A 230,686-nucleotide genomic window follows, 5' to 3' on the forward strand; every position below is an offset into this window, starting at 1 on the left:
TTTATGTCAATCCAAATCCGTATTATTGACAACCCCTGTAAACCTCCAGCAGGATAAAATCATCGACTGTAAAGTCCTGCCAGGACAAAATACCCCACTGTAAAGTTTTTTCAGGACAAGACAACAGCTTCAGTACTACTCTATTACTACTATTACACTACTGTTAGACTACACTACTACTACACTACCACTACTATTAGACTACTCTTAGCGCCCAATTGTCATGCTCATGACAAAGGATTGTACGAAAAAAATGCGACGTAGGTTCAAGGCCGGTTAGACGTAGGTTAGAGGCCGGTTAGACCGGGTTTTTACCTAGGTTAGACGTAGGTTAGAGGCCGGTTAAGCCGGCAAAAAGTGGAGGAGTAAGGCCGTAATGATCAGGACAAGAGAGGCCGTAAAAAAGTAAAAGTCCAGGTAAAGACCATGATATTGTCAGGGTAAAGGAAGATGAATGCCGGTAAAAGACTAAAATAAGACCCGTAAAGGGGCTGACGGATAGCCGGACAGGAAAGGGTGTCGGCTGGATGAAATAAAGTCTTTTTAGGGGCTGAAAATCTAAAAAAAGAAGGAGTAGTAGCCTGGGAAATAGGTGCCATGAAACATTACCGGCCTTTCGGGTTACGCGTCACCAAAGTGATGAACCGTTGCAGGATCTTTTTCCGCTGCTCTTCATCCGCTGCCAGGTAAAAATGATTTCCCTGCGGAGCCGGATCAAAAAAGGTAAATCCTTCTTTGTCAGCATAGATCTTCCCCGGCCGGCTGATGGAAAAATAATCCTTCAGGCCTTCCACGGCGTACAGTACAGAGGTAAGGTCCCAGGTGGGGCGGTCGTAAGGCATCTTCAGATAACTTTCATAAGCCACCACCACGGGGTGATGTTCCGTCCAGGTGAAATCCTGCCGGATGCTGCGGGCAGGGTAGAGGATCGTATTGCCCAGCTCAAAGGGGCTTGTGACTATCCTGCCGGGCCAGCTGCCGAATACTTTTTTCGCGGCAGCCACGTCTATTTTCACATTGTATTCCGCCATTCTTTTTTCTTCAAAATCACCCGCCATTACGGATAACAGGTTCACTTTTGCCGCCACCAGGTCCCTGCCGCCGAGGGGAGAAAACGAATCCGGTCCGGAATCCAGCAGGCGCGCCAGGTTCGTGGAAAATCCCACGGATATGATCACCACGGAACTGTCCGGCTGCCTGGACAATACCTCCCGGTACAGGGCCACCGATTCTTTGTATGCGGCCGTGGTATCGGGCGCTTTGAATACTTTTTGTCCACCTTTTGCGGTATAGCGGTATGCCGCACGCGCATAATTATTGGGGTTTTCCTCGCTGTCCGCGCCGTCTTTCACCCGGCCCACGGGAATATGCGGATAGCCGTACCAGTTATTCATCAGGCTGATGAAAAGGGAAGAATAAATATTGTTTTTGTTGCTGCTCACAGCCAGCAGATTGATCTTTCCTTCTTTCATGTATTTGTACAACATGTCCAGCGCCAGCGCGTCATCCACATCGTTGCCCATATCTGTTTCGAAGATCACTTTGAGTGGGGCGCCGCGCTGCGCGGCCGGTTTTTTCTGAGAAGAAAACAGCAGGCATACACCCGCGAGGAAAATGAACAGGCCGCCTTTGCCCGTGAAAGATCGTGTGAACATAAGGATAAGATACGGCGAACTGCCCCGCGGTCCAACTTACCGGGTAAAATTATTTGCCCCGCCGACAGTTAACATTAAGGTAACATGGACGGATAGGGGTTTTTGAAGGATTGTGGAATATATCAGCAACAAGCCACTCAACCGGCGAAGACCAACAAGGATATATGAAATACAGTAACATATTTTTCATGCTATTGCTGATATTAGCAGCGGGATGCCACAAGACAGGGGAATTTTACAACCAACTGGACCTGTTGCCGCAGATAGACAAACTGGACAACACGGCCTATGCCGTAGGAGATACGCTCACGCTCACCGGCAAGCTGGGAACGGGAAAAGCCGACGTGCAAATTACCATCGGTAACGTGGATGCGCCTGTAATCACTATACTCACAACAGACAGTACCTACATTGAAAACGAGGTATTGTACAACTATACAAAGGACAGGATAAAGGTACTGATCACCGAGGGCATGATAGGGCCGCAGCAGCTGGTGGTGGCAAAGGTGAACGGCGTGAGCAGCGTGCTGGCTTCCATTTTTGTAAGCAGGGGCCGGCCTCTGCCCGCTCTTTCGGACACATTGAACTACCTGGATACCAAACAGGCGGAAATTGTACTGAGCATGCCTGAAGGGACGAGGGTGATCCCAAATTATACACCGGGCGGGGCCATTGTCTTTATGAATGGCAACGACCTGGTTACCTGGCAGGAGGGAGAGATCCGCCGGGGTAAGGTAACCTGGAAGGACAGCTACGGTGATTTTACGATCCTGGACCCGGTGAACCCCGAATATGGTTTTGCTTCAGACCCTGCGGGTGACAACCTGTATATCTCCTGCCTGACCAGCGATGCCGGGTTGCCCGGCGCTGAATATTCCGCCATACGCCTGATGAAGATATCTCTGCGGGATTATAGTATTACCACGCTGAACCGTACAGTATTGCCCACGGCTACTGGGCTTATTGACGACACCTATTTGAATCTTGATACCGCAAAAAGAGAAGGGAACATTGGCGGGGTGTTTTTGCCGGTGATGAAAAAGATCTATGTGAACAGCCAGGGGGAGTTGTATTTCAGCGGCCCTTCGTTCAACTGGTATGCGATGGATGGGTTGGTGTACAGCAATGTGCCCACCAACCTTACGGTGGCTCATTTAAATGCGGCTGGAAACTTCCGGTACCTCGCCAAGGGGGCGGTGTACGAGAATAAAATATTCCAGGTGTTTGTGATAAAAAACGGGGAGTTCAATATGGATTACGACTTTATCCCGAATGTTACTTCCTTGTTTAGTTATAGCAGGCTGGCGTTCATAGACGCTGAGAATAGCCTGCTGTATGGTTATGCCGGAATGGAAGCCGGTATACTATATTATATCAGCACTTTTTATTGTTATAACCTGGCTCAGCAGCGGCAGGTGGGGGAGTTTACCTATAAATTGTCCAATTCCTCCCCAACCGTTACGGACGGGCCGTTCAACATAGTGGAAGGAAACTATAGTGAGGAGACTGCAGGCACACGTATTTTCCAATGGCCGGCGCCCGGCCAGCCTACCGTAATGTTTGCACGGCAGCAGCAATTGGAGCAACCAGATGAGGACCGTGGTGGCGGGTTTAAATCGGTGAAAGCGATCGATTTCACCAACCACTCCGTGAGCACCTACGCGCTTTACAGGGAAAGACCTGATCCCGCCGGCATATACAGGCTGGGCATGGGCGGCGATGTGGTGGGTTATACCGCTTCCAAAAAGCCGCTGATGGTACGTACCAACGAAGTGGATGCAAACATTCATGAAGTGTTGTTGCTGGCGCCGGTGAAATAAGTAATTACAAATACAATAGAAGAAAAAGCCTCCAGGTTCAATGTCTGGAGGCTTCTCTTTTTCCATGCGTTTCAAAATTGTATATTTGATGAACCCGATCTGAATATGAAAACAGACGCTCCCGGTGAGGGTGTTTGCGGTTTTTGTTTTAGCGTCATCTTTCAGCATCACAGCTCTATTAAATCTTCATAAAAACACTAGTCATATGATCTTACAAGCCATGCGCGCGGAATTTGAACATGAAGTGAACAGCACCAGGAAATTGCTGGAGGCCGTTCCGGAGAAAGATATCAACTACAGGCCTTCGCCGATTTCCTGGACGATGGGCGAGCTTGCGCAGCATATTGCCACTATTTATTACTGGTATGTGGGCACGCTTACACTGGAGGTGTATGACCTGGCGGAAGACCGCCTGGAGCGCGGCGATCCGGCGGACATACAAGCCACCCTGGAGTTGTTTGAGAAAAATGTTGAGCTTGCCAGAAAATCCTTGCTGGGAATTACAGAAGAAGACCTGCAAAAAGAATGGACGATGAAATCAGGAGAGCGTATCATAATGGGCCCTATGCCCCGGGGTATCGTGGCGCGCGGTTTCCTGTTCAATCATCTTTATCATCACCGCGGGGAGATGATCGTTTATTTACGTGCGACCGGGAATAAAGTGCCTGGTTTGTACGGACCGACTTATGAAACGAACCCGACGAGAAAAAGGGAATAGGAGGATAAAAAAAAGGAGGCATCCCGGTGGATGCCTCCTTTGTATTTTTCGTGAACCGGATTGGATTCGAACCAATGACCTGCTGCTTAGAAGGCAGCTGCTCTATCCAGCTGAGCTACCGGTCCGGATAACGTATCACAATAAATTTATTTTTATTGGGAGTGCAAATTTATATAATTTTCCACCAATTAATCAAATAAATCGCTGACTCAAAGGTAATATAATGGAAGTAAAGATTGAAAGCAGCTGGAAAGAAGCGTTGAAAGACGAGTTCCAAAAATCCTATTTCGAGCAGATCGTCATGTTCCTCAAACATGAAAAAGCGCTGGGCAAAACCATCTATCCCCAGGGAAACCAGATCTTTAATGCATTTGATAAAACGCCTTTTGACAACGTCAGAGTGGTCATTCTCGGCCAGGACCCCTACCACGGCCCCGGGCAGGCCCACGGCCTTTGTTTCTCCGTGCAGAAGGGTATAAAACCCCCGCCTTCGCTGGTGAACATCTACAAAGAAATGAATGCGGACCTGGGCATCCCCATCGCGCAAACCGGCGATCTCACCCCATGGGCGGAGAACGGTGTGCTGCTGCTCAACGCCATCCTCACGGTACGCGACGGAGAGCCGGCCTCGCATAGTAAAATAGGCTGGGAAACATTCACCGACGCGGTGATCCGCACCGTTTCGAACAAAAAGGAAGGTGTTGTGTTCATGCTGTGGGGGAAGTTTGCGCAGGATAAGCAGGTGCTGATAGACGGCACCCAGCATCATATCCTCAAAGCGGCGCATCCTTCGCCCTTTAGTGCGGACAAAGGTTTTTTCGGCTGCAAACACTTCTCAAAGGCAAACGAACTGCTTATCAGGCAGGGAAAAGAGCCGGTGAACTGGCAGTTGTGATTTTTTCTTAATATTACCTTTCATTCCCTTTGCGCATGAAATGGCTTAAAAACATAGCTGGTCGGGTTTTTGCAGTTTACGGGCTCCTGCTCTTTGTTGCAACGCTGCTGATTGTGCTGATCCCTATCTGGATTATCTCCTTTTTCCCTGATCCCCGCAAAACGCGTTATTTCCTTAATATCGGCCGGGTGTGGATGGGCATTTACATGCCCCTCATCGGCTGCCCCGTATTCCGTAAGGGTTTACATCATTTCAAAAAAGGGCAGCAGTATGTGGTCGTGTGTAACCATAATTCGTTCATAGACGTGCCTGTGACCACGCCGGGCGTACCAGGTGTGAACAAGACCCTCGCCAAAGCGGAAGTGGGTAAGATACCGCTCTTTGGCATGATGTACCGCATCGGCGGCATCATGGTGGACCGGAAGGATGACAACAGCCGCCGCCAGAGTTTTGAACATATGCACAATGCGCTGAACATGGGCATGCATATGGTCCTGTTCCCGGAAGGCACGCGGAACCGCACGGGCATGCCGCTTAAAAAATTCTACGACGGCGCGTTTATCCTCGCCATCGAAGCACAGACGCCCATTATACCTTCGCTGCTGTTCAATACGAAAAAGATACAGGTGCCGGGCAAATTCCTGTTCGCGCTGCCGCACCGGATCGATTTTCACTTCCTGCCGCCGGTGGACACTACGGGCCTCACCCGGGCAGACCTCCCGGTGCTGAAAGAGAAAGTATTTAATATTATGTGGGATTATTACACCGGGCATACCCAAACAGCGGCACTGAGCCCTGAAACCGCTTAAGGCTTATAACTGCGTGAGCCACCACACGTTCCCGAAAGGATCTTTTATGCCGGCGGACCGGCCGTAATCCTTGTCTTCCGGCGCCTGCTCGGAAGTGGCGCCCGCTGCCAGCGCTTTATTATATACTTCATCTGTACCGGTCACATAAATAAATACACCGCAGGTAAGCGGCGGATACAGGTCCGTGCTGTTGCTGAACATGATCACGCTGTCGTCTATCCGCACTTCCGCGTGCATGATGCGGCCGTCATCGTCCCGGTACACACCGGATTCCTGGGCTTCAAAAATATCTTTGAGGAAGGAGAGGAATTTGTCCGCGTCGGCCACCAGGAAATAAGGGCAAAGCGTGGTCATGCCGGCGGGTTTGTTAGGAGTTGCCATGTGCTTTTTTTATTGCAATATTAGGAAAGGAGGGAAGGGGGAAATTGGAGAAATACGACATTTTAAGGTTTCAGAAAACCTTTCCAAAAGGGGACTGATTATCAACGGAAAAGCAGAAAGTTATTGGGATGAATGAGTTTTAACGGTGGGGGCCGAAGAATTAAATGTTTCCTTTGTGGTTGTCCAAAATCGGGTTAGGGATGCATTGTCAGACATCATTTGTTTCAGTCTTTCCATAGGAGATTTGGAAAGCCATATCTTTAATTGTAATTTTTTTATATGTGATGGTGTGTCTGTCATACATCCAGGAGATTAAAAGTATTCAAATTTAACTTTTTAATCCAAGAACTTATATATTCCTTATCCAGATCTTCTTTTTCGGCAATATTCCTGATATCCTCCATCTGAATCGCAGATTGAAGGTCCTGGATCCATATAAGTTTGGATATCAGCAGATCTTCCGGGGATACTACATAGATTGGTTTTCCATAAAAATCCATCTGTATTCGCCTGCTGAACTCCATTTGTCGGAAAGGGGCATTCTTTAACACTACAAAATCCGCTTTAAAACCGGATTCATGGTCAATAATATTAAACATGCCCTGCCGCTCCACTGCTTCTTTTACTGCATCTGCATCACAATAGTATCCCTCGCTAAAATTTTCGACAAAACGGTCGATGTCGCCCGGCTGCAAATGTATAATGAAATCAAAATCACGGGTTGCCCTGGGAAGTATATACAAACTCATTGCCACGCTGCCGGAAAGCATATAGGGTATTTCGTGCTTATTTAATACATCAGTTATTTTGTTGAAAAAAGGTATCATAGCAAGGCAAGTTACTTTAACTCTATATCCATGACAAGAATTTTTAAGTAAAAGATTGATAGGGTTTTTTCAATTGGAGGTGAATTCTTTAATCCTCCCTATACTCAATCCCCTCCGGCTTCCCGGAAAAGTATTGCCTGGGGTGGTATCCTGAAAACTCTTTAAAATCATGTATAAAATGGCTCTGGTCGTAATACCCGCACTCGTAGGCCAGCCCCGTCAGGTTTTCTTCTATTCTGCCGTAACGGCTCACCGCCCGCTGGAAGCGGATGATGCGTGAATAGGTTTTGGCGGAAAAACCGGCGTAAGCCTTAAAGTTGCGCTCGAACTGGCGGCTGCTCAGGCAAAGGTCCGAGGCCAGTTCCGTGATGTTTACCATTCCCTGCGCCTTGATGATGGTTTTGATGGCGTGATGCGCGGCGGTTTCGGCGGGTTTGCGTTTGTCCAGCTGTGATTGCAGGAAAGCGGAAAGTATCTCCACACGCTGGTGGTGATACCTGGCGGTCATGATCCTTTCTTCCAGCAGGCTGCCTTCCGTGCCGCAAACGGCGGATAGCTCCGGCATCTGGTTGCTGAACGCTTCGGATGACAGGCCGAACAGCTGGGGTAAAGCGGAAGGGTAGAGGTAAGCCCCGAATATCCCGAAGCTGCCGTGTGTGAGAAAGCGGCGGTACCGGCTGGTTTGCGCGTGTACCACGGCCGTTTGGTCGCAGCTGCCGTCCAGCTGGGCGAAGCGGCCTTTGTAATGGAATACCATTTCCGCGCATCCGTCCGCCAGGGAGCGGTATATGTACGGCTCGCCGTCCGGTACATTGTACTCGAACACCCAGAACATGCGGACGTACCGGGCCAGTGATGCGGGCGGCTGAAATGTGACGTACATAATAGATGATATTCCATTTAAAGTTAAGGATATAGTCCGGAATCATGTTTTTCAACCCGAAATGAAACAAAACGGCCAATTGCTGTTCCTGCCCGCTGATTTGGGTATTTTATGCCTACTTTATTAAAAAAATTCAAAAAGTATTTTTTATTCAGTAAAAAATCGAAAAACTTTACTCTTTGGAGAAAATAGTCCGCATATTTGGAATGCATATAATCATTATGTGAAGATTTTCACGGGGGAAGTTAAAGAAAGGCAAAATAAACAGGCGTTTACTTCAATATACCATCAGCATTCACAAAATCAAGTTAGTATTTTGTAACCGCGAAAATTCACGTTTACACTTAAAGAAAACCATGGCAAAGAAAGTACATCAGTCTTCCAGGAGAGCGTTCATGCGGAACTCGCTGGGGGCGCTCGCAGCCTTTACCATCGTGCCCCGTCATGTACTGGGCCGTGGCTATCTGGCCCCCTCCGATACGCTGACGAAAGCCGTTGTAGGTACCGGCGGCATGGGCCGCGGACACTTCGGATACGCAGGCACCCGCGTGGTCGCTATCTGCGACGTAGACAAAAGCCACATTCAGAAAGGTCTTGATGCGCTGCCCAATGGCGGCAAAGGCGTTAAAACCTTTACCGATTACCGCGAGCTGATCCAGCTGCCGGAAGTGGATATCGTACACGTAGCCACGCCTCCCCACTGGCATGGCATTATTGCGGCGGATGCCGCGCGTGCCGGGAAAGACATCTGGTGCGAAAAACCGATGACCGCCACCATCGGCGAAGGCAAACGCCTCGTGGAAGCCGTTCAGCAACATGGCAGGATCTTCAGGCTGAACACCTGGTTCCGCTTCTCCGACCGTTTTTATGGTATGGGCACCACCGTGGAGCCTATCAAAAAACTGGTGGACAGCGGCCTCCTGGGATGGCCTCTTAAAGTGACTGTGAGCAAGCATACCGGTTTTGACTGGAAATTTTACTGGGTGGGCAAAACCAACCTCGAACCGCAGGCCGTTCCCAAAGAACTGGACTACGAGATGTGGCTAGGCCCCGCTCCCTATAAACCTTACAACGCACACCGCGTGCACAGTACCTTCCGAGGTTACTGGGATTACGATGGCGGCGGCCTTGGAGACATGGGCCAGCACTACCTGGACCCCGTGCAGTATTTCCTGGGCAAAGACAATACCAGCCCCGTAAAAGTGGAAGTGGACGCTCCCCAGCAGCACAGCGATGCCGTAGGCACCTGGCGCAAGATCACTTATACCTATGCGGACGGTTGCCAGATCATCCTGGACGGTGCCGGCACCGAAACCAAAGCCGCTTATATTGAAGGGCCGAAAGGCAAGCTGTACCCCGGTTTCAAATCAGATATCCCGGACCTGGAAAAGAAACTCGCCGCATTCCCCGACCCCGCGCCGCAGGTGACGGACTTCGTGGAAGCCGTGAAAAACCGCCGGAAGTTTGCGCTCAACGAAGAGAACGGCCACCGTTCCGCCACGATCGTAAATATGGGTAAGATCGCCCTGCAACTGGGCAGAAACCTTGAATTCGACCCGGTAAAACAGGAGTTTGTCAACGACGAAGGCGCAAACAGGCTGATCTTCCAGCCCATGCGCGGCCCCTGGACCATATAGCTTGCATCACCCTTGACAATTAAAGAATAATGAAAAAAATATTGATTGCTGCTGCTTGTTGTTTCCTTCAGCTGGGCGTTATGGCCCAACCGAAGCAGGACAACCGTGCCGCACATACGAAAATAGCAGACCTGCTGCAACAGCAGCCTGCAAAAGATCAGGCTGCCCTGAAGGCCAATATGGCCGCCCTCGCCGAAATGGGGGAGGAAGGCATCACCGGCCTGGCCGCCATGCTGACAGCACCCGGCAAAGGTGATAATACCGCCGTGCAGTACGCGCTCTCCGGCTATGCCTTTTACGTAACGCAACCCGGTAAGGAAAGCCTCCGCGCCGCCGCCGTAACCGCTTACACCAAAGCGCTGGGCCAGGTGCAGGACAAAGAGAATAAAGCTTTCCTGCTGGTACAACTGCAACACATCGGTACAGACCAGGCTGTGGCCGCCATTACGCCTTATCTTACCGATGAGCGCCTGGCAGACCCCGCCGCCCGCACCCTGTCCAAGATCAATACACCGGCCGCGCAACAGGCGCTGCTGGCTGCATTGCCCAAACTCAGCGGCCGCAACAAACAAAGCCTCGTGGAAGCCATCGGCGATGCCGGTGTGCCCTCCGCTACCGCCGCGCTCATCCCGCTGACGAACGACGCGGACAAGATGTTGGCCAAAACCGCCCTCTACGCCATCGCGCAGATCGCGGACCCCTCTCCCGAAGCCGCCAGGGCACTGGAGATCGCCGCCCGCCACGCTAAATACAAATATGACCTTACAAACGCCACCGGCTCTTATCTCGCTTATGGTCAGAACCTCCTGGCAAAAGGCAAAAAGAAAGAAGCATCGCTGGTAGCGCAGAACTTACAGCGGGAAGCCGTAGCCCCGGAACAGGTGCACGTGCGCACTTCAGCTCTTTACCTGCTGAACCAGGCCGAAGGGGAAAGAGCACTGCCCCTGCTGCTGGCCGCTGTGAACGATAAGCAGCCCCAGTACCGCGACGCGGCCATGAAGTTCGCTTCCGGTTCCCTGGGTACCGCCGCCACCGGCGCATGGATCAAATCGCTTACCAAAGCCACGCCGGAAGGCAAAGCCGCGGTGATCACCATGCTGGGCAACAACAAAGTGGAAGCCGCTTATCCCACGATCCTGCCTTACCTGAAAAGTAAAGATGAAGCGGTGAAACTGGCGGCCATTACCGCAGCCGGGCAGATCGGCGGTGAAAAAGCCGTGCCTTCCCTGCTGGCAGTGATGAAAACCGGCAATACCGCTGAAATAGCCGCCGTAAAAAGCTCGCTGCAAACCATCAAAGGCAATGAAGTGACCGCTCAATCCGGTTCTGTACTGGCCAATATGCCCGCCGCCGCACAGGTAGCGCTCATAGATGTGCTGGCTTCCCGCAAGGCGGACAGCCGCATACAGGACGTACTGCCGCTGACATCTTCCCCAGACGCCAATGTGCGCAAGGCCTCCATGAGTGCGCTGAAAGATATGGTGACCGCCGCAAACCTGCCCACGTTGTACAAACTGCTGTCTTCCGCGCAAAGCGCCGAAGATGTAAAAGCCCTGCAAGCCGCGGTGATCGCCGCAGCGCCGGGTGAGCAGAAAGCCGTGATCGCGCAGATGCAGCAGGAAACACCGGCCAACCAGGAACGTTATTACGCCATCCTCGCCGGTTTAGGCGGTGCCGATGCGCTCAAGGTGGTGAACGGCGCTTTTGAAAAAGGCAACGCTTCACAGAAAACCGCCGCCGTGGCAGCCCTCAACTCCTGGACGGACGCAGGCGCCACCAATTCCCTGTTACAGATCGCCCGCAAAGACGCCGCCTACCGTACCACTGCTTTGCAGGGTTATGTACGCCTGGCCCGCGCCGTGAAGCTGCCCGAGCAACGCCTGCTGATGCTGAGCAATGCCATGGAGCTGAATCCTGACGCGTCTTTGAAGAAAAACATCCTGCAACAGGTAGAACAATGCAAAACATTCCCCGCCCTCATTTACGCCGGCGGTTTCCTGGACGATGCATCCGTGCAGCAGGAAGCAGCCCAGGCGGTAATGAATGTGGCGCTGGCTGATAAAACTTACAACGGCGCCACCGTGCGCAGCCTGCTGGAAAAAACGTCTTCCGTGCTGAAAGGCGGCGATGCGGACTATCAGCGCGAGGCCATCCGCAAGTATCTTGCTGAAATGCCCGCAGGTGACGGCTTCGTAAGCATGTTCAACGGCAAAGACCTCTCCGGCTGGAAAGGCCTCGTGGCCAACCCGGTGAAACGCGCAAAGATGGACGCCGCCACGCTCGCCAAAGAGCAGGAAAAAGCGGACGCCAAAATGCGCGAAGGCTGGAGCGTAACCAATGGCGTATTGCAGTTCAACGGTCATGGCGACAACCTTTGCACCACTAAAAAATATGGTGACATTGAAATGTTCGTGGACTGGAAAATAGAGCCGAACGGCGATGCGGGTATCTATCTCCGCGGCACTCCCCAGGTGCAGATCTGGGACACTGCCCGCAGGGACGTAGGTGCGGACGTTGGTTCCGGCGGCCTGTACAACAACCAGGCTAACCCGAGCAAACCGACTGTACTGGCGGATAACCAGCCGGGTGAGTGGAATACTTTCCGCATCATCATGAAAGGCGACCGTGTATCCGTTTACCTCAACGGCGAGCAGGTAGTGAACAATGTAACACTGGAAAACTACTGGGACCGCAAACTGCCCATCTTCCCGGAAGAGCAGCTGGAGCTGCAGGCCCACGGAACCAAAGTATATTACCGCAACCTCTACGTTCGCGAGTTTGAACGCCCGAAACCTTTCACCCTCAGCGAAGCTGAGAAAAAAGAAGGTTACCGCATCCTCTTTGACGGCACCAACATGCACGAATGGACCGGCAACACCGCAGGTTATATCATCGAAAACGGCGATATGGTTTGTGTGCCGAAAAGCGGCAGCGGCGGCAATATTTACACTAAAGACGAATTCGCCGACTTTATCTACCGCTTTGAATTCCAGCTTACGCCCGGCGCGAACAACGGCCTCGGCATCCGCGCTCCTGTCAGCGGCGATGTGGCTTACAGCGGCATGGAATTGCAGATACTGGACAATGAAGCGGATATCTACAAAAACCTCCAGGTATACCAGTACCATGGTTCTGTATACGGTGTAATACCCGCCAAACGCGGCTTCCTGAAGCCGGTGGGAGAGTGGAATTACGAGCAGGTGACTGTAAAAGACACCCACATCACCGTGGAGCTGAACGGCACCGTGATCCTCGACGGTGACATTGCCAATGCGCGTGACAACGGTACCCTGGACCACAAGGAACACCCCGGCCTGAAAAATACCACCGGGCACATCGGTTACCTGGGCCATGGCTCTGTAGTACGGTTCAAAAATATCAGGATCAAAGACCTGACGAAAAAATAACGACAAACGACAGATGACAAAAAGGGCCGTCTCAGCTGAGGCGGCCCTTTTTTACTTCATACAGTGAGCAATGAATCAGTGCTCTGCTTTTCTTTTTTATGCAAGCGCCGACTATTGTTTTTCCAGCGTTTCAATCCTTTTCAGCAAGGCGTCTATCTGTTCCCCGTATTGTTTTTTGATACCGGCATTTTCTTTCTTCAACTCGATCAGGTAAAGCGTCAGTTCTTCCACTTTTTGCAAAAGTTTTTTGTTCATATCCCCGAGGTCGATCCCTGTTTCCATCACTTCTTTTTCGGAAGGTATTTCCGGCAGGTGGCCGTTTGTTTTGATAAAACTTTCTACTTCCGCCAGTGATGGCAGATCGTAGTCCGGATGAAACACAAAATCGGCCCAGGCTGTGGTGGTCACTTTTACCTTACGAGCACCGATGGTACCTTCTACCGCGAGTTTGTAGGTACCGGTGATGTTCGTGCCTATGCCTACATTGCCCGAGCCCGTAATGGTTAATCTTGGCGCGGGAGTAGTGCCTGTTACGAAAATAATGTCCCTGGTGGCGTATCCTCCCTGTATGACCAGGTTGTCATAGTTGTTGAAGGGATATAATCCACCGGTTACCGGGATAGTGCGGTAGATGGTTGGCTGGTTCCCGTCAGTACCCAGTGTATATGTGCCGGGAGTTCCCAGCAATTTGATTTTCCCGCCTACGTTCAGGGCTTGTTCCGCAACACCGCCCACGGGCGCCATTCCTATCCAGATGGATTTTGTGGTGCTGTTCCCGCTGTCTGTAACTGATTGTAGGGTCTGGGAGAATGCATGACTGGTGAGGGTCAAAAAAATCGAGAGTATTACATATTTCATGGTGATGGGTTTATATTAAGCGTTGATTTACCGGGAATCGGGTTAAAACTGCGGCGAATTTCGGGTAATCCGCCGAATGATCAAAGCGTTGCACGAAAATAGGGGTAGTAGCCGCCGGGTGCGTCTTATTGAAAAGAATGTGGATTTCTGTATGCAGGGTGAACGAACAACCAGGCAAATTTATCCACAACCCGGCGTGTGGAAATATTCTTTTGAAGCCACCTGTAAACCTTTTACAGGTTGGCACGTTATAGGATGTAACCGAAATAGTAACCTGGAATCATTTAACCCGAATTAAACACCCTCTATGAAGACGGTAACCATCATTGGCGGTATCACCGGTATTATTATGGCAGTGATCGCCTACTTTGCGGAACTTAACAGCTGGATGAGCATTGAAGCCATCGTGACCATCGGATTTGCCGGATATGTGCTCATTATCACCGCAATAGCGTATTTCCTGCTGGCTTGGCTGTACAAAGGCAGTAAAAAGCTGGATGTGCTGTAAAACGGCCCGGACGGCCGCAAAAACAAATCGTTAGACTTACCGGGCAACCGGGATAAAAAAAGACGCCCCATAAAGGCGTCTTTTTTACTTGTAAAACAATCTTTTCCTACTTCTTGAGCTTTTCCGCAAAAGCCTTTTTGAACTTCTCCAGCTTCGGCTTCACCACGTAATAACAGTATGGCTGCGAGCCGTTCTGGTTATAGTAGTTCTGATGGTAGTTCTCCGCCTTGTAAAAAGCCTTGTAGGGAGCGATCTCCGTCACGATCGGGTCTGAATAGGAGCCGGATTCCTGCAGTTTCTTTTTGTAAAACTCCGCTTCTTTGTGCTGCTCCTCGTTGTGGTAGAAGATAACGCCCCGGTACTGGGTGCCTACGTCGTTCCCCTGGCGGTTCAGCTGGGTAGGGTCGTGGCTGAGCCAGAAGGCTTCCAGCAGGGTGGCAAAGGAGATTTTAGAAGGATCGTAAGTGATCTGCACCACCTCGGCATGGCCGGTATTGCCGGAGCATACCTCCTCGTAGGTGGGGTTTGGCCGGTCGCCGCCGGAATACCCGGATTCCACGGTTAAAACGCCTTCCAGCTGCTGGAACTGTGCTTCCGTGCACCAGAAGCAGCCGGTACCAAAGGTGGCCTGTTCGGTTTTTGTGTCTTTTGAGATGGTCATATCCCCCGGTTCTTTGCTTGTGTCGGACTTGGACTGCGCGCAGCTTACGAGGCCGGAGCCTGCGAAAATAGTGGCGAGCAGGTATTTTTTCAGGTACATCATATGTCTGTTCTATATATCAAATTACGATATCCCTGGTGCTTTGGATCAACAAGTTAAGTAACTTTAACATTCTTTTGAGAAAAGACGGATGATGAACCGCATTTGTCATTCATACCCGTTTATTGATCAATCGGTTTTGAGCATTTCCGGGAGATAGGCCAACTTTGCGGAACGAAAAAAGGAAAAAAGGTTGCACCGGGCCGGCAGCCACTAAATTAAAATTGACAAAAAGGTGAAATATTTTCCAGAGTCGGCGCTGGTACAGTTGGAGTTTGACAAAGTAAGAACATTATTGCAGGAGCATTGCAAAACGGAGCTGGGCAAGCAAATGGCCGAAGAGCTGCGACTGCATACACACATCGACTACGTTAGAACCGCGCTGCAGCAGGCGCACGAATATAAGCAGCTGGTGCTGATCCAGGTGCACTTCCCCAATGACTATGTGCTGAACCTGAAGCAGGAACTACGCCTGCTGGATATACAGGGCGCTGTGCTGACGGGAGAACAGTTCATGCTCATCCGCAAACTCGCGGAAAGCATGCACAGTATCGTACGTTTTTTTGATGCCGACAGACGAATGACCTATGCAGCTTTGTATGGGGTCATTTCACATACACACTACGAAAAAAAGATCGTTTCGCTGATAGATGAAGTGCTGGATGAAGCCGGGCAGGTGAGGGACAATGCCACCCCCGAGCTGGCGAGGATACGTATGCAGCTGTTCAGGAAACGGAACGAATTGAGAAAGGTGTTTGACCGCATCCTCTCCAAATTGCAGAAGCAGGGCTACCTGGCGGACATTGAGGAAAGTTTTCTCAACGGGCGCCGGGTAGTGGCCATATTTGCCGAGCAGAAACGGCTGGTGAAGGGGATCCTTCACGGTGAATCGGACACGCGGCGTACCGCCTTCCTGGAGCCGGAGGAAACCATTCAGCTGAACAACGACGTACATTCCCTGGAAAGGGATGAGCAGCGCGAGGTATACAAGATACTCCGCGAGCTTACGGCGAACCTGGCCAGCCATCACACTTTGCTGAACGGTTACCATGAGATCCTCGGCATCTTTGATTTTATCAGGGCAAAGGCACGCCTGGCGCTGGATATCAACGGGAATTTCCCCATGCTGATGCCCCATGCGCAGGTACACCTGGTGGAGGCTTATCACCCGCTGCTGCTGCTGTATAACCGCAAGCAGAACAAGCCTACCATCCCTGTTAATATGACGCTGGACAAGGATCATCACATCCTGGTGATCAGCGGGCCGAATGCCGGGGGTAAAACCGTAACCCTCAAAACCGTAGGGCTCATCCAGCTGATGCTGCAGGCGGGCCTGCTGGTGCCGGTGCACCCCACCAGCCAGCTGGGCATTTTCAGGCAGGTGATGATCCACATCGGGGATACGCAGAGCCTGGAATTTGAGCTGAGCACCTACAGTTCGCACCTGAAGAACATGAAACACTTCATGGAAAACGCGAACGGCAGAACGCTCTTTTTTATAGACGAGCTGGGCAGCGGCTCCGATCCCAACCTGGGCGGCGCTTTTGCCGAGGTGATCATGGAAGAGCTGGCGCGGAAACATGCCTTTGGCATCGTCACCACCCACTACCTGAACCTCAAGATCATGGCCGGTAAAGTGAAAGGCATCGTAAATGCGGCCATGGGCTTTGACGAACAGAACCTTCAGCCTATGTACAAACTGCTGATCGGCAAGCCGGGAAGCTCGTACACCTTCAGCATCGCGCAGCGCATCGGGCTGGACCAGGGGCTGATCAACCGCGCCAGGAAACTGGTGGATGAAGGGCATTTCAGGCTGGACAAACTGCTCAACAAAGCCGAGCAGGACCTCCAGAAAGTGGAAAGCCGCGAAAAGGAGCTGCAAAAGCTGCTCAAAGAAAACGAACGCCTGAAAAAGGAATACGAGATACTCTCGGACAAAGAACGTGTACAGCAGCAATACACGCTGCAGAAGCTGCAGAACAAGATCAAGGAGGAAGACCTGAGCTACCTCAAGGACATGGAACGCAAGCTGAAGCAGATCGTGATAGAGTGGAAACGGGCGGAGAACGAGGATAAACAGAAAGTGATCAGACAGGCGGAAGCCTTGCTGTTCAACCGCAAGAGCCAGGCAATTAACGAAAAGATAAAGAAGAAGGTGCAGGATAAGTTTGTGGAATTGAAAGGAGAGGTGAAAGTGGGCGACCAGGTAAAGATCAGGACGAATAACCAGGTAGGAAAAATAAAAGAGCTGCGTGGCAAAGTGGCGGTGGTACAGATCGGCAACATACCCATCCAGGTGAAGATCGCGGACCTGGTGCTGGTGGAGGAACGGCAAAAAGCAGAATAAACGTATCTTTACAGCCCTCTTTATTGAGAAAAACCCGGGCACAGGGATCATTTTAACCGATAAAACACACATCCCATGCAACTGACGAAATTCAATCATATACCGCTCGTAACCGTGCAGGATTCCGCCTATGCGGAAGAGGGCTCCCAGTTTTTGATACACCTGGCCAATCTCCGCGAGATAGACTGGGAAGGCTTTGATATTCCGCACCGCCACGACGGTTATACCATAGATATCCTGCTGAAAGGCAGCGTTACCCAGTACATCGATTTTGAAAAACATACCATCAACGCCCCGGCCATCATTATGCTGGAACCGGAGCAGATCCACCAGCACGACCGCAGTTCAGACGCGGAAGTATTGGCCATGTATTTCACGCGTGACTTCCTTGTGACGGAAACGCTCGGGGTGCTCAGCTGCTGGCAGTGCGTATTTAAAGATAACATCCTTCACCTGGAAGAAAACCAGTTGCAGGAAGTGCTCAGCTTCGCGCGTATCCTGCTGCATGAGTTCCGTAGCGACAAACCCAGGAAAGAAGCAGTACTGCGCCATATCCTGAGCGCCTTTATCATCGCCTGCGGGCGCATAGCCAGGCCTGAAACGGGCAGCACGGAGATATACCGCTCCGAAGCGCCTTTCAACGGGCTGGGCATCCAGTTCAAAATACTGGTGGACGAGCATTTCAGGGAAAAAGTGCAGGTGGCGGAATATGCCGAGATGTTGCACGTAACCCCCGGCCATCTGAACGATACGGTAAAAAACACCATCGGGCGGAGCGCCAAACAAATCATAGATGCCAAGCGGATCATGGAGGCCAAACGCCTGCTGTTCTGGCAAAAGCACTCTGTGAAGCAGATTGCGGGGGAACTGAACTTTGATGACGATGCATACTTCTCCAGGTTCTTTAAAAAACACACCGGATTGACCCCGGCATTGTTTCAGCGAACCATCCGCGAAAAGTACAATTAATACCGCAATTCGGAACGTAAAAGATATCAGGATACTTTTTACATTTGCATTGTCAATTGCAACGCATCAATACTACGAACGATGAAACTTATGTAACCTAACCGTAACAGCTCCGTTTGAAATATCTCAGCAATATTAATAACGGGAACCATTAAGTTACAGTAATGCATACTGCAAGCCCAGGCAGTATTAACAGTCTTCCTTTTTTCACACCATGTTTTGAATACACAGGGATCGTTATGCCCTGACTGATAGCTCATTGCCTTTCGTTTACGGAATGCAACATGGGGTGGACTTTCTAAACTTTTTTCTATAAACAACCGAAGTATGAAACCAGTATTAAAATTAGACAAACTAAAAATGATCACACATAAGCCACTTGGTTACTCGCTTGGCATCATGATGTTGGCTGTATTATTATATGGCTGTTCATCTCCCCAGGCAAGCACACCTCCGCAAGGCCCCCCGCAGCTGCCGGTGATGGTAGTTGCTTCGGCCCCGGCTACTACTTACCTGGAATTTCCCGCTTCGCTGGAAGGAAAGGTGAATGTAGACGTGCGCCCGCAGGTAGCCGGCTATCTGGAAAAGATCTATGTGGATGAAGGCGCTTATGTAAAAGCAGGGCAGCCTTTATTTAAAATTGATCCGAAAGTATTTGCCGAACAACTGAACGGCGCCAGTTCTAACCAGCTTGCCGCAGAGGCTAACGTTGAAAAGGCGCAGGTTGAAGTGGACCGCCTGAGCCCGCTTGTTGCCAGCAACGTAGTTTCTGACGTACAGTTGAAAACCGCAAAAGCAAACTATGAGGTAGCGAAGGCTGCTCTGGCGCAGGCTAAGGCTGCTGTAGGCAGCGCGCGGATCAATGTAGGTTATACCCTGGTCACTGCACCGGTGAGCGGCTACATAGGAAGGATTCCTTATAAAGTAGGCGCCCTCGTAAGCAACATCGATGCCCAGCCACTTACCGTGCTTTCCGAAGTACATGAAATGTACGCTTACTTTTCAATGAGCGAAGCGGATTTCATCACATTCAAGAACGACTTTCCGGGCAAGACGCTTGAAGAGAAACTGAAGAATGCACCTGCTGTAGAACTGATACTGGCCGATAACAGTACGTTCACCCAAAAAGGGAAAATTGGAATAGTAGATGGACAATTCAATAAAACGACCGGCGCGATCACCTTCCGAGCCAGCTTCCCTAATGCCGACGGCGTACTGCGCACGGGCAACACAGGGAAAGTAAGATTCGCACGGGAAGTTGATGCCGCCATTACGATACCGCAGGAAGCTACATTCGAGATACAGGACAAAGTGTTGGTATATACCGTAGCTGATAGCAATAAAGTAGCCAGCAGGCCTATCCGCATCTCCGGAAAAACAGCTAACCTTTATTTTGTAAGCGACGGACTGAAAGCGGGCGAAAAGATCGTTTTGTCCGGTACGGGCAGCCTGAAGGACGGCGCTGTAATCACACCACAGCCGGTATCGGCGGATAGTGTGCTCAAGTCAAAATCATTGTAAGTAAAGTAACAGGCGATGCTTTATTTGTAAAGTATGGCATGCAAAAATCAGTTTTGCTTACGATCTAAAAAGTGAATTCATCATGTTAAGAACATTTATATTAAGGCCGGTCCTTTCTACGGTAGTGTCCATAATTCTATTATTATTGGGCATCATATCATATTTTGCCCTGCCTGTTACGTTGTTTCCGGACATCGCGCCGCCCAGTGTGACGGTGACGGCCGTCTACCCCGGTGCTAACGCCGAAGTGGTAGCCCGTTCCGTGGCTAACCCGATAGAGGAATCGGTGAATGGGGTGGAGAACATGACCTACATGACCTCCAACTCCAACAACGATGGCAGTATGGTTTTGACGGTCTATTTCAAACAGGGGACCGATCCTGATATCGCTGCCGTGAACGTGCAGAACAGGGTATCCAAAGCCACCAGCCAGTTACCCGCAGAGGTGGTATCGGCAGGTATCAGCACGCAGAAAGTGCAGAACGGTTTCATCATGTTCATGGGATTGTATAGCGAAAACCCTAAAGAATACGACGAAAAGTTCCTCCAAAACTATATCAAGATCAACCTGATCCCCCAGATCCAGCGTGTACCCGGCGTAGCCCAGGCACAGATCTTCGGCGCCAAGGACTATTCCATGCGTGTCTGGTTAAAGCCCGACCGCCTCGCGGCCAATAACCTTTCCCCGCAGGAGGTATTGAATGCGATCAGGGATCAGAACATAGAATCGGCCCCGGGCCGTTTGGGCGAAAACAGCGCGGAAACCTTTGAATTTGTATTGAAATACAAAGGTAAGCTGAGCCTGAATGAAGACTATGAAAATATTGTTATAAAGGCCAACAGCGATGGGTCCATGCTTCGCTTAAAAGACGTGGCCCGTATAGAATTCGGGTCACTCAACTACGGAGCGAACAACCTGCTGGATGGCAAGCCGGCCGCTGGTTTTGCTATTATTCAAACGGCCGGATCCAACGCCAATGAGATACTGGATAACATTGAGCATCTGCTGGTGGATTTCAGGTCTACTCTTCCTACCGGCGTGAAGACGGAGGTGATGTACAACGCCAAGGACTTCCTGGACGCCTCTATACACCAGGTTCGTGAAACGCTCATCATCGCGTTTTTGCTGGTGTTCCTTGTAGTATACATATTCCTGCAGGATCTCCGTTCTACGCTGATCCCTGCAATTGCGGTACCGGTGGCCATTTTAGGTACATTCTTCTTCCTGCAGCTATTTGGTTTCAGTATTAACCTGCTAACCCTGTTCGCCCTGGTACTGGCAATCGGTATCGTGGTGGATGATGCGATAGTGGTGGTGGAAGCGGTGCACGCCAAAATGGAACAAACACGATGGCCGGCAAGAAAAGCTACCCTGAAGTCAATGGATGAAATATCAGGAGCTGTTATTTCCATTACCCTGGTGATGATGGCGGTATTTATACCCGTTGGTTTTATGCAGGGCCCCGCAGGTGTGTTCTACAGGCAGTTTGCATTTACGCTGGCCATTGCTATCATGATCTCGGCGATCAATGCATTGACGCTGAGCCCTGCGCTGTGCGCCTTGTTCTTAAAACCTGAACATGGTGAGCATGGCAAGAAGACCGGATTTGGAAGCCGCTTCTTTAATGCCTTCAACGCCGGTTTCCGCTCTATGACGAACCGGTACATCGGGAGCCTTAATTTCCTGATCAAACGGAAAGCGATTGCCATCGGTCTGCTGGCCATTGTATCCATCATAGCTTTTATACTGGTAAGAAAAACACCCACCGGGTTTATTCCCACGGAAGACCAGGGCTTCGTATTATATGCGCTGAACACGCCCCCGGGCAGCTCATTGGACAGAACGCATAAGTCTACGTCAAAAATAGACCAGAGCCTTCGCCAATTCCCGTCGGTGAAACATACCTGGACGGTGGACGGTTTTAACTTCATCAGCAATGCCGCCGCATCTCCTTATGCCGCAGGGTTTATACGCCTGAAAGAAAAAGGCGAAAGAGGTGACGTAGATAATATTGACGATATCACCGGCATGATGTACGGGCCGGCGAGCGAGCTGAAAGATGCCGGCGCCTTCTTCTTTAACTTCCCTACGGTGCAGGGCTTTGGTAACGTGAGCGGTTTTGAGTTCATGCTGCAGGATAAGCAGGGGCGCCCGCTGGACCAGCTGGGTAATAATGCCTGGGCTTTTATCGGCGCCCTGATGCAAAGACCAGAGATTGGCGCGGCCTTCACCACCTTCTCCGCGGGTAACCCCCAGTATAAGGTAGAAGTGGATAATTTTAAGGCCAAACAATTAGGTGTATCTGTCAGCGATCTGATGCAGACCATGCAGATATATTATGGCAGCAGTTATGTTTCGGACTTTAACCGTTTTGGAAAGTACTATCGGGTGGTAGCGCAGGCTGATGTACCTTATCGTACTGACGTTCACTCGCTGGATGGTATTTACGTGAAGAACAGCCAGAGTGAGATGGTGCCGGTAAAATCGATGGTGACGCTCAAGCGTGTATACGGTCCTGAAACGGTGACCCGTAATAACATGTTCAATGCCGTAACCATCAATGGTACGCCCAAGCCGGGTTATAGCACGGGCGATGCGATCAAAGCCATTGAGGAGACCGCAAAAACGGCATTGCCGCAAGGATATGGGTACGAATGGACCGGAGCGACCCGCGAAGAGATCAGCGCCGGCGACCAGCAGATCTACATCTTCCTGCTCAGTATCTTATTCGTATACTTCCTGCTGGCAGCGCAATACGAAAGTTATGTATTGCCGCTCGCAGTTATCCTGACCATCCCGACAGGTATCCTGGGTGTGTTTGCCTTCATCGGTTTTGCCGGTCTGGACAATAACATCTATGTACAGATTGGTATGATCATGCTGATAGGCTTGCTTGCGAAGAACGCCATCCTGATAGTGGAATTTGCCGTGCAGCGGCGACGCAACGGCATGGGGCTTCTTGAATCGGCGCTGGCCGGGGCAAGAGCCAGGCTGCGCCCCATCTTAATGACTTCATTCGCCTTTATCGTAGGCCTGATACCCCTGGTATTTGTGTCGAAAGGGTCCGCGGTGGGTAACCATTCAATTGGTTATAGCGCCATCGGCGGCATGTTGACCGGTGTAATATTAGGTGTATTTATTATTCCTGTGCTGTATGTTATATTCCAGTTCTTACAGGAAAAAATAACCGGCCGTCCTGGTTTAAGGGTCTATGAAGAAGAGATGGAAGAAGAGTTGGAAGAAGCAACTGTATAAAGACAAATCAAGCACAATGACAAGAGTATTTCAATATATCACAGTAATACTGGCCGCGGCTTCACTGGCCGCGTGCAAAGTGGGTAAAGATTTCCAGCGGCCGGAAGTGGCGCTGCCGGCTCAGTTCGGCAGCACCACCGCCACCGCGGACAGCTCCATCGCCAATGCACAGTGGAGGCAGTTTTTCCCGGACCAGGCTTTGCAAAACCTGATCACGGAAGCGCTGAAAAGCACCTTTGACTTGCAGGTAGCCCTGAAGCGGATAGATGCCGCCTCTTCTTACCTGAAACAGGCCAAAGCCCAACTGCTGCCTTCCCTGACGGCCAACGCCACGGGTAATACCACTATCCCCTCCAAAAACAGCCTCAACGGCGTGAGCCTGAATGAATTCCTGAAGACCAGCCACATCGAGGACTTTAGCCTCAACGTAGGCCTCACCTGGGAAATAGACATATGGGGTAAGATCCGCCGGCAGAAAGAATCTGCGCTGGCCACTTACCTCCAGAGCTTTGAGGCTGCCAAGGCCGTGCAGACCGGCATTATCGCCAATGTGGCGAACAGCTACTTCAACCTGCTGATGCTGGACGCACAGCTCCAGATAGCCCGGAAAAACGTGTTCCTGAGCGATACCATCGTTCAGATGATCAAAATGCAGAAAACAGCCGGCGAGGTTACAGAGCTGGCCGTTCAGCAGGCCGTGGCGCAGAAGCAGAACGCAGAGCTGCTGATACCACAGCTGGAACAGGCCGCCGCCATCCAGGAGAATGCCATCCGCATCCTCATGGGGCAGATGCCCGGCAGCGTTACCCGCGGCGGCACACTGGACGCTTATCCTATCTGGGACAGCCTGCAAACGGGCATCCCGGCACAGGTGATCGCCAACCGCCCGGACGTAAAAGCTTCCGAGCTTGGCCTGAAAGCCGCCAATGCTAATGTAGGCGCAGCACAGGGAGCTATGTATCCCGCCCTGAGCCTCACCGCAAACGGTGGCCTGAACGCCTACGAGATCGGCAAATGGTTCTCCATGCCCAACTCCCTGTTTGGCACCGTAGCGGGCAGTATCGCCCAGCCTATCTTCCAGCAGCGGCGTTTAAAAACCAACGTGGAAGTAGCCAAAGTGGAGCGCGACCAGGCGGTGATCCGCTTCCGCCAGAGCGTAACGGTAGCCGTACAGGAAGTATCCAATGCACTCATACAGCTGGACAAGCTGCAGGGCCAGCAGGATATCGCCGGTGCGCGTTTACAGACCACGCAGCAGGCCGTGAGCAACGCCCGCCTGCTGTTCCGCAGCGGCCTGGCAAACTACCTGGAAGTGATCAGCGCCCAGGGCAGCAGCCTGCAGGCAGAACTTACACAGGTGGACATCAGGCGCCAGCGCCTTACCGCAATGGTAGACCTCTACCGCTCACTGGGCGGTGGATTTCAATAAGAGAGGAGGGAAACCGATGACAGGTGATAGTTGTTAATTTTCGGATCAACAGACAGGTTTAACGGAAGAATGCAAGGGCAACTGTCATCTGTCACTGGTTATCTTTCTTCATGAACATCAGGTTGTACCGGCAGACTTAGCGATAAAAGCGGTTTGCCGGTTTTTTTATGCGGGGGATTGAAGCGGTTTCGCAGCAGGGAAGGCTGTACGATATTCCCTGATTTTTAAACTGCGGGGATGCCGTGGAATAAGAGCGTGAGCTGTTTTGTAGTGCTTAAAGAAGTGGGCGGGTGTTTTTTTGTCCTCTGTAACCCTTTGTAGTATTGAGTTTCCGATTTTTTATAAGGCACTGTCGAAAAATAATTTTTTTAAATTCAACCGGATTTATACTTTTGCGCCGGAGGAATGGCAGAGCGGTCGATTGCGGCAGTCTTGAAAACTGTTGACTGTAACAGGTCCGGGGGTTCGAATCCCTCTTCCTCCGCTGAAATAGGGTACTTCAAAGTATTCAAAAGTCAAAAACCCTGTAAATACTAGTATTTACAGGGTTTTTTGTTTTTACAAGGGTGACAAAATTTGCAATAACTGACAATATTGGCGTGCGTATTTCGTGGCACCTGTGCTTCACAAAAAAGACGCACGAATTAAGTTGTAACTAATTGTAAATCAACATGTTTAATGCATGGACATCTTGATCTTGCATAGCAGCAATCCGATTTTTATACAATTAAAATTGGAGTGTTATGTTAGAAACAAGTTTCAGTCTGCTGTACTTTTTAAAGCAGCCCAAAAACCCAGCGATCAAAAAAAGGTATGTCTATTGCCGAATTACTGTCAAAGGTGTACAAGTTGAATTTACCACAAAGCGGACGTGTGAGCTCGGGTGCTGGGATCAAAAGAATGAGTGCATGACGGGCAAAAGCCAGGACGCACGAAGTTTAAACGGTTTTTTAGAATCAATTACCAGTTCAATTTATCGCATAAGAAAGGAGCTTCTTGATAATGATATTGCGATAACCGCAACTGTTTTAAAGAATCGGCTATTAGGGGTTGATGAAAAGAAATACCTGATAATGGAAATTTATGATCAGTACAACGCCACGGCAAGAAAACTGGTTGGGATAGACTACGCCAAGGATACAGTTGATCGATTCGAAAGGACCGCTAGATATGTGAGGGAGTACATAAAAGAAAAATATCAGGTTGAGGATATGGAGCTTAAGCAACTTGATTATGATTTTGTAAAAGGATTGTCCGAATGGCTTAAAATTCAGAAAAACTGCCAAAACAATACGACTGTTAAATTTATAACCACTTTCAAAACTGTCGTTCTGGATTGTGTAAAAAGGAATTGGCTGAAATCTGACCCGTTCGCGCTGTTCAGCATGAAGAAGGTTGAGGTTGAAGTGGAGCCCCTGACCTCCGCGGAGCTTGCAAAAATGCGATCCAAAAACCTGCATTGTGAAAGACTGATGCATGTGAGGGATATTTTTATCTTTAGCTGTTATACAGGGTTGGCATATGCCGATGTTAAGCGACTGTCCTGGACTAACATTCAGAAAAGTATGGAAGGTGAATGGTGGCTGAGAATCAGGAGAAAAAAGACAGGTACGCCTTGTTCCGTATTGTTACTGCCGGAAGCCAGGGAAATCTTGTACCGCTACGGAATAAAACAAAGCGTTCGAAGAAAGGGTGTTGCGCTTCCCGTTCCGAGCAATCAAAAAATGAATGCATATTTGACGGAAATAGGGGAGTTGTGCGGGTTTACGCGACAACCCACAACACACACTGCCCGACATACATTTGCGACTACGGTTGCATTAGCAAATGGCATTTCAATGGAAACAGTTTCGCGTATGCTTGGGCATAAATCGATAAGACAAACGCAGCATTATGGTAAAGTTGTGGATATGAAAATTGCAAATGAAATGAAGATGCTAAGGAATACACTGCGTAATGTGCAATAATCATAATTCGATCGGACAGATATGCTAATCTGGCAAGAATATAGTCTTACACTTATTGTAGAAGGGGATGATTTTGCCCGCAGACTTCCTAAATTGCTCATAGACTTCCTTTTTTGACGGTAATGAAATGGGTATTTTTGTGTGTCAATAACATATTCAAAAAGTTAGCATGAATTACATAGAAAAAATTATTCAATATATGGAGCGGAACAGCGAAAGGATTTCCATTAAGGAAGTCGACGAGGTAAGGAATCCCTTCAAAGTTTCAGCATATAAATTCAACCGGGATTTCAAACGTGCAGTCGGATCTACACCACGAGACTGGTTGACCGGAAGGAAGATGGAGTTGGCCCATAAATACAAATCCGATGACCCTGCACTGACGATAAAGGAAGTGGTAAGAAAAATTGGTTGGGATCTCACTGAACGCCAGTTTGCGGAGATTTATAAAGTACGCTACCGTATAACCTATGGCGGAAAGACAATTAACAATGGCGTTGCATTTCCTAATGGATTGAGAAGCGAAATGGGAATGGACTGTGATTTCCAGGATTTCCTATTCTCACCGGACAAAAAAGAACTGGAAGAGATCATTTTTCGAATGGTGCTTATGAGTGGGGAGTATACCATCAGGGAGCGGGGAGAATTGAGCAGGACCATCATAACTAACATAGAGAACACTTGTTTCCGTTTCCCGTTCCTTACTTTTGAAAAAGAATTTATTTTCTTCGTTTTTTTCGATCCCGATCACGCCGACAGCTTGGAGCTTTCAACGGTATTCACTCGGATTGGAGATGCAGATTTATGCTATGCCCCCAATGATAAAGGTATTTATCTGGACTTAATTTATAATGTGGCGATCAACCAGGAAGAAAATACAAAAAAGGCTATCCTGGAAAGTATATTAAATTGGGAAGAGTTACGCAAGGTACAGGAAAATGTCAGTATCGGCACTTATCAGCAATGGATTTACAACAAGCACACACATCCCAAGATCAATAAGGATGCCGCCATCTTCCAAACCAGTCAGGCAAGATATGATGGTATTATTCAGGAATTTAGGAAGGAATATGAAGGGCTGCTGAATGGCATTCATCTTAGTGCAGCAGGACTGGAAGAATATAAGACTGGTTTAATGGAAGACGATGAACATGCCATACGATCTGCACTTGGAAAACTTATAGGAAGTGGAACCGCCGCCCTGCCGCTTGAAAAACTTGACCTGCTCCTGCAACTGGCAGAATGCCCAAACTTGGGCCACATAGAATTTGCTGATTATACATTCAATACCGATAAGGACTTGGTTACTAAAATTATTGAAATATCCCCCCGGCCCCTCATACCTGATCTGATATTTGATTATTTCCGGGCTTATAAAGAAGTTGAAGATGACGGTGAGTACTACGGAAACACAATCCTTTCCAATATATTGAAAAGACGTTCAGGCATAGATTACAATTAATATATAAAGTTTAGTAAGCGCCATGGGTTTTATTCTTAAGGCTGGGGGATAGTTTTAAATTGCAAAGGAAATTTTTTGCCACCCATTATAGCCGGACTTATTATAGAAATTGCTACTTTTGACCCGAGAGCGTTATAAACGGGGAAGAGCCGCTTGGCTTGACCCCGTTTTTTAAATTTAGACTGTTTTTCAGGTGCTGGAAAGGAGACCCTGTTTGTAACCTAATTAGAAGCGTCTGCCTTTTCCATACCCTAACCGTTCACTAAATCTCTTTATTTCTGATTCTTGCAGCTGCCATGCCGATCGTATTATTTCTTCCTGGTTATCCCAATCTTCCTTGCCTTTTAGTAACTCCTTCATAATGCCGGTAACCCTGACTGACCAATCACCGTTTATGGCCGTTTTTATAAAAGCGCTGCGAGGTATTCGTGCGAGTGTTGCCCTTCTTCCCACCTTTATAGGAAATAAGCAATAAAGCTGGTTTCTACTATCTAAAGGATTATTTAATTGTCCACCACCTAGAAAATCAAAAAGAACAGGGACCGAGCTACTGAGCCATGCTGAAGGAAAACATTTCGCTGGATCGTAAACATGGAAAATTCCCGACTTGCCAGTAGGTTGAATCTGGTTCTGCCCTTTAAGAAAGCGCGGAAAGTCATTGACAAGGCGTGTGCCATCAACTATCCAAACTAAGTCCCTATAAAAGTTCTCTCGGGCAATACGCTCTTGTGGTTTAAGGTGCGAGTGCTGAAACTCTATGACCAGGCCATGATCTGTTCGTACATCAGCCATATGTTTCTCACCTGTTAGTACATCCCGCATAAAACATTCCTGCCATAAGTGCGGAAAGTTATTCTTCCATGAGCGATGCCATTCTGTTTCCGGTTCTCCCCAACTGTCACACAGTTCAGTTCTTTGGTGCGCCCAATGGTGAACCCTTATCGTTCCACATTTTGTTAGGACAGGCTGTCCGCATCCGGGACATATTCCCTTTAATCCAGGATTAGCCTCAACGCGTAAATTATCAATTAAAGCAAAGCGCATACTGATCTGGAATAAAGGGTAACAAAATTAATATATCATTGACTTTCAATTACGGTGTGTGGCAGGCGTCTGTTAAATACCTTTTTTAAAAATAATATTTATTTGAATAATTAACAAGCCAGGTATTATAACAAAAAAATGTTACAAAAGCAGGTGTGGAACAAAAGGGTGAAAGAGGAGCTGAAAAATATTCTGGTAACTACTCATTAACAAAACTATTTCGAAAATATCCTTTTTTTCGTTCCGGTCTTGCTGATTGGAAATCAGTAAGATTTAATGTGTAGAAATATGATAGTACTCAATTGAGACTAGGATTCTTCCGGCATGGTCGTGTGCCGGAATTTCTTTTTGGATAGGACCACAAAAACGAAGTAAGACTTATGAAAGGTATCTTGATCAATCCGGCTTTAAGGACAGCGAGAATCGTTACTTTAAATTCAAAACCAGGACGAATGGTTAGAAAGGAAATTTCAAATTTGTTGAAGTGGAAGCGGATAAAGTGTGGCTGCATTTTTGAAAGGGATCTATTGATGGTAGACATTTCTCATAAAAAAAATGGGCAACATGCTTTCATCCTGGACGGATGTAACGACGAATTGCCGGTTTTTGGAAGCGCAATGCTGGTAAGCCGCGATATGGAAAATGATGTGGCCTCTGATTTGGATGAGGTTAAGACCAAACTACTTTTTTTTGATAAGCGCTATAGTCACACGATCAAGTGGCGTCTGGAAAAAAGGAAAAGCCCTATTCCCGTTGAGGAAAGGGTTATGGGCTGGCCAGTGAAGTCTGTGGATTTGTCACGTAGTTTTAATGAACCCTTTACTTCTCGCGAGCATCGAAAGTTTATTGCTGAGCTGAAAAGGAAATCAGGACGGTAAACCTATATTTGGTAATATTGATTTCTGTTACGAAATTAGTATGCTCATTTATATGATCATTTATCGTTATGAAAGGTTTGGTTATTGTTGCCCTAGTGTTATTCCCTTTTTCGGGGATAGGGCAGAAGGCATATAAAGCGGTATTTTTCAACGGCAAGTTCAATAATGTGCAAATAAGATTTACACTAGCTGACGGATACCCGGCGGCTAGTGAGCTTCGCACTAAGAATTTGAAAACAGGGGTGTCAGAACTTTTTATTGCTGAAAAAGGAGTTTTGGGTGAGAATCAGGAACTTGCTTTTTATCCGGCAAATGAGAATGGCAATCGCAAAGATTTTTTTGTTGTTAAAGAACTTCAGGCCGCTTTCGGCATTGATCTTCCTCCAAAGATCCGTGTGGTCCATCATCTTAATGGAGTGCAGACGGTTTTTATCCTCAAACGGGTGAAGCGATGATCTTATTTAACTGGCGTATTCGATGTGGGCCATTTCTTTGATCTCGTTAAATCCTGCATTACAATATTTACAATTGTTTCCGGAGGCACACCTATAAGTTGTGCGATCATGCTGAGCTCCTTCAGGGAAAACTTTGTCTGGTCAGCCATTTTTGAATCCAGGCCATCCTTGTTTTTATGCATGTCATTTGCTAAAACTGAGCGCGGAATGGTGTCAAAAATGTCAGCCAGCCTTTTAATGTGGCCGCCTTCGATCAGTTTGAAAACAGTTTGATAACGCTTGTCTTTCATTTACTAAAGCAAAATAGATATAGATTGCCCCTTCCTCATAAAAATTAGTCATTTTGACCATTAAAATGTGTCAAAATGATGCATTAGTGTAGTCATATTGTAATAATTATTTGTCATTTTGACTAAATTCAAGTATCTTAAAGACACATTTTTCTCATCGTTTCGTTACATTTTTGTAGTTTATGTTCTGATCAGACCCATAAAAGACAGCTCTGAGCTATTTTTTAATGAAACCTTTGAGGTGTATGCTCCAGGTTTAGGCGAATGTACATGGATACGGACCCATGATCAGATGCCTCATCATAAAACAAAGATTGTAAGCACCATTAAGTGTTGATTCTCAATTTTTTTTCCATGGAGGTAAAAGCAAAAATTCTGCTTGCGGAGGATGATTACAATTTTGGCCTTGTTTTGAAACAGCGTCTTACGGAAGCCGGATATGAAGTGACGCACTGCTCAGATGGCGATATAGCTTGGAAATCATTCCAGAAGTCAGTTCCTGACATTTGCCTCTTTGATATCACGATGCCGAAGTGTGACGGATTAGACCTGGCAAAACAGGTCCGGCAGCGAAATGACTTGATCCCCATTCTTTTTTTGACTGCAAAAGGCCGGGATGAAGATAAGATCAGTGGTTATAACCATGGTTGTGATGGTTATATTACAAAACCCTGTAGTATTCAGGAACTCATATTGCGTATTGAGGTCTTTTTAAAAAGAACCCGACCACTGAATGCTGATAAAAAAAAGGTATTTCAAATAGGCCATATTTTTTTCGATTATAATGACCTGAAAATTCAAAACAGCAGGGGAACAGCGTTATTTACACTCACACAAAAGGAAGGTGATCTGCTAAGGTTTTTTTGTGAAAATGTAAATAAAAAGCTGAGCAGGCAGGAGATTTTATATAATGTATGGGGGAAGGATGATTATTTTATGGGACGCAGTATGGATGTGCTTCTGGTGAAGCTCAGGAAGGTTTTAGGCGTGGATACTCAAATAAAAATCATCACCTTTCATGGGGCTGGATTTAAACTGGAAGTGCCGGAGGGCTAACTGAAAGCCCGTACTTCATAAGTAGCTTTCGCGCCCGAGGACACACCTGCGTATAAAAAATTGTAGTAGCGAGTAGTGTCATTTATACTCCAGTCAATATTTCCTTTCATGATTTGGAGCAGCGCCTCCAGGTATTTTGAAATTTCAAAATTTAACGGAAATGTGGCTTTTAATTCTTTTGAGCGCATGATCATTTCTAAGACATCGAGATTATGAATTTTCACAGCCTCATCGATGGCTTCCTCAAAATTCAGTTCTGACGAATTTTTGAGTAACAATACAAGGTTATGAGCACCCCCATGTTCCAATTCTTTTGCCAGGCTGAAAAGGTCATTCGCCCAGCAAACGGTATTTCTGCACAGTTCGGTTGCCCTGATAAATTGAATGTTTGTTTTTATTTCCTGTGACAAATTCAAATAAGGATAGGCAAATTCAATGGCATCAGTCGCAATATTCGCAGCACCAAGGTACTGCCGCTCAGTCATATATTCATGAAGGCTGATCCGCTTGCCACTTGCCAAATTATCATTTTCCCAAAAAGCGGCTTTATACATTTGCCATAAGCTCGTTTGAAATTGAGCCTGCCAGGACGAAGTAGAAAGTTCACGCATTTCCGCCCATAAATCGGTCAGCGCCGCTAACGGAGGGTTGCCGTCCTGAAAGGTATATTTTTTTTGCCCGGCAACGACGGCCATAAATTCGCCTGCGAATTCACGCCAAAATTCGGCGTTCCTGAAATTTTCTACATGATCCAACTGATCGTCTGAAATAAAAAGAAGGGTATAAAATTTACTTAGTATCTCAAGTCTTGCCCTGGAAATTGCCGGGTAAAACCTGCTGGTCATGTGTACAAAACCTTGCTGTTGGTAATGAATGATTTCGGATTCAGGTAATAAATTATAGTTTCGGAGCCACGACGAAATTTTGGGAATGGTCTGGTTGACGAAAGGGGAAATGAGCGGCACGGTAGGGCAATATAATGCGGGGATCTGGATAGGCTCCATCAAGTAAAGTTATCGGGTTACGAAATTGGAGATGACTGTCTGTATGTGTCTTTGAACCCAAACATAAACAAAAGCACCGCGGCGATGCCGCAGGGTTCCAGATTAACAAATACAGTTGGTGTTTGGTTATGATACAGATTTGTGGAGTTCTTTGGGCGAGAGTAACCGCTGAATTTCCCGGCTGATCTGGCGGTAACCGGCGAAGGGCTTTAATATAAAACCGGTAATATGTTGATCGTAGGGCTTAAGGTCTTCGGGATGGATTTTATTCCCGGAGGTCAATATGAAAGGGATTTCCCTGTACTCCTGGTCATGTCGCAGTGAAGCCAGGAGCTCAAAGCCACTGAATTTTGGGAGCTCAATATCAGAGATGATCAGGTCCGGTCTATTCTCCCTGATCGCCCGAATGGCCTCATAGACGCTGGCAAAATCCCTAACCAGGATGCCTTTGCTCCGCAGTATTTTGGTGAGTAGCATCCGCTGCATGGTATTGTCCTCAATGAGTAGGATATCACTACCGGAAAGATCAATTTCCTGGTTGTTTGGAATCTCGAAAGCGCTTGCAATTTCGATCGGAATCGATACACGGAACGTTGTACCACCCAGGCCAGGATCGCTTTCCAGTGACATATCTCCCCTGAGCGCCTGCTTCATGTGCATCGCAATAGCGAGGCCAAGCCCGGTGGATTTGAACGCCTGGTTGGGGGTGGAAATAAAAGGTTTGAAAATGTCAGTGGCCTGTGCTTCCGGGATTCCAGGACCGTCATCTGTTATCCTTACGATCAGTTTTCCCTCCTGGTCGAGTTCCGCGACGATAAACACAGTTTCTTTAGCGAACTTTACCCCATTCATGATCAGGTTTTGAAGCAGGGTAGTTAATTTTATGCGGTCGGTGACGATCCATTCGGGGGCGGAAGAATAATCAGGATATACGGTCACCTGACCTTTTCTCAGTTTCTCAAATGCCTTGGTGCCATGGAGCCAATCGTGCAAATTTATTACAGACAAGGTGATTTCGTTGCCTTTTCCAGCCTGAATGAGCGACCAATCCTGAATTTCATTTATGGTTTGCATCGCAGAAATTGCTGCGTGATTGGCAAATTCATACTCTTTGTTTGTCAGGACAAGGCTTCCGTTTGGGGTGAGATTTGCAGATTCCAAAACCAGGCCCATGATTTGAATTGATCCGCGTAATTCATGGGTCGTTCCTTTTATAAAGGAATCCTTTTCCTCCATTGCCTCGCAGATCAGCTGCTCGTTGTGACGCCTTTCCTGGGTGTAGGTATAAAGGAGGGAAGCGGTAAGGAATATGATAGCGAGATTGGATAAGATGTTCATCGTCCGTATATTCTGCATGGTCAAAGTTATGGGCTCGACGATTTTGGAATCCTGTATGATGAGAACAGCTATAACCATAAACACGTTCAGTGATACTGCGGCTGGTAGAAGGTAGACGTTGCTGAAAAGCATAAATGCGGCCACCAGGAGGAAAACCACGTAGGAAGTAAGGTTAGTTTCGGGGCCGAGCACCACGCAAAAGTAACCTATGGCCAAAGTATGCAGCAGGTAAAGGAATGCGAGTGCAAACCTATGTTTTTTGTGAAAATTTAAAAATGGGACAGACAAAAAGAGTAGCCCTTCTAAGATAGACGGTATCGTAATTACGCGATGAGAAGTTTCGCTTCCGAGCAGTGGTCCGAAAATAAGTGCAATGAAGCCTGTAGTAATTGCAAGCAGATTTACTGCGGAAATAATTCTTTTCTTCTGCTGCCTAGCGCCGGGATCTTCGGCAGTAAGGGGGGTATCTCTTAACAAATCTTCAAAAGCCATAACACTTCGTAATGAGTAATAGAAGCCAGTATCGAATCCAAAGTAGGCAGAATACTGCTCTGATAATGTTAATCAAATGTGAATGGAACGGTTATTTCGACAAAGATGTTTGTATAGAAATTTGTGGTAACACATTACCTGTTAAGGATTCTCGGCATACAGGTACACAAGCGTAGGAACTAGGGTGCTGAATTTTTTTATAACGAGATGTTAACAGCAAGCCGGTGTATTATATTTTGGTTTAGTTAAGCCAGCAGAAGATGCTGGCCTATTTTATTTTCGAATCACAAGGTGTTCCCGGCGAGGATCGGCCAGCATTTGACTGATCTCCATTTCTGCCATTTCTTTAATGTCTTGAATGACCTGCTGATAGTTTGCCTGGATCATTTGCGGATCAACCTGCCGGATAATCGGGATCTGCTGGTAGCCAGCTTCCTCCTGGTTGATGGCATCATAATCCGTCATCAGCTCACAGTCGAACGCCTTCAATTCAACTTTTTGTGCCGGGAGATCGGACAGCACACCGACAAATTGCCCGGAAGATAGCTGTGAAATTTTCGATGGCGGAACGGCATAATCGAGTTGTTTGCTGCGGCTGACGGACGTACCGGAATCGCTGATGGAGAGGCTTTCCCTTTCCTGCATGATCTTGCCAATTTGTTCTGATAGTTGCTTTGCGGTATCGCCGGTTTCCTGCCCGGCAATCAAATTTCCGGCGATGGACATGATTACGTCAGCCATTTCCTTACCATATTCCCTGCGCAGCTGATGTACAGACTGCAACCCTAAAACGACCGCATTGAGATTTGCCCGACCGGTGGTACAAGTTGGCAGGATATCCACTTCCAGGGTAGGGAATTCATCCAGATGCACCATGCAGGGTAGCTTATTCTTCTTATTGATGACCTTCAAAACGCGGTTGGTGAAGAGGGAAAGAACAGCGCCGTATATCTGCGTTTTTTGTGGATTATTGCCCAGACATAGAATGCGCGGGTGCTGAGGGTCATTGATTTGAAGGTTGAAATCACTGCCCGTAAGGACATAATATAATTGTGGGGAAGCCAGCCGTGCAAGCGCAATCTTTGCACTTGCGATCTGTCCTTCCAGTTGTTCCATGACATCAGCGAGGTAGGCATTCAGAAATGGATTTACGAAAGGCATTACCTCATTCGCTATTCCACTTTGTAATAAACTAAACAGGTCATCGTACTCCAGCTGGATAAATTCTATAACATGCGGAAGGGTACAATATATTCCATCCCGGTATTTTCGGAGAAACCAAATGGCTGCCGTCACAAAGTTTACAGCTGATTCCACGAAAAAATCGCCCTGTTTAGTCCGCCACTGTTTGTTTAATCCTAGTAGTATCGTCCTTGCAGATTCAATGGCATCGGTAATGTCCAGCATGTTTCCCGGCTCCAGAGGATTACCCCGATGCGACCTGGAGGGATCATCGATGTTGATGAAAATGCAATCAGGCTTTCCGGGAAAGCGATGTTTGTTTTTGAGGAAATGATTGTAGGCAACCAGGGAAAGATCAGGAAATTTGAAGTCATAGACCAGCATGGTGAAGGGTGTTGGCTTTGCCAGCCCCTGTGATATAAAAAAGCGCAATACCCCGCTTGTCTTTGCTGATCCTGCCGAACCTGAGACTAAAGAGGTTCGGAAAGGCGCGATAATATTCAGCCAGCCTGTCCGCCATTTGTTTTTCAAGCGGTATTTCATGGGCAGGTTGATGGAGTATTCGTTGTCCAGACGCTCTTCCTGCTGGGGGAAGGTTTCGCTTTCGTGGTTAAAGATGTTTTTGTTGCTGAACCGGCTTTTAATGATGCGTGAGAGCAAAGTGCCTCCGCTCATACAGAGCAAAAAACCAAGCGATGAGCAGGTGATGTAGAGTAGTGCCAGCTGGTCGGCTGCTGCTGAAACATAGAGTGCAAAGTAGCTGGCGAAGTACAGGATCAGGCCACTGATGAGGTATGCAAGTGCAGTTTGATAGTTCAGTTTTTCCGATTTGCGACCGCGAGCACCCAGGAGGGATATCCCTAAGAATGCCAGTGAAACGAGCTTAGAAAAGTGAAAGGATCTGAAGAGGCTGGTATTACTTACATGTTGCAATAACCGGTCACCGAAAGCCGAGGTGAGCCCCCATAATTCAAAAACTGTATATAAATGATAATAGAAATGAAGGATAAGAATTACGATACTGATGAACCTGGTCATGTCCAGTATTTTGCGAAGCGCCTGCTCGTTTTCGCCGGTTTGGTGTGCCATAATGGTTAATAATTAGGTAAATGATGGTTTCGTTTTTTCTTCTTTCTCTTTTTGCCGCGGAGTTCCACAGGCGTGTAGGAGGATACGTATTCACTGGAAGAGAGGATTTCCCAGAGGTCGCGCTCGGCAGGTTCCTGCTGCGTATTGATCTGCGGCGGAGCGGGATAGAGAGCGGGATGACCGATAGTTTTCCCCTGGGCGATGAGCGGAAATCTCTCTGCGATGGCGTTGGCGCTATATTCTTTTCCCAGGTCGCTGCCATTGAACACGCACCTGGTTTTATGATCTACATAGGTAATTCCATATAGCCTACCGCTTTCATTTATGCGTGCTGTCAGATCGACACCGGATCTTTTCAGTAACTTTTTAAAGTCGCGGAAATAGGCGCCCGGAGTTTTTTTAATGGATAGGGCGATTAGGTATTTCAGCCGTTCGGCATGGGGTATACGTTCCTCCCGGTTTGGGTTGAACCGCTTGCGGATGTTTTTGAGCGTCGGTTTGAAATGGAAGAGGCTGGCCTTGATCGGTATACCAACCGGCTGCCCGGCAGCGTCCAGGATGCGGTACTGAAGGCCCTGATGAGCGAGTATTCTTGAATCTGCGCTGCCGGTATCCGCCTGAACATTATAAAGATTGAGAACAGCATTGAGCTCTGCAATTGATGTGTATTTGTAGCGGTATAATATCGACTGAAGCACGTTATAGATCGCCCTTCTGGTTTCCGTTTTTCCGTAGATTACCTTCGCTGCATCCACGGGTTTTAGCTGAAAAACACTTCGTTTGTGGTCCTCTGCCCGCACCAATCCGTACCGTGCCTCGATGGCTTTTCGTGCGGTTTCAGAAAGGGTTTTTCCTATGTTTTGCGTGTCGATCCTGCGTCCGTTTGCACCCACTTTCACGGTAACAATATGCAGGTGCGGGTGAGTGGCATCGTGGTGCCGGTAGAGCAGGTATGGCTGCTGACCAAAGCCAATGGCTTCCATATATTCAGCTGCAATTGCCCGGATTTTTTCATCTGCCACGGCCTGTTCTTCCGGGCTGGAATGCTGCCTGAAAAGGTGCTCATCGGGAGCAAAGTTCAGTGAAATATGTACGCTGTTTCTTTCGACTTCCGGGTTCCGTTCGGCCATACGCAGCAACACTTTCAGTCGGTGGCCCTGCCCCATGGCTTTAAGTTCCATCGGGTAGTTGGCAGCATCAAGGAGCGTGGCAGCCGGTATTTTCTCCCCTTTTTCGCCTATGATAAAGGCATCCAGCTTGTTCTCGTTATACAGGAACGTACTTCGAATGGAGTAGCCGGTATTGATCACTGCAACCATACTGAAACGGATTGATTCATAAAATCCTTCATCGTTTCGATGTCACTCAGGAGTTTCCGGCGGTCCTGTTCGTAACAGGATAACCAGGATTTATACTGCGCGTCCTGATGAAGCAGGTGTAGCTTATGGACGGCCTGGTTGTAGTTATTGGCAATGCCATTGAGGGTTTTCAGCAGCTGTACGAAGTGCTGCATCATGTCCTCGGCGCTTTTGTTCCGCACACCTTTGATCATCGGCTTCGCCAGCAAAATGTTACGGGCGTAGCTGCTCAGTCTGCGTTCTGTAGTCTTTTTGAAACTCTCCTGTAAGGTTAAAAGTTCAGCGTCCGTAAGCCTTACGTGTACCCATTTTGTCCTGTTCTCTCTCTTCATTTCTTCAATTTCACGGTGGACGGAATGTTAATAAATGCCCCCGACTTCGGAGGTAGGGGCATCAATCGAAATAGGTTGTGATACAACCTGACATCTTGCGGGATTCCGCGAAGTCAGGATATCCCCCTTTTTTTAGAATTTCTCGGTATATATTCCGGTAATGCTGGAATTCGTTTATTGATACGGGAAGAATTACAGAGAAAATCATTGAGGTCATCGAATTTCCGGTAGAAGTAGCTTTGATCTGCGTAACAGGGATTTTCCTTTATGAACTGTTCGGTAATCCTTCGTGCGGGAGTGTTGCTATCCAGGTATAGTTCGACGTGCTTGTATGTCTCCATGAATGGCCGGGACTGTTCAAAAAAAGACAGGCTGTTCAGGATCAGGAAGTCCTGGGGTGGAAGTTTTGAAAGCTGCATCAGGTGCTGGTAGCTCAGGAAGTCAAAGAATCCTTCGAACACTTTCAGGGTATCTCCGTTCTCCGCGTTCAACACCGTCACGGCCTTCGGTGCGCTGGAGCCTTTGAAGTATTTATTTCTCAGTTCAAAGCCCCCAGCAGAGTTTGCGAAACCGACGGCAAAGTTGTGGCGGCCCAGCAGCTCAAAATGAACTTCCTGACAGTACCGTTTGGCAAGTTCAATTGATACCTGTCTGCTGGAAATGTACTGGAGCAAGGCAGGGTGTTGCAGCGGAAGTGTTTCGAACACCTTTATGGCCGATTGTTCAGCAGGTAAGCCTGATGTCACAGGTATATGCTGCTGCGGGTGAAAAGAAAAGTCATTTCCCCAGTTGGAGAGCAGCTCAGATACTGAGCAATTGAAAAAGCGCGTTGCGAAATCGATCAATGTTCCCCCGGCGCCGATACTATGGTCATACCAGGTGTTCAATGCAGAATTAACTTTGAAAGAGGGGGAGTTGTCTGGGGGATTCAAAGGAGAATGATACCAGTGGTTTGTTCCCCTGCTTTTTTGAGGATCGGGGTAGAAGCCCAGGCTTGCCAGGAAATCTACCATGTCAATTTTTTTAAGCTCCGCACAGGTAGGCTTGTTGTTTCTGAATTCCATATCACATTTTCATTTTCACGTCAGTGATACGAAGCTAGGCAAGCTGCTGTACAATACCTTGACCCCCTCAAAAACTAAGGAGGTAAAACAGGGGGCTTTGTGATACCTTTACTTCCGTGAGTTTGAATAATAAAAAGCGGAGGTGAAAAATGACAAGTAGTGAATTGTCCAAGGTATACGATACCTTAATGTGCGGGCCGGGAATGAACGACCCGGTGAAGTTAAATTATCAGCCCACCAGAAGGTTCGTGCTGTTGCTGAGCCAGGTGATTGAGCAGGCAGTCAGGCGCGACAAGCAGGACGGTGAAACGCTGCTCGCGTATATTCCAGGTGAAGCCGAGCAGTTGCTGGAGTTTTCTAATGACTGGCTGGAAAAAGCAGGAATGAAGGCGCTTGCCGAAAAACTCAAAGTTTTGCATAAGTAAAAAGACGAAAGCCGCACGCTCGCGGCTTTCGTCTTAAATTAGCGGACAGGGATAAATAAGACAGTAAACTCATTCGTGTATTTCTAAAACTTTGATTTGATCTAGTCGATCTGCACAGTATTGATTCTGGTAATCCCTCTGGAATGAAATGAGGAAGCTGCGGGAATCCCGGGCAAGGGAATCCGGTATTCCACCGGCGTAAACCTGGAGGGTGAGATAAGGATAGCTGCCATTAGAAACGCCGAAATCGCGATAGAGACGATCCAGGAATTCGTAATCATAATATCCGTTGCGGGGTTCCTCAAAGTTGCTTCGTATACCCTGGATGACAAGCAGGGATTGCTGCTTTATCCCGCACCGTTCGACTTGCTGGACATGAGCCCAGCCCTGATAAGTGGTAGGCGGGGGGCAACAATTAGCGCTTGGCTCAGGAATAGGTGAATCTCCGAAGAGTAATGGATGGGTACACCCCGTGAGGAGGATCACCACCAACAATGTCAATGCTTTCATGGAGGGTTATTTTAACGAACGGATAACAGTTTGCCTAGCAGGAATCAGGCAGGCTGTAAATCATACCAATATCTGCCTCAATATTCTGTTAAAAGTTTGAGACGACCAACACCCTGACTATGTATAGTCTATGGATAGTTTTCGGTTGCGCTCGTAGTTCTTAATAGCTGTGGCTTTGAGCAGTTACACAAACAGGTTTGTATTTTTTTCGGTTAACTAAATATTAACAAACCGGGTCTTATTTCACAGTATTTTAGGGCATGGAATATTTTAAAATTAGATGATATAAAACGTCCTATTCAAATTTCGGCCCCGTTATTTTTGACGGGGTTTTTCATATCTGTTCTCTACCTCAATTGAAGCAAACACTTATGTCATTTCCACCTTTAACAGCAAATAACAAATCGAAAATTTGGAGATAGTAGATTTGCCGCGGAAATGCTGTAAAAGAAACGGCAGGAACACCGGAATGATTTGAATAGCACAGTCCTTTTAATCTTGAAGGGATTCTCTTCCTGCTGTTTTAAGGAACGGCATTTCCATGATTGTTAAATTTGGAAGTTAATTTATAAACGGTCCTACTTATTCATGAGAGGAGATTGTAAATTCATAGCAAAAAAAAATTCAAAGGGAGCGGCGAACGCCGTCCCTGAAGCATGAAGGGGCGGTGTTCGCCGCTTTTTTTGGCAAACACCGCATTTTGTAAAATGATGCTATCTTTTATTATACCATTCCAGAAGGAAAAGAAAGACGCCGCCGATCATGAGGCAATTTGCTACCCATAGAAATAGCCAGCTGAATATGCTCACTAAGAGATTGACCGTATATTTTTGCGGTTTGCTCCATGAACGTAAACGGCGGTAATAATTGTACCGTCCTACAAGGTAACGCAATACCAGACCAAAGGCCAGCAGGATAATACCGTACCATTGCACTGAGCTTATTTCCATGATCGTTTCCATGGCTTCAAATTTTAATGTTCAAAAAGAAAAATTACTGCCTCGGTAAATTTGCGATCGGGGTGCTGAATTACAGTCACGTATTGAAGCAGGCAATATATCATTACTGCGTCAATGTTCCGGCCGAACAGGTACTTTGCAAAAAAAGTGGCTTTTGCCGCAAGCTGATCGGCTTCCGCGAGCCTTTCATTTGCCAGATTCAGCGCCTCCAAAAAATCGTCGTACGAGAAGGAGGGCGGAAATTCGGTGTGTGTTGATTCCGGCCGTTCGCGAATGGTAACAACCATGTCCGTCAAAAACCGGACAAGGGCGGGCATGTGTTGCGGAAACCAGCGGTGAAGGAAATAGCCTTTCTCGCGGTTTGGGAGATTATTATAACTTTTCATTGTGATGCGTTTAAAAAGGTGAATAGCAGGGGGATTGCCCCCCGCTGTTTAATTTAACATCAGGGCTTTGTGTCCGCCTGCGGCATACTTTTCGCAGAGGTTGAAAGCGTTTCTCATGTGTCGCTGTCCACTTCCGCCGTACAACATGGATTTTAGTTTAGATTCATCGTTTCGGTAGTTGTGTACGTTTTGAAAGTACCCAGTGACCGCATTGTAAGCCCCGAAAACAGTCCCTAATGTGGTGTCCATTAGTTGGGATTGGCTTGTCTTGGCATAAGTATAGACCTGATCGCAGGTGTTCAGAAAACGGGCTGAAATTTCATCCCTTTCATCGGTTTTCAGGCTTTCAAGTGTTTCCTTGTTGGGAGCCATGGCCAGCTGAATGAGTTGTTTCAGTTCGGGGTCTGAAATTCGAATTTTTGCCCAATGGTTATACCGTTCCTCTGTCTCCTGGGTAAGGGTGCGGGTAATATTGAGTATGCGCTTTGCCTGCTCTAATCGTTGTGGCAGGTTGGCGGTATGCATGAGGTGTATTGCATTGGTAGGGTTCAGCATATTGGTGCAAAATGGCCGCACTGGGGTATATGCCAGGGAGATACATTTTGAACCATCGTGTGAAGTGCTGGCAAAAAGGAACTGGTCGATTTTATCATCGCGTCCGATGCGGATTTCTTTGGGTAATTTTGCTGTAAGGTAGACGTGTCGGCCTCCGTCCACAAAACCGGCATAATCAAAACTTGCGTTTGCCCCAATGATGTTGTCAAAAAAACTAAATATATCGCTGTTTTGCCAGCACTTGTATTTGTCTGTCACTACTCCTAGTGGCTGGTCGCTGTCTGTTCTCACTACAGCGTGAAATTTCGGAATTTCGATTTCCGGTATCATGATGCCATCGGTTGGATATTGGCCGAAATTTTCATTATTGTATGTGAAAATAGGGCGCTTTTCAACGGTGAAGTCCAGACCGGCGTATTCTAATGCTTCCGCGCTGTTTTGGCAGGCGCTTACGTCCTTCCCTATACGTTGCCATGGTATAACGCTGCCGTTCCTTTGGCGGGATTGTCTGCTAATGTTCATGGTGTTTAATTTTTAAGAAGTGGAAAAAATGCTCCCCTGCATCCTACAGGGGAGCGGAGGAATCTAGGCGGCGGGCAGTTTTATTTCTGCTTCGATCTCTACCAGTTTCCCGCGGCAAAGGCTTTCGACGTATTTTGTTACCGCTTCAATGACAAAGGTGTTTCTGGTTGTCCAGCTGTGGCGATTGTCATCTTTAATGGTGATTTCGCAGCCCATGTATTCGCTTTCTCCGGTTCCGTCTTCACTCTGTTTGATTTTGAAACTTTCCAGCTGATCGATTACCGCAATGAGGTTAGTTCGTTGCTGTACTTTTTGGTGAAGGCGATGCACCACTTTGAGCGTGTTCTGTAATGGATTCGCCGGTGCAACTTCCTTTTTTTCCTTCCCGGTGGTTTCCATTGCCCCGCCTTTAGTTGCTCTCATGGTGGGTTTGGCTGTTGCGCCGTTTGCTGTTCCGTTTGCTTTGGCAGCTGTTGCTGCGCTGTTTTTCGCTGTGTTCATTTTTTTTCGTTTTTGTTGTTAAAATTTTTTTTTCTTTTCCCCAGCTTTTTTGAGATGTTACTATCCCCGTTTCAGGCCGGTTATCAGAAAGCAAGTGCAGAACTGGCCCCGAATTGTGCTGGTAAGTCCCGAAGGGTGGCTGGCGGGAACTTGACGGCGTAGCCCCGCCAGGCCATTAAGGAAGCACTTTCGGGAACTGTTCGTAACTTAGCTGCACTGTAACCCGGTCCTGTTACGGGGATACAGCCTCAAAAAGCGGGGAAAGGAAAAACAGATGGCGGCAGCCCGGCCGCAGGATGGCAATATTCCAAACATTGGTAGATCTGGAGAAGGTGTATTCAGAATGTATAGGCACCAGGGATTTTGCAAATCTGAATGCTAATATGCCATAGGGAGCCGCTGCTTGTTTTCAATGCGAGGACAGCCAGGTGAAAATCACTTTCCCTGGGACGCCGAAAAAAATCATTTTCTGTAAACTAAATGTTCATTAATTTGTTAAAGAAACCAGAATCAAAAAACCAACAGTGCATGGCTTCAATCCGAGACAATAGAAAAGATGCAGATTATTTTCTGGAAGGGATTAATATGGTGTCTTCCAACCTTGTTCAAACCAGGAAGAACCTTAAAGAAGAACACCCGATGTCTTATTATTCTCTTTCCGATGGGCTTGACTGTCTTATCAGGTGGAGCTACTGCCTCGACAAACCGGTAAAGGAGCTTCTGGAGCCATGTAAAGAGATGATCGACGCTTACACACGGTCTATCCTTCCAACGGATGACAACCGTTTCGGAGGTGGTCTGATTTATGGCGAGGTGCTGAATATCTGTAGCCTCGGTGTATTGTTGGACTGTGGGGAAGAGTTAAAGAAGTTCGCTGACCGGTTGCAGGTGACGGGATTTAAGGATGATCTGACCAGTTTCCTGCTGAGTACCATGGTTCCGAACAATGGCTTATCAGGCAAATTGAGGTGGAAAGGAGATAAAGCCTGTCAGAAGTTGATCCAAATCAGCCAGGCAAACAAGGAAGATGCGCAAACAGGCCTTCTGGAATACCTTGATAATATTTATTATACCAGGGCCAACATGGAAAGTGATTATAACGCGCATAAAAAGGAAGGATATCATTACATGGGATACTTTAGTTTTGAGAGCGCAGCAATCGTAAAGATCATGGGATTAAACGATGAGCGCATTCAGCATAGTCCCTACTATCCTGCGGACCTGATTCACGGTGACCGGCCCGGTTTGGGTGAATTATGGAAAATACCACCAACCATCACGCCGGTGCAACAGTTTCCAATTATTAAAGAAGAGATGAAGAATAAAAGCTGGTGGCATTTTTGGGAATGAAAAGGAGTAGGCTCAAACGAATATGTTAACACCGACTTAACTTCAAACTTCATTTTTTTAGAATAATTATGTGGTATGAAGTTGGATATTAAACTCGAAAACCACGATTCGTTACAAATTCAAATGGCTGGAGGTCATATATTGACAATAAGAACTCATGATGATCATGAGTTCAGCATCACCAGTTCCTCGGAGGCATTATGTGCCATTTCCTCCGGTTCCTGCAATGTGCTCAATTTCAGAACAGACACGAACCGATTCGGCCCCATTCCAGAAGTAAAGAAACCTAAAACTGTGGCGGGGAAGGGAAGCTCAGGTGTCAATAGAGGTCCATACAAAAAGAAAAAGCAACAACAACCAGCTGGCGGAACAGGAGGAAATAACCAAGGTGGTGTAGAAGTGGCAAACGCTGACGGCGCTGAAATCCCTAATCCTCAGCAGAACGGGGAGAGTGCCTCACGTAAACTTACTGAGGTTACTGCTTAACTAATTCCCATTTCTCTTTTTTTACGAAGTTCGCATGACGGATTTCGGGTTTGGTTAAATCTTTAGTGACCAACACACTGAAGGGGGTAATGTTTTCGTAGGCAATGGCGTACTCGACCCGGGCTTTTTTTTCGCCGTCATCCGAAATGTCGTTTATCCCGCTGATTGCCATGTCAGCTACTTTCACCATCCGGACCTTACCGCTCTGGTCTTCTTCCGGCATTCCAAGCAGGTAGCGTTGTCCCTTTTCGGTAATGGCTATTACCGGACTGCCGAGGTCCGTCATGCTTTTTATTTCAGAAGTCGTTACCAGGCCGGAATCAACCAAACCGGCATCTTTTACCCGATCTCTCATGTTCTCATCAGCAAGGTTAACCCTAATCTCAAACGGCTTTGGATAGCCGAGCTCAGCCTTCAATACCGCGGCGGCCTCCGCCTCAGTTAGTTTTGTAGAATTTTTACATGAGAAGACCAGCGCGACGAGAAACAGAAACACAATGTTTTTCATACTTGTACAATTTGGTTAACGGAAGATCCGGCTATTAAGCGGTGACTGAATGCATATAATATTAATACGCATTTAATCCCCTCAGTATTATATAAATATACTCATTTTGAGAATTTTTTTTGCCGAGCGAACGACATTTGCCGAAACCGATGTATCTTGAGGCCGTTCCCCGGATGAGTGAAACATAACCAAATGAGAATTTTCGGGCTGAACTGCAATAGCGCAGATAACATCATACATGCTTATCCCTGTATACCCTTCATCGCTGATTTGTTGAGCCCCTTTTTCTCCAGTGTTGGCTCGTGGCAATTACCTATTTAATTTTATTATGTGTAATTTAGTGACTACTAATTGGTCATTGCGCGGCTAATGGACATGAGGAAACTGCAACATCAAACTGATCATGAACTATTCCTCCAGATTAAGGAGGGAGATACCGCTGCGTACAAAGAGGTGTATGAACGGTACTGGCAATTGTTGTATGTTTATGCCTACCGTTTCCTGAAGGATAAAAGTGATGCCGAGGATATTGTGCAGGAAGTGTTTATCACACTTTTTACTAAAAAAGAAATACTGGAAGTAAAATCATTGTCAGCACTCCTTTATACCTCAGTCAGAAACCGTGTATTAAAAAAATTCGATCATTTAAAAGTTCGCGCGGATTACCTGGCTTCAGTGAAGAACCTGCAAGAGCCTGGTGAGAATTTGACTGAAGCACAGCAAAATTTTAATGACCTTAGCAGGATCATCGAATCTGAACTTCAAAAGCTACCAGAAAGCACACGGGAAGTTTTCGTGTTGAGCCGTATTGAAGAAAAGTCTCATAAGGAAATATCAGAAAGTTTAAACCTGACCAAGGATGTTGTCAAAAAACGCGTAGCGGCCGCTGTAAAGCACTTTAAGCACCTCAAAGTTAAGCTCCAAATTTTTACAGGAATTCTTCCCTAAAAAAATAATAAAAAAATAATCCGAAAATCGGCACCAAACATTTTCTGAGCGGTTATGTGTAGTAGAGGGTAATCAGCACCTACTAACCATGGATCAGCAAAAGTTCGAGAACATACTACAAAAGTATAAAGAAGGAACCTGTACGGAAGAGGAGCAAGAGCTCGTCTACCGCTGGGCGAATGAGTATGCAGAAATGACCGGTAGGCCCGATATCCAGCAAGACGAGCTGAACAGATCCCGTTCACGAATGTGGTTGAAGATTTACCGGAAAGTGCGTCCGCAGTCGAGTTCCAATCTTTGGTACAGGATCAGTGCCGCGGCGGCAGTGTTTGCGGCCGGTGTACTGCTTTTTCATTTTTACCAACGACCGGAAAGAATCCAAAGCGTTGTGCCTACGGTGTGGGCTTCTGAAATACGGCCAGGTGGAAACCACGCTTTCCTGACCCTGGCGAACGGAAAGCGCGTGTCGCTCGACAACATGAGGCCCGGGGACAGAATAGCCGGGACGCAGGCGCTAAAGTCAACTGAAGGAACGGTCCGGTTTGACCAGCCCGACGGTACAGCCAACCCTGACGAACTAACCACGATCACTACCCCCAAAGGAGGACAATTTCATATCGTTTTATCCGATGGAACAAAAGTGTGGCTCAATGCCGCCAGTTTCATCATCATACCAGTATCATTTACGAGCACCGGCAGGCGGTTCGTCCGCCTTACCGGTGAAGCCTATTTTCAAGTTGCGAAAGATCGAAACCGGCCTTTCATCGTAGAAACTGCGACACAGCAGGTAAAAGTTTTGGGAACCCATTTTAATGTAAACGCCTACACCGATGAACAGGATTGCAGTACTACGCTCCTGGAAGGATCAGTGCAATTAATCTCCACATCAGCAAATTCAAAATTAACCCTTATTCCCGGGCAACAGGCCCATTTCCAAAACAATCAATTTAAGGTCCGACCGGCAAATGACGATGTTATTGCCTGGAAAGACGGCAGGATCAAGTTTAACGGGACACCGCTTCCCGAAATTATGAGGCAGTTGTCCAGATGGTACAATGTCGAGGTGGTCTATGAGGGCGCTTCGCGTGACCGTGCATTTACCGGCGTCATAAACCGGACTTATAATTTGAAAACGGTTTTAGAAATTCTTAACGGCATGGGGATTGAATCGCGGCTTGAAAACAGGCTGGGTAAACCGTTCCTTGTGGTGAAGAATTAAAGATGAGAATTAACCGAAGTATGAACCATAACCTAGATGTATGAGGAAAGCCTAAGAAAGTAAATCAGATTAGTTAATAATTCAGCAGGCATCATAAAGCCGGAGCTGTGTGCAACCACACTCCGGCGTGGCCTGGCTGAAAATGCATCCCTAAGCGAGAGAAAACATATACTAACCAAACAAGACAAAAGTATGAAAATTTTTACATGCTGCGGCATCCTATTGAGGGTGCTGAACCCGAAGACCGGTCCCCGCCAGGCCGGGTCTTCAATGCTACTAACACGAACGATCATGAGAATGCAGCTTGCAATACTGATCATCCTGATGACCTTTATGAACGTCTTCTCCCGCGCGGTTGCGCAGACGGTCAGCCTGCAATTTAATCAGGAGAAGCTGGAAACCGTTTTGCAAGCCATATCCAAACAGAGTGGCTATGACTTTAATTACGAGGTAGGATTGCTGAAAACCGCTAAACCGGTGACCATCAATATTAAAGATAAAACGCTAAAAGAGACACTTGAAATATGCTTTAAAGACCAGCCCATCAGCTTCCAGGTTGTAGCAAAAACTGTGACCCTGAAAGCTGCGGAAAAGAAAAGTAGTGGTTCATCGGCATCAGGAGACATTACGATCCGCGGTCAGATAATGGATAGTCAGGGAAAGCCACTCAGTGGCGTTACAGTGAAAATAAAGGGAGGAGACATAGGAACGATCACGGACAGCGATGGCAAGTTTGTTATCGATGTCCCAAATGATAAAGCCATTTTGGTGATCAGCAGCATTGGCTATCTCCAAATTCAACAACCTGTAAAAGATGAACGGTTTATAACCATCCGCTTGATCGAGGCTACCGCACAGCTTAAGGAAATCACCGTGTCCCCCATACAAACCGGATATGAACAAATTAAGCCAGAGCGTTTCGTAGGCTCTGCGACGGTGATCGACAGCACCATCCTTCAGCGTGGGGTAAGCAGTGACCTGATTAGCCGCCTCGACGGCGTAACAAACGGCCTGCTTTTCAACAAGGCAGGAGGTGCGCTGAAGCTCCAGCTTCGTGGGATTAGCACGATCAATGCATCATATGACTTTAACGATGTAGACATCAGTTCTAATCCCCTCATCATTTTGGATGATTTTCCTTATCAGGGCGACCTCGACAATATCAATCCCAATGATATAGAATCCGTTTCGGTATTGAAAGACGCTGCCGCAACTTCCATCTGGGGTGCTCGAGCTGGTAATGGGGTGGTCGTTATTACCAGTAAGAAAGGCTCCACACGAAGCCGTTTTTCAGTGACACTGAACTCGAATATACAAATCCAGACAAAACCGGATTTGGACTATCATCATCGGATGAACAGTGTTGATTTCATTGATGTTGAGCAACTCTTGTTTGACAAAGGGTTTTACAATTCTTCGCTGGTTTCACCATATACTTTTGCTATTTCTCCGGTTGTCGAACTGCTGAATAAGGAACGACAGGGAATAATTACAGCAGCGGAAGCAGAGCATGAAATAACGAGGCTAAAGGGAGTAAGTACAATTGACCAATACGATAAGTACGTTTTACGTAATCCAGTAAGGTTCCAGAATTACTTAAATGTTTCAGGAGGAAACTCGGTTAGCGGATATAACATTTCCTTGGGTGCGGACAATAATAACACGGCCATCAAAGGGCCAGGAAAATACGCCCGGTACAGTGTTAATTCAAACGTTATCGTTAAACCAACAAGGGCGTTAGAGCTATCCGCGTTGGTTAATTACGTTACAGAGAACTCAACTGATAACAGCCTGTCTACAAATATTTCACCAGGGGGGAGAAGGAGTGCCTTATATCCGTATGCCGAGTTTGCAAACAAACAGGGGAGCCATCTTGCAATTCCTTACGGTTACAGGCTTTCCTACGTGGATACAGTAGGCCAGGGCAAGTTGCTGGACTGGCATTATCGGCCGCTTGATGAAATGGGATTTGGAGGGAATGATTTCAAGCGGAATTTTTTACGCTTGAATTTTTCGGCTAACCTTAAAATTACTGAATGGGCTAACCTTGATTTTAGATATCAGTACTCCGTTCAAAATGAACACAACGAATATCTGCGCGACGAGCGTACCTATTTTACGCGGAACCTGATTAATAATTTTACAAATCCGGGAACATTTGAGCGAAATGTTCCAATCGGTGGAATACTCGATCAGAATTACGCTGAAATCGCCGGACATAATGTGAGGTTACAGGCAAATTTCAGAAAAAACTGGAATGATGTCCATTCATTTTCGGCCATCGCTGCCGCTGAAATCGGACAGTCGCGCTTTGACGGAAACTCAAACCGCATGTACGGTTATAATAAAGATGTGCTGACAGTGGCCTCCAATATTAACTTCAGCCAGTTATACCCTAACCTTCCGATAGGTGCTTCGTCTATTCCGAATAACATGAATGTCGTCGGCAGGAGTGATAAATTTGTATCTGTATTGGCAAATGCCAATTACACATATGATGACCGCTACAGTATTTTTGCGAGTGCCCGGCGCGACGGCTCTAATTTATTGGGCGTAAATACCAACAATCGGTGGAAACCCCTCTGGTCAATTGGAGGCAGGTGGAACATCAATAACGAAGATTTTTATCATGTAGATTGGTTATCTAATCTTGCACTGAGAGCAACCTATGGATATTCAGGAAATGTGAATAATTCTATTTCCGCTCTTAGTATTCTATATTATTCATCGAGCCTGAATCTTTTCAATAGAAATTATGCACAGGTGGGTTCACCACCAAACCCAGACCTTAAATGGGAAGAAGTGAGAACGTTAAATTTGGGCTTGGATTTCGGGCTGTTCAAAGGCCGGATCAGTGGAACATTTGAATATTATATAAAGAAAGCAGTAGATATTTTTACAACAGTTCCTGTTGATCCAACCTTGGGTATTTCCGGGAATGCCCTTGACAGAAACTCTGGAAATCTGGAGACAAAAGGATTTGATCTTGCTGTAAATACCAGAAACCTAACGCGCGCGTTCAGGTGGAACACGACGTTCAATTTGAGTTATGCGCGTCCAAAAGTAACACGTTATTATTTCAACTCGATAAATACTCCGGTGACACCCGCTGCTCGGGAAGGTTCTCTTATTGGTGGCCTTTATGGATATAAGTGGGCGGGTCTTGATGGGAATGGAGATCCCCAAGGGTACCTTGGCAAATCGATCAGCAAGGATTATTTTAGAATATTTTCGGATTCGGTGGAAAACCAAACTTACAAAGGTTCCTCTTACCCACTTGTCTACGGGAACCTATTCAACACCTTTGAGTTTAAAGGTGTGGAGCTTACGTTTAACATAAGCTTTAAAGCCAACTACTACTTCAGGAAACCAACAATCGTTTACTACTCCCTTTATAATTCCTGGGCTTCACATTCAGATTTTGAAAAAAGATGGAAGGCCCCCGGTGATGAAAAGGTCACTAATGTTCCTTCAATGCCATATCCGGCAAATCTATTCCGTGATCAGTTTTTCCAGAATTCGGAAGTAAACTTGGAAAGAGGTGATCATATCCGGCTCCAGGACATCCGACTTTCTTATAATCTGAAGAACGCATGGAAACGTATTCCGTTTACGTCATTTCAGATTTATGGCTATGCCAGTAACTTGAATTTCCTGATCTGGAAGTCTACTGATTCAGATTATGATCCGGATTTTCCAACGAATACTTTGTTACCATTGAGAAATTACTCCTTCGGAGTTAGAATCGGACTTTAAAAAACAGTGTCATGAAAAAATTAATCCAATTATCCATTGCCATCAACATACTTATTTTCTCAGTGCTTCTTGTACTTTCGTCATGTAAAAAATATCTCGACGAACCTCCTAACAAGGGAACAGTTATCATTAGCAAGCTCAGCGATTTACAGGCCATTCTGGACAACCCGTTGATGACATCTTCCTATTTCTCCCTGGCAACCGGATCAGCGGACGAATACTATTTTACGGAATCTACCTGGGATGCAAAGGCATCTGATCAAAAGGACGCATATATCTGGAAAAGCACTACAAATATTGACGGATGGTCACTGCCTTATCAAATTGTCTTCCAGGCTAACATAGTGCTTTCTGAACTTGAGGAACTTGAAGGAAGCCAATCGGAGAAGGCAAAAGTTAAGGGGCAGGCGCTGTTTCTGCGAGCCTTTGCTTTTTATCATATTGCCCAAATATACAGTTTGCCATACTCTACGGAGTACCTCAGCACAGCCGGTGTGGCGTTGCGTACCAGCCCACTGATCAGCGTAAGGTCGGTAAGATCAACCGTTGCGGAAACCTATGAGAAAATCATTAATGACTTGAAGGAATCTGCGAGTCTCTTGGATTCCCAGAAAGAGCCTTTAAACCGGCCAAATAAAATTGGCGCTTACGGGGCGCTGGCGCGTGTGTACCTCTCCATGAGGGATTATGCCAATGCATCTAAGTATGCCCAACTTTCACTTGACCTATCTACCGAGCTGATCGATTTTAACCAGCTGGATGTTAATGCTAACCCAGGAATCAGTCAGTACAATGAAGAAACATCATTTTATGCCTACATGGAAGGCTTTCCGTACGATGAAGGTATTACCGACACAACGCTTTATAACTCGTATGATGAAAGCGATTTGAGAAAGCAGGTCTACTTTTACGACCCCGGTGACGGCAGCAGGGTTTTTAAAGGGAGCTATGCCGGATTTTACGGCAATCTTACTTTTTGCGGCATCGCGAACGACGAGATATACCTGATCCGTGCAGAGTGTGCCGCCCGTGCGAATGATGCAGCAAAGGCTATGGAGCTGGTAAACCTACTGCTAAGGAAAAGGTGGATGGCAGGCACATTTGCTGAACTGGCTACGGGTACACCCGAAGAAGCCCTGGAAATTGTATTAAAGGAGCGAAGGAAAGAACTGGTCTACCGTGGCACCAGGTGGACGGATATCCGCAGGTTTAATTTGGAAGGCAGGAATATAACATTAAAGCGTGTGCTAAATGGGATCACCTACGAACTTCCGGCAAATGATAATAGAATTGCCTGGTTGATACCGAACGAAGTCATTAGCCTGACAGGAATGGAACAGAATAAACGCTAAATATTACGAAAATGAAAAGATATTATATAATAGTGCTGTTACTCAGTTTAGCTTTAAACAGCTATTCGCAAGCAAAATTGTCACCGCTAAAGATTGGTGATCAAATGCCCGATATCCCACTTGGCACGGTGATGGATTCGAAAGGAAATGTCTCTGACGCATACCAAGGGAAAACGAAGTTCTCAGATTTTAGGGGAAAGCTGCTGATTTTTGACACCTGGCAAACCTGGTGTAGCTCGTGTATCGCAGGATTCCCAAAGATGTCGAAACTTCAGGAGAAATACAGGGACAGGATTCAGATTTTCCTTGTTAATTCTTCCTCCTACGAGGATCAAAAAATGTTAAAGAACTGGCTTGCTCTTCGCAAGGGAAGAATTCCTGCCGAAAAGTCGGTATTTCCCGAGAATCTTCCAATCCTGATTGGAGCGAAAGAGATCGAAAGCTTATTTCCAATTCGCAGAGGAATTGGCTACCATGTCTGGGTTGATCAGCATGGAAAGGTTGCATTACGTGGAATCAGTGAGAATAGCAATGAAACGAAGATTGAGGAATTCCTTTCAGGTAAGAACATATCCTTTGTCCAGGATAATGCGGGTAAGTATAATTCAGCAAAGCCCTTTTTTAAGGTATCGGATAGTATGGTGAATGCATTGCAGAATTTTTCTGTATCCTTTGGTGATTTTACAGATGAATTTGCAGACCCCTATGGTACAGGAGTAGACGCTCATATTGACACCCTAGCCAGAAGTAAGAGAATGACCTACCTGAATCAGACGATACATTACTTGTATGAATTGGCTACCAGGGAAAAGCTGCAAACTGATAGCAATATTGTTTTCGGAAAGCGAATAGTATTCGAGGTGGACGATCTAAGCAAATACACGGTTGATAAAAAGTTAATTAAAGCAGCTCTGACCGACATTTCTTACCGCAAGACCGGCCATTGTTTTGAAATGACGGTTCCGCTTGAAACTCCCGATTCACTGCAAAAGTCGATTATGCTTCAAAGTCTGAATAGCTACTTCAATTTAAGAAACGGAATATCAGGGAAGGTTGAGCAGCGAAACGTTAAATGCTATAAGTTAATCAGCAAAAGGAATTCACAGAATTTGAAAACGAAATTTACGGAAATGCTGTTTACATCAAGGGTGAAAGAGAAAGGTCAAAGAATTTTTGTTTACAAAGCCGGAACGGTAAACGAAATTTTTAAGCACTACTTTATGTTTGCTGGAATAAGTAAATTTGTGTTCCCTGGGATTATTATAAATGCAACAGGCATTTCCGGAGCTATTGATCTTGATTTAAAACCATACAGTGAAATGCAATCATACGAAGAAGTAAAGCTTGAATTGAACCGTCATGATCTCGATATTGTTGAAGGAAATGAATATATAGACATGTTGGTAATCACTGAGAATAATTGGGATAAAAAGAATCTGACAGGAAGGTAAATGGGGAAAAATAGTTACTAAAGGGCAGCCGAAGTGCTGCCCTTTAGTTATTAAGGAAGTATCTCATAAATAACTCTTTGACGAGAAGCAAAAACGGTTGGGTCACTTGCATTCCCCAATGCCGTGGTAATATCATCGGAAAGTTCTCCCGCAGCTCCGGTGGCAATATCCACTTTTGGTTTACCTGCGTTGGGCCCTGTTGTATAGATATCGGATAATGGAACGTCAATCACACATACTGCTGTGGAATTTAGACATTCGGTTATTGGATCTTTTGTTGCAATTGAGTAAGCTGCTGGATTATATGGATCACTAGGATCGTTGAGCTCAAATAACGTGCCGACCACATTTATGGGCTTTGCTTTGAATGCGAAGGCGGCGATGATAGCAACACATAAAATTGTCATTGTTAAATATTTAGTTTTCATGACTTTTAGTTATAAATGAAATTATGAAAAAATATATTTATGAAACAACTTTGGTTATGGTTGTTTTTCATATATAATCCTCTGCCGTGCGGGAAAGCTTGTTGGATCTGAAGCATTGCCGAGGGCAACGACAATATCATCAGACAGCTCATTAGGTACTGCGGTAGCGATGTCCACCTTCGGTTTGCCAGCGTTGGGGCCGGAAGGATATACGTCACTCAGTGGGACATCAATGACACATATGGCACTCGAATTTGGACAGTCTGTTATAGGGTCGATAGTCGCCACCTGGTAAACTGCGGGGTTGAATGGTTGGGAAATATCAGTGAGTTGGAAGAGCGTTCCCACAGGAATTATTTGTTTGGTTCTAAAGGCGGATGCAGTTATTATTGCTGAGCATAACACCAGTATGGAAATTGATACTCTTTTCATATTATTACTTGTAAGTTTAGGGAAATTAAGAGGGAGCAACATTCGATGTTGCTCCCATAAATTTTACAGCATCAGTTAGGGCTGTTTTTCATAAATTACCCTTGAGCGAGAAGGGAATGAAGTGGGGTCTGATGCATTTCCCAGGGCTGTGATGATGTCATCGGACAGTTCACCGGCAGCTCCAGTTGCGATGTCCACTTTTGGCTTGCCGTTGTTCGGGCCTGAAGTGTAGATATCACCGAGGGGAACATCAAGAACGCAAACAGCAGATGAATTAGGGCAAGCTGTCAGCGGGTCGATGGTGGCCACAGAGTAAGACTGCGGCAAGAAGGGCTGAGAAGCGTCATCTAACTGAAACAGAGTACCAACAACGGCAATGGGCTGAGCTTTGAATGCAAAGGCGAAAACAGCCATGGTGCACAGAACGGTAAAACCGAGAATTTTTCTTTTCATTTTTTTGTGTTTTTAATGTTTACAATTGAGTGTATTTACCGGTAAAGAATTTATGTCGAGGGTTATGGAATTCGTTCATAAACTATGGTGCCGCGTGATGGGAATGTTGTAGGATCACTTGCATTTGCCAGTGCCGCGGCGATCTGGTCTGAAAGCTCGTCGAGTAATGCCGTTGCAATATTAACTTAGGGTTTGCCTGCAAACGGGCCGGACGTAATATATATCTGCTGTTGAAACAGCTATGCAACAAAGTCTCCCTGATCCGGGACATTCTACGCTCGGATTAAAATCTGTAACTGCATACCAGGAATTAGGATTCATAGGATTTGTACCATCTGCCAGGCAGAAAACGGTAAACGCGGTATTTCGATTTTTCTTGTGGAAAGCGAAAGCCGTTAGTGAAACTAAGATAAGCGTGACGATATTCAGAGTTTTTCGGATGTTCATATCAAATCAAAATTCATTTGTTTCATAAATTGTTCTATTCCCGAAAGTCGAAGGCGTTCCAATCGTATTCATGACCGTTGTAAGTTGATCTGACAGTTCATTTAGAGTCGGCGTCTGAATATCTACTTTGGGCTTACCAACATACGTGCCTGATGCATAGATATCGGTCAGTGGTATTACAATTTTGCAAATAAAACCTTCACCTGGACAGGCTACGATTGGATTTTCAAAAATCTGCTGATAAGAATTCGGGTCAAACGGTTGACTGATATCGATAAGCTCAAAGGCTGTACCTGACAGCTTTAACGGAACAGTTCTGAAACTATAGCATAGCATACCCACTGCTGCAATAAGTATGCAGCTCAAAACTTGAAATCTCATAATGTTCATTTTTATGTGATTGAAATTTAGTCAGGCAATCCCTGTCTTGCCTGTAAAATTCTTCTGAGGATCTTTCTTTTCGAATATGAGCCCAAACACTGCCATAACGATGAAGCTGATGTTTAGAAATACGTGCTGTGTCCAGGTCAGGGTTGATAGTAATCCCCCGCAGCTGCACGGAATATCCTTGCTGAAACTTAATATCCCGATTAGATATACTGTGAATATTGTGAGTAGCAATGCTGATGCCTGTAAACCTCTTTTTTTCGTCTTATCAAAGAGGAGCATCGCTACGATTACAAGTTCGATAAATGGGATCATGATCGCCATAATTCCATTGACCGGGGCAAGCAACGGGGATTTTCCAAGCTGGTATTTAAAAATTTCATATTCGAAGATTTTGCTGAAAGCCGCGTACGCCCACAGCGCCAAAAATAATATATAAATGATTTGAAGGGTTATTCTTTTCGCTCTCATCGTTGTGTCTTTATGGTTTGTGTTTTTTTTCAGGCGGTTTCTTTGAGATGGCGCCTCAGCTGGGATCAGCCGCGGTATTTTCCAATATTTAACCATTATTAGTTAACATCAGAAATGAAAAAGTTGCTCTTAGGTTTTATTGCGCGTAAATGACTTTGTTTTGAGATATTGATTACTTCGTTTTTTTGTCTTAATCTCTTCAAGCAAATTAATTCGTAATGATCAATCCTCCAAAGGTTATCTGTTACCAATTTGGGCAATTTATACTGCGGGAATTTTGCGCTTGTTTGAACTGGCGGTTTTGTTCATCAGCCTGCGAAATGTTCTGGAAAAGTTGCTAACTGATTTATAACCTAATATTATCGATACCTCTTTAACAGACCAGTGATCTGAAAGTAATGCATCCGCGAATTCCATCGATACGGTGTTGTAATATTCGAGAATAGTATATTGATATAAGAAAGAAAATTTATCACTGATGGCTCTCGGACTATAGTTCAATTGCGTCGTAAAAGCGGATATATTGACACGCGAGAATATACCACAATGTATCATATGGCGGAGGGCTTCAAACTTTGTAATTTCATCTTTCGTAAGCTGCATGTATCGGGTTTTTCTTCAGGGTGTACATGTTTATAGTACAACCAGTTAAATTTCCGATCATTTACTGCGAACACAATTCAGTGGGAGTATAGTGTTATTAAAAAATGGATTTCGCTTGGTTCGAATTGTTTTTATGCTTGTTTCTTTTGGTTTGACCCGGCAACCGGTAATTTTTTCCTTCGGTTAACTTCAGCCAGTGAATGCCCTTTCTTTTTTTGCTGCGGCATTGGTAGGTGTAATTTTTCGAGCAATAATTTGAAATCCTTGAAACGCTTCAATTTGGGGTCTTTTTCTACATGATCGAGGACATCGAGTAATTTTATTAAAGTCGTTTTAGCTATTTGTGTAATAATGAATCGTTCAGCAGGGCTGAGCTGCCGATTTATTTTTAATCTCCGGTAAAATGTAGCTTTCGACCAGCCCAGCGCCCAACAGACATGCTCCCGGAATCTCAACGGCATCCCGTCAAAGACCGAGCAAACAGAGTATAGGTATTTGTCCATTCAGTTCCTTTTGGTTTCTTATAAGATGCACATAAATATAAAATGGGTGAAACCACCGCTAAATTTATGATCGGGTATTGATATGTGCGTGAAATATTGCATATAAAAAATATGGATGCGTGGGGTACTGATTACGATGTTAATATTTTAATTATTTTGTGAAATAGCTTGAACCGTTTACTCCCTTATTCCTGGAGATTCTCTCTTCCAGGCGGTCATTATTTTTAACCCAAATCATCATTTATGTACGATTTTATTCCCCGGTCTGGAAACGCTGATGTTTCAAAAGGAGCAATTGAAAACAGTTATAAGAAAGCGTTGGAAACCATCCAGGGTATTTACCCGAAAGTAGCACCAGAGACAATCGACTTTATCCGCGAACGCAGCAAAATGGTATATTTTAAAGAGAACAGTATCATTCTTGACTATGAACAGGTCAACAGTTACTGCCTATTTATATGCAGCGGGCTAATGCGATCGTGCATAAAATACAGGGGACGGCAGTACACCTCCTGGTATATGGCAGCTGGTGATATGGTGATCGCTGCAAATAGTTGGTATGATCAGACGCCGAGCACGGAACGTCTTATGGCAATGAAAGATACCTTTTGCATTGCACTTCATTACAATGATCTGGAATATATCTACCAACGATGGGAAGGATTCAACCTGGTCGGCAGGAAATTTACCGAAAAATATTACATCCAGGCCCGGCAAATGACCCACTGGCGTTTTTTTGCACCACTTTATGTATATAAGATCATCATTAAGCAATATTGGAATATTGCCAGGCAGGTTCCGCTTGCGGAGATTTCAAATTTCCTGGGCGTTGCGCGGGAAACGCTGAGCAGAATACGAAATAAACGCTGGAAAGACGAAAATGAGGACTTATCCTCCGCCAGATTCGCGGACAAACCATAAATGTACTGACAGAGGCCCTCACGGACAGTTATTTAGTTAGAAATTGATCATAACAGTTTGTACCTGTGATGAAAGTCACAACAGTGACAATCATCACAGGGGCGCTATTGTATGCGTACAACATTTTTATGTTCTTTGCTAAAATGATTGAGCTGATATGTAACAAACATGTTATAATTGAAATATTGTAATGATGCTCACGTTATAAAAATTTGGCTTACAGCGAATTGTGACTTTTCTGTCCGAAACTCATCCCTATTTCATGCCTCCGCCGTCCGTATTCGCTGCCATATCTTGAATTTTAACCCATTGAGTATGAAGAAGGCGTATGCACTGGAATGGCTAGACCATGTTATCACCAAAGAGCTGGACCCGAATATAGCGGGGCAGAAACCGATCACCGAAGAGAAGGTGAAAGAAATCAGAGACAGAATTGAGCAGGAGGAGGATTTACTTCTTGCCAGGCTGAAGCAGCGGGTATTTCGCTTGCATGATGAGACGGAAAGTCGGGCATTGGTGAAAAAGTATCACGATTCCCTGCTGCTGATGATTACGAGGAATCATGATTATCAGCAGCATCCTATGACCAGGAAGCTGCAACATAAGGATCTACACATTTTTTTGGGAATTCGCCTTCAGCGTATCCTGGGACTGTTCGAATTGGAGTTCTCGGCGTTTCTAGGGTTAGAAAACCGTGTTGCCCTTACCCGCCTGGTCGAACAAAAGAATTTCATTGAGGCAAACAGAGAAACCATGAGGCTAAAGCTATCCACCGGAGAGCATGGCATGGCACCCGTTGATATCGTCCTGGGCGTTTTAGATGAATTCCTGAGTAAAATCGATGACAGGTTGCCGGTCACGCTAAGGGAATTTGAATATATCCGGCTGCTGACCGAAGATGTTTTGAAAATAGACGGAAACCTGACATCAATCACCGGATGTCCTGCGCTGAACGAACTTTTAATTTACTGGAACCTAAATAGCATCGTTTGCATCCGGTATTTTACCATGGGAACGGAACAATTAATGAACTCTTATCTGACCGCACTGGAGAAACTCGAATTTTTGAAATTGGAACTGAAGAAGCTCCAGATCATACCTGAAAAACAGGATTTTATCCTGAACCCTGATTTCCCGAGCGTAAAGGAATACTGTGGTAAATGGTTGCAAAATGAAATAGAATACAGGGAGAATAAACTCCAGGGCTTTGCGCCACTTGCTCAGGAAGTGGCCGCGAAAAGCATTAAAGTGAATAAGTTCAAAGTTGTTGTTCAGCTCTCCGCGGATCAGATCGGACTGATCCTTCGGGCAGCTGACGATACCAGGCTACTTCAAGCGCGCAGCATGAGTGCAGTTTTCAAGGCAATCGTTCCAAGCCTGTCCTCACCGTATAATGAAGACCTTAGCTGGGATAACATTCGCACGAAAGCCTATGTGGCAGAGCATTCGGACAAAGCCGCCGCGGCGGAAGTCCTGAAAAAAATGGTGGATCGAATTCACAGCTATTAAGGTTACAGACACCCCCTTTGCGAAAGCGCAGTTCTTAGAACTGCGCTTTTTTTTTGCCCCGCTTTTGCTGATAATCAGTACAGTACAATAAAGTACAACTTTTTTGTTCCCTAAGTTGGTCTTTTCCGCCGATCTGCCAATGCCCACCTTTGATTCGTAATTCAGCACGGAAGTAAGCGTACCGTGAATTGTTGAATCTTAATTTTTTAGTGATGTTAGAAAATGTAACCTGGACACAGTTTTTTATCGGGGTTGGGGTGATGCTCCTGGTGTATTACCTCTTTGTGTTCTTTAAATATTTTAATCAGCATCGTCTGCTGGTTTCGGGAACGGTCACGAATGATGCCAGTAAAAGGGAAGATAGCAACGATGCTTTGGCCGAGGAAACTATTGCAGCTGCTGAGGAGCTCTCTGACCGTATTGCGGAAAGTATCGCTTATGCTGCGGATACAAAAATGCGCAAGGATGAGCTCCTGCAACGGCTGCGGGCCGAGATATCGGATTTCCCTACGCTGGATACACCAGCGTTCCGTGAGGGAATCAAAAATGTGATTTTAAGTGAAACTGATCGCAATGGCTCGGTAACGCTGAGTGAGAGAGAGGTCAACGAGTTGTGGGGGTAGCGCCCGGGCCTGGCTGGGTTGGGGGAATGATCCCCTGAGCCAGCCGCCGCGATCAGTATGTTATTGTCTGCCCGGCTCAGTGCGATAGAGCTTTTGGGGTGGTTGAGAGTGCAGGTGCAGACGTTTCCGGTCCCTCCGTCAGCTGGCGGAGGGGGAACCGGAACAAGGTGGGGAATTTAAACGAAGTGAGATATGATAATGTGGAAGAGGGAGTTTAAAGGAACTTCAGTGAAATGCGGCTTACGCCGATTATGGTTAGCTACCAGTGTGTTGTTTTATAGCGTGCTGGTGAAGGCGCAGGACGGGATTGCCGGTATCAACGAGGCGAACAAACAGGTCAGGGGGTATTTTGATTCAGGTACAAAATTGATGTACGCCGTGGGCGCCATCCTCGGGCTGATCGGCGCGGTGAAAGTATATCAAAAATGGAACTCGGGCGACCAGGATACCTCAAAGGTTGCTGCGGCATGGTTCGGAAGCTGCATATTCCTGGTGGTTGTGGCGACAATTATTAAGTCATTTTTTGGAATTCAGTAAAGTACGGTCATGGAACAGGAACTTTTTACAGCACTCGCGGATCATTTATCGGAAAATTATCCTGAAGTGGCTCTGATGTTGCCCATGGATGTTTCGGTAACTCAATATCTGTGGGATAAGGTACATAATGTTTTGCCGCTGGCGGATCAGCTGAGCGCAGAGGGAATGGATAAGAAATCCGTCATCAGCTCATGCCTGGATGCAATGACCGTGGGCCTGCAACCATCGAGATACCAGTATATAAATGGCGTCATGAAAGATGAATTCCCGCAGGAGTATGAGGAACTTGAGAAAGAGGGGGTTTTGAAATTCGAAATCCTCACTTTGATTGAGGTTTGCGCAGGAACGTTTGAATCCTTTTCATTTTCTCACCAAACTTTAAACAGCAATTTGCTTCGGCACGCCATTATCGCAGTCATTCACCATCACATTTTATAATTATGAACAGTGTTTACACGGTCAATAAGGGTATTAATAAAAGCATTGAGTTTCGAGGGTTGAGGGCGCAATACATTTGGTACTTCGCCGGGGGAGTAATGGCCTTGTTGATCTTGTTTTCACTGATGTATATCATCGGTATCAATACCTACGTTAGCATGATTGTGATTTTGGCATCTGGTACATACCTGGTGATAAAAGTATATCAGTTGAGTGACAAGTATGGTGAACACGGAATGATGAAGGCGGCCGCGCGGCTTCGTGTGCCGAAATCGGTTAAATGCCGGAGTAGGAAGGTGTTTATGTTAATAGAAAGGAGTTGAGAAAATGGAAAGGATATTACCAACAGTAACTATAAAAAATGAGCAATATCTGGTTGATCTGAAAAGCAACCAGCTGGTTTCCGCCAATCAAGCGGATGGTGTTGATAATCTAAGTTTGGACGATTTTGAAATAATGGTGCATGAGAATTATCAGTTCTACGGTTATTATCATTTGTTGGATAAACAAATGGTATTCTTTGATCCGAAAATCTGCGAGTTGCCTGAAGATGTTATAGCGGTGGTACTGCCCAGAGCAAGTGAGATTGATCCAATTGCCTGGGCTGAGATGCATGGAAGAACATATGACAAGGAGAATGATGGGCCTGTACCGGATAAAATTGAAGCAATCATTATTCCGATCGAAGAAAGTGACCTGGCTGTACTCGTCGAGGAAAATAGATGTATAAAGCATAATCGCGGTCTTTCAGATATAGAAAATGTCAATGATGTGCAGAAGCAAGACAATGCAGATCGAAAGACTGAGCTAACTGCTGAGGAAAAAGAAAAGATTATAGGAAAAGTAGAAAAAAAATTGACCAGAGGTAAGTCAAAAGGTCAAGGCATGTAAAGACAGAAAAAGTGTGAGAATGGAAAAGTGTTTGAGTGATATTCTGCCAATTATGGCGGTCGAAAATGATTGCATCCTTTCAAAGATGGGCGACATAACGGTGGCATTCAGCGTGGAACTTCCTGAAATATTTTCGCTCGGAGAAGACGATTACGAGAATTTGCACCAGGCTTGGGTAAAGGCGATCAAAGTTTTACCGAAACACAGTGTGCTGCATAAGCAAGATTGGTTTACGGAAAATAAATATTCACCTGATAAAAGTGCAAAACGAAGTTTTCTGACCGAAAGAAGTGATTCATACTTTGCTGGCCGTCCATTCTTAGATCACGCCTGTTTTATCATGCTGACGAAAAAGCCGGCTCAGCGTAAACCGGTAAACAGTATGTTCTCTTCTTTGATCAGGCATTCGATTGTGCCTGCCGAAACGCTTGACGCCGAGCAGTTGAGAAATTTCCTGGATGTATGCGGTCAATTTAAACGAATACTGGAGGATAGCGGGATGATCAAACTGACCAGGCTTCGTGATCATGAGCTGACCAGCTCTCGACGAGAATTCGGGCTGATAGAAAGATACTGCTCCCTTTCAGAGAAAAAAGATTCAAGGTTATTCAAGGACATCAGTTTTTCGGATGATATCAAAATCGGGGATCAGCACCTTCAGGTTTACTCGTTAGGTGACGTGGAGGATCTTCCTGCATTATGCGGGTCGAGGATCACTTATGAAAAATATAGTACAGACAGAACAAAATTCAGTATCGGTTTTGCAGGTTCACTGGGGATGCTGCTGCCGTGCAATCACATCTACAATCAATACGTCTTTGTCGATGACAGCGCAAAGACAATAAAGAAACTGGAAAGTAAGCGGTTACGGCTGCAATCCCTGTCCGCTTACAGCCGTGAAAACAGCATCAGCCGTGATGCAACGAACGATTTTCTGAATGAGGCCATTGGCGAGCAAAGAATGCCGGTTCGGGCGCATTTTAACGTGATGGTGTGGGGCCGTGAAAAGGTGGAGTTGAAGGACATTAAGAACATGGTCACTTCCGGGCTTGCCCAAATGGATGCCGTCGCAAAACTTGAATCAGCGGGAGCGCCACAAATCTTTTGGGCAGGCATTCCCGGCAATGCCGGTGACTTCCCGCTGAACGATTCCTTTGACACGTTTGCTACTCAGGCGAGTTGCTTTTTTAACCAGGAATCAAATTACCGGAGTGTGGCTCCAGACGAGGGTTTTCGTTTCACCGACAGGCTGACGGGGCGTCCAGTATTTTTAGACCCCTACAATGCGCCACGTGCTCAGGGAGTCAGTTCGAATATGGGAACTCTGGTGTGCGGAGCGTCGGGTGCCGGTAAGAGCATGGTAATAAATCATATCCTTCGTACGCTTTACGATCAGGGTGCTCATTGCGTTACAATCGACATTGGAGGCAGCTACCGCGGGCTTTGTGATCTGGTGGACGGTTACTACTTCACTTATACCGAGACAAACCCCATCCGTTTCAATCCGTTCTACCTGCCTGATGGGCAGATTTTGGATACGGAAAAAAAAGAAAGCCTGAAATCTTTGCTTGTTGCTTTATGGAAACAGGAGAACGATGCGTATAACAGAAGTGAATACGTAGCACTCAGCAACGCACTTCAGGGGTATTTTGACCATTTGAAGGAATCACAGGAAATTTTTCCATCTTTCAACTCTTTCTACGAATATCTCCAGTCCGTTTACATTGAGGTGCTGCGGTCACATAATGTGAAGGATAAGGATTTTGATGTGAACAACTTCCTGTATGTTTTACGTCCTTATTATCGCGGTGGGGAATTCGACTATTTGCTCAACGCAACAGAAAACCTTGACCTGCTCAACACACGCTTCGTTGTTGTAGAGGTAGATGCGATCAAAGACCATCCGGTTTTGTTTCCGGTTGTTTGTCTCCTTTGTATGGAGATGTTCCTCAGCAAAATGCGTAAACTCCCCGGTGTTAGAAAGGTACTTACCGTTGATGAAGCCTGGAAGGCCATTGCAAAAAGCGGAATGGCAGAATTTCTAAAATACGCCTTTAAGACAATAAGGAAATTCAATGGGGTGCCAATTGTGATCACGCAGGAACTTGATGATCTCATTTCTTCACCGATTATCAAGGATGCCATTATTAATAATGCAGATGTAAAAATATTGATGGACATGCGGAAGTTTCTGCACAAGTTCGATAAGCTCCAGGACGCATTGGGCCTTTCGGAGAAGGAGAAGACCATTCTCCTATCTGTTAAAAAAGAAGATCGTGAAATATTTGTTGGGATTGGCGGGCAGATTATGAAAGTCCTGAGAAACGAATTGTGCCCGGAAGAGTATTACGCATATACGACTGAAGGACGGGAAAGGGTGATGGTGATAGAGTATGCGGAGAAATTCGGCAGCATGGAAAAAGGTATAGTGGAACTGGTTAAAGATAAGCAGCAGCGAGCATAATATAAATGGAATAGTGATGAATGGGAACGTGAAAATTTTGGTAATGCTGTTTTTAGTGATGGCATTTACACTGCCGGCAGTTCCGGCGAAAGCAATCTGGTGGGTTGCGGTGAAGGCCGCAATAAAAAAGGCACTTCGTGCCGCGGACTTGGCCATTCAGCGCCAACAGAACAAGGTGATCTGGCTGCAAAATGCGCAGAAAGTCCTGGAGAATACGATGTCAAAGCTCAAACTGAATGAAATCAGCGACTGGACAGAGCGGCAGCGAACTTTGTATAAGGATTATTTCGAAGAGTTAAACAAAGTGAAAAGCCTGATCATGTATTACCAGCGTATCAGGGAAATTGTGAATCAACAACTGAATTTGGTTCAAGAATACAAACGTGCCTGGTCTATCGTAAAAAACGATAGGCATTTCACGGTTGATGAAATTCTTTACATGGGGCAAGTTTACGAGGGCATTTTGAATGAGACTGTGCGGAACGTAGATCAGCTTGGAATAATTATCAATTCCTTTAAGACGCAAATGTCGGATGCAAAGCGCCTGGAATACATCAACGAAATTTCCGAAAAGGTAAAAGGAAATTACAGGGATTTGAAATTATTCAATTCTCAGAATGCGCAGCTTTCTCTCAGCCGCGCAAAAACGGAAGGGGATCTTCTTTTGGTCAAAAGAATGTATGGATTGGAATAGGGAGTGCAAAAGCTAACTCAGAATGCTAAGGTAAAAAAGAAGGGAGGGATGAAGTTATGAATAAATGTGTTGTGATGGTGTGGGCGTTGATAATCCTTTCACTAGGCGAGGGCAAAGCGCAAGTTCTCGGCGGTTTGTTCAGCCAGAAGCAGACCCAACTCAAAAGGCTGGGAGAACAGATCGCGGCCCTAAGAGTTTACGGCAGATATTTAAGGACAGGCTATGATATTGCAAATCGAGGACTGACGACAATCCGGGATATAAAAAATGGGGATTTTTCCCTGCACCGCACTTTCTTTTCAGGTTTGAAGGCGGTGAATCCGAATATCCTGAAATATGGGAATGCAACCCAAATCTATGTGCTTCAATTTGATATCCTGAACCTTGTTACCCGGTGTAAGTCCGGTTGCAGGAAATCGGGAATGTATGGGGAGGAGGATATTCTTTATATAAAGAAGGTATTGAATAAAGTTCTTTTGGAATGCGGTAAAACCCTGGATGATTTTTCGAATTGGGCAACATCAGGAGCATTCGATTTAAAAGACGATGAGCGTATTCAACGTATCGATGCGGCTTATTTGGAAATGCTGGAGCATTTTAAGTTTACGCGAGTTTTTTGTGAATCAGTTGCTGTGGGAAGCGTGCAAAAGGAAAAAGCGATTGCAGATGTCCAGGCAGTAGGAACACTGTACGGTGTAGAAGATTGAAAGGGAGGTAGGTATGAAAATGATGATGTTTGGAGTGGTGCTCCTGTTATTTGGACTGCCGATGGCAGTTCGGGGCCAGGCAAATGAACTTGCTCAGCTGGCTTTGAATATCGAAAAGCTGGCGCAATTTAAAAATATCCTTTCGGACTTAAAAAAAGGGTATGAGATTGTGAGCCGGGGTTATGGTGCTGTAAAAGACCTTACCAAGGGAAACTTTAGCATCCATAAAACCTTTCTGGATGCATTGATGGAAGCGAGCCCGGCCGTAAAGAAATACCGAAAAGTTGGGCAGATCATCGAATATCAGATCGATTTGGTGAGGTATACCCGGCAGGCGCTGAAGAGATTCCGCGCTGGGAATTTATTCAACCCCGGCGAGCTAAACTACCTGGAAGCTGTTTGCACCTCGCTTTTAAAAGGAAGCCTTCGGAGCCTTGATGAACTGGCAACAATTATCACATCAGGAAAAGTCAGGATGAGTGATGACGAACGACTGAGGGCCATCGATGACATCTGTTCCGACATGGAGCAGCGCGTGAATTTTTTCAAATGGTTCAGCGACAATGCCTCGGTACTGCAATTTCAGCGGCAGCGTGAGCAATCGGAAATTAAGGGTATGAGGTCTTTACAGGGAATGAAATATTAATCAAAAGATTATGAAGAAGTGGAAGGGAGCTGCCGTGATAACGGTAGCAGTGATATGTGTGCCTCAATTGTTGTTCGCTCAGGCCGCTGAGAACATCAAAGGGCTGCATGGGGTTCTTGAAAATTTATACAATGATATGATGCCGTTATGCAGCCAGTTGATCGGTGTTGGAAGGGGTATAGCCGGATTTGGTGCGCTTTGGTATATAGCTTCGCGCGTGTGGAAGCACCTGGCAAATGCAGAGCCTATAGATTTTTACCCTTTATTCAGACCGTTCGTGCTTGGATTTTGCATCAGCTTTTTTCCGCTGCTGTTGGGGACGATCAATTTTTTGATGAAGCCGATGGTTACTGGTACAGCGGCAATGGTCAATAATAGCAATGCGGCCATCGCCGAATTGCTTAAAAAGAAGGAGGAAGCCATAAAGGGAACCGATGCCTGGAAGATGTATGTGGGAATAAACAAGGAAGGAGATCGTGAAATGTGGTATAAGTACACCCATCCAGACATGGAGCCTTCGCAGGAAGGAATGTTTGACAAGATTGGAAATAATGTTCAGTTCGCGATCGCGAAAGCCAGCTACAACTTTCGAAACTCTATTAAAGTGTGGATGAGCGATGTATTACAGGTGCTTTTTCAAGCGGCGTCGCTGTGTATCAATACCTTGCGGACCTTTCAGCTCGTTGTTTTATCGATTTTGGGTCCGCTGGTATTTGGTATCGCTGTTTTCGACGGCTTCGGACACACGCTTACAGCCTGGCTCGCAAAATACATCAATATTTTTTTGTGGTTACCTGTTGCGAATATTTTCGGAGCAATTATCGGAAAGATTCAGGAAAACATGCTGAAGGAGGATCTGACGCAGATCGGGATCACGGGTAATACGTTTTTTAGTATTACTGATACGGGGTATCTCATATTTATGCTGATAGGGATTGTCGGGTATTTCACGGTTCCCTCCGTGGCTTCATTCGTAGTAAATGCTGGCGGTGGTGGGGCGATGATGCAAAAGATGACGAGTATGCTGAGTAGTTCTCCTGCAATGCTGATGAGCACAACTGGAAGGATGGGTGCAGGTGCGGCAAACATGGTCAATATGGGTAGGGATTTTTCCGGGAAATCGGGAGATGGAAGTGCAAACGGCATGGCTGGTGAAAGCGGAGCGTTTACCGCAGGCCGGATGATTGGGGGTGCCGGTGCTTATATGGCTGATAAGCTGTCCGGTCGCTCGGAGAAGAAATAAAAGGATTGAAGTGTAGAAGGAAATAGTGCAGTTATGTTTAAATCAATGAAGAATATCGACACCGCATTCCGATATATCAGGCTGGTGAGCCTGGCGGTGATTTTGGGGCTTTCAGTTGTAACCTGTGTCGCGATCTATAAAGGTTATGAATATTCCGGTGCTGCCCAGGACAGGTTGTACGTTCTGATCAATGGCAAGGCACTTGAAGCCTATGCTTCGGACAGGAAAGAAAATATTCCGGTTGAAGTCCGGGATCATGTGCAGATGTTTCATCAGTATTTCTTCACGCTGTCTCCCGATGAAAGCAATATAAAGGAAAATATCACAAAAGCCCTGTATCTGGCGGATGGTTCTGCAAAGCGGATGTACGACGATCTGACTGAAAAGAATTACTATGGTAACCTGATTTCAGGAAATGTTAGCCAAACTATCCGCGTCGATTCAATTCAATTGAAACTGGATGATTACCCATATAGTTTTCGCTGTTTTGCCAAGCAGGAGATAACCCGGCCCACAAGTACAGTCATTCGCAACTTAATTACTGAGGGCTTTGTCAGAAACGTAGCGCGTAGCAGTAATAATCCCCATGGTTTTCTTATTGAACGCTGGACTACACTGGAGAACCGCGATATAAACGTAAAAAGTCGATAAGATGAAAAAGAAACATGAACTGGAATCCCGCTGGTATCAGGAGATCATAAGTACGGCAATCGTAAAAGCAGTTTTATTCAGTAGAGAACGCTGGTGCAGGTGGATGAGCAAAATGACCGGAAAGCTGAGAATTGAAGCCCAAAAGGTTGTTTTCTGCGGTATCGGAGCGGTGCTGTCCATATATTATTCCTGGACGATCCTGGCTCCGTTTTCCCGTGACACTCAGGTGATTCCTGAAGTAGGGAAGGTTGTGGAAGTTGAGGCTGATATTGATCCGGCAGGCGGGATTCACTCTAGGAATTGGGAGGAGGTAGACAGTGCTGTAGTAGAATTTCACAGGTATCGTGATAGTGTTAAAGCTGTTGGCGGTAATTCCTGGATTCAGTTTAAAGAGCAATACAAAATAAGATAGGTGACAATTTAAAAATTTGTGAAGATGAAAAGTGAAGTTGAAAATGTGGTGAGGCGTCAACGCAGATTTATGCTGGTATTGCCGGCAATTGTAGTGCCCTTCCTGGGGGTGATATTTTTTATACTCGGTGGTGGCGGCGCGGCTGCCGTAGCCAATAACCAGCCCAAAGGGGGCGGATTAAAGATGCAGTTGCCTGATGTCAGCCTGAAAGGAACACCGGAGGATAAGCTCAGTTATTATCAGCGCGCGGCGGATGATTCCATGAAACGCAGTGAGTTGTTGCGAATGGACCCATACCAGGCGCAAAATCCCGATGGAAGGTCCGAAAACTTTGATTTGAGCCCTGGGCGTGAGTTTTCGGGGCTTAATGGTCTTTCCGCTTCTGGTTCTGACCAGATGGGGGGCGGGTTGGCAGCTGAAAAAGCAATATATGAGCGGATTGCAACCTTGCAAACCAGCATCAATTCCTCACCGGCAGATACCCGAATCAAAGAATATTCAGAGCAGGCGCCAGGTGCCGCAGCTGAGATGGACCGACTTCAGGCCCTGGTAGAAGGAATGAAGAAAAGTGAAACAAAACCGGACCCCGAGATGACAGAAATCAATGGTATGCTTGACCGCATACTCGATATTCAGCATCCTGACCGTATCCAGGAGCGCTATAAGGAGGAATCCAGGAAGAATAAAGGGCAGGTGTTCAGTGTAAAGACAAATGTAGATGCTGAAAACATAACTGTGTTGTCAAACAAGGTATACCCGGGTTCTGGCTCAGGATTCTATGGCCTTCAGGAAGAATCAGCCCCGGATGAACTGCGGACGGCAACAATTCCCGCAGTGATCCATGAGACGCAAACACTAGTTAATGGGGCCGTCGTAAAGATGCGCCTTGTAAATGACATTTATGTGAACGGTGTTAAAATTCCAAAGGACTGTTTTATTCATGGTTTGGCAACCCTCACTGGTGAGCGGCTGGAAATTAAGATTGAAAATATACAGTACGCGAATTCCCTTTTTCCGGTCAACCTGGCGGTTTATGACCTGGACGGCATAGCCGGTGTACATATCCCTGACGCCATCAGCCGGAATGTTGCCAAACAATCGGGTATAGAATCATTACAGGGGTTGGGTACGACTACACTTGACCCTTCTCTTGCTGCTCAGGCAGCCACAGCGGGAATTGAGCTCACCAAAAACTTTATTGGAAAAAAAGTGAAGCTGGTCAGGGTCACGGTGAAGGCCGGATATAAAATACTCTTGCAGGACGAGAATCAAAAAGAAAATTAAAAACGGAAAATTAAATAAAACAGAAGTATGAAAAGGATCAGTGTGTTATCGGTTATGTGTGTATTCATGCTCACCTCCTGGCTCTCGGGGTATTGCCAGCAGGACGCTACATTTATTAAATCTACGATCAGCCCGCTCAGGCTGACAGTCAGTAAGTTCAAAACTACAAATCTCATTTTTCCATTCAGCATCATTAGTGTTGACAGGGGAAGCGGGCAACTCCTTGTTCAGAAAGCCACTGGCGTACAGAATATCCTACAGGTTAAGGCGGCTTCCGATTCTCTGATGGAAACAAACCTTACGGTAGTGACAAGTGACGGAAGGCTCTACTCGTTTGTCACTTCATACGGCAACGAACCCTCGGTGTTGAATGTAAACCTGGGAACCTCGATGCCTGAAGGGGAACCATTTGCGGGAATGTTGAGCAAAAGTATCCAGGACGAGGCAATGATACAGAATTCCGCCATGCGCGTTTCGGCGCTGAAACCGCTTTTTCGTCATGTTTCCGACCGGAAACATGACATCAGTTTTGGTATGACCGGCATTTACATTCATGAGGATATCTGTTTCTGGCAGCTTCAGCTGACAAATAGCTCTCGCATTAAATATGATGTTCAGCAGCTAAGGTTCTTTATAAAGGATCTGCGTCGTTCCAAACGAACTGCCAGCCAGGAGGTCGAAATTTTACCCACTTATGCCATCGGCAACAAGTCATCTGTTTATCCCAATTCCTCACAAACCGCAGTTATTGCGTTGCCGAAGTTTGTGATTCCTGAGAACAAGGTACTGGTGATCCAACTGATCGAGAAATCCGGTGGCAGGAACCTTACGCTTGAGGTTAAGAACAAATACATCCTTCAGGCGCGGCCCATATAAGACCCTAAACAACAATTGCAAACTATATTATATCAATTATGAAAACTAATCATGAGTATTTAGCTAACCAGACGAAGTATACTGGTTTCGGGACAATGATCGAGATTCCCATTGCCGATGCCATTGCAAAAAATGGTGACAAGTTTACTGTCCCTTACCGCGGTAGTTTTAATGGTAAGGAGTTCGAGGCTGAACTTAGCTTCAAGAAATCTGAAAAAACGGGGAATTACTTTTTTCAGAGCTATACCCTTTTATTGGAGAGAGAAGGGTTTCCATTGCAACATACTTTCTACATCAATAATAAGCCGTTTGATCCCAACAAACCCGATGGTTTACCCAGGAACTTTACTTTGAAAGAGGCTTTTAATCTGCTTGAAGGCCGACCGGTACTTAAGACGATGGAATTTGAAGGGGAAGTCACTACCCGCTGGAGAACGCTGCAAATTTTTGAGGACGATGGTGCAGGAGGCTTGAAACTTGCGAAAGGTGAAGATCAAAAAAACTTCAAAATGAGGAGTTATCCGGCGGAATCGGTGAAACTTGATGAGGCGGTTGGGAATTTAAAACCTAAAGAGCTGGAACGTCCTTCAGCTTACCAGGAACGCATTAGGTCGCTGGAACGCGGCAACATTACCAGATTTACTATTGTATCTGGAGATAATGAATATCCAAGAGATATTGAGGTTTCTATGAAGTACCGCACGCTGATCATGAACATCCCGCCCAAAGGGAAGGTAAATGAAGTGGGTCAGGAACATGCAAAAAGCGGCGAAACAGTCAGTGAGCAAAAGCAAATGGCCAATTCCAGTAGGAAATCCCAGGAGACAGCAGCGCACATTAAGGAAGAATCCGTACCTAAATCCTCAAATACAAAGGCAGGCCGTGTTTCGAAAACTGCAAAAGGTACTGCACATGGTTCCGAAGCCAAGGAGGAAAATGCAGGGAAATCAAACAAGAAAGTAGTTAGGACAGCGACTAAAGCCAGAGGGACAAGAAAAGTCGCGTAATAGATAAAAGCGATGAAGAAGGAAAAAATAAGTAGCGCGGAAGAGGAGTTTGCACTATGGAAGGCCCAACACGAACGCCTTCAGAAAATGTTCACGGCTCAGGCGCTTTCCAGTAGAAATTACCTGCGGCGCAGAATTGATTTATTAAGAGATATTGAACGGAGATATGGAAATGTATCTGAGAATGGCAGCAGGCTGGCGGTGACGGCAATTTCGGCAGAAAGAAGGCTTTTGGAGAACGGGCTGTACAAAAGCAAAATTCTACGTGCCGTTTTGAATGTCTTTTCTGTATTGAAATTGTTTTTTACAGAAAGGCGCCAACTCAAGGGAACAGATTCTGTTTTCTCTACCGGGGCGGCGGATAGCAGAAGTTCCCCTGATGCACCCCGTGTTTCAGCCGTTTCGGCATTGTCTGCATCCAGGTCTAAGTCTGCATCTGCATTGGATGACCATAAAATCTCTGAAGGTGAAACTGCCAAGGTTAACATGACGTTTGATAAAGATCAGTCAGGTTATTCCTATAAGAGCTACAAGGTCCGGCACCTGACCACTGACGGTGGGGTAAAGGAGCATTCGTTTAGGATTCCAGATGGAATGATCGTTTCTTCACAGCAAGCCTACAATTTGGTATGTGGCCGGTCCTGTCAGACCAGAGATGGGAGCTGGCTAAGCCTGGATATCAATGATAAGGACAAAAACGGAAATTATCCTTTAAAGGTGTATGGGAAAGACCATGGTTTTGATCTATCAGAGGCATTAAAAGGGGAACCCATTAAGGAAACGAAGGATGAGGTTGATCGCAGGCGATTGATTTCCGATCTGCAAAAGGGCGAACCAGTTAGCGCGACTTACCTGCAAAATGGCAAGGAAAAAACCATTTCCCTTGAGGCAAGCCCAAAAATGAAAACAGTACGGAAACTCGGGGTTAACGAGCGAATGGCCAAGAATAAAAAAACGGCAAAGGTGGTAAAAATGCACAGGGGAAAATCGTCAAATATGAGGGGGTAGAATAAGACATGGACAGCAGGGACATACTATTCTCATTTTTCAGAGCGTCGATGAATGATAGCCGTTTGACTAAGGCCCATGTCGCGGTGTTTACAGCTCTATTGTATGTTTCATTTGAGAACGGTAACGCGAACCCTGTGAAGGTTTACAGCAGAGACGTGATGCCGTTTGCCCGGATTTCAAGTTCAGCAACTTATCATCGTGCCTTGCTGGAACTGGCTGAATATGGTTACCTGGGGTATGAGGCTTCTTATTACCAGGGATGCCCCAGCAAGGTGTGGTGGAGGGTGGGCTGAGATTTTTAATTTATTATTTGTGTGGATGAAATTGAAATGTGAGGGATGGAAGACAAAGTAATAACCATAAAGGATCTGGAGGCATTTGGCCGCCAGCTATTCGCCGATATAAAGAATTTGATCGGTGAAAGGGAGCCTCAGAACACGACTTTGAGAAAGAGTACCTTACGGAGTGGTGAGGTTAAGTTGTTGCTGGGGATTTCAGCCGGAACCCTAAAAAACTACCGGATAAACGGAGTAATAAGATGCAGAAAAGTAGGCGGGTCGTATCAATATGACAAAAGCCAGGTAGAAAAGCTAATCTCAAACATAACGTGAATACGATTTATGATAATGCGATGAGTGCCCAGCGGACGTGGGTGAGAGATAAGCGATTGAATATCTATCACTTAATTCTATTGCTGACAATCTTCAACAGATGGAAGGCAGAAAATGAACGTGGTAATATCACAATTTCACGGCGGCAAATGATGAAAGCAACCCTGATTGCCAGCATCACGACTTACCATAAGTATATGAACGACCTGGTACAGTTCGGATATATCATTTATCAGCCGTCGTACCATCCGAGGAATGCGACCGTCGTTCGGCTGGTTGTGATTTAATGGTCAAATATTTCACCTTTTTCTTGAAAAAAATAATAATTACAACTTATTTATAATCAACAATTTAATGTTATATTTGTATAGTTAACGGGATTGTTGTAAAGTAAGTTCAAGAGAAGTCCGGTATAAACAGGGGACTGAATGAATATTTGGCGTTTTGAAGCGTTAAGCTACGTAAAAAAGCATCGTGCGTATTTCGTGGCGAATCGGTTCTGAACCAGAAAAAGATACTCTGGTGGCGGTTTTAGAAGTGAGGTTCGAATCCCTCTTCCTCCGCCCACTTTTTGAATGCTCACAGATAATCTGTGAGCGTTTTTGTTTTGGGGAATTTGATGCAGTCTTTGCAAAAATGATTTTGACTGTAAGAGGTCCGGGGGGGCGAATCCTTGTTCCTTCACTGAAAAAGCCTGGCGAAATAGCCGGGCGTTTTTTATTAGACCCAGGCGTTAGTTAAAACTATGCACCTTAGTGCAAGGGCCTTAGTAATGCGGGAAAATCTAACGCAGAACTGGCGTTGTTTGGTGCGTCGTTGTGAAAGGTCGTCATTGCGAGGAGCAGCGAGGGATTTGTGCAGTAGCCGCGACGAAGCAATCTCCCGATTTTGGCGTACATCCATTCAATGCAGGAGATTGCTTCGTCGCCCCACCCACTTTGGCGCTGCTGCTCCTCGCAATGACGTGCTTTGCGCCAGCTTGGGGCGCTCATGTTGAGGATCAGCACCGAAGCAAGACTTTAGTCTGGATTCCAAACCTCGGCACTTTCAGTACAGAGTACTTTTAGTTTATGGGATAGCCGAAGTCTATGCATCACTGATTTTGACTGTAACAGGTCCTGGGGTTCGAATCCCTCTTCCTCCGCATTTGGCATACAATAACCTGCTAAAGCATTGATTTTTAGCAGGCTATTTCTTTCCCATCATTATACCGCGAAAAAATATTTGCGCAACTCAAAAGTTGCACATATATTTGCAACCTGTGGGTTGCTTAAATAAACCCTTCAAAATGAAACAAGATATATTCCAGGCGATATCAGACCCAACACGCAGGGCTATTTTAACATTAATCGCTATCCAGGCATTAACACCAAATGCAATGGCGGAGAAATTTGATATGACCCGGCAGGCAGTATCAAAACATATTAAAGTATTACACGAATGCGGATTGATTAAACCTGAGCAAAGCGGCAGGGAGATTTATTACCATTTCAATCCAAAAAAAATGCAGGAGTTTGACAACTGGTTAGCTCAATTCAGGAAAAGCTGGGAAACTCAATTTAACCAGCTTGACGTACTATTATCAACAATTAAAGAACAAAAAAAATGAACAACGATTTGCTATTTGATTTTAACGTTGACAAAGCTGCGAAAACAGTTTATATCACCAGGGAGTTTAATGCCGGGCAGTCCCTGGTATGGGATGCCTTTACCAAAGCCGAACTATTGGACCAATGGGGAGCACCCGCACCTATGCGCGCCAAAACCAAATATATGGATTTCAAAGTAGGCGGGCGGCGATTTTACGCGATGATAAGCCCAGACGGGCAGGAGCGTTGGGCGGTGCAGGAATTTACATCCATCACACCGAAAACCAATTTTAAGATGTACAACGCGTTTGCAGATAAAGACGAAAATCGTGAACTGCCGGGCTCTGAATGGGATTACAATTTCAGCGAACAAAATGGCGTAACCAAAGTACACATTACCATTTTTAATGAGTCGTTTGAGCGAATGGAAAAATTATTGGAGGGCTTCAAGATAGGGTTTATCATGACGTTAAAAAAACTGGAAGATCTCTTGGCCACCTTATCTTAAAAATTATAAAAAGAAGATTTACAATCACATCTAAAAATAGAAATCATGAGAACAATTAATCCCTGGATCAACTTCAATGGAAATGCTGAAGAAGCATTCACTTTTTACAAATCAGTTTTTGGCGGAGAGTTCACAAAACTCATTCGTTTCAAGGACCTGGCAAGTGCTGAATTTCCGGTACCGGAAAAGGAAGCGAATAAAGTAATGCACATTGCTTTACCTATTGGCAAGCAGAATGTATTAATCGCCAATGATGTTCCCGAATTTATGGGACGGGTCAGCGAAAACGAGAACAGGTCTAAAATAGCCGTGGCTGCCGAAAGCCGTGAAGAAGCGGACAAAATATTTAACGGGCTATCAGCGGATGGCGAGGTAGAAGGGCCGATTGACGACAGTCCCTGGGGTACCTATGCGGGCATGTTCAGAGACAAATATGGTATTGAATGGATTGTGGAATTTGATCCAAATTTTTGAATTGTGATGCCGCCGTTATCCGTTTGCCCGTTCATAATAAAGGGTTACCACTCCACAGTCAAAGGTTTTCGTTTTTAAGAGCGTAAGATCAACTTTGTCCCTGATGTTTTTAAACAACGGTAAGCCGCTGCCTAAGATAATTGGGTGAACGCTAAGCTGGTATTCATCAATTAAGTCAAGTTGCATTAACGCTACTATTAAACCGGGGCTGCCCACTAAAATGTCTTTATCCGCTTCTTGCCTGAGCGATAAAATTTCTTCTTTACTGATTTCCCTTTTTAATGCTGTGTTTTCCCAATCAACATTTTTTAACGTACGGGAAAAAACAACTTTTGAAATATTGTTTATTATTACCGCAAACTCATCCGTTGCTTTGTTACCAGTAGGTTTTTTTACTACAGCAGGCCAATAGTCTTCCATAAGCTGGTATGTTATCCTTCCGAATAAAATGGTTCCTGCGTTACGTAAAAGCGCAGTGTAATGTTGATGTGTTTCATCATTTGCAATCCCTGCCGTATGGTCGCAAAACCCGTCAAGGGTCATATTGATGGCTGCAATTATTTTCCTCATAAACCTTTTTTGTAAAGGTAGCGGATGTGGTTTGCCCAAATGGGGGTGGAAGTGACATTCCATAGGGGTAAATGCGCCGCGCACGGCACCGGGAATGCAATACCGGGATGGCGGTCATCGTCCTTGCCGGGATAAACAATGGATTTTTTAGCCCCGCATCCCTTTTTTTAAAAGAAAAAACCGGTCCTCGACCGGCATCAGATACCTGGCGTATAAAGCCAGTAAACCCCTCTATTTTGTAAGAAAACGCCGTCGCTTTCATCATTATTGTGCCCAAAAAAATATAGTGGGAAAACGGCGTTTTGATGGCCCATACCCTATATTTTTGGCTTTTTCTCACCTCAAAAAAGCCATCCTCCATGAAACCGGAAAACAAGTTCGACACATATGTACTGCCCTTCCACCAGATCGACAGATCCATGTCTGTGGCTGTTGGAGGCAAGGGAGCCAACCTGGGCGAACTCTCCGGGATCAGCGGGATACAGGTGCCGGAAGGCTTTTGTATTACCACCGGAGCGTATCAAAAAATAACCGGGAACAACCGGGAGCTAAACGGCCTGCTGGATGAATTAATGCTCCTGAAAGCCACAGAGAGGGGCGAAATCAGCGAGCTTAGCGCCAGGATCCGTGAGGTTATCGAAAGGATACCCATTGCTGAAGATATAGCGGATGAAATTGAGCATTATCTCAGGAAGTACGGCGAAAAGGATGCGTATGCCGTGCGGTCCAGCGCTACGGCGGAAGACCTGCCTACGGCCTCCTTTGCAGGCCAGCAGGATACTTACCTGAACATTACCGGGAAGGAAACGATCTTACGGCATGTCAGCAGGTGCTGGGCATCGCTGTTTACCGACAGGGCGGTGACCTACCGTATCCAAAATGCCTTCGATCACCGTAAAGTCCTCCTGTCCGTGGTGGTTCAGAAGATGGTCTTCCCACAAGCGGCGGGAATTATGTTCACCGCCGACCCCGTTTCTTCCAACCGCAAAATATTGTCCATTGATGCGGGTTTCGGGCTGGGGGAAGCCATGGTCTCCGGCCTGGTGAGTGCTGATAACTATAAAGTCTCTGATGGTACGATTACCGCCAGGAAAATATCCGCTAAAAAACTGGCTATTTATGCCTTAAAAGACGGCGGTACAAAAGAACAGGCGCTTGAACCTGATATGCAGTCCCGGCAGGCGCTGACGGATGAGCAGATACTACAGCTGGGACGCCTGGGCAGGCAGATCGAAGCGCATTTCGGCCAGCCGCAGGACATCGAATGGTGCCTGGCCGATGATACGTTTTACATTGTCCAGAGCCGGCCCATCACTACGTTATTCCCGATCCCCCGGGCGGATGACGAGGAAAACCACGTCTATGTATCCGTCGGTCATTACCAGATGATGACCGATGCCATGAAGCCCCTGGGACTGTCTTTCTGGCTGTTAACGACCCGTGCGCACATGCGTACAGCCGGCGGGAGGTTGTTTATTGATATATCAAAGATGCTGGCTTCACCTGCAGGCAGAAAACAATTAATGGATACCCTCGGAAAAGCCGACCCGTTCATCAAAGACGCGTTGACGACCGTAATGGAACGCGAAGATTTTATAAAACCAGTGGACGATGCACCCGGTAATAAAGCTATGCCGCCCGCGGGCTCACAAGCGCCCATCGAAAACGATCCGGCAATTGCCGCCGGGCTAACCCGGCGTTATGAAACATCGTTGGAAGCATTAAAACTGAACATCCGGGCTAAATCAGGGACAGATCTGTTTGATTTTATCCTGGAAAACCTTGAGGAGTTTAAAAAGATCCAATCTGACCCGCAGAACTATCTTGCGATCATGGCTGGTATAGACGCTTCAGCATGGATCAATGAAAAAATGAACGAGTGGTTAGGTGAAAAGAACGCGGCAGACACGCTTGCCCAATCCGTCCCCGGTAATATTACCTCTGAAATGGGCCTGGCGCTGCTGGATGTAGCGGATGTAATCCGTCCTTACCCGGAAGTGACCAGGTATTTACAACAGGTAAAAGATGAGCACTTCCTGGATGAACTGCCGAAGTTCAAAGGTGGAAAGGAAGCCAGGGATGCCATCTTTACTTATCTCAACAAATACGGCATGCGGTGCGTCGGCGAGATTGATATTACGAAAACGCGGTGGAGTGAAAAACCAACTGTCCTCATCCCCATGATCCTCAGTAATATCAAGAACTTTGAGCCTGGCGCCGGTAAACGGAGATTTGAGCAGGGGGAGCGGGAAGCCATGGAAAAAGAACAGGACTTGCTGGGCCGGTTGAAACGTTTGCTGGAGGGGGAAGAAAAGGCCAGGGAAACAAAACAAAAGATCGGCCTGATCCGGAATTTTATGGGTTATCGGGAATACCCCAAATATGGAATGATAAACCGGTACTTTGTCTATAAGCAGGCTTTACTGAAAGAGGCGGAATGGCTCGTACAAGCTGGCGTCGTTCAGGAAAAGGAAGATATCTTTTATCTCACTTTTGAAGAATTCCGCGAAGCCGTCCGTTCGGGTAAACCGGACGAACAGCTCATCAGTAAACGAAAGGAAGAGTTTATCTTATTTGAGAAACTGCATGCGCCGCGCGTTATCACCTCCGATGGAGAGGTCATTGCGGGCAGATACAAACCGGAACATCTCCCGGCCGGGGCGATTGCCGGCCAGGCGGTTTCTACCGGCGTGATAGAGGGCAGGGCGCGCGTCATCCTGAACATGGAAGAGGCGGACCTGGAAGACGGGGACATACTGGTCACCGCATTTACCGACCCCAGCTGGACGCCATTGTTCGTATCCATCAAAGGCCTGGTCACTGAAGTGGGCGGGCTGATGACGCATGGAGCGGTGATTGCGCGGGAGTATGGCCTGCCGGCGGTAGTGGGAGTGGAGAACGCTACCAGGCTCATCAAAGACGGGCAGCGGATACGGGTGAACGGAACGGACGGATATGTGGAGATATTATAAAACAAAAGAAGCCTGGCAACCGCCGGGCTTTTTTGTTGTAAGGATATCGCAGGCGCAAGGTTACGAACCTTCTTCGTTTTGGTATTCCAAAATATCGGCAGGCTGGCAATCCAGCACTTTACAAATGGCTTCAAGTGTACTGAACCGTATCGCTTTGGCTTTGCCGGTTTTGAGGATGGAAAGATTGGATAATGTCAAACCTACTTTCTCTGAAAGTTCATTTAACGACATTTTCCGTTTAGCCATCATGACATCAAGATTTACAATGATCGGCATAGCCTATACAGTTAATTCGTTTTCTGACTGGATTTCAATTCCTCTCTTAAATATCTGCGCAATAATAAATAATGTAACGGCCATAAAAAGCCATACATCAGCCCCACCTATGTGCATGGCTTGCAGATCGGGCATTTTAACGCCCTGTTTAACAAACCATTCCGCATACCCGGCGCCCCATGCTGAAAAGAAACCTATTCCCAGTGCCAGGTAAGATACGTTGGAAATAAAACGCCTTACTTCCACGCTGAAAGGCTGCGCCATGTTTAGTTTTTTATCGTGCAGGATCTTCAGGATCAGGTAAAACATAATTGCCTTCATGACCGCTACAATGCTCATCAGCAATGTTTCCACAAAAAAATACCCGCGGTCGTAATTGTATAGCCCTGACAGATCGACCCCATCCCAGAACGAATGCGCGTTAGCCGGGTTGATCACCAGGGCAACAAAGGAATTACATATAATACCGCCTGCATCAACACAGACGCCAAGGAATATGACCCAGGACAGTATATACAATACCTTCAGGATCTGCCTGGTAGTGATTTTTATTTCCATAACTGTTGGTTTTAGACAACAATGCAAATGTAATAAATATTTATTGAAAAACAATAAAAATTAATTGATCATAGGCTAATTTTTCTATGCATGCTAATAGTCGCGGGCACTACGATGGGGCTTACCAGCATTTATTTACTGTAAAATTGCCGCAATCCTATGATGACGAATATGCCAATTGCAAAATAAAGGTTGATCCGGCAACAGGGCTTAAAAGCAAAACCCGCTCACGGAGCGGGTTTTGTATACATGCCAAATGGTGTGTCGTTAATCTTTCAGGCCCAGGTAAGCCTTTACTTCCGCATAATTTTTCCAGTTCACAGCCTGCCTTCCTGCAGTATTACCCGGCACGATCATATAGCGGTATTGCTGGAATTTGTCGCCGTTGCCGTTCATAAATGTCCTCGCGTCTATATTGGAATAAAATGCCAGTGTGCCTTCATGGGCCAGGAAACGGATAATAATGCCGCTCTCGTCGGCATAAGGCAAAGGTGTGATCACGGGGTCAGCCGCGGTGTTGAGGTTGATGTATACTTTAACATCCGCGGTTGCCAGCATGGTTTTCGTCAGCTTAGGCACCTCCATATCGGCAAAAAAGCCGAGGGTATCGATTTGGCCGTTTGCGAGATGAATGGTATCCGGCTCATAGTTCATATCCATCCAGTCCGAATAGATGATGGTGGCGCCGCCATCGCCAGGATCGCCTTTGTCTCCTTTATCGCCTTTTGCGCCGGCCGGGCCGTCGGCACCCGCGGGGCCGGTGTCACCGTCTTTACCACAGGCGGCGATGAACAGAACAGAAGTTACCAGTAAAATGAAGGAAAGGGAACGGGATAATTGCTTCATGAGAGGGTATTTTGTTGATTTAATGGTTTCCGGATTGGGAAAAACAAACAAAATAGGAAAACCAATCGGTTATTTTTAACATCCCATGAAATAAACAAGCCAGCTGTCAAAATCAAAAAGCCTCCCGGCCGGAACCGGGAGGCTTTTTGTACTATAGATAAAACATCTCAATCGATCTTCCAGTCGAACAATGCGAGTTCCGAAGGAGTTTTGGATTGTTGTGCCAATGCGTACAGTTCCTTTACCCTGGCCGGGTTCTGTTTGGCGATATTATTGGTTTCGCCGGTATCCTTGTCGAGGTCGTACAGTTCCACGGTTTCCGGCTGGCCTTTGGACTTCAGGCGTACCAGTTTCCATTTGCCCTGTACTACCGCTTCTTTATATTGTTTTTCGTTGAACTGCCAGTAGAGGTAAGGATGTTGCTGGTCCTGTTTTTTTCCCTGCAGGGCATTGGTAAAACTGATGCCGTCGATATTGGCGGAAAAGGGGCTGCCGCTGAGGCCGCAAAGGGTGGGGAGCATATCCCAGAACGCCCAGATGTCGTTGCACACGGCGCCGGCCGGTACTTTGCCCGGTGCTCTCACCAGCAGCGGCACACGAATACCGCCTTCATACAGGTCACGTTTGATGCCGCGCAGCGGGCCGTTGCTGTCAAAATACTCCGGGTCCGCACCGCCTTCTTTATGCGGGCCATTGTCGCTGGTGAAAAAGATGTAAGTATTGTCATCCAGCCCCAACTCTTTGACCAGGCTCAGCACCCGTGCCACATCCTCGTCCAGTTTGGTGATCATGGCCGCAAAGGCTGCATGGGGCTGTTTTTGCGGGTGGTATGACTTTACTTCGGCTGTTTCAAACGGTGTTTCGGGCTGTAGTTTGCTGCTGCCGTCCGCATTCAGCCAGGGTTGCAGGTATTTTTGAGGCGCATGTAGTTCTGCATGGGGGATGGTAAGCGGCATATACAGGAAAAAGGGTTTGTCTTTATTTTCTTTGATAAAGCCGAGGGCCTTTTGTACGATAAGCTCATCGGAGTATTCAGTGGAATCCAGCGCTACTCTCACCGTTTTGCCTTGTTGTATTTCAAACAGGCGGTTGGTGTAGTAGTGATGCGCATGTGTTTGATTCAGGTAGCCGTAAAACGCATCGAAGCCGTGGTTTTCAGGGGCGCCGGTGGTATTCTCTTCCCCAAGGCCCCATTTGCCGAACATGCCGGTAGCATAACCATTGTTGTGCAGGCGGGTGGCCAGGGTGGTATCTGTCAGGCGAAGAGGCTCGCGGCTGTTGCCCCTGATGTAGGCATGGCCCATGTGTTTGCCCGTCATCAGCGCACAGCGGCTGGGCGCGCATACGGTGCTGCCGGAATAAAAGCGGGTGAACCTGGTGCCTTCTTTTGCCAGCCGGTCTATGTTCGGTGTAGGCACCTTATGCTGCGGGTTGTAAGCGGTCAGGTTGCCGTAGCCCAGGTCATCTGCAATAATGAAGATGATATTGGGCTGCTTTTGCTGTGCCAGTGCTGCCTGTGCAAACAGGAAGGTGCATAAGGCCAGGCTTTTGATCTTTTTTGTTATCATACTTGAAGCGTTAATGTTATTTACCATATTGCGGATTCTGTTCCAGTTGCGGATTTTCCTGTATGGCCACAGACGGTACCGGCCAGATGTAATCCCTCGATGGATTAAAACGGCGGGTATCTATCCGTTGCCCTTTGTAATTATTGATCTCTTTATTCAGTTCCGTTTCCGCTGTTTTCCAGCGGCGCACATCGAAGTAATACGCACCTTCTCCTGCCAGCTCTATTCTTCTTTCGTGCCTGATCTCTTTACGCAGCCCGTCCTGCGAAAGACCATCCGGAATATCCGGCATGCCCGCCCTGGCCCGTATGAGGTGCAGCGCATCTTTGATGAGTGTGCCGGGGCCTGTGGCTTCATTCTGTGCTTCGGCATACATCAGCAGTACGTCCGCGTAACGGAGGATGATGTAATTCAGTTCAGACTGCCCGCTGGGCTGTATAACGGCGGGTTTTATGTCGTCTTTATAGATCGTATATTTTTTCTGCCCATAGCCGGTGCGCGGATATTGCCCTTCTTTTACCACCGCGCCTTTGTACATACTACCAATAACGGTGTAGGTGGCATTCAGGCGGGGATCACGGTTTGCGTACGGTGTGGCGGGGTCGTACAGCGGTGATTCGCTGATGGGTTTTCCGTCTTTGGCATAATAGGCATCCACTACATCGGGCAGGGGAGCCACCGTATTAAATTCATCCAGCGCCATATCCAGGCCGTGGGTGAATTCGGGGAATTTGAACTGTGCGTCAAAGATCACTTCCTGGTTCCCTTCGTTCTCAAGATAAAACAAAGCACGGTAATCCGGGTAGAGGCTGTATGTTTTGGCATCTATCACCGCTTTGGCGGCATCAGCAGCTTCCTGCCATCTGCCGCTGTACAGCAGTACCCGGGCCTTGAAGGCCAGTGCGGCGCCTTTGGTGCGCGGCCCTTGTCTGTGCCGGTATAGGAGAGGGGAAGGTCCGCAGCGGCTTCGCTGAGGTCTTGTAATATCTGCGTTTGGAGGCTGGCGGCGCTATTGCGCGGCAGCGTGGCATGTTTGGCAAAATCAGGCTCCTGGAGGATGAGGGGGGCGCCGTTGTAGAGGTTCCACAAGGGAAAATAAAACACTGCCCGCAGGAATTTGGCTTCTGCTTTAAAACGTTTTTTCAGTGTTTCGTCCATCGTGACTCCGTCTATCCTTGCCAGCAGGGTATTGGCGCGGCCTATGCCAAGGTAGGCGTTCCTCCAGGTGTTGTTGACGGCGGCGGTATTTGCCGCATCGTGTACGCCCTGCGCCAGGTTGTTGAACCCGCCGGAATTATTGTAGTTGTAGGCATTGGGAGAGGCCGTTTCGTACATCACCGGCGTATTGCTGCCATATAGCCCGTCTTCGAGCAGGGCGGCGTAAGTGGCGGTAAGCGCAGCCTCGGCGTGCTCGCGGGTTTTCCAGTAAGTATCGTTGGTGAACCTGTCCGTAGGGTCCACATCCAGGAACTTATCCCCGCAGGAGCTAGCCAATAGGCCCGCGGCTATGTATATAAAGAGTTGTTTTTTCATGTTTGTCCGTTTGATCAGAGTGTAAGATTGATTCCCGCAGTGGCGGTCCTGGCGATCGGGTAGTCGATGATGTTGCCTTTGGTAAGGTTCCGCTCGGGGTCACCCAGTTTAAAGTCTGAGAATGTCACCCAGTTCTGCGCATTTACAAACACCTTCAATTGCTGGATACCCGCCGCTTTCAGCCATTGCTGCGGCAGGTTGTAGCTCAGCTGTATGTTCTTCAGGCGCAGGTAAGAGGCATCCTGTACCCAGAAGCTGGACGTCTGTACGTTCTGCGGATAGCCGTTCGCGGTAGTCAGCCTCGGCAGGCGCGCACCCGGGTTTTCGGGCGTCCAGGAATCCGTGAGCCATTCGGGCGTTACCCCCGCACCGTTTTTATAAGGCTGGGCCAGGTTGCCGGTGAGGTAAGTGGACACGTTTTGAACACCCTGAAAAAATGCTGTCAGCTCCAGCCCTTTATAGGTAGCGCCCAGTGTAAAGCTGTAGGTAAGCTCGGGGATGCTGTTGCCGATGATCACCCGGTCGTTGTTGTCTATGACGTTGTTTTTATCCGTGTCCCGGTATTTGATATCGCCGGGTTTGGTCACGGTGTTCTGTTTGGGCGATTTCAGTATTTCGTCTTCCGACTGGAAAATGCCGATCGCTTCCAGCCCGTAGAAAGCATCGATGGGCGTGCCTTCGCGGGTAATGGTATTGCCGTCGTAATAAATGGCGCCGTTCAGGTCCGTCACTTTATTTTTCAGGTATGCCAGGTTTGCCCCGATAGTGTAGCCCAATTCCCCGGCCCTGTCCGTATAAGCCGCGGTGATCTCAAATCCCTTATTGCTGACGGACCCGATGTTCCGGTAGGGCCCGGCCAGCCTGCCCACCTGTGCGGGAACGCTCACCTGGCGCAGGATATCGTCTGTTACTTTATTGAACACATCCAGTTCCAGCGTCAGTTTGTTGCGGAGCAAACCGATGTCCAGCCCGGCATTAGTGATTGTGGTGGTTTCCCAGGTCACGGCCGGGTCGCTTACCTGCGATACAGCCGCGCCGCTCAGGATGGTGCCGCCAAAGCTGTAGTTGCGGCCAATGCTCACCGCATCCACGTAACTGAACAGCGGGATGTTCTGGTTGCCCAACTGGCCCCAGGAGGCCCGGAGTTTCAGGTTAGACAGTACATTGTTGCCTTTCAGGAAGTTTTCCTCGCTGATCCTCCATCCTGCGGAAAGGGAAGGGAAAAACCCCCAGCGGTGCCCTGAGGCAAAACGGCTGGAGCCATCATAGCGGAAGCTGGCTTCCGCCAGGTATTTGCCGTTGTAGTCATAATTCACCCTGCCGAAATAACTGGCGAGTTTGGATAGCGACGATTTACCGCTCACCTGCGGTGTGGTGCTGCCGCCGTTCAACTCGGTTATTTCATTACCAAGATATCCCTGGTTGGATGCCGTGAAATCGCCATCGTTGAACCGCTCCACGCTGAAGCCTGCCAGGCCTCCCAGGTGGTGCCTGCCCAGCTGCTTCTCATAGGTGAGTGTGTGGAAATTGGTGATGTTCACGCCATCGCGGCTTGTTTGTGAAATGCCTCTTGCCGGGATGTTGCCCATAGGGGCAATGACGCCGGTTTTGGGATTGGTGAGATTGATCTGCGGATATGCAAATTTCTCACGGCCGTAAAAAAGATTAGCGGCGAGCGTGGTCTTGTATTTTATGCCGAATGGCAGCTGATACTCCAGGAAGAGGCTGGAGAGCGCCCTGAAAGTGATGTTTTGATGGAAACCTTCTTTTGCGAGTGCAAGGGGATTCCGGAAGAAGTTGTGCCCCGGCACGCGCACCCATTGATCCGCATAGGTACCGTCCTGCGCGTAAGGCACCTGCATGGGCAGGCCCCGGTAAATGAGGCCCATCAGCCCGCCTTCGCCGTTGCTTTCATCGGAGGTGTAGGCGCTTTCTTCGCTGTCCCAGTAAGTGCCGATCAGATTGGCGCCGATGCGGAGCTTGCGGCTGATCTCGGAATTAATATTGGAATTGATCGCATACTTTTTTGCCTGCGAATTGATGAGAATGCCATCCTGGTCCAGGTAGCCGAGGGATACGGAAAAGGTGGTCTTTTCGTTGCCGCCTGAAAAACGGAGATTGTGTTCCTGTATATTGGCGTTGCGGAACATGATGCCGAACCAGTCCGTATCGGGATAGATATACGGGTCTGCGCCTACCCTGTATTCATCGATCAGTGCCTGGCTGTATTCCGCAGGTTTGCCTTCGTTGGCAAGCGCGCGGTTTTTTCCTTCCATATAGGTGACGGCATCGGTAACAAGATCGGGTAGTTGCGCCGCCTGCTGTACGCCGGTGTAGCCATTGTAATCCAGCCTGAACTTCCCGGCTTTGCCTGATTTTGTTTTTACCAGTACGACGCCGTTGGCTGCGCGGTTCCCGTAAATAGCGGCGGAAGCAGCATCTTTCAGCACGGTAATGCTTTCTATATCGGAGGGATTCACATCATTCAGCGGAAATTCAACGCCATCCACCAATACAAGGGGATTACTGTTGTTGAGCGTGCCTACCCCGCGGATCCGGATGTTTGCGCCATCTGCGCCCGGGCGGCCCTTTGTCTGGTTCACGTGCACACCCGGCAAACCCTGGAGCGCCTGGGAGGCATTGGTGATCGGCCTGTTGGCAAGCGCTTTCTGATCAAGCGATGCCACGGAGCCGGTTAAACTTGTTTTTTTCTGCTGACCGTAACCTACTACCACCACCTCGCCCAGTTCTCCGGCGGATAACTGCAGCACAATGTTCAGCGGCGCATTGCCGGTCACAGTTATTTCCTGTGACTGATAGCCGGTGTAGGAGAACAGGAGGGTGGTTTTGCCTTCCGGTAACTGAAGGCTGAAGCTGCCGTCCGCCGCTGTAAGCGTGCCGCCGGACGTGCCTTTCACCCTCACACTGACGCCGGGGAGCTTTTCCCCGTCAGCTCCGGCAACGGTGCCGCCGATCTTTTTGTCCTGAAAAAAATGATTTACCGGTGGAGAGTAGCTGTAGACGATGGATGCTGCCCCGGCATATTGCGTCACGGCAAGGCATGCCGCCGCCAGGCAACATTTTTTTAATGTTGGTAACATGATGACATAAATAGTTTAATTCGCAGCACACGCCTGATCAGGGCGAAACTGCGATTGCGTGAAGAATCTGTCCGTGCTATTTTACAATAGTCTAGTTAATCGGTAGGGTAAATCTACAATGTTTATTCTGTAAATTCCAACAGCTCGTAAAAAAATTTATAAAGACAGGGCAGGTGAGGAACATATCCACGAACGCCTGCTGCACCGGTAAATACTTCAGCAACGACCTGGACGGGGAAGAGAGCCCCTGGTAAACAAATGAAAAAAGCGCGGGTACTATCTTTCCTGGAAAGACAGTACCCGCGCTTTATAGGTTTGTTTTTATTGTTTTACGACCTCGGTGCCGGTGTGCACGAACACATTGTCCGCAAGGGAATTGTTAAACGGCGCCACATCCTGCATCACGCGGGAAGGGTACCGGATGGTATCAAATTTCCCGGTCCAGTCCACGTTTTTGCTGTCACCGATGAAGATGCCGTTGGTGGTGTTTTCGATGTGGTTGAATTTGATCACGCAATCGCTGGCGGCGATATAAAAACCGGTTTCGGTTTTGCTTTTCGCCATGCCGTACATCAGGCGGATGCCCGTTTTTACGTTGCTGATGCGGTTGTGCGTGATGGTATGACCGGTACCGTTCACCCGGATGCCGCTGTTGCCGCCTTTGATGATATTGCTGTCCACCCGGCAATCATGGCCGCCGCGCATCACGATCTCGCCTTCGCAGTCTTCCAGGTAGTTTTTGATATACGAGTTGTCGCTGCTTTTGTTGCTGATCACTTCAGGTTCACCGTTGCAGCGGATGAACCGGTTGTCCCACACGATGGACGAACCTGAAATGTTGCCCAGCAGGATAGGGTCCTGGCCGATCTGCACGCATTCGCCGCCGTTGCCGTTTTTCCAGCTTACGGGTTTTTTGTCGCTGAACAGGTTGTGGGCTATCATGGTGTAGGAGGGTGTACTTTCTTTGGTCACTTTCACGGTCACGTCCATATTGTCCACGTTGTTGGAAAAGGTGCAGTGAACCACGCTGTTAAATTCCCCCATGCCGGAAATGATCACGGCGGGCATGAACTGCGTTTTGGCGGTCACTTTGCTGAAAGTGCATCCTGTGAGGCGGCAGCGTGTGGACCCGCTCAGTTCCACGAGTACGCCGCTGCGTTTTTCAACTTTCACCAGGTTACAATCCTTAAATGTGATGCCGCGCAGGATGATATTGCTGCCCGTGAGCCTAAATACGGTCTGCGACACATCGCCGCTGAATATCACTTTCCCCGGTGTTTCCGCTTCGATGGTAAGCGGCTGTTCCTCGGTAGCCGCGGTGCTAATGGTGACGGACCAGGGCGTATACGTACCGTTGGCGATTTTTACCCGGTCGCCTGCTTTCAGTTTAGGCAGTACGGCGGTAAATTCCTGTTCGTTGTGAATAAGATACGATTCGCAATAAGCGTTGGCAACGCCCAGGGAGAGGAGGGCGGTAAAGATCAAGTGTTTCATAATGTGGAATATCTGCCGTCCAAGGTAAGAAAAGGAAATGAATTCCGCGCAATGCTAGCCCCTGAAAGCCCTGGGCGTGGTCTGCTCATTTTTCCGGAAAAACTTTACAAAGTGGGAAGGGTCTTCAAATCCCAGGCTCCACCCGATATCCGCAATGCTCCAGTCCGTATGTTTCAGCAGGGCCCTCGCTTCCAGGGCAAGGCGCTCGGAGATGAGGCGGGAGGTGGTTTTGCCGGTGGTTTCTTTTAATACTTTATTCAGGTGGTTATAATGTACGCTCAGCTGGGCGGCAAATTCCCCGGGCGTACGCAGCTTGATGGATTGCATGGGCGATTCGATGGGGAACTGTCTTTCCAGCAGCTCGAGGAACAGGCCGGTGATCCTTTCCGCGGCGTTCGCGCCGGTGGTTTCGGCGGGCTTCATGAGAGCGGGGCGCAGCTTCAGCGCCGTATGCACCAGCTCCATCACGAGGTTGCGCAGTACGTCGTATTTGAACACGTAATCGGATGCTATTTCGGCAAACATTTTCTGGTAAATGACCTTCACCTGTTCAAACTCTTCGTCCGTAATGGAAAGGATAGGCGTGCCACCGGGCTGGAACATGGGGTACGACCTGATATTGCCGTACCCCTTGAAAAATTCTTCCGTGAACACGCAGTAAAAACCGGATTTCCTGTCATCCGGCCCCAGCTCCCAGTTGTAAGGCACCTGGGGGTTGGCGAACAGCAGCATGTTATGCTCCGCTTCAAACGTTTTATCCGCATAATGCACGCGGTTGTTGCCGCCGGAAATGAGGCTTATCTTGAAATAATCCTTGCGGCTATATGGCATTTTTGCTTTGCCGGCGGCTACATCTTCCAGCTCAAAGACGTTGAACTGCCCGATCCTCGCGATGATCTCGCTGGGAAGGTCGCCGAATTTGCGCCGGTAGAAGTCTGACAATGAGGTGGTCTTTCCGATCATATCTTATCGAACACTGAAGGTAATGAGTTTTACAGGTTCTGCCCTCCGGATACTTCTATGCGCTGTGCGGTGATCCAGCGGGCATCGTCCGTACAGAGGAAGGCGACTACGCCGCCCACATCATCCGGCAGGCCTACGCGGCCAAGGGCAATGGTGCCGGCCAGGTAATCGTTGATCTCCTGGTTGTCCCTCACCATGCCGCCGCTGAAATCCGTGGCGATCACGCCGGGAGCCACGATATTGGAGCGGATGCCCCGCGCGCCCAGCTCTTTGGCCTGGTAACGGGTCACTACTTCCATGGCTCCTTTCATCGCTGCGTAAGCGGAATATCCGGGGATGGAAAACCTTGCCAGGCCCGTAGAGATGTTCACGATGCCGCCGCCGTCTTCCAGGAGGTTCAGCGCCTGTTGTGTAAAGAAATATACGCCTTTAAAATGGATGTTGAACAGGGTATCGAAATCTTCAGTGCTGGTGCTGTCAAAGGAGGTGTGGATGCCTATGCCCGCGTTGTTCACGAGGTAATCGATCTTTTGCACACCAAAGGTTTTGGGGAGTTCTTTGGCAAGCGTGCTGAAGAAGGTATCGAAACTTTTTACGTCCGCGGTATTCAGCTGAAGGGCGAGCGCCTTCTGACCCAGTTTTTCCACTTCCGCTACGGTCTGTAAAGCCTCTGCCTGGTTACTGTTATAGGTAAGCACCACATCCAGTCCTTTTTTGGCGATAGCGATAGCCATATTTTTTCCGAGGCCGCGGCTGCCGCCGGTTACCAGGGCGATTTTTGATGATTGTGACATAATTCTCTTTTTTTTGACAAAGGTAAACCCATGCCAGTGGCCGGAATTAGTCCAATAGCGTGTATTTCTGGTATAATTCAAATAATGGGCAAAACCACGCTTTCTGAAAAGGCTTATTATCTTTACGCCCTCTTTTGACCAATCACCCTTTTTATATATGCCTACAACAGGCGCGCCGAAAGGCAAACTAATACTGGCGGGGATCACCTTCGCGTTTTTATGGGCTTCCGCCTCCGCTGCCACCAAGGTGGGCCTGAGCGCTGTACAACCCCTTACGCTCTTCGTGCCGCGATTTTTTATCGCTTCGGCTATTATGTTGCTCATTTCCCACGCGGGCATGAAAAAACGCCTCCCAAGGGGCAAGGAATGGATCCAGGTAGCCGTGTACGGGCTTTTTAATATTTCCCTTTATCTCGGTATTTATGTCGTAGGCATGCAGGAAACCTCCGCCGGCCTCGGCGCTTTGGCCACTGCCACCAATCCCGTATTTATCAGCCTGCTCAGCGCCATCTGGCTGCGTAAACCCCTGCGGCCGCTGACCATATTAAGCCTCACGCTCTGCCTCGGTGGGATCGCAGTGGCGGCATGGCCGCTGATAGCCGGGAGCTACGCCACGCCTCTGGGCCTTGGCCTCGTACTGCTAAGCATGGTAGCTTATTCCATCGGTTCCATTTATTTCTCCGCGAGCAATTTCAGCGACCTGCACATCTTTACGATCAACGGCTGGCAGACTTTTTTCGGCGGCCTGTTCCTGCTGCCGGTGATGATAGGCTGGTACGACCCCTCGCTGAATGATTTTAATCTCACCTGGCTGCTCGCTACGTTGTGGCTCATCGGGCCGGTGTCTATGCTGGCGGTGTTGTTATGGCTGTTCCTCCTGAAAGATAATCCCGTTAAAGCCTCCTTCTGGCTCTTCCTGTGCCCCGTATTCGGCTTCGCGATCTCCGCGGTGCTTATGCATGAACCGCTCAGTCTCTTTACCCTGGCGGGTGTTGCACTGGTGGTTCTCGGGCTGTTCCTCGTACAGCGTTGGGGAAAATAACAGGTGTGGTTGTTGATTATAATAACCATTGTGTAGCGCGGCGCGACAGTTGTATAGTACAGCCATTCTTTTTAACAACAATTGAAATACTCTCCCACAAAGGGTTGTATGGTTTGGTACGCATATTGCATATACTTCTTCAAGACCATTTCTTAAACAATTAAAAACCCAATGTGTATGAGATCTATGCTTAAAATAGTAGGCGTATTGTTGTTGTCAGCCTTCTTAATCAGTTCCTGCAGTAAGGATACAGACCCTGCAGATGTAGACGTGTTCGCCGGTACTTTCAGAGGAAAGATAGGATACACCGATGCTGAAAAAAATATCAGCCAGGACAACGGCAGCGTCTTTGTAACCAAAGTAGGTTCCCGTTATGACTTCAGATTTTCTGACGGCATTCCCGATATTACCAATGTGGAGTTCTCCAAAAAAGACGCCAACACCATGGTGAGCGTAGGTGGCTCCGGTACTGGTCTTATTACGATCAACAAAGACAAACTGGTGATCGGATTTTCGAGAGATGGCCGTAACTGGTCGGCTGATTGCGGCAGATAGCAGACAATCAGGAGCACATACTTTATTCGGCTTATAATCAAAAGGCCCGGTACCGCCGGGCCTTTTTGTTTGCTGTCGCATTTTTACAATTTTAAACTACGGCTGTTCCTTAGATTTGTCATATGAAAATATACCTGCCCGCCATCCTGTGCTGCTGCCTGTTCAATGGCGCGGAAAAACAGATCGGTAAAGCCGCCTGGCTGATCGGTACATGGGAGAACAAAACGTCCCGTGGCGTTACCTATGAAACCTGGAACAAATTAAACGAGGATGAATTCCAGGGAAAAAGTTATGCCCTGAAAGGAAAGGATACGGTTGTGTTTGAAACCGTTCAGCTCCTGCAGAAAAATGACAGGCTGTATTACATCCCGGTAGTGACCGGCCAGAATGCGGGCCTTCCGGTGACTTTCACGCTGAAGCAGGGCATGGGCGCGCAGCTGGTGTTCGAAAACCCCGCGCATGATTTCCCGCAAACGGTTTCTTATCAGCAGATCAATGCGGATTCGCTGGTGGCAGAAATATCGGGGAATAAAAACGGGCAGTTCAGGAAGATCAGTTTCCCGATGAGAAGGGTGAAATAACACTGGAAAGCGCACGCGCAGATAGAAAGTGGCAGAACAGTGGGAAAGATTGTCATTACACTATAAAACAAATCGGTTGGTAATAGCCGGCAATCCTATACTGGGGGAGGGCTGGCGTACGGAAAGGTTCCATCCATAAAAAAGATTGAGGCCGCTTCTTCATGGAAGCGGTCTCTTTTTTTCCGAAATTGTGTACAAATACTTCAGCCATGACCATCGAAAAAACAATTGAGATCAATACCGCACCTGCCAAAGTATGGCGTGTGTTCACAGATCCCGCTGTCACGAAAGAGATGGGCGGTGAGTATGTCTCCGGCTGGGAGCCCGGCAGCTCCTTCGGCTGGAAAGGACCGGACGGGAATATGTATTCCAACGGCGTGATCCTGGAGCTGATCCCTGAGCAGCTGCTGAAACACAGCCTGCTGGAGGTGCAGGATCCGGAGATACTGTTGTCCGTCATCACCTACCAGCTGATCCCGCACCAGGACGCCACGCTGCTGGCCGCAAAGGAAGAGTTGAACTACGAAGTCACGGAAGAGCAGCTGCGCGACGCCATTGAAGGCTGGGAGATCGCCTTGCGGGCGGTGAAAGACCTTGCGGAGAAGATATGACTTCATGATCAGGCAACGAACATTCGTGAAACCAACATAACAAAAAGGGTGCTCTCAGCAGCACCCTTTTTGTTTTTTACACACCTGAAATTATAAGTGATACTACATAAAGAATATGTTGAACTTATGCCCGTCAGGATCGGCAAACACGAAACCGTAATAACCCTCTCCAAACTCTTCGGGTTTGGAAACGATGGTTCCCCCGGCTTCCCGCACCTCTTTTTCCCAGTTATTCACCTCTTCCTTACTGTCAGCGGAAAGGGTAAATATGATTTCATTCCCGGCTTTTGAATCAATGATGGACCCCTTCATGGCGGGTTCCAGTATATCCTTCAAAAAGAAATGGATAATAAAATCTTTCTCGCCAAAGAAGAAACTGGTCAGTTGCTCCGACGCTCCGTTTTGTTTAAATCCGATTCCTTTATAGAATTTGGTGGTTCGTTCTAAATCCTGAACGCCGAAATTGGCCCAGATCTTTTTTGATTTCATACACTAAAAGTTTTTATGGTTAATAGCTTTTCTTTTTGATACGATGATGTTTCAAAGATAGACCATAGACTTATCAATCAGGGAGGCTGTTTGTGAAATCTTCCGGGGTGATTTTCGCCATTATGTTACTATACAGCCATAAAAAATAAAGAACAACCCGCCTGTTACATATCCTGCAGATTCTCCACGCCCTGGTTCTTCATATTCTTCCGTTTGAACAGCGTCATATCCATTTTGCCAAAACGGTAAGCGAAATTCAGTTTCAGTACCTGCGGGTTGTTCAGCCGGTAATAGTCCTGTGTAAAGCCCGGGCCTTCCGAATACATGTCCGTTTTACGGCTGCGGAATATATCGTTCACGCCCAGTGTCAGCGAAGCGGCATTGTCTTTCCCGAAAGTTTTTTTCACCGCCAGGTCCACCCCGTAAAAAGGCCGGATGTAACCCTGTGAGGCGCTTTGTGCCTGGTTTGGCGGGCCAAATCCCTGGTTGGTGTTCACGGGCAGGTTCGTTTTGCCCTGGAAATCGGCGGAGAGCTGTACGGTAAAATTCCGCGGCAGCCTGAAGTTGTTGTTCACCTTCGCAAATACGCTCCACAGCGGGTCCGCCGCGCCTTCCGCGGTGATTGCCGACCGGTACACGTTCACATTGGTAGTAAGGTCCCACCAGCGTGCGGGCGCGTTCACGGAGGTGAATTCCATGCCGTAGATATCCGCATGGTTCGCGTTGATGAAGGTATTGATGTAGGCTTCTTCCCCGGTAAAGGGGTTGGTGCCTTTGGTGAGGAAACGGGTAATGAGATGACTGGTGCGTTTGTAGTAGGCGGAGGCCAGGAAGGTATTGCTGCCTTTGAAGGTTTTGCTGTAAGCGAATTCCGCGGACTGGGTGAACTCCGGGACCAGGTCCGGGTTACCGCGCGTAATGTTCAGGTTGTCCGTAAAATCTGTGTAAGGGGAGAGCTGGAAAAAGCTCGGCCGGTTGACCCGGCGGGTAAGGCTCAGCTGTAATTCCTGGTCTTTTTTGAGTTTACGGCTCAGCGCCAGGGAAGGAAAAAGGCTAAGGGGGTAATCGTTATCGAATTTTTCGCCCGTATTGGTCAGTTTACCGGTGTATCCGGAACTTTCGGCCCTGAGGCCCGCCTTGTAGGTAAAAGCCTGTTTTACGGCCCCGGAGAGGGTAATATAACCGGCGTACACATAGTTCGTGGTGGCATAATTTACGGAAGCGGCATTTACCGGGTCAAATTCACCGCCGGGGTAGCGGATGAAATTGGCATTGTCGTTCGTCACATCCGCGTACTGGGCGCGCAGGCCGGTCTCCAGTTTCAGGGCGGGAGACAGGGGGGATATATAGTCCGTTTGCACGATCAGCAGCGTATTGTCCGCGCCGAGGATGTTTTTCTGCTGCATGGCCCCTGAATGACCATCGGTTTCGCTGGTGATAAGCCCTTCGCCGGATACTTTGCGGGTGCTCCAGGTGAAGTCTGCCGTCCATTCGCGGCCGGGTTTGGGGAAGTTGTGTTTCATGCCCAGCTGCAGGGTAGTGCCGTTGATCTCCCGTTCGGAGGTATAAAGCCTGCTGCCCAGGGCGCTTACGCTGCCGGAGGGCAACAGGCTGTCTGTCTGTATATGGATCGTTTCACCGGGCTTGAAGTTACCATGCATCTGTATGGCGGAAAGAGAGATCGTCGTTCTGTTGGATGCAAAGTAATCCAGGCCCAGCTTGCCGAACAGAAAGCCGCCGGTTGTTTTGTTTTCGTTTTGCTGGAAGATGTTCACCCTGGGTTCGTCTGTAAGGTAGCGGCTGGTATGGCCGGTGGTGCGGTTCTTTACTTGGTTGGTCATGAGGGTGGCGGAGAGGTTGAATTTTCCCTGCCGCAGGTTAAAGATGCCGCCGCCGTTGTACCCGCCGCGGCTGTCCGCGCCGGCCATGATATTGCCGTTGTAGCCGGTCTGCCGGTTCTTTTTCAGCACGATGTTCAGGATGCCCGCGTCGGCGGAGGCGTCATATTTCGCGGAAGGATTGGTGATCACTTCCACGCTGCTTATTTCGGCGGCGGGTATCTGGTCCAGGGAGAGGGTGGTGGGGCGCCCGTCTATATAGAGCTGGGGGGCGGCATTGCGGAGTTTTACATTGCCGTCTATGTCCACCTGCACGGAAGGCACGTTGCGCATTACGTCCACGGCGGTGCCGCCGGCGGATACGAGGTTCTTTTCGACGTTGAATGTTTTTTTGTCGATGTCCATCTGCATCAGCGGGCGGGCGGCGGTGACGGTCACGGTTTGCAGCTGTTTTTCCACGGGGCTGAGTTTGATATTGCCCAGGTCTTTGTCGAATGCGCTCATATCCGGCATACGGCCGGGAGCGCCGCCCATGGCGGGGCGGGCGGGGGTATTGGCGTAGGCGCCCGCCGGGGGATTGCCTGGAGTGTTATTCCCTGCCGCTGCGGGTTTCCCCCGCGCATTATGATCAGCATTGTTTGCCCCGGGAGGCCCCGCCGGCCCTGGTTTTCCCTGCGTGCTTCCGTAGGCATTGCCGGCCCCCGGCGCGCCCACAGCGCCCGGCCTGGCGCCAGCCGGCATATTGATAAAAACAATCTCCTGTTCATATGCGCTATAACCCACCGCGGAGATCTTCAGTTTAAATTTCCCCATCAGCGGCAGTTCCGCCAGGCTGAATTCTCCATTGCTCCCGGTGGTAGCGCCTTTCACGAGCACTTCGCGGAGTTTGCGGGCAGCGGTATCAAATTTCTGCTGTAGCAGGTACACGGATGCATCGCCCAGCGGTTTGCCCTGTGCGTCGGTTATTTTACCGTAAACGTGGCCGATATTGGCGGGTCTTCCGGGCGTTTGCGCGGCGGCTTGCAGTATCGTGACCAGGGTGAGGATCATGTATAAGATGAGCTGTTTCATACATTAGGTTTTCAGCGAAGCTATCCCAATGACGAAAGCGGGAGGGAGAGGTGTAGACCATGCCAGCATTCTGCGCGACCAAACGGATGTATCCCGCCACTTTACCCTGAGCGCGGGAAACAACATCTGGCTGTTATGGTTACCGGGGCCACGGGCGTACGTCGCGGCATTTGCCGGTGTAGTCGTGTCATTTACCCGTCCTGTATACAGCCACGGCGGGAAGGGATCGTTATAAGCCCGGCGGGCCGTATCTTTAATACCATGAAATCATTTTTCAGGCCCGGATATATCAATATTGCCCTCCACGTGCTCATCTGGAGCGCTATGATACTGATGCCCTACGTCGTGTCCACCAGGGAAAGCGGCTACAGCATCGGCTCCATCCCCGGCCTGTTTTTTTCCCTGTCGGGTTTCATCCATATGGCCATCTTTTATACGAACGCTTATTTCCTTATCCCCAAACTGTTCAACAAACGTTTCTGGTGGCTGTACCTGGTATCCGCCCTGTTGCTCACGGGCCTTACCATCCCGCTGAAATGGCAGATACTGGCGCACTGGTTCCCCAACACGCTGAAAGATTTTACGCTGTACCGTTTTATATTCGCGCCCTCCTTCGTCACCATGATCATCAGTTTCCTGTACCGCGTACTGTCGGACAGGATCAGGCATGAAAAAGAACAGAAGGAACGGCGCGCAGAGCAGATGGCGACTGAACTGAAATTCCTCCGCTCACAGGTAAGCCCGCATTTCCTGTTCAACGTACTCACCAACCTCGTATCGCTGGCCCGCAAGAAGTCCGACCAGATGGAGCCCGCGCTCATCCGCCTTTCCGGCCTCATGCGGTACATGCTGTACGATACGCAGCAGCAGAAAGTGGAACTGCAAAAAGAGATCGAATACCTCAACAGTTATGTGGAACTGCAAAAACTGCGTTTCGGCAATGACGTGGACATTGAATATGAAGTACAGGTACAGGACGATCATTACAACATAGAGCCGATGCTGCTCATCGCTTTTGTGGAAAACGCCTTCAAACACGGCACCGGCACCGGCGAAAACCCCTGGATCAGCATACGGCTGAAGGTGGACCAGGGCGTCATGGTGTTTGAAGTACAGAACCGTTTTGAACAGCATACCAGCAAAGACGACAGCTCCGGCATCGGGCTGCACAATGTAAAGGCACGGCTGAACCTGCTGTACAAGGGCCGGCACCAGCTGGACATAAACGAAGACAACAAGGTATTTAAGGTAACTTTAACCCTGCAACTCACATGATACGCTGCATTATCATAGACGATGAACAACTGGTCCGCGAACTGCTGGAAGACAACGTGCGGCAGATACCTTTCCTGCAACTGGTAAAGACCTGCCGCAGCGCCATGGAGGCCGTGGATGTGCTCCAATCCGGCGGGGTGGACCTCATGTTCCTGGACATACAGATGCCCGGGCTCAGCGGCCTGCAATTCCTGCAATCCCTGCAAAATCCGCCGCTCACCATCCTGGTCACCGCTTACGAAAAATATGCGCTGGAAGGTTACAACCTCCAGGTGGCGGATTATCTCCTGAAACCATTCAGCTTCGAACGTTTCCTGAAAGCCTGCAACCGCGCCGCCGAACTGCTGAAACTACAGCAGAAGCCGGCAATCCCCGCCCTGCAGGATTTTTTCGTGAACGTGGAATACACGCAGGTGAAAATAACCGTATCGGATATTGAATATATCGAAGGGCTGAAAGATTATATCAAGATACACCTGGCTTCTTCACCCAGGCCCGTGCTCACGCGCATGACCATGAAAGCCATGGAGGAAAAACTCCCGGCCGGCGCTTTTATCCGTACCCATAAATCGTACCTGGTAGCGGCTTCGCGGATCACGATGATAAAAAGGGACCTGGTATATATCGGTAAAACGGAGATACCCGTGAGTGAGTCCTACAAAGAAAATGTGACCCGCCTCAGCAATAGTTAACCTTTTCGTCTACACATTTCCCTCTTGCGTCTACATGCCCCGGAATGCCCGGCAGTGTTGGTGTAGTTTTGTATTGGCATCAAAATTATTCACCACAAAAACTGACGATCATGGGATTCGCATTCATCATTTTCTTACGCATACTGTTTGCCGCCTGTATGGTATTTATTATCGGGTATATTTTCGGGGGATTCTCGAAACGCCCGGCCCTGGCTAAGATTACAAGGGTAGCGGCTATTCTTTCCATCGTGTTATTTATCGGCATCAATGTATTGCTGATGCGTTTTGCATTCGGCCATCACAATGGCGGCCCCGGCGGCTGGCGCTGCAACGACCGGGAGTGGAGGGATCACCGCATGGATGAGCACAGGCCGTATGGCCCGGCAGTAGCGCCTCCGGCCACGCAGCCCGCACCGGCTGATACGCCTCCGGCCACACCGCCGCCTGCTCAATAGTTGAAGTTTACAGTCTGCACCTGCTTTCAGCCCAATCTGGCGCGTCATTGCGAGGAGCAGCGGGGGGTGTGCAGGAGCCGCGACGAAGCAATCTCCTGATCCTGGAGTACTTCCATTCGATGGAGGAGATTGCTTCGTCGCCCCACCCACTTTAGCGCTGCTGCTCCTCGCAATGACGGGCTTTGCGCCAGCTTAAAATTTTATTTTCGTGTAGCCCGTTACGTAAGCACGGAATTATTTAGAGATCTTTTCATGCACCCACTTCGCCTCGGTTTCGGGGGAAGCGTCGTTCTCCGCGGTAAGCCTGCTGAAGGTGCATTGCGGCCAGTCGTAGGGCTGGCTGTCGTCGAAGTAGGGGCCTACCACGCCCAGCATCCAGCCTTTGTCTGATGCCCAGTGCGGCTCAAATACGCGGAAACGGAATACTTCGTAATGCACGAAATGCTGTTGCCCGTCGTAATCGATGGTCACTCTCCTGATATGGAATATTTCGTCGGGGATGGCGGCCAGTTCCGTGGGGAACTCCAGCCAGTTGGCCAGGTTGGCTTCGGAAGATTTTTCGAGGCTGTAAAATTCCGGCGGGAAAATATGTGAGAGGTTAAAGTCTTTCAGCATGGAATAAGCGGTTTCCCGTGTGCGCACATCCCGCGCGTAGGGCATTACATCGTCCAGGCCTAAAGGGATACCGGTTTCCAGCTTGTCCAGCAGGGGTTGTATCCTTTCCAGCTTCACCTGCTGCGCGCGCCGGCTTGCTTTCCGCACCGCTATCAGGCGGTAAATGACAAATCCGGCAACGACTGCCGCTATTGCCAACAAAATGTATAAACTGAGCATAGGTAAGGTTTGATGGCTGTTAAAGAATCAAATCACCGGAGGGATCACACTTCTTCCAGCTCGCCTTCTTCAGGCTCATCGTTCTCCGGCACAGCCGCGGGACTTCTCCTTTCCCCGATCTGCTGCCGCCACATTGCGTAATATAACCCTTTATTCTCCACCAGCTCTTCATGCGTGCCTGTTTCCGCGATCTTTCCCTTTTCCAGCACGATGATCCTGTCCGAATGCATGATGGTGGAAAGGCGGTGCGCGATCAGGATGGTGATCTGTTCCCGCAGTGCGGAAATATTCCGTACAGTGTCTGTGATGGCCTCTTCCGTGAGGGAGTCGAGCGCGGAAGTAGCTTCGTCGAAGATGAGCAGGCGGGGGCGGCGTACCAGCGCGCGGGCGATGGAAATACGTTGTTTTTCACCACCGGACAATTTCAGCCCGCCTTCGCCCAGTTTGGTATAAATGCCTTTGCCCGTACGGTTCAGCAGTGCCGTGGCCGATGCTTTTTCCAGCGCTTCGGTGATCTCCGCGTCTGTAGCATCCGGCTTTACGAAAAGAAGATTGTCTTTGACGGTGCCCGCGAACAGCTGCGTATCCTGTGTTACAAACCCTATCTGCCTGCGGAGGGCGTTGTACCGGATATCCAGGGAAGACACGTCGTTGAAAAAGATATCTCCTTCCACGGGTTTGTACAGGCCTACGAGGAGTTTCACCAGGGTAGACTTACCCGAGCCGGAGGGGCCTACAAAGGCAATGGTATCGCCCGTTTTCACGGAAAAGGAAATATTATCGATGGCATTGACGGTAGCGGTTTTGTGACGGAACACGACCTGGTCGAAACGCATTTCTTCCAGCTCGCCGATCTCTACCGGTTCTTCCGGCCGCTCTTCCACGGGGCGCTGCATCAGGCGGTGAAACAGCTGTAAAGAGGCCTCCGCTTCCCGGTACTGGATGATGATATTGCCAAGGTCCTGCAGGGGTACGAATATGGCGGTGGTGATGAACTGCATGGTGATCAGCTCGCCGGTGCTGAGGATATTCCGGAAAATGAGCCAGAGCAGGATGAACAGGATGGATTGTTTCAGCAGGTTCAGCGTGGTGCCTTGCAGAAAGGAGAGCGTGCGTACCTGCCGGGTCTTTTCCATTTCAAGGTCGAATATCTGCTGGGTGAACATTTTCAGCCGCCTGATCTCGGGAAAGGTAAGCCCCAGGCTTTTCACCAGTTCTATATTCCGCAGGGACTCGGTGATGGCGCCGGAGAGCTGCAACGTTTCCCGGTTGATGGCCCGCTGCACGGATTTCATCTTCTTGCTAAGCATGCCGGTAAGCCCGCCCAGCACCAGTATACCGATCACAAACACGGGGATGAGCGCCCAGTGTTTGGTAATGGCGTACCATACCAGGAACCCCATGCCTACGAGCGAAGTAAAGAGGATATTGATGAATGCGTTGATGAACCTTTCGGTGTCGGTCCTTACTTTTTGGAGGATGGCCAGCGTTTCCCCGCTCCTTTGTTCTTCATATTCTTCGAAAGAGAGCCGGAGGGTTTGTTTCAGCCCGTCGTTGAACACCTGCATGCCGAACTTTTGTACCACGAGCCGCATCATATATTCCTGGATGGATTTGGCGGCGCGGGCCAGCAGCGCGATGGCGATGGCGATGCCCAGCCAGTACAGTACGCCTTTGATCAGTTCGGGTTCGGGCTGGGAGGGGGGCTGGGCGGTATAATCGTCGATGATCTTCCCGAAAATGAGCGGGTCTATCATGATCAGCACCTGGCTGGCCCCGGCCAGCAGCAGCGCCCAGAATACGAGCCAGCGGTGGGGTTTGAGGTAATTCCACAGGATTTGCATCCTTAAATTTACGTAGTTCGGTTGTCTTTGTCATGACAATCGGGGCGGCGGAAGGGTAAAATCAGCTGCTCGTCGGTCTTCTGTCAGCTGTTAGCTGGTCGCTCCCTCTCTTCACACAGGCGACATGCTGGCCTTATTCGGCCTTTTGGGCCAGCACCCTTAAAGTTTTCAGTTGAAACACTATCAGCGGCACCAAAAGCATATCAAAAGCATAGCAAGAGCATATCAAAAGCGTATCAAAAGCATACTTACCCCCACCCACTGCCATTTTGATCGTCCCTTTTTGGCAAAATGGCAGTCTTACTCAGCGGCATAAGGGCATTTATCAGCCTTTGACCTTTTCAGGCAGGCAGCTTGCTGGCTGCCGTCTACACCGGGTCTACACCGGGTCTACATCGGGTCTATATCGGGTTTATACCGGGTCTACACCGGGTTTGCACCGCAAATCATTGTAAACCTATTTTAGGACGGGACCGTTCCTAAGCAGTACAGAAGTAGCAGACAAGTAGTAAAAGAGTAGCAAACGCACAAAAAAAGCCCGGCCGTCTTCAGACAACCGGGCCGGAATAATCGTTTTTTTAACCCCTTAGCTGATACCCAGCAGCTCCACTTCAAAAATAAGGGCGCTATTAGGCCCGATCTGGGCGCTTACCTGCTGTTCCCCATATCCAAGGTCCGCCGGGATAAAAAAGCGCCATTTACTGCCCTCAGGCATCAATTGCAGCCCTTCCGTCCAGCCCTTGATCACCCTGTTCAAAGGAAAAGTGGCGGGCTGGCCGCGTTTTACGGAGCTGTCGAACACAGTGCCGTCTATCAGCGTGCCGTGGTAATGGCAGGTTACTTTACTGGTGGCGGAAGGTTTGGGACCGGTGCCTTCCGTGATCACCTCGTATTGCAGCCCGCTCGGCAATGCCGTTACACCGGGTTTCTCTTTATTTGCTTCCAGGAAATCCTGGCCGGCTTTCAGGTTAGCCGCTGCTTTTTCGTTCTTCATCTGGAAGAGTTTGTCCGCTATGCCCATAATATTCTTTTTGCAAAAGTAGCAAATCCCCCCGCGTAAAGATCACCCGGAATTAATCCCGCCCCCCGGCCCGCATTCCGGAATTATTGTTATTTTGGCCGGTCAGCTACTCAAACCCAGACAATTGTATATGGATTCAAGAAGAGAATTTCTCCGGAAAGCGGCGCTGCTCACAGGCACCGGCGGCCTGGCCACCATGCTGCCCGACACCATCCGCCGCGCCATGGCTATCAACCCCGCGCCCGGCAGCACCTTCCTCGATGCGGAGCACGTCGTGTTCCTCATGCAGGAAAACCGCTCCTTCGATCATTGCTTCGGCACTCTCAAAGGCGTAAGAGGGTTCAACGATCCCAGGGCGCTAAAAACACCCGAAGCGCCCAACGTCTTTTTCCAGAAAAACGACAAAGGCGAATATTTCACGCCCTTCCGCATGGATATCAAAGACACCAAAGCCACCTGGATGAGCGCCCTGCCGCACTCCTGGAGCGACCAGGTGGACGCGCGGAACCACGGCCATTACGACCGCTGGCTGGATGTAAAACGCTCCGGCAACCGCGAATACAGCAAAATGCCCCTTACCATGGGGTATTACAACCGCGAGGATATACCGTTCTATTACGCGCTGGCGGATGCATTCACCGTATGCGACCAGCATTTCTGTTCCTCCCTCACCGGCACCACGCCCAACCGTTTATATTTCTGGACGGGCACCATCCGCGAAGAAGCGCACCCGAACGTAAAAGCCAACGTCTGGAACTCGGACGTGGACTACGGCAAATGGGCCAAATGGAAAACCTTCCCCGAAGTGCTGGAAGAAAACAACGTAAGCTGGAAGATCTACCAGAACGAGATCAGCGTAGGCGTAGGGTTTGAAGGGGAAGAGGATTCCTGGCTGGCGAACTTTACGGACAACCCGATCGAATGGTTCAGCCAGTACCATGTGCAATATCATGAGCCGCACCTCGCTTACCTCCGCAAAATGAAAGAAGAGATGCCCGCACATCTTGCCCAGCTCGAAAAAGAACTGGAAGGCATGGAAAAAGGCTCCAAAACATATATCGACCAGGAGAAAAAGATCGCCGGCAGGAAAAACGCGCTGCAGCAGGCGCTGGACACCCTGAAGCTGGCGGAGGAAAAGCCTTTCAGCTCATTGCCCGCCATGGAGCAGCAGCTGCACCGCAAAGCCTTCACGACGAACCGCAACGACCCGGATTATCATTCGCTCTCCCGCCTGCAATACAAAGACGGGGAAACGGAGCGGGAAGTACAGTTGCCCAAGGGCGACATCCTGCACCAGCTTCGCCAGGACGTAAAGAACAACGAACTGCCCGCCGTATCGTGGATCGTGGCGCCGGAGAATTTCTCGGACCATCCCGGCGCGCCCTGGTATGGCGCCTGGTATCTCAGTGAAGTGATGGACATCCTCACGCAGAACCCCGAGGTATGGAAAAAGACCATCTTTGTGCTCACCTATGATGAGAACGACGGGTACTTCGACCATGTGCCGCCCTTCACCGCCCCGGCACCGGGCGCGGGCAAAGTATCCCCGGGCATAGACGCATCACTGGAATGGGTAACCAAAGATGCCCAGGCGCAGGGCAGGGGCGTCAGGGAAAGCTCCATCGGGCTGGGATACCGTGTGCCCATGGTAGTGGCTTCGCCCTGGAGCCGCGGCGGGTTTGTGAACTCCCAGGTGTTTGACCACACTTCCAACCTGCAATTCCTCGAAACCTTCCTCAGCAACAAACTGAAAAAGAAAATAAAGACGGAAAATATCTCCGGCTGGCGCCGCGCTGTATGCGGTGACCTCACGTCCATCTTCCGCCCTTACAACGGCGAAAAGATCAGCACGCCCGCTTCGCTGGAAAAGGAAAGTTTTATCGAAACCATCCACAACGCGAAGTTCAAGGCCGCTCCGGCAAACTTCAGGCCCATTACCGGGAAGATCACCGATGCGGCGAAGTACATGCCCGAACAGGAAAGAGGCATCCGCCCGGCCTGCGCTATTCCATACGAACTGATCGCGGACATCCTTCCGGGGAAAGACGGTAAAACGCTTGCCCTGGAACTGGAAGCGCGGAATAAACTGTTCAAAGGCAAAAGCGCCGGCGCAGCCTTCAATGTATACGGCGCGAAGATGGAGAACCGGTCCTACGCCGTGTCCGCGGGGGACAAGATCAGCGATGAATGGACGGGAGAGGAGCTGAGCGTGTATGGGCCGAACGGGTTCTTCAGGTCTTTTAAAGGGAAGACCGGCAAGTTTCCGCCGGTGGTAGTGAGAGGGGGGGATACCGTAAAGGGGGATTTTGTGCTCACTTTCCTGAACCCTGAAAAAAAACCGGTAAATGTATATATATCCCATGCCCATACGTCCGGAAAGGCAAGTCTGAAAGTGGAAGGAAGATACACCGCCACGTATCAGCTGGGGCTTACGCACGGCTGGTACGACATTACTTTAAAACTGCCGGATTATGGCGCGGAATACCGCTTTGCCGGGCATGTTGAAACGGGTAAGGCCAGTTTCAGCGATCCTGTGATGGGCCGGGATCTTGAATATAAAAAGTAAAATTCTCTGCTAAAGTCCTGCTTCGGTGCTGATCCTCCACATGAGTGCCGCAAGCTGGCGCTAAGCCCGTCATTGCGAGGAGCAGCAGCGCTAACGTGGGTGGGGCGACGAAGCAATCTCCTGCATCGAATGGAGGTACGCCAATATCTGGAGATTGCTTCGTCGCGGCTCCTGCACAATCCCCTGCTGCTCCTCGCAATGACGACCTTTTCACATTTATGGATGCCTACCTGTACTTCCAGTTCCGGTCCTTTGCCTCCGCGATCTGCTCCACTGCCTTTGCTACGCGTTTCTCCCGGGTGGCGTCGGTTTTGGCTTCGGCGATCCATTCCGAGTATTCTTTTTTATGCGAATAACTCCAGGCATCCCAGACCTTCAGCGCGGTTTTGTTTTTTTTCAGGGCGGCCAGCAGTTCTTCGGGCACTACCAGTTCCTTTTTGGGAGCGGCGGCTTTGGCTACTTTAATGCCCTGTTTGTTGAGCTTGTCCGCCTCTTTCAGGTAAGCGATCAGTATCTTATCCGAAGGCAGGTCTTCCAGCGAGGTGATGCGCCCCAGGCTGCCCATGGCGTTTTTTTCGCCGGTTTCCAGGATGCCTTCTTTGTCTTCCAGCAGGCTGCCTTTCCAGAAGCCGAAAGCGCAGTGTTGTTTGAAGGCGGCCATGTTGCAAAGGTTGTCCCCATGCGTGATAAAAAACGGCATGCCCCATTTCATGGCTTCGGTGGCATGCGGGCAGGCCTTGTATACAAGGTTGCGGAGGTGCTCCAAAATGGGCCGCGCAAAAGGGGCGGCTTTGGCGATAAAAGCGTCTAATGGATCCATGCCCTAATTTAAGGAAAATCCCTATCTTGTATCAAGGCCATATCTACGCCCCACGTGCATAACAAGATTTCCATCCGTATTAATACGCGATTATTTCGGGAAGTTATACTTACCCGCGAATGTTCCGGTAACTGTAAATTGCAATCACTCACATAAAACCTCAAACTGTTATGAAAAGATCAACACTCGTGCCCTGGCTCATCGTCCTGCTGCTGCTGGCCATCCTGATCTACCGGGAGTTCAACCGCAAGATACCTGTGGATATCGGGAAGGTGAAAGAGCACGCGATCAGCATGAAAGAAGCGGAAGGATATACCAAAGCCTTTACCGAAGCCAAGGCCGCACTCGCACGCCAACTGCCCAACCCCGGCTACCTCGACAGTAACTTCAACCTGCCCCAGTGCGAACTGTTCAACAAAGACGCCATCGGCGCCATCCTGAACAAACCCGGTACGGAAGGCCTCCGCGTTTATCTCGGCCTCAACGGGAAAAAAGAGGTTTGTTTTGTACTGGTGCCTGTTACCGGCAAGGGAAAAGACATTACCGAACGCCTGACCGTACAGTACAACTCCTGGATGCCCGGTGTGTCTTCCGCCAGGGCCGGTTACCCGGACGATGCCGAAGCCATCGAAAGAGGCCAGCGCTGCCCGCATATGTGCGATGTGGAAAGTCCCTTATCCAATCCATAAGACTGTTCATGGAATAACCCAGCCTACTGAAATGAATCATACAATAGCAGCAATACTATCTTTTTCAATCGTTATTCCTGTCATCATGGGGCTGATACGCCTGAGCAAGATACGCGTCAGCTATCAGCCCTTTATGCTCTTCCTCCTGCTGGCCTTTACCGCGGAAATGGTGGGGTTCATCACCGTGAAGATCATCCGGAATAATTACATCTCCACCAACGTCTATACCCTGGTGGAAGCCATCGTGATCGCCTGTATCTTTTACGCATGGGGTTTCTTCAGGGAACACAAGCTGCTCTTCCGCATCGTGCTGGTGCTGTACGCCGGGGTGTGGGTTACGGAAAACCTCATCTTCGGGGACCTGGAAAACCAGATATGCTCCTATTTTATCTTCCTGTATTCGCTGATCACCGTGCTGCTGTCCATCAACGAGATCAACTATCTCATCGCCGAACGGGGCAACCTGTTCAAAAACGCCAGGTTCCTGATCTGCATAGGGTTTATCATCATCTGCGTTTACAGCCTTATCACCGAAGGCACCCAGCTGATAGACCCGGACAATGCCCCGCTTTCCAACAAGATTTTCACATTCTATGTTTATATCAATGCATTCGTTAATATTGTTTATGCAGTGGCGGTGTATTTCATGCCCGAAAGGGATGATATCTACTTCTCCAAACGGTTCAATGCATAGATAACCCCATGGAAGACAGGATACTTTATATCACCATATTCCTCTCCTCACTGCTGGCAGTGATCATCATCTTTTTTATCGCTTCCATCATCCGGTATCACCGCCGCTTTATCCGCCTGCAAAGAAGCCGCATCACCGCGGAGATCAACCAGCTGGAGAACGAACGCAAAAGGATTGCCACGGACCTGCACGACAGCCTGGGCCCCCTGCTGTCCAGCGTGAAGCTGAACATCAGCAGCGTGGAAGTAACGGACCCGCAGGACCGGCAGGTGATCAGCAAGTCCACGAAATACATAGACGAGATCATCACCAGCATGCGGCAGATCTCGTACAACCTGCTGCCCACCACGCTGGAAAGAAAAGGCCTCCTGGACGCCATCCGCGAATTCAACCGCCACCTTGGGCAGGAAGATCTCCTGGAAGTGCATGTGTACGCCATGAATGCCATTGCCCCCAATGCGGAGCAGGACATTCACATTTTCCGCATCGTACAGGAGATCATTCACAATACGCTCAAACATGCCGGCGCCACCCGGCTGGATATCGGTTTTAACCAGGATGCGCGTGAACTGCTGGTACTGATCAAAGACAACGGCAAAGGTTTTAACGTGGAAAAGGCTACGACAGCCTCCAGCGGGCTGGGCCTGAAGAGCCTCGAGATCAGGACGGACATCATGCACGGCACCATCAGAATACAATCCGCGCCGGGAGAAGGTACGAGTTATTACATCCGCATCCCCCGCGGATAAACGACTGTTTTTCAGCGCAGCGTCATTGCTTTCATGACATCCCCAGCCCCGCGCAAATAATTTGTATATTGCGATGACAACCATATTTTACCGACCCTAAGCAACACTTTTCATGAAATACGATATCAGGCTGGTAGTGGCGGATGACCACGAAATCTTCCTGGACGGGCTGGCGCTGATGCTTTCCCGGCAGGAGCACATCACCCTGGTAGGGCAGGCCTCCGACGGGCGGGAGCTGGTAGAGCTGGTGAATGCTGAGAACCCCGATGTGGTGATGACCGATATCAAAATGCCCCGCATGGACGGCATAGCCGCCACCCGCCTGCTGGTACAGCAAAACCCCGAAGTTCGCGTGATCGCCCTTTCCATGTTCGACGAAGAAGACCAGATCGTGGAAATGCTGGAAGCGGGCGCCAAAGGATACCTTCTCAAAAATGCCGACAAACAGGAAATCCTCGACGCCATTGCCAGCGTATACGAAGACCGTGTGTACTACTGTAAAAGCACCTCCGCAAAGCTGGCCGGCATGATCGCCAAAAGCAAATTCAATCCCTATAAACAAAAAGAAGTTATTACTTTCACGGACCGCGAGCAGGAAATTATCAAGCTCATATGCCAACAGTTCACCGCGCAGCAGATAGGTGAACGCATATTCCTGAGCAAACGCACGGTGGAAGGATACAGGACCCGTATACTGGAGAAAATGAACGTCCGCAACACCGCCGGGGTCGTGATGTACGCCCTGAAAAACAACCTGATCAGAGAAGAAGACATCCTTTAAATAAAAAAGACACAACTAAAATCTGCTATGAGAAAATCACTCACTTTACTGGCCCTGCTGGCCTCAGGCGTAGCCTATGCGCAGGATGCCGTTACCTACCAGCGCCCGCCGGCTGTGATCGAGGAGCTGCTGCTGGCCAAACCCACACCATCCGTAAGTATCGACAAATCCGGCGAATGGCTGCTGCTCGCCGAGCGTATTTCGTACCCCGGCATAGAAGAGCTGGCCGAGCAGGAACTGCGTATTGCGGGCCTGCGCCTGAACCCGCGCAACTTCAGCACCACCCGCGGCACTTATAGCGGGAACCTCCAGTTGAAAAATATCAAAACAAAAGAAACCTTTCCCATCACCGGCCTGCCGGAAGGTCTGCGCGCAAACAGCCCGCAGTGGAGCCCGGACGGTAAAAAGGTGGCCCTGATGCAGTACGGCCCGGAGCGTGTAGACCTCTACGTGATCACGCTGGCTACGAAGTCCGCCGCCAAAATAAACACCGCTGCTCTCAACGCCACATCGGGCATGACCTTTACCTGGGTGGACAATAATACCCTCCTGTACAAAACGGTGCCCGCCAATGCCGGTGCACTCCCCGTAGCGCCGCCCGCCCCGAAAGGCCCCGTGGTACAGGAAAGCAAAGGCCGCAGCGCCGCTTCCCGCACGTACCAGGACCTGATCAAAACGCCGCATGACGAAACCCTGTTTGCCTACATGACCACCTCGCAGTTTGTGCTGAACAACGGCCAGGGGGAAAAGAACCTCGGCGCCACCGGTATCGCTACTGCCTTTTCCGTATCGCCGGATAAACAATACCTGATGGTAAGAAAAGTGGAGAAACCATTTTCCTACCTCGTACCGATGTACGGCTTCCCGCATAGCTGGCTGGTGCTGGACATGCAGGGCCGTGAAGTAAAAAACCTCGCCAAAAATCCTTCCTCGGAAGGCGCCCCTATCGGTTTTGACGATGTGATGGACGTGCGCCGCGATTTCTCCTGGAAGGCGGACGATCCGCATACCATCACCTTCACCAAAGCGCTGGACGGCGGCCTTGGCAAACAAAAAGCCGAATACCGCGACGCCGTATACGCCATTGACATGGCGGGAGGTGCTGAGCCCAAAGAACTATTCCGCACCAAACGCCGCTTCGACCGGGTAATATGGGGCAATAAAGAAGTGGCGCTCGTAGAAGAATCCATGTTCGCGGACCGGAAGGAACGCCTCAGCGTTTACAATCAAACCACCGGCAAGCTGGATTCCCTTTTTGAAAAAAGCAGCAACGACGCCTACAGCGATATCGGTTCACCGTTTACCATCCGCAACCAGTATGACGAACGCGTGCTGTTCATACAAAAGAACGGCGAGCTGCTGATGCGCTCCCAGGGCTCTTCCCCGGAAGGCGATATGCCCTTTGTGCAGAGTTATAATCTTAAGACCGGCAAAGGCACCATCCTCTGGCGCTGCCCGGCGAACACTTACGAATATGTAGTGGAAGCCCTGGACCCGGAAAAACTCATCATGCTTACCTCCCGCGAAACCCAGACCGATGTGCCCAACTATTACATCCGCGACCTCCGCAAACGTTCGCTCCTGGGCACGCCCGTAACGGATTTTACCAATCCTTACAAAGCGATGGAAGGCGTGAGCAAACAAAAAATATCCTATAAAAGAGAAGACGGCATAGACCTCACCGGCGACCTGTACCTGCCCAAAGGGTACGATGCCAAAAAAGACGGTCCGCTGCCGGTATTCATCTGGGCGTATCCCCGCGAATACAGGTCCGCCGCGGACGCCGCACAGGTAAGGGGTTCCCGCTATACCTTCACCCGCGTGGGTTACGGCGGCCCTATCTTCTGGGTGACGCAGGGCTACGCGGTGCTGGACAATGCGGAGATGCCCATCGTAGGCGAAGGCGGCAGCCAGCCGAACGATAAGTTCATCCCCCAGCTGTATCTCAATGCCCACGCCGCCATCCAGGCACTGGCCAAAATGGGGGTAGGGGACAGTAACCGCGTGGCGGTAGGCGGCCACAGCTACGGCGCGTTTATGACGGCTAACCTGCTGGCACATACGAAACTGTTCAAAGCCGGCATCGCACGCAGCGGCGCGTATAACAGGACGCTCACGCCATTTGGTTTCCAGGCGGAAGAACGTACGTACTGGGAAGCGCCCGACGTATATTATAACATGAGCCCTTTCAGTTTTGCAGACAAGATCAAAACGCCTTTGCTGATGATCCACGGGGAGCTGGACAACAACCCCGGCACTTTCCCGATCCAGAGCGAACGGCTCTACAATGCCGTAAAAGGCCATGGCGGCACGGTGCGGTACGTACAGCTGCCCTTTGAAAGCCATGGGTATTCCGCCCGGGAAAACCTGTTGCATATGCTCTGGGAGCAAAGCCAGTGGCTGGACAAATATGTAAAGGGAGCGAAATAAATACTATTTAAACTTTTCCTGATAGACAGTTGCCTGATACCCCGGCAGCTGTCTTTTTTTTACCCCTTTCAAAGGTTTTAACACGGATTGGCGTCAAATCTAGCAGAAATACTATCACGCAGAATAACTATCACAATTATGCGGCATGCATTGATCTTTACATTGCTTTTACTGACCTGCGCTCAGTTGTCATTTGCGCAGAATCTGGTGCTGAAAGGTGTGTTGAAAGATAAAGGGGACAGTACTGCACTCAGGAACGCCACCATCCGGCTCAGCTCCCCGGAAGATGCCGCATTTAAGAAACAGGCCCTTACGGACAAAGACGGTGCCTTCGAGATCACCGGGCTTTCCGCCAAGCCTTACATCGTTACCATTTCATATGTAGGCTACGGCGAGCTGACGCGCGCCATCGTACTCCAGGCGGAAACGCAGAACCTGGGCACCGTTATGATGCCCAAAAGCAGCCGCGACCTGAAAGAAGTGGTGATCAAGGGCCAGGTGCCGCCCAGCCAGCAAAAGGGCGATACGCTCCAGTACAATGCGGATGCCTATAAAGTGAACCCCGACGCCAGCGGCGAAGACCTTATCAAAAAGATGCCCGGCATTACCGTGGAAAACGGTACCGTAAAGGCCGGCGGCGAAGAAGTAAAAAAAGTGACCGTGGACGGGAAGGACTTTTTTGGCGACGATGCCGCCATGGCGTTAAAGAACCTCCCGGCGGACGCGATCTCCAAAATAGAAGTGTTCGACCGCCAGAGCGACCAGTCCCGCTTCACGGGCTTCGACGACGGCAATTCCGTAAAAGCCATCAATATCGTGACCCGCGCCGAAATGCGCAACGCCCACTTCGGTAAGGTGTACGCAGGTTATGGTACGGACGACCGGTATTCCGCGGGCGGCAGCGTGAACTTCTTTAAGGACAACAAACGTATCACTATCCTGGGCATTGCCAATAACGTGAACCAGCAGAACTTCTCCTCGCAGGACCTCCTGGGTGTGCAGAGCGCGGCTTCCGGCCGTGGAGGCGGTGGCGGCGGCGGCAGAGGTGGCGGAGGCCGCGGCGGAGGTGGCGGCAACTCCGGAGGCGGGGGAGGGAACTTCCTCACCGGCGGCCAGAGCGGGCTGAACACAACCAACTCTATCGGGATCAACTTCAACGATACCTGGGGCAAAAAAGTGACCTTCAGCGGCAGCTACTTCTTTAACAACTCGAATAGCACCAACGATGTGATCACCCGCACCCAAACGCAGTTCGAGAGAGGCATACAGCTGGAAAACGATACGGCTCTGAGCGGCAGCCACAACTACAACCACCGCTTCAACGTACGCCTGGAATACAAAATAGACTCCAGCAACGAGATCATATTCGAGCCGAATATCAGTTTCCAGAAAAACGACCGGTTCTCCAACTCCATCGGTAATACCTTTATGGCGGACACCCTGCTGAGCAGGAACCTGAGCGGTTCCACCAGCGAAAACTCCGGTTATAACCTGAACGGTAACCTGACCTACCGGCACGCATTCGCCAAAAGAGGCCGTACCATCACCCTGGGCCTGAGCGCCAGGACAAACGACCGCAGTGGCGAAACCTTTACGAACAGCGACCTCGTATACCCGGGAAGCCCGCAGGACAATGATTCCCTGCGCCAAAGGGTAAGGCCCCTCAGCGACGGGGTGAACCTGGGCGTGAACGTAGCCTACACCGAGCCCATCGGCAAATCCGGCCAGCTGCAGGTGAACTATAACCCGAACTGGTCCACGAACAATTCAGACCGCAGGGCTTACCAGTACGACTTTGCCGGCAAGGATTACAACATCCTCGACCCCACGCAGTCCAACATGTTCAGCAACAAATACAACACACAGTCCGCGGGCCTCAGCTATCGCCTGGGCAACCGGGACCGTATGCTGATGGTAGGCGTGAACTACCAGTACGCTGAAATGGAAACCAAAAGGGAATACCCCACCAAAAACTACGCAACACAGAGCTACCAGAATATCCTGCCCAATGCCATGCTGATGTACAAGCTGGGTGAATACAGCCGTGTACGGGTATTCTACCGCGCCAGTACAAACCAGCCGGGCATCGACCAGCTGCAGGACGTATATATCTATTCCGGTCTTACCAACGTATCCATCGGTAACCCGAACCTGAACCCGCAGTTCGGCCACAGCGTAATGGGCCGTTATAACTATACGAACACGCAGAGCGGGCAGAACCTGTTCGTGAACATGAACGTGCAGACAAACAGTAATTACATCGCGAACGCGATCTATACGCCCACGAACGGCAAAGACTCCCTGCTGACCCCTACGGACACACTGAAGGTAGGCGGCAGGCTTTCCAAACCTATCAATATGGATGGCTACTTCAGCGGAAGGACCGGTGTTACCTGGGCTATGCCGGTGAAGTTCATCAAATCGAACCTGAGCGTGAACGCGGGCGTGGGATACAGCAAGATACCCGGTGTGACGAACTCGCTGGCGGGCTTTACCCACAACTACAATTACAACCTGGGAGCGGGCCTGAGCAGCAATATCAGCGAGTATATCGACTTCAACCTGTCTTACAACGCGGTGTTCAACATCGTGAACAATACGATCCAGCCGGAGAATAACAGTAATTATTCCACCCACAACGCCAGCGCCAGCGTCAACCTGCTGTCCAAAAACGGTTTTGTGCTGCAGAACGAAATCAACTACACCTTTACCAAAGGGCTGGGCGAAGGATTCGATCAGCGGTTCGTGCTCTGGAATGCGAGCGTGGGTAAAAAGTTCCTGAAAGAGAAACGCGGGGAGCTGCGCCTGTCTGTATTCGACCTGCTGAAACAGAACCGCAGCATCAACCGTTCGGTGAACGGGCTGGACATTGTGGATCAGCAGAACTCCGTTCTCACCCAATATTTTATGCTTACATTTACTTACCGGCTGAAGAACTTCGGGAAACTGAAGGCCCCTGAAGGCGGTGGGCAGCAGCAGCGCCGCTGGAACCGCGATGGCGGGGACGGCCCTCCGGGCGGCATGCCTGGCGGAATGCGCAACAGGGACTTCTAGCACCGTTTTAACACCTATATGCAAGTAGCTTGACGGATATCATAGCACATCTGAAACAAGGGAGCGAAACCGCCTTTAAAGAACTGGTGGCTCAGTGGAAGGGGATGGTGTACAACACCGCCCTCGGCATCCTGCAAAATGAAGCGGATGCGGAGGATGTGTCTCAGGAAGTGTTTATGCAGGTGTTTGAATCCATCGGGACCTTTAAAGGAGAATCACAGATATCCACCTGGCTGTACCGCATCACGGTGACCAAATGCCTTGATTTTCTGCGGAAAAAGACCCGGAAAAAGCGGTGGGGGAAAGTATACAGCCTTTTCGGACAGAATAATGAACTGGTAATAGATCCCCCTGAATTTCACCATCCCGGCGTGGAACTGGCCAACAAAGAACGGGCGCAGCTCCTTTTTAAAGCGATCGCCCGGCTGCCGGACAGCCAGAAGGCCGCATTTGTGCTCAACAAGCTGGAAGGCTTGAGTTCCAAGGAGATAGCCGGGATTATGGACGCATCGGTATCGGCCGTGGAAGGCCTGCTGCACCGCGCCAAACAGAATTTAAGGGACCAATTGGAAGATTATTACAGAAATGAGGAGTAAATACAAGTATTCAGCATAATTATCGTCTAAATTAAATACAGCGATTATGAAAGCGAGACGAGACATAGAACAGGAAATAAACAGGACGCTCAGCAGCCTCGATGGAGCGCAGCGGGCGGAGCCGGGGGATTTCTTTTTTACCCGTCTCCAGGCCCGCCTGGGGCGCGCAGAACCCGCCGACGCATGGGAACGCTTTATTGGCGTGATCGCCCGGCCCTCTGTAGCATTTACCGCCCTGGCGCTGATCCTGGCCGTAAACGGCGTCATGTTCGCCATGAACCTGCCCACCGCGGAAAGGAAGGAACAGGCCGCCCTTCAGCAGGCATTCCAGGATGATGAATACCAGCTGAGCCTCACCAATTTTTATGAGTTAGAAAAACCGGAACAATAATGAGGGAAACATTCGCGAGGAATAAAGTACTGAGTGTATTGGTGATCATCCTGTTGCTGACAAACCTTCTCCTGCTGTTTTTCTTTGTATGGAGAACGCCGGAAGAAGCGCCCAAAAGCAATAACAAGGGAAGGGGAGAAGTGCTGCAGCTGCTGGAAAAACAGGTTGGCTTCAGCAAAGAACAACTGGAACAGTACAAACAATTAAAAGACCAGCACTGGGAACGCCTGAAACCCTCATTCGGGGAGCTGCGCGCCGCCAGGGACAGTTTTTACATATTACTGAAACAAGATTCGGTACCCGATTCCGTACTGACGGCCGCAGCGGACTCCATCGGCGCCAAGCAGGTGACGATAGACCTCCAGACTTACCGGCACTTCCGTGAAGTACGCAGCCTGTGCACGCCGGAGCAACTTCCGCAGTACGACTCCGTGGTGCAGCATGTGATGAAAAAAATGAACAACTTCAGGAAAAGCCCCCCAAAGGAAGACAGCCTGAAAAAATGACCATGAGCATTTAAATATAATACCTCCAAAACCCTTAAACAATCACAACATGAAGAAACAGATCCTGTTTGTGCTGGCATTTCTGCTGGCAGTGAACGTGGCCGCCTTTGCTCAGCAAGGTGGTGGAAACGGCCAGGGCCGTTCCGTGGAAGAACGCGTAAAACAAACACTTGAGCGCCTCACGACTGAACTGCAGCTGAACAAGGAACAGGTTACCAAACTGGACACCGTGTTCACCCATTCTTACAAAGAAATGCAGAAGAAACGTGAAGAAGCCCAGGCAGGCGGAGGCCGCATGGACCGCGAAGCGTTTCAGAAGCTGAACGAAGAAAGGGACGTGAAAGTAAAAGCTATTCTCACCGACGACCAGTTCAAAAAGTACAAGGAACAGATGGAAGCAATGCGTCAGCGCCGTGCTAACGGTGGCGGCGGAAGCAACTAAGTTCCGGTCCAAAGACTGTGGCCGTATTATACTGCAAACAACCTAGAAGAATGCACGCAGTATAGTACGGCTTTTTTGTGCCCCGAATTGTCGTAATTTGCCGGCGATATGTTGCAATTCCTACAAGACCACTGGCAGTCCATCGGCCTTATCATTCTGTACGGTATCACCTTCCTGGTAGCCATCAAAGCGCTGCTCGAAACACGGTCCAACGGTAAAACGCTGGCATATCTCCTCCTTCTTTTTTTCCTGCCCGGTATAGGCGTGCTCGTATACCTCCTCATCGGCGTGAATCGCCGCATCAACCGTATTTACAGCCGCAAATGGATGAGCAACGTACGCCTCAGCGAACGCCTACAGGATTACCTGCGGCAGGAAAACCGGCAGACGCTGCTGGAGCACCCGGACCTGATGACGAACAAAACAGGCATCGCCCGCCTGCTGTTCAGGGATTCCCTCTCGCCCATCACCCCGGACAATGAAGCGATCCTCCTCATCAACGGGGAAGAAAAATTTCCGCAACTGCTGGATGCGCTCCGCTCCGCCAAACATCATATCCACCTCGAATATTACATCTTCGAAGAAGACACCATCGGCATGGAGATCATGGACGTACTGCGGCAAAAGGCCCGGGAAGGCGTGGAAGTACGGTTTATTTACGATGACTTCGGCAGCTCGGACATCAACCGGCGTTTCCTGCGCCAGATGCGCGGCTCCGGGGTGGAAGTATATCCCTTTTACCGCGTGCGCCTGCTGGCCAACCGGCTCAATTACCGCAATCACCGCAAGATCGTGGTGGTGGACGGGCATACTGGTTTTATCGGCGGCATCAACGTTGCGGACCGGTATGTGAACGACCCGAAATACCGTGGCAAACACCCCGAATGGCCCTTCTGGCGCGATACCCATCTTTGTATCAAAGGGCAGGGGGTGCATACGCTCCAATTCCTGTTTATGGGCGACTGGAACTTCTGCGCGGAAGCGGACCTGCCCATCACGCAGGACTTTTTCCCGGACATCCCCGTTACCGGCAAAGACCTGGTGCAAATCGCGGCCAGCGGCCCGGATTCCGAGCGGTCCTCCATCATGCTGAGTTATCTTGCGGCCATCAACCAGGCCCAGCGGTCCGTATATATCACCACGCCTTATTTTATCCCGAACGAGCCGATATTAAACGCCTTGCAGCAGGCAGCCCTCTCCGGCGTGGACGTACGCCTGCTGGTGCCCGGGGACCTGAGCGACAGCCGGGTGGTGAACAAGGCCGCCGAATCCTTTTACGAGGACCTGCTGAGCACAGGGGTACGCATATTCCGCTACACGAAAGGGTTTGTACACGCCAAAACCATGGTGGTGGACGATAACCTCACGGTGGTAGGCACCGCGAACATGGACATCCGGAGCTTTGACTTCAACTTCGAGGTGAATGCGTTTGTATATAGCCGGGAGGCGAACTGGAAGCTGACGGAGGCTTTCCTGCAGGATTGCCTGTACAGTTCCGAGCTGCTGCTGGAGGAGTGGCGGGCGAGAGGCCGCTGGAAGCGGCTGGGGGAGGCGGTGGTGAGGCTTTTCAGCCCGTTGTTGTAAAGACCCGGCATGGTCACCCGGCCGCATTAAAGGGGAGCGGAGAGCTTTTTTGAGCCATTCGGCCGCCTGGTGAAGGGTTCCGGCAGCGTTGCACCCTTTTTTTACCCCGATCCAAAAAAATAGATTGATATATTTCGATATTTCGAAAAAGTACCTATATTTGCATCATGATCATAGACGAAGCGATGATAGTGAAGGCGGCGAACGCAATCTCAGATAAACACCGGATGGCTATCCTTATGCAGATAGCCAGGCAGGAGTGTAGTATCTGTTGCGGGGCGATCCAGGATCTTACCTGCCTTTCACAACCCACCGTGTCGCATCATATCAAGATACTGGTAGACAGTGGCGTGCTGATCAGTTCCAAAGAAGGGCGCAACGTCAACCTGACTATCAATCGCGAGATGATGAAACAGCTGTCTATGTTCTTCCTTCAGCTCAGCTGAGTTTTTTTGCCTAAAAATATCGAAGTTTTTAAATAAATCGATACAATAACACACAATTAAACACACACTAAAAATGAGCACCTTAAAAGATAAAGTAGCGATAGTAACGGGTGGGAACAGCGGTATTGGCCTGGCCACCGCGGAGGAGTTCATTGCCAGGGGAGCAAAAGTGGTGATCACCGGGCGCAACCGCGATGCTGTAGACGCGGCTGCCTCCGGGCTGGGAAGCGGTACACTGGGCGTGACCGCGGACCAGGCGAGCATCACAGACGCCGAAGCGCTGGTGAACACCGTGAAGGAACGATATGGTAAAGTTGACGTGCTGTTCGTCAACGCCGGCATCGGCGCCTTCGCACCTGTAAATGACGTAACAGAAGAGCAATTTGACCAGATGATGAATGTAAACTTCAAGGGCGCATTCTTCACCATCCAGAAGTTCCTGCCGCTGCTGAACGACGGGGCTTCCATCATCCTTTTATCATCTATAAATGCTTTCACCGGTATGCCCGGCGCAAGCGTTTATTCCGCCAGCAAAGCCGCGCTCAATTCACTGGGCCGTACGTTGAGCCGCGAGCTGGCAACCCGGCGCATCCGTGTGAACACGGTGAACCCCGGGCCGATCAAAACGCCCATCCTGGCGAAAGCCGGGCTGGACGAAGCAAGTGTAGCCTCCTTCCATCAAAAATTCGCGGAGCGGATACCGCTTAATCGCGCCGGTGAGTCCGCAGAGGTCGCAAAGCTCGTAGCATTCCTTGCTTCCAGCGATGCGTCCTTTATCACCGGCGCGGAATATAACATTGATGGAGGCTTCACCGTACACGAATTATTGGGTTAAAAAAGTAAGACTGCATATTTTCATTATCCGTTGTAACCCGATGCGTTAAAAACAAATTGACATAAGCATCGCCGGGCGGTTTCGCACCGTCCCGGCTCTTTTTAATCATCTTTCAAATGCCTAACTTTAAGCCATAAAACCATGCTATATGACTGTAAAAGAACCGTCGTCGCTATACACCGTCCGGTTTAACGACTGCGACCCGTTCGGGCATCTGAACAATGCGTCTTATATCAACTATTTTATGAACGCCAGGGAAGATCACCTGGCCGAGCATTATAACCTTCACCTGAAGGACTTTGCCGCGAAAGGTTTTGGATGGGTGGTGAACCAGCACCAGATCGCTTATCTCAAGCCCGCATTCGTGGCAGAGAAAGTGTACATCCATTCACGTGTGCTGGAATATTCCGGCAACCACATCGTCGTGGAAATGTGGATGACGGACGAACAGAAAAAGAAAGTAAAGGCCTTCCTCTGGTCCAGGTTCGTACATGTGGACCTGAAGACCGGCAAAAGAGCCGAACACGACGAGGCGCTGCTCAAACTCCTGGAAGAGATCCGGGTGGAGCACAACGGCGTGGATACGTTTGATCAAAGGGTGGGAGCGGTGCTTCAATCCTTCTGAGCCCCTTAAGATAATTTAGTAAACAGTTGTAGGTAACAGCCGCCGGGGCATTCTTGTCCCGGCTTATTTTTTTCCTGAGGTGGCGCAAAGACCCCATCAATTACCAGCGCTTAGGTTTGTTTTCTTTTATCGTTTATCGTGACATAACAGGAAGCACTACCTGTTTACCAGTAGTTTTATACTAGTTGTTTTAAAGTAGAAGAACCGGGGAATGGCTAGCAGCAACGGTTTTCATATGTCAGTGCATTAAGACACCACCTGTCCGCAGTTAACAATAATTTAAAGCACGGGCCCGCCATGATAGCAGCGTTCGTATAACTTTGCGGTGCATTCCCAGGCACACCATGAAACCAATTCCTGATATTGAACTTCTTCAACGGCTGAAATCAGATGAACCTGACGCCTTCAGGCTCCTGTTTGATACCTATTGGGAAAGACTGTACCAGGTAGCTTACCAGAAACTGAGATCCGAAGAGGACGCCAAAGATATTGTCCAGAACAGCCTGATACGGATCTGGCAGCGGAAAAACACGCTGGACATCAAAGTGTCCCTGGAAGCATACCTGACCAGCGTAGTGCGTTATGAAATACTCTCCTTCATTGCCGCTTCCATCAAAACAAAAGAAAAACAGGAGCAGATTGCCCGCCACGTATTACCCGACTTCGTGCAGCTGGTGGACAGCCTGCAGGTCAAGGAACTGCACCAGCATCTCGACAAACTGGTACAGCAGCTGCCCGAAAAAATGCGGCGGGTATACCTGCTGAGCCGCAACGATGACCTCTCCATCAGCGAAATTTCCCACTCCCTCCAATTATCCGAACAAACTGTCAGGAACCAGCTGAATACCGCGCTGGCCCGCATCAAAGCCGGGCTGGTGGAGTTTATGCTGCTCCTGCTGGTAAGCCAGTACCTGCAGTGCCCTGTGCCCTTATTTTGCTTGTTAATGATTTCGTAACATTCGGGCATGGTTAAGTGAGCCGGTTTTATACGCTTACTGTATGAAGACGATCACTATGCAATTAAAAGAGTTAGGGGAGATTCTCGACCGCTATTTATCAGGAACCGCCACCAAAGCCGAAAGACGGCTGATAGAAAACTATTGGGCACAATCAGGAAATGAAGAACAGCTGAAGCTGAGCGGCGAAGAAAAATCGCGGCTGGCGGAGAGCATATGGGAAGGCCTGCTTTTAAAATCAGCGCGGCCGCAGCCGCGTGTAGCCAGGCTTATCAACAGGCGCCTGTTATTACAGGCTGCCTCCGTTGCCATCCTGTTGAGTGTAGCCGGAATGTTCAGCTGGCAATATATATTTAAAGGCCGCGGGCGCCACAATATTACCTATACCACCATCATTGCCCGCGCCGGCAAAGTGCTGGATTATACACTCCCGGACAGCTCCCTGCTGCATATCTTCCCGGGTTCCGAAATACAGGTGCCGGATAACTTTAACCAGGCGGACAGGCGCATCAGCGTGAACGGAAAAGTATTTTTTGAAGTAAGGCCGGATGAGGCCAGACCATTCTACGCAATGGCCGGAGCGCTGCAAACACAGGTACTGGGCACTTCTTTCGAGGTAAATACCTTTCATCACAACAGGCCCGCTGTAACTGTGCGCAGCGGGCGCGTAGGTGTTTCCTACCAGGGTAAACAATTGTCGCAGCTGGGCGTGAACGATCAGCTGCGCTTTAACCTTCCAACGGGTGATATGCAACTGCTGCGTGTGAATGCCGCGGAGCAATGCGACTGGTGGAACGGGCAGCTTTCCTTTGAACATACGCCGCTGCCGGAAGTGCTGGAACATATAGAAAAATGGTTCGGCGTTGACATTGTCCTGCAGGGGGAAAGGCTGCGGGAAGAAACAGTGACCACCAGCTTCGGAACGGATGCATCGCTGCCTGAAGTGCTGTCGCTGCTTACAAGAACACTGGATGGCCATTACGAGATAAAAGACCGTGAAATTTTGATCTACTAGTACATATCATTCTCCATTTATTATCGACACATTACTCCAGCTATGCGATATCGAATTATCCTCAGGCTTGTGCTGCTGTTCCTTGTGCTGGGCTGTGCCACACAATTTCCGCGCGCACAAACGCCAGACAGGAAGATCACATTCCCACAACCGAAAACCACTGTGGGAGAGGCTATCAAGGCCATTGAAAAGCAGACAACGCTGCAGTTTTCCTATGGAAGCAACGTATTACAACGGACGGGCCGCGGTATCGTACTCGGAAACAGTACGGTTACGCTGGAAAAAGTATTGCAGGCCATGCAGGCGCAGGCCGGCATCCGTTATGAACTGGATAAGGACAACCGGATCATTTTGAAAACAGAAGATGCCGGCCAGCCGAAATCCACCGCGCAGTCTTCCCCCGATCCGGGTAAAACCATCACCGGTAAGGTGCTGGATGCGGAAAAAAAGACCCCGGTGCCGGGTGTTTCGGTGGGCATCAAACATACCGGGAGGGGCACCACTACCAACGTGGAAGGGGAGTTCCGGCTTACCGTTCCTGCTACGGGCGCCATACTGGTTTTTAGTTTCATCGGTTATGCGCCGCAGGAAGTGCATGTGAGGGATGCCGCCAATATCACCATCCGCCTGGCCTCCAGCCAGAAAATGCTGGGAGGAGTGACGGTATCGGCTATACGTAATCATAATACGGACGAAGCCACTTTGTCTGAACGGAAAAAATCCGCTGTTATCTCCGATGCCATTTCCGCGCAGCAGATCGAAAGAACGGCCAGCATTACCACCACGCAGGCGCTGCAACGCGTAGCCGGGGTATCGGTGACGGATGACAAATACGTGGCCATCCGCGGCCTCGGAGACCGCAGCGTGATCGCGGAACTGAATGGCGCCCGCCTTTCGTCTGCGGACCCGGACAGGACCGCTGTGCCGCTGGATCTCGTGCCCGCCGCGCTGCTCGACAATATCACCATTTACAAAACATTGTCCGCAGACAGGCCCGCGGACGCTTCCGCCGGTATCATCGAGCTTAAGACCAAGTCCGTGCCCACTGCGCTGACGCTGGAAGTAGCCGCCCAGGCAGGTTTTAATTCCGCGATCGGCCTCAATGGCAAATACAATGGTTTTTATAACGACAACCTGGGATTCCTGGGGCAGGAAGTAAAATCCCACCAGTTATCCGGCGACTTCCTGCGCCTGGCCGAACAATACCCCGGCGGGCTGAAACAGATGCAGGAAGTGTTTATCCAGAGCCGTAACAATCCCGCCCTGGCAAACGAAGCCATGCGCATCAGCGATATTATGCAGTCGTTCGACCCCGTGCTGACCTCCCGCTATAAAACGGCCAGCCCTAACCAGCTTTATTCCGTTTCTTTCGGCAACTCTTTTAAGATTTTCGGTGGGCGGCATAAACTGGGAGTTGTGATCAACGGCAACTACTACCAGCGTTATGAGGATATTTACCAGGGAGAACGTAACCAGTACAGCCTTTTCCAGGGCGTGGTAACAGGATCGCCGAAGATATTCAACCAGCTGCGTATCCCGAACTTTATTTCCCCGGCATTTCCCCGGCTGGGCAATTACCTGTCTTACCAGGAAAATACCGGCAGGAGGATCATCAATTACGGCGGCCTGCTGGGCCTGGCCTACCAGTTTAACCCACGCCATGTCATACAGTTCCAATATGTAGGCAGCAGGGGAGCGGAAGCCGTTGCCAGCAGCCTTTCCGGCGAATGGAAAAATTCAGGGCTCAATTACCCGGTATATAACTACATCGATCAGCTGAAGCTGACTTACCGTACGTTCAATACTTTCAACCTGCAGGGAGAGCATAAGTTCATCAGTAAAGACTGGTCGCCGCGGCTGACCTACAACCTGAGCAGCTCCAACACCATACAGGATGAACCGGACTACCGTTCCAGCAACTACGCCGTGTTGCGCTCAAGCAAACAGATAGCGACGGGTGGCGCGGGTATCGGCGAAGATGTATATGCTTTTGTTACCGGGCTTACACATGGCGTAGGCAGCGATTATACCCGCGCCATCGTTACGGATCCTAATGGCAGGCAGTTCCGCAAGCTCACAGAGAAAAACTACAACGCGAAAATGGATCTTACTTTTCCTTTTCAGCTGTACGGGGAAGAACAGGTGATAAAGATCGGCGGCAACTTCCTGAGAAGGGAACGCGACTACCGGGAGAATGTGCTGGGGCTTCCGGGCAGCAACCTTGGTGGCGGCGGTACGGACCTGTTGAATAAAGTGAAAGGGGACATCGACCAGCTGGTATCTTCCAGGTACGTGGGCATGAAAGATCCTTCTTCCTATAACGAGGAAGGACAGCCGAGGGTGGGCGGCTTTTTATACCAGATCAAAAAATCACCGAACAACTATACCGGCACCTATGAAACCAGGGCATTTTACATTATGGCCGACGCGCGGGTGGGCGGTAAGCTCCGGATCAACGGCGGCGTGCGTTTCGAAGGCACGATCATTGATGCGAGCGTGGACACCGCCAATGTTTTTTTTCCGCCCTCGCTGGACCTGGTGTCCAATCTTCCGGGAGTGACCATCAGCAATGTGACAGACAGGCCATTTTCCAGCTACCGCGTAAATTATAAACCTTATTATTCCACGAACATAACCTATGCCGTCCGGGAGGACATGAACCTGCGGCTGGCCTATGGCACTTCCCTGGCCAGGCCCGAGCTGCGCGAGCTGACCAACATCTACCTGTTTGATCCTTTCCAGTTTGCGGTAGTGGCGGGCAATCCCACATTGCAGAACCAGTTCACCAGGAGTTATGACTTCAGGTGGGAATGGTTCACAGCGCCGCGCGAAGTACTGGCCGTATCCGCATTTGGCAAACATATCAGCAACCAGCTGCAGAAAGTTTTCAGTTATAAATCGCAGGGCAACCTGTCTACCTCCCCGGAATTTCCGCTGATCAATTTCCAGAATGATCCCAACCCGGGACGTGTGTACGGGCTTGAGTTTGAAGCGAGGCGCAGCATGGAGTGGCTGTGGCCTTCCGCCTTCCGTAACCTGTTCTTTAACGCGAACCTGATGCTGGCCATGAGCCGTATCAAAAAGAATCCCGAGCGCCTGGACGCTTCCCGCATCAACGACCGCCGCTCGCCGGAAACCAGCCCCGTATTTGAGCAGGCGCCGTATTCCATCAATGTGGGCCTTGGTTATCTGAACCATAAGAGCCAGACGGACGTGAACCTGAACTTCAACATGACCGGCGCCCGACTTGTACAGGTACAGCTGGACGGTACGCCGGACATTTTTGACCGGCCGCTTCCCATGCTGGATCTTGTATTCACCCAGCGCCTGAACCGGCATTTTGTGGTGAAAGGGTTTGCCAAGAACATTCTCAACCCATACTACAGGCAGGTGTATACGAACGCTGGCAATAACGGAGAGTACCACGGCCATACCTACGTGTACCGTCAATATAAAAAAGGATCCGAGTTCTCGCTGGGCATTGCCTATAAAATTCTTTAAAGCTATGTGTACGAAGTATATCATGAAACCTGTCATCTTTGCGGCCGCTTTGCTGATACTGCTGACAGGCGCGGGATGTAACAAAGAAAAAATTTCCGGCAGGGCGAAGGAGGACGATCTCCAGAATGCCCCCGGTTCCAATATCCGCCTGTATAATTTATCCGGTGCGGATATGTCTGTGGTGATCAACAATACAGTGCTTACCAGCCAGTTTGCCGGCGGCATTGAAACCCCCACGCCTACATTGATAGGGAGGAAGCTCTTCCCTCAGGGGCTCTGGAAAAAAAGGGCCGCTTTCACCATACCAACCACACTGCTCGATAAATCCGGCCGCGCCTACATCTCCATTCCCGGTTATTTTCCCGGTACGCGGCTGGACCAGCAGGTACGCATCACTTTTTCCGATACCAGCCTGCAGAACGATCCGCTGGTGCCGGAAGACTATTACCTGCTGCCCAGCGCCAAGCTGGTAAAATTTCCGCGCAACAGCACCCCGCCGTCCAACCCGCAGAATTTTAAACTGCGCATTGTGAACCTGGGCAGCGCGGAAAGCGCCTTCGGGCTTACGGGGCCTGTAACGGCCACCTATGCGGACGGTTCACCCGTGGACCGACTGCAACATATCGCGCCGGGCGCTTCATCCGATTATGTGGAATTGCCTTACGGGGCCTACCAGTTTAAAATGTTTGCGGAAGATGGCGGCATGGTCAATTACCAGAAGCAACTGTGTACAGAAGATATGCAGCCGGCCTTTAATCCATGCGTACCCGCCGTGGACCTGCCGCAACAGGGTTACATGCCCCAGGTGGCCACCTTTAAGCCGGGAGGGGTATATACCCTGCTGGTGCTGACCGGTACGTTTGTTTATGACAATGACTGCACCTTCATCAAAGATGTGCGTTACGCCAATATCTACCAGACGGTAGCGGACCTTGACCCCGGCATCAACTTCAGCTACGCACGCATGAATGCCGTGAACACCATTCCCGGCCGGAAAATCACTATCTCGGTTGATGGCAAAACGATGGGCGGGCCGCTTGAATACATCGGGGAGACGTTTACCGCCCGTGCATTACCCGCGGAATATCATACGTTCGTCCAGGGGGAGCATGTGGTGCAGGTAAAGGATGAAGGGGGGAATGTTGTCAGTGAAAGCTCCATCCGTCTTTTCCCCTTTGACAATTATACGGTATGGGCACATGCCGCCGCAGACGGAAAAATAAAGCTGGTGTTCACCGCCAACGATATGACCAATACCAGGTACAGAACATGGGACGATCCGGAGGACGACCATACTGACGGGGATATGCGCAGGATACGTTTCCAGTACGTGTGGCAAAGCAGGTTCATGAACTTCTGCAACACCCAGCCGTACATCACCTTCACCAATAACGGCCAGCTGTTCCTGCCTGCGTTCATGCATCCGGACAGCCTGCGCCCATTCCAGGCCTACCAGCTGATGCAGCCCGGTGTTGTGCCGGTAAAGAACGGTTCCATCTTTTATTTTCTGCCTAATATCCTGACTTACCGGCCAGATGGCGCCCCCGCCCAGCACAACAGCGAGGCCCACCTGTTTCCGCGCAAGATATGGGTGAACGCCGCGGGCAACCCGCCCGCCCTGCCTGGCAGCCTGCTGACGGACATCGCGCCGCTGACCAGCGAGCGCACCTTTTTTGCCAACGAGGGGATGTACAGACCGGGCACGCTGAAACCGCCCGCCGAGAATGGCATTTACACCGTGGCCCTCGTAGGCGGAGCGGCCAACCAACCGGCGAAGCTGATCGCGATCAAACACAATAAATAAAAAAGAAGATGAAAGGTTTTACAAAATCCGGTGATACCGGGCGCAAAAGAGGAGCCGCCAGCTATATGCTCCTGTTGATGTTCGCAGTGCCTTGCATGTTCAGTTGTTATAAATACAAAGAACTGGAAGAGGAGAAGGAGCCTGCTTACCTGCGTGTATTCAATTCCATTGCATTCAGCGCGGACGCCACCAGCCCGCGCAGGGCATTGCCGTTCTTTACATTTATGATGGACCCTGAAACGGACGCGGACGGCGTTCCCACGCAGGCAAAGACCATGTGCGATTTTCTCACCACGAGGCAGTTGTATAGTTCGTCCTATCCCATGAATGAAGCGAACAGCTCGGAAGGTACTTATGTGATCGATGAATCAGGTACTAAAATATTCAGCAACAGCCCGCTTAATTTCGAATATCCCGGCAATGCGCATGTACTGACGGCGCCGGCCATCAACGGTTTCGACATGTCCGCCTGGGCGCAGATACCATCCGGGCGGCACCGGATCATGTTCATCTCCAGGCCAAAGAACGATGTGCCTTTTACCAGTCTCTCCAAAGAGATCAGGAAACAGGTCGTGATCGATACGGTGGTTGAATTTCAAAAGGGGGAAGTTTATACGATGCAGATACTGAGCGAGGATCCGGACAACAATACGGTGCGCCTTTATGTAAGAAGAGAACAATTCATTCACCAGGCATTCGAGGAAGACAAGCTCTACGTAGGCTACCTGAACCTTTCCGGGAAACGCCCCAGGCTGGCAGCAGATCACTTCATCTCCGTATTCCCTGAAAAGGTAAGGATCAGCTACAGTTATAAGACCCATGATGATGTGAAAAGAGGAACCTATCACCCGCTGCCCGGCTTCAATAATGTCTTTTACACCATCCTGAATACAAGGCAGGACACCACGGTAAATTACATGACCCTGCCGCTGCTGCCCCGCGACTATTTCTTTGAGAAAGACACGCTGAGGAGCTATTACAGGGTGGACGCCACTTACGGCGTTATCCGCGCGATTCCCACACTCCCTTACGCGGAATTCTATTTTGCGGACGGGGATGGTTCCGGGTCAGGCGGCGGTGCGGAGGGCAGTATGTATATGGTCGCTCACCAGGCGAACCCGGTGCCGTTCAATATTTACCGTTTCAAAGCATACAGGTCCACCAGTGCGGGCAGCGGGGAACAGGCGCCCAGCCTTAACCTGATCGTCAGCAGCGGGGGCAGTTACCATGTTTATGCAACCGTGAATATCATGGAGATCGTGTATGACCGGATCTATATGATGCAGATACAAAGAGCCTTCAACAAAGTACCAGGATAAGCCGGTGCGCAAAAGGACGCCGCGCAAATCAAAACAGGGTTGCCGGCGGGGTTTAACCGATAAAAAAAATACAATGAAAAGACCGCTGTTATATATGCTGCTGCTGATATGCACGGCAGGCTGCATCAAGGAAAAAACGGTTCCCGGCCCGGCGGGGGACCGCACAACGGCTACGCTCAGAAGCCTGCTGGCCAACAATTTTACATTCAGCATGTTCTATACCGCCATGCGGCGCGCGGGCGTGGACACGTTGCTGGACGGCCACGCCTATACGCTGCTGCTGCCGGACAACAATGCATTTGCCGGCGCGGGTATTACGGCGGACAGCCTGGACCGCATACCAGTGGAGACCTTGCGCAAACAAATCCTGTACCATGTGCTGAGAGGCAGCTTTCGGAGAATGGACGTGCCACAGGCCATCGATTATCAATACCTGACCATGGAAGGAAATGCGCTGTTTACTTCCGTTAATCTTACCGCATCTCCGCAACTGAGGGACACCACCATTTACGTGAATGGCATACCCGCGGTACGGCAGGATGTGATGGCGGTGAACGGCGTGATACATATCCTGCAAAAACCGCTGACTGTTCCGGTATCCAGCGTGCAATACCTGCTGGAGCAAAATCCTGATTACAGTTGTCTTGTAGCCGGCTTCAAGAAGTTTGGGCTGTGGAACAGGTTGCTGGAACCGGGGCCATTCGTTATCATGGCGCCCACCAATGAGTCTTTCGCCCAGCATAACTGGGACGAAGCCGCCATCAATGACATGCAGCCGGAAACATTCAGGCCGCTGGTCTTCAGCTGTTACCAGCTGAACAGCATGTTCTTTTTTAATATCGATTTTATGAAGCTGGCGCCGCCCAGCGGTCCCGTGCTCCTGGACAGCGCCTACCTGAAGTACGACGGTAACCTGCCGGATGGCACCTTCGGGTTCCGGGTGCTGCCTCTTAACTACCGGGAACTGGAAGGTGCGCAGATGATCTACTGGTACGGCAGAACTTTTGGCATCAATAAGCCGGACCAGCTGGCCGCCAACGGCATCGTACACCAGATCGACAAGGTAGGCGTTGTGCCCGACAGTGTTAAAATCCGGTAATCATCCTCCAAAAAAAAGTATATGGAATATAGAAAACTGCTGATGGGAACAGTAGCCTTACTGTCGGTGGCATTTACAGGATGCATGAAACCATCCGATTCGCCGCTGCAAACATCGCATCCGCTCAGCTTCAACAAGGATAACCTGGCAAAGACCATCGCCGCGGTTGATTCACTGAGTCTCTTTTACGAAGCAGTGCAACGGTTGGGGTATACCGGTCTGTTTGAAAGCACCAGCAACTATACCGTGATGGCCCCGGGTAACGGCGCCATGCAGGCTGGGGGGCTGAACAGCAGCCAGATCCGCGCGCTGCCCCTGGATTCCCTGCGTAAACTGATCGCGTATCACATCCTGCCCGGCGCTTATGCGGACAGCTCCCTGAAGAGCCTTGCTTTCAGCCAGGTCATTGAAACGCTGCGGGCGGATACCGGGTTTGTCCCCGGCCAGGGGTATAAGGTCACAAAGTCTTACCTGTACATACAGCAGGGGGATTCCCTTTACCTGGACGATTATGCCGCGGCCGGCAACGCGCCGCCCATACAGGCTTCCAACGGCTATATCTATCCCATCCGCAAGGTGCTGGATCGTACGCTGACGGATAACAGCCGCAGTCTCTGGGACGTGATCTCCACAGACCCTGACCTCAGCATGTACCTGGCCGCTATACGGCTGCAGGACAGCATCCGCACCTGCGACTTATTTGATGATAACATCTACTATGCTTTTTATCTTGGCATGGGTCCGGACAGCAATAATTTTACCGCAAAAAAAATAAGGGAGGACGGCTACGTTAACTATTCCAAAACGCCCACTTTGCTGGCGCCCACCAACAAAGCCTTTCAGGACGCGGGTTTTCATTCAATTGATGACCTCAGGCAATTCGCCCTGCGTTATCCTATCGGTATACGGCCATGGGTAAACGATGATTTCACCGAGTATAAGATAGACGTGCTTTATAGCTCCCTGGATACCCTGCTTGGCCAGCACCTGCTGCACAACGACGGCGTGTCGGACGGAAGCCAGCGGTTCCCCGTCAGGATATTATACAGCGATATGTTGAAGGGAAAAGTGAATAACGGCATCTTCAACAAACGGCTTCGTGATCTGACCGCCGGGTTCCGTTTATATCTCAGGTATCCCTGGGACCTTCAGTTCTCCCAGGCGGGAGGCGTAGCTTATGTGCAGTGGCACCCCGGCTCGCCTAAAATAATGATACCACGCGATACTGACCCGAAGCGGCCGGCCCGCAACTATTCACTGGAGAACGGGGCGATCTACAAGATAGACGGGCTCTTTTATCCATTCCATTAAACTGAACCGAACATGCATTGCGAACAAAAAAATATTTCCCTGCGGGCCTTCCTGCTCACCGCCTGCCTGCTTTTAACTGGGCTCGCAGGATGCGATAACAAAGAAGATGAGCCGATGCCTGAACCGGTGGACAGAAACCGCATAGGGTATATTATCCAGGACAATTTCACCCTGAGCGTATGTGCCAAAGTGCTTACCCTTACCGGCGTGATAAAAAAAGTTACCGACAGCACCCGCTATACTTTCCTGACACCGAACGACAAAGCATTTGAACTGATCGGGGCAGGCACCTATTTCCCTTATGCAGGTTTTACGGAAGCCTGGTTATCCGGCCGGCTGAACTATGCCGCGCTGAAAGGAGCGGTTGCCTTCAGGGACCTGCCGCTGGGCGTAAATCAGCCGTTGCCTTCCGCAAACGGTTTCAGGGCATATGTGAGCAGGTACCGCCGCAACAATGATACCATCACCACTGTGAACGGCATGCGGGTACTGCAGGCGGATGTGAAGGCATCCAATGGTTTCCTGCAGGTAACGGGAGAAGTGGCACATTCGGAAAACTACGGGAATGTCGCGTTATTCCTGCTCAATGATACTTCCTACACGCTTTTCGCACTGGCGGCAGAACGGAGCGGCCTGATGCAGCAACTGCGGTCCGGTGAAAAAACATTTACCGTACTGGCCCCGCTAAACTCCGTGATGCGGACTTACGGCGCCATCAGGCCCGGCCTTAACCTGACATCGCCGGACAGCATACTGGCGGCGGATCCCACGGCGCTGGCGAACCTCCTGCAATATCACATCACGGAAGGGCGCTATTTCCTGGACAGGCTGCAGGACCACCTGCTTACTTCACCTGATCCGCATCTCACCATGCTCAACGGTCAACAGGTCCTGGTACGCGATAACGGATCGGGTTACAACGCCGTCACTTTCACCGGTGAGGGGAACAGCAGCCCGGTAAACATATTCAGATATTTTACATCACCCTATTACAATACGGCCAATTATCCCGCTGGCAACGGCGTCGTACATGGTATAGGCGGCATTCTTCTGCCCTAATCACAAAATGCTCAACAATGAACCGCAGCACCAGCAAAATACAGCCCGCCATGATGGCAACATACAGGAAAAAATGGGCAGGCCTGATCTTCATGATGGCAGTAGGGTTATTACTGACCGCCTGTTCCAAAGAAAAAGAAAAACCCGCCAATGTGCCGCAGCCAAAGTGCCTCGAATACATCCGGCAGGATAAATCGGTCACCCTGCTGGCAAAAGCCCTGGAACGTTTACAACTGGACGGGGACATCCTGTACCAGCAGGCCAGCCCCACCACAATTTTTGCGCCCACCGACGCCGCGTTTACAAGCGCCGGCCTGGACCGTGCGGCCATTGAAAGAATGGACACAGACAGCCTGAGAAGGCTCGTTTACGCGCATGTATTACAGGGCCGCCTCGGCAGCGGCACCGTTGCGGGGTTTTTCAAACTAAACGCCATCTGCCTGAACAAAGGCTACCAGCCCGTGCTTTCCCGCAATTATTACGGTATCTTCCTGAACGGCAACCGCAGCCAGGAAATAAACGAACTGGGAGACGGCATTGTACATAAGATAAACGGCGTTGCTTTCCCCGGAGACAGGACCCTCTGGGAAACGATCCGCACCCACGAACAACTGGGTATGCTCACAGCCGCCATTGAAATGACCGATGTGCTGGGCAGCCAGTTTCGCGAAAGTATAAAAGAAGCGCTGACGAAGGGCGACCTGCAACCCGGCCCTTATGATAATACTGTACTCGCGCCTACGGACGCCGCTTTTAAAGCATTGGGTTATGAGACGGTGGATGATCTGAGAGGGATCAGCGTGGCGGAACTGGGTTTGCTGATGGACTCGCATATACTGTCAGGAAACCAGTATACTGCCGATTTTATAGGGGGTGCCCTGTTTATAGGCAGGGGCATAAAGGAGTATCAGTCCGCCCCGAACGGGCTGGAGTTCAGTACCTCCCGCAATATCACCCATCCCAGGATCATTCAATCGAATATCAAGGCCAGTAACGGGGTATTACATCTTGTAGATCAAATCATCCTGCCCTGATCCCATCAATCCAGATACAAATGAAGCCAACAACTTATTTTATGCGGCTTGCCCGCACCACCGCCATCTTCGTTTTTTTATGTATTGTGAGCGCCATACTGGCCTCTGCGGCCCGTGCGCAGGAAACAGGCGGCGTGCTGGAAGGAAGGGTATACGGCCCTGACAACAAACCGCTGGAAGGCGCCGGTGTTGTACTGGCGCATCTCCCTTCGGGTACCCGCTACGCGCTTTCCACCCTGAAAGACGGGCATTATTATTTCACCGGCCTCCGGGTAGGAGGGCCCTACCAGCTGGAAGTAACTTTTGTCGGGATGGAAAAAACGGTGCAGACCATTCCGAAAGTATCGCTGGGCGACCCGCAGGTGGTGAATGTAGCCCTGAAACAGGCCGTGGTGACGCTGGGCAATGTGGTGGTCACGTCAGCACGCGTGCGTAATTCGAACTACGGCGCCGGGGAAAATATCAGCCGCGGCAAAGTGCAGCAGATGCCCACCATTTCCCGCAGCATTACCGACATTACCCGACTGGTGCCGCAGGGCTCCAGGGACAACAGTTTTGCCGGTACCAATTTCCGTTATAACAATGTTACGCTTGACGGCGCCGTCAACAACGACGCTATCGGCTTCAGCCCCTCGCTGGGGGGAAAGACCGGCACTTCCAACATGCCCGGCAGCTCCACCGGTACCAACCCCGTGTCACTGGACGCCATCGAAGACATGCAGGTATACCTCGCGCCATTTGATGTAAGAATCGGCAACTTCACCGGCGGCAGCATCAACGCGGTGACCCGCTCCGGCACCAATGAGCTGCACGGCTCCGTGTATGCTTACGGACGCAGCGCCGCCATGATTGGTACTGACAGAACGGGTACGGAAAAAGACAAAAAAATGCCGTCCGCATTCTATGACTACCAGACCGGTTTCCGCGTAGGGTTCCCCCTCATCAAAAACAAACTTTTCTTTTTTACCAATGAAGAGATGACCCGGCGCCGGGAACCCGTGCAGCAGGTGGCTGGCAGTCCCGGATCGGCAGGTATGCTGAGTGCGGGGGACGCGGAAACGATCCGTAATTACACCATCAGTAAATATAATTTTGACCCCGGCACAGCAGGCGTGTTTAATACATACTCCCGGTCCTACAAGTTCTTTAACCGGCTGGACTGGAACATCAACGACAGGAATCAACTGGCCATCCGCAACAATACCATCCGCTCCGAAGCGCTGCTTATGGAAAGAGACCAGTTCAATTTCCGTTTTTCCAGCATCGGTTTCGTCCAAAAAAACAACCAGACATCCACCGTGGCGGAATTGAAAACACGGTTGAACGAACGCGTTTCCAACAGCCTGATAGCGGGCTATACGAACATTCATGATTACCGCGAACCACTGGGCAACCCGGAGTTTCCGCAGGTACAGATCGTAGGCCGCACGCCGGGGTCCACCATCTTTTTCGGGACAGACCGCGAAGCGTCTATTTTCAATTTCCGGCAAAAGACCTTTGAGATCACAGATAACGCAACGGTCAGGATGGGGAAACACATTCTCTCATTCGGCACGCACAATGAATTATACAAGATCGACTACGGTTTTGTGAACAGCTGGAACGGCAGGGTCACCTACCAGAGTATTGAGGATTACCTGGCCGGCAACCCGCAACGCGTGCAGGGCAACTATCATTATTTCAACAACAGCAGGGAGTATTTGCTGCAACACCCGCCCGCTACTTTTTCCGTCAATTTTTTCAGCGGTTATATCCAGGATGAGATCCGTATTTCCCGCCGTTTTAAAGTAACGCCCGGTTTCCGGCTGGACTGGACGAACATCCCCGATAAGGCCATGCTGAGCCCGAGGGCAAAACAGGCTTTGCAAAGCCCTTATTTTGGCACTACTTATTATCATACTGCATTGAGGGACATCAACCAGCGGTACCTTTCCCGCCCGCAGGCTTCCCCGCGCATCGGTTTCAGGGCTGAGCTGAATGACAAGGGCACGCTGATACTGCGGGGAGGCACCGGCATTTTTACCGGCAGGATCCCGCTGGCCTGGATAGGATATGCTTATTATAACACCGGCGCCAGCTTTGGCTCCATTGATATGCGCACGAACACGGTGCCGCCCAGCCCTTTCCTGCCCGGAACAGACCCCTTGCTGAAACCAGTGGGTAGCCCCTACCAGGGCATTGCGGCCTTCGCGCACCAGCAGGGCAGGGTAGTGGACGATCCGAATGCGGGGCAGACGCAGATAGACGTGATCGATAATAACTTCGTGATGCCCTCCGTGCTGCGCAATAGCCTGACGCTTGAGTACACCGATGCTTTTGGGTTCAACTACCAGCTGGAAGGGCTTTATACGAAGACCATCAGGGACGTAAAGTTCCAGCAGATCAACCTGGCGGATAACCCTACCTACTACGCCTACGACGCCGCGGAGGGCCTGCGCAAACAGCCGGTGTTCGGCGGCAGCATTGATCCCCGGATCGCCAATGCGTACCTGCTTACCAATACTTCCAAAGGATTTAAGTACAATATCACCGCCAGGGTGAGCCGGAATTTTGAGAACGGGTTCAATTTTTCCGTTGCGTATACTTATGGCAAATCCAAAGACGTATCTAACGGCATCCGCAATTCCATGGAAAGCAACTGGCAGCTGAACCAGGCATTGAACCCCAATGACCCGGGGCTGGCCTTTTCCAATTTCGATATCCGCCACCGGGCCATTGCCATGCTGGGTTTTTCAAGGAACTGGTCGCCCCGCTGGCGCAGCGTTTTTTCACTGTTTTTCTCCGCACAGTCCGGCAGCCCCTTCACTTACGGCTTCGTGAACTACACCCCGCAGAATACACCGCAGCAGGTGGCGCTGGCGTATATCCCTGCCCGTGGGGAAACGGTCAATTTCTTTACCACTGTATATGCCGCCGATGGCAGTGTGGCTGCCACGCCGGAACAGCAGGCCGCATCATTTGACCAGTTCATTGACGGCAATGTTTACCTGCGCTCCCGCAGGGGAAACTTCACTGAGCGCAATACAGGCAGGACTCCCTGGAACGTGAACGCCGATTTCCATTTTGAACAGTTTTTCACCATGAACCTCAAACGGCAGCACACCATCAGCCTCACGCTGGACATCATGAACCTGACCAACCTGCTGTACCGCGATTGTGGATGGTATTACTTTTCCCCCAATACCTACAACGGAACGGCCAGCATCGGCCTGCAGCCATACATCCCCGCGCGCAGCGCACAGGGTTACCCGCTGTACAGGTTTACCGACCCGGGCAAACCTTATTCCGTGGACCCGATGGCGAGCCGCTGGCAGATGCAGACAGGGCTGCGTTATTCATTTTGACCGGTATATAGCCAGAGCCTATAAGCATCGTGTTTGACCTATTATCCCGCCCATTGGAAGCCGCATAGTATTTATGCGGCTTCTGGCATTTATAGCCCGGATATGCGGATTTCCGGAGCCTCCCACGGTGTTTATACTGTCTTGTTTCGGCTTTAACCGGTTTAAAATCAACGTTTAAAAATTATTCTTTGCAAACCCTTGCTCTTTCCATCCTTTTGTCTTTACCTTTGCATTAACCAAATGGTTAAACGTTCCAGTTAACATGCAGACCACCAATACCACCGAACAACAGATCATAGAAGCTGCCAGGAAAATATTCATGCAGCGGGGCCTCAGCGGCGCCCGTATGCAGGATATCGCGGATGAGGCCGGTATCAACAAAGCGATGCTGCATTATTATTACCGCAGTAAAGACAAACTTTTCGAAATAGTATTCGCCGAAGCCGTGCAGATGCTGCTCGGCCGGGTGAACGCCATCTTTGCAGGGGATATGCCCTGGAAAGAAAAGATCGTGGCCGCGATTGACAACTATATCACGTCCATCAGCGAAAATCCTTACCTGCCGCTGTTTGTATTGCATGAGATCAATCAGAACCCGGAAAGGATGGTGCAGCAATTCCTGCACGGCCCCCTGTTCCCCAACCTCCGTGCTTTTATGATGGAGCTGGCGGAAGAATCCGCTAAAGGGAACATCCGGAAAGTAGATCCGCTGCAACTCATGATCAGCATTATTTCCATGTGCGTATTCCCGTTTGTCGCCAAACCCTTGCTCACCGGCGTGTTCCAGATGGACTCCGCCCGTTTCAGCGCGTTCATGGAAGAAAGAAAAAGTTTTGTCAGCAGCTTCGTGCTCAATGCCCTGGAGCCCTGATATTTTTTTGCCCGGCAATTAACCAGATAGTTAAATAAAAGAGTTAATTATGAAACCGTTCCTTTCGCTGCTTATGCTCATGGCCTGCCTTGAGGCTTCCGCGCAGCAGCCCTTTACGCTGGATTCAGCCTGGGCTTCCGCCCGGCGGAATTATCCCCTGCTGAAGCAGCAGGAGGTAACAGACCAGGTCACCGCCCTCCAGCTGCGCAACATCAGGACCAATTACCTGCCACAGGTGGAACTGAACGGCAAAGCCACCTATCAGTCCGAAGTGGTGAGCATCCCCATCAAACTCCCGAACGTAAATATCCCCACGCTGCCCAAAGACCAGTACAACGCCACCCTGGATGTGAAACAAGTCATCTACGACGGCGGTACAACGGCCGGCCAGCGCGAATTGCAGCTCGTGCAGCAGCAGGCGGAAAAACAAAAGGTGGAAGTGGAAATGTACAAACTCCGCCAGCAGGTGATGCAGGTGTTCTTTAATGCCCTCCTCTGGGATGAGCATATCACTGCGCGGAAGCAGATGATACAGGAGATCAGTCAGCGCAGGGAACGCCTCCAGGCCGGTGTGGACAACGGCACCGTGCTCGCCAGCCAGGTGGACATCCTGAAAGCCGAACTGCTCAAAGCAGAGCAGCAGCTGGAAGAAGCAACCACCGGCAAAACCACCGCGCTCAACATTCTCGGCCTGCTAACGGGGAAGGACGTACGCGATATGCAAAACCTGCAAATGCCCGCGGCCGCCGGCGCCCTGGATCAGAACATTTCACGCCCCGAGCTGGACCTCTACCGGATGCAGACGGATGTACTCCGCCAGCAATCGAAACTCACCGGCACCAAAAGCCTCCCGAAAGTCAGCGCCTTCGCGCAGGGCGGCTACGGCAGGCCGGGCCTGAACGTGCTGGACAACCGGTTCGATTTCTACTACATCGGCGGGCTGCGCCTGCAATGGACGCTCTGGAACTGGCGCTACAACCGCACGGAGCGGGACATCCTGCGGGTGCAGGAACAATCCGTGCAATCACAATCCGAAACGTTCACCCTGCAGACAAAATCGCAGCTGCTGCAGCAATCCGGCGAGATCAGCACCCTGGCTTCCGCTATGGTAAAGGATAAAGAGATCGTATCGCTGCGCACAAAAGTAAAAGACGTATCCGCCGCGCAGCTGGATAATGGCGTGCTCACCGTACACGATTATCTCAGTGACCTCTTTGCCGAAACGCAGGCCGTGATCACGCAAAAGACCCATGAAATTCAATGGGTGTACGCAACTATTCATTACCAGGTTATTAAAGGATATTAAACATGCAAACGACATTCCTCTCCTTCGCCCTCGTATCCGCCCTATGTTTTACCGCCTGCTCCGATAACGAAGATGCGGCGGACGCTTACGGCAATTTTGAATCCACCGAAGTGATCGTATCCGCCGAAGCCACCGGCCGCCTGCTGAGCTTCGACGTGGAAGAAGGCGCTGTGCTGGCCGCCAACACGCTCGTAGGCGGCATCGATTCCATCCAGCTGAAGCTCCGCAAAGATCAGCTGGGTGCGAACATCAGGGCTGTACTCAGCAAAAAGCCGGACGTTTCCCCGCAACTGGCCGTCATCCGCCAGCAGATCGCCACGCAGCAAAAAGAAAAGACCCGTATCGAAAATCTTTTCAAAGCCAACGCCGCCACCTCCAAACAGCTGGACGATATCAACGCGGCCATCGCGGTGCTGGAGAAACAATATGCCTCCACCGCGTCTTCACTCAATACACAGGTGACCGGCATCTCCAGCGAAACGCAGCCTTTGCAGGTACAGGTGGAGCAGGTGAGGGAACAGCTCGCGCAATCCAGGGTGGTGAACCCTGTGAACGGTACCGTGCTTACCAAATACGTGGAGAAAGGCGAAGTGGTGACCTATGGCAAACCGCTGTATAAGATCGCGGACCTGCAAACCATGTACCTCCGCGCATACATCAGCGAAAACCAGCTTTCCCGCATCAAAACCGGCCAGCAGGTGAACGTACAGCTGGACCAGCCGGACGGCACCCTGAAAAGCCTGCCCGGCACCGTGAGCTGGATCGCATCGGAAGCGGAATTCACCCCCAAGACCATACAGACGCGCGAAGAAAGGGTGCACCTGGTATACGCCCTGAAAGTACGCGTGCAGAACGACGGCAGCCTGAAGATCGGGATGCCGGGAGAAATGAGGATCGCTAAATAAACAGTTATGTTACCTATCGTAGTTGAACATATTCACAAAAGTTTCGGGGACCTGAAGGCCCTGCACGATATCTCGTTCACGGTGAACGAAGGGGAACTGTTCGGCCTCATCGGGCCTGACGGCGCGGGTAAAAGCACGCTCTTCCGCATCCTCACCACCTTACTGCTGGCGGATAAAGGGAACGCCACGGTGAACGGGCTGGACGTGGTAAAACAATACCGCACCATCCGCCGCGAAGTAGGGTATATGCCCGGACGTTTTTCTCTGTACCAGGACCTCACCATCGAAGAGAACCTGAATTTCTTCGCCACTATCTTCAACACCACCGTAGAAGAAAACTACGACCTGATAAAAGATATTTACGAACAGATAGCGCCCTTTGCCAAACGCCCGGCAGGTAAGCTTTCCGGAGGCATGAAACAAAAGCTCGCCCTGTGCTGCGCATTGGTGCACAAACCCAAAGTGCTGTTCCTGGATGAGCCCACCACCGGCGTAGACCCTGTATCCAGGAAAGAATTCTGGGACATGCTGCGGCGCCTTAAAACAAAGGGCATTCCCATCCTCGTATCCACGCCTTACATGGACGAGGCCATCCTTTGCGACCGTGTGGCCCTCATGCAAAAAGGCGCCATCATGCAGATCAACACACCCGCCAATATCGTGGCCGGTTTCGGGATGCCGGTATGGGCCATGAAAGCGGACAATATGTACCGCCTCATCCGCGACCTGCGGGCCTTTGAAGGGGTATACAGCTGCTACGCGTTCGGGGAATACCTGCACGTAACAGTCAACACGGAACTGGAAAATGTTAAAGCCTACCTCGCGCCGCTGGGGCATGAGGGGCTGGAGATCAAACCGGCGAAGCCCGGCATCGAAGACGCATTTATGCAGCTGATGCAGGAACAAAATGAACTGGCATGAACAATTACTCGATCGTCACAAAAGACCTGACCAAACGGTTCGGCAGCTTCACCGCTACCGATGCCATCACTTTTGAAGTGGGGCAGGGGGAGATATTCGGTTTTCTCGGTGCGAACGGCGCGGGCAAAACCACCGCCATGCGTATGCTCTGCGGCCTGCTGAAACCCAGCAGCGGCGAAGCGAAGGTGGCCGGGTATGATATTTACACACAGACGGAGCAGATCAAAAAACGCATCGGTTATATGAGCCAGAAGTTTTCCCTCTACGAAGACCTCACGGTAAAGGAAAACATCCGGTTCTACGGCGGTATCTACGGCCTCAGCAACCAGCAGATCAAAGAAAAAACGCATGCACTGCTCGACCGCCTCCAGCTTGAAAAAGAGGCCAGACAGCTCGTCAGCTCGCTGCCCCTCGGCTGGAAACAAAAGCTGTCTTTCTCCATCGCCTTGCTGCACGACCCGTCTATCGTATTCCTGGACGAGCCCACGGGCGGGGTGGACCCGATCACCCGCCGTCAGTTCTGGGACCTGATCTATGAATCGGCCGATAAAGGCGTCACCATATTCGTGACCACCCATTACATGGACGAAGCGGAGTACTGCAACCGCATCTCCATCATGGTAGATGGAAAGATCAAGGCGCTGGATACGCCGGCCGGGCTGAAAAAACAATTCAATGCGGAATCCATGAACGATGTGTTCCTGCAACTCGCAAGAGCCAAATCCTGATACATGCAACAGTTTTTCGTATTCGTCAGAAAAGAATGTTACCACATCTTCCGCGATAAACGCACCCTGCTGATCCTTTTCGGGATGCCGCTGGTGCTGATCATCCTGTTTGGTTTCGCCATCACTAATGAGATCCATCATGCGCAGATAGCCGTGCTGGACCAGAGCCGCGACAGCTACAGCCAGCGCCTGGTGCGGAAAATGACCGCTTCCCGGTATTTTGAGGTGAACCGTTACCTCAGCAGTTACAAAGAAATCGGGCCTGCTTTCCGGCAGGGCGATGTGAAACTGGTGGTGGTGATCCCGGGCCGTTTTGCGCATTCCTTCGAACACGAAAAAGTTGCCGCCGTACAGCTGCTCACAGACGCCAGTGACCCGAATACCGCTACCACGCTCATCAATTACGCGAACGCTATGATCATCCAGTATCAGCAGGAACTCACCGGCGAGATCAAACTGCCGCTCACCATCCGGTCTGAAATACAGATGGTATACAATCCTTCACTCAAAGGCGTGTTCCTCTTCGTGCCGGGCGTGATGACGCTCATCCTGATGCTGGTTTCCGCCATGATGACCTCCATCACCATCACCCGGGAAAAGGAACTGGGCACGATGGAAATACTCCTCGTATCGCCGCTGAAGCCCGTGATGATCATAGCCGGGAAGGTGGTGCCTTATATCGTATTGTCCTTTATCATTTCACTGATCATCCTCGCCATGGGGACATGGGTATTTGCCATGCCCGTGAAAGGCAGCCTGCTGCTGCTTTTGCTGGAATGTATCCTGTTCGGCCTCACTGCATTGTCCCTGGGCATACTGATCTCCAGCATGACGAACAGTCAGCAGACGGCCATGATGATCTCGCTGATGGGGCTGATGCTGCCCACCGTGCTGCTGTCCGGCTTTGTGTTCCCGCTGGAAAGTATGCCCAAACCTTTACAGGTGGTGGCGAACGTGCTGCCCGCGAAATGGTTCAATATTATCCTGAAAGACGTGATGCTGAAAGGGGCGGGGCTGCGCCAGGTATGGATGCCCACGGCGATCCTCTGCGGTATGACGGTGTTTTTCCTGGCTGTAAGTATCCGCAAATTTAAAATCCGTTTAAGCTGATGCGTACCATCTTTTTCATATTACAAAAGGAATTCCTGCAGATCTTCCGCAACAGGTCCATGCTGCCCATCATCTTCGCGATGCCGGTGGTGCAGCTCCTGGTGCTGGCTTTTGCCGCGAACTATGAAATCAAAAACCTGAGCATAGACGTGGTGGATCATGACGGCGGCACCTGGAGCCGGCAGCTGCGCGACAAACTCACCGCCTCCGGTTATTTTTCACTCTACCACCAATCCGCCAACACAGCCCAGGCCATGGAAGACCTGGAAACAGGCGGGGCGGACCTGATCCTCACCATTCCACGCCATTTCGAACGGGACCTGGTACGCGAAAATGAAGTGCGGGTACAATTGCTCGTCAACGCCATCAACGGCAGCAAAGCGGGTCTGGCAGCGGGTTATGCCAGCAGTATCATCAACGACTTCAACCGCCGCATCCGCCTGGACTGGCTGGCGCTGGACGAGGACGACGCTCCCGCCCACTTCGACGTGAGCTACCGCTATTGGTATAATCCCGACATGAATTACAAATACTTTATGGTGCCGGGCATCCTGGTCGTGCTGGTGACAATGATCGGGGCATTCCTGAGCGGGATGAACATTGTGAAGGAAAAGGAAATGGGCACGATAGAACAGCTGAATGTAACGCCTATCAGGAAGATCCATTTTATCACCGGCAAGCTGCTGCCTTTCTGGATCATCGCATTGTTCGAGCTTGCGTTCGGGCTTACGGTGGGCAAGCTGGTGTTTCACCTGCCGGTGGTGGGCAATATCGGCTGGGTGTTCCTGTTTGCTTCGGTGTACCTGCTGGTGATGCTGGGCCTTGGCCTGCTGATCTCTACTTTTACGGACACGCAGCAGCAGAGCATGTTCATCACCTGGTTTTTCCTCATCATTTTTGTCCTCATGAGCGGCCTTTTTACACCGATTGAAAGTATGCCGCCATGGGCGCAGAAGATCACGTTATTTAACCCCGTAGCCTATTTCGTGAAGGTGATCAGGATGGTGATGCTGAAGGGCAGCGGATGGGCGGATATAAGATATTATTTAGGCGTAATGCTGGTATTTGCCGTAGTGCTGAACGGCATTGCGGTATGGAACTACCGGAAAACGGTATAGTAAACAGTTGTAGGTAACAGACGCCGGGGCATTCGCTGCCCCGGCTTTTTTTTACCCCATCTGCGCCGCCAGCTTACCTATCAGCTTCAGCCCGTCTTCCACCTGTTTGCTCCAGGGAGTGGCGTAACTGATCCGCAGGCAGTTGTTATAGCGGTCCTGCAAAGAAAAGATACGCCCCGGCGCAAAACTCACTTTACGGCGCAAGGCCTGTTCATAGAGCTCGATGGTATTGACGGACTGGTTCAGCTCCAGCCAGAGCACATAACCGCCCTGCGGGCGGGATACACAGGTGTCTTCCGGGAAATAATCCGCGATGGCCTGCTGGTAACGCAGGCACTGCGTATGCAGCATTTTGCGCAGGTTGCGCATATGATGTTCGTACCGGCCATTCTCCAGGAAATGCGCAATAGCGGCCTGTGGCAGGGTGGCGCTGGACACGCTGTGGTTCAGCTTGAGGCGCAGCACGCGGTCTTTGTATTTGCCCGGGATGGTCCAGCCCACGCGGTAACCGGGGGCCAGGGATTTGGAAAACGAATTGCACAGCAGCACGTTGCCGTTGCGGTCGTATTGTTTGCAGCTGGAAGGGCGCAGCTTCCCGAAATAAATATCGGAATAGATATCGTCCTCTATCAGCGGGATGTCGTATTTGTTGACAATCTTCACCAGCTCCCGTTTGTTTTTGTCCGGCATACAGGAGCCGATGGGATTGCTGAAATTGGTCACGAATACGCAGGCTTTGATCTTAAATTTTGGAATGGCCTTGTCCAGGTACTCGAGGTCCACACCGCAAACGGGGTTGGTGGGTACTTCCAGTACTTTCAGTCCCAGGCTTTCCGCCAGCTGGAAGGTGCCGCAATAGGCGGGGCTTTCCAGGGCTATTACGTCCCCGGGCTGGGTGGTGGCGGAGAGGCAGAGGGTGAGGGCGTCCATGCAGCCGGTGGTGGTCACAATATCGTGCTCCGTGATGCTGCCGCCCCATTGCAGGCTTTGCCGGGCGATCTGGCGGCGCAGGTTCAGGTTTCCCTGGAGGTTTTCGTAATTGAGCCCGCCGCCGGTATTGCGCATGGCGGCCAGCATACTTTTGCTGAGTTTGGCGGAAGGCAGCAGGTCTTCCGTGGGCGCGGCCACGGAGAAACGCAGCAGGTCTTCGCCGGCATGGTGGCTGAACACTTCGGTGATCATCTCGCTCACGTTCACTTCAGTGGCCTTTTTCACCGGCCTGCTGATGCTGGGCATCTCCGGCAGGCGGCGGGGGCTGAAACACACGTAATAGCCGGATTTGGGCCTTGGCTCTATAAATCCTTTGCTCTCCAGGTGATAATAGGCCTGGAATACGGTGCTCATACTGATGCCCTGCTCTTTGCTGAGGGAACGCACGGAGGGAAGTTTGTCCCCGATACGGATCACTTCTTTTTCAATCATTGCCTGGAGGCGGTCTGCCACCTGCATATATAATGTATCCATGTCACCCGGTTTGTACTGATATGGTCAAATTTACGAAAATGGAATCTGTTTATTTTATATTTTATAATTTCATGTCCCATTAAACCAAAAGGAAACCCATGAGTAATTTGCCCTTTAGCGTGATACAAAGGTTACAGACGCAGCATCTTTCGCTGGAAGAGATGACCGGCGGTATTCCGGACGAACAGTTAAAAGAAGAAAAGATCCCCGGTAAATGGTCCGCGCTGGACAATGCCGCGCATATCGCCGTTTTTCATGGTATTTTTAAAGGCCGCATCGAGCGGGTGCTGGAAGAGGAAGAGCCGGTGTTCCCGCCGTACAAGTGGGAGGAAGACCCGCTGTTTGCCCAATACCGGCAGCTGCCCATCAGGGAACTGATCGAGATATACAAGGATGACCGCGCGGATTTTATCCGGTATGTGAACACGCTGGCGCCGGAGTCCTACAGGCGTTTCGGCAGGCACCTGGTATATGGCCGTTTTTCCGTGGCGGACCTCATTGAAATGATGATACTGCATGAAAGCCATCACCTGTTCACCATGTTTAAACTGATACACACCACGCCTAAATGATCAGCCTGCCCATCACGGATTACGAACATTTCAGTTTTGCTGAATGCCGGCTGTTCCTGAACAGGAGCGACCGCGAATGCCTGCATACCGTGCGGGATGGGGCCGTTTACAAGCTGCTCGCCCCGGAAGGCAGCCCCGTGCTGGTACGCATCCGCCAGGAGGCCGGCAAACCCTCGCTGGCCGCGGAGGTATTGTATGGTGAAGTGACCGGAGAAGGCGAAGATCATATCCGCCGCTTCGTCACCCAATGGCTGCACCTGGACGGTGATATGACGCCGTTTTATACCTTTTCCGCAAAGGATAAAATACTCGGCCCGCTTACCCGCAATTACAAAGGCCTGCGCCTCATCGGCATCCCGGACCTGTTTGAAACCATCACCTGGACCATTACCGGGCAGCAGATCAACCTGGCGTTTGCGTATACGCTGAAACAAAGGCTGATACAGGCTTTGGGGTATGTGCTGGAAGAAGGCGGGCATACATATCACCTGTACCCGCATCCCGCCGTGATCGCTTCCATACAGCCGGAAGATCTGATAGCCATGCAGTTTTCCAAAAGCAAAGCGGCTGCCATTATCCGCGTGGCGAAACTGATGGCGGCAGGGGAGCTGAGCGAAGAAAAGATCAGGGCGTTATCTTTCGAAGAAGCGAGGGATACACTGGTGGCCATCAAAGGCATCGGGCCCTGGAGCGCGAACTATGTGCTGATGAAATTCGCGCAGCACCCGCAGGCGCTGCCGCTGGAAGACGCGGGCCTTCACAACGCACTGAAAGCACAACTGAACATGCCCGCCAAACCCACGCTGGCGGAGGTGAAACACATTACCCGACACTGGCAACAACACGCTGCATATGCAACCTTCTACTGCTGGCGCTCCCTTACCAACGGATGAGCAGCTGATCTTTATGGACAGCCCCGTAGGGCGTATAGGCATCCGCGGTACCACGGAATATATCACTGCCGTGCTCTTCGAAAATGATACGCAGGAACATGTTGCAACACCTAATGCGGCGCCTCTTTTATATACAGCCAAACGGCAGCTGGAAGAGTATTTCCGCAAAGAGCGGAAGGTGTTTGACTTCCCCATACAACAGCCCGGGACGGCCTTTCAGCAGCTGGTATGGCACAACCTGCTCACCATTCCTTTTGGTGAAACTATTACCTATCTCGCATTGGCCAAAAGGGTAGGGAATATAAAAAGCATCCGCGCGGTAGGAACCACCAATGGAAAAAACGCGCTCGCCATAGTGGTACCATGCCACCGTGTAATCGGCAGCGGTGGCGTGCTCACAGGATACGCGGGAGGGCTGTGGCGTAAACAATGGCTCCTTGATCATGAAAAGGGCGGCCTGCTTTTCTGAATGACGAACGGCATTCGTCAGGGATCATTATTTTTGATCAACCCATCTGATCTGGTCAAAATTTACAAAACTGCATCTGTTTTTTATTCGGGATTTGTTTGAATTTTGGGTCGTCAATTCACAACCTCGAAACCGCCGTATCATGAATGCAACATTCCGCGAGGACCTCTTACAGTTGAACGACCTCTTACAGCAGACCGCCAACTATGCCGGAGATTTTCTCAGCCGCATCAACGAGCTGCCCGTGAGCAGACAACTGCCCGCCTTTTCACCGGCCACGCTGCCGGAGAAGGGAATGGGAGCCGCGTCCGCGCTGGAACTGTTCGATAACCGTTTTGGGGATCATCTTACCGCCAACGCGGGGCCGCGTTATTTCGGTTTTGTGACCGGCGGGGTTACGCCCGCAGCGCTTGCGGGAGACTGGCTGGCCGGCACGGTGGACATGAACCCCGGGGACCGCGCGGATGTGTCTTTCCAGGTTGAAACTGAAACCCTTGTACTGCTCCGCCAGCTTTTTTCCCTTCCTGAAGAATTCCTGGGCTGCTTCGTAAGCGGCGCCACCATGAGCAATTTCACGGGGCTGGCTGCCGCAAGGCAGTGGCTGGGCCTACAGCAGGGCGTGAATGTGGCGGAACTGGGCGTGGGGGCCATCAAAGACGTAAAAATACTGGCGGCAACGCCGCATTCCAGCATCAGCAAAGCGTTGTCTATGCTGGGGCTGGGCCGGAATGCCCTTGTATTGCTGCCCACCCTGCCGGGCCGGGAAGCGGTAGATATCAATGCACTCAAAGCCTGGATCAGCGAACATCCCGGGCAGCCTTTCATTTTCAGCGCCAGCGCGGGAACCGTAAATACGGTTGACTTTGACGACATCGCAGCACTGGCGGAGTTGAAGAAAGAACACACATTCTGGTTGCATGTAGATGCGGCCTTTGGCGGGTTTGCCGCCGTAAGTCCGCGCTACAGGCACCTGCTCAACGGATGGGAACATGCGGACAGCATTACCATCGATGCGCATAAATGGCTGAACGTGCCTTACGATTCAGCGATGATCTTTACACGGCATCCGCAATTGCAGCTGGCCGTGTTCCAGAACACGGGCGCCGCCTACCTGGGCGACCCCGCAGCTAATTTTAACTTTATCAACTACGCGCCCGAAAATAGCCGGAGACTGCGCTCGCTGCCCGCCTGGTTTTCCCTGAAAGCTTACGGCGCCGAAGGGTACCGCGACCTGGTGGAGCAAAACATCCGCCTGGCGCAGCAGCTCGGCGAAGCCATCTCCCGCAGCAGCCATTTTAAACTGCTGGCGCCCGTCAGGATGTGCGTGGTGTGCTTCACCCTCGAAACAGAAGAGCGGAACCGGGCCGGCCATATCGCGCTGTTCCTGCAAAAGCTCGTCAAGCGAGGGGTGGTGAACATGACACCGACTACGTACAAAGGCACCCCCGGCGTACGTGCCGCCCTGGTGAACTGGCGCACCACCGCACAGGACATAGATAAAGTCATCAACGAACTAGAAACCGTGGCAGCCGACATCTCAGACCTGTCTGCCATCATTGAAAATAATTGATTTAGAGGTTGATATTAGTAGCGGCGATGGGTCTCTACCCATTGCACGTTTTTCTATTCATTAACACACACGGATTATGCAATACGACCTGAAAGAGCTCATTTCCTACGAAGAAATGAAGGCTCAGTACTTCCTGTTACAACAACTGAACCCGAAGCTGCAACAAAACGATTATGAAACCATGCTGCCGGATATGATCCGCAACGGCTACCGGCAGGTAGTGGTGCTGGAAAACGGCGCGGTCACCGGTATGAGCGGCTTCTGGATCAATACCAAACTCTATTGCGGTAAGTATATCGAAATGGACAACGTGGTAACCGACGCGGCGCACCGCAATAAAGGCATTGGAAAGATCCTTTGCGACTGGATCACCCAAAAAGGCCGGGCTGAGGGCTGCAAACACATCCTGCTGGATGCTTATGTGATCAACCGCGATGCGCACCGCTTCTATTTCAGGGAAGGGTTTTTTATCGAAGGGTTTCACATGAACAAAAAGATCGCGGATTAAACGGACCATCATGAAAAAACAACATACAAATGCCTACCTGGCATTGGTGATAGTGAGTATATTCTGGGGCACTACCTATCTTGCCGCCAGGATAGGCGTACAGCACATGCACGGCATGATGCTGGCGGGGCTGAGGCAGACCAGTGCGGGGTTTATCCTCACGGCGTTTTTCCTGCTGAAGGGATATAAGCTCCCGGAAACGCCCGTGCTGAGCCGTCTTTTTGTAATAGGCGTGATCATGCTTTGCGGCAGCAACGGGCTCATGACCTGGGCCATGCAATACATCCCGAGCGGGCTGGGCGCTATCATCGCGGCCACTGTGCCTATCTGGGTCACCATTTTCAGTTTCTTTTTAGTACAACGCACAAAGATATCCTGGCAGCTGATCGCCGGCATGCTCATTGGCCTGCTGGGCATCGGCGGCATCTTTTACGACAACCTGGCCCACCTCATGGAGCCGGAGTACCGGTTCGGCGTGCTGCTGATCACCGCCGCCTGTGTGTTCTGGGCGCTGGGCTCCGTGCTCACGGCCAAGTGGGCGCTGGGCATCAACTACCTGTATGGCGCGGGTTACCAGATGTTGTTCAGCGGTATTGTGATGCTGATCATCGCGGCGCTGATGGGCCAAGACCTGAATATCGGTAACTTTACCGGGGAGCTGTGGGGAAGCCTGTTGTACCTCGTGTTCATCGGTTCGCTGCTGAGCTACTCCGCGTACGTATTCGCGCTGAACAACCTGCCGCCTTCGCTGGTATCCGTATACGCATACATCAATCCCGTCGTAGCGGTGATCCTTGGCTGGCTGATACTCAGCGAAAAACTCAACTGGACGATGGGCGTGAGCTGTATGGTGACGCTGCTGGGCGTATATATCGTGAACAAAGCATTTAACAAGCAAAAAAGTTATGAACGCACTTAACGAGCCCCGGGTGCTTAGCTGGCATCCCGCTTACCGGAAAGATTTCGGGCAACTCAATAAAACCTGGATCGAAAAGTATTTTGTGCTGGAACCGGTGGATATTGACGTGCTGGAGCATCCCGAAGAGCACATCATCGCTCCCGGCGGAGATATTATTTTTGTAGCCCTGGGCAGCCGTGTTGCCGGCACAGTGGCTTACCGCCCGCTGGATGCGGACACGGTGGAGATGACGAAGATGGGAGTGGACGAAGAATTCCAGGGCAGGAAACTAGGCTGGCTGCTCGGTAAAACGATCATAGAACGCGCCGCCGCGGCGGGTTACAAAAAGATGGTGCTGTACTCCAGCCGCAAACTGACACCGGCCATCACGATGTATCACAAGCTGGGCTTCGAAGAGGCGGAGCTGGAGGCAGGCGGGTACAAACGTTGCGACATCAAAATGACGATAGACCTGAAAGAGCCGCCGCTGGCCGGCCTGAGCCGACAGCTCGTGCAAACGGTACTGGCCACCGAAGAAAAACTGCTGCGGTATACGGACGAAGAAGCGGGCATCCGCCCTGCCGCGGACAAATGGAGCCGCAAGGAAGTGCTGGGCCACCTGGTGGATTCAGCGATGAACAATTATCCCCGTTTCATCCGCGGGCAGCAGGCGGAGTACCTGGAGACGCCCGGTTATAACCAGGATTTCTGGGTGGACACGCGCCGTTACCAGGAGGAAGACTGGCAGGAGCTGGTGCAGATATGGAAGGCGCTGAACCTGCACATTGTGCGGGTGCTGCCGCTCATTTCCGAAGACGCCTTACATCACATCCTGGCCGTAGGCCCCAACGCGCCGGTAACCCTGCGGTATATCGCGGAAGATTACCTGCGTCATGTAGAACATCATCTCACACAAATATTCCCTGTACATGCAAATTACTAAAGCCACAACGGACCATTTACCACAGCTGGCGGTACTATTCGACCTCTACCGGCAGCATTACGAACAGCAGACAGACATTGAAGGAGCGGAGCAATACCTGGCCGAACGCCTGGTACAGAATGAAAGCGTGATCTATGTGGCGGAAGAAGAAGGCGAAATGATCGGGTTCACGCAGCTGTACCCGGTGTTTTCGTCCATCGGTATGAAAAAGGCCTGGATACTGAACGACCTGTACGTATCGGAGGATCATCGCCGCAAAGGCGTAGCCAGTGGCCTGCTGGACGCTTCGCAGGAACTGGGTAAAGCCACGGACGCGCGTTACCTGATGCTGCAAACGCACATCGACAATGCCAAAGCCCGCGCCCTCTATGAATCCAAAGGCTGGAAGCTGGATGAAGAATTTTATTATTATTATCTCTCCATTTAACCATTAGCTATACAATGTAAACCTCACAGAGGCGCGTCGGGGCGCCTCTTTTTTTTGAGCAGTGCCCCATCTGAAATTTTTCCCGCTCAGTGATGCTGATAGGATATTACCCGGATTTACTCCAGATCAAGTCCGCCTCATCTCCACCTCATGTCCACCTTGCCTATAACTATCCTATATCTACCATGGCTGCTTCCAAGCTGTTTTATGGTTGTTGTGACATAGTTTTCAGGTAAAAGGCAAAATAACATCATTTTCATGGCTTGTAAAGTTATGCAGTGGCCTGCTTTCCTCCCCGGAGGAAAGCGTTTTGCCGGTCAGAATGTTTTGAATGTCCCTTGCTATCCTCCTCCCAGCTTCCATCTACCGCTGTTTTATCTTTTCTTTGCGGCATGGAAACGCAACAGAACCCATGGCAGATACTGGAATCGACAGTGCCCTACGATAACAGCTGGATCAGGCTGACGGAACACCAGGTGATCAATCCCTCCGGCGGGCGCGGCATTTATGGCGTCGTGCATTTTAAGAACCTGGCCATTGGCGTGATAGCGCTGGATGAGGAAAATAACACCTACCTCGTAGGCCAGTTCCGCCTGGCCATAGACGCCTTCAGCTGGGAGATTCCCGAAGGGGGCGGCCCGCTGGGCAAGGATCCGCTGGAGTCCGCCAAACGGGAACTGCTGGAAGAAACCGGTCTTACCGCCCGCCAGTGGCAGCCCATCGTCCATATGCACCTCAGCAACTCCGTGAGCGACGAAGCCGGGATCGTATACCTGGCGCGGGGCCTGGAGCAGGGCGAAGCGGAACCGGAGGAAACGGAACAACTGTTTGTACAGAAAATGCCCTTTATGGAAGCCTACCAGATGGTGAAGGAACACCGGATCACGGACTCCCTTTCCCTGGCCGCTATTCAAAAGATCAGGCTCATGATGCTGGAAGGGGAGCTTTGATGCGTTATCTTTGCCGCGATGAACAACAGATTTAAACCGTCGCCGCCGAAACCGAAGCAGTCTAGCCTGATAGTGGGCCGGCAGCCGATACTGGAGGCCATGAAGGCCGGAAAGGCCATTGAGCGTATATTTCTCCTGAAAAGCGCCACCGGCGACATTATTCCCCAGCTGCGCCAGCTGGCTACCGAACAACGTATCCCCGTGAACCTGGTGCCCATGGAGAAGCTGAATAGCCTCACCCAGGCCAATCACCAGGGCATAGTGGCCGTAACCGCCAAAGTAGCCTACCTGGACCTCCAGGACGTGATCTCCCACGTGGTGGACAGGGGAGAGACCCCGCTTTTTCTCATCCTGGACGGCATTACAGACGTCCGTAATATAGGCGCCATTGCCCGCAGCGCCGTTTGCTGCGGTGCGCAGGCCATCATCATCCCCGATAAAGGCATTGCCGCCCTCAACGAAGAAGCCATCAAATCCTCCGCCGGCGCCCTCGAAAAGATCGCCATCTGCCGGGTGAACAGCCTGCTGAAGGCCATAGATACCCTGCACCTGAACGGTATAAAGATCGTGGCCAGCGAAATGGAGGCTCCCCAACAGCTTTTTGACCTGCCCTGGCTGGAGCCGGTGGCCGTGATCATGGGCTCGGAGGACAAAGGCGTGTACCCCGCCCTGCTGAAAGCGGCGGACGAGCAGTTCCACATTCCCATGCAGAACAGTTTTGAGTCGTTTAACGTGAGCGTAGCCGCAGGGATCATCCTGTATGAAGCGATGAAGCAGCGGATGAAGGTGGTAGAGGGGAAATGAGCTTTGCACTTGCGATTTCTATAGCCTTATGAAGTTTTCTTTGCAAAATTTCTTTGGAGGGCAGGGCGGTTAAATAGTCAGCTACCCTTATGTTGCTCTTGTTTAACTGGAGAAGTTCAATATGCTCCTCGCTTTTTCCTGTGCATAAGATCAGGCCAATGGGAGCATTTTCACCTTCTACCTGTTCGTATTTTTCAAGATATCGAAGATATAATTCCATCTGGCCTTTGTAACTGGCTTCAAAATCGCCAAGTTTTAAATCCACTGCTACCAGGCACCGAAGCCTTCGATGAAAGAAAAGCAGATCAATAAAGTAATCTGTTTTATCGATTGTTATGCGCTTTTGCCTTCCGAGAAATGCAAAATCGCTGCCCAGCTCAATGATAAACTTCTGTAATTCAGCTAGTATGGCATTTTCGAGATCCTTTTCGGAATAAGTATCGGAAAGGCCGAGAAAGCTCAGGAAGTAGGGATCGCGGAATACAAGATCGGGTGACATTGTGTTCGCTGTTTTAAGTTTCCCCAGTTCAGCTTTAATTGTTTCATGAGGTTTTCTGGAAATAGCTGTACGCTCAAAAAGCATAGACTTGATTCTTTCCTGCAGTTGCCTGGATGACCAGTTTTCGACTTTACAAAGCTCAATGTAAAACTCTCTTTTGATCTCATTATCAAGATAAATTACAGATTTAATATGCGTCCACGACAATTCTCTCCGCACTGCGGAGAAAATCTTATCATCGGGAAAGACTTCCGCAACGCGGATACAATGCCGTAATTGCTGGGAACTCCAACCTGTTCCATATTCAAGTGTTAGTTGTCTGGCAAGATTGGCAGTAACATTTTTACCGTACTCAGCCCTTGTATTTTTTAATACTTCCCTTCTGATCAAAAGACCAACTTGCCAATACAAGGTGTTCATCGTTTCATTGACCTGTTTTGCAAATGAAAAACGACTTTCTTCTATGAGTTTGCTTATGCTCCTAAACAGGCCTGTTGTAATAGGTTTATTTTGCATATTAATGCAGGACGCAGAGTTAACAATTTAGCCGTAAAGGCGGTTTAAAAATTCCCTTAAATGGAATGCTAAATATAGAGAGGGCGAATGTAAAGATTATTTTGAATCGATGACAAATTTGCCCGGATCATTCTTGCATGCCCGCGCACATATTTTCCTTACTTTAGCTTATGCTGAAATTCATTGAATGCCCGCGTGACGCCATGCAGGGATGGGCGCGCCAGATCCCCTCGGATGAAAAGACCGGATACCTCAACGCCCTGCTGGACGTAGGTTTCGATACGCTGGACTTTGGCAGCTTCGTATCCCCCAAAGCCGTGCCCCAGATGGCGGATACCGCCGAAGTGATGAAAGGCCTGAAACCTTCCGCCACCAAACTGCTGTCCATCGTAGCCAATGTACGCGGGGCCGAAGAAGCAGTGGGATACGACGCCATCTCTTACCTCGGCTTCCCTTTTTCCATCTCTGAAACCTTCCAGCTGCGTAATACGAATAAAACCATCGCGGAGGCTATGGAGCAGGTGCAGACCATCCAGGAGCTGTGCATCAAAAACAACAAACAGCTGGTGATCTATATATCCATGGGCTTTGGTAATCCCTATGGTGACCCTTACAGTACGGATACGGTGCTGTACTGGGCAAACAGCTTTGCGGAGCTGAACATCCCGATCATTTCACTCGCGGATACCGTGGGCGTGGCGGAGCCGAAGGGCATCGCCAAATTGTTTTCCCACCTGGTGCCGAAATTCCCGGAAACGGAATTCGGCGCGCATTTCCATTCCACCCCGCAGCTGTGGGAAGAAAAGATCTCGGCGGCGTATGATAACGGCTGTACGCGTTTTGACAGCGCCATGCGCGGCATCGGCGGCTGCCCCTTTGCGCAGGATGACCTGGTGGGGAATATTGCGACGGAGAACCTGGTGTATTTCTGCCGGCAGCGGAACCTGCCTGTTCCCCTGAACATGGAGCGGTTTGCAGTGGCGGGGGCTTTGGCGGATAAAGTGTTCGGGCATTAACCCCTCAAATCCCTCCCGAATTCAATACTTTTGCAACATGAATTTCCGCCTCACCTTCCCGGTAGCTCCGCTGGAGCCTTCATTGCAATATTCCGACAAAATACTGCTTTCCGGCTCCTGCTTCGCCGAAGAAATAGGGGCGCGCCTCCTGCAGCATAAATTCAACGCACAGGTAAATCCCAACGGCATCCTTTTTAATCCCCTCAGCATCGCGCAAAGCATGCAGAGCTATATGGACGGCCGCCGCTATACGGACACAGACCTTTTCCTCCACGAAGACATCTGGCACAGCTGGGACCATCATTCCCGCTACTCCGGCACACAACAGCAGGTAGTGCTGGACCACATCAACCACGCGCAGGCAGAAGCCTCCAAACGCCTCAAAGAAGCTGACTGGCTCATTATCACCCTCGGCTCCGCATATGTGTACGTGCTGAAAGAAAATAGCCGCATAGTAGGCAACTGCCACAAAGTGCCGGAAGCCGCCTTTTACAAAAGGCTGCTCACCGCGGACGAGATCATTACCGCGCTGGACAATATGATGCACCGCCTCTTTTTCTCGAACGCCAAAGTAAATATCCTCTTTACCGTAAGCCCCGTGCGATATGCAAGGGATGGGGTGGTGGAGAACAACCTCAGCAAAGCGATCCTTTTACAGGCCGTGCATCACCTGGTGAACAAGTTCAGCCGCCTGTATTATTTCCCGGCGTACGAACTGGTGATAGACGATCTCCGCGACTACCGGTTTTTCAAAGAAGACCTGGTACATCCGAACGAACTGGCCATCCAGTATGTATGGGAACATTTCACAAATTCCTGTATGACGCCTTCCACCCAGCAGCTGGAAAAACAGGTTTCCGACCTGCTCCGCGCCCGGCAGCATCGTCCCTTTAACGCGGACAGCCCCCAGCACCGCCAGTTCCTGGATGCCTGTGCGCGCAAGGCCGAGGCGCTGAAAGAACAGCACCCTTACCTGGACCTGGAGGAAGAGTTGGCTTATTTTAAGCGTTAGGGACTACATTTCTTCCAGCTTCATTTTGATGGAATCCAGCGGCGTGTTTACGTTCGTGATAACGCCTTCTTTGTTTACCAGGAAAGAATAAGGAATGGAGAAGATATTGTATTGTTGGATGTTCTGTATGCCTTCTTTCTCAAATACCTGCGTACCGGGATAATCATGTTCTTTTACGCCTTTCAGCCAGATATCACGGGTGTTGTCGATGGAAATGGCGATGATGGACAGCCCTTTTTTCCGGAACCGGTCATGGAGTTTGTTCAGCTCAGGCACTTTTTGGATGCAGGAGCCGCACCAGGTGGCCCAGAACACCACCAGGGTATATTCTGAATGGTGGATGATGCTGTCTTTGTTCACCGGGAGGCCGGCGGTGGTTTCCCCGTACAGCGTGTTCAGTTTGGTCCCTATGGCGGCATCTTCGGAGGCGTGTTCACTGGTGTTTTTCAGGAGGGCGGCGTTCAGCAATTCCCCGTAGGGAGATTGCCGGATGCTGTCAGGCAGGCCTTTGTATACGGAAAATGCAAACTCAGGATCGTTCCGCGGGACATAATTTTCTATCATGGCGATGGGCGTTATGATAGATGGCGGGCGGCTCGCGGCATACAGCCGTGCCACGACGCCAAAAGTCAGCTTAAATTGTTTATCGTATTCCAGCACCTTCTCCGCCATGGCATCGGTGGCTGTTTTATCCCCTTTTTCGATGACGCGGAGGAATACATTTTTGATGCTGTCTTTACGGTTCATGTAATCGGTATATACACTGTCCCGCAAATGCAGGAGGTAACTATAGTCGCGTTGTATGGGGGAGGATGAGGTGACCACCGGGGAATTGTGAATACGGCGCTCCTTCCAGGTGCGGGTATCATATTCTATGAATGTCGTGTCGCCGCTGCCGACGTATACCTTAAGGGGCCAGCCTGCACGAAGGGAATGATAAGATACATCCAGGTCGATAAATCCCGGGCGCAGCATTTTGCCGCTGAGCAGTACCTCGCTGGTATCCGCATTGAGCGTGATTTTAGAATCCATGAACTGGCTAAAGTCAAATGAATCATATACGCGGATATCAACGTCCGTTTTGCCCAGAAACTTTAGCTTGAGCAGGAGGGGGAATTCCTGCAAGGGGATTTCTTTGACAGTAGCCTCTTCCTGCGTTGCCGGTTGAGGGCCGCAGGAAAACAATATGATGGCGCAAAGGGTCATCGCGCAGAGAAGAGCAGCATGTTTTCGCATGGTGAAGGGTTATGATCACATCAAAATACAAAATTTAACCAGGTAAAAAAACAAAGACCGGCCACTGGGGACCGGTCTTTTCTTCATGAACACAATTGTAGGTATAAAAGAAAAATATAGGACAAATATTATACTTCCGGCTCTTCCGCGTAGCCATCTTTTGTTTTTTTCTCTTTGATGAACACCATACCGATCACCATACAGATAATCGCGATGGACACCGGGTAAAACAGCCCCGCGAGGTGATTGCCCGTGCGCTGCACCATCATGGTGGCGATGGCCGGCAGCAGGCCGCCGAACACGCCGTTGCCGATATGATACGGCAGGCTCATGGACGTATAACGGATCCGCGTGGGGAACAGTTCTACGAGGAAAGCCGCGATAGGGCCGTATACCATTGTCACGAATATCACCTGGATAAACACCAGGAATATCAGCCAGATCATGGTGCCGGTGCCCACTTTGACCTCTTTATGCTGCGTGGTTTTGCCCGCTTTGGTCACTGTCACGTCCCGCACCACGGTACTGTCGGAATACGTGCGCACCTTGGCCGTGCTCTCCGTCAGTTTACCATCCGAATCCGGCGTTACGGAGCCTTCTACGCGGTACATGGCGGAGACTTCCTGTTTGGAGGAGAGGTCCACGGTTTTGTCCATGGCGTTGTAGATCGGGAAATAACTGATGGCGGCGATGAACATACCCACCATCATGATGTTTTTACGCCCGATCCTGTCGGACAATCCGCCGAAATATATAAAAAAAGGCGTACCGAACAACAATGCAACCGCAATGATAACATTGGACTGTATGAACTCGATCTTCATCGTGTTCTGCAAAAAGGAAAGCGCGTAGAACTGCCCGGTGTACCATACCACACCCTGGCCCATGGCGGCGCCGAAGAGGGCGAGCAGTACCAGCTTGAGGTTCTCTTTATTGCCAAAGCTCTCTTTAAGCGGGTTCTTGGAGGTTTTGCCTTCGGATTTCAGTTTGCTGAACAGCGGGGACTCATGCAGTTTGATGCGGATGTAATAACTCATCATCACCAGGAACACGCTCAGCCAGAAGGGAATACGCCAGCCCCAGTCGTTGAATTTCTCAGGGCTCATAGACAGGCGGGTGGCCAGTATCACGCCCAGGGACACGAACAGGCCGAGGGTGGCGGTGGTTTGAATAAAACTGGTATAATACCCCCTGCGGTTGGCCGGGGCGTGCTCCGCCACATAAGTGGCCGCGCCGCCATATTCACCGCCCAGCGCCAGCCCCTGCGCCAGGCGCAGGATAAGCACAAGTATGGGTGCGAATACGCCGATGGTGGCATAACTCGGGATGAGGCCGATGGCAAAGGTGGAGCCGCCCATGATCAGCAGCGTGAGCAGGAAAGTGTATTTCCGGCCCACCATATCTCCCAGGCGGCCGAATACGATGGCGCCGAAGGGACGAACAATAAAACCTACGGCAAAGGTGGCCAGGGTGGCAATGTATCCGAGAGTAGGGTTTGTGTCAGGGAAAAATTTTTCGGCAAGTATCAGTGAAAGGCTGCCGAAAATGTAGAAGTCGTACCATTCTATCAGGGTTCCGGCGGAAGAGGCGAATATCACCTGCCAGATACTCTGCTTTGCAGACGTTGAGCTCATAATGTGAAATTGTTATCCGGAAAAGATAGAGAATAACTTTAATAAATAAAACAAGTTTCCTTTCCCCGCGGCCTTTGAATTACAGAATCCGTTATCTTTATTCAAATACCAGAGGACGGCTAACTAATGCGGCGGATCTTTTTCATTTTAATATTAGCAGGGCTGTATCCCTATGTTTCGTTTGCCCAGCGCCCGGGCGTGGGGCTTACCCTGAGCGGGGGAGGCGCCAAAGGCCTGGCGCATATCGGCATATTGCAGGCCATAGACAGCGCCGGGCTGAAGATCAATTACGTGACCGGCACCAGTATGGGCAGCATCGTGGGCGCCCTTTACGCCATCGGTTATTCCGGAGACTCCATCGAAACCATGGCCCGCAAGCTGGACTGGAACGTGCTTTTCTCCAACCAGCCCGTGCTCACGGATATCAGTTATGAAGAAAAAGCGGAGTACAACCGCTACATGATAGAAGTCCCTTTCGAATACGGCAAACCCAAACTTACCTCCGGCGTGATCTCCGGCGAACAGCTGTGGCTGGAGCTGGCCAAGATGTGCTGGCCGGTGCGGGACGTAAAAGACTTCTCAAAGTTTAACATCCCTTTTAAATGTATCGCCACGGATGTGGCCACGGGCGAGATCGTAACGCTGGACCACGGCGAGATCGTTTCGTGTATGCGCGCCAGTATGGCCATCCCTTCCGTGTTCACCGCCGTGAGGATCGGCAACCGCAAGCTGGTGGACGGAGGGGTGGTGCGCAACTTTCCCACCATCACCGCAAAGGAGATGGGCGCAAAGATCATCATCGGCAGCAACGTGAGCAACGGCCTGCGCCCCGCCGATGAGCTGCAAACCCCTATCGATATCCTGTACCAGCTCGGGTTTTATAAAGACGCGCAGGATTTTGTGGAAGCGCGGAAGATCACGGACGTATATATCCACCACGAACTGAAAGGATACGGCGCCGCCAGCTTTGGCAGCGTGGATTCCATCCTGGAAGAAGGCAAAAGAAGAGGCCGGGAGATGTACCCCGTCTTTAAGCGCATGGCGGACTCGCTGAACGCCCTGTATCCCGAAGCGCCCCTGGTGGCGGACCGCCTGCACCCCGTGCCGGATGTAGAAGTCACTTCCATCACCATCAAGGGCCTGGTACACTCCGATGAAAAGTTCTTCCGCGGCAGGCTGGGCCTGGAGCCGGGCGGCTGTTATTCCCCGGACAGGATCAGGGAGGCCATTCTGAATATATACGGCACGCGGTTCTACAAACAGATCACCTATCATATGAACCCGCTGGGTTACGGCAGGAGCGAACTGGAAATAGATGTGGAAGAGACGCCGCTCACGTATGTAAAAATGGGGCTGCATTACAATACTTTCACGAACATCAGCGCGATCGTGAACATCACGCAGCGGAACTTCGTGGTGCCGAACAGCCGTGCCTTCGTAACGGTGGCCATCAGTGAGAACCCGCGCCTGCGCGCCGAGTTCTTCAAATACCTCGGCCGTAAACGTAACCTGGGCTTCGGGCTGGGCGCATATTACGAGAATGACCCGCTGAACTATTACGAAAACTTCATCAAGATCCAGGAATACCGGAGCAAGTATGCTAACGTGGACGCGCATATGCAGTTTATGCTGAACCGCGTGATGGCCCTGGGGGTGGGCACACGGTGGGAATATTTCCGCATCAAACCCAAACTCTCGCCTTATGTGGAGCTGGACGGCAACAACAAACAATACCAGTCCTTTTTCTATTACGGCCTCAACACCATCGACCGGAAGTTGTACCCTACGCGCGGCGCGCAGATACAGCTGGAAGGCGGGGTGGTATACGGGCAGAACCCGGACATCCGGTTGAAAATGCTGGGGGAGGAACTGCCGCTGGACAGTGTAGGGTTTAACTTCAACGACTACCAGCGCCTGACGCTGAAAATGAACTATTATTTCCGGCTGAGCAGGAAAAGCACCCTGAACGTGAACGGGTATGCGGGTTTTAACTTCAACTACGACCTGGAACTGCTGAACGACTTTATGATCGGCGGGGTCACGGATTACAGCCGTAACCAGATACCGTTCGTGGGCCTGTACGACGGGGAGATCAATACTTCCAGCGTGGCCGCGCTGCAGCTGGGCTGGCAATACGAAGCCATCCGCAACCTGTTTATCATCCCCCGCGTGAACGCGGCGGTGTACGACCTGAACGGCAAGGCCAATCCCAAATACCGGTATGTGACGGGGTATGGCATCACGGCGGGTTTTGCGTCAAGGCTGGGGCCGATGGAGGCCACGCTGATGTACAGCGACCAGGCGAAGTACCTGAAAGCTTATGTGAATCTCGGGTTTCATTTCTGATATGACGCCTGTGGCGGGAGGCGGGAATGAGTTGCCGCCGCCCCTGATCACCCGGCTTTAATGCATCCTGTCACCACGCACGGGCAGCGTCTGGATCATGTCCGCTTCATATTTGAGCCATTCGGCCCAGCGGGTTTTTACCATTTCTTCAGGGAGATATTCATTGGCGAGATCGATGAAGAGGCGGTAGTGCCCTGCTTCGGAGATCATAAAACGGCGGTAGAACTCGCGGAGATAATCATCTTCCAGCCCTTCGCTGAGCAGGCGGAACCGCTCGCAGCTGCGGGCCTCTATGAGCGCGAAGATCAGGAGCCTGTCCAGCAGCACGGTGGCGGGCGCGCCGCCTTTCTGCTGGAAGTTCATGAGGTTGTTCACGTATTCATCTTTCCGCTGTTTGCCCAGTACAAAGCCGCGTTTTTTCATTTCGGCGAGCACCTGGCGGAAGTGGCCCCATTCTTCGGTGACGATGGGGGCGAGCTCATCCACGAGACGCTGTTTGTCCGGGTAACGCTGTATGAGCGAGATGCAGGAAGTGGCGGCCTTTTGTTCACAGAAAGCATGGTCCGTGAGCACTTCATCCAGCGAGATCGCCGCCAGGTTCACCCATCGCGGGTCTGTGGGTAACTTTAAGCCGAGTATTGAAACTTTACTGCTCATACAGGTGTTGATATTGATCAGCGAAGTTACAGAGAAGATACTTAGTTTTGAACTATGCAAAAGGAAGACTTTTTACAGGCAGCCCTCGGCAAACGCCGCGAGCAGCACGCCCTTCGCCAGCTGCGGCTGAGCGGCCAGCGTACGGACTTCTGCTCAAACGATTACCTGGGCCTTGCCCGCAGCGAAAAGATCCAGGAGAACGCGCATGCGATCACCAAACAGCTGGACCAGGTACATGGCAGCGGCGGCTCACGACTGCTGGCCGGTAATTACGAACTGGTGGAAGAAGCGGAGCAGGTGATCGCCGAGTTTCACAATGCGCCCGCCGGCCTTATTTACAACTCCGGTTATGATGCGAACCTGGGCCTGTTTTCCTGCGTGCCCCAGAAGGGCGATGTGATCATTTACGACCAGCTTATCCACGCCAGCATCCGCGACGGCATCCGTCTTTCCGCGGCGCAGGCGTTTTCTTTCATACACAACGATCTTGAAGACCTTCAGAAAAAACTGCTCAATGCGGACGGCCGCGTGTTTGTAGCCGTAGAATCCCTGTACTCGATGGACGGCGATATGGCCCCCCTGGAGGCTATATGCGACCTCTGCGACCGGCATCACGCCTACCTGGTGGTGGACGAAGCCCATGCCACCGGCGTGGCGGGAGACAGGGGAGAAGGCCTGGTGCAGGAGCTGGGGCTGGAAGAGCGGTGTTTTGCCCGGGTGCATACCTTTGGCAAAGCGGTGGGCTGCCATGGCGCGATCGTGCTGGGCAGCCTGTTCCTGCGGGAGTACCTGATCAATTTCAGCAGGCCTTTCATATACACTACTGCGTTACCGCCGCAGGCGGTGGCGGTGATGCTGAGCGCGTACGCCATTTTCCCGGACATGTATGCCGAAAGGCAGCATCTGCGTAGCCTTATAAAGCTGTTCCGCGAGCGGATGGGGGGCAACAGCATTACACCCATCCAGGTGGTGATGGCCCCGGGTAATGAAAGGGCGCGGCAACTGGCCGCACAATTGCAGGAAGAAGGGCTGGATGTGAGGGCTATATTGCATCCTACGGTGCCGAAAGGGCAGGAACGTTTAAGAGTTGTGTTACATAGTTTTAACACGGTGGAGGAAGTGGAACAACTCGCCGCAATTGTATTGTCATATTCCTGAAAAGGCGTATATTAACATTGGATTTCCTTACCTTCTAAAGTTTTTTTATGGAGATGAACCCAGTCTGGAGAAAAGTATTAGAAGAAGTCGGATTTGTATCCTGGTACCGGTCCCTATCTGACGAGTTTCGCACGGAACCGCCCTTTGCGGACCACAGCATTACGGAGGCACAGGATATGATCATGGAGTTCGGTTTCAAAAAAACACATTTCGATCCAAAGACTTCTTTCTACCAGGTAGAAGGCGTGGACGACACACGCATTGTAAAAGGTTTAGGCGCGGGCGTGAGCATCTCGCTTAAAGACGGGAACGTGGAAGTGGTAGTGGCCTTTGATCTTGACAACGACACCCGCGTGGGCGGCACTTTCAGCCTGCTGCCCGGTATGCTCGGCGACGCCGGATCGCCCATCCGCAAACCTGTATTCACCAACTACAAAGAATTGTACGCACTGCTGAAAAAGATCTTCGAGAAGTACGATGACATCGGCAATAAGGTCATCGACATTTACTTAGCCGAACCGGCAACCATGTAAACCTATTTATGAGAATTATCCCGCTGATCTTCACGGTGGCGCTTGTATGGGCGTTGAACCACCGTTGGGGCGCCACGCCTCCTTTTGGAATGCTCTTCAGCCCTCAGCACGGTTTTTGGGTACATGCAGAGCCCGTTAATTCCCCGATCAATGAGCAACTTACCTTCCCGCAGCTGAAAGGCAGGGCGGAAGTATGGTTTGATGACCGTATGGTAGCCCACGTCTTTGCTGAGCAGGAGCCGGACGCTTATTTTATCCAGGGATACCTGCACGCCAAAAACCGCCTCTGGCAGATGGAACTGCAAACCCATGCCGCCGGCGGCAGGCTGAGCGAGATACTCGGCCCCAAACTGCTGGATTACGACCGCCGCAAACGCCGCGAAGGCATGGTGTATGGCGCGGAACAGGTGGTAAAAGGCATTGAAGCCGATCCCGTCACCAAAATGGAGCTGGACAACTACACCGCGGGTATCAATGCCTACATCAGCGAGCTGCGCAGCCGCGATTACCCGCTGGAATACAAACTCCTGGGATACAGTCCCGAACCGTGGACCAATATCAAGACCGGCCTGCTCGTAAAATACATGAGCGCGGACCTTGCCGCCACCGCGGATGATATTCCATACACCAACGCCCGCAATCATTTTTCCAAAGCAGACTTTGACCAGTTATACCCGGATTTCACGGATGTGATCGCCCCGATCATCCCGAAAGGCACCCCGTACGCCGCGCCCACGCGCCGTGCTGTGCCCCCGCCTGACAGCATTGTGAAAGCCGAATTTAAATACAACACGGAGCAGCAGGACCGGGACAAAGGCAGTAACAACTGGGCCGTGGCCGGGAGTAAAACCAAAAGCGGTAATCCCATCCTCTGCAACGACCCCCACCTGGAGCTGAGCCTGCCGAGCCTCTTTTACGAGATGCAGATCAAAACGCCCACCATGAACGTGTACGGCGTAAGCCTGCCCGGCGCGCCCGGTATCATTATCGGGTTCAACGACAATATGGGCTGGGGTTTCACGAACGGTTACGTGGACGTGCTGGACTATTACAAAATGGAGTTCCGCAACGGCAAAAAAGAATATCTCTTCAACGGACAGTACCGCCCGGCGGATCTGCGCGTGGAAGAGATCAAAATAAAAGGTCAGCCCACCTTCTACGATACGGTAGCCTACACCGTATGGGGCCCGGTATTGTACGACGAAACCTTTACCGACCCGCGTTACAAAGGTTACCTCGCCATGCGCTGGACGGCCCACGACCAGAGCAACGAGCTGCGCAGCGTTCACTACCTGAATCATGCGAAGGGCTACGAGGACTACCTGGAGGCCATGAAATCCTGGAGCTGTCCCGGCCAGAACTTTGTATACGCCGGCAAAAAAGACGGCATCGCTATGTGGCACAACGGCAAGCACCCGCTGCGCTGGAAGGACCAGGGGAAGTTCGTAACTCCCGGCAGCGATAGCACCTACGCCTGGCAGGGTTTCATTCCCCAGGCGGAAAACCCGCACATCCACAATCCCGCGGAGGGTTTTGTGAGCTCCGCCAACCAACAGGCCACGGACAGCACTTACCCTTATAACCTTTTCGGATATTACGACCTCTACCGGGGGCTGCGTATTCAGGAGCAATTGAGCCAGATGAGCGCGATTACGCCCGAGGACATGATGAAGCTCCAGAATGATAATAAAAACCGCCTGGCGGAGGCCGCAGTGCCCTTTCTGGCTAATTATGTGGCGGCAAACACCCTTAGCAGCAAACAACAGGATTACTGGCGTATGATGTTCGCCTGGGACGGCGTAGCCGGCCCTGACAGCAAAGCCGCCACGCTCTTTAACCTCTGGTGGAGCAACCTGGAAGACGCCATCTGGAGTGACGAACTGCCGCTGAACGACAGCATCGCCTACGTGCAGCCCGAGGAAAAGACGCTGCTGTACTGGCTGATGCGGGACAGCGCCATGCATTTCATCGACAATATCCATACGCCCCTCCGCGAGACGCTCGGGGAGCAGGTAACGGCCAGTTTCCGCAAGGCGGCGGACACGGCGGCCGTGCTGGATGGCAAAAGCGAGCTGGCGCTGGGGAAATTCCGGGGCACGGACATCCGGCACCTGAGCCGCAGCATCCCCGCTTTCAGCCGTATGCACCTGAATACAGGCGGCGGCCGCCACATCATCAATGCCACCAAAAAGACCACCGGCCCCAGCTGGCGGATGGTGGTGGAGCTGGGCCCCGAAACCAGGGCCTGGGGGATCTTCCCCGGCGGCCAAAGCGGGAACCCCGGCAGCAAATACTACGACAATATGGTGGATGACTGGCTGGCAGGGAAATATTATGCGCTGAAGGTGCTGGATGAGAAGAAACCAGGGGAGGGGATTGTGGGGAAGATGGTGTTCGGGAAATGATGTTTTGAGGGTTGCCGGATAGTGAGTTTTCTGTCAACACTTCGTATCGAACTTGTGGGGCTCCACCTGATAGCCGAGGGAGAAGCCGTCGCGCTCCTGGTTGATTACGATGCGGACCATGATAGTCGCTTTGCCATCAGGGTTAGTTCTGCCATTGCGTTTCCAGAATGAAATGGACAGGTCTTGACTTAACTTCATAAACGATGTGTTTTGAAAGGTTTCTGAATCGATTACTTTGATACATTTTCATATCAGATTCAGTGCTTAAAACCCAGTATGGATAAGCCTTTCCGAGAAAAAAGGTAACACGAACTTAAAAACTTTTAGTGTTACCTTTTTTGTTACCTCTTAGCTTGGTATAACATCGATTACAATCACACCACCAAAAACACAAAAGCCGCATAAACACTACGTTTTATGCGGCTTTAATATTATTTGCTTTCGCTTCTGTGATCCCGCTGGGACTCGAACCCAGGGCCCATACATTAAAAGTGTATTGCTCTACCAACTGAGCTACGGAATCATCCCGTTTCGTTTTCGATTGGGAGTGCAAAGATATGTATTAAATTATTTTTGCCAAATATTTCAGTCAATAAAATTTACAACACTACTCAAACCCTCTCCCAGCCCGCCTTACAAGAGCGAAAAAAATTTCCGGCAGCATGCCCTCGCTTTCTCATATTCATGCAGTGAATAATATTTAGTCCGGTATGATCAACAGCAAAACACCGGAGGCCGTTGAAATCAACAAGCACATCTTTCACGTACGCAATGAACTCATCCGGCATTACAATCTTCTAAAATCCCAGGGCACTACGCTACCATGCTCAAAAATGCCTACCTCGGCACAGGCACTGAAAAGAGGATGTTACTGGAGGTGATCGATTTTCACAATGAGAAATTCACGGAAAAAGTAGAAAAGGGCAAACGCTCCGGCGGCACGCTGAAGAAATGGGTGTCTACACGGGACAAACTCGTTGCATACATGAAGCACGTCCACAAGTTGCCGGATATCCCTCTGGAAAGGATAGAATACGCCTTTGCGGAGGACTTTTTCGATTACCTGACCCTTACCCTCGGCTTGCAGGATAATTCCGCTATGAAGTACCTGAAAAACACGAAGCAGCTGCTAAAGCTGGCCGTGCAACGGAAATGGGTACAGCGTAATGCGCTGGAGGATTATGCCTGCTCTTATGTGAACCCGGAGCGGGATATATTGGACATTGGCGAAGTCAGTCTGCTGTTCAGCAAAAAGATTCCCATCCCGCGGCTGGAGGAAGCCAAAGATGCCTATCTGTTCATGACCCTTACCGGATATGCCTACAAAGACGCGCTGCTGCTCTCGCCGGATAATATCATGAAATTCTTTGACGGGGAAGATTGGATCGTGAAGAACAGGGCAAAGACCTGGTGCCGGGAGAATGTGCCCTTACTCCCACTGGCAAAGGAGATTTTGAATAAATATAAGGATCATCCGTATTGCCTGGCGCATAACTGCCTGCTGCCGATCAAGAGCAACCAGCGGTTTAATGGATACCTGAAGGAAATAGCCGACCTCTGCGGCATTAAAAAGAACCTCACTACCCACACGGCCCGCCATACCTTCGCCACCACCGTTACCCTGGCCAATGGTGTGCCGCTGGAGACGGTGAGTGCTATGCTCGGGCATAAGTCCATCCGCACCACGCAGATTTATGCCAAGATTGTAGCCTCTAAGGTCAGTCAGGATATGCGGCCGTTGTATGAGAAGTTCAGTTTGGAGCTACCGGAATCATTTAAAAAACTCAAGGCTGTGTGAGGGACGTGGCTACGAGCGTATCTTATTTAATTGAGATACGCTCGTAGTAGTTACTTTGAGCCTTTTTACTTTTCGTATTTTCATCGTCTGCTCTAATAGATTTATGGATTCACTCTTGTAAAAGTATTTGTGCCGCTTCAAAAATTGAGAATAGCTAAACAAATATGTTTGAAGCCATTGATATTTCGATTTGCGATAGTGGATATATGATTTTTTGAAAAAATTAAGTAAGTTTGAATATACATATAAGACAATATGATTAAATTCCATATGGCAGGGTTATCAATTCTAAATTAGAATAATATGTTTCCCTATAACTAAAAGTAAGATGGCTTAGGTAATATTGACGCGATCCCCCTTTTCAGACTATCCCCAACTAATTAGCTATGATTTTTTCTACCACAATTGTCCCCAATCATGAAATCAGTATTGGTGCATCCCCCCAGAACGCAGATCTGGCTATTGTTCCTATTGATAGTTCGGGAACACTCGGCAAATTGAATCAATATGTATTGGAAGAATATGGATATTCGGCAAAAGATCTGCCTACCGAAGAGAGGCTACGAAACGGATTCGCTGCAATTAATACTGATGGCAAAAAGCCAATTCTTTTTGTAGTAACCGTAAATAGTGAAAAGACTTCTATAAACTTAGAAACCAATCTTTATAATACATTAACTGAATTTCAGGGATGGTATAGAGGTAAAAAAGTATGGATACCATTGATGGGTTCAGGTACAGGAGGACTGGAACTGGTAGAAAGCTTTACAATAACCGCTCGAGCAATAAACAAAGCTCTGGAGAATTATCCGGCGAAAGTATCCTTTATTCTTTCATTACCAGATAGCCCAACCGGGAGAAAACTATTTAGTGAACTACGGGTAGTAACATCTAACCAACATATTGAAGCAAAAAAATTTCTATCTGGATTTGATTGTAACTTTTTTTTAGTAGGCTCTTTTTGGGGGGCCGATAATGATCAGACTGAGCGTTTTATTGAGAAATCCATCTGGGAAAAGGGCCATGATGACGAAACCTATTCACCAATAATTAATGATGTTAGGAAAGGAGATATACTTATTATCAAATCAACATTTGCACGTAATGGGATAAGTTATTTAAAAATTAAAGCTGTAGGCATTGTAATTGAAAATCTTTTAAACGGACGAGAATTAAATGTCAATTGGAGGATTAAAGGATTATCGCAGGATATTCAGGACCTTGGTCATTACAGAAGCACGATTACTCAAATCAATCTGACTGATACTATAACTATTTTTTCAAATATTGACAGCCGATTTTGGGACTTATTATCATTGACCATTGATACAAACACTGCTACAACCCAAGCGCCTATTAGTTTGCCCGCACCTAATAGCAGAATTGCAGGGTTAATAAGTGACACTGAAAAAGGAACGGACTATCTTGATATATCAAAAGATGTTACAGCTTTTGCGCGGGTTATAGCGGCAAAAAGCTTCGACCCTCCCTTAGCTATTGCCTTATTAGGTAAATGGGGATCGGGGAAAAGCTTTTTTATGCGCAAGCTGAAGCAACAGGTAACTGAGTTCTCGAACTTTCAAGCAAGTAACCTATATTGTAAGGGCGTCGCACATATTCATTTTAATGCTTGGTCCTATATGGATGCAAATCTATGGGCAAGCATTGTATCTAAGATATTTGAAGGATTAAGTGAATATATTTCTGAAAATAGCCTACCAGGAAAAGCAAAACAGGAAATTGAACAAGAATTGTCGAGCCAGTTGTTTATTACTAAAGAAGAAATAGGTATTTTAGAAAACAAGAAAGATGCTGTAAAGAAGAAGATATCTGAACTCGAAGTAAAAAGGACGGAGATCAATAAGACATTGGAATCCCAAATCAATAAAGTCAAATCGACTACGCTTTGGGAAATTCTTCAAACTGCTGATAAAGAATTTAATGCCCGCGATAAAATAGTTAAAGCACTTAATGAGAATCCTTCGTATGTTCAATCGGAAGCTGATTTAAAGGAAATTATTCCAGAGAAATATTGGTCTAACCCTGAAGCCGCGTACCAGCAGATAAAATCCAAATACACCTTTTTAAGAGAGTTTTTCAGAAATTATTGGAATCTGCTTTGGTTGGCTATAATTCTGCTTGTTATTGGCTTTATACCACCCCTATTGGAACTGAGTAGCGACTGGATAAAAAGAATAGACTTTCTAATTCCACAGGCTACTTTATCGATTCTTGTTGCGTTAGGTGTAATATGGAAAAGAGCTGAAAATATTTATAATAAGCTTAAACCGGTAATTGCATCTTTTTGGACTATTAAAGAAGACTATGAAAGGAAAGTAAAAGAAGCGGTTTACAAATTTGAGCAAGACGAGAAATTGCTAAAATTTGATATTGAAAAAAAGAAGACATAGGTTGCGGTCATTAATGAACAGATTCACAATGCCGAAACGATCAAGATGGACATTGAGTTTAAAATTAATCATGCACTTGCTACGGAATCATTGTATTCATTTATAGATAAACGGTCCAAAAGTGAAGATTACAAAAAACACCTCGGTATTATTTCCATTATTCGGAAAGATTTTGAAACCTTAAATGGCTTGTTCGTAGATCACCACGAGGAAATTGATAAAGTTGCTGATGATTTGAGACAAAAATTCAGGAAAAAATTCCGTCAACCACTAGAAAGGATAATTTTATATATTGACGATCTTGATAGATGTCCTGAAGATAGTGTGGTGCAGGTACTGGAAGCAGTGAATTTGTTGATGGCATTTCCGCTGTTTGTTGTTATTGTTGGTGTCGATCCACGTTGGGTAAAAAACGCACTTATTAAGAAGCATGCTATACAATTTGCGAACTATTCAGTAGATCATTTAGGAAGAGAGTTTGATGTTATAGATCCCTCAAACTATCTCGAAAAGATATTCCAAATACCGTTTCGCTTGAAAGAAGCAAAAGACGTAAATGTTAGAGAAATGATCAAAGAGTTGGCCAATTTAAAATCGAGATCTGTAGAGAAAGGTGTGGCAATTGATTTAACCGATGCGCAATCTGCTCTTCAGGAAGATGAAAAACCTACGCTGAGTTCCAAAGGTAATAATATCATTATAAACGATGTGTTAACAATTTCAGAGGATTATGCTACCATAGAAGAGCTGGCGGAGTTATTTGTTTTGACAAATGAAGAGGTAGCTTTGATGCAGGATATGTCTGAAATTGTTGGTAATAATCCCAGGGCAATTAAAAGATTTGTTAATACATTCAGAATAGCTAAAGCACATGGAGAGCTTAGCAATGATGTCGCATTTTCTGATAGAGAATTGCCTGCCATATTATTATTGCTTGCTTTACCATTAGGTAAGTATAGAGCGCTTTTACCCTCTTTTGAAATGTATATAGAGAAAGGTGAAAATATCAACAATCCTATTACATCATATTTGCAACCTATTCATAAAATAGGTCTTTTAGACGAGTTGAAGCATAAGTTAAATGTAACCCTTTCGGTCAAGGGGAGCTTTGGGTTAATAGGAGGAACTCAATCGTCAATATTTCTCAAGCACATCTCCTTTATAAAGCGGTTTACTTTTGATAACATCTAAAATGCATCAACTTGACTACAATAAATAGAGTGATACGTCCGTCTACTCGTCAAAGTCACGGCGCTTACAGGATTCATTTAGAAAACAAAGATGTTTCAAATGGAATATTTGTAAATATAACACATGAAAGTAAACCATTTAATCAGACTTTCTGGTTCAATTCCAATGACTTACAAAAGTACAGAAGCATTCATTTCAAAGTCATTGAGAGTGATGAAGGAATTGAGATCGAGTGGTTACAATCTATACCATTCAAGCTAATGGAAGAATAAATGAAATAGCAAAAACAGGTTTTCGCCCTCCAGTGCAAATCTGTCTATATCTAAACAGCCCTTATATTGAATAAGTTCACGATGTTGGGGGGATGTGTTCTTGCTAACTCTGGCGAGGAAAATACAGGGAAAATATAACGAAGGTATCAATTTATCCATATCTAACTACCTGTTAATAAATTAGTAGCAACCACCGTTTCCGGCTACCAGAAAAAATAGTTGACTTCTTTGACATTAATAGAACGTGACCACCCCCACTGCCATCCGTCATACCCTCGATGCCACGGTTACCCAGGCCAACGATGCCGCTGTAGGCGATGAGTGCCCAGCTTGGGTGTAAATCCTTCCGCACCATGCGGATATATGCCAAGATTATAGCTTTCAAGTCAGTCAATGCATTCGGCCGCTGTATGAGAAATTCAGTCTGGAGCTGCCGGAATCATTCAAAAAACTCAAAGCCGTCGGCTAATCTTCAAAAACCTGAGAAATTCTCTGAAAACCCGGAGAATTTCTCGGGTCTTTTGATACTGTCAGTATCAAACTGAGTTGTAAATTTCCACTTCCACGTTTTCCATTAAAAGACACCTCTGTTTCTCCATTGTAGCAACCATGCTTAAATTCTTCCTATGCACGAGAACCAGTTGAGGTTTTTTGAAGATTTAATGTTTCGGAATGTGAGCACGGAATCAGCACCGCCCGGCGGCTTCAAAAAACCACACGACAATTTTAATGTTTCGGAGATTGAGCGGGAGAAGTCCGCTGTGCTTCAATATCTGCGTGAATTGCGGTTTCACATGCCCTCTGAAGAGAGGCTGGCATGGGCTATCGATACTTATTTCGGGCGGGTGATTGATCTGCTTAACCGGGCTTATAAATACATTGAAAATGGTGTTACAAAGAACCGGCAATCCTATGCGAAAGTTTTCGCTGCCTTACAGGAAATTCTGTCATTTCTTGAACAGCGTTATGGGAGATATATGGATGTAAACACATGCCTGCCCATTTCCCACGAAATGCAACTGAAGGACGCGCTGATTGAAGGTTTTTTCTTCTTCAAAACATCTGCGGAGAATGCAAATATTTCCCCGGCTCTGGTGGAGATCATCGAATCCGTATTTGCTGACTTTGTAGAGACCGAGGAATTTGGTAAAACGTCTTATGGCCGCATATATTACCTCTCGGCCCTCATTACTGCTCTTGGGAAACTCTCTCCTATGACGGATGAGGCCATACAACATACTTTAATCGCTCTAAACTTTAACTGCCCTGCCTTTGTGAAGCACTTTACCCAAAACTTGCCGGAAGATCCGGGTGTGCTTGTATTTATCCTGAAGGAAGTAAACCAAATCAGTGCTGCGCCCGGCTTCGCGTTAAATCCTCTTTACACAACCGTGAAGGAGCAGCTGAGCGCCTGGCTCAATCACGAAATCGGCTATCTGGCCGGTTCTTCTGCTAACGTGGCGCCGCCGCCGGTGATGAAGGATGCCGCGCCTGTCCGGAAGATCATGACAACCCTGTCTGTTCCCCAGCTGGCACATATGCTCAAACTCTTTACAGATCTCGGTATCATCGTTCACGACAATAAAACGGAACTACTGGAAGCCTTTGCCGCCATGTTCCGGACAGGAAAGACGGATAACATATCTCCGGAGAGCCTGCGCAACAATTATTACGGGGAAAATGCTTCTGTATCCAGCTCCGTACGGGATATATTCGTTGCCGTTATCAACAAATCAAAAGGCATTATCTGATGCTCTTGCGATCCTTATTCGCGTCAGGAATAAAGAATCTTTATTTTAATGTGAATTTATAATCAATCAGTTACAAGGGGTTGCGCAACCCCTGCCACTGTTCTTGCATTCTTCTTCTTCCTTCTTTTGCTGCACACTAAAACGTTACAAATGGCAGCAGAAATTATCACACAAGAGGATCTCCAGCTTTTTAAGGAAGAGCTGTTCTCCGAGATCCGCGACATCCTCAGCTCTCAACAACAGGCGCCACCCAAAAAGTGGATCAAGTCCTACCAGGTCATGGAAATACTCGGCATTTCCTCCGGCACCCTTCAGACCATGCGGAACAAAGGCGCCATCGCCTTTTCCAAAATGGGAGGGCTCATCTTTTATGATTATGATGCTATACTGGAGCTGATGAAGGATTCCGCTTACCCAGGCACGCCCATGCAAAAACGTGGTCGATGAATGAACCGGTAGGCATCAACTACATCCTTCACCAGCAGTTTCTTTTCGCCCTTATCCGGCGAGACGGGCGGCTGCATGCCAATCACATCAGCCTGTACTTTGCGCTGTTCCAGCTCTGGAACCTGCACCGGTTCCAGAGCACTTTTCCGATTCTCCGGGAAGAGGTGCTAAGCCTATGCCGCATCGGCTCGGTGAACACCTACACCCGTTGCCTGAAGGAACTGGATGCGTTCGGGTACATCTGTTACCATCCCGCCGGGCGGAAAGGGCTGCTCAGCCAGGTCAGCATCGTGCCGCTGGAATTGGCCGCCGGTTTACCGGAAGCCGAAAAAAGTAATCTCAAAATTGATACAACATGTACTGAAAACGATCCTGCGGGCAGTCTCAAAAATGAGACTACATGTACCGGAAATGATACTACGCCGTGTCTCAAAAATGAGACTGCCAGCGGCGGAAGTAGTCTCAAAACTGATACACTAGTAGTCTCAAAATTGCGACACCTATATAAACATATAAACTTAAAAGTAAACAATGAGGGAGTGGGGGATCCCGCACCCATTAAAAAAAATATAAATCAATCAGGCAATGCCGAGAAAGATGAAAACACACACCGCGCGGAATTTCCATTCACCCCGCCAAAACTTCAGGAAGTCCGGGAGTTTTTTAGCCTGGAAAAATACCCAGAGCCGGAGGCTGCGAAATTCTACCACCACTACCAGGCCAATGGATGGCTTCAGGCCGGCAAAACGCCGATAGCCGACTGGCGCGCCGCCGCGCACAAATGGATGCTCAACATTCGTAACCCGCAAAATCAACACCATGACAACCGAAAATATCAACCAGGATCACCAGCAGGACGGCTCCACACCCGAGAGGACAAGGATTACCACGACCCCTTATGACTACTACACCCTCCTGCAGGACGTAGAGCTGCGCGGTAAAACCATCTACGGCCCGCGCTTCACCCTCCATGAGGAAGACAGGCCGGTAGTGCTCAAACTCCTTTGCTATTTCCTGCAGGACGAGGCCATCGCCCAGGTGGAGGGCATCGACCTGCACAAAGGTATAATGCTCCGCGGACGGGTCGGCTGCGGTAAAACTTCACTAATGAACATCATGCGGGCCTATTGCCCGGATTCTTTCAAGCACACGATGATGGCCTGCCGGACGGTCAGCCACACTTTTACAAAGAAGGGGCCGGAGGTAATTGACCACTTCGGGCGGCTGTCCTTCTTCCCGTACACTAGTGTGCCGCGGATCTTCTGCTTTGATGATTTGGGGCTGGAATCATCGGCCGGCTACTTCGGGATCACGTACAATGTGATGGCGGAGATACTACTTTCAAGGTATGATCTGTTCGTTTCGCATAAGATGCTGACGCATGTGACGACCAACCTGAATAGTGAGGAGCTGGAGGGGATTTATGGGAATAGAATACGGAGCAGGATGAGAGGGATGTTTAATGTCATCACATTCAACAATACATCACAAGACAAGAGAGTTTAGATTGCCAAATACGAATCCAAATTAAAGATTTATCTTCTTCCAAAATATTCGAAAAACGCGTATATTGACTATATTTCATTATCATGTAGATTCCACAATCCCTATGGATCAAAAAGTCAAATACGAAATTGTTGAATTCATACTTGCACAACCCGAATTCCATGGACCAGATGGAATTATGGACTATCTTACTAGAATATTTCCTCTACGGACAATGATATCGCTGGATTCCCGTTTCGAGGACGCTTACGGTGATATTCGGCAGCACATCGTAAACAACTCAGATTGGACAATGAACTATTTGCTTTATGAACGCTTAAGAATCCTGCAAGAAAGTGAGGATATTTTTAAGCGTTTCCTTGAAGTAACTGTTCATCCCACGATTCGTAAAACCAGAAGGGAAATTGCCAGATATAGCAGGGAGTTAAATAAAATACTGGCGCATTCAGGTAAAGCATTGCGTATTACTTCCCTATTCGAAGAAATGCCAGTTTTTGAATTGGTAGATCAGGCCATACAGAATATGAAATTGTCCGAGGCGCTCAATAGTGATTTTCGATTTTACAAAGAGGACTTTGAGCAAAAAGAATACCCATGTTTTGTATTACGAAAAGACAACTGGAACGATTATGGCTACGTCACATTGATGGTGTTACTTTACTATGACGCCCATCGAACACAGGCTACTATAGGGTCTGTTAGGATCATGAAACGATGGGAAGAGCAAACTTGGGAACATCTACCAGAACAATTTGAACGATTACCATTGGACTTTTGTTCGCTTGGAGTGACCGAAGATTATTACAACAGGCTAAAAGACTTATTAACTTCAAGATCGACGGCTTTTTTCTATGCTCTGCGAGATGCAGGAATGTTCCCTTCGATTAGTGATCTGTTCTACAGAACTGAAATTTTTAGAAAATCTTTAATAAGAGAAAACAGTAATGAAGAATTATGGCGAACTATTCGCTATAAGTTTTATAATATTAGTGTTGATGAGGCATTCAAATTTAGTTTTCAGTTCAAACCAACTGATTCTACGGAATCAGTATTTCTTGACTTCAATTTTGAATATAGTAAACCTATTGAACACCGCGTATACGCTTTGATTGGTAAGAATGGAACTGGTAAAACGAAAATACTTTCAACTATCGCGCAGGAACTGGCCAACCACGACTCAACTCTGATTCCTAAAAAACCACAGTTTGGTAAAATTACCAGTATTTCTTACAGTTTTTTTGACAACTTCGAAATACCAAAACAACATGAAAGTTTCTATTATGCATATTGCGGACTAAAGAAAGATAAAAAAACTTTGTTCGAACCTGAGGAACTCGATGAACGGTTTCGTGATTCAGCACACAAAATACTAGAAAATGGGTTGCTGGATAAATGGAAGAAAGTTTTATCAAATTTTATAGAATCGACACTTGTTGATGAGATATTTGTTCCCCCGTCATTTTTTGATGATCAAACCGAACATCAGTATAATCCGGAGGCCGTTCGCGTTTTAAAGGATCAGCTCAGCTCGGGCCAACACATTCTACTATATGTTCTTACAGAGTTAATCGCGCAAATCCGGGAAAATTCCTTAATTCTCTACGATGAGCCAGAAACACATCTTCATCCCAATGCCATTACTGAATTGATGAATAGCATTCTGGAATTGGTAAAGGAGTTTAACTCGTTTTGTATCATCGGTACTCATTCGCCACTCGTAGTACAGTGTATCCAATCGCGGAATGTGTTTGTATTATCTCGGCAACCCGAACAAGTCTATCTACATCTTCTAGAACGAGAATCTTTTGGGGAAAATTTAACGGTTATTACGGAAGATATCTTTGGCACGAAAGATATTCCGAAAAATCACCTGACAGTATTGAATGACCTGAAACGGGGCCGCTCATTTGAGGAAGTGGTGGCACTTTTTGAGGCTGAAAACAATGGCCTCTCAATGAACCTTAACACCCATTTGTATCTCAAAAGCCTTTATAAATAGGTATGGTTAACTTAGTTGTACCCGTTTTTGACAGTTTGAAACTGTTCCAAGTTGCAGTTGATGGTAAAACTGATAGAGTCGCTCAGGCCTCTTTAACTGCAGCTATACCACTAATAACTTCCAGATATCAAGTTTTTGATAATCATAACCTCCGTAATGAGTTGGAGCTGCTCACACAAGATGCGGCCTGTAATGCTCTTAGAGAGGAGTTGCTATCGCTTTACGAATTCGGCAAACCTGTAGTGCAGCAGATTTTAAACACCCTGCAAGCCGCACAAAATCGCACCGTTCGACACACGTGCCAGTATTGCACTATCGGCAGTATCAAAAGTCTTGACCACATTGTCAACAAGGGAGACTATCCGGAATATAGCATTCATCCTCAGAATCTCATTCCTTGCTGTTTAGAATGCAACATCAATAAAGGAAGGTTTTGGGTGCACGGTGGTAATCGGCTGTTTATCAACCTCTATACTGATGAGCTGCCAAAAGAACAGTACCTGTTTACTAACATAACTGGCAATATCGCGGAACTGGATTTTGACTTCGAACTTCGGCAGCCCAAAGGGATTGATATCATCCTGTGGAATAGAATCGTGAGCCATTACAACCGAATGAAATTATTGGGAAGATTGCGACATAAGGCTATTAGTGAAGTGACAGAGCTTCTTTTGCTAGCTAAGAAGACGCTTGAGTGCGGTACTACCAAAGCTGATATCATTGACATAATGTTACAGCAAGCTACTATTAGTCGGCGTGAATACGGAGCCAATCATTGGAAGGCATCCATGGTTGAATCGCTCGCTGACAGCGCCCTGTTTTGGCAACACGTTCACCGATTTCGGTTGTAATCGGCAATATATTTCTCAATAGTCGTCATACATCAACTTGGAAAGTTAAAAAAATGGTTTCCCCCTTCGCAAAAAATACATTACCAGTCATCTTTCTCAAATAGTGTCTCTCGACTGATGGCTCTGTTTACATAGTGAAGCGAATCTTGTAATATACGGTACGTCAGCGAATGCTCCTCATAGTTTGGCAATACTTCTTCTATAAGGGCTTTAAGTCTAATATCAAAAGGGAAAGGCTTTCCTGGAGTCCCCTGCTTACCGCCGGAAGTGGTTATTGCCTCCCTGGCCCTAAGTATAAGCTCTTTCAACTTGCCACCATCGTTCGCAAACCTACTGCGAGCATCTTCAAGAATTGAGGAAACTAAACAAATAAGTTCTTTTGTTTTGTTATGGAATTCAGATATCGATTCGACAAGCCTTCTAACATGCAAGAAGTTTCCCTTGCAAGAACTGTAAATCTGTAAATAAATAGATTTGATATCTTCAGTTATTTCCAATGAAGGCTTTAAATAGGCAATTAAATATCGTGCTATAGATTCTATCCTCCAATTCTCTTCAAGGTTTAAATTCCATTGTAGTGCGATATCGAATAGTCTCTTCGATTTTTGCACATCAAACTTATTTACAAGGAGCATATGTGCGGATATCGGAACACATTCGTAATAAAGATAGTCAGATTCATTAACAACGTTATTTTTATACTCAAAACGTCGAATAAAATATGCAAAAATATCTTCTTCAGGGCTGGTTCTAAAAACTTTCAAAAGACAGCTTTCTATTTCATTGTTAATTGCAAATCGTACACTATTCTCCATGAGTAGTTGATGCAAATTTGAATCATCTTGAAACCTATCAAATAACAACCCAAATAAAGGGCCACCTTCATTTATTTTACAGTTTTCAAGATAGTATCGTATGTATTTTTCTCCAGCAGATTTGTTGACCTTGTAAAGGGAGGGAATAGCCTGTATAACATTACCATTATTACACCCAATTGGATCGTACAAAATTTCCAGGAGTAATTCTTCGTCTTTATTTGTCAAAACGCAATCTCCAATCCAGTAAGCACTATAAACATGCATAAGAATATTGTTTGCCTGTATGCTTTTTTCACCTAGATATTTATCAGCCTCGACCCAAAAAAAATCTGCTAGATCTTGACTTTTCCTAAACGCTCTTAAAAACCTGATCCATAAGCATAAACTATATGCTTGTTATTTTCTTTTAAGTGTAGATAAATCTCTTTAGCTTTTAAAGGATATTGAAAAATTCCGTTCAAAAACTCATTATAGTAATAAGGAAGAGTAGATTCAGAATTATGTAACTTACTAATTGCATCTGAAATATGATACGCCGAATTGTTCTCAATTATTCTATTTATTCTAAAAAGTTCTGATTCCCTATCATCTCGTAAACTATTTTGCAGTTTTATAAAAAGTGTTAACAATTCATCTGTTAAATTTTGAGGGTTTAAGAGGGATTCTATAGCATCAAGGCGGAAATGAAATTTTTTTGGAACTCTATTTCTTCTGTACCAATGTAAGTTATCTATCACTTCTATTCTGGAGGCAATATTAAAAGAAGCAACATTTTTCTCCAAAAAAAGAAGTATTAATTCCATTTCTTCTTCATACTTATATCTTTCATCAGAATTGACATTTGCTGATATTTCTCTTGGAATATCCAAAAGTACCTTTAATGACTCGTTTTTTATTCTTTCGTTAGAGGAACAAGCATGGTACTTTATAAGAAGCTTTATAACAGATATCCTATGCTCTTTTATGTCATCAACCATTGGGATTTTATACCTGTAAAAGTCAAAGGAATAGTTTGAATATAGATTTTCTTTTATCAAGGAAAAAGAAAGTTTAAGCATTTCAGACAATCCGTAAATTTGAAAAAGAACAGATGTAGAATCTTTTTTATAAAGTAGCTCGCTTGCTCTTTTTACAAAATAAGTTTGATGCTCAATAGAATAGCTATATAAATATAATCCGTGGCAATAACTGAATGTTGAATTTAATATCAACTTGTCGCCGGTAATATTAAAGAGAGAAATACTTGCATCAAACACGAATCCATATCTATCGGAGTGATACAGGAGTTCATGTAGAATTCCCTTTATAATTGGTGCCGTTAAGTCGTTGTATATATGTCTTCCTCCGCCATATTTATTAAAATCGATATTAACTGTACATTCTTTATCTTTAACTATATCAAAAAAGTGGTGAATGGCAACCTCAGCAATGACTGGCTTCTGAATTGCTATGGAATAAGCGAATCTCATGCGATCAATGAATCTATCATAATTCAATTTTGGAAGTTCTTCAATATATGCATGAAGAAGATTGTCGATCTTGCATATTCGAGATTTAACTTTATCACTTTCGACTTCATCTATACTCGCTAAATTCATTAAAATATTGGCAGTATGATTCGAATACTTTTCAATTTTTGTTTGTACCCATAAATTGTCAGAATCCTCCATTAAAATGATATCGCTATAATAGTCTGGCTTTATACTTTTTTGATAATTTCCAGAACTCATTCCTTCTGCTACTAATTTTCGTAGAAAGTAAACTATAATATCTTCATTTATTTGTTCCGTTTCTGCCATACTTTTTATAAGACTCACATCGTCATAGTCAAATGGTTCTAATAGACAAATTAGTGAAAGTAATTTTTTACATTTTATCCGATTTACTCCTGTTTCCTTTACCACTAGATCTATGAACGTATTAAAATGGTTTACTACATACCCATTAAATTCTTCTTGAGTTTTTACACTAGTAATATTTTCATTTTTTGCTACAGCATTTAAAATTCCTACGATAAGTATAGGACGCCCGCGGGAAATATGGACAAGATGATCAACATACTTATTTAAGTAGTCGTTTGCTAGTTCTTTTTCAAAAATCTCCTTCGTTTCCTCCTTAGTTAACTTGTCCAAGTTTATCCTTAATCCTTTCCCCTAGTCAAATTCTCGAATCAGCTTAAATGCTTCCATGGATTGAAGACTTCGAATAGTAAATATCACCTTTATTGTTACACCATTATGCTTTCCTCCTAGTTTCTTTAGATCTGCAAGCATTGCGGGTGAGAAATTTTGAGCGTCATCAACTAACAATATGTAGCTATTGCCGGCACCCAATGCAAATTTAATTCTGTCAAAATTGAGATTTAGATTCTCTACTTTTAGGGCTTTCCAAGTTTTGTTGTTATCAATATATTTCTGGAAAAAATGTACAGCAAGTCGGGTTTTCCCTATTCCTGTTTCGCCAGAAACGATAGCAAAATGCTGTGTTTCATTAATTAGAAAACCATTAAGAAGTTCTAATTCCTTTTGCCGAGAAACAAAAAAGTTGGATAGTGTATTTAGATCTGATGATGGTGCTTGTAATCGTTCACTTAATGCCTTCTTGTAAGGAAGCAGAGAAGAGGTTGTATATCCTTCTTCCATCCATAGTTTTAATATTGGATACTGAACATATATTCGATTTAATCTACTTCCATCCCAAAGCTGAAAGTTTGTGTCGTGCTTGCTATGCTCGTTTAAAAGTTGAGAAGCGTATTCTTTAGTAGCATTGGTTTCTAATGGATTTAAAGGGATATTAGTTAATATAACAAGATAGTTCTCATCCTTGATCTTCCTAATCTCTTGTTTAATTTCTTGTTTCAAGGAATTGAAAGCTGTTTTTCTTGCGGTACCATGGAATTTATATTGAAAGCGCCATAATCCATTTCTCCTTTTATATTCCCCGCAATAAGTTCCATCAATCCCTCCATCTTTCCCCGGAGCTTCAAACCCTTGAAAAGAATCGCCAAGTTCTAACCATAATAGTGTATTACAGAAATTCTGAAATACATCAGGATTGCTATTTTTCCAATCGACTTTCATGATAATGAAAATAGCGTTTTTGAGTCATAATTATGAGGCCAAACTTGAATATCGCGGTAATTGAACATTAAATGGTTTCCAAAACATTGCTCACTGGAATTTCACGGGCATGACTGGGTGTCAAGCAGCAAAAGAGATGCTATGTTTTACATCTATGCTTGAGTATATCATGGCAATGGGCGAGGTAAAAAGGTCTCACTCCGGCTTTAGGCCGGGCTGTGGCTTCTGGGCAAGGTATTTCATGCGGCCCGGCCTAAAGCCTGCGTTCGGGCAGCTCCCGGTCCACGCGCTGAAGCGCGCGTCCCTACGCTGCCCCATATTCGTCCGCCACCTGCCTGCCGGTCTGCCCACAGGTTGCTCCGTGCGGCGAAGCGCCGCACTCCCGCCCCCTGGGGCAGCCCGGCATGGCGGGTGGTGGCGGGCACGTTTTGTTGGCAAGCGAAGGTTTCTTCTCAATCATCTTGGTGCTACAATCATGTAAGTGCCTGGGTACTGGGTCGCTTTGGGCGAGGGCTTTTATGTGTAGGTGTCGGATGCCGGTGCCGGGGTGGACCCGGCTTCAGAACATGGCCTGCCGCGAACAGCGGCTTTGGAATCTCTTTTCAGCTTTTGAACAATCTTGGCGCATACTTGGGGCTGAGGGTGGCCAGCTTCTCCTTCCCCCGGATGCTACGGGGCCACCCTCAGCCCCAAGTATGTCTTCTTTTTCTCTTTTACTGGCGGTGGGGCAGTCATCATCTTTTCAGGGCGCCAGGTGCAGCCCGGTGGAGATCGGGACCGCAAGGGGCTGCGTTCGCCGCCTGGGTTCTCCCAGATCATAACGCACTCCAGCCCCTCTCGGCTTCCCTTATTTTGTTTTCTTTACTTTCTCTGGTTTCTCCGCAGGCACAAATTTTTCACGCACAGCTTTTAACGCTTCCTGTAGCTTTTCGGGATGCTGCCAGTATTCTACACTCAGGTTCTCGCGGATGTCCCGCAGCTCTTTTAAAACATTAGGTTTTTTACCCTTTTTCATGGTCGCGTATATTTAAAATCTCCCGCGGTGTGCGGATTTCTATCAGCCTATAACCCAACCGCAGGTTTATGGAGTTGTAAAGCCTTATCCGGTTCAGGTTCACAATATGCTTAAAGTTCCAGCTGGCTAATACTTCAGCGTTGTTGATGGTAGCCAGAGCGATATGTAAGGCATCGTTATAGCTCTTATTCGTCAGGGCTCCTTCGCTTATATAGGTCTCAGCCAGCATTATTGCTTCCTCCGTTGTCCGGAGATGAATTCTATACCCCAAAGGTACTTCATTTAGCTTTTCGTGGATTTCCGGCCGGGCTTTTGACAGTTCCAGCAACATCAGGTCGGAGATGATGATCTTTTTGCTGCCGGCTTTGAATTCCTTCAGCAGGGCCTCGCTCCATTCCTGAAATTCAGGCTCAAAACAGCCGCCAATGACAGAGGTGTCTGTATATACGTTCACCATAGTAATTTACGCAGTTTAGGTTAACAATCAATTTTTGAAAATGAGTTTTGAAGGGCAGGGCTTTACTTTTTTACTGGTAGGGTCTCTGTTATGCGTTTTGCGATGTTTTGCATCACCTTTTTGTTGGCAGGGCCCCGGCGCTCTTGGGGCCGGTCCTCTAGCTGCTGTACGCCCTCCACCTTTCTGATCACCAGGCTATCTTTATTGTGTTCTACGGCGATGAGGTCGCCTACGTCAAACCCTGCTTCGTGTAGCCATTTCCCGGACAGGCGGATAAAGGGAACATGGGTATTATCAAATTCGTGCTCATAACAAAGCGAGCCGACGGTTAACAAACGTTCTTTTTTCATATTCGTGTTATTGTTCTATAAATATACCAATAAATCAAACTAAAAACAAGAATTATAGCACGTTTATTAGACTAATTGATTAACTTTAGCATACTAATACTAGATTTATGTGTCTAATATAATATAAATAATTTCATTAATACATCGTCGCCCTGAAATAATAAGTAGTTTCCCATTCATCTAAAAACTTAATGAATATGACCTTTGGACAACGTGTTGCCATTATCAGAAAAAAGAAGGATATCAAACAGACCGAGTTGGGTAGTATGATCGGCACCAGCGGAGATATCGTGAGCCGTTATGAAAGGGATGTTATCTCACCAACGATTGAAGTTGCCGCTAGAATCGCATCGGCTTTAAATGTTTCCTTGGATCATTTGGTAATGGGCCATGAAGCGAGCACTGCCAATACTACGGATGCGGTGGCATACAAGTTCCAGCAGCTGGAGAAATTAGCGGAAGAGGATAAAGGGCATGTAATGGCCGTGATCGATGCTTTTATTACTAAACAAAGGGTAAGCGCCTTGATGGGCGAATAAAAAAGGCCCCTGCAGAGCAGGAGCCTTCACACCAAAACATACACCAGGTGTTTTAGGCCTGTGGCTGTGTATTAATCTTCTGCGGCTATCCGCCTTCGTTCTCGACCGTGGCCTGACTTACGCCCGTCATTACCGCGCCGGCGAGGGCTACGTATCCCGCCACCTGGGTGATGATCAAAGGCAGCGCAACCGGCAGGCCTATTATAGCCGTGCTGATCGCCGTCAGCAAAAGCCCGATGTTACGGACCTTCTGGAACAACGGCGGGGTAGGAGCTGTTAAACGTTGTCCAGTATTCATATCTGAACAGTTTAAAGGTTAGAAAATTGCATCCGGGCAGCGCCCGCCTTTACGGAGGCGTTACGCCGCACCTGATACTTTTACCAGCGCCGTAGGATTATGGGCGCCATTGAGCAGGTTAAACATCTCACCGTTCACCTCTTGGAAGAACTCCAGCCCCAAAGCTAGGAACAGCGGCTTTGTGCTGTTCGGGGGTAGGTCGATCACCATGTTAAGCGGAGCGGTCAGTGTCCTATCAAGCGGTAGCTCTGGAGAACTTACAATCCCATCCACAAATGCTTCTTCCTCGAAATTCACCTCCGCAGCCGCCACGTTAATCCGGTAATGGGTGGTGCCGCGTGGCGCCAGGACTTTCCTTTTTGGAATATATGCTGGTATGTCAACAGAAGCGGCGCCGGTTACCCGGTCGATATTGGCCGTGAATGGGGCAAAAAACTTGGTTTTCAGCCTGCCACGGATATTGAACTCAAAACCCTTCAGCAGTTCCGCTTCGCCGTCTATGACGTTTCGGAGCCCGCGGGAGTTGGTGGCGTCCGCACGGATCACCTTTACAAATCTCCCTGTCAGCCTGCCGTACATATAGCTGTCACTGGTTTCGGCCATCAGGTCCCGGAAGGTGGCGCACAGCAGGCGGGAAGCCATGCCGGCCCGGCCAAACTCGGAACCATTCTCACGGGTGCGCTGGAAGGCGGGATCTGTGGCGATACGCTTAGCGTCTACACCGCCTTTCTGGCGAGCAAGATCTCCGGCTACGGTTGAGTAAAACGTTACATTGCCGATCGTGCCCTTCAGCTTGATGAGCCCTATTTGTTTTGCCATTGATATGATTTTAGTTAAGAATGGGGCAATTTGCATAGCCATGCCCGTTAGGCTGTTACATCTGTGCACGATGCCGTAAATTGCTTTACAACACCAAACTACACTGGCATTTTATCACAGAAAAATTCTCATTCCGGACATGCCGATTATGCAGAAAATAATACCAAACCGCATGGTGATTTTTGCCCGTGACGTGCAGAATATCACGGGCCGCAGCGAGAGAGCCTCCCGGCTGCTGCTACAACGTATCCGTCAAGCCTTGGATAAAAAGGCAGGGCAGTTTATTTCTATTGCTGAGTTTTGCCGGTATACTGGCCTGAGTGAAGAAGAGGTGCGCAGCTATTTGAATCGGTAAAAAGCCGTATCAATTTGGGGTTTGCGAGGAATTAAAGGCGCTCTGATTATATTTTGAGGTGCCTTGCTTTCACTTTAATTTATTTATCGGGTAATTCGATCATAATATATTCTTGTACCGTTATAGCTTATTTTACGATAAACCCGGCCTCTTATGCCAATCATCCTCCCTGTAGGCACTTGGGTAGAACGCCCTTCAGTATAGTCTTTCTCAGCTTTCGTTTGAACGACTTTTACACCCAGGCGGCTAAGGGCTTTCTTTGCCAGATCCGGCAGCGATTCTACTGGTAGGATTTTACCTGTCAGTGAAGAAACCTTGGTTTTAGCATACAGCCCGTAACCGATCCGGATCAGCTTACCCTTCCGTATCAACGCCAAAAGGGCACGGCCAACCTGATCATAGCCGCCCAGGTCCTCAAAGTCCTCCCTAAGCAGAACCGGAGATTTCATGCGGGCCATCCTCGTAGCAATCCTGCCTTCTATCGTTCCGTTGTGTTTCATTTGATTATGATGTGAGAACATTAAAAATGTTGCCAATTTAGATGCAAAAGTAGGACAATTATTACCTTGAATCTGAGGCACAACCCTCGTCTCAGGAAAAAATTGATTGGATTAATATTTTAAAAATGACCGTTATTCCGGTCATTTTTCGTATTTTTGACTAAAATATCGGTCATGAAGCCCAAGAAATCAGTATTACTTCCTTCGGCGGATTATACCCTCAAAGAGCTGGGCATCAATATCAAACTGGCCCGCAAGCGCCGCCAACTTTCCGCAGAACAGGTCGCGGAAAGGGCAGGTATTGCCCGTTCCACCTTGCAGCATATTGAGAAAGGCGAACCAGGTGTGGCGATGTCTTCATACCTGCAAGTGCTTTTTGTGTTGGGGCTCGACAAGGATTTATTAAAAGTTGCGGCGGACGATCCGCTGGGCAGGAAATTACAGGATGCGAAACTGCTGAACAAAAGGTAATAAGTATGGCAAAGGCAACATCAAACAGTAAACAGATCTATGTATATGCCGACTGGCAAGAATTGGCAGGCGCCCGTTTCATGGGTTTGCTGAAAGCAGAATCCGTGCGGGGCAAAGAGGTATTTTCATTTTCCTATGAGCCGGAATGGCTGGAAGCCGGCCCGGCCTTATTGATCGACCCGGACTTGCAGTTGTTCTCCGGTCCGCAATATACCAGCGAGGAAAAGCCCAATTTCGGACTGTTTACCGATTCTTCTCCTGACCGCTGGGGCAGAGTGTTGATGGAGCGGAGGGAGGCATTAATTGCCCGGGAAGAGGGGCGCAGGACCAGGGCGCTTATGGAAAGCGATTATTTGTTAGGGGTGCATGATTTGTACAGAATGGGGGCATTACGGTTCAAACTTGACCCGGACGGCCCTTTCCTGGATAACAACGCCGCAATGGCTGCACCACCGATTACCTCATTGAGGTCGTTGGAGGAAGCAAGCCTGGCCCTTGAGAATGATGATGCTGTGGAAGATCCCGCTTTTGCACAATGGCTGAACCTGTTGATGTCCCCCGGTTCTTCTCTGGGCGGTGCGCGGCCCAAAGCCAGCGTAACGGACCCGGATGGACACCTTTGGATAGCCAAGTTCCCTAGCCGCCGCGATGACAGGAATATTGGAGCCTGGGAACAGGTTGTTAATATGTTGGCTGTACGGTCAGGCCTGAATGTTGCAGAAAGCACAGCCCGCCGTTTCTCACAGGATCAGCATACTTTTTTATCCAAACGCTTTGATCGTACTGTCGGTGGTGACCGTATTCACTTCGCTTCCGCCATGACCCTGCTCGGGCAGACGGATGGAGCGGATGCCGCCGCCCAGGTATCATACTTGCAGCTGGCGGAGTTTATCGTACGGCACGGTGCTGCCCCGGATGCAGATTTGGAGGAGTTATGGCGTCGGATCGTTTTTTATATCTGCGTAAGTAATAGTGATGATCATCTGCGCAATCATGGTTTCTTATTAACACCCCGGGGCTGGCGTCTTTCCCCGGCTTACGATGTTAACCCTATACCCAATGCCACAGGGCTAAACCTCAATATTTCAGACCACAACAATGAGCTGGATGTAGACCTTGCCCGTGAAGTTGCAGACCGCTTCAGAGTTCAGGAAAAGAAACGCGAAGAAATCATAAGACAAGTATCGGAAACAGTAACCCACTGGCGGGAAGTTGCAACGGGCATAGGCATTTCACGGAGTGAGATGGAAAGAATGCAAAATTGTTTTTTTAGTTAAAAGGGATATGAGCGAAAAAAAGCTACCAGCATGGATTCTTTTTGGAATATCGATGTGCTTTTATCTTAAAATGTCTCGGGAATAATAGAATATTTTGTCGCCTTTTGAATCATTTTATACTTCGAACTTCCGTACCTTTGACTCTCAATCAGTTCTTTGCAAACCCCAATAAAATAAGGCATTCCAGCGAGGTAACAAAAAAGGTTACACCACTCCAAAAATGCCCGGAAACACGCGGTAATAAAGGCTTTAATATAGTCCCAGCGGGATCACTGGAAATTTGCAAGACCTGCGCATGGCGCGGGTCTTGTGTTTTTAGTCGAGTAGTTGGTCGAGTTCCTTTTTACTTTCCCTATACTTCTTACAATACCTTATGCAGGTTAACCACATAAAAAATAAATAAGCAAATTCAAATTTAGTTTTACTTAATTGAAATTTATCTTGATGGCAATAACGAAGCCGGAGTTTAATACCCCGGCTTCGTTTAAGATTTTGCCACTACTTTAAGGCCAGGCCTATGAATATCAAACCAATCCAAAAACTCACTCTCATTGAGGCCTGCAATATTTTCTGCCAGCGATTTAGTAGTATATCCTAAATGTTTCTCAAAAGCGTTTATAATCATTTTTAAAAGCTTTGGTTCATCGATTTGTATTTCTAGTTTCTCTTTCTTCCTTTCCCCAAATCGACTTAATTCAATAAATAGGGTTTTAAATTTTACATCATCTATTATCCCTAAATCTTTTGCCCGATATATAATCGCTTGTTTCGAAACTTTCCAGTGCAATTTAAGATCACTTAAACGGCTATATGTCAGTGGTCTAAAAGTATATCTTGCTTGCTCCGCTGGGATCAAAAAGGCTCCTGCAAATCTATCCGCTTCTTTTTCAACAGTTTCCCTGTCTTCAAGGCGTTCAAAAAACTCAGGGTCTTCAGTAAATGCGTTATGCATAACGAGATGGCCTAATTCATGTGCCAATGTGAATTTCTTATGATCATTCGGCATATTTTTATTGATTACAATCAATGGCTTATTCTTATCTGTTTCCACAACCATTCCTGAGAATTTATCGGATTTTACGTCAAGAAACAAAACAGGAATTCCAATTTTTTCAATGATTGAAACAGGATTGTCGATTGGGCCTTCATTTAAACCCAAAAACAGCCGAATATACTTAGCGATTACTTCGGGATTATTTTTGCCGGATACTGGTATTTTAGGGAGTTCTTTAAATTCAAACTCAATTGATCTTAGAAACTCCGAGTAAGCTCTTCTAATTATGTCAATTTTTGCTTCTAATGGTACGATTTCCTTCGCTGGAAAACTGCTGCGTTTTCGATAATAGAATTTGCTAATACGGTTGAATTGGGCTTCGTGCTTAAATAGCGTGATCGGAAAGTTTAAAGCGTGGGCAATTTTTGAAACAGAATCTTCGTTCAAATCCAATCGTCCTGTTTCAAAGTTAGATAGGGTAGCCTGTGTTATTCCATGAAGCATGTTTGATAACTGCTCTTGGGACAATCCTCTTGCTTCACGGGCTAACGTAATCATTTTACGATTGAACATCTGTGAAAAGGTTTAGTGTGATTAAAATGCAAGGATGTTCTTTGACTGAACACCCCTGCATAAATTTACTCTTAGGACACTTTTGTTTCACCTTCGCCTGTTTGCTTCTCAACATCTTTCCTAATTCTAACATCAAGGTCATTATTAGGTTCAAGCTCGGGTATGATAACATTTCGTGTTGGGACAGCTGTTTCCGCGGTAATCATTGAAAGATCACTTATCCAGAATGTCCGGCTAAGGTTTTTCATTTCAACTAGGTAACATCCTTCCAGTTCGTCCCAGGAATTCCGGGCTGCTAACCTGAATCCTGCATACAATACAGTAATTGGGCTAGGACGGAATAATAGCTGCTGGGTATTCAAGCTTATTACATGCTTGGTTACAATATTACTCGGACGATACTTGTTGTCAAGTTTTTTGAAATATATCCTAATATTTTTACCTAGCATTAAATAATCCCGTTTATGCTGATCCATCTGCATTAGTTCGGGGTAGGTCTTGTAAAGTTCTCCCCTGATGTTCCAACTCATTGTACTCGCCATGTACCCGCGCCCCTTTCCTTCAAGAGATCGCTTTTCGGCTTCCTCGAGAGTTTGAGCATGGGCGCGTAATAATAGCTCGTTAAGGTCAATGCCTTTAGCTTTGTATAGCTCTTCCATAAGAGCCTGTTTTTCTTCCCTTGAATTGGGAAATTCAGAAAAAAGTTCTACTTTTACCATCGCAATTTTTTTTGTATCAATTTAAGATCCCCGGCCTCCAAGCGTGGGGATTTTTCTTATGCAAAGATAAATGAATTTTATGTAATTATTGTATATGAAATTTGATAAAAATTGTATCAAATGAATTTTACAATTGATAATCAATATATTGTAGCATAAATTCCTATTTTCATAACCTACAACTTTTTCCGAAAAACAATTTTAGCCGAATGTATCTGTAATTTTCACTATATTTAGTGTCAAAATGAGGGTAAAATGAAGAAATTGAATCTGAAGTGGTTGAAATCCTTTTTCACCTTTGACCTGCCGGTTAATTACAATGATCTTACTCTTCGCTTCCGGCAAGCCCACGAGAAACAGCACGGTTATATTTCCAGCTGGCCTACTGAAGCCACTTACCGGTATCTTATTAGCGATTTTTGGGGAAACGCTTTAAAGCATTATTTGGCAATGCTGGCAGCGGGTATATTCATAACCATCGCCCTTAACCAATTTAATACCTTAAGCGCTTCTATTCTTGCCTTAACCGGCTTCTTGGTTTACGTTCCACTGTATTTCATGATTTACCGTCCCTACCTTTAACCGGGAGTTTATGCCCCGGCTTACTGCCGTCATGGCTGATTTTGAAGGAAAGGAGCGAGTGCATCTGGAAAAATGCAAGCAGGCTCAAATGAGCAATACCGCATTATCTATCATATTCTATGCCCTTGCCAAAACAAGCGGCATGCATCTAAATAAGATAGATGCACCTTTCGGCGGCCTTTTAATGAGTTTGTACGGGAGCAGCCCGGACAGCCTGCAAAAAGCCCTGAAACTGATAACCTGTAAAGTGACCTCCCTCAGTCCACATAAGCAGACTGAACTTGAAAAAAGCATAGAAGAAGCCCGCATCTTCTTTACTAAACTGGAATTTCCCCAAGGGCTGGAGATCATCGATCATCTGGAACGAAAGTTCAGGCGGCTTTAAGCATTAAAGTGCGTCACATTTCATAAAAAGCCTGGAAAAAGTATACTTTACTTTTTCCGGGCTTTACATTTTCATACCCTTGCAGGCTAAAACCGTAATGTGATGAATGAAAACGTAAAGACTGAACAAACGGCTACGCCTATGTTATTCCCGTTTGAGCCGTCCCGATTCTGGCAGAGCCTACGCCAGATCATCCGGGAGGAAGTTACCCGAATCGAAAAGAGCAGCCCCACCACCCCGACGTATAACATACCGGGCCTCACCTACAAGCCCCTTTATAGGATCGGGGAGGTTTGCACCATCTTCTAGGTTACCCGCCCCACAATTTACGACTGGATCAAACACGGCAAGCTCAAGCCCTACAAAGTCCGGTCAAGGGTTTATTTCTCTGGAACGATATTCAGCAACTTCTTCAGCCGCCCGGAGCGGATGGAGGAAACAGGTAGCTTGCTACCTGTAGCGAGCGGTGTTTTTGCTTCGCAAAAACGCGCTCGCTTTTGCTCCCGTTGGTCGCAAAAGGTTGCCCGCAAGCGGGCAAGTATTAAAATTTCCATTTATGAGTGAGAAAAGGAAAGGCCGCCCACCCAGCCCGGTAAAACGCCGGTTCCAGGTCGGGGTAAGGCTCAATGAGGAAGAAATGAAACGGGTGAAGGAACAGGCGCAAATCGCAGGAATGAAGGTCATGCCCTACATGCGGCAGGTGATTCTCCGGGGAAAGGTTGTTGCCCGGCTGGATGAGGAAGGTCGCCAATACCGGCTGGCCCTGATCGGGGTTGCCAACAATATTAACCAGATGGCTAAAACCTGTCACCAGAAGGGATACTTATCCGCCTTAGCTGCTTATTACAAGGACTACGCCCAATTATGTGACATTCTGAAAAAGTTAAGTGATGATAAGTAAAGTAATAACGGGTAAGTCTTTTTCAGGTTGCTGCCGGTATGTCTGCAAACCAGCGGAACGGGCCGAGATACTGTATGTTCACGGTGTAAGGGAATCTGACCCTAAACAGATGGCTGAAGATTTTGAACAGAGTCGCCGCCTGCTGCCCAATAAGCACAGGGCAGTATTTCACGGGATTTTAAGTTTCCATCCAGATGATAAGGTAACAAACGAGCTGATGGCAAATCTTGCCCAAAAATATCTTCAGGAGATCGGCCTGATTAATACGCAGGTGGCGGTTGTAAAGCACACTGACAAGGCCCATCCGCATTTGCATATTATTGCTAACCTGGTAAATCTCAACGGAAAGGCCATTTCTGATAGCTGGTTAGGCTTACGCGGCAAAAAAGCGGCTCAGGCCCTCACCCAAGCCCATCGACTGATTGTCGCAGAGCGGCGGCCCCGGAAACAGCCGGGCCGGGTTTTAAGCGAGGAAGAAACGGTGAAAGAAGAAATTCACACGGCGATAGCGACAGGCCGCATGTTGTGCCACAGCTTTGAGGAATTGCAAAACTGGATGGTGCGTCACCAGATTGATGTGATGTTTAAACGAAACCGGGCGGGAGAAATATGCGGGATCAGCTTCAGGAAAGGGAAATATGCCTTTAAGGGTAGCAGCATACACCGGGCGTACTCGTTTAGCGGGTTTCAAAAAACTTTTGGTTATCGCCCGAACATCAGGATTGAACAAGCTCCCCGATTGCGTAGGGGCTTGCGGCGGTAGTGCCGCTGGCGCGGTGCATTATTTGGATAGATGATTTTTGCGGCGGTGGAACATAGCCGGGCTTCTTCGGAAAAATCATCTATCCAAATAACGCCCTTTTACTTTTTGCCCGCCAGTGTATTGAGGTCAGTTTCCAGCGCTTCGGCCAGCTTTAGCAAAATGATCAAGGAAGGGTTCATTTCCCCGGCTTCCAGCTTTTCCACAGTACTATGCGCAATATCCGCCCTGTAGGCAAACACGCGGGTGCTGTACCCTTTTGCAAGCCGGATCTTTTGTATGCAATATGTCGGCTTTGCGGGACAAGTTATTTGGGGATGGCGAGGAATTGAAAGAGTGGAGAATTTAAGTAGTACCCCACCGGGGGCTTGTGCCTCTCCACCAGATGATTTTTGCATCGGCAAAACAAGGGCCGGGCAGTTTCGGAAAAATCATCTGGTAGAGAGGCACTTTTATGCTTTTACTTCCTGATGTTTATGTATGATATCGAGATGTGAAAGGTAATTTTGCGAATTAGGAGCCCAATCAAAATAGATTCCACCCTTTTTTAGCTTCATTTCTTCCTCCTGCGATTTATCAACTGACAGGGTGTGTTCAAATAGTTTTATTGGCTTATTACCTACGGTTTCTACAAATACTTCCAAAAGATATTCGCCAGCTAAAAAATTATAATGTGATCCATCTTTAGGTAAAAGGAAATGATGGTTGCATGCAATGCCACTTTTGTTTATGAATAATCCGCTTCCCCTGACTAGACCACCGTTATCGTAAATCCATACATTAAAGTTCTGGTGTGATTCGCCGCGCCGTAAGCGAATAAACATGTTTTGGACGTAGATACCTTTATCCGCCGTACTGTAAAGTAAAGTCCGTATAAAGACCTTCTTATTCACTTCACCCGGCCCATCTGGCCCAAAGAAAATGACAGATGGTCTAGTCATTTTTATTGTTCCCTTATTAATTCTGGTTAGCCAGAATGTTAGAAGCGAAATAGTAAATGCAAATAATGACAAGACTATGCTAAAGGTTGCCATAAAGCGTTATTTAGGGGCAGTCAAATATAAAGAAAGATTCGTAAGTAATTTAGCTCCTGATTTATGGCAAGCGGTGTTTTCGTAGGACGAAAATCGCTTGCTTTTGCGCCCGTTGGTTGCAAAAGAAAACGGGTGCCACCTGACGCCCGCCCTAAGCTGCAAAATGTTCCTGTTGTAGATTATTCTTTTCTTTCACCGGTGAAAAGAAAAAGATTAGAAAGCGCCCACCCTTAGCCTTCATAACATGTCATTGGCTTCGGCTTTTCCCTCCCGGCTGTTAAGCAAAACAAAGGGCGTGAGGAACCGGACATACTTCCTTTCCATGGTCATCCAGTCATTAAACCTCTTTCGGCTGTTTGAGAACTCATAGCCTTGTGCATACATTTGAGCGAGGTGAAACAGTTCCTTTGATGTCTCAGGCGGTAGGAAGGTTTGATGCATGATTCTGTGAATCTTCATCCCTGAAATGTTCAGAGCGTAGCAAGCCCTGATCCAGTCAAGGTCAGCCAAATCGCAAAACTCAGCCAGGTCATCGGGTGTAAACCCTTGCTCCATTATTCTCATTTGCCCGGCTTCATCCAACCGGTTCAATTTCTGGAGGTTGTCAATGTTACGGAAGTATGGTTGCCTTCCGGAAGTTTGAGTACTCATAAATGGTTGGTTTTTGATTTCAAGAGCAAGAAAATGGCGGTCACTAAGGTTAACGAGATCGTAAACAGCATCAAAAAAAATCGCCACATTGTTCGTAGAAAAAGAGCATTTTGGCGCGGGTTTCCCCATTCCATATGTCGGCATGCTGGCTTCCCGTGGCGGCAACTAATAGCTCCCATAGAACCTTTTTGGCGGCATCGGGATCGGGGTAGCTTTCAAAAAAGTCTTGAATACATGAAGATGCCGTGATGTCGACGGCTGAAATAATACTCCTCATACCTTTGAGTTTAACAATCACAAATAGTATCAAAGCAGTTGGGAACAAACAAAATAGTGCGGAACCCAACTCGCCACCGGCAAGGCCGTAGGAAGCCTACTGGGATGGACAAGAAGGGCCCGCACCATAAGGTACGAGCCTCCCTCTTATCATCTCTCCCAGTTTGAATTTCCTACGTTCTGCCGGTGAGAATCTAAGAAGCAGCTCTAATTTCTTGCAGGGCTGCAACAATAGCGAATTAAGGGTTTATTTTAAAATTGGGGCGTTCGCCCCAAAGAAAGTTGCTGAATTTCTGCCATTTTTAGTAATAGCTAATAAGAATGGAGAAGTTTAACGATAAGGAAGCCTTAAAAAAATTTGGCGCGAACCTCCGTCAGATAAGAAATTCCAAGGGGATGAAGCTGGAAGATGTTTCAGCTCATAGTGGCATTGATACCAGTGATATAGGGAAGATTGAACGAGGGGAGATAAACATTGCTTTCAGTACATTATGTAAATTGGCAATTGGTTTAGACATAAGGCTCTCCAAGTTAGTTGATTTCGACTTTTAAATCACATAACCTATGTCGAAATATAATATACTAGTTAGAATTCTTGACAAAATTCGAACAGAGGCCCCAGCAACATATACCGTTAAGTATGCGAGGAACGACGCAGACATCGAGAAGGCAAATCAGGCACGGGCACGAGCCTTTATCCACCTTTATCTAAAAGTTAGTTTTGGCTTATTGGATTTTACTGAAAGAGAAGCATTCATAACGGATGATACTATGGATGGAGGTATTGACGGCTATTATATTCATAAAGAAAGTAAAACTATATATTTTATCCAATCAAAATTCCGTACCACCGAGAAAAACTTTGAACAAAAAAGGATTGAATTGGCTGAAATATTGATAATGGATATTAATAGAATTATGGATGGAGAGGAAAATGATGAGAATGGCAACAAGTATAATGGTAAAATAAGGCAGATGATGCACAGCATCAGGGAGATGGACGATATTGCTAGATACCGCTATAAAGTTATTTTACTTGCCAACATCGAAAATATTCCCCAATCCAAATTGAAGTATTTGACAGGCGGGTATCCTGTTGAAGTTTTTGACTATGAACTATGTTATAATAAATTGATCTTTCCTATTTTATCTGGTACATATTTTAATGCCTCAGATTTAACTATTAATATTGACCTGAGTAATAAAAACGCAGGTAGCAAGATTAGCTATACAGTTAAAACCGAACATAGCGACTGCGAAATCACCTTACTTTTTGTGCCTACGATTGAAATAGCGAAAGTATTACATAAATATAAAAATTCAATTTTAAAGTATAACCCAAGAAGCTATCTAGAATTTGAAGGGCAAAAGGTCAATTCCTCCATTAGAGAGACGATACTAAAGAAAAGTACTAATGAATTTGCGCTGTTCAATAATGGAATTACAATGCTTTCGGATGAAACATATATCAATGAAAAAATCGGCCAAAAGAATAAAGCACAACTTCATGTAGTTAACCCTCAAATCATAAACGGAGGACAAACTGCGTATACATTGGGAAAAATTTATGAAGAGAACATCACAAAGAATGTAGTCTCCATTTTTCAAGAGAAGGAAGTTTTACTTAAGATAATTACATTTATACAGGAGAATGGATCAGATGAGAAAAAATCAGAAAAAGTACAGTTAATTGACGAGATATCAACAGCAACTAATTTACAAACACCGGTTATAGGCTCTGACAAGTTTTCAAATGATAAGTTTCATGTGAGAATTCAAGACCTACTTTTTAGTCGCTATGGACTTCTTTACGAAAGAAAACGAGGTGAATTCGGAGATGGGGCTGAACTCGGATATATCAGTCGGGAAAGGATTCTTGAGAGGAATATGTTTTTTAGAATATATTATGCTAGCAATGGGGAGATAAATAGATCGATTCAAAAGAAGTTATTTTTGAAAAATCAATCGTCAATAAAACTTCTTGAAAATTTGAATAAACTAGATAACTTCTATTTTGGTTACTACTGTTTCAATCAACTGTTGAAAAAAAGAAACCAGCAGTCTAAGATTGAAAAGAATATTTACGGAATGGTTTATGCAATGACGAGATTATATAAGCCGGATAGCATAGTTGATTATCAAGATGTTGTGAGTGATAAAATCTCCATCTTTCCACATGAATGGGAAAAATTTACAAATACTATATCAAAATCTGATCCCCGTTACATGCGAACCTTTTTGGACAAAAGAACAGAACAATTAATTACTACATTTAGTGAAGTTAGATGGTATCGGAGTAATAATTTTGAAGAAGACATTCTAAATTTTTACGGTACAGATGAAAGAATTTTTTCCTAACTTGTATCATCGTATTTTCGTACATACTTTAACTCATCTAATATCTGGTTGACAATAGGGTTAGCGTATAACTTTGGTAGCCGGAAGACGCAGTAAATACAACGGTTTCAAAAATACTTCATGGCCCAGCGGGATCACAAAGGTACGAGCAATCGTACCTTTTTTCATTTTAGTCCGTTCACCAGGGCGGATTCGACGAAAGAACGGTTAAAAGAACCTTTCATCTGATTGTAAATTAGGTCCCTGCCGGATGATCGCTTCAACAGTTTTAGGCTATTTCCGGACCCTAAACTTTGTACGTATGTATAACTCCAGGTTTGCACATTATAAATTTCGCTTGTTACTTTCAATGGCAATGAACTCTGGCAAATAATCAGGCGTACATCCTTTTGATACCATTTCACCTTTATAAAGGCCTGTTTTCTCACCAATGTTTATACATCGATTTCGAAACTGTTTTTCATGAACTCCGATCCAGCCCGCTGTGAAATTCATTGCCCATTGAACTTCTGGTTCTTCTTTGGCAATGTTAGCTTCTATTTTAGTTAATAATTCTGGGGTATTAGCAGGCGGTGTTTGCCCCGTCCACCTTAAACGAGCCTGGTAATACCAGAATACCCGTCTTTGCAGAGCCGAAAGACTATTTTCCCACGATTCAATCAGTGCAATTGTTTTCTTATTTTTCATGAGTTGGTTAGCCATGAGCCAGTCCATTAGCTGATTTCGCTCATCAAATGAATGGGTGTGCATATCCTTATCAAGCTTATTGATCAGATCTTGTGAAACACGCTTATTATCCATAATTAAGATCGCCAATAGCCTTGGGAAGAACTTACCGGTTGACCATAATTCCATAGCCAGATCGTGATCCGTTTTTATGATCTTAGCAATTTTCCGTAAGTCTCCAAGGTTAGTTTTGGTATTGATCTGACCCAAAATGTTTTCTGCTTTTGAAGAGAGTTTCATTGCAATTTCGTTTTTTCTTTCCCGTATCCGGATACAATAACGGACCATTCGTCACCTCGTCATATTGCCAATGCACTGTTAGCGGTAGTGCATTACTTTGTCATAAAGATGTTTTAGTTGGCTGTCTCCGAAACCATAAATGCTTTCCCTGTTCCAAAATTCTTTGAACACTTTATGAAAGTCAGTAGAAATGTTTTTTGTGATGTCTTCAATCACTTTTTCAGGTCTTCCTTTTGTGCCATCTTTTGGAAAACGGTCAACATGCGCCGTTACTACTTCTTGTAAATAGGGAAAAGCTGAAGATTGATTCTTTGAAAGATTTGTCAGCTCTTCAAGATTTCCATTTTTGTAAGCTTCCCACAAGTCTTTTCCTAAATTTATGTCGGCTTCACTTAAAAGAATTTTATTGGCATAACAAACTTTAAGTTCATCTGAATTTGCCAGTCCAAAGCCATTCCAAAATTGTTTATTGGTTTTGTCTAAATAAGAAGTATAAACAGCAAAAACTTTTTTCTTTATTGGCAAACTATTGATAATTGAAATAACAAACCACATATTTACCTGGCAAAACAAGTCATACTCAAACCAAAGGTTAAATTCTGAATGATCGGGCGCATTCGTTATTTTTTCAAACTCTTTTACAACTTTACTATGGTATTCAGTTTCTGTTAATCCCAGATACTTTGCTCTTGATTGCCAAAAGTCATGCGGATTGTCGCCTGACAAATCTCCATCTATAAGAGCTTCTCTAACCACTATTACATCTCCTTCAATTTTCGTGTCTGGGAAACTGTAAGCAAGAGAGTCGCCGTTTAAAATATTATAGATCATGATTGTGATGTTTTTTGTAATACGCTAACGCTTTCATTGCCGTAACCTTATTGCGATACAGCTAAATTAACATTATTTGCGTAATTGTAACAGCAACATTTTTATCGAAATTAACCGCATTTCCATTCCTTTGGCAAGATTGACAGTTAGTCACATATGCTACACAAAAGTTTTAAATCACTGATGGAATGGTTCTGGAAATGTACCACGAGGATCACGAAAGCGGACAAAATAAAGCCGCATAAAACGTATCGTTTATGCGGCTTTTGTGCTTTCCCGCCCACACTTTCTTTGCGAGCCTGAAATTCAGCAGGGGTACAGAAATTGTAGCATATAAAACAGAAGTTCAGGTGCAGGATATCTTAACATAAAGAGTTACCTATTTTAATCTAATCACCACTTTATCGATCGTTCCATTAAACCTGAAGGGCGGCTGATAATCCGTTGTTACAGGCTGCCCGCTGTCCTCACCCACACCAAAAGTATCCACGCCAAAGCGGCCGAATATGGTAGCGGCCATTTTCCCTTTTCCAACGGGCTGGCCGTTGACCTTTAGCACCAGGTCAGCCGCCTTGCCCATACCACCGCCTGCATAGTTGAAGTCCAGTTCTATTTTGCCGGCTCCTGCTGCGATGGCGTTGGGAGCTTTCACGATGGTGTGCTTACCGTAGTAATTATAGTCAAAGATGGGGATACCGTTTTTCAGGTAAAGTGTGATACCTGATGATACTCCACCGGCCGCCAGGATAACCCCGTTTGTTTTAGAGCCGTTGGTATGAACGTCTGCGGTGATCGTCCAGCTGCGGTTCTTGATGGCTGGGGAAGCGGTTTCCGGCAACCGGGTTGCGCCTGCATAATACGTAAATTCCGTGGCTTCGGGGTTAGAACCGGGCGGCGGCGGTTTGGGCTCCAGTATGCGGGCAACGCCGCGGTCATCCAGCGGGTAGACGTGGTACTTCTCAGCTGCCGCATCGAATTTCTTTTTCATCTCTTCCAGTTTATCGGGCATCTGCGTAGCGAGGTTATTGGCTTCGGAATAATCTTCGTTCAGGTTGTACAATTCCCATTTATCCTGGTCCCAGTTGCCCGGGGCAAGGTCCTGCCGCCAGGGCAGCGTATGTTGCGCATTGGCCTTCCACCCGTCAGCGTAAATGGAGCGATTGCTCAGGATCTCGAAGTACTGGTCCTTTCTTCCCTGGAAAGCCGGGTCCGTGAAGCTGGCCAGAAAAGATGCGCCTGCCAACGGTAATTGTTCAATGCCGTTTACATACTGCGGCATCGTTACGTGAGCAGCCTCATACACAGTTGGCGCTATGTCCACAAGGTGCAGGAAAGCGTCGCGTGGCTTATCGTCGTGCCTGATCTTCGCAGGCCAGCTGATCACCATTGGGTTGCGTGACCCACCCAAATGCGAAGCCACCTGTTTTACCCATTGAAAAGGAGTATTGCCCGCCCATGCCCATCCTACGGGATAGTGCGGCTCTGTCTGCGGTCCCCCGAGCTTATCGAGGTCTTTTAATATCTCGTCAACGCTCGCATTCATGCCTGAAAGGTTCTTGATCTCATCCAAAGTGCCATCCGGACCGCCTTCAGAAGAAGCGCCGTTGTCGCCTACAATATAGATTATAAGGGTATTGTCCGCACCGGGCATTTTTTTAATAGCATCCAGCAGCCGCCCAACTTCATGGTCTGCAAAGGCAAAGTAACCTGCGTAGTTTTCAAAGAGGGCATTGTAAACTTTTTTCTGTTTGTCGCTCAGGCTGCTCCAGGCGGGCACCCAATCGGGCCGTGGCGTCAGCTTTGTATTCGGGGGAACGATGCCCATTCTTTTCTGGTTTTCGAACACGATCTCCCGGTATTTTTCCCAACCCATATCAAACTTCCCTTTGAACTTGTCGCGCCACTGTTTCGTGACGTGGTGAGGGGCGTGCATCGCACCCGGCGCGAAATACATAAAGAACGGCTTGCCGGGGGAAACGGATTTTTCATACTGCATCCTGGCGATGGCCCGGTCCGTCATATCCGTCAACAGGTGATAACCTTGTTTGGGGGATTTGTCCGGCTCTACCGGCGTTGTATTTTCGAAGATCACGGGGTAGTATTGATGCGCTTCACCGGCATTGAACCCATAAAAATAATCGAAGCCCATACCAGTTGGCCACCGGTCAAAAGGCCCAGCCACGCTGGTTTCCCAATCAGGCGTGTTGTGGTTTTTGCCATACCACCAGGTGGTATAACCATTGTCCCGAAGTACTTCGGCCATGGTAGCGGTGGTACGCGGGATCATCGTGCTGTGTTGGGGAAACCTGTAGCCCATTCCATCAGGAAGCCGTTGCCTGCATCATGATGGTTCCGGCCGGTAAGCAAAGCCGCTCTGGAAGGCCCGCAAATAGCGGTGGTGTGGAACCGGTTGTAGCGCAAGCCTTCAGCGGCAAGTTTGTCGAGGTTGGGCGTTGGGATCAGCCCGCCGAAGGTGGATGTTTGCCCGAATCCTACATCGTCCAGCAAGATAATAACAACATTGGGCGCATCCGCTGCCGCTTTGGGGATTTCAGGCCATGCGGGCGTAGATTCTTTGTAGGTCTTGCCGATCTTTCCTTTAAAGGGCGGGTCAGGCTTGGGCAAAACATGCTACGACCGGAGGCCGGAAGCAAGCACCAGCCAGAAAGTAAGCATAAGGAGAGGTCTGTTAATATTCATGCATCCAGGTTTTAAGCATAAACTATTTATCCCAGGTACGTGAGAGCATACCAGAGGCGGGATTATCGGGTTGCCGGAATCTGCAATAAAACAGAAGATGAAATATGCTAATTGTTTGCTCCGGGAGGGAAATGCCTGAAAAGAGGCAATAAGAATATAACAACCATCCTATAAAAAGGTTGTGGGCGTGGAGGGAGGACAGCGTTTGGATATCAACAATTTGTTGTACTTTCACGCCGCAATTGGTTTTTAACACAGTTTTCACAGTGTTAAAATTAATAGGGAATCAGGTGTAAATCCTGAGCAGACCCGCTACTGTAAGTTCTATACAACACTTTGACATTCTACTCGCCACTGTCCCGTAAACATTCGGGATGGGAAGGCCGTCAAAAGTGAGAACAAGCCAGGAGACCTGCCAAATGCAGATAATTTTAAAGCTTTCGAGGATGGGGCTTTGAATACAACTTGCACTGAAATACTTCAGCGTCTATTTGTTTTCGTATGTCATCCGGTAAGTTATCGGTGAAATCAATTATTGGTATATATGTCAAACGCATTAAAAACGTTGCTGATAGCGTTTTTGGCATTTGTTGGCATGGACCTGTACGCGCAGCGGCCCTACGTGGACTCTGCACGCGCGGATACCGGCCGTGTCCGGACATTGCGGGGTGTTACTGTTTACACATCAGGATATAAAGAAGTTATTCCTTCGCAAAAACTCTCTGGTGAGACCTTAAAGAGCTTAAACAGTTTTTCTGTAGCGGATGCGATACGATATTTTGCCGGTGTACAAGTAAAGGATTATGGCGGTATAGGCGGTCTGAAAACCGTGGATATGCGCAGTATGGGCACGAACCATATGGGTGTATTTTACGATGGCATCCAGCTGGGCAATGCGCAGAACGGGCAGGTAGACCTTGGGAAGTTTTCCATGGATAACATTGAATCCATCTCCCTTTACAACGGTCAGAAAAGCGACATCTTCCAGCCTGCTAAGGACTATGGATCTTCCGGCACCATTTACCTGCGGAGCCGCCGGCCGGTCTTCGATTCTTCGAGAACGACGAACTTTAAGGGCGTTTTCAAAACAGGCTCATTCGGGTTGATAGACCCTTCAGTATTGTTCGAACGAAAGTTGTCGGAGCAGGTTCAGTTATCCGTCAGCGGAGAATACATCAGGTCTTCCGGCCGCTACCCGTTCCGTTACAGAAGAGTGCATCACAACTCCAAAGAAGTAGCCTGGGATACAACAGCGATACGGCAAAACGGAGATATCAATGCATTGCGGATCGAAAGCGGATTATACGGAAATATAAATCGCGGTTTCTGGAATGTAAAAGCCTACTTCTACGATTCAGAAAAGGGAATACCAGGGGCCATTATAAATAACGAATGGATGCACGCACAGCGGCAGTGGGACAGGAACTTTTTCCTGCAGGGATCCTTTCAGAAGAATATCAGCAGCAACTATGATGTACAGGTGAACGCGAAGTATGCGAACGACTATATGCATTACCTGAGCCCCGGCCCCAATCAAATCCGCATCGACAATAAATTTAATCAACAGGAATGGTATGCTTCGGTTGCCCAGAAATACAGCTTGTCGAAAAGGATCGATGTCAACCTGTCTACAGACTTCCAGTATAATACGCTAAGCTCCAGCCTGGCCGGTTTTGTGTTTCCTAAAAGATTTACCTCCCTGGTGGCATTGGCCGGGCAGGCGGACCTGGGTAAAGTGAAAATGCAGGCAAGCGTTTTAGGCACTTTCGTCAATGAAAGGATTACAAGGGGAAACACGGCAACGGGTGATTCCGCCATCGCCGCACCCGCCAAAAACGAAGTGACGCCGGCCTTTTTTATTTCCTACAAACCCTTTCCGAAAGCGGACTTCGACATAAGGGCCTTTTACAAGAACATTTTCAGGATGCCTACGTTCAATGACCTGTATTATACGGATATTGGCAACATCAACCTGAAACCGGAATATACCCACCAATACAATCTCGGTTTTGTGTATCACAAAAGCCGCCCCGGTTCGGTTTGGAGCGAGTCTCGGATGCAAACCGATTTTTATTTCAACAAGGTTACCAACAAAATAATCGCCGTGCCTAAAGGAAGTGGCATGTACCGCTGGATGATGATGAACATCGGGGAAGTGGAAATAAAGGGCGTGGATCTTGTTACCGACCAGGCTTTTTCGCTTCCGGACGGTATATTGCTGAACCTGAGACTTAGTTACACTTACCAGAAAGCGCAGGACTTCTCGGGGCGGAAAAACCCGCTGCTGCAGGATGTGACCTATGGAGGGCAGATTTCTTACATACCCTGGCATAGCGGTTCGCTGATTTCAAGTATCCTGTATCGTTCGTGGCGGTTGAACTATAGTTATGTGTATGTAGGCGAACGTTATCATGTCTCCGCGAATATACCGGTGAATTATGAACAGCCCTGGTATACCAGCGACCTGTCGGCCTCTAAGGATTTTCAACTTAGAAAGTACCGATGCAAAATTTCCGGGGAAGTAAATAATGTATTCAACCAGGATTACGAGGTGGTGCTGAATTACCCGATGCCAAAAAGAAATTATAAAATCATCTTATCCGTTGAACTGTGAAAAAATATCCCTTATACTTCATAGCGCTGCTGTGCCTGTTTTGGATGGTATCCTCCTGCAGGAAAGACATAGAGGTCTTCATCAATGAAGATACGGTCGTGGACACCGTAATCGTAGATAACGGTTTCTCCGGCTTTTACCTGCTCAATGAAGGGAACATGGGCAGCAATAAAAGTACACTGGACTATTTTGATTATTCCACCGGAACATACAGAAGGAATATCTATGCCGCCATTAATCCAACCGTGCCCAAAGAGCTGGGCGATGTGGGGAACGACATGGCCATATACGGCAGCCGGCTTTACGCGGTGATCAATGCTTCCAATAAGGTAGAAGTGATGGATGCAGCCACTGCAAAGCGAATCGGACAAATCGAAATCCCCAATTGCCGGTACATAAAGTTCGATAAAGGATTTGCCTACGTCACGTCTTACGCCGGGCCCATCGAAATCAATCCGGATTACAAACAAAAAGGATTTGTGGCGAAGGTAGATACCGCCACGCTGGCGGTTGTGGCTAAATGTATCGTAGGATACCAGCCGGATGGACTTGAAATAACAGACGGCAAGATCTATGTGGCAAACTCTGGCGGTTATATGGGCGCCGGAAATACGAACAAATACGAGAGGACCGTTTCTGTGATCGATCTGGCAACTTTTAAAGAGGAGAAACGGATCGATGTGGCTTTTAACCTTCATCATATAAAAGCCGATAAGCGGGGCGATCTATGGGTCACTTCCCGGGGCGATTACAAACAGCTTCCCTCCAGGCTCTATTTTATCGATAAAGACCTGCAGAAGGTCACCGATACCTTGCCCGTCGCGGCCAGCAACTACTTCCTGGATGGAGACTCACTTTACATATACAGCTCGGAGTGGAGTTATATTACCTATTCCAATGTCATCACTTATTGTATTGTGAATACCAGTACGCGCGAAGTCGTTACCCGCTCATTTATTACTGACGGAACGGACAACGAAATAGAAATACCCTATGGCATTATGGTAAACCCGGTTACTAAGGATATCTATGTTACAGACGCGGGCAATTATGTTTCACCCGGAGCATTGTACTGTTTTTCGAAAGAAGGTAAAAAGAAATGGGCTGTCCGTACCGGTGATATACCGGCGCATTTTACCTTATTATCAAAGGGATAGCTGAAGATTCTCATCATAAAAAGTATTGGATAAACTGAAAAATATGAAGAAAGTAATTTTACTTAAAATCCTGACAGTCGTTATTTTCCTTGCTGCCTCCTGCAGGAAAGATCAATACCTGGCGCCGGATATCTCCGGGGTCGGGGCGGATACGATCATATTGAACATTGGGGATAAGACGGTGCTGGCGCCTAATATCACCAACCTTAAAGGGAACAGCTACATATGGCTGGTGAACGGTAAGGAAACGGTGCGTGACCAGATCAATTTTACATTCCAGGCTACCGAGCCGGGAAATTTCGACGTGACTTTTAAGGCAAATAACAAAGGAGGAGCTGCCGAGCAATTGTTTGAAATTTTTGTGGAAAAGCCGATTGCAATATCGATAGACGGCCAGCTTGCCGTTTCTATGTGTAACGTAATTGAAATTACACCTTCCGTTACAGGGCCGGACCGGGATGATTACGAGTATGAATGGTCCATCGGGGATTCTGTGATCGGCAAAAAACGCAACCTCAGCTTTATTTCAGCCGGAGCCGGAAGCTATGAGCTTACACTCCGCGCCACCGCGGGCAAACAGACCGCCACATCCAGCCGCACCATAATAGTGAAGGCGGAGCAGTATGGGAACAATGCTAATACAGTACTGGAATACGCACCCGCACCCGGTAAAAATCATAACTGGTCTATTATAGGCACCGCGGATCTCTGGGATTTCGGTGCCGAACAGCCGCTGCCTTATAGTGAGTTTTTGACCAAAGCAGGTGTTTTGAGAAAAGAAAACGCCGGTAACGGGCTTTTTTTAGGTTCCTGGGGCGGATCGGCGACGTTTAAGTTTGATCATACGGTTGTCAACGTCCCCGCCTTGCCCGATCTGGAACTGACTGCAATTTATTCCAATCTTGATCCTCCCGCCGTTTACGTGGCATATGACCGTAATAAAAATGGTACGCCGGACAATGACGAATGGTATGAAATTAAAAACGAAGATTATGGAATAGAGGACCTTCCTGACTATGAAATGACTTTTACCTACACGAAAACCGTAACGGACACCAGGAGGATATATACCTATTTCACCTGGAAAGACAACCAGCTGGAGCCTGTCGGAGGAGAGATTGTGAATATGAAATCCTTCAGCAGCTCCATGACGTATACCGGCGCTTTCTCCACCAGGGGGTTCTTTCCCGGGTACAACATGACCGATATTCCCACGAAACAGGTAGCGCTGCTGGACGGCTGGCAAAACTCTTTTACACGTAAAGGGAAGCGCATCACCAGGAACCTCTCCGGCGCGCCCCAGTTTTTCCGCAAACTGAATGTTGATATAGATATGGCGGTGAATGTTAGCGGGGAGAGTGTTCAGTTGCCCGGGATCGATTTCGTGAAGGTCCAGAAAGTGGTGTATCCCTTTCAACAGGATTTTAACGATGGCAATAAGCTGAAAGATTTCAACATGGAAGAGTCGCGGATGCTGCAGGTGTATGGGATATTGGATAAACACCTTAAAAATTAAAGAAAGCCGGGCAACCCGACATCATAATCACAAAAATTAGACTTATGAAAAGAACCCTTTTTATTAAACCCCTGATAGTAGCAATCATTTGCGTTGTTACGGCAGCTTCATGTTCCAAACAAAATGATTTGTTGGACCCGACTTCGAAGACTGAAACCCTGAAAGACGGCCAAAGCGCTGCCTTAAAAACGTTGACAACAACCTATACGATCACTTTCGAAAGTATAGGCAGCAGCTATATGGCCGGCCCCACTTCTTATGGAGATAATACTTACTCGGCTTATGGCGGTACCCAGATCGCCCCTTACGTACATACCCCAAGCAATCTGAGGTTTGCCATCAAAGGCGCTGGCAGCGGAACGCCGGTAGAATTCTGGGATGGCGGTTTTGTGGTTTCCAACTGGAACTACAAATCGAATATCCCCGGAAAAACAGGCGATTGGTGGTACTCGTACCTGAATCAGTGCAGTGTATATTCAGGCACCCATGGCGCTAACAACGGAGGTGCCGGGGGCAGCGCCAATTTTGCGGTCATGTTCGGCTACGTAGATTTCTTTAATCAAACTTATGCCACACGCCCCACACTCAATTTTACATCCGGCAGCGGGGTGATAGAGGGAATGGAATTATGCCTTTCCTCTTACACTTACGGGGTGATCATGAACGGGAATACATTCGGATCAGGCGCTGCAACGCCGCTTAAAGATGTAGCCGGGGGAACCGGGTACCTGAAATTGCAGGCGTATGGCTTTAATGGCAGCACAGCCACAAACAGCGGCCTTCCCGTTGAAATTTACCTGGCAAGGTATTTTAACCACCTGCCTGTGACAGGACCTTTAACCAACTGGACTTATTTCGACCTGTCGGCTTTAGGAACCGTTACCCGTGTTGAGTTCAACATCGTAGGCAACGATTCAGGCACTTACGGGCTGAACACGCCCGCCTATGTGTGTATGGACAATGTGGAAGTGACCTTGTAATGGTATAGATCATAATAATGCCCGGCTTTCTTAAAATATAATTACATAACAAAATGAATAATCGGTACAAATTTCTCGTTTACCTGACCTGCGTTTCACTTATTATCGGCGGCTGTAAAAAAGAAGCGGAACAACCGGAATCCGCCCCCGTAATATCCGGGCTTGAATCGGAGTATTACGTCCTGGTAAAAGAGTCCATACTGCTTGAGCCTGCCATTGAAAACAAAGTGGATTCCATTGTATGGGTGGTAAACGGTCAGAGGGTAGCCAATGCGATGCAGTACACTTTTCAGGCGCCCGCCGATCCCGGGACTTACAGCCTGATCGTCATGGCTTATAATAAGGGAAACATTTTCCAGAAGGTGGTGCAGATCACTACCGGCAGGTATAGGAACTGGTTGGCAACGACGAATACCATCCTGAAACTGGAGGCATCGCAGAAGTTTGCGGGCAGGAATGACCTGAAATGGGAAATTCTGTCGGCTCCTTCCGAGCTTTACAGGTTGTCCGATACCAGTTCCGGTTCCGCCACGGCTTTATTTGCGGCCGTGAGCAGGGGAGGGTACCAGCTAAAGGTTTCTTCCGGCGATTTGATAGATACACTCCTTATAACTGTACGGCAATCAGATCAGTTGTTCTCGCCTTACATAACAAAAGTTTTCGATTACCTGCCGGCTCCCGGTCAGTTTGTAAACGAGCTGCCAAAATACAGCGCAGGCGATACCCATGAAAAGATGGTTGAAAAAGCAGGCAAAGAACTTGTGGGCGAAGAAGCTAATTCCATCACATTAGGCGGCTGGGGCGGTTATGTGGTCGTAGGTTTTGACCATACCATCGTGAATGTACCCGGCAGGCGCGATTTCAGGATTCACGGAAATGCATTCGGCGCCAATTCCAATCCCCGCCCGAATGCGCCCTTCGGTGGAAGCTGCGAGCCCGGTATTGTTATGGTAGCGTATGATAAAAATAAAAACGGCAAACCTGATGAAGATGAGTGGTATGAAATAAAGGGCAGCGGCAGTTTCTCCGCTGAAGCTGAACCCTGGTACAGCGCGGCTGTCAGCAAGAATAACGATGTCCGTACTTTCCGTACTTACGAAATGACCTACCATCGCCCCACAACGGAAACGCCAGTCGGTACCCCCGAGGGCCATATCAGTATCGGAAATTATATTCAGTGGACAGACAACCAGGGGCAGCAAGGCTACAAGATCAAAAACACGTATCACACACAGAGTTATTACCCTCAATGGGTAAAAGACGAAAAGATCACTTACAAAGGCATCCGCCTCGCCAGGAATGGTATAGAAGAGAGCGGGCAGGGCAGCTACTTTGTGCTTTATGCGTTCAGGTACGGATATGTTGATAACTATCCGAACGCGCATAACAATTCCGGTATTGATATCGACTGGGCCATTGATAAAAACGGCAATAAAGTGATTTTGCCGGGCATCGACTTTGTAAAAATATACAATGGGATAGACCAGGAAAATGGCTGGCTGGGAGAAGCATCTCCCGAAATAGGTCGGGGAGAGGATCTGCACCTGTTAGGGACGAACATTGCAACTATAAATCAATAATCCATCGCAATTTCAACGTTGAAATAGTACAGTACAACTAGAATTTAAAAGTATGAAAAAAAGTGTTTTAGCATTTGGGGCGTTCATCGCCGTCGGAGTAACATCCTGTTCAAAAAACGATAAAACAGAGCCTCAGCCGGCTCCCGAGGTAAATATCGTAAATGTGTTTTCTCAAAACACCGTGGCGCAGGAAGATACCCTGATCTTCAAAGTGAGGGCTACCGAAGGCAGTACTTTTGCCTGGTCTGTAGACAATAAGGACGTGGCGGTTACAGACTCTGTTTTTAAATTCGTCTCAAAGGACCTGGGCGAACATACCATTGCAGTAAGGGCTTCCAGGAATGATCAAACAGCTTCTTCCAAAGCAAGTGTTACTGTATTCGGAAAATATAAATTCGGCACATTTGTGTTGAATGAAGGAAACATGACGACGGAGAACGGTACCCTGACCTTCATCAGCCCACGCGGTGTGGTGACCGATAGCGCCTATTTTAAAGCAAATGGCACCGAGCTTGGAAATACGACACAGGATTTATATATCCATAATAACAGAGTGTACATTATTTCTCAAAACGGCAAAACAAATGCTGTGGGAAATTCATTTAATAACGATGGCCTGCTCGTAGTAGCCAATGCGGAAACGCTTAAAAAGGTAGCCGCCTATAATGATGAACTGGCGGCACTCAGCTGGCCTACTCACGTAGCAGTGCTGAATGAGGAAAATGTAATAATCCGTGATAACAACGGCCTATCCAGGTTCAACACAGTCACCAAAGCGCTCACATTCATTAAAGGCTCTGAATATGCAGATAAACTGACGATGGCAGTTTCCAATAACAAAGTATTTGCTTCCGCTGGTTCAAAAGTTTATGTGGTTGAGCTGAATAAAGATACGATCACGTACGCTTTGAATATGAAAGCATCCGTTAGCGGAGTGGTGAAGGCCAGTGATGGTAATATCTGGGTATCCACTACCGGGTCTCCAAATAAGATATCCAAGATCAATTACAGGGATTATTCTGTAATAAAAGCCAACGACATCGCTATTGGCAGCCTGAGCGCCGGATGGGGAGCCACATCTGGCATTACCGCAAAGGGCGATACCCTTTATTTTAGCGGCGCTGGTACTAAAATATACCGGCATATTTTCAGCATGGGGTCAACTGAGTTTATGGTGGATGCAAAAACGATGGTTGAAAACGCCAATATTGTGTATAATAACATAGCCGTACATCCTGTTACGGGAGAGGTGTACCTGAACACAATAAAAGGCTATGGCATGGATTTTCTAAAGAATAGCATTGCTGTCTTTAACTTTAACAATGGTACTACGGTAAGCGCCAACTATAAGGACTATACTAATTTCCCCGCCGGTATTTTCTTTACTTACAGCTATAATTGAATGAATTAGGTTATGGTACAGGAGGTTGCCTGTGAATCAAGCGCAACCTCCTGTTATCCAAAACACTCGGTGCTGTTATTCTCAGTTTCAGCAAGCCTCACCGAGTGCAGGCAGACACCCGCATAAGCCTCTATGGGGCCTTTGAGCTGCTTAAAAATTTCGATGCAAAGCAATTCCGTGCTGGCCATCTTGCCGGCCATAAAATCCACATCCAGGTTGAGATTCCTGTGATCCAGCTTTTCGATCACATGATCATTGATGATGACCTTCAACTCTTTCAGATCCATGATACAGGGCCTTTCGTGATCTACTTCCCCCTTTACCGTCACAAAAAGATCATAGTTGTGGCCATGGTAATTGGGGTTCGCACATTTCCCGAACAACCTGAAGTTCTCTTCTTCGGTCAAATCCTGCCGGTACATCCGGTGCGCCGCATTAAATTGTTCTCTGCGTGTAAGAAAAGTCAGCATTGTTGATAGTATTCACAGGTTTTATTGTATAACCGGTAGCACTTCCGACTGCCTGATGCCTTTTGCGGCCAGCATGTTGCCAATGGTGTTTACCATATGAATAGAGGCTTCGATCTCATCCTTCCTGATGGCCACACTTTCGATATTGAACCCGAAGGGCACGCACTGTTCTGAACAGAATGTGGTTAGTTCCTCCGCGATATCCAGGCAGACTTGTACTGACCGGTCCAGCATATTCCCGGCATTCCTCAATTCGTCTTTTAGCGCCTCCGGCACATGTATGCCCAGCCACTCCATGAAATGCAGTGTTTTCTCCGAGCCGCAGGCCGTGAGCGTAAAGATGACGGTCGGGGGCACAATCTGCTGTTCCTGGCAGGTGCGGCACAGGTCTTCTATCACTTTTTTTGCATAGCCGACGTTGAACACACATTGAGAAACGAAATAGGAGACCCCGCAGGCAGCCTTTTCCAGGATGCGCCTGTCTTCGTCTTTCAGCTTAGCATGCCTTTCAGGAATCGTCACTGCGCCAACTACCGATGTGCGCTCATGCTTTTTCCATATCCGGTAAGCCTCCGGCAGGCTGGTCCTGACCGGGTAATCCGGCGCGGGAACGCCTACGAAGACAGGGTGGAAGTTCTCAGCCTCCAGGCCATGCAGCCATGCTGACAGCTCCGCTTCCGAATATTTCCCCGCTGGGCGGTAGATGATCTTCGGGATGTTTAGTTCTTTCAGGTAGCCGCTGGCAAACCTGAAAGGGTCCAAAGCGTTTAGAAAAGGGAATGGCCTTTCCGCTGAAGTGCGTGCGGATTCGTCCTGCACGTCATATACAATCAGTGCGTCTATATCAAGCGGAAGGAGCCTTTTCATGGTTCTTCCGGCAATTTCAGCAACCCGTTCAGGTAATGTTTCCGCCTTTGGAGGCGTAATGCCGTATGTCAAAATCCCGGACATTCCGGACCTGATCTTCTCCAGGAACATAAGTTTGGGGTGATTTAGTGGCTATGATTCGTCTCTTTTCATATGCATACAATGGCCGCGGACGGAAATGTCCGCAGCCATTGTATGATGATCTTTATACAGTCCCTGTTACGCTGATCTGCTCGCGCGCCTGTTTGGCCGCTTGTACCATGTTTTCCAGCGCGGCTTTGGTTTCAGGCCATTTACGGGTCTTCAGGCCGCAGTCAGGGTTTACCCAAAGGTTCTGAGCAGGTAACAGGTCTGCTGCTTTTGTCAGCAGCGATACCATTTCTTCCCTGCCCGGCACGCGGGGTGAGTGGATGTCATATACGCCCGGTCCGATCTCGTTCGGGTACTCGAAGTGCGAGAAGGCATGTAACAGCTCCATCTGTGAACGGGAGGTTTCTATCGTGATCACATCCGCATCCATAGCGGCGATGTGCTCTATGATATCGTTGAACTCGCTGTAGCACATGTGGGTGTGGATCTGCGTTCTGTCCTGGACACCGCTGGCGGTTACCCGGAAGGCCTTCACCGCCCAATCCAGGTAATGCGGGCGTTTGGCTTTGCGTAAGGGCAAGCCTTCACGGATCGCGGCTTCATCGATCTGTATGATACCGATGCCGGCTTTTTCCAGCGCAACCACCTCGTCACGGATTGCCAGTGCGATCTGGTTCGTAGTGATATCACGCGGCTGATCGTCACGCACGAATGACCATTGCAGGATGGTTACGGGCCCGGTCAGCATGCCTTTCATCGGTTTAGGGGTTTGCTGTGCGGCGAAGGTGATCCAGCGTACTGTCATGTCCCGCGGGCGGCTTACATCGCCGTAGATTACAGGCGGTTTCACGCAACGGCTGCCGTAGCTCTGTACCCATCCGTTTTTGGTGAACAGGAAGCCATCCAGTTGTTCGCCGAAGTATTCCACCATGTCGTTACGCTCAAACTCGCCATGTACCAGCACGTCGATGCCCAGCTCTTCCTGCCAGCGGATCACTTCCACGGTGGCATCTTCGATAGCTTTTTCATATTGTTCGGGGCTGAGATCGCCTTTCCTGAGCTTCGCGCGCAGCTGGCGGATATCGTCTGTCTGCGGGAATGAACCGATTGTAGTGGTGGGGAATGCGGGAAGGTTAAAACGCTCACGGTGTAGTTGCTGGCGTACCGGGAAGGCGCTTTTGCGGGTAGCATCCGCATCGGTGATCGCTGCCACGCGGTCTTTTACTTCCTGTTTGTGTACTTTCTGTGAAGTCCTTCTGCTTTCAATCGCCTTTTTGTTGGCCTCCAGCAATGCCTGGTTGCCTTCTGCGATCTGCTTCAGCTCGGCAACTTCATGTAGTTTCTGTTTGGCGAAGGCCATCCAGTTTTTGATTTCCGGATCGATCGCTGTTTCCAGGTCCAGGTCGATAGGACTGTGCAGCAGGGAGCAGGAGGGGGCAATGATCACGCGGTCGCTACCGAGTTTCGCAACGGCTTTGCTGATGAGCGCCAGCGACTTTTCGTAATCGTTCTTCCATACGTTACGGCCGTCTGCCACACCTAATGATAGTTGCAGATGTGCGGGGATCAGGGCGAGCACTTCATCCAACTGCTCCGGCGCACGTACCAGGTCAATATGCAGGGCGGAAACCGGAAGATTTACGGCCAACCGGGTATTGTCCAGCAAAGCTTCGAAATAGGTGGCAACCAGTAATTCCACACCGCTTACCTGGCCGGCGATAGCACGATAGGCATATTCAAATGCTTCTTTGTCTTTTTGGGACAGGTCAAGCGCCAGGCAAGGTTCATCCAGCTGGATCCACAGGGCGCCCTGTTGTTTCAGGCGGTTGATGATCTCTATATATACAGGTACCAGATCTTTGATCAGGTCGATGCGCTCAAAGCCCGGTTCTTTTTCTTTACCCACCAGCAGGTAGCTGACGGGGCCTACCAGTACGGGCTTCGCTTTGTCGCCGAGGGTTTGCCTGGCGGCGGTATATTCATTAAACACCTTTTCGGAAAATATGCTGAAAGACTGTTTCGCGGTAAATTCCGGCACGATGTAGTGATAGTTGGTGTCCATCCATTTGGTCATTTCCATGGCGGTAATGTCCAGGCCGTCTCTCTGGTACCCTCTTGCCATTGCAAAATACAGATCGGTTTCGCTGTTGCCTTTTACATTGGAAACAGGGGCATAACGTTGCGGGATAACACCCAGCAGGAGGCTCATGTCCAGCACCTGGTCATAATAGCTGAAATCGTTGCAGGGGATGAGGTTGATGCCGGCTTTCAGTTGGGTTTGCCAGTTTTCTTCCCGGATGGTACGGGCCGCCTGGTTCAGTTCGTCCAGGCCGGTCTTGCCCGACCAATAGGATTCGCAGGCTTTTTTCAGTTGTCTTTGGCCGCCAATGCGCGGGTAGCCGAGGTTTTGCGTTAGCATTTTTCAATGATTTAATGAAAAATTTGTAAAAGTCTCTTAACAGGCTTTCACGTCTGACTGCAAAAAAGGGCATACCGGGGTACACAGGAAAGGGGATTTCCTGTTATATTGATACCATCAGATCAGACCATTTGCTTTATTACGCGAAAGCGCCGTCTATCCGAAAAAGGCAGGTCTCCTGACTTGTAACATTTCAGCCATCCTTCCCATCCCGATGCACTCGGGACAGTGGACATTTGCCGGCTGAAACTGGTGAGTGTTACTTACAGTTGCGCGACAGCCCGTGACTTGCACACGGTTCCCTTTTAATCTCCCGCCAGGCTGTGACGGGAAAACCCTTTCCCGTTTGATAAAATAAAGTAAAGAACTAGTTTTGCGGATCTCTCGCCTGGGAGCGTTAAATTCGGTACAAAGCTATTAATTTGTTCTATTAGGTTGTCAAATGGTATAATTTCAGTGTAAAAAAGTATTTTTGCTGTCCTTTGAAGATAAAACAGCTGTTTTTAACTCTTTTTAGATAACGTAAAAGGTAATTATTCTATGGAGGAAATTTTAGACCAGACAGATCTCCGGTTGTTGAGACTGTTAGCGTCGGACGCAAAGATCACCACCAAAGATCTGGCAGCCAGGGTCAACCTGTCGCCTTCACCGGTTTTCGAAAGGGTAAAACGACTGGAAGCGGGTGGTTTTATCAAAGGGTATATTGCCCTGATCGATCCTGAAAAGCTAAATTATGGCCTGATCGTCTTTTGCAATATCAAATTAAAGCACCATGACAAGAGCATCGGGCACCAGTTTGTGACGGACATTATGCGGCTGGATGAAGTGGTGGAATGTTATAACATTTCCGGGGACTATGATTTTCTGCTGAAGGTCTACGCAAAAGATATGAAACACTACCAGGATTTTGTATTCAACAAGCTGGGATCGGTAACGAGCATCGGTAGTACGCACAGCACCTTTGTGATGTGTGAAAATAAAAATACTTATAACATCAATTTTTAAGACGGGGTTATGAACTTTTACCCGTATTGATCAATGTCAGTAATTTGTCCTGCAAATACTCAGACCAGGAAGGCGCGCAGGATTCGTAACATTCTATTTCGGGAGTCAAACCTTCGTGGGTAAATACGAGTTGGGTTTTACCGCCTTTTTCTGAAATTTCAAAAATCACTTTTGTACCTGTCCACTCGTCCTGCTTTTCTACATAGCTGAATTTACTGTCCGTGACCAGCCAGACTACTTTTTTGTTTGGGATCACTTCCACTAATTTTTGTTTGCTATAGTGAGCGCCCCCTTCCGCACTAAAGCTAAACTCATCATTGAGTTTCTCCGTACCGCCATGGATTTCTTCCGAATGAATGCCGGACCACCATCCACGAACGTTGGTAATTGCCTCAAATACTTCCTGCGGGGTTTGCTCCGTCGTCAGCGTAAATTTGAAATCTGTTGTTGCCATTTTCTTATAGTTTTAATTAGTAAAAAAAACTTTCCACAAATGTATTGTCTAATTATTGCCCGACCGGGGGGCGAAATAGACTTTGAGGCAGGCTGATCTGGACAACACGGGAAATTTAAGGAGACACTTTACCGTTTTACCGCATGGAAGGATTTTCCTACATTGTGCAAATTATGCTGGAAACCAAAGTTTGTATTATAGGCGCCGGCCCGGCGGGCGCTACTACCGCCCTCCAATTGGCTTACATGGGCATTCCCTGCCTGGTGGTGGACAAATCCGTTTTTCCCCGGGATAAAGTATGTGGCGATGGCCTGAGCGGTAAAGTGCTCACGTTGCTTTCCCGGATCGATAAAGGCATTGCGGAAAGGCTGCAGCAGTTTGTGTTCAAGGAAGACAGCTGGGGCATAACCTTTGTAGCCGCCAACCGTATGGGCATCAACATTCCCTATAAACCCAATTATGCAAAACTGCCGGGTGAGCCGAGAGGATTTGTTTGCAAACGCATTCACTTCGACAATTTCCTGGTGGATGAGCTGAAGCGCTGCCCGCAGGTGCAACTGATAGAAGGCAAGGCCATCACAAAATATGAATTGCTGCCGGACGGTTACCTGCTGACCGATGCCACCGGCAGCATACAGATCAAAACACAGCTGGTGATAGCCGCCAACGGCGCGCATTCCGGTTTTACGAAGGAGGTGGCCAACATCCACATGGAGCCGGCGCATTACGTGGCCGGCATCAGGGCGTATTACAGCGGCATCAGCGGTATGCACCCTGATAACCTGGTGGAACTGCATTTCCTCAAAAACGTGCTGCCCGGTTACTTCTGGATATTTCCCCTGCCCAATGGCGAGGCCAATGTGGGTATAGGCATGTTGAGCAAAGTGGCGCGGCGCAGAAAAGTGAACCTGAAACAGTTGCTGCTGGATACCGTGCAGCACGACGAGATATTAAAAGAACGGTTTAAAGACGCCACGCTCCTCGGTAGTATCGACGGCTACGGCCTGCCCCTGGGGAGCAAAAAAAGAAGGCTGTCCGGCGAAAGATATATGCTGGTGGGCGATGCGGGGTTCCTGATAGATCCCTTTACCGGCGAAGGGATTGGTAACGCCATGTATACCGCCCGCATGGCGGCGGAGCAGGCAGCGGCCTGCATTGCGGCGGACAATTACACCGCTGCCGCCATGATGGCATACGATGAAAATGTATACCGCGTGCTGGGGCCGGAGTTAAAAATGAGCACCAAACTCCAGAAACTTATCCGTTACCCCTGGCTGTTCAATATGCTGATGCGAATGAGCGCCCGTAATAAAGAGCTGCAGGAGCTGATGTCCTGCATGTTCCACGAAGTGGATGTGCGGAAAAAACTGGTAAAACCGCAGTTTTACCTGCGGCTGCTGCTGGGGCGGTGATGTTTTCCTTTACAGGGTCTGAGTTTACCCGGTTTGGCCGCTGAAAGGGGCGAACCGGGATTAAACCAGTCCGCTAAATAAAATGAGTTATGACATTTTTCAATATAGGTCAGTAAAAAATATTTGCAACTTTCTGTGAACCAAAAGATGACCGTATTGTTAATTATTCTGAGTTACACAAATTTCCTACCCCGTTTTAAAGGGTTTCTCCTACGCATACAACTCTCTCATCAAGCTGTCCGCCAATAGTAAGCGGCATTTAAGCAGAAATAATATCGTTTTTAGTTTGTTTGGACCTGAGTGTTTTTAACAGCAATAGCATGTTTACAAACCATTAGCCAAGTCCGGCGGAAACGCTGAATGGGTTTAAGGCGCGGGTATGTAAACGGGAAACCGTTTCGGCTGCATGTGGATGATGTAGCTGCCTGCAGACAATCATCCGGAGGCATCTGATGTTTTCTTTTTAACCACAGCGCCGAAAAGTTAAACGGCTACCGGAATCTACCAATCCGGGAGCAGGGGATTCTTATGCGCTTCCTTACTTCCTGGAAGCCATCCGGCCGGGCAAGGCACCGCATTTATCCGGGCGGTTTCATGTACAGAGAATTGATTTAAGCATGAAGATAAAGTTACTTGTTTTAGCGGCTTCTTTATTGGTAGTCTTAAATGTAAAGGCCCAGCAGCTCGGCATTACAATATCTCATTCTGATGTAAGTTGTTTTAGCGGATCGGATGGTTCGGCTACGGCAAATGCAACGGGTGGTTTACCCCCTTATACCTATAGCTGGTCAAACGGAGCAACTACACGAACCATTAATAATCTCGTTGCCGGACAATACACCTGTACGGTGACCGGCCTCGGCGGCAATACGGCGCAGGCGACGGTCACGATCGCACAGCCACCGGTTATCAGCTTCACTACTTCTAAAACGGATGTACGGTGTTTTGCCACGGCCAGCGGATCGGCAACGGTAACGGTCAGCGGCGGCACCGCTCCTTATACTTACAACTGGTCACCCCGTGGCGGCACAGGCGCTACGGCGAATAATCTTACCGCGGGAACTTACACCTGCACGATCACCGACGCGCACGGTTGTGACACTACTGCAACCGTAGAAATCACAGCACCCACGCAGGTAACATTTACCGTAACGCAGACCAATGTCTTATGTAACGGTGGCACCAGCGGTTCCGCCACTGTAAATGTCACGGGCGGTACTGCCCCATACACTTACGACTGGTCGGGCGGTGCGGGCAACGGGGCTACGGTATCCAACCTTTCCGCCGGTACTTACAACTGCAATATAACGGATGCAAACGGGTGTAACAGCGTTGCCTCCGTAACGATCACCGAACCTTCGGCCATTACTTTCAGCACCTCGGTAACGGATGTGCTGTGTAATGGTGGCGCTACCGGATCGGCGACGGTCAACGCAAGCGGCGGCACGGCGCCTTATACTTACAGCTGGTCCTCCGTCGGCGGTACAGCTGCTACGGCCGGCAATCTTGCGGCGGGTACCTACACCTGCACGATCACAGACGCAAATGACTGTGAGGCCATCGCCACTGTAATAGTCGTGGAGCCGGCAGCGCTCGCAGCTACCGCGTCTAAAACGGATGTGCTGTGTTTTGGGGGAGCTACAGGGTCCGCGACGGTAAATGTGAGCGGCGGTACAGCTCCTTATACCTACAGCTGGTCACCAGGCGGTGGCACTGGCGCCACGGCGAATAACCTCGCAGCAGGCACTTACACCTGCACGGTAACGGATGCCAACGGATGTGAAACAACTGCCACGGTAACGATCGCACAGCCATCAGCGGCGATAGGTGTTACCACTTCGCAGGTAGATGTGCTGTGTAACGGCGCAGCCACCGGATCGGCGACGGTAACTGTAACCGGCGGTACAGCGCCTTATACTTACAGCTGGTCGCCGGGTGGCGGTACAGCAGCCACGGCCGGCAATCTTACAGCGGGCGTTTACATCTGCACGATCACCGATAACAATGGTTGTGTGACCACCGCATCGGTTACGATCACCGAGCCGGATGCCCTTGGCGTTAACACTTCGAAGACGGATGTGCTGTGTTTCGGGGAAGCCACAGGTACGGCGACGGTAGCGGTCAGCGGGGGCGTAGCTCCCTATACCTACAGCTGGTCGCCCGGTGGTGGTACCGGCGCTACCGCCGGTAATCTTGCAGCGGGCACTTACACCTGCACGATCACGGATGCCAATGGTTGTGTGACCACCGCGTCGGTTACGGTCAATGAGCCGACAGCCCTTACTTTTACCCCTACGCAAACGAATATATTATGTTTTGGTACGGCTACGGGCTCGGCAACGGTAACACCGGCCGGAGGCACCGCGCCCTATAGCTACAGCTGGTCATCCGGCGCTACGGGCGCTACGGCGAACAATCTTATTGCGGGCACCTACACCTGCACGATCACCGATGCAAATGGTTGTGAAGTTATTGCAACGATAACGGTTACACAACTTCCGCAAATAACGTTTACGACTACACAGACTAATGTTTTATGTACAGGCGGCACGGCCGGCTCAGCCACGGTAAATGTGAGCGGCGGTACGGCGCCATATACCTATAGCTGGTTGCCCAGCGGCGGTACGGCGGCGACTGCAAACGGCTTGTCCGCAGGTACTTATACCTGTACGATCACAGATGCAAACGGATGTGATACGGCGGCGGTTGTTATCATTACAGAACCGACAGCCCTGGCTGCTACCGCTACAAAAACCAATGTGACCTGTAACAGGGCGAACGATGGAACGGCTACGGCAGTAGTATCCGGTGGGGTGGCGCCGTATACTTACAGCTGGACGCCCGGCGGGCAAACTACCGCCACTATCACGGGCCTTGGCCCGGGTACCTATACCTGTACCGCAACAGATGCGAACGGATGTATCATTACGGGTACTGTTTCTATTGTTGAGCCTACCTTACTGACAGCCACGTCATCGGCTACGGGTATCAGTTGTAATGGTGGCAGCGACGGTTCCGTTACCGCATCAGGCGACGGCGGTACAGCGCCTTATACTTACAGTTGGTCCAATGGCGCAACGACGGCCACTTCCGATAATCTTTCCGCAGGTACTTACACCTGCACAGTCACAGATGCCAATGGGTGTACTGCTACCACATCGGCAACGGTAAACGAACCTTCCCCGGTAACCGGCACTACTTCAAACACCGATGTAACCTGCAACGGGCTGGCTAACGGCACGGCCACTGTCAATCCCGGCGGCGGTACGGCCCCATACACCTATCTCTGGTCAAATGGGGGAACCACACAAACGATCAATAATCTTGCCCCCGGCGATTATACCGTAACTATTACGGACGCAAACGGGTGTACGTTCGATGTAACCGCGCCTGCAACCATTACGGAACCGCCTGCATTGTCCGCAAATGAAACCCATACGAATGTTTTGTGCAACGGCGAGCCCACCGGCACGGCCACTGCAATAGTTACAGGAGGCACTGCTCCATATTCCTACCAATGGTCACCCAGCGGTGGGACCGGTGCAATTGCAACGGGGCTTGCAGGGGGTAACTATACCTGTAATATAACTGACGCCAATGGTTGTGTTACTTCGGTAGCTGTTACGATAGAGCAGCACGGATCCTTAACTGCTTCATTTACCGCCAGTGACGTAAGCTGCAAAGGCGCCAGCGACGGTTCCGCCACGGCAACCCCTTCCGGCGGCACGGCTCCCTATACCTACAGCTGGGCGCCTGGTGGGGAAACAACGCCGACGATCAACAATCTTGCCCCTGGCACTTATACCTGTACCATTACAGATGTGAATGGCTGTACGATCAGGCAGACAGTGGAAGTGGACGAACCCGAATTGCTGACGGCAAAAGACAGTATCATCAGTAATGTGTCCTGCAACGGCCTCAGTGACGGCATTGCCATGGTAACCCCGAAAGGCGGCACCGCTCCATACACCTACGCCTGGTCGCCGGGCGGCGCCACTACGCAAACCGTCAGCGGCCTTGCCCCGGGAACTTATACATGCGTTGTTACAGATGCCAATGGTTGCACGACTACCACCACTACAACGATCACCGAACCGCCTGTGCTGGATGGCAATACCTCTCATACGAATGTAACTACGGCGGGAGGCAGTGACGGCACGGCCACGGCTTCCGGTACGGGCGGTACGGCTCCTTATTCCTACAGCTGGTCACCGGGCGGGGCAACCACGTCCACCATTACCGGCCTTGCCACAGGTACCTACACCTGCACCATTACGGACGCGAATGGTTGTACTACTACAGAAAGCGTTACCATCACAGATCCTACAGGAGGAGCATTGACGGTTACCGCGGCGCATACGAATATTAGTTGTAACGGCGCCAATGATGGCACCGCTTCCGTATCGGCCCTTGGCGGTACGGCTCCTTACACCTACAGCTGGTCACCAGGCGGCGGAACGACGGCCACCATCACCGGCCTCGGCCCGGGAACCTACACCTGTACTGTCACTGATAATGCGGGTGGTGTGGAGACAGTAAGCGTGACGGTCAGCGAGCCGGCGCCTATAACCGCGAGCGCCACAGGCACCGATGCAACCTGCAATGGCGGCAGCGACGGTTCGGCTGTTGTAGTAGTGGCCGGTGGCACGCCTGCTTATACTTACAATTGGAGCAACGGAGCAACGAATGATACCGTGTATAATCTTATCGCCGGCACTTATACCTGCGATATAACGGATGCAAACGGCTGTACTACCCAGGCAACAGTTACGATAGGCCAGCCTGCCGCCTTAGCCGCCACTACCACGCAGACCAATTCCAGCTGCAACGGGTCGAATAACGGCATAGCTACGGTGAACGTAACAGGGGGAACTGCGCCTTACAGTTACAGCTGGTCTCCCAGCGGCGGTCCGGGGAAAACAGCCACGGGGCTTACTCCGGGAACCTATACCTGTACCATTACGGATGTGAATAACTGTATAACAACAGTTGATGTAACCATTACGGAGCCCGCTGCATTGGCGGCCACTGCAGACGTAACGAGCATTTCCTGCAACGGTGCGAATGACGGTACCGGCACCGCCATCATAACCGGCGGCACTGCGCCATATACCTACATCTGGGACCCTGGTGGCCAAACAACGCCCACCATCAGCAACCTTGGCCCCGGCACCTATACGGCCCGCGTTACGGATGCCAATGGCTGCAAGGTCATCGGAACCTTTGAAATTACCCAGCCGGCTACATTAACAGCCAGTATTTCACATGTAAATACCACCTGCAACGGCGATACGGATGGCAGTGCTACCGCCAATGCCGCCGGGGGGACCGCTCCATACACCTATAGCTGGTCAAACGGGGCAACTACGCAAACCATCACGGGCCTTGCCCCGGGCGCTTATACCTGTACGGTGACAGATGCGAACAGTTGCACGGCTACCGCGAATGTAACGATAGCAGAGCCCGCGGTGGTTTCCGCGGGAGTCTCCAAAGTCAATGTGAATTGTAATGGCGGTACCGATGGAAGTATTACCCTGTCCGGCACGGGCGGCACAGCGCCGTATACGTATCTCTGGGGAGACGGGCAAACAACCGCCACAATCACCAATCTTGCCGCGGGCACCTATACCTGTACCATTACTGATTCTCAGGGTTGCACCGGTGTTGTAAACGTGACTATCACCCAGCCGATTGCCATAGCGGCTATTGTTTCGCAAACGGACGTGGATTGTAATGGCAATTTTACCGGCACAGCTTTCGTCGCAGCTTCCGGCGGCACCGGGCCTTACACTTACAACTGGGCGCCGAGCGGTGGTACCGGTTCGATAGCTACGGGTCTTGCCGCAGGCGTCTATACCTGTACAATTACAGATACCAGGGGCTGTACCGGCATTGCTACGGTAACTATTCTTCAACCGGATGTACTGACAGTGGATATTGACCCGGTGAATGTAACCTGCAATGGCGCAAATGACGGAACTGTTACCTTAACGCCTTCCGGCGGCACGGCTCCCTATACTTATCTCTGGTCAACAGGCTCCACATCCGCAACGGTCACCGGTCTTACTCCCGGCACTCATTCATTTACCATTACCGACGCCAATAATTGCCAGATCGTACAATCAATCGAGATTACCCAGCCGGCAGTATTGACCGCTACCTCGTCACATACGAATATTTCATGCGCCGGCGGCAACAATGGTACCGCCACTGCAACGCCGGCCGGCGGCACCGCACCATATACTTACAGCTGGACGTCCGGTGCCACTACGGCAACTGCCACAGGTCTTACCGCGGGTACTTACACCTGTACCGTTACCGATGCGAATGGTTGCACCGCCACAACGAGCACAACTTTATCGCAGCCCGCACCGCTGGCCGTCGTTGTAGCAAAAAATAATGTCAGTTGTAACGGCGCAGCCGACGGTACAGCCGGCGTAACGGTATCCGGCGGTGAATCGCCTTATACATACCTCTGGTCCAATAGCGCCACTACGGCGTCCATCAGCGGCCTGGCACCAGGTGCCTATAGTTGCACGATCATAGATGCGAGAGGTTGCGACACCTCCATTAGTGTTACCATTACAGAGCCTGCCGCATTGGCCGTTACTACTGCCCAGACGAACGAACTTTGCAATGGCGCTGCTACCGGCGCTGCAACGGTGACCGTAACCGGGGGAACGCTTCCCTATACCTACAGCTGGTCGCCCAGTGGTGGTACAGGGGCAAGGGCGAACAATCTTACTGCCGGTACGTATACCTGTACAATCACGGATGCCAATGGCTGCCAGATAACCGCTACCGTAACGATAACGGAACCGCCTGCCATCACCTTTACCACAACGCAAACAGATGTGGATTGTAATGGTAATAACACAGGCGCCGCCACGGTAACCGCATCCGGCGGGGTAGGCCCGTATACATACAGGTGGTCGCCCGCCGGCGGTACGGGAGCTACTGCAAATAACCTTACCGCAGGCACGTATACCTGCACCATCACTGATGCCAATAGTTGTGTTGCTACCGCAACGGTAGTGATCACACAGCCGGATGTATTAAGCGCTGCTACGTCCAAAGTGAATGTGAACTGTAATGGCGGCAATACCGGTTCGGCCACCGTAACGGTTACCGGTGGCACCGCGCCGTTCACCTACCTTTGGTCCAATGGCGGTACGGCAGCCACGATCAATAACCTTACCGCGGGAGTTTATACCGTTGCCATCGGGGATGCCAATGGTTGCACCACAAATGCGACGGCTGTCATAACGCAAAAGACTGCTGTCACAGCAACGGTAACACAGGACAATGTTTTATGTAACGGTGGCAATACGGGCAGCATATCCGCTGTAGCCGCGGGCGGCACGGCTCCATATACCTATTTATGGAACAACGGGGAAACAACACCCACGATCTACGACCTTCCGGCGGGTACTTATACCGCTACTATCACCGATGTAAACGGTTGTACGGGAACGGTGTCCGCAACGATTACGGAACCGGTTGCGTTAAGCGCCACTACTTCCCAGGTGAATGTGAACTGTAATGGCGGTAATACCGGGTCTGCCACTATAACGGTTACCGGCGGCACGGGCCCTTACCAATATAATTGGTCTACCGGCGCTACAACAGCCACCATCAATAACCTCATTGCGGGAACTTATACGGTTACAGCTACTGATGAAAACGGTTGTAACATCAGCGAAACGGTTATCATTACAGAAACCGCAGCTATTACGGCAACTGTTTCACAGGACAATGTATTGTGCAATGGCGGCAATACCGGCAGTATATCGCTCGCCCCGTCCGGCGGTACGGCTCCGTATACCTACCTCTGGAGCAACGGGGCTACTACGGCAACGATCACTGGCCTGACGGCCGGCAGGTACACCTGCACGATTACCGGCGCGAATGGCTGTACAGGCAGCGTATCTGCAAGGATCACAGAGCCCGATGCCATCAGTACGTCCACCTCCCTGGTGAACGTGAATTGCAACGGCGGTAATACCGGTTCCGCCACCGTAACGGTAACCGGCGGCACCGGTCCTTACAATTACCTCTGGTCGAATGGAGCCAATACCGCCACCATCAATGATCTCATCGCAGGTGTTTATACTGTAACTGTTACTGATGCCAATGGTTGTGTTGCTGCCGAAACTGCCATCATTACGGAAACGGCGGCGATCACGGCGGCTGTAACGCAGAGCGATGTATTATGTAATGGCGGCAATACCGGCAGTATATCGCTCTCAGTTACCGGTGGTACAGCTCCGTATACCTATCTGTGGAACAACGGGGCAACAACCGCCGCGATCAATGACCTTACCGCGGGCATCTATTCTGTTACCATCACCGATGCAAATGCCTGTGATACGGCTATTAGTATAACGGTCGCAGAACCGGATTCACTGGGCTTTACGACCTCCCAGGTGGATGTGAACTGTAACGGCGGCAATACAGGTTCCGCGACAGTAACGGCTACCGGCGGCACCAGCCCGTACAGTTATCTTTGGTCTACCGGCGGTACCACCGCCACTATTAATAATCTTACCGCAGGGACGTATACGGTAACCATTACTGATGCCAACGGTTGCGATACGACTGCAACAGTCACCATAACGGAGACAGCGCCGATCACCGTAACAGTAACACAAGACAATGTGTTATGCAACGGCGATAATACCGGCAGTATATCCGTTGTGACCGCGGGCGGCACGGCGCCATATACCTATCTCTGGAATAACGGCGCCACTACGGCAACGGTCAATAACCTTACTGCGGGCACTTATACCGCTACCATTACGGATGTGAACGGTTGTGATACCGCCATCAGTGTAACGGTCACAGAGCCGGATACATTGACCTTTACCACCTCGCAGGTGAATGTGAACTGCAACGGCGGCAATACCGGTTCGGCCACGGTGAATGCAGACGGCGGCACAAGGCCGTACAGGCATCTTTGGTCTACCGGGGCTATGACGGCTACCATCAACGGTCTCACGGCGGGTACTTATACCTGCACGATCACTGATGCCAATGGTTGCGATACCACGGCAACGGTGATAATCACAGAAACGGACGCTATTACCGCAGCCATCACTCAGAACAATGTGTTATGTAATGGCGGGAATACCGGCAGTATATCCGTTGCGACGGCAGGCGGTACGGCGCCGTATACCTACCTCTGGAATAATGGCGCCACCACGGCAACGGTCAATAACCTTACGGCTGGCGTTTATACAGCCACCATCACGGATGTGAATGGTTGTGATACCGCCATTAGTGTAACGATCACCGAACCGGATTCATTGAGCTTTACGACCTCACAGGTGAATGTGAACTGCAACGGCGGCAATACCGGTTCGGCCACCGTAACGGTTACCGGCGGCACCAGCCCGTACAGTTATCTTTGGTCCAACGGCGGCACCACCGCCACGATTAATAATCTCATAGCAGGAACTTATACCGTGACCATCACGGATGCCAATGGATGTGATACGACTGCATCGGTCATCCTCACCGAAACTGCACCGATTACCGTAACGGTAACACAGGACAATGTGTTATGCAACGGCGATAATACCGGCAGTATATCCGTTGTGACCGCAGGCGGCACAGCACCGTATACCTACTTATGGAACAATGGCGCCACCACGGCAACAGTCAATAATCTTATAGCAGGTGTTTATACCGCGACCATCACGGATGTAAATGGTTGTGACACCGCCATCAGTGTAACGGTCACAGAACCTGATACATTGGGCTTCACGATCTCACAGGTGAATGTGAACTGCAACGGCGGCAATACCGGGTCGGCCACCATAACGGCCACCGGCGGCACCAGCCCGTACAGCTATCTCTGGTCTACAGGGGCTACAACGGCCACCATCAATGACCTGGCGGCGGGTACTTACACGGTGACCATCAGTGATGCCAATGGCTGTGATACCACCACCACGGTTGTCATTACAGAGACGGCGGCAATCACAGCAGCCATCACGCAGAGCAATGTGTTATGTAACGGCGGCAATACCGGCAGTATTTCCCTTTCAGTAACGGGTGGCACGGCACCATATACCTACCTCTGGAACAATGGCGCCGCCACGGCAACGGTCAATAACCTTACAGCAGGCGTTTATACCGCTACCATCACCGATGTAAATGGTTGTGATACCGCCATCAGTGTGACGATCACAGAACCGGATTCATTGAGCTTTACGACCTCACAGGTGGATGTGAACTGCCATGGCGGTAATACTGGCTCCGCGACAGTGACGGCCACCGGCGGCACCGCCCCTTATAATTATCTCTGGTCCAACGGTGGTACAACCGCCACTATTAATAATCTCACTGCCGGGGCCTATACGGTTACCATTACAGACGGCAATGGTTGTGATACCACGGCAACTGTGGCCATAACAGAAACGGATGTTATTACCGCAGCCATCACCCAAAACAATGTTTTATGTAGCGGCGGCAATACGGGCAGTATATCCGTTGTGACCGCGGGCGGTACAGCGCCGTATACCTACTTATGGAACAATGGCGCCACCACCGCAACAGTCAATAATCTTACAGCCGGTATGTATACCGCCACCATTACTGATGCAAATGGTTGTGATACCGCCATCAGTGTAACAGTTACAGAGCCGGATACATTAGGCTTCACTACCTCGCAGGTGAATGTGAATTGCAACGGCGGCAATACCGGTTCGGCCACCATAACGGCTACCGGCGGCACCAGCCCGTACAGCTACCTTTGGTCCACCGGGGCTACCTCCGCTACCATCAATAATCTCGCGGCAGGTAATTATTCGGTAACTATCAGCGACGCCAACGGTTGTGATACCACCGCCACGGTTGTCATAACTGAGACGGCAGCCATTACAGCGGCCGTAACCCAAAACAATGTGTTATGTAACGGCGGCAATACCGGCAGCATATCCGTAGTGCCCGCTGGCGGTACGGCGCCGTATACTTACTTATGGAACAACGGCGCTACCACGGCAACGGTCAATAATCTTACAGCAGGCATTTACACAGCCACCATCACGGATGCCAATGGTTGTGATACGGCTATCAGTGTAACGATCACGGAGCCGGGCATATTAAGCTACACGACTTCAAAAGTGGATGTGATCTGCAATGGCGGTAATACAGGCTCGGCCACCGTAACGGTTACAGGCGGCACAGCCCCGTATACTTACCTGTGGAGTAATGGCGGTACTACCAGTACCATCAGCAATC

The 230,686-nt window shown here is 48.8% G+C and carries 207 protein-coding genes, 3 tRNA genes and 2 riboswitches (1 of these 212 cut by a window edge); of the genes, 134 read left to right on the top strand and 76 right to left on the bottom strand.

The features are described from left to right. Positions 1 to 605: 605 nt before the first annotated feature. Entirely contained in the window at positions 606 to 1,655 is a 1,050-nt protein-coding gene (locus tag EG028_RS19075; protein ID WP_120517922.1) for a nucleoside hydrolase, read from the bottom strand. A gap of 164 nt (positions 1,656 to 1,819) precedes the next feature. On the opposite strand from EG028_RS19075, the gene EG028_RS19080 reads away from it, so the two are divergent. After that, positions 1,820 to 3,475 (top strand): hypothetical protein, encoded by a 1,656-nt coding sequence (locus tag EG028_RS19080; RefSeq protein WP_123864720.1) that lies wholly within the window; start codon positions 1,820 to 1,822, stop codon positions 3,473 to 3,475. A gap of 205 nt (positions 3,476 to 3,680) precedes the next feature. After that, a complete protein-coding gene (locus EG028_RS19085; protein ID WP_120517924.1) occupies positions 3,681 to 4,193 on the top strand; it encodes a DinB family protein in 513 nt (170 codons plus the stop codon). A gap of 51 nt (positions 4,194 to 4,244) precedes the next feature. Here EG028_RS19085 and EG028_RS19090 read toward each other — a convergent pair. Continuing rightward, positions 4,245 to 4,318: transfer RNA gene (locus EG028_RS19090), tRNA-Arg, on the bottom strand. Between the two features lie 98 nt (positions 4,319 to 4,416). On the opposite strand from EG028_RS19090, the gene ung reads away from it, so the two are divergent. After that, positions 4,417 to 5,088 carry a uracil-DNA glycosylase gene (gene ung / locus EG028_RS19095; RefSeq protein WP_120517925.1) on the top strand — a complete coding sequence of 224 codons (672 nt, stop codon included), beginning with the start codon at positions 4,417 to 4,419 and terminating at the stop codon, positions 5,086 to 5,088. Between the two features lie 113 nt (positions 5,089 to 5,201). Next, entirely contained in the window at positions 5,202 to 5,897 is a 696-nt protein-coding gene (locus EG028_RS19100) for a lysophospholipid acyltransferase family protein (RefSeq protein ID WP_241559170.1), read from the top strand. 3 nt (positions 5,898 to 5,900) lie between these two features. Here the strand turns inward: EG028_RS19100 and EG028_RS19105 are convergent, their stop codons facing one another. The 3 genes from EG028_RS19105 to EG028_RS19115 form a co-directional block, all read right to left on the bottom strand. Then, positions 5,901 to 6,278 carry a VOC family protein gene (locus EG028_RS19105; RefSeq protein ID WP_120517927.1) on the bottom strand — a complete coding sequence of 126 codons (378 nt, stop codon included), beginning with the start codon at positions 6,276 to 6,278 and terminating at the stop codon, positions 5,901 to 5,903. A gap of 296 nt (positions 6,279 to 6,574) precedes the next feature. Beyond that, positions 6,575 to 7,105, bottom strand: coding sequence for a nucleotidyltransferase family protein (locus EG028_RS19110; RefSeq protein WP_120517928.1), 531 nt, complete (start codon positions 7,103 to 7,105; stop codon positions 6,575 to 6,577). Between the two features lie 88 nt (positions 7,106 to 7,193). Then, positions 7,194 to 7,988, bottom strand: a complete 795-nt coding sequence (locus EG028_RS19115; protein ID WP_206614474.1) for a DUF6597 domain-containing transcriptional factor — start codon at positions 7,986 to 7,988, stop codon at positions 7,194 to 7,196. Positions 7,989 to 8,344: 356 nt separating this feature from the next. Between EG028_RS19115 and EG028_RS19120 the strand changes: the two genes are divergently transcribed. Together EG028_RS19120 and EG028_RS19125 are read left to right on the top strand one after the other, a co-directional pair. Further along, positions 8,345 to 9,625, top strand: a complete 1,281-nt coding sequence (locus EG028_RS19120; RefSeq protein ID WP_120517931.1) for a Gfo/Idh/MocA family oxidoreductase — start codon at positions 8,345 to 8,347, stop codon at positions 9,623 to 9,625. Between the two features lie 29 nt (positions 9,626 to 9,654). Next, a complete protein-coding gene (locus EG028_RS19125; protein ID WP_120517932.1) occupies positions 9,655 to 13,032 on the top strand; it encodes a DUF1080 domain-containing protein in 3,378 nt (1,125 codons plus the stop codon). 111 nt (positions 13,033 to 13,143) lie between these two features. On the opposite strand, the gene EG028_RS19130 is transcribed toward EG028_RS19125, so the two are convergent. Next, the gene (locus tag EG028_RS19130) at positions 13,144 to 13,890 is read right to left on the bottom strand and encodes a hypothetical protein (protein WP_123864721.1); all 747 of its coding nucleotides are present in this window, start codon (positions 13,888 to 13,890) and stop codon (positions 13,144 to 13,146) included. Positions 13,891 to 14,197: 307 nt separating this feature from the next. Between EG028_RS19130 and EG028_RS19135 the strand changes: the two genes are divergently transcribed. Next, the gene (locus tag EG028_RS19135; RefSeq protein WP_120517934.1) at positions 14,198 to 14,398 is read left to right on the top strand and encodes a hypothetical protein; all 201 of its coding nucleotides are present in this window, start codon (positions 14,198 to 14,200) and stop codon (positions 14,396 to 14,398) included. A 106-nt stretch (positions 14,399 to 14,504) separates the two neighbouring features. On the opposite strand, the gene msrA is transcribed toward EG028_RS19135, so the two are convergent. Further along, complete coding sequence (gene msrA / locus EG028_RS19140) at positions 14,505 to 15,161, bottom strand: peptide-methionine (S)-S-oxide reductase MsrA (RefSeq protein WP_317127242.1); 657 nt, start codon at positions 15,159 to 15,161, stop codon at positions 14,505 to 14,507. Positions 15,162 to 15,393: 232 nt separating this feature from the next. On the opposite strand from msrA, the gene EG028_RS19145 reads away from it, so the two are divergent. From EG028_RS19145 to EG028_RS19180, 8 genes are all read left to right on the top strand, one after another. After that, on the top strand, positions 15,394 to 17,505 hold the full coding sequence (locus EG028_RS19145) for an endonuclease MutS2 (protein ID WP_120517935.1): 2,112 nt from the start codon (positions 15,394 to 15,396) through the stop codon (positions 17,503 to 17,505). Between the two features lie 75 nt (positions 17,506 to 17,580). Further along, on the top strand, positions 17,581 to 18,474 hold the full coding sequence (locus EG028_RS19150) for a helix-turn-helix domain-containing protein (protein WP_120517936.1): 894 nt from the start codon (positions 17,581 to 17,583) through the stop codon (positions 18,472 to 18,474). Positions 18,475 to 18,801: 327 nt separating this feature from the next. After that, positions 18,802 to 19,995 carry an efflux RND transporter periplasmic adaptor subunit gene (locus EG028_RS19155; RefSeq protein ID WP_241559171.1) on the top strand — a complete coding sequence of 398 codons (1,194 nt, stop codon included), beginning with the start codon at positions 18,802 to 18,804 and terminating at the stop codon, positions 19,993 to 19,995. Between the two features lie 82 nt (positions 19,996 to 20,077). Further along, entirely contained in the window at positions 20,078 to 23,251 is a 3,174-nt protein-coding gene (locus tag EG028_RS19160) for an efflux RND transporter permease subunit (RefSeq protein WP_120517937.1), read from the top strand. 16 nt (positions 23,252 to 23,267) lie between these two features. Next, positions 23,268 to 24,680, top strand: a complete 1,413-nt coding sequence (locus tag EG028_RS19165; RefSeq protein ID WP_120517938.1) for an efflux transporter outer membrane subunit — start codon at positions 23,268 to 23,270, stop codon at positions 24,678 to 24,680. Positions 24,681 to 25,079: 399 nt separating this feature from the next. Then, positions 25,080 to 25,164: transfer RNA gene (locus EG028_RS19170), tRNA-Ser, on the top strand. A gap of 259 nt (positions 25,165 to 25,423) precedes the next feature. Continuing rightward, positions 25,424 to 26,647: a site-specific integrase gene (locus EG028_RS19175; protein ID WP_120517939.1), complete on the top strand. Its 1,224-nt coding sequence runs from the start codon at positions 25,424 to 25,426 to the stop codon at positions 26,645 to 26,647. Positions 26,648 to 26,816: 169 nt separating this feature from the next. Continuing rightward, positions 26,817 to 28,109 carry a helix-turn-helix domain-containing protein gene (locus EG028_RS19180; RefSeq protein ID WP_120517940.1) on the top strand — a complete coding sequence of 431 codons (1,293 nt, stop codon included), beginning with the start codon at positions 26,817 to 26,819 and terminating at the stop codon, positions 28,107 to 28,109. A gap of 225 nt (positions 28,110 to 28,334) precedes the next feature. On the opposite strand, the gene EG028_RS19185 is transcribed toward EG028_RS19180, so the two are convergent. Then, positions 28,335 to 29,153, bottom strand: coding sequence for a competence protein CoiA (locus tag EG028_RS19185; RefSeq protein WP_120517941.1), 819 nt, complete (start codon positions 29,151 to 29,153; stop codon positions 28,335 to 28,337). 380 nt (positions 29,154 to 29,533) lie between these two features. Here EG028_RS19185 and EG028_RS19190 point away from each other — a divergent pair, with 380 nt between their 5' ends. Continuing rightward, complete coding sequence (locus tag EG028_RS19190) at positions 29,534 to 30,031, top strand: hypothetical protein (protein WP_120517942.1); 498 nt, start codon at positions 29,534 to 29,536, stop codon at positions 30,029 to 30,031. A gap of 68 nt (positions 30,032 to 30,099) precedes the next feature. After that, positions 30,100 to 30,486: a hypothetical protein gene (locus EG028_RS19195; RefSeq protein WP_120517943.1), complete on the top strand. Its 387-nt coding sequence runs from the start codon at positions 30,100 to 30,102 to the stop codon at positions 30,484 to 30,486. 2 nt (positions 30,487 to 30,488) lie between these two features. Here the strand turns inward: EG028_RS19195 and EG028_RS19200 are convergent, their stop codons facing one another. After that, entirely contained in the window at positions 30,489 to 30,776 is a 288-nt protein-coding gene (locus EG028_RS19200) for a hypothetical protein (RefSeq protein WP_120517944.1), read from the bottom strand. Positions 30,777 to 31,130: 354 nt separating this feature from the next. Here EG028_RS19200 and EG028_RS19205 point away from each other — a divergent pair, with 354 nt between their 5' ends. Then, a complete protein-coding gene (locus tag EG028_RS19205; protein ID WP_120517945.1) occupies positions 31,131 to 31,832 on the top strand; it encodes a response regulator transcription factor in 702 nt (233 codons plus the stop codon). Here EG028_RS19205 and EG028_RS19210 read toward each other — a convergent pair. The 6 genes from EG028_RS19210 to EG028_RS19235 form a co-directional block, all read right to left on the bottom strand. Continuing rightward, positions 31,829 to 32,836, bottom strand: coding sequence for a terpene synthase family protein (locus EG028_RS19210; protein WP_120517946.1), 1,008 nt, complete (start codon positions 32,834 to 32,836; stop codon positions 31,829 to 31,831). The genes EG028_RS19205 and EG028_RS19210 overlap by 4 nt on opposite strands. Before the next feature lie 126 nt (positions 32,837 to 32,962). Then, positions 32,963 to 34,666 carry an ATP-binding response regulator gene (locus EG028_RS19215; protein ID WP_120517947.1) on the bottom strand — a complete coding sequence of 568 codons (1,704 nt, stop codon included), beginning with the start codon at positions 34,664 to 34,666 and terminating at the stop codon, positions 32,963 to 32,965. A 273-nt stretch (positions 34,667 to 34,939) separates the two neighbouring features. Next, positions 34,940 to 36,937, bottom strand: coding sequence for a conjugal transfer protein MobC (gene mobC / locus EG028_RS19220; protein WP_120517948.1), 1,998 nt, complete (start codon positions 36,935 to 36,937; stop codon positions 34,940 to 34,942). A 5-nt stretch (positions 36,938 to 36,942) separates the two neighbouring features. Then, positions 36,943 to 38,256, bottom strand: coding sequence for a relaxase/mobilization nuclease domain-containing protein (locus EG028_RS19225; protein WP_120517949.1), 1,314 nt, complete (start codon positions 38,254 to 38,256; stop codon positions 36,943 to 36,945). Next, on the bottom strand, positions 38,244 to 38,627 hold the full coding sequence (locus EG028_RS19230) for a plasmid mobilization protein (RefSeq protein ID WP_120517950.1): 384 nt from the start codon (positions 38,625 to 38,627) through the stop codon (positions 38,244 to 38,246). The genes EG028_RS19225 and EG028_RS19230 overlap by 13 nt, the downstream gene beginning before the upstream one ends. Before the next feature lie 113 nt (positions 38,628 to 38,740). Then, positions 38,741 to 39,691 carry a toprim domain-containing protein gene (locus tag EG028_RS19235; protein ID WP_120517951.1) on the bottom strand — a complete coding sequence of 317 codons (951 nt, stop codon included), beginning with the start codon at positions 39,689 to 39,691 and terminating at the stop codon, positions 38,741 to 38,743. A gap of 149 nt (positions 39,692 to 39,840) precedes the next feature. On the opposite strand from EG028_RS19235, the gene EG028_RS19240 reads away from it, so the two are divergent. Beyond that, positions 39,841 to 40,116 (top strand): hypothetical protein, encoded by a 276-nt coding sequence (locus tag EG028_RS19240; protein ID WP_123864722.1) that lies wholly within the window; start codon positions 39,841 to 39,843, stop codon positions 40,114 to 40,116. A gap of 69 nt (positions 40,117 to 40,185) precedes the next feature. Here EG028_RS19240 and EG028_RS19245 read toward each other — a convergent pair whose 3' ends face one another. The 5 genes from EG028_RS19245 to EG028_RS19265 form a co-directional block, all read right to left on the bottom strand. Beyond that, positions 40,186 to 40,626, bottom strand: a complete 441-nt coding sequence (locus EG028_RS19245) for a hypothetical protein (protein WP_120517953.1) — start codon at positions 40,624 to 40,626, stop codon at positions 40,186 to 40,188. Positions 40,627 to 41,339: 713 nt separating this feature from the next. After that, positions 41,340 to 41,588, bottom strand: coding sequence for a hypothetical protein (locus EG028_RS19250; RefSeq protein WP_120517954.1), 249 nt, complete (start codon positions 41,586 to 41,588; stop codon positions 41,340 to 41,342). An 11-nt stretch (positions 41,589 to 41,599) separates the two neighbouring features. After that, positions 41,600 to 41,971, bottom strand: a complete 372-nt coding sequence (locus tag EG028_RS19255; RefSeq protein ID WP_120517955.1) for a hypothetical protein — start codon at positions 41,969 to 41,971, stop codon at positions 41,600 to 41,602. A gap of 48 nt (positions 41,972 to 42,019) precedes the next feature. Beyond that, entirely contained in the window at positions 42,020 to 43,048 is a 1,029-nt protein-coding gene (locus EG028_RS19260) for a DUF932 domain-containing protein (RefSeq protein WP_120517956.1), read from the bottom strand. Positions 43,049 to 43,111: 63 nt separating this feature from the next. After that, positions 43,112 to 43,549: a hypothetical protein gene (locus EG028_RS19265; RefSeq protein WP_120517957.1), complete on the bottom strand. Its 438-nt coding sequence runs from the start codon at positions 43,547 to 43,549 to the stop codon at positions 43,112 to 43,114. Between the two features lie 528 nt (positions 43,550 to 44,077). Between EG028_RS19265 and EG028_RS19270 the strand changes: the two genes are divergently transcribed. Next, positions 44,078 to 44,899 (top strand): PoNe immunity protein domain-containing protein, encoded by an 822-nt coding sequence (locus EG028_RS19270; RefSeq protein ID WP_162946572.1) that lies wholly within the window; start codon positions 44,078 to 44,080, stop codon positions 44,897 to 44,899. Between the two features lie 75 nt (positions 44,900 to 44,974). After that, positions 44,975 to 45,385: a hypothetical protein gene (locus EG028_RS19275; RefSeq protein ID WP_120517959.1), complete on the top strand. Its 411-nt coding sequence runs from the start codon at positions 44,975 to 44,977 to the stop codon at positions 45,383 to 45,385. On the opposite strand, the gene EG028_RS19280 is transcribed toward EG028_RS19275, so the two are convergent. Next, positions 45,375 to 45,893, bottom strand: a complete 519-nt coding sequence (locus EG028_RS19280; RefSeq protein WP_120517960.1) for a hypothetical protein — start codon at positions 45,891 to 45,893, stop codon at positions 45,375 to 45,377. The two genes, EG028_RS19275 and EG028_RS19280, sit on opposite strands and share 11 nt — an antisense overlap. Before the next feature lie 375 nt (positions 45,894 to 46,268). Between EG028_RS19280 and EG028_RS19285 the strand changes: the two genes are divergently transcribed. The 5 genes from EG028_RS19285 (at position 46,269) to EG028_RS19305 (ending at position 54,619) form a co-directional block, all read left to right on the top strand. Next, complete coding sequence (locus EG028_RS19285; protein WP_162946573.1) at positions 46,269 to 46,841, top strand: RNA polymerase sigma factor; 573 nt, start codon at positions 46,269 to 46,271, stop codon at positions 46,839 to 46,841. 88 nt (positions 46,842 to 46,929) lie between these two features. Beyond that, positions 46,930 to 48,060, top strand: coding sequence for a FecR family protein (locus tag EG028_RS19290; RefSeq protein WP_120517962.1), 1,131 nt, complete (start codon positions 46,930 to 46,932; stop codon positions 48,058 to 48,060). Positions 48,061 to 48,351: 291 nt separating this feature from the next. Next, positions 48,352 to 51,816: a SusC/RagA family TonB-linked outer membrane protein gene (locus tag EG028_RS19295; RefSeq protein WP_162946574.1), complete on the top strand. Its 3,465-nt coding sequence runs from the start codon at positions 48,352 to 48,354 to the stop codon at positions 51,814 to 51,816. Between the two features lie 11 nt (positions 51,817 to 51,827). Next, a complete protein-coding gene (locus EG028_RS19300; RefSeq protein WP_120517964.1) occupies positions 51,828 to 53,168 on the top strand; it encodes a RagB/SusD family nutrient uptake outer membrane protein in 1,341 nt (446 codons plus the stop codon). A gap of 11 nt (positions 53,169 to 53,179) precedes the next feature. Further along, positions 53,180 to 54,619: a TlpA family protein disulfide reductase gene (locus EG028_RS19305; protein ID WP_120517965.1), complete on the top strand. Its 1,440-nt coding sequence runs from the start codon at positions 53,180 to 53,182 to the stop codon at positions 54,617 to 54,619. Between the two features lie 50 nt (positions 54,620 to 54,669). On the opposite strand, the gene EG028_RS19310 is transcribed toward EG028_RS19305, so the two are convergent. The 7 genes from EG028_RS19310 to EG028_RS19340 form a co-directional block, all read right to left on the bottom strand. Next, positions 54,670 to 55,047, bottom strand: a complete 378-nt coding sequence (locus tag EG028_RS19310) for a hypothetical protein (protein ID WP_120517966.1) — start codon at positions 55,045 to 55,047, stop codon at positions 54,670 to 54,672. A 54-nt stretch (positions 55,048 to 55,101) separates the two neighbouring features. Then, positions 55,102 to 55,479: a hypothetical protein gene (locus EG028_RS19315; protein WP_123864724.1), complete on the bottom strand. Its 378-nt coding sequence runs from the start codon at positions 55,477 to 55,479 to the stop codon at positions 55,102 to 55,104. A gap of 75 nt (positions 55,480 to 55,554) precedes the next feature. Continuing rightward, a complete protein-coding gene (locus EG028_RS19320) occupies positions 55,555 to 55,932 on the bottom strand; it encodes a hypothetical protein (RefSeq protein WP_120517968.1) in 378 nt (125 codons plus the stop codon). 453 nt (positions 55,933 to 56,385) lie between these two features. Further along, positions 56,386 to 56,760, bottom strand: a complete 375-nt coding sequence (locus EG028_RS19325; protein ID WP_123864725.1) for a hypothetical protein — start codon at positions 56,758 to 56,760, stop codon at positions 56,386 to 56,388. Between the two features lie 30 nt (positions 56,761 to 56,790). Next, the gene (locus EG028_RS19330; RefSeq protein ID WP_120517970.1) at positions 56,791 to 57,333 is read right to left on the bottom strand and encodes a MauE/DoxX family redox-associated membrane protein; all 543 of its coding nucleotides are present in this window, start codon (positions 57,331 to 57,333) and stop codon (positions 56,791 to 56,793) included. 165 nt (positions 57,334 to 57,498) lie between these two features. After that, complete coding sequence (locus tag EG028_RS28095; protein ID WP_120517971.1) at positions 57,499 to 57,840, bottom strand: helix-turn-helix domain-containing protein; 342 nt, start codon at positions 57,838 to 57,840, stop codon at positions 57,499 to 57,501. A gap of 131 nt (positions 57,841 to 57,971) precedes the next feature. Next, on the bottom strand, positions 57,972 to 58,343 hold the full coding sequence (locus EG028_RS19340; RefSeq protein WP_120517972.1) for a hypothetical protein: 372 nt from the start codon (positions 58,341 to 58,343) through the stop codon (positions 57,972 to 57,974). A 243-nt stretch (positions 58,344 to 58,586) separates the two neighbouring features. On the opposite strand from EG028_RS19340, the gene EG028_RS19345 reads away from it, so the two are divergent. The 23 genes from EG028_RS19345 to EG028_RS19450 all read left to right on the top strand — a co-directional run bounded on the left by EG028_RS19345 (position 58,587) and on the right by EG028_RS19450 (position 77,439). Then, on the top strand, positions 58,587 to 59,264 hold the full coding sequence (locus tag EG028_RS19345) for a Crp/Fnr family transcriptional regulator (protein ID WP_120517973.1): 678 nt from the start codon (positions 58,587 to 58,589) through the stop codon (positions 59,262 to 59,264). A 315-nt stretch (positions 59,265 to 59,579) separates the two neighbouring features. Further along, positions 59,580 to 60,773, top strand: a complete 1,194-nt coding sequence (locus EG028_RS19350; protein ID WP_120517974.1) for a hypothetical protein — start codon at positions 59,580 to 59,582, stop codon at positions 60,771 to 60,773. 212 nt (positions 60,774 to 60,985) lie between these two features. Continuing rightward, the gene (locus EG028_RS19355) at positions 60,986 to 61,396 is read left to right on the top strand and encodes a hypothetical protein (RefSeq protein ID WP_120517975.1); all 411 of its coding nucleotides are present in this window, start codon (positions 60,986 to 60,988) and stop codon (positions 61,394 to 61,396) included. 192 nt (positions 61,397 to 61,588) lie between these two features. Then, positions 61,589 to 61,933, top strand: a complete 345-nt coding sequence (locus EG028_RS19360) for a DUF4134 domain-containing protein (RefSeq protein ID WP_174235432.1) — start codon at positions 61,589 to 61,591, stop codon at positions 61,931 to 61,933. Positions 61,934 to 61,942: 9 nt separating this feature from the next. Continuing rightward, positions 61,943 to 62,371, top strand: coding sequence for a hypothetical protein (locus tag EG028_RS19365; protein ID WP_120517976.1), 429 nt, complete (start codon positions 61,943 to 61,945; stop codon positions 62,369 to 62,371). A 2-nt stretch (positions 62,372 to 62,373) separates the two neighbouring features. Continuing rightward, entirely contained in the window at positions 62,374 to 62,694 is a 321-nt protein-coding gene (locus EG028_RS19370; RefSeq protein WP_241559172.1) for a DUF4133 domain-containing protein, read from the top strand. Positions 62,695 to 62,698: 4 nt separating this feature from the next. After that, positions 62,699 to 63,262: a hypothetical protein gene (locus EG028_RS19375; RefSeq protein WP_120517978.1), complete on the top strand. Its 564-nt coding sequence runs from the start codon at positions 62,699 to 62,701 to the stop codon at positions 63,260 to 63,262. A gap of 19 nt (positions 63,263 to 63,281) precedes the next feature. After that, positions 63,282 to 65,726, top strand: a complete 2,445-nt coding sequence (locus EG028_RS19380) for a TraG family conjugative transposon ATPase (protein ID WP_120517979.1) — start codon at positions 63,282 to 63,284, stop codon at positions 65,724 to 65,726. A 16-nt stretch (positions 65,727 to 65,742) separates the two neighbouring features. Next, a complete protein-coding gene (locus tag EG028_RS19385) occupies positions 65,743 to 66,420 on the top strand; it encodes a conjugal transfer protein TraI (RefSeq protein ID WP_120517980.1) in 678 nt (225 codons plus the stop codon). 56 nt (positions 66,421 to 66,476) lie between these two features. Then, positions 66,477 to 67,127: a hypothetical protein gene (locus tag EG028_RS19390; RefSeq protein WP_221198110.1), complete on the top strand. Its 651-nt coding sequence runs from the start codon at positions 66,477 to 66,479 to the stop codon at positions 67,125 to 67,127. Positions 67,128 to 67,140: 13 nt separating this feature from the next. Then, complete coding sequence (locus EG028_RS19395; protein ID WP_206614475.1) at positions 67,141 to 67,773, top strand: TerB family tellurite resistance protein; 633 nt, start codon at positions 67,141 to 67,143, stop codon at positions 67,771 to 67,773. Positions 67,774 to 67,783: 10 nt separating this feature from the next. Further along, positions 67,784 to 69,016 (top strand): conjugative transposon protein TraJ, encoded by a 1,233-nt coding sequence (gene traJ / locus EG028_RS19400; protein ID WP_120517982.1) that lies wholly within the window; start codon positions 67,784 to 67,786, stop codon positions 69,014 to 69,016. Positions 69,017 to 69,061: 45 nt separating this feature from the next. Then, entirely contained in the window at positions 69,062 to 69,667 is a 606-nt protein-coding gene (gene traK / locus EG028_RS19405) for a conjugative transposon protein TraK (RefSeq protein WP_241559173.1), read from the top strand. A 1-nt stretch (position 69,668) separates the two neighbouring features. After that, complete coding sequence (locus EG028_RS19410; protein WP_120517984.1) at positions 69,669 to 70,079, top strand: hypothetical protein; 411 nt, start codon at positions 69,669 to 69,671, stop codon at positions 70,077 to 70,079. A 24-nt stretch (positions 70,080 to 70,103) separates the two neighbouring features. After that, on the top strand, positions 70,104 to 71,363 hold the full coding sequence (gene traM, locus EG028_RS19415; protein WP_120517985.1) for a conjugative transposon protein TraM: 1,260 nt from the start codon (positions 70,104 to 70,106) through the stop codon (positions 71,361 to 71,363). A gap of 27 nt (positions 71,364 to 71,390) precedes the next feature. Next, positions 71,391 to 72,239 (top strand): conjugative transposon protein TraN, encoded by an 849-nt coding sequence (gene traN, locus EG028_RS19420; protein WP_120517986.1) that lies wholly within the window; start codon positions 71,391 to 71,393, stop codon positions 72,237 to 72,239. Between the two features lie 38 nt (positions 72,240 to 72,277). Then, positions 72,278 to 73,246 carry a hypothetical protein gene (locus EG028_RS19425; protein WP_120517987.1) on the top strand — a complete coding sequence of 323 codons (969 nt, stop codon included), beginning with the start codon at positions 72,278 to 72,280 and terminating at the stop codon, positions 73,244 to 73,246. A gap of 12 nt (positions 73,247 to 73,258) precedes the next feature. After that, positions 73,259 to 74,254 carry a hypothetical protein gene (locus EG028_RS19430; RefSeq protein WP_120517988.1) on the top strand — a complete coding sequence of 332 codons (996 nt, stop codon included), beginning with the start codon at positions 73,259 to 73,261 and terminating at the stop codon, positions 74,252 to 74,254. A 341-nt stretch (positions 74,255 to 74,595) separates the two neighbouring features. Beyond that, positions 74,596 to 74,868 (top strand): helix-turn-helix domain-containing protein, encoded by a 273-nt coding sequence (locus EG028_RS19435; protein WP_120517990.1) that lies wholly within the window; start codon positions 74,596 to 74,598, stop codon positions 74,866 to 74,868. A 149-nt stretch (positions 74,869 to 75,017) separates the two neighbouring features. Then, on the top strand, positions 75,018 to 75,155 hold the full coding sequence (locus EG028_RS27760) for a hypothetical protein (RefSeq protein WP_162946575.1): 138 nt from the start codon (positions 75,018 to 75,020) through the stop codon (positions 75,153 to 75,155). Between the two features lie 1,001 nt (positions 75,156 to 76,156). Then, the gene (locus tag EG028_RS19440) at positions 76,157 to 76,477 is read left to right on the top strand and encodes an ArsR/SmtB family transcription factor (RefSeq protein ID WP_120517992.1); all 321 of its coding nucleotides are present in this window, start codon (positions 76,157 to 76,159) and stop codon (positions 76,475 to 76,477) included. Next, on the top strand, positions 76,474 to 76,965 hold the full coding sequence (locus EG028_RS19445; protein ID WP_120517993.1) for an SRPBCC family protein: 492 nt from the start codon (positions 76,474 to 76,476) through the stop codon (positions 76,963 to 76,965). Before EG028_RS19440 ends, EG028_RS19445 begins: the two co-directional genes overlap by 4 nt. A 45-nt stretch (positions 76,966 to 77,010) precedes the next feature. Then, positions 77,011 to 77,439 carry a VOC family protein gene (locus EG028_RS19450; protein WP_120517994.1) on the top strand — a complete coding sequence of 143 codons (429 nt, stop codon included), beginning with the start codon at positions 77,011 to 77,013 and terminating at the stop codon, positions 77,437 to 77,439. A gap of 15 nt (positions 77,440 to 77,454) precedes the next feature. Here EG028_RS19450 and EG028_RS19455 read toward each other — a convergent pair whose 3' ends face one another. Both EG028_RS19455 and EG028_RS27765 read right to left on the bottom strand, forming a co-directional pair. Continuing rightward, positions 77,455 to 78,009, bottom strand: coding sequence for a dihydrofolate reductase family protein (locus tag EG028_RS19455; protein WP_120517995.1), 555 nt, complete (start codon positions 78,007 to 78,009; stop codon positions 77,455 to 77,457). Then, positions 77,972 to 78,370 carry a hypothetical protein gene (locus tag EG028_RS27765; RefSeq protein WP_162946576.1) on the bottom strand — a complete coding sequence of 133 codons (399 nt, stop codon included), beginning with the start codon at positions 78,368 to 78,370 and terminating at the stop codon, positions 77,972 to 77,974. The genes EG028_RS19455 and EG028_RS27765 overlap by 38 nt, the downstream gene beginning before the upstream one ends. Here EG028_RS27765 and ppsA point away from each other — a divergent pair. Then, positions 78,369 to 80,981, top strand: coding sequence for a phosphoenolpyruvate synthase (ppsA, locus tag EG028_RS19460; protein ID WP_120517996.1), 2,613 nt, complete (start codon positions 78,369 to 78,371; stop codon positions 80,979 to 80,981). The genes EG028_RS27765 and ppsA overlap by 2 nt on opposite strands. 60 nt (positions 80,982 to 81,041) lie before the next feature. On the opposite strand, the gene EG028_RS19465 is transcribed toward ppsA, so the two are convergent. The 10 genes from EG028_RS19465 to EG028_RS19505 form a co-directional block, all read right to left on the bottom strand. Next, positions 81,042 to 81,257 carry a helix-turn-helix domain-containing protein gene (locus EG028_RS19465; protein WP_120517997.1) on the bottom strand — a complete coding sequence of 72 codons (216 nt, stop codon included), beginning with the start codon at positions 81,255 to 81,257 and terminating at the stop codon, positions 81,042 to 81,044. Positions 81,258 to 81,260: 3 nt separating this feature from the next. Further along, the gene (locus EG028_RS19470) at positions 81,261 to 81,815 is read right to left on the bottom strand and encodes a DUF2975 domain-containing protein (protein WP_120517998.1); all 555 of its coding nucleotides are present in this window, start codon (positions 81,813 to 81,815) and stop codon (positions 81,261 to 81,263) included. Between the two features lie 267 nt (positions 81,816 to 82,082). Further along, complete coding sequence (locus tag EG028_RS19475) at positions 82,083 to 82,661, bottom strand: hypothetical protein (protein WP_123864726.1); 579 nt, start codon at positions 82,659 to 82,661, stop codon at positions 82,083 to 82,085. A 167-nt stretch (positions 82,662 to 82,828) separates the two neighbouring features. After that, positions 82,829 to 84,229 carry an arylsulfatase gene (locus EG028_RS19480; RefSeq protein WP_120518000.1) on the bottom strand — a complete coding sequence of 467 codons (1,401 nt, stop codon included), beginning with the start codon at positions 84,227 to 84,229 and terminating at the stop codon, positions 82,829 to 82,831. A 16-nt stretch (positions 84,230 to 84,245) separates the two neighbouring features. Beyond that, positions 84,246 to 85,061: a RagB/SusD family nutrient uptake outer membrane protein gene (locus EG028_RS27855; protein WP_206614476.1), complete on the bottom strand. Its 816-nt coding sequence runs from the start codon at positions 85,059 to 85,061 to the stop codon at positions 84,246 to 84,248. Beyond that, a complete protein-coding gene (locus EG028_RS27860) occupies positions 85,058 to 85,762 on the bottom strand; it encodes a RagB/SusD family nutrient uptake outer membrane protein (RefSeq protein ID WP_206614477.1) in 705 nt (234 codons plus the stop codon). The genes EG028_RS27855 and EG028_RS27860 overlap by 4 nt, the downstream gene beginning before the upstream one ends. 14 nt (positions 85,763 to 85,776) lie before the next feature. Further along, positions 85,777 to 88,863, bottom strand: coding sequence for a SusC/RagA family TonB-linked outer membrane protein (locus EG028_RS19490; RefSeq protein WP_120518001.1), 3,087 nt, complete (start codon positions 88,861 to 88,863; stop codon positions 85,777 to 85,779). Positions 88,864 to 89,184: 321 nt separating this feature from the next. Then, the gene (locus EG028_RS19495; protein ID WP_120518002.1) at positions 89,185 to 90,357 is read right to left on the bottom strand and encodes a chondroitinase-B domain-containing protein; all 1,173 of its coding nucleotides are present in this window, start codon (positions 90,355 to 90,357) and stop codon (positions 89,185 to 89,187) included. 54 nt (positions 90,358 to 90,411) lie between these two features. Further along, complete coding sequence (locus EG028_RS19500; protein WP_120518003.1) at positions 90,412 to 91,320, bottom strand: helix-turn-helix domain-containing protein; 909 nt, start codon at positions 91,318 to 91,320, stop codon at positions 90,412 to 90,414. Between the two features lie 29 nt (positions 91,321 to 91,349). Continuing rightward, positions 91,350 to 92,114, bottom strand: coding sequence for an SDR family NAD(P)-dependent oxidoreductase (locus EG028_RS19505; protein ID WP_120518004.1), 765 nt, complete (start codon positions 92,112 to 92,114; stop codon positions 91,350 to 91,352). A gap of 157 nt (positions 92,115 to 92,271) precedes the next feature. Between EG028_RS19505 and EG028_RS19510 the strand changes: the two genes are divergently transcribed. The 4 genes from EG028_RS19510 (at position 92,272) to EG028_RS19525 (ending at position 94,903) form a co-directional block, all read left to right on the top strand. Continuing rightward, complete coding sequence (locus EG028_RS19510) at positions 92,272 to 93,156, top strand: DMT family transporter (RefSeq protein ID WP_120518005.1); 885 nt, start codon at positions 92,272 to 92,274, stop codon at positions 93,154 to 93,156. 177 nt (positions 93,157 to 93,333) lie between these two features. After that, positions 93,334 to 93,711 carry a hypothetical protein gene (locus EG028_RS19515; RefSeq protein WP_120518006.1) on the top strand — a complete coding sequence of 126 codons (378 nt, stop codon included), beginning with the start codon at positions 93,334 to 93,336 and terminating at the stop codon, positions 93,709 to 93,711. Positions 93,712 to 93,833: 122 nt separating this feature from the next. After that, the gene (locus EG028_RS19520) at positions 93,834 to 94,292 is read left to right on the top strand and encodes a DUF6265 family protein (protein WP_120518007.1); all 459 of its coding nucleotides are present in this window, start codon (positions 93,834 to 93,836) and stop codon (positions 94,290 to 94,292) included. 209 nt (positions 94,293 to 94,501) lie between these two features. Continuing rightward, positions 94,502 to 94,903, top strand: a complete 402-nt coding sequence (locus EG028_RS19525; RefSeq protein ID WP_162946577.1) for an SRPBCC family protein — start codon at positions 94,502 to 94,504, stop codon at positions 94,901 to 94,903. A gap of 102 nt (positions 94,904 to 95,005) precedes the next feature. Here the strand turns inward: EG028_RS19525 and EG028_RS19530 are convergent, their stop codons facing one another. Then, positions 95,006 to 95,392 (bottom strand): VOC family protein, encoded by a 387-nt coding sequence (locus EG028_RS19530; RefSeq protein ID WP_120518009.1) that lies wholly within the window; start codon positions 95,390 to 95,392, stop codon positions 95,006 to 95,008. A 164-nt stretch (positions 95,393 to 95,556) separates the two neighbouring features. Then, the gene (locus tag EG028_RS19535) at positions 95,557 to 98,301 is read right to left on the bottom strand and encodes an outer membrane beta-barrel protein (RefSeq protein WP_120518010.1); all 2,745 of its coding nucleotides are present in this window, start codon (positions 98,299 to 98,301) and stop codon (positions 95,557 to 95,559) included. 261 nt (positions 98,302 to 98,562) lie between these two features. Between EG028_RS19535 and EG028_RS19540 the strand changes: the two genes are divergently transcribed. The 3 genes from EG028_RS19540 to EG028_RS19550 all read left to right on the top strand — a co-directional run bounded on the left by EG028_RS19540 (position 98,563) and on the right by EG028_RS19550 (position 100,723). Next, positions 98,563 to 99,576: a sensor histidine kinase gene (locus EG028_RS19540; protein ID WP_120518011.1), complete on the top strand. Its 1,014-nt coding sequence runs from the start codon at positions 98,563 to 98,565 to the stop codon at positions 99,574 to 99,576. Further along, a complete protein-coding gene (locus EG028_RS19545) occupies positions 99,573 to 100,268 on the top strand; it encodes a LytR/AlgR family response regulator transcription factor (protein ID WP_120518012.1) in 696 nt (231 codons plus the stop codon). The genes EG028_RS19540 and EG028_RS19545 overlap by 4 nt, the downstream gene beginning before the upstream one ends. Before the next feature lie 110 nt (positions 100,269 to 100,378). Beyond that, on the top strand, positions 100,379 to 100,723 hold the full coding sequence (locus EG028_RS19550) for a hypothetical protein (RefSeq protein ID WP_120518013.1): 345 nt from the start codon (positions 100,379 to 100,381) through the stop codon (positions 100,721 to 100,723). Positions 100,724 to 100,957: 234 nt separating this feature from the next. Here the strand turns inward: EG028_RS19550 and EG028_RS19555 are convergent, their stop codons facing one another. From EG028_RS19555 to EG028_RS19565, 3 genes are all read right to left on the bottom strand, one after another. Continuing rightward, complete coding sequence (locus EG028_RS19555; RefSeq protein WP_120518014.1) at positions 100,958 to 101,557, bottom strand: hypothetical protein; 600 nt, start codon at positions 101,555 to 101,557, stop codon at positions 100,958 to 100,960. A gap of 44 nt (positions 101,558 to 101,601) precedes the next feature. Next, positions 101,602 to 103,401, bottom strand: coding sequence for an ABC transporter ATP-binding protein (locus tag EG028_RS19560; RefSeq protein WP_120518015.1), 1,800 nt, complete (start codon positions 103,399 to 103,401; stop codon positions 101,602 to 101,604). 586 nt (positions 103,402 to 103,987) lie between these two features. Next, entirely contained in the window at positions 103,988 to 104,422 is a 435-nt protein-coding gene (locus EG028_RS19565) for an FKBP-type peptidyl-prolyl cis-trans isomerase (protein WP_120518016.1), read from the bottom strand. 130 nt (positions 104,423 to 104,552) lie between these two features. Here EG028_RS19565 and EG028_RS19570 point away from each other — a divergent pair, with 130 nt between their 5' ends. Continuing rightward, the gene (locus EG028_RS19570) at positions 104,553 to 106,988 is read left to right on the top strand and encodes a phosphocholine-specific phospholipase C (protein WP_120518017.1); all 2,436 of its coding nucleotides are present in this window, start codon (positions 104,553 to 104,555) and stop codon (positions 106,986 to 106,988) included. 226 nt (positions 106,989 to 107,214) lie between these two features. Here the strand turns inward: EG028_RS19570 and EG028_RS19575 are convergent, their stop codons facing one another. Further along, positions 107,215 to 107,808 carry a YdeI/OmpD-associated family protein gene (locus EG028_RS19575; protein WP_120518018.1) on the bottom strand — a complete coding sequence of 198 codons (594 nt, stop codon included), beginning with the start codon at positions 107,806 to 107,808 and terminating at the stop codon, positions 107,215 to 107,217. 170 nt (positions 107,809 to 107,978) lie between these two features. On the opposite strand from EG028_RS19575, the gene EG028_RS19580 reads away from it, so the two are divergent. From EG028_RS19580 to EG028_RS19730, 31 genes are all read left to right on the top strand, one after another. Further along, entirely contained in the window at positions 107,979 to 108,497 is a 519-nt protein-coding gene (locus EG028_RS19580; protein WP_120518019.1) for a hypothetical protein, read from the top strand. An 85-nt stretch (positions 108,498 to 108,582) separates the two neighbouring features. Continuing rightward, positions 108,583 to 109,191 carry a hypothetical protein gene (locus EG028_RS19585; RefSeq protein WP_120518020.1) on the top strand — a complete coding sequence of 203 codons (609 nt, stop codon included), beginning with the start codon at positions 108,583 to 108,585 and terminating at the stop codon, positions 109,189 to 109,191. 8 nt (positions 109,192 to 109,199) lie between these two features. After that, complete coding sequence (locus EG028_RS19590; RefSeq protein WP_120518021.1) at positions 109,200 to 109,940, top strand: sensor histidine kinase; 741 nt, start codon at positions 109,200 to 109,202, stop codon at positions 109,938 to 109,940. A gap of 112 nt (positions 109,941 to 110,052) precedes the next feature. Then, positions 110,053 to 110,721 carry a response regulator transcription factor gene (locus EG028_RS19595; protein ID WP_120518022.1) on the top strand — a complete coding sequence of 223 codons (669 nt, stop codon included), beginning with the start codon at positions 110,053 to 110,055 and terminating at the stop codon, positions 110,719 to 110,721. 27 nt (positions 110,722 to 110,748) lie between these two features. After that, positions 110,749 to 113,151, top strand: coding sequence for a S9 family peptidase (locus tag EG028_RS19600; protein WP_120518023.1), 2,403 nt, complete (start codon positions 110,749 to 110,751; stop codon positions 113,149 to 113,151). A gap of 138 nt (positions 113,152 to 113,289) precedes the next feature. After that, a complete protein-coding gene (locus tag EG028_RS19605; protein ID WP_120518024.1) occupies positions 113,290 to 116,205 on the top strand; it encodes an outer membrane beta-barrel protein in 2,916 nt (971 codons plus the stop codon). Between the two features lie 29 nt (positions 116,206 to 116,234). Next, positions 116,235 to 116,801, top strand: coding sequence for an RNA polymerase sigma factor (locus EG028_RS19610; protein WP_120518025.1), 567 nt, complete (start codon positions 116,235 to 116,237; stop codon positions 116,799 to 116,801). 46 nt (positions 116,802 to 116,847) lie between these two features. Beyond that, the gene (locus EG028_RS19615; protein ID WP_120518026.1) at positions 116,848 to 117,192 is read left to right on the top strand and encodes a hypothetical protein; all 345 of its coding nucleotides are present in this window, start codon (positions 116,848 to 116,850) and stop codon (positions 117,190 to 117,192) included. After that, positions 117,192 to 117,698, top strand: a complete 507-nt coding sequence (locus tag EG028_RS19620) for a Spy/CpxP family protein refolding chaperone (RefSeq protein ID WP_120518027.1) — start codon at positions 117,192 to 117,194, stop codon at positions 117,696 to 117,698. The genes EG028_RS19615 and EG028_RS19620 overlap by 1 nt, the downstream gene beginning before the upstream one ends. 49 nt (positions 117,699 to 117,747) lie before the next feature. Beyond that, entirely contained in the window at positions 117,748 to 118,140 is a 393-nt protein-coding gene (locus tag EG028_RS19625; protein ID WP_120518028.1) for an EMC3/TMCO1 family protein, read from the top strand. Positions 118,141 to 118,248: 108 nt separating this feature from the next. Continuing rightward, positions 118,249 to 119,724, top strand: a complete 1,476-nt coding sequence (cls, locus tag EG028_RS19630; RefSeq protein ID WP_120518029.1) for a cardiolipin synthase — start codon at positions 118,249 to 118,251, stop codon at positions 119,722 to 119,724. A gap of 167 nt (positions 119,725 to 119,891) precedes the next feature. Beyond that, a complete protein-coding gene (locus tag EG028_RS19635; protein ID WP_241559174.1) occupies positions 119,892 to 120,170 on the top strand; it encodes an ArsR/SmtB family transcription factor in 279 nt (92 codons plus the stop codon). Positions 120,171 to 120,243: 73 nt separating this feature from the next. Next, positions 120,244 to 121,005, top strand: coding sequence for a glucose 1-dehydrogenase (locus EG028_RS19640; RefSeq protein WP_120518030.1), 762 nt, complete (start codon positions 120,244 to 120,246; stop codon positions 121,003 to 121,005). A gap of 148 nt (positions 121,006 to 121,153) precedes the next feature. Then, a complete protein-coding gene (locus tag EG028_RS19645) occupies positions 121,154 to 121,630 on the top strand; it encodes an acyl-CoA thioesterase (protein WP_120518031.1) in 477 nt (158 codons plus the stop codon). Positions 121,631 to 121,974: 344 nt separating this feature from the next. Continuing rightward, the gene (locus tag EG028_RS19650; protein WP_120518032.1) at positions 121,975 to 122,586 is read left to right on the top strand and encodes an RNA polymerase sigma factor; all 612 of its coding nucleotides are present in this window, start codon (positions 121,975 to 121,977) and stop codon (positions 122,584 to 122,586) included. 43 nt (positions 122,587 to 122,629) lie between these two features. Continuing rightward, a complete protein-coding gene (locus tag EG028_RS19655) occupies positions 122,630 to 123,601 on the top strand; it encodes a FecR family protein (RefSeq protein WP_120518033.1) in 972 nt (323 codons plus the stop codon). Between the two features lie 42 nt (positions 123,602 to 123,643). Then, on the top strand, positions 123,644 to 127,102 hold the full coding sequence (locus EG028_RS19660; protein ID WP_120518034.1) for a TonB-dependent receptor domain-containing protein: 3,459 nt from the start codon (positions 123,644 to 123,646) through the stop codon (positions 127,100 to 127,102). A gap of 4 nt (positions 127,103 to 127,106) precedes the next feature. Beyond that, the gene (locus EG028_RS19665; protein WP_120518035.1) at positions 127,107 to 128,906 is read left to right on the top strand and encodes a hypothetical protein; all 1,800 of its coding nucleotides are present in this window, start codon (positions 127,107 to 127,109) and stop codon (positions 128,904 to 128,906) included. 8 nt (positions 128,907 to 128,914) lie between these two features. Continuing rightward, on the top strand, positions 128,915 to 130,225 hold the full coding sequence (locus tag EG028_RS19670) for a hypothetical protein (RefSeq protein WP_120518036.1): 1,311 nt from the start codon (positions 128,915 to 128,917) through the stop codon (positions 130,223 to 130,225). A gap of 73 nt (positions 130,226 to 130,298) precedes the next feature. After that, positions 130,299 to 131,324 carry a fasciclin domain-containing protein gene (locus tag EG028_RS19675; RefSeq protein WP_120518037.1) on the top strand — a complete coding sequence of 342 codons (1,026 nt, stop codon included), beginning with the start codon at positions 130,299 to 130,301 and terminating at the stop codon, positions 131,322 to 131,324. A 21-nt stretch (positions 131,325 to 131,345) separates the two neighbouring features. Further along, on the top strand, positions 131,346 to 132,635 hold the full coding sequence (locus EG028_RS19680) for a fasciclin domain-containing protein (RefSeq protein WP_120518038.1): 1,290 nt from the start codon (positions 131,346 to 131,348) through the stop codon (positions 132,633 to 132,635). 12 nt (positions 132,636 to 132,647) lie between these two features. Next, complete coding sequence (locus tag EG028_RS19685; RefSeq protein ID WP_120518039.1) at positions 132,648 to 133,694, top strand: fasciclin domain-containing protein; 1,047 nt, start codon at positions 132,648 to 132,650, stop codon at positions 133,692 to 133,694. Positions 133,695 to 133,711: 17 nt separating this feature from the next. Beyond that, positions 133,712 to 134,728 carry a fasciclin domain-containing protein gene (locus EG028_RS19690; RefSeq protein WP_120518040.1) on the top strand — a complete coding sequence of 339 codons (1,017 nt, stop codon included), beginning with the start codon at positions 133,712 to 133,714 and terminating at the stop codon, positions 134,726 to 134,728. A gap of 20 nt (positions 134,729 to 134,748) precedes the next feature. Beyond that, positions 134,749 to 138,072 (top strand): TonB-dependent receptor, encoded by a 3,324-nt coding sequence (locus tag EG028_RS19695; RefSeq protein ID WP_241559175.1) that lies wholly within the window; start codon positions 134,749 to 134,751, stop codon positions 138,070 to 138,072. Positions 138,073 to 138,334: 262 nt separating this feature from the next. Beyond that, positions 138,335 to 138,943, top strand: a complete 609-nt coding sequence (locus EG028_RS19700) for a TetR/AcrR family transcriptional regulator (RefSeq protein ID WP_120518042.1) — start codon at positions 138,335 to 138,337, stop codon at positions 138,941 to 138,943. A gap of 49 nt (positions 138,944 to 138,992) precedes the next feature. After that, positions 138,993 to 140,249, top strand: a complete 1,257-nt coding sequence (locus EG028_RS19705; RefSeq protein ID WP_120518043.1) for a TolC family protein — start codon at positions 138,993 to 138,995, stop codon at positions 140,247 to 140,249. A gap of 2 nt (positions 140,250 to 140,251) precedes the next feature. Continuing rightward, complete coding sequence (locus EG028_RS19710) at positions 140,252 to 141,154, top strand: HlyD family secretion protein (protein WP_120518044.1); 903 nt, start codon at positions 140,252 to 140,254, stop codon at positions 141,152 to 141,154. Positions 141,155 to 141,160: 6 nt separating this feature from the next. Continuing rightward, complete coding sequence (locus tag EG028_RS19715; protein WP_120518045.1) at positions 141,161 to 142,075, top strand: ABC transporter ATP-binding protein; 915 nt, start codon at positions 141,161 to 141,163, stop codon at positions 142,073 to 142,075. After that, entirely contained in the window at positions 142,072 to 142,803 is a 732-nt protein-coding gene (locus tag EG028_RS19720) for an ABC transporter ATP-binding protein (protein ID WP_120518046.1), read from the top strand. Before EG028_RS19715 ends, EG028_RS19720 begins: the two co-directional genes overlap by 4 nt. A gap of 3 nt (positions 142,804 to 142,806) precedes the next feature. After that, the gene (locus EG028_RS19725) at positions 142,807 to 143,913 is read left to right on the top strand and encodes an ABC transporter permease (RefSeq protein ID WP_120518047.1); all 1,107 of its coding nucleotides are present in this window, start codon (positions 142,807 to 142,809) and stop codon (positions 143,911 to 143,913) included. Next, on the top strand, positions 143,913 to 145,031 hold the full coding sequence (locus EG028_RS19730) for an ABC transporter permease (RefSeq protein WP_120518048.1): 1,119 nt from the start codon (positions 143,913 to 143,915) through the stop codon (positions 145,029 to 145,031). Before EG028_RS19725 ends, EG028_RS19730 begins: the two co-directional genes overlap by 1 nt. 51 nt (positions 145,032 to 145,082) lie before the next feature. Here EG028_RS19730 and EG028_RS19735 read toward each other — a convergent pair whose 3' ends face one another. After that, a complete protein-coding gene (locus tag EG028_RS19735) occupies positions 145,083 to 146,495 on the bottom strand; it encodes an aminotransferase-like domain-containing protein (protein ID WP_120518049.1) in 1,413 nt (470 codons plus the stop codon). Between the two features lie 98 nt (positions 146,496 to 146,593). Between EG028_RS19735 and EG028_RS19740 the strand changes: the two genes are divergently transcribed. The 10 genes from EG028_RS19740 (at position 146,594) to rlmB (ending at position 154,529) form a co-directional block, all read left to right on the top strand. After that, a complete protein-coding gene (locus tag EG028_RS19740) occupies positions 146,594 to 147,067 on the top strand; it encodes a DinB family protein (RefSeq protein ID WP_120518050.1) in 474 nt (157 codons plus the stop codon). Then, the gene (locus EG028_RS19745) at positions 147,064 to 147,960 is read left to right on the top strand and encodes a DNA-3-methyladenine glycosylase family protein (RefSeq protein WP_120518051.1); all 897 of its coding nucleotides are present in this window, start codon (positions 147,064 to 147,066) and stop codon (positions 147,958 to 147,960) included. Before EG028_RS19740 ends, EG028_RS19745 begins: the two co-directional genes overlap by 4 nt. Next, positions 147,920 to 148,429, top strand: coding sequence for a methylated-DNA--[protein]-cysteine S-methyltransferase (locus EG028_RS19750; RefSeq protein WP_241559176.1), 510 nt, complete (start codon positions 147,920 to 147,922; stop codon positions 148,427 to 148,429). The genes EG028_RS19745 and EG028_RS19750 overlap by 41 nt, the downstream gene beginning before the upstream one ends. A gap of 142 nt (positions 148,430 to 148,571) precedes the next feature. Continuing rightward, positions 148,572 to 149,999, top strand: coding sequence for a pyridoxal phosphate-dependent decarboxylase family protein (locus EG028_RS19755; RefSeq protein WP_120518053.1), 1,428 nt, complete (start codon positions 148,572 to 148,574; stop codon positions 149,997 to 149,999). A gap of 76 nt (positions 150,000 to 150,075) precedes the next feature. Further along, positions 150,076 to 150,507: a GNAT family N-acetyltransferase gene (locus EG028_RS19760; RefSeq protein ID WP_120518054.1), complete on the top strand. Its 432-nt coding sequence runs from the start codon at positions 150,076 to 150,078 to the stop codon at positions 150,505 to 150,507. A 10-nt stretch (positions 150,508 to 150,517) separates the two neighbouring features. After that, positions 150,518 to 151,426, top strand: coding sequence for an EamA family transporter (locus EG028_RS19765; protein WP_120518055.1), 909 nt, complete (start codon positions 150,518 to 150,520; stop codon positions 151,424 to 151,426). Then, positions 151,413 to 152,348, top strand: a complete 936-nt coding sequence (locus tag EG028_RS27770; protein WP_162946579.1) for a GNAT family N-acetyltransferase — start codon at positions 151,413 to 151,415, stop codon at positions 152,346 to 152,348. Before EG028_RS19765 ends, EG028_RS27770 begins: the two co-directional genes overlap by 14 nt. Next, entirely contained in the window at positions 152,335 to 152,775 is a 441-nt protein-coding gene (locus tag EG028_RS19775) for a GNAT family N-acetyltransferase (RefSeq protein ID WP_120518056.1), read from the top strand. Before EG028_RS27770 ends, EG028_RS19775 begins: the two co-directional genes overlap by 14 nt. A 392-nt stretch (positions 152,776 to 153,167) precedes the next feature. Next, a complete protein-coding gene (locus tag EG028_RS19780) occupies positions 153,168 to 153,725 on the top strand; it encodes an NUDIX domain-containing protein (RefSeq protein WP_120518057.1) in 558 nt (185 codons plus the stop codon). Positions 153,726 to 153,743: 18 nt separating this feature from the next. Next, the gene (gene rlmB / locus EG028_RS19785) at positions 153,744 to 154,529 is read left to right on the top strand and encodes a 23S rRNA (guanosine(2251)-2'-O)-methyltransferase RlmB (RefSeq protein ID WP_120518058.1); all 786 of its coding nucleotides are present in this window, start codon (positions 153,744 to 153,746) and stop codon (positions 154,527 to 154,529) included. Here rlmB and EG028_RS19790 read toward each other — a convergent pair. After that, the gene (locus EG028_RS19790; RefSeq protein WP_120518059.1) at positions 154,477 to 155,544 is read right to left on the bottom strand and encodes a PDDEXK nuclease domain-containing protein; all 1,068 of its coding nucleotides are present in this window, start codon (positions 155,542 to 155,544) and stop codon (positions 154,477 to 154,479) included. The two genes, rlmB and EG028_RS19790, sit on opposite strands and share 53 nt — an antisense overlap. Before the next feature lie 170 nt (positions 155,545 to 155,714). Here EG028_RS19790 and EG028_RS19795 point away from each other — a divergent pair, with 170 nt between their 5' ends. After that, positions 155,715 to 156,560 (top strand): hydroxymethylglutaryl-CoA lyase, encoded by an 846-nt coding sequence (locus tag EG028_RS19795; RefSeq protein WP_120518060.1) that lies wholly within the window; start codon positions 155,715 to 155,717, stop codon positions 156,558 to 156,560. A 37-nt stretch (positions 156,561 to 156,597) separates the two neighbouring features. Continuing rightward, positions 156,598 to 157,572, top strand: a complete 975-nt coding sequence (locus EG028_RS19800; protein WP_120518061.1) for a GSCFA domain-containing protein — start codon at positions 156,598 to 156,600, stop codon at positions 157,570 to 157,572. Positions 157,573 to 157,575: 3 nt separating this feature from the next. Here EG028_RS19800 and EG028_RS19805 read toward each other — a convergent pair whose 3' ends face one another. After that, entirely contained in the window at positions 157,576 to 158,808 is a 1,233-nt protein-coding gene (locus EG028_RS19805; RefSeq protein WP_120518062.1) for a TlpA family protein disulfide reductase, read from the bottom strand. 128 nt (positions 158,809 to 158,936) lie between these two features. Next, positions 158,937 to 160,442 carry an MFS transporter gene (locus EG028_RS19810; RefSeq protein ID WP_120518063.1) on the bottom strand — a complete coding sequence of 502 codons (1,506 nt, stop codon included), beginning with the start codon at positions 160,440 to 160,442 and terminating at the stop codon, positions 158,937 to 158,939. Positions 160,443 to 160,568: 126 nt separating this feature from the next. On the opposite strand from EG028_RS19810, the gene EG028_RS19815 reads away from it, so the two are divergent. Beyond that, positions 160,569 to 162,788, top strand: a complete 2,220-nt coding sequence (locus EG028_RS19815) for a patatin-like phospholipase family protein (RefSeq protein WP_120518064.1) — start codon at positions 160,569 to 160,571, stop codon at positions 162,786 to 162,788. A gap of 57 nt (positions 162,789 to 162,845) precedes the next feature. Here the strand turns inward: EG028_RS19815 and miaE are convergent, their stop codons facing one another. Continuing rightward, the gene (gene miaE, locus EG028_RS19820; protein ID WP_120518065.1) at positions 162,846 to 163,445 is read right to left on the bottom strand and encodes a tRNA-(ms[2]io[6]A)-hydroxylase; all 600 of its coding nucleotides are present in this window, start codon (positions 163,443 to 163,445) and stop codon (positions 162,846 to 162,848) included. 54 nt (positions 163,446 to 163,499) lie between these two features. Here miaE and EG028_RS19825 point away from each other — a divergent pair, with 54 nt between their 5' ends. From EG028_RS19825 to EG028_RS19835, 3 genes are read left to right on the top strand one after another with little or no spacing between them, the layout of a single operon-like run. Further along, a complete protein-coding gene (locus EG028_RS19825) occupies positions 163,500 to 164,603 on the top strand; it encodes an aminotransferase class I/II-fold pyridoxal phosphate-dependent enzyme (RefSeq protein ID WP_120518066.1) in 1,104 nt (367 codons plus the stop codon). Positions 164,604 to 164,650: 47 nt separating this feature from the next. Further along, positions 164,651 to 165,136 (top strand): hypothetical protein, encoded by a 486-nt coding sequence (locus EG028_RS19830; RefSeq protein WP_120518067.1) that lies wholly within the window; start codon positions 164,651 to 164,653, stop codon positions 165,134 to 165,136. Positions 165,137 to 165,144: 8 nt separating this feature from the next. Next, complete coding sequence (locus EG028_RS19835; RefSeq protein WP_120518068.1) at positions 165,145 to 167,541, top strand: penicillin acylase family protein; 2,397 nt, start codon at positions 165,145 to 165,147, stop codon at positions 167,539 to 167,541. A 33-nt stretch (positions 167,542 to 167,574) separates the two neighbouring features. Here EG028_RS19835 and EG028_RS19840 read toward each other — a convergent pair whose 3' ends face one another. Both EG028_RS19840 and EG028_RS19845 read right to left on the bottom strand, forming a co-directional pair. Further along, entirely contained in the window at positions 167,575 to 167,739 is a 165-nt protein-coding gene (locus EG028_RS19840; RefSeq protein ID WP_120518069.1) for an Arm DNA-binding domain-containing protein, read from the bottom strand. Positions 167,740 to 167,991: 252 nt separating this feature from the next. Beyond that, positions 167,992 to 168,064 (bottom strand) — tRNA-Lys (locus EG028_RS19845). A gap of 300 nt (positions 168,065 to 168,364) precedes the next feature. Between EG028_RS19845 and EG028_RS19850 the strand changes: the two genes are divergently transcribed. The 9 genes from EG028_RS19850 (at position 168,365) to EG028_RS19890 (ending at position 179,767) form a co-directional block, all read left to right on the top strand. Next, entirely contained in the window at positions 168,365 to 169,339 is a 975-nt protein-coding gene (locus EG028_RS19850; protein WP_120518070.1) for a site-specific integrase, read from the top strand. Between the two features lie 386 nt (positions 169,340 to 169,725). Then, entirely contained in the window at positions 169,726 to 171,750 is a 2,025-nt protein-coding gene (locus EG028_RS19855; protein WP_120518071.1) for a P-loop NTPase fold protein, read from the top strand. Positions 171,751 to 171,795: 45 nt separating this feature from the next. Beyond that, positions 171,796 to 172,941 (top strand): P-loop NTPase fold protein, encoded by a 1,146-nt coding sequence (locus EG028_RS19860; protein WP_120518072.1) that lies wholly within the window; start codon positions 171,796 to 171,798, stop codon positions 172,939 to 172,941. Positions 172,942 to 173,839: 898 nt separating this feature from the next. Then, positions 173,840 to 174,964, top strand: a complete 1,125-nt coding sequence (locus tag EG028_RS19865; protein WP_120518074.1) for a hypothetical protein — start codon at positions 173,840 to 173,842, stop codon at positions 174,962 to 174,964. 150 nt (positions 174,965 to 175,114) lie between these two features. Next, a complete protein-coding gene (locus EG028_RS19870) occupies positions 175,115 to 175,411 on the top strand; it encodes a helix-turn-helix domain-containing protein (RefSeq protein WP_120518075.1) in 297 nt (98 codons plus the stop codon). Next, on the top strand, positions 175,408 to 176,313 hold the full coding sequence (locus EG028_RS19875; protein ID WP_123864727.1) for a hypothetical protein: 906 nt from the start codon (positions 175,408 to 175,410) through the stop codon (positions 176,311 to 176,313). Before EG028_RS19870 ends, EG028_RS19875 begins: the two co-directional genes overlap by 4 nt. After that, on the top strand, positions 176,231 to 176,917 hold the full coding sequence (locus EG028_RS19880) for an ATPase (protein WP_120518077.1): 687 nt from the start codon (positions 176,231 to 176,233) through the stop codon (positions 176,915 to 176,917). The genes EG028_RS19875 and EG028_RS19880 overlap by 83 nt, the downstream gene beginning before the upstream one ends. 103 nt (positions 176,918 to 177,020) lie before the next feature. Next, on the top strand, positions 177,021 to 178,916 hold the full coding sequence (locus EG028_RS19885) for an AbiJ-related protein (RefSeq protein ID WP_120518078.1): 1,896 nt from the start codon (positions 177,021 to 177,023) through the stop codon (positions 178,914 to 178,916). 2 nt (positions 178,917 to 178,918) lie between these two features. Then, on the top strand, positions 178,919 to 179,767 hold the full coding sequence (locus EG028_RS19890; RefSeq protein ID WP_120518079.1) for an HNH endonuclease: 849 nt from the start codon (positions 178,919 to 178,921) through the stop codon (positions 179,765 to 179,767). Positions 179,768 to 179,847: 80 nt separating this feature from the next. Here EG028_RS19890 and EG028_RS19895 read toward each other — a convergent pair whose 3' ends face one another. The 6 genes from EG028_RS19895 to EG028_RS19915 all read right to left on the bottom strand — a co-directional run bounded on the left by EG028_RS19895 (position 179,848) and on the right by EG028_RS19915 (position 185,487). Next, on the bottom strand, positions 179,848 to 180,849 hold the full coding sequence (locus EG028_RS19895) for a hypothetical protein (RefSeq protein WP_120518080.1): 1,002 nt from the start codon (positions 180,847 to 180,849) through the stop codon (positions 179,848 to 179,850). A 95-nt stretch (positions 180,850 to 180,944) separates the two neighbouring features. Next, positions 180,945 to 182,717: a hypothetical protein gene (locus EG028_RS19900; RefSeq protein ID WP_120518081.1), complete on the bottom strand. Its 1,773-nt coding sequence runs from the start codon at positions 182,715 to 182,717 to the stop codon at positions 180,945 to 180,947. Between the two features lie 21 nt (positions 182,718 to 182,738). Beyond that, on the bottom strand, positions 182,739 to 183,665 hold the full coding sequence (locus tag EG028_RS19905; RefSeq protein WP_120518082.1) for an ATP-binding protein: 927 nt from the start codon (positions 183,663 to 183,665) through the stop codon (positions 182,739 to 182,741). An 847-nt stretch (positions 183,666 to 184,512) separates the two neighbouring features. Beyond that, positions 184,513 to 184,680: a hypothetical protein gene (locus EG028_RS27775; RefSeq protein ID WP_162946580.1), complete on the bottom strand. Its 168-nt coding sequence runs from the start codon at positions 184,678 to 184,680 to the stop codon at positions 184,513 to 184,515. Next, positions 184,667 to 185,137, bottom strand: coding sequence for a PIN domain-containing protein (locus EG028_RS19910; RefSeq protein ID WP_120518084.1), 471 nt, complete (start codon positions 185,135 to 185,137; stop codon positions 184,667 to 184,669). The genes EG028_RS27775 and EG028_RS19910 overlap by 14 nt, the downstream gene beginning before the upstream one ends. A 62-nt stretch (positions 185,138 to 185,199) precedes the next feature. Beyond that, entirely contained in the window at positions 185,200 to 185,487 is a 288-nt protein-coding gene (locus EG028_RS19915) for a SymE family type I addiction module toxin (protein WP_120518085.1), read from the bottom strand. Positions 185,488 to 185,684: 197 nt separating this feature from the next. Here EG028_RS19915 and EG028_RS19920 point away from each other — a divergent pair, with 197 nt between their 5' ends. Then, positions 185,685 to 186,026 carry a helix-turn-helix domain-containing protein gene (locus EG028_RS19920; RefSeq protein WP_162946581.1) on the top strand — a complete coding sequence of 114 codons (342 nt, stop codon included), beginning with the start codon at positions 185,685 to 185,687 and terminating at the stop codon, positions 186,024 to 186,026. Positions 186,027 to 186,111: 85 nt separating this feature from the next. Here the strand turns inward: EG028_RS19920 and EG028_RS19925 are convergent, their stop codons facing one another. Beyond that, entirely contained in the window at positions 186,112 to 186,324 is a 213-nt protein-coding gene (locus tag EG028_RS19925; protein ID WP_120518087.1) for a hypothetical protein, read from the bottom strand. 60 nt (positions 186,325 to 186,384) lie between these two features. Next, a complete protein-coding gene (locus EG028_RS19930; protein WP_120518088.1) occupies positions 186,385 to 187,143 on the bottom strand; it encodes a hypothetical protein in 759 nt (252 codons plus the stop codon). A gap of 139 nt (positions 187,144 to 187,282) precedes the next feature. On the opposite strand from EG028_RS19930, the gene EG028_RS19935 reads away from it, so the two are divergent. Next, on the top strand, positions 187,283 to 187,498 hold the full coding sequence (locus tag EG028_RS19935) for a hypothetical protein (protein WP_206614478.1): 216 nt from the start codon (positions 187,283 to 187,285) through the stop codon (positions 187,496 to 187,498). 83 nt (positions 187,499 to 187,581) lie between these two features. On the opposite strand, the gene EG028_RS19940 is transcribed toward EG028_RS19935, so the two are convergent. After that, positions 187,582 to 187,998 (bottom strand): DUF6088 family protein, encoded by a 417-nt coding sequence (locus tag EG028_RS19940; protein ID WP_120518089.1) that lies wholly within the window; start codon positions 187,996 to 187,998, stop codon positions 187,582 to 187,584. Positions 187,999 to 188,172: 174 nt separating this feature from the next. On the opposite strand from EG028_RS19940, the gene EG028_RS19945 reads away from it, so the two are divergent. Next, a complete protein-coding gene (locus EG028_RS19945) occupies positions 188,173 to 188,469 on the top strand; it encodes a helix-turn-helix domain-containing protein (RefSeq protein ID WP_120518090.1) in 297 nt (98 codons plus the stop codon). Between the two features lie 5 nt (positions 188,470 to 188,474). Further along, positions 188,475 to 189,746, top strand: coding sequence for a type II toxin-antitoxin system HipA family toxin (locus EG028_RS19950; RefSeq protein ID WP_120518091.1), 1,272 nt, complete (start codon positions 188,475 to 188,477; stop codon positions 189,744 to 189,746). A gap of 484 nt (positions 189,747 to 190,230) precedes the next feature. On the opposite strand, the gene EG028_RS19955 is transcribed toward EG028_RS19950, so the two are convergent. Both EG028_RS19955 and EG028_RS19960 read right to left on the bottom strand, forming a co-directional pair. After that, a complete protein-coding gene (locus EG028_RS19955; RefSeq protein ID WP_120518092.1) occupies positions 190,231 to 191,313 on the bottom strand; it encodes an XRE family transcriptional regulator in 1,083 nt (360 codons plus the stop codon). 71 nt (positions 191,314 to 191,384) lie between these two features. Then, positions 191,385 to 192,032, bottom strand: coding sequence for a hypothetical protein (locus tag EG028_RS19960; RefSeq protein ID WP_120518093.1), 648 nt, complete (start codon positions 192,030 to 192,032; stop codon positions 191,385 to 191,387). Positions 192,033 to 192,287: 255 nt separating this feature from the next. Between EG028_RS19960 and EG028_RS19965 the strand changes: the two genes are divergently transcribed. From EG028_RS19965 to EG028_RS19985, 5 genes are all read left to right on the top strand, one after another. Continuing rightward, on the top strand, positions 192,288 to 192,614 hold the full coding sequence (locus tag EG028_RS19965; RefSeq protein WP_120518094.1) for a hypothetical protein: 327 nt from the start codon (positions 192,288 to 192,290) through the stop codon (positions 192,612 to 192,614). Between the two features lie 10 nt (positions 192,615 to 192,624). After that, complete coding sequence (locus EG028_RS19970) at positions 192,625 to 192,999, top strand: hypothetical protein (RefSeq protein WP_120518095.1); 375 nt, start codon at positions 192,625 to 192,627, stop codon at positions 192,997 to 192,999. 102 nt (positions 193,000 to 193,101) lie between these two features. Next, positions 193,102 to 193,308: a DNA-binding protein gene (locus EG028_RS27945; RefSeq protein WP_241559177.1), complete on the top strand. Its 207-nt coding sequence runs from the start codon at positions 193,102 to 193,104 to the stop codon at positions 193,306 to 193,308. Between the two features lie 247 nt (positions 193,309 to 193,555). After that, a complete protein-coding gene (locus EG028_RS19980; protein ID WP_120518096.1) occupies positions 193,556 to 193,900 on the top strand; it encodes a plasmid mobilization protein in 345 nt (114 codons plus the stop codon). Beyond that, positions 193,890 to 194,663, top strand: coding sequence for a relaxase/mobilization nuclease domain-containing protein (locus EG028_RS19985; RefSeq protein ID WP_120518097.1), 774 nt, complete (start codon positions 193,890 to 193,892; stop codon positions 194,661 to 194,663). The genes EG028_RS19980 and EG028_RS19985 overlap by 11 nt, the downstream gene beginning before the upstream one ends. A gap of 98 nt (positions 194,664 to 194,761) precedes the next feature. Here EG028_RS19985 and EG028_RS19990 read toward each other — a convergent pair whose 3' ends face one another. The 4 genes from EG028_RS19990 to EG028_RS20005 all read right to left on the bottom strand — a co-directional run bounded on the left by EG028_RS19990 (position 194,762) and on the right by EG028_RS20005 (position 196,622). Next, a complete protein-coding gene (locus tag EG028_RS19990) occupies positions 194,762 to 195,058 on the bottom strand; it encodes a helix-turn-helix domain-containing protein (protein WP_120518098.1) in 297 nt (98 codons plus the stop codon). A gap of 54 nt (positions 195,059 to 195,112) precedes the next feature. Continuing rightward, positions 195,113 to 195,694, bottom strand: coding sequence for a hypothetical protein (locus tag EG028_RS19995; protein ID WP_120518099.1), 582 nt, complete (start codon positions 195,692 to 195,694; stop codon positions 195,113 to 195,115). A 237-nt stretch (positions 195,695 to 195,931) separates the two neighbouring features. Further along, a complete protein-coding gene (locus EG028_RS20000) occupies positions 195,932 to 196,345 on the bottom strand; it encodes a hypothetical protein (RefSeq protein ID WP_123864728.1) in 414 nt (137 codons plus the stop codon). 70 nt (positions 196,346 to 196,415) lie between these two features. Beyond that, a complete protein-coding gene (locus tag EG028_RS20005; protein ID WP_123864729.1) occupies positions 196,416 to 196,622 on the bottom strand; it encodes a hypothetical protein in 207 nt (68 codons plus the stop codon). A gap of 320 nt (positions 196,623 to 196,942) precedes the next feature. On the opposite strand from EG028_RS20005, the gene EG028_RS20010 reads away from it, so the two are divergent. Together EG028_RS20010 and EG028_RS20015 are read left to right on the top strand one after the other, a co-directional pair. Next, a complete protein-coding gene (locus EG028_RS20010; protein ID WP_120518102.1) occupies positions 196,943 to 197,173 on the top strand; it encodes a helix-turn-helix domain-containing protein in 231 nt (76 codons plus the stop codon). 12 nt (positions 197,174 to 197,185) lie between these two features. Continuing rightward, positions 197,186 to 198,979: an AIPR family protein gene (locus EG028_RS20015; protein ID WP_120518103.1), complete on the top strand. Its 1,794-nt coding sequence runs from the start codon at positions 197,186 to 197,188 to the stop codon at positions 198,977 to 198,979. A 324-nt stretch (positions 198,980 to 199,303) separates the two neighbouring features. Here EG028_RS20015 and EG028_RS20020 read toward each other — a convergent pair whose 3' ends face one another. From EG028_RS20020 to EG028_RS28020, 4 genes are all read right to left on the bottom strand, one after another. Then, the gene (locus EG028_RS20020; RefSeq protein WP_120518104.1) at positions 199,304 to 199,945 is read right to left on the bottom strand and encodes a DNA alkylation repair protein; all 642 of its coding nucleotides are present in this window, start codon (positions 199,943 to 199,945) and stop codon (positions 199,304 to 199,306) included. Positions 199,946 to 200,023: 78 nt separating this feature from the next. Then, complete coding sequence (locus EG028_RS20025) at positions 200,024 to 200,776, bottom strand: DUF1835 domain-containing protein (protein WP_120518105.1); 753 nt, start codon at positions 200,774 to 200,776, stop codon at positions 200,024 to 200,026. A gap of 379 nt (positions 200,777 to 201,155) precedes the next feature. Further along, entirely contained in the window at positions 201,156 to 203,063 is a 1,908-nt protein-coding gene (locus tag EG028_RS20030; RefSeq protein WP_206614479.1) for a sulfatase-like hydrolase/transferase, read from the bottom strand. Beyond that, positions 203,060 to 203,401: a sulfatase-like hydrolase/transferase gene (locus EG028_RS28020; protein ID WP_206614480.1), complete on the bottom strand. Its 342-nt coding sequence runs from the start codon at positions 203,399 to 203,401 to the stop codon at positions 203,060 to 203,062. Before EG028_RS28020 ends, EG028_RS20030 begins: the two co-directional genes overlap by 4 nt. Positions 203,402 to 203,702: 301 nt before the next feature. Continuing rightward, a riboswitch (cobalamin riboswitch) is annotated at positions 203,703 to 203,910 on the top strand. A 110-nt stretch (positions 203,911 to 204,020) separates the two neighbouring features. Between EG028_RS28020 and EG028_RS20035 the strand changes: the two genes are divergently transcribed. From EG028_RS20035 to EG028_RS20060, 6 genes are all read left to right on the top strand, one after another. Beyond that, on the top strand, positions 204,021 to 206,090 hold the full coding sequence (locus tag EG028_RS20035) for a TonB-dependent receptor (RefSeq protein ID WP_120518106.1): 2,070 nt from the start codon (positions 204,021 to 204,023) through the stop codon (positions 206,088 to 206,090). Then, positions 206,087 to 207,247 (top strand): YncE family protein, encoded by a 1,161-nt coding sequence (locus EG028_RS20040; RefSeq protein WP_120518107.1) that lies wholly within the window; start codon positions 206,087 to 206,089, stop codon positions 207,245 to 207,247. The genes EG028_RS20035 and EG028_RS20040 overlap by 4 nt, the downstream gene beginning before the upstream one ends. Positions 207,248 to 207,290: 43 nt before the next feature. After that, positions 207,291 to 208,763 (top strand): PKD-like domain-containing protein, encoded by a 1,473-nt coding sequence (locus EG028_RS20045; RefSeq protein WP_123864730.1) that lies wholly within the window; start codon positions 207,291 to 207,293, stop codon positions 208,761 to 208,763. Between the two features lie 128 nt (positions 208,764 to 208,891). Beyond that, entirely contained in the window at positions 208,892 to 209,743 is an 852-nt protein-coding gene (locus EG028_RS20050; protein WP_162946582.1) for a DUF4465 domain-containing protein, read from the top strand. A 53-nt stretch (positions 209,744 to 209,796) separates the two neighbouring features. Then, complete coding sequence (locus EG028_RS20055) at positions 209,797 to 211,323, top strand: hypothetical protein (RefSeq protein WP_120518110.1); 1,527 nt, start codon at positions 209,797 to 209,799, stop codon at positions 211,321 to 211,323. Positions 211,324 to 211,375: 52 nt separating this feature from the next. Next, positions 211,376 to 212,725, top strand: a complete 1,350-nt coding sequence (locus EG028_RS20060; protein WP_120518111.1) for a DUF5074 domain-containing protein — start codon at positions 211,376 to 211,378, stop codon at positions 212,723 to 212,725. Positions 212,726 to 212,778: 53 nt separating this feature from the next. Here EG028_RS20060 and EG028_RS20065 read toward each other — a convergent pair whose 3' ends face one another. The 3 genes from EG028_RS20065 to metE form a co-directional block, all read right to left on the bottom strand. Beyond that, positions 212,779 to 213,195, bottom strand: a complete 417-nt coding sequence (locus EG028_RS20065; RefSeq protein ID WP_241559178.1) for a 6-carboxytetrahydropterin synthase — start codon at positions 213,193 to 213,195, stop codon at positions 212,779 to 212,781. A gap of 21 nt (positions 213,196 to 213,216) precedes the next feature. Beyond that, positions 213,217 to 214,062, bottom strand: coding sequence for a methylenetetrahydrofolate reductase (locus EG028_RS20070; RefSeq protein ID WP_206614481.1), 846 nt, complete (start codon positions 214,060 to 214,062; stop codon positions 213,217 to 213,219). Between the two features lie 205 nt (positions 214,063 to 214,267). Beyond that, entirely contained in the window at positions 214,268 to 216,571 is a 2,304-nt protein-coding gene (metE, locus tag EG028_RS20075) for a 5-methyltetrahydropteroyltriglutamate--homocysteine S-methyltransferase (RefSeq protein WP_120518113.1), read from the bottom strand. 151 nt (positions 216,572 to 216,722) lie between these two features. Next, positions 216,723 to 216,926: riboswitch (cobalamin riboswitch) on the bottom strand. Positions 216,927 to 217,111: 185 nt separating this feature from the next. On the opposite strand from metE, the gene EG028_RS20080 reads away from it, so the two are divergent. Then, a complete protein-coding gene (locus tag EG028_RS20080) occupies positions 217,112 to 217,576 on the top strand; it encodes an Lrp/AsnC family transcriptional regulator (RefSeq protein WP_120518114.1) in 465 nt (154 codons plus the stop codon). A 7-nt stretch (positions 217,577 to 217,583) separates the two neighbouring features. Here the strand turns inward: EG028_RS20080 and EG028_RS20085 are convergent, their stop codons facing one another. Then, the gene (locus tag EG028_RS20085) at positions 217,584 to 218,030 is read right to left on the bottom strand and encodes an SRPBCC family protein (protein ID WP_120518115.1); all 447 of its coding nucleotides are present in this window, start codon (positions 218,028 to 218,030) and stop codon (positions 217,584 to 217,586) included. Positions 218,031 to 218,203: 173 nt separating this feature from the next. Between EG028_RS20085 and EG028_RS20090 the strand changes: the two genes are divergently transcribed. Together EG028_RS20090 and EG028_RS20095 are read left to right on the top strand one after the other, a co-directional pair. Next, entirely contained in the window at positions 218,204 to 219,442 is a 1,239-nt protein-coding gene (locus EG028_RS20090; RefSeq protein WP_120518189.1) for an NAD(P)/FAD-dependent oxidoreductase, read from the top strand. Between the two features lie 617 nt (positions 219,443 to 220,059). After that, on the top strand, positions 220,060 to 230,686 hold the 5' portion of the coding sequence (locus tag EG028_RS20095; RefSeq protein WP_120518116.1) for a T9SS type B sorting domain-containing protein. It continues 1,310 nt past the right edge of the window; the window shows 10,627 of its 11,937 coding nt (coding positions 1–10,627); its start codon is at positions 220,060 to 220,062; its stop codon lies off the right edge, out of view.

The sequence above is a fragment of the Chitinophaga barathri genome, assembly GCF_003807585.1.
GTDB classification, from domain to species: Bacteria; Bacteroidota; Bacteroidia; order Chitinophagales; family Chitinophagaceae; genus Chitinophaga; species Chitinophaga barathri.

Excerpts from the sequence above, each read along its gene's own strand:
- EG028_RS19075 (WP_120517922.1), bottom strand. The coding sequence starts at position 1,655 with ATGTTCACACGATCTTTCACGGGCAAAGGCGGCCTGTTCATTTTCCTC.
- EG028_RS19080 (WP_123864720.1), top strand. The coding sequence starts at position 1,820 with ATGAAATACAGTAACATATTTTTCATGCTATTGCTGATATTAGCAGCG.
- EG028_RS19085 (WP_120517924.1), top strand. The coding sequence starts at position 3,681 with ATGATCTTACAAGCCATGCGCGCGGAATTTGAACATGAAGTGAACAGC.
- ung (WP_120517925.1), top strand. The coding sequence starts at position 4,417 with ATGGAAGTAAAGATTGAAAGCAGCTGGAAAGAAGCGTTGAAAGACGAG.
- EG028_RS19105 (WP_120517927.1), bottom strand. The coding sequence starts at position 6,278 with ATGGCAACTCCTAACAAACCCGCCGGCATGACCACGCTTTGCCCTTAT.
- EG028_RS19110 (WP_120517928.1), bottom strand. The coding sequence starts at position 7,105 with ATGATACCTTTTTTCAACAAAATAACTGATGTATTAAATAAGCACGAA.
- EG028_RS19115 (WP_206614474.1), bottom strand. The coding sequence starts at position 7,988 with ATGTACGTCACATTTCAGCCGCCCGCATCACTGGCCCGGTACGTCCGC.
- EG028_RS19120 (WP_120517931.1), top strand. The coding sequence starts at position 8,345 with ATGGCAAAGAAAGTACATCAGTCTTCCAGGAGAGCGTTCATGCGGAAC.
- EG028_RS19125 (WP_120517932.1), top strand. The coding sequence starts at position 9,655 with ATGAAAAAAATATTGATTGCTGCTGCTTGTTGTTTCCTTCAGCTGGGC.
- EG028_RS19130 (WP_123864721.1), bottom strand. The coding sequence starts at position 13,890 with ATGAAATATGTAATACTCTCGATTTTTTTGACCCTCACCAGTCATGCA.
- EG028_RS19135 (WP_120517934.1), top strand. The coding sequence starts at position 14,198 with ATGAAGACGGTAACCATCATTGGCGGTATCACCGGTATTATTATGGCA.
- msrA (WP_317127242.1), bottom strand. The coding sequence starts at position 15,161 with ATGATGTACCTGAAAAAATACCTGCTCGCCACTATTTTCGCAGGCTCC.
- EG028_RS19150 (WP_120517936.1), top strand. The coding sequence starts at position 17,581 with ATGCAACTGACGAAATTCAATCATATACCGCTCGTAACCGTGCAGGAT.
- EG028_RS19155 (WP_241559171.1), top strand. The coding sequence starts at position 18,802 with ATGAAACCAGTATTAAAATTAGACAAACTAAAAATGATCACACATAAG.
- EG028_RS19160 (WP_120517937.1), top strand. The coding sequence starts at position 20,078 with ATGTTAAGAACATTTATATTAAGGCCGGTCCTTTCTACGGTAGTGTCC.
- EG028_RS19165 (WP_120517938.1), top strand. The coding sequence starts at position 23,268 with ATGACAAGAGTATTTCAATATATCACAGTAATACTGGCCGCGGCTTCA.
- EG028_RS19175 (WP_120517939.1), top strand. The coding sequence starts at position 25,424 with ATGTTAGAAACAAGTTTCAGTCTGCTGTACTTTTTAAAGCAGCCCAAA.
- EG028_RS19180 (WP_120517940.1), top strand. The coding sequence starts at position 26,817 with ATGAATTACATAGAAAAAATTATTCAATATATGGAGCGGAACAGCGAA.
- EG028_RS19185 (WP_120517941.1), bottom strand. The coding sequence starts at position 29,153 with ATGCGCTTTGCTTTAATTGATAATTTACGCGTTGAGGCTAATCCTGGA.
- EG028_RS19190 (WP_120517942.1), top strand. The coding sequence starts at position 29,534 with ATGAAAGGTATCTTGATCAATCCGGCTTTAAGGACAGCGAGAATCGTT.
- EG028_RS19195 (WP_120517943.1), top strand. The coding sequence starts at position 30,100 with ATGAAAGGTTTGGTTATTGTTGCCCTAGTGTTATTCCCTTTTTCGGGG.
- EG028_RS19200 (WP_120517944.1), bottom strand. The coding sequence starts at position 30,776 with ATGAAAGACAAGCGTTATCAAACTGTTTTCAAACTGATCGAAGGCGGC.
- EG028_RS19205 (WP_120517945.1), top strand. The coding sequence starts at position 31,131 with ATGGAGGTAAAAGCAAAAATTCTGCTTGCGGAGGATGATTACAATTTT.
- EG028_RS19210 (WP_120517946.1), bottom strand. The coding sequence starts at position 32,836 with ATGGAGCCTATCCAGATCCCCGCATTATATTGCCCTACCGTGCCGCTC.
- EG028_RS19215 (WP_120517947.1), bottom strand. The coding sequence starts at position 34,666 with ATGGCTTTTGAAGATTTGTTAAGAGATACCCCCCTTACTGCCGAAGAT.
- mobC (WP_120517948.1), bottom strand. The coding sequence starts at position 36,937 with ATGGCACACCAAACCGGCGAAAACGAGCAGGCGCTTCGCAAAATACTG.
- EG028_RS19225 (WP_120517949.1), bottom strand. The coding sequence starts at position 38,256 with ATGGTTGCAGTGATCAATACCGGCTACTCCATTCGAAGTACGTTCCTG.
- EG028_RS19230 (WP_120517950.1), bottom strand. The coding sequence starts at position 38,627 with ATGAAGAGAGAGAACAGGACAAAATGGGTACACGTAAGGCTTACGGAC.
- EG028_RS19235 (WP_120517951.1), bottom strand. The coding sequence starts at position 39,691 with ATGGAATTCAGAAACAACAAGCCTACCTGTGCGGAGCTTAAAAAAATT.
- EG028_RS19240 (WP_123864722.1), top strand. The coding sequence starts at position 39,841 with ATGACAAGTAGTGAATTGTCCAAGGTATACGATACCTTAATGTGCGGG.
- EG028_RS19245 (WP_120517953.1), bottom strand. The coding sequence starts at position 40,626 with ATGAAAGCATTGACATTGTTGGTGGTGATCCTCCTCACGGGGTGTACC.
- EG028_RS19250 (WP_120517954.1), bottom strand. The coding sequence starts at position 41,588 with ATGGAAACGATCATGGAAATAAGCTCAGTGCAATGGTACGGTATTATC.
- EG028_RS19255 (WP_120517955.1), bottom strand. The coding sequence starts at position 41,971 with ATGAAAAGTTATAATAATCTCCCAAACCGCGAGAAAGGCTATTTCCTT.
- EG028_RS19260 (WP_120517956.1), bottom strand. The coding sequence starts at position 43,048 with ATGAACATTAGCAGACAATCCCGCCAAAGGAACGGCAGCGTTATACCA.
- EG028_RS19265 (WP_120517957.1), bottom strand. The coding sequence starts at position 43,549 with ATGAACACAGCGAAAAACAGCGCAGCAACAGCTGCCAAAGCAAACGGA.
- EG028_RS19270 (WP_162946572.1), top strand. The coding sequence starts at position 44,078 with ATGGCTTCAATCCGAGACAATAGAAAAGATGCAGATTATTTTCTGGAA.
- EG028_RS19275 (WP_120517959.1), top strand. The coding sequence starts at position 44,975 with ATGAAGTTGGATATTAAACTCGAAAACCACGATTCGTTACAAATTCAA.
- EG028_RS19280 (WP_120517960.1), bottom strand. The coding sequence starts at position 45,893 with ATGAAAAACATTGTGTTTCTGTTTCTCGTCGCGCTGGTCTTCTCATGT.
- EG028_RS19285 (WP_162946573.1), top strand. The coding sequence starts at position 46,269 with ATGAGGAAACTGCAACATCAAACTGATCATGAACTATTCCTCCAGATT.
- EG028_RS19290 (WP_120517962.1), top strand. The coding sequence starts at position 46,930 with ATGGATCAGCAAAAGTTCGAGAACATACTACAAAAGTATAAAGAAGGA.
- EG028_RS19295 (WP_162946574.1), top strand. The coding sequence starts at position 48,352 with ATGAGAATGCAGCTTGCAATACTGATCATCCTGATGACCTTTATGAAC.
- EG028_RS19300 (WP_120517964.1), top strand. The coding sequence starts at position 51,828 with ATGAAAAAATTAATCCAATTATCCATTGCCATCAACATACTTATTTTC.
- EG028_RS19305 (WP_120517965.1), top strand. The coding sequence starts at position 53,180 with ATGAAAAGATATTATATAATAGTGCTGTTACTCAGTTTAGCTTTAAAC.
- EG028_RS19310 (WP_120517966.1), bottom strand. The coding sequence starts at position 55,047 with ATGAAAACTAAATATTTAACAATGACAATTTTATGTGTTGCTATCATC.
- EG028_RS19315 (WP_123864724.1), bottom strand. The coding sequence starts at position 55,479 with ATGAAAAGAGTATCAATTTCCATACTGGTGTTATGCTCAGCAATAATA.
- EG028_RS19320 (WP_120517968.1), bottom strand. The coding sequence starts at position 55,932 with ATGAAAAGAAAAATTCTCGGTTTTACCGTTCTGTGCACCATGGCTGTT.
- EG028_RS19325 (WP_123864725.1), bottom strand. The coding sequence starts at position 56,760 with ATGAGATTTCAAGTTTTGAGCTGCATACTTATTGCAGCAGTGGGTATG.
- EG028_RS19330 (WP_120517970.1), bottom strand. The coding sequence starts at position 57,333 with ATGGTTAAATATTGGAAAATACCGCGGCTGATCCCAGCTGAGGCGCCA.
- EG028_RS28095 (WP_120517971.1), bottom strand. The coding sequence starts at position 57,840 with ATGCAGCTTACGAAAGATGAAATTACAAAGTTTGAAGCCCTCCGCCAT.
- EG028_RS19340 (WP_120517972.1), bottom strand. The coding sequence starts at position 58,343 with ATGGACAAATACCTATACTCTGTTTGCTCGGTCTTTGACGGGATGCCG.
- EG028_RS19345 (WP_120517973.1), top strand. The coding sequence starts at position 58,587 with ATGTACGATTTTATTCCCCGGTCTGGAAACGCTGATGTTTCAAAAGGA.
- EG028_RS19350 (WP_120517974.1), top strand. The coding sequence starts at position 59,580 with ATGAAGAAGGCGTATGCACTGGAATGGCTAGACCATGTTATCACCAAA.
- EG028_RS19355 (WP_120517975.1), top strand. The coding sequence starts at position 60,986 with ATGTTAGAAAATGTAACCTGGACACAGTTTTTTATCGGGGTTGGGGTG.
- EG028_RS19360 (WP_174235432.1), top strand. The coding sequence starts at position 61,589 with ATGATAATGTGGAAGAGGGAGTTTAAAGGAACTTCAGTGAAATGCGGC.
- EG028_RS19365 (WP_120517976.1), top strand. The coding sequence starts at position 61,943 with ATGGAACAGGAACTTTTTACAGCACTCGCGGATCATTTATCGGAAAAT.
- EG028_RS19370 (WP_241559172.1), top strand. The coding sequence starts at position 62,374 with ATGAACAGTGTTTACACGGTCAATAAGGGTATTAATAAAAGCATTGAG.
- EG028_RS19375 (WP_120517978.1), top strand. The coding sequence starts at position 62,699 with ATGGAAAGGATATTACCAACAGTAACTATAAAAAATGAGCAATATCTG.
- EG028_RS19380 (WP_120517979.1), top strand. The coding sequence starts at position 63,282 with ATGGAAAAGTGTTTGAGTGATATTCTGCCAATTATGGCGGTCGAAAAT.
- EG028_RS19385 (WP_120517980.1), top strand. The coding sequence starts at position 65,743 with ATGAATGGGAACGTGAAAATTTTGGTAATGCTGTTTTTAGTGATGGCA.
- EG028_RS19390 (WP_221198110.1), top strand. The coding sequence starts at position 66,477 with ATGAATAAATGTGTTGTGATGGTGTGGGCGTTGATAATCCTTTCACTA.
- EG028_RS19395 (WP_206614475.1), top strand. The coding sequence starts at position 67,141 with ATGAAAATGATGATGTTTGGAGTGGTGCTCCTGTTATTTGGACTGCCG.
- traJ (WP_120517982.1), top strand. The coding sequence starts at position 67,784 with ATGAAGAAGTGGAAGGGAGCTGCCGTGATAACGGTAGCAGTGATATGT.
- traK (WP_241559173.1), top strand. The coding sequence starts at position 69,062 with ATGAAGAATATCGACACCGCATTCCGATATATCAGGCTGGTGAGCCTG.
- EG028_RS19410 (WP_120517984.1), top strand. The coding sequence starts at position 69,669 with ATGAAAAAGAAACATGAACTGGAATCCCGCTGGTATCAGGAGATCATA.
- traM (WP_120517985.1), top strand. The coding sequence starts at position 70,104 with ATGAAAAGTGAAGTTGAAAATGTGGTGAGGCGTCAACGCAGATTTATG.
- traN (WP_120517986.1), top strand. The coding sequence starts at position 71,391 with ATGAAAAGGATCAGTGTGTTATCGGTTATGTGTGTATTCATGCTCACC.
- EG028_RS19425 (WP_120517987.1), top strand. The coding sequence starts at position 72,278 with ATGAAAACTAATCATGAGTATTTAGCTAACCAGACGAAGTATACTGGT.
- EG028_RS19430 (WP_120517988.1), top strand. The coding sequence starts at position 73,259 with ATGAAGAAGGAAAAAATAAGTAGCGCGGAAGAGGAGTTTGCACTATGG.
- EG028_RS19435 (WP_120517990.1), top strand. The coding sequence starts at position 74,596 with ATGGAAGACAAAGTAATAACCATAAAGGATCTGGAGGCATTTGGCCGC.
- EG028_RS27760 (WP_162946575.1), top strand. The coding sequence starts at position 75,018 with ATGATGAAAGCAACCCTGATTGCCAGCATCACGACTTACCATAAGTAT.
- EG028_RS19440 (WP_120517992.1), top strand. The coding sequence starts at position 76,157 with ATGAAACAAGATATATTCCAGGCGATATCAGACCCAACACGCAGGGCT.
- EG028_RS19445 (WP_120517993.1), top strand. The coding sequence starts at position 76,474 with ATGAACAACGATTTGCTATTTGATTTTAACGTTGACAAAGCTGCGAAA.
- EG028_RS19450 (WP_120517994.1), top strand. The coding sequence starts at position 77,011 with ATGAGAACAATTAATCCCTGGATCAACTTCAATGGAAATGCTGAAGAA.
- EG028_RS19455 (WP_120517995.1), bottom strand. The coding sequence starts at position 78,009 with ATGAGGAAAATAATTGCAGCCATCAATATGACCCTTGACGGGTTTTGC.
- ppsA (WP_120517996.1), top strand. The coding sequence starts at position 78,369 with ATGAAACCGGAAAACAAGTTCGACACATATGTACTGCCCTTCCACCAG.
- EG028_RS27765 (WP_162946576.1), bottom strand. The coding sequence starts at position 78,370 with ATGGAGGATGGCTTTTTTGAGGTGAGAAAAAGCCAAAAATATAGGGTA.
- EG028_RS19465 (WP_120517997.1), bottom strand. The coding sequence starts at position 81,257 with ATGCCGATCATTGTAAATCTTGATGTCATGATGGCTAAACGGAAAATG.
- EG028_RS19470 (WP_120517998.1), bottom strand. The coding sequence starts at position 81,815 with ATGGAAATAAAAATCACTACCAGGCAGATCCTGAAGGTATTGTATATA.
- EG028_RS19475 (WP_123864726.1), bottom strand. The coding sequence starts at position 82,661 with ATGAAGCAATTATCCCGTTCCCTTTCCTTCATTTTACTGGTAACTTCT.
- EG028_RS19480 (WP_120518000.1), bottom strand. The coding sequence starts at position 84,229 with ATGATAACAAAAAAGATCAAAAGCCTGGCCTTATGCACCTTCCTGTTT.
- EG028_RS27860 (WP_206614477.1), bottom strand. The coding sequence starts at position 85,762 with ATGAAAAAACAACTCTTTATATACATAGCCGCGGGCCTATTGGCTAGC.
- EG028_RS19490 (WP_120518001.1), bottom strand. The coding sequence starts at position 88,863 with ATGTTACCAACATTAAAAAAATGTTGCCTGGCGGCGGCATGCCTTGCC.
- EG028_RS19495 (WP_120518002.1), bottom strand. The coding sequence starts at position 90,357 with ATGAAACACTTGATCTTTACCGCCCTCCTCTCCCTGGGCGTTGCCAAC.
- EG028_RS19500 (WP_120518003.1), bottom strand. The coding sequence starts at position 91,320 with ATGATCGGAAAGACCACCTCATTGTCAGACTTCTACCGGCGCAAATTC.
- EG028_RS19505 (WP_120518004.1), bottom strand. The coding sequence starts at position 92,114 with ATGTCACAATCATCAAAAATCGCCCTGGTAACCGGCGGCAGCCGCGGC.
- EG028_RS19510 (WP_120518005.1), top strand. The coding sequence starts at position 92,272 with ATGCCTACAACAGGCGCGCCGAAAGGCAAACTAATACTGGCGGGGATC.
- EG028_RS19515 (WP_120518006.1), top strand. The coding sequence starts at position 93,334 with ATGAGATCTATGCTTAAAATAGTAGGCGTATTGTTGTTGTCAGCCTTC.
- EG028_RS19520 (WP_120518007.1), top strand. The coding sequence starts at position 93,834 with ATGAAAATATACCTGCCCGCCATCCTGTGCTGCTGCCTGTTCAATGGC.
- EG028_RS19525 (WP_162946577.1), top strand. The coding sequence starts at position 94,502 with ATGACCATCGAAAAAACAATTGAGATCAATACCGCACCTGCCAAAGTA.
- EG028_RS19530 (WP_120518009.1), bottom strand. The coding sequence starts at position 95,392 with ATGAAATCAAAAAAGATCTGGGCCAATTTCGGCGTTCAGGATTTAGAA.
- EG028_RS19535 (WP_120518010.1), bottom strand. The coding sequence starts at position 98,301 with ATGAAACAGCTCATCTTATACATGATCCTCACCCTGGTCACGATACTG.
- EG028_RS19540 (WP_120518011.1), top strand. The coding sequence starts at position 98,563 with ATGAAATCATTTTTCAGGCCCGGATATATCAATATTGCCCTCCACGTG.
- EG028_RS19545 (WP_120518012.1), top strand. The coding sequence starts at position 99,573 with ATGATACGCTGCATTATCATAGACGATGAACAACTGGTCCGCGAACTG.
- EG028_RS19550 (WP_120518013.1), top strand. The coding sequence starts at position 100,379 with ATGGGATTCGCATTCATCATTTTCTTACGCATACTGTTTGCCGCCTGT.
- EG028_RS19555 (WP_120518014.1), bottom strand. The coding sequence starts at position 101,557 with ATGCTCAGTTTATACATTTTGTTGGCAATAGCGGCAGTCGTTGCCGGA.
- EG028_RS19560 (WP_120518015.1), bottom strand. The coding sequence starts at position 103,401 with ATGCAAATCCTGTGGAATTACCTCAAACCCCACCGCTGGCTCGTATTC.
- EG028_RS19565 (WP_120518016.1), bottom strand. The coding sequence starts at position 104,422 with ATGGGCATAGCGGACAAACTCTTCCAGATGAAGAACGAAAAAGCAGCG.
- EG028_RS19570 (WP_120518017.1), top strand. The coding sequence starts at position 104,553 with ATGGATTCAAGAAGAGAATTTCTCCGGAAAGCGGCGCTGCTCACAGGC.
- EG028_RS19575 (WP_120518018.1), bottom strand. The coding sequence starts at position 107,808 with ATGGATCCATTAGACGCTTTTATCGCCAAAGCCGCCCCTTTTGCGCGG.
- EG028_RS19580 (WP_120518019.1), top strand. The coding sequence starts at position 107,979 with ATGAAAAGATCAACACTCGTGCCCTGGCTCATCGTCCTGCTGCTGCTG.
- EG028_RS19585 (WP_120518020.1), top strand. The coding sequence starts at position 108,583 with ATGGGGCTGATACGCCTGAGCAAGATACGCGTCAGCTATCAGCCCTTT.
- EG028_RS19590 (WP_120518021.1), top strand. The coding sequence starts at position 109,200 with ATGGAAGACAGGATACTTTATATCACCATATTCCTCTCCTCACTGCTG.
- EG028_RS19595 (WP_120518022.1), top strand. The coding sequence starts at position 110,053 with ATGAAATACGATATCAGGCTGGTAGTGGCGGATGACCACGAAATCTTC.
- EG028_RS19600 (WP_120518023.1), top strand. The coding sequence starts at position 110,749 with ATGAGAAAATCACTCACTTTACTGGCCCTGCTGGCCTCAGGCGTAGCC.
- EG028_RS19605 (WP_120518024.1), top strand. The coding sequence starts at position 113,290 with ATGCGGCATGCATTGATCTTTACATTGCTTTTACTGACCTGCGCTCAG.
- EG028_RS19615 (WP_120518026.1), top strand. The coding sequence starts at position 116,848 with ATGAAAGCGAGACGAGACATAGAACAGGAAATAAACAGGACGCTCAGC.
- EG028_RS19620 (WP_120518027.1), top strand. The coding sequence starts at position 117,192 with ATGAGGGAAACATTCGCGAGGAATAAAGTACTGAGTGTATTGGTGATC.
- EG028_RS19625 (WP_120518028.1), top strand. The coding sequence starts at position 117,748 with ATGAAGAAACAGATCCTGTTTGTGCTGGCATTTCTGCTGGCAGTGAAC.
- cls (WP_120518029.1), top strand. The coding sequence starts at position 118,249 with ATGTTGCAATTCCTACAAGACCACTGGCAGTCCATCGGCCTTATCATT.
- EG028_RS19635 (WP_241559174.1), top strand. The coding sequence starts at position 119,892 with ATGATCATAGACGAAGCGATGATAGTGAAGGCGGCGAACGCAATCTCA.
- EG028_RS19640 (WP_120518030.1), top strand. The coding sequence starts at position 120,244 with ATGAGCACCTTAAAAGATAAAGTAGCGATAGTAACGGGTGGGAACAGC.
- EG028_RS19645 (WP_120518031.1), top strand. The coding sequence starts at position 121,154 with ATGACTGTAAAAGAACCGTCGTCGCTATACACCGTCCGGTTTAACGAC.
- EG028_RS19650 (WP_120518032.1), top strand. The coding sequence starts at position 121,975 with ATGAAACCAATTCCTGATATTGAACTTCTTCAACGGCTGAAATCAGAT.
- EG028_RS19655 (WP_120518033.1), top strand. The coding sequence starts at position 122,630 with ATGAAGACGATCACTATGCAATTAAAAGAGTTAGGGGAGATTCTCGAC.
- EG028_RS19660 (WP_120518034.1), top strand. The coding sequence starts at position 123,644 with ATGCGATATCGAATTATCCTCAGGCTTGTGCTGCTGTTCCTTGTGCTG.
- EG028_RS19665 (WP_120518035.1), top strand. The coding sequence starts at position 127,107 with ATGTGTACGAAGTATATCATGAAACCTGTCATCTTTGCGGCCGCTTTG.
- EG028_RS19670 (WP_120518036.1), top strand. The coding sequence starts at position 128,915 with ATGAAAGGTTTTACAAAATCCGGTGATACCGGGCGCAAAAGAGGAGCC.
- EG028_RS19675 (WP_120518037.1), top strand. The coding sequence starts at position 130,299 with ATGAAAAGACCGCTGTTATATATGCTGCTGCTGATATGCACGGCAGGC.
- EG028_RS19680 (WP_120518038.1), top strand. The coding sequence starts at position 131,346 with ATGGAATATAGAAAACTGCTGATGGGAACAGTAGCCTTACTGTCGGTG.
- EG028_RS19685 (WP_120518039.1), top strand. The coding sequence starts at position 132,648 with ATGCATTGCGAACAAAAAAATATTTCCCTGCGGGCCTTCCTGCTCACC.
- EG028_RS19690 (WP_120518040.1), top strand. The coding sequence starts at position 133,712 with ATGAACCGCAGCACCAGCAAAATACAGCCCGCCATGATGGCAACATAC.
- EG028_RS19695 (WP_241559175.1), top strand. The coding sequence starts at position 134,749 with ATGAAGCCAACAACTTATTTTATGCGGCTTGCCCGCACCACCGCCATC.
- EG028_RS19700 (WP_120518042.1), top strand. The coding sequence starts at position 138,335 with ATGCAGACCACCAATACCACCGAACAACAGATCATAGAAGCTGCCAGG.
- EG028_RS19705 (WP_120518043.1), top strand. The coding sequence starts at position 138,993 with ATGAAACCGTTCCTTTCGCTGCTTATGCTCATGGCCTGCCTTGAGGCT.
- EG028_RS19710 (WP_120518044.1), top strand. The coding sequence starts at position 140,252 with ATGCAAACGACATTCCTCTCCTTCGCCCTCGTATCCGCCCTATGTTTT.
- EG028_RS19715 (WP_120518045.1), top strand. The coding sequence starts at position 141,161 with ATGTTACCTATCGTAGTTGAACATATTCACAAAAGTTTCGGGGACCTG.
- EG028_RS19720 (WP_120518046.1), top strand. The coding sequence starts at position 142,072 with ATGAACAATTACTCGATCGTCACAAAAGACCTGACCAAACGGTTCGGC.
- EG028_RS19725 (WP_120518047.1), top strand. The coding sequence starts at position 142,807 with ATGCAACAGTTTTTCGTATTCGTCAGAAAAGAATGTTACCACATCTTC.
- EG028_RS19730 (WP_120518048.1), top strand. The coding sequence starts at position 143,913 with ATGCGTACCATCTTTTTCATATTACAAAAGGAATTCCTGCAGATCTTC.
- EG028_RS19735 (WP_120518049.1), bottom strand. The coding sequence starts at position 146,495 with ATGGATACATTATATATGCAGGTGGCAGACCGCCTCCAGGCAATGATT.
- EG028_RS19740 (WP_120518050.1), top strand. The coding sequence starts at position 146,594 with ATGAGTAATTTGCCCTTTAGCGTGATACAAAGGTTACAGACGCAGCAT.
- EG028_RS19745 (WP_120518051.1), top strand. The coding sequence starts at position 147,064 with ATGATCAGCCTGCCCATCACGGATTACGAACATTTCAGTTTTGCTGAA.
- EG028_RS19750 (WP_241559176.1), top strand. The coding sequence starts at position 147,920 with ATGCAACCTTCTACTGCTGGCGCTCCCTTACCAACGGATGAGCAGCTG.
- EG028_RS19755 (WP_120518053.1), top strand. The coding sequence starts at position 148,572 with ATGAATGCAACATTCCGCGAGGACCTCTTACAGTTGAACGACCTCTTA.
- EG028_RS19760 (WP_120518054.1), top strand. The coding sequence starts at position 150,076 with ATGCAATACGACCTGAAAGAGCTCATTTCCTACGAAGAAATGAAGGCT.
- EG028_RS19765 (WP_120518055.1), top strand. The coding sequence starts at position 150,518 with ATGAAAAAACAACATACAAATGCCTACCTGGCATTGGTGATAGTGAGT.
- EG028_RS27770 (WP_162946579.1), top strand. The coding sequence starts at position 151,413 with ATGAACGCACTTAACGAGCCCCGGGTGCTTAGCTGGCATCCCGCTTAC.
- EG028_RS19775 (WP_120518056.1), top strand. The coding sequence starts at position 152,335 with ATGCAAATTACTAAAGCCACAACGGACCATTTACCACAGCTGGCGGTA.
- EG028_RS19780 (WP_120518057.1), top strand. The coding sequence starts at position 153,168 with ATGGAAACGCAACAGAACCCATGGCAGATACTGGAATCGACAGTGCCC.
- rlmB (WP_120518058.1), top strand. The coding sequence starts at position 153,744 with ATGAACAACAGATTTAAACCGTCGCCGCCGAAACCGAAGCAGTCTAGC.
- EG028_RS19790 (WP_120518059.1), bottom strand. The coding sequence starts at position 155,544 with ATGCAAAATAAACCTATTACAACAGGCCTGTTTAGGAGCATAAGCAAA.
- EG028_RS19795 (WP_120518060.1), top strand. The coding sequence starts at position 155,715 with ATGCTGAAATTCATTGAATGCCCGCGTGACGCCATGCAGGGATGGGCG.
- EG028_RS19800 (WP_120518061.1), top strand. The coding sequence starts at position 156,598 with ATGAATTTCCGCCTCACCTTCCCGGTAGCTCCGCTGGAGCCTTCATTG.
- EG028_RS19805 (WP_120518062.1), bottom strand. The coding sequence starts at position 158,808 with ATGCGAAAACATGCTGCTCTTCTCTGCGCGATGACCCTTTGCGCCATC.
- EG028_RS19810 (WP_120518063.1), bottom strand. The coding sequence starts at position 160,442 with ATGAGCTCAACGTCTGCAAAGCAGAGTATCTGGCAGGTGATATTCGCC.
- EG028_RS19815 (WP_120518064.1), top strand. The coding sequence starts at position 160,569 with ATGCGGCGGATCTTTTTCATTTTAATATTAGCAGGGCTGTATCCCTAT.
- miaE (WP_120518065.1), bottom strand. The coding sequence starts at position 163,445 with ATGAGCAGTAAAGTTTCAATACTCGGCTTAAAGTTACCCACAGACCCG.
- EG028_RS19825 (WP_120518066.1), top strand. The coding sequence starts at position 163,500 with ATGCAAAAGGAAGACTTTTTACAGGCAGCCCTCGGCAAACGCCGCGAG.
- EG028_RS19830 (WP_120518067.1), top strand. The coding sequence starts at position 164,651 with ATGGAGATGAACCCAGTCTGGAGAAAAGTATTAGAAGAAGTCGGATTT.
- EG028_RS19835 (WP_120518068.1), top strand. The coding sequence starts at position 165,145 with ATGAGAATTATCCCGCTGATCTTCACGGTGGCGCTTGTATGGGCGTTG.
- EG028_RS19840 (WP_120518069.1), bottom strand. The coding sequence starts at position 167,739 with ATGAAGTTAAGTCAAGACCTGTCCATTTCATTCTGGAAACGCAATGGC.
- EG028_RS19850 (WP_120518070.1), top strand. The coding sequence starts at position 168,365 with ATGCTCAAAAATGCCTACCTCGGCACAGGCACTGAAAAGAGGATGTTA.
- EG028_RS19855 (WP_120518071.1), top strand. The coding sequence starts at position 169,726 with ATGATTTTTTCTACCACAATTGTCCCCAATCATGAAATCAGTATTGGT.
- EG028_RS19860 (WP_120518072.1), top strand. The coding sequence starts at position 171,796 with ATGGACATTGAGTTTAAAATTAATCATGCACTTGCTACGGAATCATTG.
- EG028_RS19865 (WP_120518074.1), top strand. The coding sequence starts at position 173,840 with ATGCACGAGAACCAGTTGAGGTTTTTTGAAGATTTAATGTTTCGGAAT.
- EG028_RS19870 (WP_120518075.1), top strand. The coding sequence starts at position 175,115 with ATGGCAGCAGAAATTATCACACAAGAGGATCTCCAGCTTTTTAAGGAA.
- EG028_RS19875 (WP_123864727.1), top strand. The coding sequence starts at position 175,408 with ATGAATGAACCGGTAGGCATCAACTACATCCTTCACCAGCAGTTTCTT.
- EG028_RS19880 (WP_120518077.1), top strand. The coding sequence starts at position 176,231 with ATGACAACCGAAAATATCAACCAGGATCACCAGCAGGACGGCTCCACA.
- EG028_RS19885 (WP_120518078.1), top strand. The coding sequence starts at position 177,021 with ATGGATCAAAAAGTCAAATACGAAATTGTTGAATTCATACTTGCACAA.
- EG028_RS19890 (WP_120518079.1), top strand. The coding sequence starts at position 178,919 with ATGGTTAACTTAGTTGTACCCGTTTTTGACAGTTTGAAACTGTTCCAA.
- EG028_RS19895 (WP_120518080.1), bottom strand. The coding sequence starts at position 180,849 with ATGCATGTTTATAGTGCTTACTGGATTGGAGATTGCGTTTTGACAAAT.
- EG028_RS19905 (WP_120518082.1), bottom strand. The coding sequence starts at position 183,665 with ATGAAAGTCGATTGGAAAAATAGCAATCCTGATGTATTTCAGAATTTC.
- EG028_RS27775 (WP_162946580.1), bottom strand. The coding sequence starts at position 184,680 with ATGAAAAAGGGTAAAAAACCTAATGTTTTAAAAGAGCTGCGGGACATC.
- EG028_RS19910 (WP_120518084.1), bottom strand. The coding sequence starts at position 185,137 with ATGGTGAACGTATATACAGACACCTCTGTCATTGGCGGCTGTTTTGAG.
- EG028_RS19915 (WP_120518085.1), bottom strand. The coding sequence starts at position 185,487 with ATGAAAAAAGAACGTTTGTTAACCGTCGGCTCGCTTTGTTATGAGCAC.
- EG028_RS19920 (WP_162946581.1), top strand. The coding sequence starts at position 185,685 with ATGACCTTTGGACAACGTGTTGCCATTATCAGAAAAAAGAAGGATATC.
- EG028_RS19925 (WP_120518087.1), bottom strand. The coding sequence starts at position 186,324 with ATGAATACTGGACAACGTTTAACAGCTCCTACCCCGCCGTTGTTCCAG.
- EG028_RS19930 (WP_120518088.1), bottom strand. The coding sequence starts at position 187,143 with ATGGCAAAACAAATAGGGCTCATCAAGCTGAAGGGCACGATCGGCAAT.
- EG028_RS19935 (WP_206614478.1), top strand. The coding sequence starts at position 187,283 with ATGCCGATTATGCAGAAAATAATACCAAACCGCATGGTGATTTTTGCC.
- EG028_RS19940 (WP_120518089.1), bottom strand. The coding sequence starts at position 187,998 with ATGAAACACAACGGAACGATAGAAGGCAGGATTGCTACGAGGATGGCC.
- EG028_RS19945 (WP_120518090.1), top strand. The coding sequence starts at position 188,173 with ATGAAGCCCAAGAAATCAGTATTACTTCCTTCGGCGGATTATACCCTC.
- EG028_RS19950 (WP_120518091.1), top strand. The coding sequence starts at position 188,475 with ATGGCAAAGGCAACATCAAACAGTAAACAGATCTATGTATATGCCGAC.
- EG028_RS19955 (WP_120518092.1), bottom strand. The coding sequence starts at position 191,313 with ATGTTCAATCGTAAAATGATTACGTTAGCCCGTGAAGCAAGAGGATTG.
- EG028_RS19960 (WP_120518093.1), bottom strand. The coding sequence starts at position 192,032 with ATGGTAAAAGTAGAACTTTTTTCTGAATTTCCCAATTCAAGGGAAGAA.
- EG028_RS19965 (WP_120518094.1), top strand. The coding sequence starts at position 192,288 with ATGAAGAAATTGAATCTGAAGTGGTTGAAATCCTTTTTCACCTTTGAC.
- EG028_RS19970 (WP_120518095.1), top strand. The coding sequence starts at position 192,625 with ATGCCCCGGCTTACTGCCGTCATGGCTGATTTTGAAGGAAAGGAGCGA.
- EG028_RS27945 (WP_241559177.1), top strand. The coding sequence starts at position 193,102 with ATGAATGAAAACGTAAAGACTGAACAAACGGCTACGCCTATGTTATTC.
- EG028_RS19980 (WP_120518096.1), top strand. The coding sequence starts at position 193,556 with ATGAGTGAGAAAAGGAAAGGCCGCCCACCCAGCCCGGTAAAACGCCGG.
- EG028_RS19985 (WP_120518097.1), top strand. The coding sequence starts at position 193,890 with ATGATAAGTAAAGTAATAACGGGTAAGTCTTTTTCAGGTTGCTGCCGG.
- EG028_RS19990 (WP_120518098.1), bottom strand. The coding sequence starts at position 195,058 with ATGCAAAAATCATCTGGTGGAGAGGCACAAGCCCCCGGTGGGGTACTA.
- EG028_RS19995 (WP_120518099.1), bottom strand. The coding sequence starts at position 195,694 with ATGGCAACCTTTAGCATAGTCTTGTCATTATTTGCATTTACTATTTCG.
- EG028_RS20000 (WP_123864728.1), bottom strand. The coding sequence starts at position 196,345 with ATGAGTACTCAAACTTCCGGAAGGCAACCATACTTCCGTAACATTGAC.
- EG028_RS20005 (WP_123864729.1), bottom strand. The coding sequence starts at position 196,622 with ATGAGGAGTATTATTTCAGCCGTCGACATCACGGCATCTTCATGTATT.
- EG028_RS20010 (WP_120518102.1), top strand. The coding sequence starts at position 196,943 with ATGGAGAAGTTTAACGATAAGGAAGCCTTAAAAAAATTTGGCGCGAAC.
- EG028_RS20015 (WP_120518103.1), top strand. The coding sequence starts at position 197,186 with ATGTCGAAATATAATATACTAGTTAGAATTCTTGACAAAATTCGAACA.
- EG028_RS20020 (WP_120518104.1), bottom strand. The coding sequence starts at position 199,945 with ATGAAACTCTCTTCAAAAGCAGAAAACATTTTGGGTCAGATCAATACC.
- EG028_RS20025 (WP_120518105.1), bottom strand. The coding sequence starts at position 200,776 with ATGATCTATAATATTTTAAACGGCGACTCTCTTGCTTACAGTTTCCCA.
- EG028_RS20030 (WP_206614479.1), bottom strand. The coding sequence starts at position 203,063 with ATGATCCCGCGTACCACCGCTACCATGGCCGAAGTACTTCGGGACAAT.
- EG028_RS20035 (WP_120518106.1), top strand. The coding sequence starts at position 204,021 with ATGTCAAACGCATTAAAAACGTTGCTGATAGCGTTTTTGGCATTTGTT.
- EG028_RS20045 (WP_123864730.1), top strand. The coding sequence starts at position 207,291 with ATGAAGAAAGTAATTTTACTTAAAATCCTGACAGTCGTTATTTTCCTT.
- EG028_RS20055 (WP_120518110.1), top strand. The coding sequence starts at position 209,797 with ATGAATAATCGGTACAAATTTCTCGTTTACCTGACCTGCGTTTCACTT.
- EG028_RS20060 (WP_120518111.1), top strand. The coding sequence starts at position 211,376 with ATGAAAAAAAGTGTTTTAGCATTTGGGGCGTTCATCGCCGTCGGAGTA.
- EG028_RS20065 (WP_241559178.1), bottom strand. The coding sequence starts at position 213,195 with ATGCTGACTTTTCTTACACGCAGAGAACAATTTAATGCGGCGCACCGG.
- EG028_RS20070 (WP_206614481.1), bottom strand. The coding sequence starts at position 214,062 with ATGAAAAGGCTCCTTCCGCTTGATATAGACGCACTGATTGTATATGAC.
- metE (WP_120518113.1), bottom strand. The coding sequence starts at position 216,571 with ATGCTAACGCAAAACCTCGGCTACCCGCGCATTGGCGGCCAAAGACAA.
- EG028_RS20080 (WP_120518114.1), top strand. The coding sequence starts at position 217,112 with ATGGAGGAAATTTTAGACCAGACAGATCTCCGGTTGTTGAGACTGTTA.
- EG028_RS20085 (WP_120518115.1), bottom strand. The coding sequence starts at position 218,030 with ATGGCAACAACAGATTTCAAATTTACGCTGACGACGGAGCAAACCCCG.
- EG028_RS20090 (WP_120518189.1), top strand. The coding sequence starts at position 218,204 with ATGCTGGAAACCAAAGTTTGTATTATAGGCGCCGGCCCGGCGGGCGCT.